This is a genomic window from Streptomyces sp. BK340 (assembly GCF_007827595.1).
In the GTDB taxonomy this organism is placed as follows: domain Bacteria; phylum Actinomycetota; class Actinomycetes; order Streptomycetales; family Streptomycetaceae; genus Streptomyces.
The window spans coordinates 1-228,813 of the sequence record NZ_VISR01000008.1 but is presented as its reverse complement, the minus strand read 5'-3'; the positions used below and the strand labels follow the sequence as shown (position 1 = coordinate 228,813).

Genomic DNA, 228,813 nt, shown 5'->3' with positions numbered 1-228,813 from the left:
GCCGACCTGATCGACTCGATCTACTCGGGCCGCACCCAGCACGTCCAGGCGGGTGCCCTGCTCGACGGCGCGGGCGTCATCACCGGCCGCGAGAGCCCCGAACTCCGGGAGATCTTCGACAACTTCTACGCCTCCAACCTGACCAAGGAACAGGAGATGATCGACTGGGGGCGCAAGCGTTCCGCCGCGACCTACGTCGACCAGCTGAACAAGAACGGCGCCGCGGTCCTGATGGCCAACGCCTGGGGCGACACGATCTTCCCGGCCAACTCGTACGCCGACTTCTACGAGAAGCTGACCGTCCCGAAGCGGCTGGAGATGCGCCCCGGCGACCACGCGACCGCCGAGCTGACCGGCCTGTTCGGGCTGCCCAACGACGTGTGGACGGACACCGGGCGCTGGTTCGACCACTACCTCAAGGGCGCCGACAACGGCATCGACAGCGAGCAGCCCGTCCAGCTCAAGTCCCGTAGCGCGGGGGGGTACGAGGGCTACCCGGACTGGAAGTCGGTCGGCGCGACCCGCACCAAGCTCGCGCTCGCGGGATCCACCACCATCCACGCCAATGTCGACTCGGGCGCGGACGGCGGGATCGTCTTCCTGTCCAGCATCCTGGACCAGGTCGCCCAACTGCCGCCCGTCGCCTCGATCCCGCTGCTGCCGCGCCGCTGGGCGGCCGTGTGGCAGTCGGACCGGTACGGCACGGCCCAGCAGGTGCGGGGCACGGCCACGCTGCACACCACGCTCACCCCGACCAAGGAGAGCGGCACCCTCATCGCCTACCTGTACGACGTGGGGCCGCTCGGCTTCGGCAAGCTGGTCACCAACGCGCCCTACACCTGGCACGGCCGGACGCCCGGCGAGCCGTTCGACGTGAACCTGGACCTGTTCTCCACCGCCTACGACGTACCCGCCGGGCACCGCCTTGCGCTGGTCGTCGACACCGTCGACCCGCTCTACATCGAGCACAACCCGTCCGGCGCGCAGCTGACCTTCTCCTCGCCGTCGGACGACCCGTCATACGTGTCCGTCCCCGTGCGCGAGCAGTGATCATCGGCTGCCGCCGGACGAGCCTGGCCCATGTACCCCGGTGCGGTCCGGCGAGATCACCATCACCACAGGGATGAACGGCTCATCGTAGTCGAGGTCGGTGATCCAGGCGTAGTCGGCGTCAGACCTCGGCGATCTCCCCGTACAGCTGGGACAGTTCGGGGACGCCGGTCGCGGCCCAGGCCCGGCCGGCGTCCACGACCTCGACCTCTCGGCCGGAGGCGAGCCGCAGCACGGGCTCCCCGTCGGATCTGATCTCCCAGCCGGCCCCGGGCACGGTGCGCACGACCACCGTGCCGAGGTACAGCCCCGCGTCGCTGCCCAGCCAGGGCAGCATCTCCGCGTCGTCGCGCCAGCGCGGGACGAGTTGGTCCAGCGCCTCCAGGGAATCCGGCGTGTCGTCGAGGCGGACACCCGCCTCGTCCGCCTGGGAGCGAAGCAGTTCACATTCGGACAGGAGCGCGGCGATCGACTCGGGGTCGGCCGGCAGCGCCGCGCCACCGTTCTTGTGGTGCCTGGGGCCCAGGAACGGAATGTTCATGTGCCCAGCCTGGCATCACACGTCCAGGTCGACCACCACCGGCGCATGATCGGACGCGCCCTTGCCCTTGCGCTCCTCGCGGTCGACGTAGGAGTCCTTGACGGCCTTCGCGAACGGCTCGTTGCCGTACACCAGGTCGATGCGCATGCCGCGGTTCTTGGGGAAGCAGAGCTGGCGGTAGTCCCAGTACGTGTACGGGTGGTCGTACTTCAGGGGGCGTGGGACCACGTCCGTCAGCCCCGTCTCCTGGAGGGAGACCAGGGCGGCGCGCTCGGCGGGGGTCACATGGGTGGAACCCTCGAAGACGGCCACGTCGTAGACGTCGTCGTCGGTGGGCGCCACGTTGTAGTCGCCCATGACCGCGAACGGGCGGCTGCCGGAGGCGTCACCGGCGACGGCGGCCTTCAGGGCCTCGAACCACTGGATCTTGTAGGCGTAGTGCGGGTGGTCCACCTCACGGCCGTTGGGTACGTACACCGACCAGACGCGGACCGGGCCGCAGGTCGCCGAGACGGCGCGCGGTTCGGTCACGCCCTCGTAGCCGGGGTCGCCGGGCAGGCCCTTGACCACGTCCTCCAGGCCGACGCGGGAGAGCACCGCGACGCCGTTCCACCGGCCGGTCGCGTGGACCGCCGCCTCGTAGCCCAGCTCGCGCAGCTGGTCGAACGGGAACTGCTCCTCGGCGATCTTGGCCTCCTGGAGGCAGAGCACGTCGGTGCCGCTGCTCTCCAGCCAGGCGAGCAGCCTCGGGAGGCGGGCCGTGATCGAGTTCACGTTCCAGGTGGCGATGCGCATGTCTCACAACCTACCCGGCGGGTGTGACAGCGCGCCTCAGACGTCCGCCGACGTCCCCGGGGTGAGCCGCTGGTGGTCCGTGCCGCCGAGGGCTCCGATCTGGCGGTCGTAGATCGGACGGGCGAGGTCGGTCAGCAGGGCGTCGTGGATGTCGTAGGCGCGCTGCGGCTTCACCTCGCGGACGTAGTCGATCACCTCGGAGATCTTGTTCCAGGGCGCCTGCACCGGGAGCATCAGCGTCTGAACGGGGTGCTCGGGGACGGTGAGGGCGTCGCCGGGGTGGAAGACCCGGCCACCGTCGATCAGGTAGCCGACGTTGGTGATGCGCGGGATGTCCGGGTGGATCACCGCGTGCAGCTCGCCGTGGACCTGTACGTCGAAGCCCGCGGCCGTGAACGTGTCGCCGTGGCCGACGGTGTACACCCGGCCCGGGAAGGCCGCCGCGATCTGGTCGGCCACGGACTTCAGGGTCCAGATCCCGGCGGCCGGGTTCGCCTCCAGGGCGGCCCGCAGCCGGCCCTCGTCGAAGTGGTCCGGGTGCTCGTGCGTGACCAGGATCGCGTCCGCGCCGGCCGCCGCGTCCTGCTCGCTGAACCCGCCGGGATCGATCACGAGCGTCCGCCCGTCCTTCTCCAGGCGGACACAGGCGTGGGACTTCTTGGTGAGCTTCATGTCTCCCCATCCTGCCGCCTGCGGCGGCCCGGGGCTCACTCGGCGGGCGTGGTCTCCTCGCGGATGACCTGCTGGGCCACCCGGAACGCGCTGTTCGCCGCCGGGACACCGCAGTACACGGCCGTCTGCAGCAGCACTTCCCTGATCTCGTCCGGGGTGAGGCCGTTGCGCAGGGCGGCGCGGGTGTGGAAGGCCAGCTCCTCCAGGTGGCCGCCGGCGACCAGCGCGGTGAGCGTGACACAGCTGCGGGTACGGCGGTCCAGGCCGGGCCGGTCCCAGATCTCGCCCCAGGCGTAGCGGGTGATGAACTCCTGGAAGCCCCCGGAGAACTCGTCGGCCTGGGACAGCGCCCGGTCCACATGCGCGTCGCCGAGCACCTCCCGGCGGACCTTCAGCCCGGCCTCGTACCGGTCGGACAGCCCGAGCGGCTGCGGCGGTGCGACGGCGGGGGCGATCTCGGCGACGGGCACGACCTGCGGCGCCGCCGTCAGCGCCGGGTTGACGGGGACGGCCGGGAGGGCCGTCTGACCGGTGTCGAAGGGCTGCTGCCAGGCAGTGGAGAAATGCCGGACCAGCAGGTCGGTGACGGCACCGGGCTGCTCCACCGGCACCAGGTGGGAGGCGCCGGGCACGACCGCGAGCCGGGCGTCCGGTATCCCCGCGACCAGGGTGCGGGCCTCGGCCGGTCCGGTGACCTGGTCCTCGGAGCCGACCAGCACCAGGGTCGGCGCGCCGATCCGGCCGATCTCGGGCCGGACGTCGAACCCTGCGAGGGCCTCGCAGGCGGCTATGTAGCAGCCCGGGTCGGTGGTGCGCACCATCTGTACGGCCCACTCGGTGATAGCGGGCTGCGCCGCGGCGAACCCGCCGGTGAACCAGCGGTCGGGCGAGGTGCGGGCGATCGGGTCGAGCCCGTTGGTCCGGACGACCACCCCGCGCTGGCGGAACTCGTCGGGGGTGCCGAACCGGGGCGAGGCGGCGACCAGCGCGAGCGAGGCGAGGCGCTCGGGGTGGCGCAGGGCCAGCTCGATGCCGATTGCACCGCCCAGCGCACAGCCCGCGTAGCCGAAGCGCTGCACCCCGAGTGCGTCCAGGGTCACCAGCAGGCGGGCCGCCAGCTCACCGACGGAGCCGGCCGGGTGGGCGGGGGCACCGCCGTGGCCCGGCAGGTCGAACCGGAAGACCCGCCATTGCTTCGTCAGCTCGGGGACCTGGCGGTCCCACATGTGCCATGTGGTACCCAGTGAGGGACCCAAGATCAGGACCGGAGCGTCTTCTGGCCCGTCAAAGCGGTATTGCAGGGTGTTCGGTGGTGTCTCACTCACGCCCCAGACCCTCTCACGTCTCACAACTGCCCCTATGACGGGGGTTGCGACTGCACAGGTCTGACCAGGTGGAAGACCTCCCGGGCCGCGTAGCGCTTGAGGCTGCGGACTATCTCGCGCCGGGTCTTGCCCTCCTTGCTGCGGCGTTCGTAGTAGTCCTGGGTGCGCGGGTCGACGCGCAGGCGGGTCTGCACGATCAGGTGCAGGGCCGCGTTCGCTTGCCGGTCGCCGCCGCGGTTGGGGCGACGGTACTGCCGACTGCCCGAGGAACGCTCGACCGGGCTGACACCGCACAGCGCCGCGAACGACGCCTCACTGCCCAGGCGTTCCGGGTTGTCCCCGATCGTGATCAGCAAAGTGACGGCCGTGTCCGGACCGATGCCCACCACCTCGAGCAGCTGCGGAGCGTGGCGTTCCACCAGTCGGGTCAGTCGGCCTTCCAGATCTTGAATCTCTTCGCTGAGCTGTCCGATGCGCCGGGCCAGGAGAGACAGGGTGACGTGGGTGGCGTGGAGCACCGATCCCTCGCCGGCCTCGTGGTTCAGGCTGTCGTCGACGAGCCCTGCGCAGGCGCGGAAGAGCTCTGCGTTGCCCAGGCGGGCCAGTTCCTCCCTCAGCTGCGGATCGGCACGGATGAGGACGGCCTTGAGCTGGTTGATCGCCTGGGTGCGGGCCTTGACCGCCGAGTCCTTGGCCAGCTTGTACATCCGGGCCATCTCCACTGGCCCGTCGCCTGGCTTGGCCTGGGCGCGCGCCCGCCCGCTCAGCACGGCCCGGGCCGCGTTCTCGGAATCGAGGGGGTCGGACTTGCCGCGCCGGCGGCGGTCGGCCCGGTCGAACCGATTCACATCGAAAACGGCCACGCCCTGGGCCAACAGGTAGCGGGACAGGGCCGCCCCGAAGGAACCGGTCCCTTCCACTCCGGCCCGGCGCACCGTACCCGACGCCCTGGCCCACCCCAGCAGGTCTCGGTATCCAGCCGCACTGGCCGGGAACTCCTCGGTGCCGATCACCTCCCCCACCAGGGAGAGCACAGCGGCCACATGGGCATCCCGGTGCGTGTCCACTCCCAGGACCACCTCCGCCGCCTGCCGAGAACGTCGTCCAGGACGCCGTGGGCAACGTCCTGCAGGCCGGCGACACCGTGGTCGTCGTCAAAGCGCTCAAGGTCAAGGGCAGCCCCTCGGGCATCAAGGCCGGCACCAAGGTACGCAACATCCGACTGGTCGACGGTGGTCAAGAAGGGCTGACCCCGTCCCTGGGAACTCCTCAGCGCGCCCACCGGATGCTGAATTGCAAAATTTCGCAATTGGTTAGATGCTGTATTCGCTGTGTCCGCAGGTAGCGTGGGCACAGCCGTCGCTTGGCCCCGGGTGGGGCGCCGTCGGGGAAGTCGAGGGGTTGTGTCCGTTCCGCTGTACCAGGCGAAGGCCGAGTTCTTCCGGATGCTGGGGCATCCAGTACGGATCCGGGTGCTGGAGCTGCTGCAGGACGGACCGATGCCGGTGCGCAGCCTGCTGGCCGCGATCGAGGTGGAACCCTCCAGCCTGTCGCAGCAGCTGGCGGTGCTGCGCCGCTCAGGCATCGTCACCTCGACGCGGGAGGGCTCGACGGTCGTCTACGAGCTGGCCGGCGGGGACGTCGCCGACCTGATGCAGGCCGCGCGACGGATCCTCACCGAGATGCTGGCCGGGCGGAACGAGCTGCTGGCCGAGCTGCGGGACGGGGAGGTCGCCGCGCGATGACGTCCGCCCTCACTCGGATCCGGGGCCGGATCGCCGCGCTGCTGCCTGGCCGTAGCGATCTGGCTCAGATACGCCGCGACCCGCGCCGGGACCTGCTCGCGGGCCTGACCGTGGCGATCGTCGCGCTGCCGCTCGCGCTCGGGTTCGGCGTCTCTTCCGGGCTCGGCGCCGAGGCGGGACTGGCGACCGCGGTCGTCGCCGGTGCGCTCGCCGCCGTGTTCGGCGGCTCGAATCTGCAGGTGTCCGGGCCGACGGGCGCGATGACCGTGGTGCTGGTGCCGATCGTCACCGCACACGGGCCGACCGGAGTGCTGACCGTTGGGCTGATGGCCGGCGTGATGCTCGTCGCGCTCGCCCTGCTCCGGGCCGGCAAGTACATGCAGTACGTGCCCGCGCCCGTGGTCGAGGGGTTCACCCTCGGCATCGCCTGCGTGATCGGTCTGCAGCAGGTCCCCAGCGCGCTCGGGGTGCCCAAGCCCGAGGGTGACCGCGTCCTCGTGGTGACCTGGCGCGCGCTGGAGGAGTTCGCGAAGGATCCGAACTGGACCGCCGTCGCCTTCGCCCTGGCCGTTGCCGCCGTCATGCTGGCCGGGGCCCGCTGGCGGCCCACGATCCCCTTCTCCATTCTCGCGGTGATCGCGGCTACCGTCGTGGCGCAGGTGGCCGGCCTGGACGCGGCGAAGCCGATCGGTGTCCTGCCGTCCGGCCTGCCCGCGCCGTCCCTCGCCTTCCTGGACGCAGGGGCGCTCGGCTCCCTGCTCGCTCCCGCCGTCGCGGTCGCGGCGCTGGCCGCTCTGGAGTCGCTGCTGTCGGCCTCGGTGGCCGACGGCATGACGGTCGGCCAGAAACATGACCCGGACCGGGAGCTGTTCGGTCAGGGCCTGGCCAACATCGCCGCCCCGCTGTTCGGCGGGGTGCCCGCGACCGGAGCGATCGCCCGCACCGCGGTCAACGTCCGCACCGGCGCCGGGTCCCGGCTAGCCGCCCTCATCCACGCTGCGGTCCTCGCGGTGATCGTCTTCGCGGCCGCGCCGCTCGTCTCCAGGATCCCGCTGGCCGCGCTCGCGGGCGTGCTGCTGGCCACCGCGATCCGCATGGTCGAGGTCGGCTCGCTCAAGGCGATGGCGAAGGCCACCCGCTCCGACGCTCTGATCCTCGTTCTCACCGCTGTCGCGACCCTGGCCCTGGACCTCGTGTACGCAGTGATCATCGGCCTGGTCGTCGCAGGTGCCCTCGCCCTGCGCGCCGTCGCCAAGCAGGCCCGCCTGGACCAGGTTCCCCTCGACCGCGGCGACCACAGCGCCGAGGAACACGCGCTGCTCGCCGAGCACATCGTCGCCTACCGCCTCGACGGACCGCTGTTCTTCGCCGCCGCCCACCGCTTCCTCCTGGAGCTGGCCGAGGTCTCCGACGTCCGCGTCGTCATCCTGCGCATGTCCCGCGTGACCACCATCGACGCCACCGGAGCCCTCGTCCTCAAGGACGCGGTCGACAAACTCAACCGGCGCGGCATCGTCGTCATGACCTCCGGCATACGCCCCGGCCAGCGCCAGGTCCTGGACTCCGTCGGCGCGCTGGACCTGCTGCGCCTGGACGGGCGCGAGTACGCCACCACGCCCGAGGCGATCCAGGGCGCCCGCACCCACCTGAAGCACGCCGGAGTCATGCCGGCCCTCCCCGCCCAGACGTCCCGGTCCACCAGCGAGGAAACAGAGGAAACCGTCGGATGAGCACTCCGCCCGCGTCGCTGCGCATGGTCGAGGTCTCCGGTGCCGAGGCCCTGTGGCTGCTCGAGGGCAGCGCGCTGGGGCGGCTGGTGTACCCACAGCGGGAGGTGACCGTCATCCGGCCCGGCCGGCACACGTGGGAGTACGGCCGCCTGGTGGTACGCACGCCCGCCCCGTCCGCCGCGATCCCCGCCACCGCGACGTACCACGTGGACGAGGTCCGCGCGGCGACCGGCACCGGCTGGAGCGTCACCGTCGCCGGACCGGTCGACGTGATCACCGATCCGAACGAGGCCGCCCACTACCAGCGCACGCTGGCGGGCTGGTCCCACGGCCCGCACGACACCCTGCTGCGCCTGCACCCCAAGACGGTGAGCGGATTCCGCCTCGCCCGTGCGGAGCCGTGATGACCACCCGGCTCGAAGCCCTGCCCCACCGGCATGTTCTGACGCTGCCCGCGATGCCGTCCGCGGTCCGCACCGCCCGTCAGACCGCCGAGCAGGCCCTGACCGAGTGGGGCATCAACCTGCACCATCCCAGCGTCGGCCCGGCCCTGCTCATCCTCAGTGAGCGTGCCGCGCACCGGAAGGCCCCCACTCGAACCGAACCCCGCAGCCGGACTGGACACCCCAGTCACCCATGACCCGCGCCCCTGCGGGTCAGCTTCGGTCACCGTCTGACCCGGACCTGGTCGTCCGGCCGCCGGAGGAGAGCTTCAGCATGCGGGTGTGCCCGCACCGCGGGCACTGGCCGTCCGGGCCGACGGCGGTGGGCCGGCACTTGAGGCGGCACGCGGGGCACTTGAACCAGGCGACGGTCGCGCCACGCAGCGGAATGATTCTCACTCAAGCCTCCCTCACAGGACGTATGGACTTGCTAATCTTAGCAATTGCTGATGTCGTCACCGCTGAATTCGGGCGGTCGGGTTCTCGTACCCGGCTTCGGCGTGGCCGCCCGCCGCAGGCGAGGATGGGTCGCATGTGTTTGACGAGTGGGTGGATGCGATGCACCGAGGACCGGCCGGTACGGCCGTGCTGCGCCGCCGGGAAGGAGGCGGCACGATGACTACCCCGCTGTACCAACTGAAGGCCGAGTTCTTCAAGACGCTCGGCCACCCGGCGCGCATCCGGGTGCTGGAGCTGCTGAGCGAGCGCGAGTACGCGGTGGCGGAGATGCTGCCCGAGGTGGGGATCGAGGCTGCGCATCTGTCGCAGCAGCTCGCGGTGCTGCGCCGGGCGAATCTGGTGGTGACCCGCAAGGAGGGCTCGACCGTGTACTACTCGCTGACCAGCCCGCACATCGCCGAGCTGCTCAGGGTCGCCCGCACCATCCTCTCCGGCGTGCTCGCCGGCCAGGCCGAGCTCCTCGCCGATCTGCAGGCCGCCCAGACGCAGGGGAAGCCGCCGTCGTAGCGACGGCCCTCGATCGGTGGCCGTCTCCCGGGAGTTGACAGCGCTCTGCATCGGGAGGCGGCCGCCTTCATCCCGCGGATCTCGGCCGTCGAGCACTGTCAAGATGACACAAATCTGACAAAGCGTAGGAAAAGCGACGTAACCCTGGCTTCGGGAGAGCCCGTTAGCCACCTGCGGAAGCAAGTCCTCACCAGTAACGGGAGAGGGGCGGTCATGAGTCTGCTGCGCAAGATCCGCGACACCGGGCGGGTGGCCGAGCCCGCCCCGCCCAAACCGGAGGGCGGACAACTGCCGGCCGCCAGGGAGCTCGGCGGCTCGGTGCAGGTGCGGTGCGTGGACGCGGGCTCCTTCGCGACCGGCATTGACGGACAGCCTTGTGGCCCGCTTTACCAGCAGTCCTTCGTCGACCATGGCACGAACGGCCCGAGGAACGCCGAGAGGGCTGGCCCCGCACGGCACGGCGAATGATGCTTCGCTCCGCAGGCGTTCCAGGTTGTCCCCCATCGTGATCGGCAAAGCCACAACCGTGTCCGGACCGACGCCCCACCACGGTGAGCAGCTGCGGTGCATGGCGTACCACGAGCAGGGCCAGGCGGCCCTTCAAGTCGTGGATCTGCTCGTGAGCTGTCCGATTCGCTGAGCTAGCAGACGCAGTGCGATGCGGGTGGCCTGCAGAACTGCGTCCTCACCGCCTCCGCCGTTCTTGCCGTCGTCGGTGAGCCCTGCGCAGACACGCAAGTCTGCGGCTCAGGCCCCGCCACCGGACAGCACCCACCAAGTCTCCCTACACCCGCGGCATCTCGAGCCGAGACCGCGGGCTTTGCTCAGTCCCACCTCCGGAGTAGTTCCGGCGGCGTCTGCCGGAGTCGCCTGAACGAGTTGCACGGCCTGACCCAGGTGGTCGCGGTACTGCCGTTGCAGACGGCCTGGTCGGGGATGACGTCGTACGACATCGGCAAGCCGCGCCCGCGCATGGGCCCCTGCCGCACTTCCTGCATCCCAGCTCGCCTCCCGCGCCCGGACGGCCGCGTGACAGACATGCCGGAGCCGCCTACGCGGCTTCAATGGACTGAGATGGCCACAGGGCGTGATCAGTAGGCGCGCGCGATGGGCTGTTCGGACCAGATGGTCTTGTGGTTCGGGCCGTGGCGGCAGCCCCAGCGCTCGGCGAGTTGGGCAACGAGGAACAGGCCGCGTCCACCCTCGTCGGTGGTGCGAGCGCGGCGCAGACGGGGTTGGGCGGTGTTGGAGTCGGTGACCTCGCAGACCAGAACGTGGTGCCGGATCAGTCGCAGCTCCGTCGGCGGACGACCGTAGCGGATCGCGTTGGTGACCAGTTCACTGACGATGAGCTCGGTGGGGAAGAGGAGGTCGTCCAACCCCCATGCGGTGAGCTGGCGGGTCGCCCATGCCCGGGCGTCCGAGACAGCAGCCGGATCAGCCGATATCCGCCAGTGAGCGGTGTCCTCGGCCGGTACGGCGCGGGTGCGTGCCAGCAGCAGGGTCGCGTCGTCACGCGGTGCTTCGTCCACCAGATTGTCGAGGATGGCCATGCCGGTCTCCTCCAGAGCGCGGTCCGGGCGGCAGGAGGTGGCGAGGGCATCGGTCAGCCGCTGAAGCCCGTCGCACACGTCGTGTGCGGCTTGCTGGACCAGGCCGTCGGTGTAAAGCGCGAGGACGCTGCCCGGCTCGACGTCGATCGTGGTGGTCTCGTACGGCATGCCGCAGACGGCGAGGGGCGGCCCCGGGACTATGTCGACGGCTTCGGCACTCCCGTCGGGCCGCACGAGCACCGGCGGCGGGTGCCCGGCACTGGCCATGGCGCAGCGTCGGGTGACCGGGTCGTAGACCGCGTACAGACAGGTGGCGCCCATGACGTCATGGTCGCCAGGAGGTGCTTCCGCCGCGAGGCGCTGGACCAGGTCAGCGAGACGCGTGAGCAACTCGTCCGGCTCCAGTTCGAGGTCGGCGAGGGTCTGGATGGCAGCGCGCAGACGGCCCATGGTGGCACTGGCGGGTATGCCGCGGCCGATCACGTCTCCGGCGACCAGGGCCAGCCGGAGAGCGGGCAGGGGTATGGCGTCGTACCAGTCGCCACTGGTGCCGCCCCCACGGTCTGTGGGCAGGTAGACGCCGGCGGTCTCGGCTGCCGGAGTGTCGGTCGTGGCCGGGGGGAGGAGTCTTTGCTGCAGGGCCATGGCCGCTCTGTGCTCGCGCGTGTACCGGCGGGCGTTGTCGATGGCGAGTGCTCCCCGTGAGGCGATCTGCCTCATGAGATCCACCTCGTCCGCGGTGAACGGTTCGGAGGGGCCGGTTCGCCAGACCACGATCGCTCCGAGGGGGAGGCCGCGGGCGTGAAGCGGTGCCACCATCACCGCCTGGACGTCGTACGGGAGGAACTGCTCGGCCGAATGTGGGCCGCCGATCAGGGCGATGTAGTCGTCCCGGTCGTAGACGACCGTCTCGCCGTGCTGGAAGCGGCGCAGGAGAGGGTGGTCGGACAGGGATGGGACGAGGTTGCCGCGCTGGATGCCGGGCGGCCAGTCCGCGGTGGCCGGCGCCAGAGCAGCGTTGCGCAGATGCGGATCTCCGCCACCCATCCGCTCTGCGGGTTCGCCACCCTCGAAGACGGCGTCCGCAAGGTCGACTGCTGCGAGATCACCGAAGGGGGGTACAAGGGCGTCCGCGAGATCCTGGGCGGTCCGCACGGCGTCCAGGGAGCCCCCCACCCGCTCGGCGACCGCGTGGGCAAGATCCAGCTGTCGACGGGCACGCAGTTGGTCGGTGTCGTCTATGTACAGGGCTGCGACTCCTGCAGGGCGTCCTCGCGCGTCCTCCAGTCGGAAGGCGGACAGCGACAGCGCGTGTCGCCGCGCCAGATGGTGTCGCCAGCTCACTCGCTGGTTCCTGTGGATCACCGGGACGCCCGTCTCGAGCACCTGCCGCAGCACCACTTCGATGGTCTCAGCGTCCTCGGCGCACAGCACGTCGCTCAGTCGGGCGCCGGGCTGTATGGGACGGCCGTCGGGAGTGTCCGGCATGGCGTTCGTCTGCACGGTGGTGAGATCCGTGTCGTGCAGGGCGATCGTGATCCGGTTCTGTGCGGACAGTGCGCGCAGGAGGGCTGCGCCGTGCCGGTGGTCGGCGACGTGAGGAGTGGGGGCCGCGAGCACGAGGAAGTCCGCCGAGCCGCTCACCCGTGTGGTCCGGTATGTGACGTCGATCGTGTTGCCGCACTGGTGACGCAGTCGTACCCGGCCGGTCGCCGGCACGTGTGCGGCCCTGTGCGTGTCGTGCGGGAGGTCGGCCACTAGCTCCTGCACGGGGCGGCCGTGGACCTCCTCGGCGCAGAACCCGGTCAGGTCCTGTGCTGTGCCGGTCCACCCCACCACCGTGCCCCGATCGTCGAGCACTGCCGCGGCCAGACCGTCGAAGGCGGGCGGTTGGCCGCCGGGGCCGGCGCCGAAGACGCTCGTCGCACCCTGAAAGGCGCCTGCCGGGTCGGCGTTTTCAACATCCGATGGGTCCATGTCTCTGGCTTTCATTACGAGGTTCCGCGGCTACGGGAGATGGGGATCCTGTGGCGGCTGTCGGCGCTCAGCGGGCGTCTGTTGGGGATGGCAGGTCCTGTTCGGCCCAGACGACCTTGCCGTCTGTTACCGAGCGGGAACCGCACCTGCGCGACAGCCGACCGACCAGGTGAAGGCCGCGGCCGTGCTCGTCGAGATTGCCGGGATGGCGGGAGCGTGGCCGACCGGTGTTGGTGTCGGAGACTTCGCAGGTAAGCACCCGGTGCTGGATGAGCCGTAGGCGGATCGGGCCGTCGCCGTGGCGGATCGCATTGGTGACCAGTTCACTGACGAGCGACTCCACGGCCGTCACCAGTGGCTCCAGGCCCCATTCACGGAGTTGACGGGCGGCCAGGCGCCGGGCCGTCGGGACGGTGACGAGTTCGTTCGGCAGATCCCAGGACGCGACCTGGGCAGGCGGCAGGGCGCGCGTCCGCGCAAGGAGCAGGGTGACGTCGTCGGCCGGTGCCTGCGCCGACAAGGTCTCCATCGCCCGCGAGCACAGGTCCTCCAGGTCGGCGCCGGGCTGTGCCAGGGCGGCGCCCAGACGACGCATGCCGACGTCGATGTCCTCGCCGCGGGACTCCACCAGGCCGTCGGAGTAGAGGGCGAGCACGCTTCCTTCGGGCAGTTCCAGTTCCACGGACTCGAAAGGCACCAGGCCGAGACCGAGGCCCAGCGGGGCTCCGGCCGGCAGGTCGGGGACGGTGACTCCGCCCGGCGCGTCGACGACCAGGGGCGGCGGATGCCCGGCCCGTGCCAGCGTGCACCGCCGGGTGACCGGGTCGTAGACGGCGTACAGGCAGGTGGCACCGACAACCGCGGGAAGCCGGTCGGTGTCGTCAGTGTCCTCGTCGTTCAGTCGCCGGACCGTGTCGTCGAGGTGCGCCAGCAGTTCGTCCGGGGGCAGGTCGAGGTCCGCGAGCGTGCGCACGGCGGTGCGCAACCTGCCCATGGTCGCCGCGGCGTTGATGCCGTGTCCCACCACATCGCCGACGACCAGGGCCACCCGTGCGCCGGACAGCTCGACCACATCGAACCAGTCGCCCCCCACACCGTGGTCCATGTCGGCGGGCACATAGCGCGAGGCGACCTCGAGGGCAGCACCGCCCTGCACCCGGTGAGGGAGCAGGTCGCGTTGCAGCGTGAGAGCGGCGGTGCGCTCGCGCGCGTACTGGAGCGCGTTGTCCAAACAGAGCGCGGCCCGGGTGACCAGCTCCTCGGCGAGGAGCAGGTCGTCCTCCTGGAACGGCGTCTGTTCCGTGGAACGGCCGAACAGCGCCAGTCCCAGCACGCAGCGCCGGGCACGGATGGGTACGACCATCAAGGAGTGGACGCCGCTGCCGCGTACCTTCTGCGCACGCGTCGGATCGTGGTCGACCCAGGGGCCGGCATGAGTGTCCAGCACCGGTTCCAGGTGAGATCTGCCCGTGCGCAGGACGGCGGCGAACGACGAGGTCGGGGGGACGTGGATCACCTCTTCACGCACCGCTGGCATCTCCAGGACACCCTGGTCGACGGAGGCCACCCCGGCACGGCGCAACACTGGGCGGCGTCCGCTCGTCGTGCCGATCCGTGCGGCGGGCTCGAGTCCGAACGGAACCGACTCCACCAGGTCGACGACGGCGTGGTCGGCCAGCAGGGGCACGGTGAGCTCGGCCAGTTCCTGGGAGGTCTGCATCACGTCGAGGGTGCTGCCGATGTGCGTGCTGGCCTCGCTGAGGATGGCGAGGCGCTCGCGCGCCCGCTTGTTTCCGGTGACGTCCACGGTCATGGAGCACACGCCCAACGGGGTGCCGTCCGCGCCCTGGAGGCAGAAGAAGGAGGCGGAGAACGCGTGCTCGCGGGGCCGGTCCGCAGGCGGCCACGCACGGTACTCGTGCACCGTCGTCGTGCCGCTCTGCAGCACCTGTCGCATCACGACCTTGAGTGCTTCGGCCTCGACGGCGGGCAGTGAGTCTTTCAGATCGCGCCCGAAGCGTCGGTGACGAGGCACGCCGTCGTGCCGCTCCATGGCGTCGTTCACCCAGACACAGCGCAGCTGCGCGTCATAGACGACGATGCCGATCGGGGCTCGGGCAAGGAGCGACTCCCGCACCGGTCCCCCGGTCGCCCCCGAGGACAGGGAACCTATGTCCGTCACGGACACCAGCCACCGGGTGTCGTCGCCCTGTCCCCGTAGCAGCGAGACCCGCAGCGTCATCCTGAGCGTGTGGCCGTCGCGGTGGCGTATCGCGACGGTGCCGGACCAGCCGCCCCGCGCACGGCACCGCTCGGAGAACGCCGAAGCCCTCGGTGCGTCCTCGGGAGGCGGCAGCACGTGTGCGGCGGACCGGCCCACCACCTCCCCGGCCGCATAACCGACGAGCTGCTGAGCGGCGTGCGTCCACCCCACGACGATGCCCTCGGCATCGATCATCGCAATCGCGGCGTCGGGCACCTCAGGAAGGCTCACCGGCTCGGCGAGGAGGGTGTGGTCAGTGTTGGTCATGCGCGGTCCATCCCATCGGTGCGGAATTAGGAGCGTCGGCCTGTGGCCCGCCGACCCTGTGTGCAGCGGTGTGAACAGCGATGTCCCGGTGAGCGGCACACGGTGCGGTATGGGGTCATATCAGAGCAATTCCCCCATTACTGACGAAATCATCAGACGTAATGGCTTGGGCGTCAAGACCCTCATAGGTGATCGAAAAGTCAGATGCCGGGGCTCCAGGTCACGGCTTTACAGGTGAACGGACGGGTAGCGGGTTCCGCGGAGCACGCGCGGCAGGTGGGATCGGCTCCCCGAGGCTCAGACCACCCACCGAATGGCGGCCCACCCCGGCGATCACTCGGCAGACCGGGCGCCGGGGCGATGCCGGGGAACCCATACCCGTGGTGCCCGAGGGCTGATGCGGCACCGCACGGGAGTAGGCAGTCTGACGGCTTCGCCGTCCAGCCCGGCGGGGAGGGCCGGGGCGGCGGCGGTCAACGGTCACCTTCGCCACCTCGACATTTCCGTACGACGTATGGTAATAATGAAAGCGCGCTTCCATACGACGTATGGAACTGTTCGCTCGGACCACACCGGGCGTCATACATCGCCTGGCAGAACCGCCGTTGGCGGAGATCACCCCCCCTCGGGAAGGAAAGATCATGAACAAGCTCGCGAAGCGCATCGCCCTCACTGTCTCCTCCGTCGCGGTCGCCGGTGCCGCCGTTCTCGGTGCCGGTGGCACCGCTTCGGCCGCACCCCTTGCGTCCGCGCACGCCCAGCACCCGACCGACGGGGCCGTGGCCGCTGATTACAGCTGGGACCACGGTGTCGGCTACCTGCTCGAGCGGGGCTACTCCTGCGACGAGGCCCACGGCTGGCACCAGGACCGCCACGGCAGCGATTCGACCAGGCACGACTGCGGCGGGCTCTACTACCGCGATGGTCACTTCTACCGCTGGGAGGGCGAGGGACACGGCTGGACGTCCGACAGGTCCTACCGCCACGACGGGAACCGCTGCGAGCGCGACGGCGGAGGCAGGCATCACCATGACCTGAGCCGCGACGACCGGTGAGACGGGCATCGGCCATGTGCGCAAGCAGTTCCCCTCGGCCCCGTCCCTGCCGGCGGCGGGGATCCCGCTGGCGGTCGGGGGCCGCGTCCCCGACCGCCGGCCGAGTGAGTGCAGCGCCACTCCTCATGCGGTGCGCCGGTGCCGTCCGGCGCCCGCGCCCTGCTGCACCGCCTCCGCCCGCGCTGCCTCTTCGCCACAGGCCGGTGTGAGAGACCGCCGAGCCATACCCGGGAGCGGAAGCCGATGAAGAAGTCCTTGAAGGTCGTAGAACGGCAGGTGGCCGTGCAGCTGGTCGTCTCGCACGTCTACTCGTTGCCCCTCTGCGTACGTCTGCGCTACGAGCCCGCTGATCCCTATGTCGTCCGTGCCGCCTTCTTCGTCGACTGCGACGAGCCGGTCGAATGGGTCCTGGGGCGGGATCTTCTGGCTGACGGTCTGGAGGGTTCCGCAGGCCACGCGGACGTCCGGATCTGGTCGGCCGCAGGGCGGGGTGACGAGTCGATCTACATCGTCCTCGGTTCTTCCGCAGGCACCGCCTTGCTCGAGGTCCCCGTGCAGGACATCTCGTCCTTCCTTCAGGACACCCAGGCTCTGGTGCCACGTGGGACCGAGTCCGGACTCATCGACTGGGATGCCGAACTGGCACACCTCCTCCCCCAAGGCTGACCGCCGACCATCCATGCTCAGAAGTAAAGGAACCAGTGTCATGTCCCAGTACCAGCTTCGCGTCTACACCCTGCGCAGCTCCGACGCGCTCACCGCCTACGAGAAGATCTGGGCCCAGCACATTCCTGGTATGGCCAAGCACCGGATCACCACCCACGGCGTCTGGACGGTGCCCGCGGCGCCCGGAAGTGACGCTCCCCGGCTGTACGCCCTCGTCTCCTACAAGGACGCCGACGACGTGCGGGAGCGGCTGGAGGCATACCTGTCGAGTCCTGAATTCCGCGCGGACATGGAGGGCTTCGACATCAACCAGATCGTCGGCCTCGACGAGACCCTGCTGACGCCCACCGTGGACTCTCCCTTGCGCTGACGATCGTCCAGGGGCGGGTGGCGCGGCCAGAAGGGCCGGTATCCGGCGGCCCTGCGATGGTGGTTCCGGTGTCGTCGACGGCGACCCACCAGTTCTCCGTGTAGCCCCTTTGAATCCGACGACAGCCCTTCCGATGGCCCTCCCCGGATGACTCGAAGCACCAGGAGTAAGACCCAATGAAGTCATTGAGAACTGTGATCCAGGGGCTACCTGTGAAGCTTGTCGGCGTGCATGCGACGACCTTGCCCATGATCATGAATCTGCGGTACGAGCCAAGTGATCCCTACGTGGTCCATGCCGCATTCACCACCGATGTCGACAGCGACGAGCCGGTGGAATGGATCATTGGGCGCGATTTGCTGATCGACGGCCTGGAGGGCCCCGCCGGCGAGGGAGACGTTCGCATATGGCCCGCCGGCGAGGAGGGCTGCCGCGACTTGTACATCCTTCTCAACCCGCCGTCCGGTACGGCCCTGCTCAAGGCCCCAGCGCCGGAATTCAAGGCGTTCCTGCAGGAAACGGAGGCAGTCGTGCCCCGGGGGGCCGAGCTCGGCCACAGCGACTTCGACCGCTTGCTGGCGCACTTCCTCGCCGAAGGGTGAGTCCTTCAGTTGAGACTTGGACGCCGACCCCGTCCGCGTGTCCGGGCCCGGTCGAACGTCGCTCAACAGCTAAGCAGCTGGGGCCTGGAGGAGGTCGAGTTCGCCACCGAGTTCAGCGTGAGCGAACTGGTCACCAACGCCATCCGCTACGGTCGTCCTCCCATACGGCTGCGCCTGATCCATGACCGTGCTCTCGTGTGCGAGGTCTCCGACACGAGTAGCGCCACCCCTCACCTGCGCCGGGCCCGCACCTACGACGAGGGGGGACGGGGTCTGCTCCTGGTCGCTCAGTTCGCCGAGCACTGGAGAACGCGGCACGCCCGACACGGCAAGACGGCCTGGGCCGAGCTGAGCGAGAAGGAGTCCGCTGCATTCCCGGCATGGGATTCCCTCTAGGCGCAACGACGGACGGACCTCTGCGGTAAGCGGATGCGCCAACCACGAGCTCGGGGGCTCAGTAGGAACGACGTTCGATGCACTGCTCGAACCAGATCGTCTTGCGGCTCCGGCTGTGGCGGCAGCCCCAGCGAGCCGTGAGGCTGGGCGCTGGAGTCGGGGACCTCGCAGACCAGAACGCTGTGGCGGATCAGCCGCAGCTCCGCCCGCTGACGGCAGAGCCGCACCAGCAACCCGGACAGCGGTGCTGCAGTGACGACCGCGGTCGTCAGACCCACTTGCTCACGACCGTTCCTTCAGGTCGGGCGGTCACCGTGCGTCGGTGTCGAACAAGCTGCGGGCATTGCGGGTGGTGAGGTCCCGCCAGGTGAGGGTGGCGGACGGCTGCACCGCGGAGTCGATAGAGGTGACCTGAGAGAGCACCGCGTCAATGGGCGTCCACCAGTAGTCGCTGCCATAGAGGAGACGCTCGGTGCCGAAGGCCGCGTCGAAGGCCGGGACCTGGCGCGGGAATGGCGTGCCGGCCATGTCGTACCGGAGTCGGCCGAGAAGCGCTCGAAGAACAGCGGCCCGGCGGTGGCCATGGCGAATGTCTCGGGGGTGACGTCGGGCCGGAGCTGGCCGCGCTCGACGGCTGCGGTAACCGCGGGACGCAGGGCGTCGGCGATCTGGTTCAGCAGTGACTCCCGGAGGCGGCGCATACCTTCGTCGTGCCGTGAGCCCCCGAGGGCCGCGGCAAGGACGGCCCCCCGCTTGCTCGTCGTCCCAACGCTCGGCGAGCACGTTCAGACGGTAAATGAGCTCCGCTCGCGGATCGTTGCCCGAAGAGGCCCGAAGCTCCTCGGGTACCGGAGGGAGAGGGGGCATGCCGGCCTCCAGCGCGGCCGGGCGGAGGTCGAGAAGGATCGGCCAGTGCCGGTAGACGGTTGCCCTGCCGACGCCAGCACGAGTCGCAACCGTTTGATGTGTCACGGCCTCCAGCCCACCTTCCGTGAGCAACGCGGTGGCCTGTGTCGCAGCCTGATATCGCCCGACTGCGGGCGCGCCTCAGCCGCCAGTGCCTGGGGCGCAGCGTCTCAGGCTGACTGGCTCAATGGCCGGCGTGCCGGCCGTCACGACCGGCGGTGAGGCGGCTTTCCAGGCCCGTGATCAGCGTGTCCATCGCGAGGTGGAGCATGTGGTCCTGGTCAGGGCCTTCGGGGGCCGCACCCGTAGAGCCAGGGTGTGCGTCCGTGGCCCCGTCTTCGTCGGCTTCAGGGCCGTGGGGCTTGAGGGTCGACCACTGGTGGAGTGCGCCGTTGAGTTCTGCGGTGAGGACACCGATGACGACGGCGGCCATGAGGGCGGCGATCTTCGAGACCTCTGACTGCGGTACCCCGGCAGCGGCCACGATGGCGGTGAGAGCGGTCCAGAACGGGTCGTCGGGCTGGATGAAGTCCGGCTGGTGGCTGAAGGAGTACGCCAGCAGCTTGGGGTGACGGTGCGCCAGGGCCCGGAAGTCCATGGCGAGCAGCCGGATCCGCTCCTGCCAGGGAGCGTCCTCCAGCGTCACGGTGCGGAACTGCGCTCCGACCATTCTCGTCACGCCGCGCAGCACCGCTTCCTTGTTCGGCACGTGGTGGTACAGCGACATCGGATTCGCGTCGAGCGCGGTGGCGAGTTTGCGCATGGTGAGCGCCTCGACACCGTCCTCGCCGATCAGCCGCAGGGCGGCGGCGTAGATCCCGGCCTCGGTCAGAGGCACGTCTCTCTTCCTCGTCCCCCGCGGGGGACGTCTCACCTTCTTTTCCATACCCCGTACGGTATCAGTTCCGTACGGAGTATGGAAATGAGCTTCACCACAGCCCCACCTGGGCTCCCGGGGTTGCACTCCACTTTCCGTACCGCGTATGGTTTCAATTCCATACGACGTATGCTTCCGTACGGCGCCACGGCATCGACCTACGCAGCGCGCCCTTGCCCATCCCCCTCCACCCCCTCCGCGCAGAGGAGCAAGACATGACCACGCATTCCGCGAACGACCTTCGCCCCATCCGGTCCCCGCGCGGGATCCCCCTGCTCGGCAACACGCCGCAGATCCCCGGCACCAACCCGGTCGAGTACTTCGCCGAGCTGTCCAAGCAGTTCCCCGAGGGCCTCTACGGCTTGGACATCGCCGGTGTCGAGCAGATCTTCGTCTACGACCCGGACCTGGTGGCCGAGGTCTCCGACGAGACGCGGTTCTTCAAGCAGATCGAGAAGACGCCGCTGCAGCATGTCCGGGACTTCGCGGGGGCGGGCCTGTTCACGGCCCACCAGCACGAGGAGGAATGGGGCATGGCGCACCGGATCCTCCTGCCTGCGTTCAGCCAGCGGGCCATGAAGGCGTACTTCGGGCAGATGCTGGAGATCGCCCAGAACCTGGCGGGCAAGTGGGAGCGCAAGGAGGGGCAGTCGGTCAACATCACCGACGACTACACCCGGCTGACGCTGGACACGATCGCCCTGTCGGGGTTCGGCTACCGGTTCGACTCCTTCGAGAAGGAGGAGCTGCACCCCTTCCTCAACGCGCTGCTGGGCGCGCTGGTGGAGTCGCTGCGGCGCTCGCAGGAGCTGCCGATGATGACCAAGCTCCGCAAGGCCGATGCCAAGAAGTACGGCGAGAACGTCCAGCTGATGCAGGAGCTCGTCGAGAACGTGATCAAGGAGCGCCGCGAGGGGAAGGGCGGCGGTGAGGAGGACCTGCTGGGCCTGATGCTGGAGGCCACCGACCCGGAGACCGGCAAGCGGCTGTACGACGACAACGTCCGCGACCAGGTGCTGACGTTCCTGATCGCCGGCCACGAGACCACCAGCGGCCTGCTGTCCTTCGCCACGTACTCGCTGATGCGCAACCCGCACGTGCTGGCCCAGGCGTACGCCGAGGTGGACCGGCTGATGCCAGGTGACACGGTCCCGGACTACGACACGATCATGCAGCTGGACGTCATCCCGCGGATCCTGGACGAGACCCTGCGCCTGTGGGCTCCCATCCCGTCGTTCGGCAAGACGGCGCGGGAGGACACCGTCATCGGCGGCCACTACGAGCTGAAGAAGGGTGCGAAGGTCCTCATCCTGGAAGGCCCGCTGCACACACACCCCAAGGCGTGGGAGCGGCCGGACGAGTTCGACATCGACCGCTGGCTGCCGGAGAACCGCGTCCAGCACCACCCGCACGCCTACAAGCCGTTCGGCAACGGCATACGTGCCTGCATCGGCCGCCAGTTCGCACTCACCGAAGCCCGCCTGGCCCTCGCGCTGGTGCTGCAGAAGTTCAAGTTCTCCGACACCAGTGACTACAAGATGGACCCCCGGGAGGCGCTGACGCGCAAGCCCGGCAACTTCGAGCTGATCGTCCGCCGTCGTCAGGAGCACGAGCGGACCGTCTTCGGCGCCGCGGACGTGCAGACCGGCGACACGCAGGCGCAGGCAGCGGTCAGCGGTGTCGGTGTGAACCTGACCGTCGCCTACGGCTCCAGCCTGGGTTCGTGCGAGGACCTGGCGCGCACCATCGCCGACCGCGGCGAGCGCTCCGGCTTCGGCACCACACTGATGAGCCTGGACGAGCTCGGCGACAATCTGCCCACCGAGGGCCTGCTCGTGGTCGTGGCCGCCAGTTACAACGGCAAGGCTCCCGACAACGCCCAGCGCTTCGACGACCTGCTCGCCGCCGGGCTGCCCGAGGGCTCGCTGGCGAACGTGCGGTTCGCGCTGCTGGGTGCCGGCAACACCCAGTGGGTGGCCACCTACCAGGCATTCCCCAAGCGGATCGAGGAGGGCCTGCTGGCCGCCGACGCCACCCCGGTCATCGAGCGCGGCATCGCGGACGCCGCCGGTGACTTCGACGGCATGGCCACGCGGTGGATGAACACCCTGTGGGCCACTCTGGCCGAGGAGTACGCCGCCGACACCTCCCAGGCGAGCGGCCCCCGCTACCAGGTCCAGCTGCTCACCGAGTCCGACGTGCGCCCCGCCATCGTCTCCGAGCAGGCGTACCCGCTCACCGTGGTGACCAACGACGAACTCGTGGCCGACGCGACCGGCCTGTGGGACTTCAGCATCGAGCCGCCGCGCCCGTCCGCGAAGTCCATCACCTTCGAGCTGCCCGAGGGCGTCAGCTACGACACCGGCAACCACCTGGCCGTCTTCGCCAAGAACGAACTCGCCCTGGTGGAGCGCGCACTGAGGCGGCTCGGCGTCGACTACGACCAGGTGCTCCGGCTCGACCAGCCGGCCGGTGGCCGCACCCACCTGCCGGTCGGCACCCCGGTCACCGCCGGCATCCTGCTCACCGAGTTCCTGGAGCTGCAGGACGTGGCCACCCGGTCCCAGATCCAGACGCTCGCCGAGTACACCGAGTGCCCGTGGACCCGGCCGCAGCTCCAGGCGTACACCGCCGACACCCAGGAGGCCGAGGAGCGCTACCAGAAGGAGATCCTCGGCAAGCGCATCTCCGTCCTGGGCCTGCTGGAGCGCTTCCCGGCCGTCGAGCTGCCGCTGGCGGTCTTCCTGGAGATGACGGGCCCCATCCGTCCCCGCTTCTACTCCATCTCCTCCGCCCCGTCCGCCAACCCGCGCCACGTGCGCCTGACCGTCGGCCTGCTGGAAGGCCCGGCCCTGTCCGGCGACGGCCAGTACCGCGGCACCTGCTCCGCCTACATCGCCGGCCTCGAACCCGGAGACGTCGTCTACGGCTACGTCCGCGTGCCCTCCCCGACGTTCGCCCCGCCCGCCGACCCCGCCACCCCGCTGATCCTCATCGGCCCCGGCACCGGCATCGCGCCGCTGCGCGGCTTCCTGGAGGAGCGGGCGACACAGCACGCCAACGGCACCCAGGTGGGCGTGTCGCAGGTGTTCGTCGGCTGCCGCCACCCGGAGCACGACTACTTCTACCGCCAGGAGATGCAGGACTGGGAGCAGGCCGGCATCGCCCAGGTGCACACCGCCTACTCGGCGGTGACCGGCCACCCGGCCCGGTTCGTGCAGAACGCCATCGCCCATGCCGCCGACACGGTGTGGCAGGCCATCGCGGACGGCGCGTACGTCTACGTCTGCGGTGACGGCCGCCGCATGGCCCCCGCCGTCCGCGAGGCACTGGCCGCCATCCACCGCCAGCGGACCGGTTGCAACGACGAAGCCGCCCAGCAGTGGCTCGCCCAGCTCGAAGCGGACGAGCGCTACCAGCAGGACGTCTTCGCCTGACCGTCGCACGCCGCAAGGCGTTCTGCCCCCGACGCCGGGAGGCGTGCGGCCCCGTCCTGCCACTCCGCACGCCTCCCGGCCACCACAAGCCATCCAGACATCACACGGCACCCGTGTCCCGAACCGCGGGCGGTGCCACTCACAGAAAGCAGATCCATGGACACCATGCTCGCCGGACGCTTCCACCTGGACAGCAAGAAGTTCGCCGTGGAAGAGGTCCCGATCCCCGTGCCGGGCCCGGGCGAGGTCCTCATCGAGGTCAAGGCCGCCGGCGTCTGCCTCTCCGACGTCCACCTGATCGACGGCTCCCTCGTCCCGCTGTTCGCCACCTCCGACACGGTCACCGTCGGCCACGAGGTCTCCGGTGTCATCCACACGCTCGGCCCCGACCTCAAGCGCGGCCTGACCCCCGGCACCCGCGTCACCCTGGAGGCCGGCAAGACCTGCGGCCGGTGCGCCGGCTGCGTGCGCCACCGCCCCTGCACCCAGATGCTCACCGCCGGCATCGACTACGACGGCGGCTGGGCCGAGTACGTGATCGCCCGCGAGGACACCCTCATCCCCATCCCCGACAGCCTCCCCTTCGACCAGGCCGCGATCATCCCTGACGCGGTCTCCACCCCCTACGCCGCCGTCGTCGCCACCGCGGGCGTCCGTGCCGCCCAGTCCGTCGGCGTCTGGGGAGTCGGCGGAGTCGGCGCGCACAACGTACGCCTCGCCCGCCTGGTCGGCGCCGCCCCGATCATCGCCGTCGACCCGCTGCCCAGCGCCCGCGAGCGCGCCCTGGCCTTCGGCGCGGACTTCGCGCTCGACCCGGCAGCCCCCGACTTCGCCGACCAGGTCCGCGCGGCCACCGGCGGACGCGGCCTCGACTTCGCCTTCGACTGCGCCGGCGTACCCGCCGTCCGCGACCAGGCCGCCTCCGTACTCGGCCTGGGCGGCTCCCTCATCCTGGTCGGCATCACACCCCGGCCACTGACCATCACCGAGGGCCTGACCTTCAACTACCTGCAGAAGCAGGTGCGCGGCCACTACGGCGGCTTCCCCGAGTCCGTCTCCGAGCTGGTACAGCTGACCGCGGCCGGCCGCCTTGACCTGGCCCCCTCCATCACCGACCACATCCCGCTCGTCGAGGCCGCCGACGCCGTCCACCGACTGGAGAACAAGATCGGCGACCCGATCCGCCTCATCCTCGTCCCCTGACGCCCGTCAGCAGGACGACAAGCCACCCTGGGCAGGGGTGAGTGGGCGCCGGTGTGTGAGGGTGCACCGGCGCCCACGGCTTTCCCGCAGCCAGAACCCGTGGAGATGGAGCCATGGCACACGACCGACGCCCGGCGCCGCACTCCGCAGCGCAGCGACGCTCGCTCGAACCGCCGACGCATCCTCGCCGCTGCTCGGCAGAAACTGCGGGACGACCCCGACGCAAGTCTCGACAGCATCACCCTGGCGGCCGGCGTCGCACGACGCACCTTCTACGGTCACTTCTCCAACCGTCAAGCGCTGATCGCCGAGTTGACGCAGGAAGCAGCTCGGGCACTGCGACAGGCGTTCGCTGCGACCCGTGTCCCAGATGCCGACCCGCTGGAGACGATGACGCGGATGGCCCTTGCGGCATGGGCGGTGGGCGACCAGTACCGCATGCTCACCTCCCTGGGGCGACACCATCTGGGAGAGGAGACGATCCGCGCCACTCTGGCACCCGCTCGCGAAGAGGCCGTGGCGGCCATACGACGTGGCCAGGACGAAGGCGTGTTCGCGCACCACGTCCCCGCGCCCATCCTCGCTCAGGCGCTGGAAGCCCTGATGCTGGCCCTCGCCGAGGAGAACACCACCTCCGCCTGGGCGGACCCTGCGGGTGAGGAAGCGGCGACCGCGTGCCTCGTCGCCGCCGGAGTAGCACCACACATCGCATCGCGCCGGGTTCGAGCCGTGTTGCGCGAGTAAGGGCGACTCCCGGAACGCCGCCTGGCCACCGGGGCCACCCCCCTCGGGCAGGCGTGGAGCCGGTGACTCCAAGGGTCCACTCTCCTGCCCCGGACTCATACGCTGCGGCCAGTTCACCATCCACCTGCGCGGTCAGCCGGCCCGGAGGGGACGGTTCTTGGCACAGGCCAATGGTCCTCAAGCGTTACGCCTCGGTGACCCGACGCCGCCCTCGGCGTCCCCATTCCCCCTCCTGGCTTGGGACCTGCCCGGTTTCGGTTCGCCGCGGCCCGAGGGCTTCACCTGCACGAAGGAGGAATACGTCTCCTGGCTCATCGAGCGGTTGGAAGGAATCGGTGAGCCAGTCGACCTGGTCGGCCATGACTGGGGCTGCCTCCTCACCGCACGCGTGGCTTCCGTACGGCCGGACCTGATCCGCACGTGGGCCGGCAGCAACGGTCCTGTCAGCGCCGAGTACGACTGGCATCCGCTGGCCAAGCTGTGGCAGGACCACGTCGCGGGCGACCGCTGGGCCAAGGAGTACGACGCCGCCGCGTTCGCCAAGGACCTGACCGACAATCTCCAGATCCCGGCTGAGCTGGCCGAACAGACAGCCGGCCGCGTGGACGAGACCATGCGCGACAGCATTCTCAAGCTATACCGTTCCGCCTTGACGGTCGGTGCGGAGTGGGAACCGGATCTGGCGAACCTGGCCGGACCGTCCCTGGTGTTCTGGGGGGCGCTCGACCCAGTCTGCCCCATCGAGTTCGGCGAGAAGATGGCCGCTTCCGTTCGCGCCACCCGTTTCCTGAGGCTCGACAGCAGCCACTGAACGCCGATCCAGAAACCGGCCGAGGTCGCCGCGGCCCTCGAGGAGCAGTGGACCAGCTCACGGGGGTGACTGGCGCGCCCCGACAAGCACGCCCGTGGGCTGTGCCTCTGGCGGCCTGGCGCCAGTGCCGCCAGAAGCACACGGGAGGGCCACCGCACCGCCGTGCATACCGCCGAGCGAGGCGGGCGCTCCGACTGAGAGGTCGATGATCATGGCGACCGCCGCGGGCCCTTGGCCGATCTCGCAACGGATCCGACTGGCGACAGCAGCGTGGATCCGGGCGGGTGCCACCGGAGGTGATCCGGTCCGCAGGCAGGGGCCGCCGCCCCGTGCAACCGGTGTCCACCGCATCGTGTCTCGCTGTGGCCCGGCTTGCAGGGCGACGGTGCCGTCGTACGAGGCCCACCGCGCCTTGGCCGGCGGCGCAGACTCCCACCGGCTCCTCAGTCGAGGCCCGGCAGCGGGCGCCGGGTGACCTCACGGGCGTCCTCCGAGGAGAGGCCCAGCATGCGCAGGACCATCGCGGCGAGGTCGGAGGCGGCCTCGCCGCCGTCGAGGTCGGGGCGGGCCAGCCTCAGCGCCACCAGGGACAGCAGGGTCCCGCCGAGAGCGGACAGGGCCGTGGTCGGATCGGTGCCGGTGAAGCGTCCCGAGGCGATGCCGCGTTCCAGGTCACGAAGCGCTCGTGGCGACAGGCCGCGATCGGAGTGGATGTGGGCCAGGCCGCGGTCGCGCAGGATCCGCATGAGTTCGGGGTGCGAGTCCGCCATCCGTGCGGTGAGGCGGAAACCCGCAGCGACGAGCTCGGCGGGGTCGTCGATGCCTTCCACATGCTCGTCGATGACCTGACCGAACTCCTCCAGGGCGTCCGTCACGGCGGCGTCGAACAGTGCCGTCTTGGAGTCGAAGTGGTTGTAGAAGGAGCCGAAACCGACGTCCGCGCGCTCGGCGATGGCCTGGATGCTGGCGCTGGTGTCCCCGGTCTCCGCGAGGATCTGCCGCGCCGCACGGATGAGTGCCTGACGGGTCTCGGCGCGGCGCCGTTCGAAGCGGTTGCGGGGCGGGGCTGACGTCGGCATACGACGAGTGTAACAACCATGCCGACGACACCCCCATGACTGATGATTACCTCAATTCTTTGGGCCTGCTCTATTGACGATGGGCTACGGCAAAGTTGATGATTTCCTCATTACGGCAGTGTTGCTTGGAGGGCACCATGTCCCACACCCCCGTTAACAGGGCCGATCTGCAGACGCCCCACCAAGATCTCCACAGCGAGCTGGGCGCCCTACGCGGTGAACACCCCGGACGAGCGAGAAACCCCGTCATCAAGGTGGCCGACCTGGCCTGGCTGGAGTTCGAGAAGCCGGACCTGGACCGGGCCGAGGTGTTCGCCCGCGACTTCGGGTTCGCCATCGCCGCCCGCACCGAGCGGGAACTGTGGCTGCGCGGCACCTTCGCGGGCTCCCCGTGCATGGTCATCCGCCGTGGGCAGGCGTCCCGCTTCGTCGGGCCGGCGTTCCGCGCGGCGGAGCGCGCCGATCTCGACCGGCTGGCCGCAGCCACCGGCAATACCGTCCGGGACATCGACGTACCCGGCGGCGGACAGTCGGTCACCCTGCTCGATCCCTCCGGCTTCCCGGTCCGGGTCGTGCACTGCGCCGAGCAGTTGCCCGCGCTGCCCGAGCAGCAGCCGCTGATCCTCAACACCGGTACCGGGCACCGCCGTACGAACGCCACCCAGCGGCCGCCCCGCGAGCCGTCGCGTATACAGCGCCTCGGGCACGTGGTGCTGGAGACACGGGTGTTCGCCCGGACCCTGGACTGGTATCTGGACACCCTCGGGATGATCGTGTCCGACTTCCTGTTCCTGGACGGCCAGCGCGGGCGCGGGCCGACGATGGCGTTCATCCGCTGCGACCAGGGCAGCCTGCCCGTGGACCACCACACGCTGGCCCTGCACCTGGGGCCCGGTACCGGCTACGTCCACTCGGCCTACCAGGTCACCGATCTCGACTCGATCGCCGCCGGCGGGGAGTACCTGGCCGAACGCGGCTACAAGCGCAGCTGGGGCATCGGCCGGCATATCCAGGGCAGCCAGCTGTTCGACTACTGGCGCGACCCCGACCGCTTCATGCTGGAGCACTTCGCCGACGGCGACCTGTTCTCCTGCGACCTCGAACCCGGATGGGCACCGATGTCGGCGAGCGGCCTGGCCCAGTGGGGCCCGCCCGTCACCCGCGACTTCCTGGGCGCCAGCCCCTCCCCCGCCAAGCTCCGCGAGGTCATGACGGCCCTGCGCGACGACAACGAACTCGACCCCGCACGCCTGCTGGGCCTGATGAAAGCGATGAGCTCATGAGCACCAACGTTCTGCGCACCCCCGACGGCTGGTGGGCCGTCCGGGCCGAGCGCGCCGTCCGCATCGAGACCAAGGCCGTCACCACCGCCGAGCTGATCGCCGACCGGGCCGCGGTCAGCGAAGCCGCCGCCTCCGACGACAGCGGCACACCCGTCGCCGACCTGGTAGCGCTGCCCCCGGTCACCACCCCCTGCCGCGTGGTCGCCCAGATGGTCAACTACCGCAGCCACGCCAAGGATTCCGGCTTCACCGGCGACATCCCGCCCACCTTCTTCCGCAAGGCGTCCGGCTCGCTCAGCGGGCCCCACGACACGATCGTCCGCCCCGCGCACGTGAAGTTCCTCGACTACGAGGTGGAACTCGGACTTGTCATGGGCGCCCCCCTGCCCGTGGGCACCGTCGTCGAGGAGGGCGAGCTGCCGCACTACATCGCCGGGCTCGTTCTTACCAATGACGTCAGCGCCCGCGACGTCCAGCTGACCAAGACCCAGTTCTACGAGAGCAAGTCCTACCCGACCTTCACACCTACGGGGCCGTACCTGGCCCTGCTGGAGCCCGATGACTTCGCCCATCTGCTGAACCTGCGGCTGCGGCTGAACGTCAACGGCGTGCCGCGTCAGGACCGCACGCTGGCCGACATGATCGTACGGCCCGCCCAGGCGCTCACCCTGCTCGCCCGTTTCCAGACCCTCGACCCAGGCGATCTGCTCCTGACCGGCACTCCCGGCGGCACCGCCCTGAAGGCCCCGCCCAAGCCGGTCGAGAAGATCGCCGCGCTGCTGCCGCCCGCGCTGAAGTGGAAGGCGTTCTTCAACGGCCAGGCCAAGAACCCCCTGTACCTGCGCGAGGGTGACCTCGTCACCGCCACGATCGCCACCCCGGACGGGCGGATCGACCTGGGCGAGCAGCGGACCGCCGTGGCGGACGCGAGGTGAGCGCCGAGGCCCGGAGACCGGTGGTGATCATCGGTGGGGGACCCGTCGGGGTCGCGGCTGCGCTCCTGCTCGCCCGGCACGGAGTGCCCAGCTTGATCCTCGAACGCCACCGGGACATCTACCCCCTGCCGCGTGCTGTCGTCGTGGACGACGAGGTCCGCAGGATCCTGCAGAGCGTCGGCGTCCACGAGGAGTTCGCCGCCATCGCCCGGCCGGCGCCCGGGCTGCGGTTGTTGGATGCCCGGCGCCGCGTGATCAGCGAGTTCTCGCGGTCCCTGCACGGACTCCACGGATTCCCGCAGCTGAGCATGTTCAACCAGCCCGAACTGGAAGCCCTGCTGCGTGACGCCTTGGCGCGCCGCCCGGAGTGCGAGCTGTGGAGCGGGGTGGAGGTCGTGTCCGTCACCGAGTCCGACACGCAGAACACCGACGCACCCGACGATCCGACGGGTCCGGTCCGGGTCACCTTCCGGCGCGGCGGCAGTGACGAGGAGGAGCACCTGTGGGCCGATGCCGTCCTCGGCTGCGACGGTGCGGGCAGCCTCACCCGTGACGCCATCGGCACCGACTGGGAGGACCTGCACTTCCAGGAGAGCTGGCGGGTCATCGACGTGCGCACCAGCCGCCCGGTGCGGACCTGGGAAGGCGCCGAGCAGATCTGCTGCCCCACCCGGCCGGCCACCTTCATGCGCATCAGCGAGGACCGCTACCGCTGGGAGTTCCGGCTGGCCGACGACCAGAACCTGGACGGCCCGGACGGATGGGAGCGCCTGCGCGAGCTGGTCGCCCCCTGGGTGGACCTGCCGGCCTCGCAGAGCGACGACTTCGAGGTGGTACGGCAGGCGCAGTACACCTTCCAGGCCCGTCTCGCCGACCGGTGGCGCAGGGGGCGTGTCTTCCTGCTGGGCGACGCCGCCCACCTGACCCCGCCCTTCGTCGGACAGGGTCTGTGCACGGGCTTGCGCGACGCCAACAACCTCACCTGGAAACTCGCCCGCGTCCTCCGACAGGGCGCACCCGAGGAACTGCTGGACACCTACGAACGCGAGCGCAAGCCGCACGCCCGCCATGTGATCCGCGTGGCGGTCGCCGTCGGCTGGGCCATGACCGGCGGACAGGACCGCGGTGCGGCGTTCCGCCGGGCCGTCGTGGGCACGGTCTGTCGCATCCCCGGCGTGACCTCGGCGGTGAGCCGTGACCTCAGCCCCGCCCTGGCCGCCGGCCCGCTGGTACGGCGCCGCCCCAGGCTGGCCGGCCGCGTACTGGCCGGCACCTTCTGCCCGCAGCCCTGGGCACGGCACGACGGCAGGCGAGTGCGCCTCGATGACGTCCTCGGGGACTCCTTCGCCGTCCTGACCGCCGTGCCACCCACGGCGCAGATGACGGCAGTGACCACGGCACTGGGCGCCCCGACCATCCACGTCGACGACCTGGACGACGAGGGAACCCTGGCCTCCTGGCTGGCACGCGGCCGGGCGGACGCCGTCCTGCTGCGCCCCGACCGCGTCGTGATGGACACCGTCCCGGCCGGCGCCGGCGACTTCACCGACGCCGCCGCCTGGGCTCCCCTGCTCCACACGGCCCGCCGCCCCGCCGAAGCCCGGCCCGCACCCTGACGAGGAACACCACACCATGACCACCCCGCACTCCACGCCCTATCCGGAGCCCTTCCTGCCGCCCGACCCCCAAGCGGCCGCCGGCAGCCGCATCGCGGACTTTGCCCGCTGGGCCGCCCGGCACCAGGGCGCCGAAGGTATCCAGGAGCCCACCGACTACCAGGCACTACACCGCTGGTCCGTCACCGACCTGGAAGGTTTCTGGGCCGCGGTGTGGGAGTACTTCGGCATCGACGCGACGACTCCGTACGAGCGGGTGCTGGCCGAGGAGACCATGCCCGGCGCCCGCTGGTTCCCCGGCGCCACCCTCAACTACGCCCACCATGCGCTGCGCAACCTGCAGCCGGACGCTCCCGCGATCACTGCCCTGGACGAGACCGGAGCCGGCTATGAGATCACGGGCCGGGAGCTGCGCGCCCGGGTCGCCTCCGTCGCTGCCAGCCTGCGCGATCTGGGAGTCGGACAGGGCGACCGGGTGGTGGGCTACCTGCCCAACACCCCGCACGCCGTCATCGCCTTCCTCGCCGCCGCCAGCCTGGGCGCGGTGTGGTCGGTGTGCGGCCAGGACTATGCACCGAAGGCCGCCGCCGACCGCTTCGCCCAGCTCGAACCCACGGTGCTCATCACCGCGGACGGCTATCTCTTCAACGGCACCCGTCACGACCGCCGCGCCGCCTCCCTCGACCTAGCCGGCGCCCTGCCCACGCTCAAGGCCACGGTCCTCGTGGATCACCTGGGCCTTGCGTGGCCCGCGACCCGGGCTGCGAGGCTGACGGTTCCCTGGGAGGACGCGGCCGGCCGCACCGAGTACCTCACCATCACTTCGGTGCCGTTCGACCACCCGCTGTGGATCGTCTTCTCCTCCGGCACCACCGGCCTGCCCAAGGGCATCGTCCACGGGCACGGCGGCGTCCTGCTGGAGCACCTCAAGACCCTCGGCCTGCACTGCGACCTGGGCGTCGGAGACCGCTTGCTGTGGTACACCACCACCCACTGGATGATGTGGAACCTGGTCGTCTCCACCCTGCTGACCGGTGCCACCACCTGTACCTACGACGGCAGCCCCGCGCCGGTGGCGCGCCCCGACGTCCTGTGGGAGCTGGCAGCCCGCCACAAGATCACAGTCTTCGGCACCAGCCCCCAGTACCTGCTGGCCATGGCCAAGCTCGGCGTCGAACCCTCCGTGCACGACCTGTCGGCGATCCGCGTCGTCGGCTGCACCGGCTCCGCCCTGCCCGCCTCCGCCTACCCCTGGGTCCGCGACCACGTCGGCGCAGGCGTCCAGTTGGCCTCCACCAGCGGCGGCACGGACGTCGTCTCCGGCTTCGCCGGCAGCGCCCCCACCACCCCGGTGTGGGCGGGTGAACTGTCGGCTCCCAACCTCGGCGTGGCGCTCGCGGCGTACGACGGCGCGGGACGGCCGGTCGTCGACCAGGTCGGCGAACTGGTCGTCACCCGCCCCATGCCGTCCATGCCGCTGTACTTCTGGAACGATCCCGACGGCAGCCGCTACCGCGACGCCTACTTCAGCGCCTACCCGGGCGTATGGCGGCACGGCGACTGGATCACTCTCACCTCCTATGGCTCGGTGATCGTGCACGGACGCTCCGACGCCACCCTCAACCGCAACGGCGTACGGCTGGGCAGCGCCGACATCCACGACATCGTCGAACGCCTCCCCGAGATCACCGAGGCCCTCGTCATCGGTGCAGAGGAACCCGACGGCGGCTACTGGATGCCACTCTTCGTGGTCCTCGCCGACGGGGTCGGCCTGGACGGCTCCCTGCGCGACCGGATCCGTGACGCGATCCGCACCGGCGCCTCACCCCGCCACGTCCCCGACGAGATCCTCGCCGTGCCGGCCATCCCGCACACGAAGACCGGCAAGAAGCTCGAGGTTCCGGTCAAGCGCCTGCTCCAGGGTGCACCCGCCGAGCAGGTCCTCAACCCCTCCTCGGTCGACAACCCCGACCTGATCGCCCACTTCGCCGGCCTGGGGGCCGAACGCCGCCAGGCCCGTCGTCCGCACACCCCCGAGGGCGTCTCGTGATCCTCTCCGCCTCGCTGACCTGTCTCATCGCGTTGATCTTCGCCCTGCTGGGCGCGGCCAAGATCCTGGCCCTGGGTCCGATGCCCGAGCTGGCCGCCCACGCCGGCTTCACCCCAGCGGCCTACCGGCTGATCGGTGCGCTGGAGCTGGCGGGCGCCATCGGCGTGGCGACCGGCCCGGTCCTGCCGCTGCTCGGAGAGCTGGCCGGCCTCGGCCTCCTTCTGCTCCTCGCCGGTGCCGTGACCACGCACGTACGCAAAGGAGACGGGTCCCCGAAACTCGTCCCCGCCGTGGCGTGCTCGGCACTGGTCGCCTGGTACCTCGTACTCCTTGCCGGTGGCGGCTCGTGACGTTGGATGGCCGTAGCAGCCACCCGTGACAGGCATGAGCGTCGTGCTAGCCGTCTGCTGCCCGCAGGCGGCACAGAACCCTGGCCCTGTTAGCGAGCCCACGCCGGCGCTGGCACACTGAATCTGTGGTTCCGCTGATGACCGCGACCGATCAGGCCGCGTCCTCATCACTCACAGGCGCCGGCGTGGTGTCGGTCTGCGCGTTGCTCTTCACCGTGGCGTCGTTCTGGTGGCTCAACGCCAGGCAAGGGCGGCTGAAGACCTGGGAGCCTCACGCCTTCGCAGCGATCATTCACTCGTCCACGGCCCGCCTGCGGCTCCCGCTCGTCCTTCACAACACCGGCCCAAAGCCGATCGTCGTGCAGGACCTCATCCTGACCTTCCCCGACGAGCCCGCTTCTCACCTGCCGCTGCTGTGGGTGTCCTCACCGTCCCGCCTCCAGCCGGGGCCGGACGAGGACGCGAAACTGCCGGCCGGCTTCGTAGTGCCCGGAAGAGAAGCGCAACAACTCTTCATCGAGTTCGAGGCACCCTTCTCCGGGTTCATGCCGGAAGCCCGTGACTACAAGGTCCAGCTGCAAGCAAGAGTCGGCCACCGCAGGGGGTGGCGCCGCCTGCTGACGTTCACCCTGCGGGCCGCCAACATCATCGATCCGGATCGCTACACCGTCTACAACAACGCACCGGTCGAGCTGACGAAGGAAGATAAGAGAAGAGCGGATGCCGCACTCCTTGAGTTGTTGCAAGAGCAAGGGGACGACTCCGCGCCGGGCGGCAGGAGACCTCGGCGTTCTTCCCATGACGACGGCGACGCCGACACGAGCCGCTGACGCAGCGCCTGCCGGCCGAGCACCGCTCCTGCTGCGATCAGGAGATCACGGTTCCTGCGGTCACGCCGACAGGTCGGCCCGCGGGAGGAGCGCCCGGAACAACGCCCGACGGCCCTGCGACAGCTGGGACGGTTGGCGCAGCGGATTCAATGCCTCCGCTCAGTTCGGCGACAGCGTCCCTGCTTTGGGTGCTGCAGAGCATTCGCCGGCCACTGCTGGGAAGTGGCGAGTCCTGCATCCGGGAGCCGATGGATGCGCGGACCAGGTGGCACGGGTGAGAAGGGTCGCGGCGGTCAGCCCGGTGGGCCCGGCACCGATCACCACGACGGGCACGTGCCCGGGGGCGGTGGCGGTCACTTGCTCAGGGCTCTCATCAGGCCCAGCAGGCGGACGCGGTCGATTTCGTTGTCCTCGCGCAGCGCGGAGATCGCCTGCAGGAGCGCTCCCGGAGAAGGAGTGGTGCCGAGGAAGTCGCGGGTGGCGGGCGGGCCCCACTGGGCCAGGCCGGAGGCGGACATGGCGGCCCAGCCGGGTTCCAGCGTGTGGTCGAAGACGTCACCGTCGGCGAAGTGCTCCATCATGAAGCGGTCGGGGTCACGCCAGTAGTCGAAGATCTGGCTGCCCTGGATGTGCCGGCCGATGCCCCAGGAGTGGCGGTATCCGCGCTCGCGCAGGTACTCGTCGCCGGCGGCCAGCACGTCGAGGTCGGCGACCTGATAGGCGGAGTGGACATAGCCCGTGTCGGGGCCCAGGTGCATGGCCAGGGTGTGGTGGTCGGCGGGCTCGCTGCCGCGGTCGCAGCGGATGAAGGCCATGGTGGGGCCGCGGTCGCGCTGCCCGTCCAGGTAGAGGAAGTCGCTGACGATCAGGCCCAGGTGCTGCAGGTACCAGTCCAGAGCGCGCCGGAAGACCCGGGTGGAGAGCACGACGTGGCCCAGACGCTGCACCTGGGAGGGTGTGCGGGGCGGGCGCTGGGTGGTGTTGATGCGGCCGGCCGCGGTGGTGGTGCCCGTGTTGAGGACCAGCGGCTGCCGCAGCGGCTGTGCGGGCTGCTCGGTGACGCCGGGGACGACGCGGACCGGGCTGCCAGAGGGATCGAGCAGGTCCACCGCGCTGCCACCGCCGTGCTCGGTGAGGGGGCGGACCTTGTGGCCGGTGGCGCTCGCCAGCCGGTCGAGGTCGGCGGCGTCGGCGGCCTGGAAGGCGGGGCCGATGAACCGAGAGGAGGGGCCGCGGCGGATCACCGGGCAGTGGGTGCCGCCCATGGCGCCGCGCAGATAGAGGGCGTCGTCGGTGCGGGCGGCGGTGGTCAGGCCGAAGTCGTGGGCGAAGGTCTCGGCGCGGTCCAGGTCGGGCTTGGTGAACTCGAGCCAGGCCAGGTCGACCACCTTGATGACGGGCTGGGCCGCGGTGCTCCCCGCGCAGGGCGCCCTGTTCGCTGTGTAGGCCCTGGTGGGCGTCGGCCGTGGGGGCGGGTGTGGGTGTCGGGTCGTTCATGGCGGGTCCCTTCGGGCGGCTCTCCCGCGACGGCGGTGTGCGGCACTGTCGCGGGATACGAGTAAGGGGTGGAAGGGGGCGGGGTGTGGCCCCGCCGACCGTGTCAGCGGTCGGCGGAGCGGGTGGCACCAGCGGTGGCGGATCCCCTACCGGGCCAGCAGGGTGTCCAGCGCGGTGGTCAGGTCGGCGACCGCGTCGGTGGCCGCGCCGTGGGTGCGCCAGCCGATGAAGCGATCCGGGCGCACCAGGACGGCGCCTTGCGGGGTGTGCCCGCGTGCGGCGGTCCAGGTGGAGCGCAGGTCGCGGTAGTCGCCGTCGAGGTGGCCGACACGGATGGCGTCGAGCGGCAGCCCGCTGGTGGCGGCGATCTTCTCGGCGGCTTCGCACCAGGCCTGGCCGTCCTCCCCGGCGATCAGCAGGAAGCGGCCGGGGCGGACCAGGCGGGCCAGGGCCACGCGATGGCCGTAGGGGTCCTCAAGCCAGGCGTGGGGCAGCGGGTGTCCGGGGCGGGCGGCGGGCTTGTAGATGCGGACGGGGTCGGGGTTCTCGGGTGCGGGAGTGCCGTCGGGGACGACGGCGGCGGAGTCGTAGGTGTAGCCGAATTCGACGCCCAGTTCGTTGAACTCCATGGACTGGGCGGCCACGCTGGCCAGGAAGGTGCGGCGGAAGCCGGTGTCGGCGGGGTCCTCGCTCCACAGGCGGCGCGCCTGACGCCAGTTCTCCTCCGTGTCGGCCTGTGGCCCGCCGCCGAAGAGGGCGTTGATGGCTATGTGGTTCATGGCGTTTTCCAGCGAGCGCTGAACGTTGGTGGCGTCCGACGGGCGCCGCTCGGGCTCGTAGGTATCCAACAGGGCGTCGCCGGCATGGCCGTTCAGGACGGCGGCGATCTTCCAGGTGAGGTTCTGGACGTCGTGCATGGCGGAGGTCAGGCCGAGGCCGCCGGTGGGCGGATGGCGGTGGGCGGCATCGCCGGCGATCAGGATGCGGCCGGCGCGGTAGCGGTCGGCGACCACGCCCTCCAGGGACCAGCGGGAGATCATGTGGACCGCCACCTGGTCCTCGGTCAGCCCCAGCGCCGTGCGCATGTCGGACAGTACGGACTCGTCGTCGAGCGCGCGGCCGTCCTCGGACCCGTAGTTGATGTGGAAGACCCACTCCTCGGACTCCGGGCCCCAGTGGTCGGGGCCCATGGGCACGAGCACGCCCGGGATGCCGAGGTCGGGCAGCCACAGCCAGCGGATCAGCACGTCAGGGTCGGTCGCCACCTGGGACAGGTCGGCGGAGATGTGGAAGGAGACCACGCGGGCGAGGTCGCGCACGCCCTCCTGGACGATGCCCACGGCGGGGCCGACCGTGCGGCCGCCGTCGCAGCCCAGCAGGTAACGGGCCCGCACCCGGTAGGTCTCGCCGGTGCCGCGGTCGGTGACGGTGGCGGTGACGCCCTCGTCGTCCTGGGCGAGTCCGGTCAGCTCGTGGTGGAAGCGGACCCGGCCGGGCGCAAGTTCCTCGGCACGGGCGCGCAGGACCGGTTCCAGTCGGATCTGGGGCAGGTTGGCCTGCCGCTCGGGGCTGGCCGCGAGCCACTCGGGTGAGTTGCCGCCGGCTCCCCAGGCCTCCATCTTGGCGACGCGGCGGCCGTAGTCCTCGCCCTCGCCGACCAGTCCGACGTACCAGGCGGTGTGGGACATCCGCTCGGCCGGGGTGGAGGCGGCGTAGATGGTGTCGGCCACGCCGGCGTCGCGCATGATCTCCATCGCGCGCTGGTTCAGGACGTGGGCCTTGGGCAGGACGGAGGTGCTGGGCCAGGCGGTGACCAGCAGGGACTCGATGCCCATGCGGCTGAGCAGCATGGAGGCGGTGAGCCCCGCACCGCCTCCGCCGACGATGAGGACGGGGACGTCGATGTCATTCATGGGTACTCCATGGGGTGTCACGGCTCGGGGCCATGGGGTGGGGACGGCTCAGGAGCGGCGGGGGAAGAGCGCCAAGGGCGTTTCCCCGGTCGATTGATCGAGACGGGGTGTCCGCGGATTGAGCGGGCGGCGGCGCACGGATACGAGAGGCTGGTCGTTCCGAGAGGCACCCGCTCGCTGCGGGCGGGCCTCGGCAGCCCGGACGGCACGGAAGGGACGCCGGAAACAGTGGTGTCGATTCAGAGGCCGCACCCGGCCTCGGCGGCCAAGGCGGTGAGATGCGGTGGGTGCCGTCCGAGCCGTGCGAAAGGCGGCCTGCGGAGGCGGGCTGGGTATGAACGCTGTGCTAGGCCAGCCACCGCGTGGAGGCGCAGGGCGGCAGATGCTGGCGGACGTCGATGCGGCTCATCGTGATGCTCCTCGGAGCCCAGGCGGCGGTGATGCTAGCCGCCGACCAGCGCGACGAGATGGGCTCCGGCCAAGGCACCCGCGATGACGGCCGGCAGGCAGCGGGCCGCCGGATCGCCGCTGCGCAGGTGGACGACGACGGCGCCGGCCATGAGCAGGATCAGGCCGATGGATGCGGCGGCGCCGAGCGCGCTGATCCGCAGGCCGAGCAGCAGACCGGCCGCTGCCGCCACCTCCAGAGCACCCAGCAGGCGGTAGTGGGTGGCGGTCATGCCGACGTGGGCCGCGGCCTGGCGCATAGCGGGTACTGCCGCGAGCTTGGCCGACCCGAGCAGGAGGAAGATCCCGGCGAGGAGGACGGCGAGGACGATGGCGGTGGTGCTCATGGGGTTTCTCTCTCAAGTGGCTTGCTGGGGGCGTACTGCCAGTGCAGGACGTACCGGTCGAGGGCTGCGGTGACCCTGCGTCGTACCGCCTCGTCGGCAGGGGCGGGCACCGTGACGCGGACACCGCCGTCGTGCGGGCGGCACAGGATGCGTTCCGGGTCGCAGTCCGCGCCCTGGGCGGCCAGTTCGGCGTGGACCGCGCGGCGGGTGGCGTCCAGGCGAAGGCCGAGCTTGTAGGGCTTGCCGACGGCGGTCAGCGGGATGGCGTCGATCACGCGCACCTCGCGCGGGGCGGCGGCGCGCTCGGGGACCCGTTCGGTGACCCAGGTGAGCAGTTCGGCGGGATCGGTCTGGGCGCCGGGGGCGAAGGTGACGTAGGCGACGGGCACCTCGCCGGCGTGCGGGTCGGGGCGGCCCACCGCCGCGGCGGCGGTGACCTGGGGGTGGGTGAGGAGGGCGTCCTCGATCGCGGCGGGATCGATGTTGTGACCGCCGCGGATGATCAGGTCCTTGGCTCGGCCGGCGAGATGGATGAAGCCGTCGGCGTCGATACGGGCCAGGTCGCCCGTGTCCAGCCAGCCGTCGCGGATCTTCCCGGCGCTCTCCAGGCGAGGCTCCTGGGCGGTGTGCTCAGCTACGTACCCGGCGAAGACGACCGGGCCGCTGACGGCGAGCACCCCGGTGGCGCCCGGCGGCAGGTCGTGCCACTCACCGGTGTCCGGGTCGATCCGCACCGTCTTGACCTGCTGGTAGGGCAGGCGCCGCCCGGCACTACCGGGGCGAGTGTGGCCGGGCAGGCCGAGGGCGGAGGCGCAGGTCGCCTCGGTCAGCCCGTAGCCCTCGCACAGGGGGATCCCGGTGTGCTTCTCGAAGGACTCCCGTACGGCGGGCGGCAGCGGGGAGGCGCCGACGGCGGCGAACCGCATGCTGGAGATGTCCGCGTCGACGGGGACATGGGCGAGGACGGAGTACAGGGTGGGCACCGCCGACATGGCGGCGATGCGGTAGTGCTCCACCAGCTTCCAGAACACCGGATACAGCTCGGGATCGCGGTAGCCCAGCGGCCCGGCCCACACCACTCCCCGGCCGCGCAGCAGCGGGCCGAGCAGGGTGACGATCAGGGCGTTGACGTGGAACAACGGCAGTGCCGCGAACATCACCGAGTCCTCGTCGAGAGGAATGCTCGCGGCCACCATCCAGGCGTCGACGACCTCGTTGGCGTGCGTATGGGCGGCAAGCTTGGGGATGCCGGTGGTGCCGCCGGTGTGGAAGTAGGCGGCCAGGTCGTCGGCGGCCGGGGCTTCGACGTCCACCAGCCGGTCGGCGGGATGGGACGCGGCAAGCTCCGTGAGGTAGCCAACGCGTACGCCCTCGATGGGGTCCAGAGCGGGGGCGGGGCCGTCGGCCAGGTTGGGGGTCAGTGCCAGCAGAGCGTCCAGCCGCAAGGCCGCGGCGACCTGCCGGGCTGTGGCCCACACCTGTGCGTCCAACTGCGGACCGGCGGCGATGAGCACCCGCGCGCCGCTGCGCCGCAGCAACTGCTCGACGTGCTCGGATGCCAGGCCCGGGTTGACCGGGGCGGCGATGCCCGCTGCCTGCGCGGCCAGCAGGGCGCCGGGCAGCTCCGCGGTGTTCGGCGCGAGCAGGCCCACGGCGGCCCGGCGGGTGACGCCTAGAGAGCCCAGCAGATTGGCAGTGCGATGCACCTGGTCACGCAGGTGCGCGAAGGTGACTGTGGCGGGGCGCTGGAAGCGCGCGGCGTCGGGCAGCACCGTCAGGGCCGGCCGGTCGGGCCACAGGCGGGCGGCGCGCAGCAGGGTGTCGTAGGTGGTGGCGGGCAGGCCGCACTCGTGCAGCGGTACGGCCTCGATCGCGGACAGGTCCGCGCGGCTGTCGGGGGCGGGCCACAGCAGGTCGGGGGGTGTGCGTGTCACCGGTGCGCCTTTGCAGGGTGAGGGATGGGTTCAGGTGGCCGGCCCGGTACGGGGATGCCGGGCCGGCCGGTCCCGGGCGGGGTTCCCGGGAGCCGTCAGCGGGCCCGCACCACCGTGCGCTGCTCGCCGAGATCGAGGACGCCGTCGTCGGTCGCGATGCGGGCCGTGACGACGTCGCCGTCCTTGAGGTAGCGAGGGTTTGCCTGCTGGCGGGCGAAGAACGTCTGCCAGCGCTTGTGCGGAGGCAGGAGGGCGGCAAGCGTGGCCACGACCCTGCCCGGGGACTTGAGCGCGGTGCCGCCAGGGGTTCCGGTGAGCAGGACGTCACCGGGCTGCAGGTGCTGGAAGCGGGCGAGCAGACTGAGGGCGCGGGCGGGCCGGACGATCATCTCCGTGGTGGTGCGGTCCTGCCGGGTGGCCCCGTTGACCTTCAGCGTGAGCCGCAGGTCCGGCAGGCGGGCCAGGTCGTCGGCGTCGACCAGGAGCAGCCGGGGGCCCAGCGGCGTGAAGGTCGGGTACGACTTGGCCTCGTAGAACTGGGTCTTGGGCAGTTGCAGATCGCGGGCGCTGACGTCGTCGGCGACGACGAGCGCGGCGACGAACGCCGGCAGGGTGGAGTCGGTGACCTCGGTACCGACCGGCAGATCGGCACCCATCACCAACCCGAGCTCCACCTCGTAGTCCAGGAAACGCACGTGCTGTGGACGTTCAATGTCCTGGTAGGGCCCGCTGACGGACCCGGACGCCTTGCGGAAGAACGCTGGCGGAACGGTGTCCGGGTCGAATCCGGAGTCCACCGCGTGGGAACGGTAGTTGACCATCTGCGCTACCACCCGGCAGGGCGTGGTGACAGGCGACAGCAGCTCGGCCTCTCCAACCGAAACCCCGGCGTCGGGGTCACCCGTGGCGCGGGCAGCCGCCTGCTGCACGGCGGAACGGTCGGCGAGCAGGCCGGCGGTGGTGTCCGCGCCGGTGTCGACGCGGTGCAGCCGTCCTGTGCCGCTCTCCACCCACCAGCCGTCTGTGGTGCGGACGACCTGGATACTCATCGGCTCTCCTGAGTCCTGGACAGGCACCGACCGGAACGCTCCCGCGAGCAGCTCCAGTCAGCAGTGATGAGAGAATCAGTCCAGATGACGACTCCGTCAACAGCAGTCAGTCGTGACGAAATAATCAAAGCTGATGCACTGAGCATGGTGGAGAGATGAGTATCGATCGACAGGGCAGGGCCAACACACCCAGCCACACGCCCAACCGCGTGGACCGACGCAAGGCGCGCACCCGTGCCGCGCTGATCGCCGCCGCGCAGCGGTTCCTCGCCGATCAGGGGCGGACCGACGTGAGCATCCAGGAGATCACCGAGGCGGCGGATGTCGGCTTCGGCTCCTTCTACAACCACTTCACCAGCAAGGACGAGCTGTTCGACGCGGCTGTCGCCCGCACCCTGGAGGAACACGGAGCACTCCTGGAATCCGTCGTGGGAGACCTGAAGGACCCCGCGGAGATCTTCGCCGCCAGCGTCCGCCTGACCGGCCGGCTGCAGCGCACCCACACACAGATGGCCAGGATCCTCGTCCGTACGGGCATGTCCTATCTGACCTCCGACAGCGGATTGGCTCCGCAGGCGATGCGGGATCTGCGGGCCGCCGCCGACACCGGACGGCTGGACATCGACGACCCGCGCACTTCTGTGGCCATGGTCGGCGGCGCCCTGCTCGGAGTGCTCCACCTACTGGAGACCCGCCCGGACCTCGATGCCGCGCATGTTTCCGACCAGCTGGCCTTCCGCCTGCTGCGCATGTTCGGCATGACGCGCGCCGAAGCACAGGAGATCGCCACTCGGCCCCTGCCGTCGCTGCCCCGGACCTGACAATGGTGAGCAAGATCGGCGACGCATGAGACACGTCGCCCATGTCCGCGAATGTGACGCTCAGGGGGCGCGAACGCGACCCACGTCGAGGTGGTCGGAAAGATCATCTACCTTCGACAGAACTACCACTTCGGGCCCGAGAAGATCGCCATGTACCTCAAGCGGTACCACGACGTCACCATCAGCAAGTCGGGCGTCTGGCGCATCCTCAACCGTCTCGACATGGGCCGCCTGCCGGCCTCCCAGCGTTACAAGCGCCACGACCGCAGATGGAAGCGGTATCGAGGCGAGCGGCTCGATGAACTTCACGTCGATCTGCACCCGTTGGCCCGACAACGGCGCTGAGTTCCAGTCCGCCTTCCACTGGCACGTGCCCGACAAGGGCATCGCCCACACCTACATCAAGCCCCGCACACCGCGACTGAACGGCAAGGTCGAACGCTCCCACCGAATGGATGCCGAGGAGTAGTTCTACCGGCTCCTCGATGGTGTCGTCATCGACGATGCCGAGGTCTTCAACGACAAGCTGCGCGAGTGGGAGGACTACTACAACTACCATCGCCCCCACGGCGGCCTCGGCGGCCAGACACCCTACGAACGCCTCAAGCAGAAGACCACGACTCAGACGTAATCGATCTTTGTCAGTGGCACAGCACCGCCGGCCGCCCGCCCCTGCCCAAGAGGCAGGCACACAGTGCATGAGGTCAGAACCATCGTGGCCGGGGCGGTCGGCTCCGCGACCCTAGCCAGCCGCTTTGGCGCGAGCCTCGAAGATCATGGCCCCAACGTCATGCTTTACCGGGCAGGTCCACAGACTGCCCGACGCGCCGGAAGCTTACGGGGCCATGATCACTCGCGCCAAAGCAGCTCCCGGCCAAAGTCGCTACGTCGACCGCTCGGCACCGTGCACCACGAGGGGCGGCGGGTCAGTCGTCACCCCAGCGAGGGAGACTCGTCCTGATCAAGCCCGGCCGACATCCACAATGCTTGTGACCTGCCGCACATGACCTTGCATGCCCATATATGTCCGTTTTAATTGATGGAACCATCAGAACCGAGGATATGATCCTAGAGGGAGCAGCACATGGCATTCACGTTCCGCGACCCTGCGTGTACGGCTCCAGGTTGCGTGCAGGAGCCACACCTGATGCATCACCGAGCGGGGTCGTCACTCGTTCTCTCGCGCACCTTGCCGCAACCACGATCCGTGCTGACAGTCGCCTCGCTGTTCATTCTGGCGATCACGCTCATCGATCTTCAGGTGCCTGGCGCAGTTCATCTCGGCGACTTGCTGATCATGGTGCCTGTACTCACTTCCTGGTACGCGAGCTCCCGGGTGACCTCACTTGTCGCCATCATGGCCGTGTCGGCTTTGATGGCCATCTTCCTGGTCCGCCAATCGGTGAACCCGCCACAGGCGGCTGCCCTCATGGCGACCTCGGTGGCCGTCGTGATCGCCCGGTACCTGACGGAACACGGACAGCGAAAGCTGGTCCAGCTGCGCGCAGTCGCCGAGGCCGCGCAACGCGCCATACTGCCTCCCCTCCCCCACCGACTCGGCCCCCTTCGCCTGGCCTCGACGTACCTGGCGGCAGAGGATGAAGCACGCATCGGCGGAGATCTCTACGCCGCCGTGCGCACGCCCACGGGGACACGGTTGATCATCGGCGACGTTCGAGGCAAGGGCCTGGCGGCGGTCGGCATCGCTGCCCACACCATCAGCACGTTCCGCGACGCCGCCCGCCGGCTGACCACGCTGCCGGAACTCGCCGCCTACCTGGATTCAAGTGTCCGCAGCAACGCATCCGAAGCAGTGAGCCCCGAACAGACCGAAGAGGCGTTCGTCACCGCCACTCTCCTCGAAATCCCCGACGCCGAGCCCCTCGTGCGGAGCGTCACCTGCGGACACCCCCCACCGCTACTCCTACGAGCGCACGACGTCGTGACCCTGGAAGCCGGCCAACCCGCGCCCCCGCTGGGACTGGGCGCATTGGTGCAAACCACCTATCACCTCGACACCTTCGCCCTACGCGCCGAAGACACCCTCCTCCTCTACACCGACGGTGCCATCGAAGCCCGCAATACCGAGGGCGAGTTCTACCCGCTCGCCAAACGACTCACCCACCAGAACCACCGCCATCCCACAGCACTCCTCAACCACCTCCGCGGCGACCTTCTCAACCACGTCAGCGGCCGACTCGACGACGACGCCGCCTTGATCTCAATCAAACGTCAACCCGCTGACGGCATAGCGCCATCGGCTGACCAATCGACCTGTGATGAGCGCGGCGTCTCGATGTCCTTCGATATGCGGTCACGCAGCACTTCTGGCCTAGGGGAACGACCCAGTGCAGTACAGCAGTGAAGTACAGCAACCACCACGACCGCCACCGACCGCCAACGGTCCTTGACGACCAGTTGACCAGCCCACCTGACCTCAATGACCACCCTGCCCATAGTTCGCATCGAGGGCACTCGCGGCACCCCCGCTCGGGCCGTCTCTGGGCCGTGCGGGGGTGTTCAACGACGACCAACGCTGACAACCGCCGACAGCTAAGTCGCAGGTCGCAGCGTTGCTCGTTTGCATGGCCGCAGGTCAGAGCCCCGGCGCTCTCGCCGGCACGGCTGGCCGACGATCCGGGCGCGCTCGGTAACGCTATGACCGCTGTTGGGGATGGAGCGAGGTTGCGGGCGGCAGAGTCTGCTCGGCCCAGACGCTCTTGCCGTCGAGGGAGTAACGGACGCCCCAGTTCTGCGCGAGTTGGGCGATGATGAACAGGCCGCGCCCGCCTTCGTCGATGGTTTTCGCGTGGCGCAGCCGTGGCGCGAGGGCATTGCTGTCGTGGACTTCGCAGGTGAGCGTGCGGTCCTTGATGAGCCGCAACTGCACAGGCGGTGTGCCGTAGCGGATGGCGTTGGTGACCAGTTCGCTGACGATCGTTTCGGTGGTGTAGGCGGTTTCCTCGTCCACTCCCCAATGGGTGAGTTGGTGTTGGGCGTGGGTGCGCGCCGTGGCGACGGCTTTGGGGTGGGGATCGAGGTGCCATGCGGCGACCTGGTCCGCGGGGAGTGTGTGGGTGCGGGCGAGCAGGAGGATGACGTCGCCGTGGTCGGTGTCGTTCCGTAGCCGGTAGAGCACGTCGTCGCACAGATCCTGCAGTGGCCGGTCAGTGTGGGCCAGCACTCGTTGGAGGATCTCCGGGGACTGGGAGGTGTGCAGGAGGGACGGCGTGTAGAAGGCGAGGACGCTGCCGTCGGGGAGAGGGATCGTGGTGGCAGCGAAGGGAGGTCCTTCGGTCCTGCCCAGGGGAGGTCCGCTCGGTAGGTGAGGGATCTGGGTGCTCCCATCGGGATGGGCGATGACGGGTGGGGGGTGGCCGGCCAGGGCGATGGTGCAGGTCCCAGCGAGCGGGTCGTAGACCGCGTACGCGCAGCTTCCCGTGAGCGGCATGGGGTCGCCGGGCGGCAGAGCGGCGCGTTCCTGGGCCAGGCTGATGGCGGTGTCGTTGAGGCGGGCGAGGAGCTCGTCGGGCTCCAGGTCGAGCGCGGCCAGGGAGTGCGCGGCGGTCCCTATCTGTCCCATGGTGGTGGCCGCATGGATGCCTCGGCCGGCTACTTCGCCGACCACCAGTGCGGTGCGGGCGCCGGACAGGGCGAATGTGTCGAACCCGCAGCCTCCGCCGGTTTCAGAGGGCACCAGTATGTGCGCGGTTTCAACGGTCGTCTGCGTCGCAACCTCGGGAAGCAGCAGATGGCGCTGGATCGTCAGGGCGATGGTGTGTTCGCGGGTATAACGGCGGGCGTTGTCGATGCACAGCGCGGCGTGAGCGGCCACTGCGTCGGCGAGGATGACATCGCCCTGGTCGAAGACGTCGCCCTGGTCGGTGCGGTAGAGGCTCATCAGCCCCAGCACCTTTCCCCGCAGGGTCAGGGGAGTGGTAACAAGACTCTGGGCGCCTGAGGCGCGAATCGCCTCGGCGCGCTGCGGGACGGCCGCCAGCCAAGGCGTTTCCGGACCCAGGGCGACGAGGCGCGGCTTGAGGTCGGCCAGTGTCTGGGCGTAGGGCGTCGGGAACGGCAGAGCACGCACGTCACCCACCGGATGTGCCTGGACCTGGTCCTCGCCGCCACTGCAGGCGAAGGCCGCACGGCGCAGCGGCACCTCCCGTCCGAGAGGACTCGGCGGAGGTTCCTCGCCACGCACCACTGCCTCCACCACTTCCACCACGGCGAGGTCGGCGAGGTCCGGCACCACCGCTTGCACCAATTCCTCGCAGGTGGCCACAACGTCGAGGGTCTGTCCCACGCGATCGCGCACCGAGCCGAGAAGGTGCAGACGGGCGCGTACCTTTTCGCATTCGGTGACACCAAGTATCTCCGTCAGCACTCCCAGGATCCTGCCCTGCGCGTCCTCAAGACGAAATGCCGAGACGGAGAACCGGTACTCCGGCCCCGGCGCGCCCTTCGGACGGACCCCCAATCGTCGCCCCCGAGCGGGCGCGCCGCTCTCCAGCACGCCGTGCAGCGTCGCCTCGACCTCACCGGGCGCGGAAAGGTCACATACGTCGGTCAAGTGCCGGCCTATGATCTCTTCAGGGGTGCCCGATTTCAGGACCGGCGTGTTGACGTTGATCCATAGGATCCGCAGTTCCGTGTCCAGGAGCATCAGGCCGGCCGGGGATTGGTGGAACAGGGCTTCCAGTACTGCCGCAACCTCGACGGGCGAAATGGCTTCGTTGTGCGCCACGGCAACCCACCTCCACTATCCAGACTGCGCCTGGCTCCTGCGCGCCGCTCCCGCGCATCGCGCGACACCTGACGACGTCGTCATTCACGCCGATGCCCCGGCCGTCCCCGTCGGGCTGGACGGCGAAGCCGTCACCCTGCGCACTCCCGTGCGGTGCCGGATCAGTCCCCGGACGCCTCGGGTATGGGTTCCCCGCCATCGGCCGGGCGCCGCGCGCACTGGATGGCGACCGCCGGGCTGGGCCGTCATCCAGCGGGCCGCCTCACTCGTCGGGCGGTCTCATGGCCGCCGCGCCGACTGACCGGAGCACGCCGCACGGTGGGCGGCAGGTCCCCTAGACAGGGCCCGATTGGCCCATGGAGGCGTGAGCGGCAAAGGGTGGAAGGTGGGAGTGTGAGGCCACTGCCAGATGATCCGCGCACGGGCCCGTCCTCCCGTCCGCTCAGCACTGCCGGACGTTCGTCCGGCTCTGCGCCCACGCGTTCCCCCGTGTGGGAGGGCAGCGGCCCGGGCGGTGGTCGCTGATGGTGACCACTGTCGGGGCGAGGCCGGTGGCCGGGGGGCGGGTCGTCTCGGCGGCCGCCCTGCCCACCGCGCAGCTGCTCCGTGATCTCCAGGTGCCGGAAGGCGGCCTGTCGTCGGAGGAGGCGGCAAGACGGCTGAAGCGCTGGGGACCGAACGCCGTCCACTCCCACCGGGCCCGGGCGTGGCTGGTGCTGTGGCACCAGCTGCGGTCCCCGCTGCTCGGCCTGCTGCTGGCCGCGGCCGTGGTGTCGTACTTCGTCGGGGAGCGCAGCGACGCGGTGATCATCGGGGTGATCGTGGCGCTCTCCGTCGGTCTGGGTTTCGTCAACGAGTTCCGGGCGGAGAAGTCCGCCCAGTCGCTGCACGCGAAGATCAGGCACCGGGCAGTCGTACTGCGCGACGGGCGACCACAGGAGGTGGAGGTCACCGCCCTGGTGCCGGGTGATGTGGTCGAGTTGCGGCTCGGCGACATCGTGCCCGCAGATCTGCGGTTGGTTGCGACCGCGGGGCTGGAGTGCAGCGAGTCGGTGCTGACCGGTGAGTCACTGCCGGTCGCGAAGGACACCGCTGCCGTGCCGGCGGGCACGCCACTGGCGGATCTGACCGGCTGCGCCCTGATGGGCACCGTGGTGCACTGTGGAAGCGGCCGCGGTGTCGTGGTTGCCACCGGCGCCGAGGCCGAGTTCGGGAAGATCGCCGCCGGTCTGAGCGGACACCAGCTGGAGACCGAGTTCCAGGTGGGGCTGCGCCGCTTCTCCATGCTCCTGGTCTACGTCGCCGGGGCGCTGACCACGTCGATCTTCATCATCAACGTCGCGCTGCACAAGCCGCTGATCGACGCCCTGCTGTTCTCCCTGGCCATCGCGGTCGGCATCACCCCGCAGCTGCTGCCCGCCGTGGTCTCCACCAGCCTGGCCGCGGGCTCCCGGCGCATGAGCCGACGCAAGGTGCTGGTCAAGCGGCTGGTGTGTATCGAGGACCTCGGCGACGTCGATGTGCTGTTCACCGACAAGACCGGAACCCTCACCCAGGGACGCATCGACTTCATGCGGGCCGTACCCGTCGCCGGTACGTCCGCGGAAGAAGTGCTGCGCCTCGGCCTGTTGTGCACCGAGACGGACGTGGACGACCGGGGCCGGCCCGTGGGGGGAAACCCGCTCGACGACGCTCTGTGGGACTCCCCGGCCGCTGTCGCCCAGCGCGCGTCGCTGAGCGGCTGGACGCGGACCGGCGTCCTGCCCTTCGACCATGAGCGGCGGATGGTATCCGTCACCGTCACCGATCGCACCGGTGACGCCGTGCAGATCACCAAAGGCGCTCCGGAGGCGGTACTGGAACGCTGCGTACAGGTGCCTAAGCCCACCCGTCACGCCCTGGAAGCCGAGTTCGCCGCCGGGAACCGCGTCGTCGCGGTGGCGAGCCGTCCCGCCGAGGCCGGTACCGCACCGACTGCTGCCGATGAGCACAACCTGCGCCTGGCTGGACTGCTGGTCTTCCTCGATCCGCCCAAACCCGACGCGGCCGAGGCACTGAAGCGGCTGAACGCGCTCGGCATCACGGTGAAGATCGTCACCGGGGACAACCCCGCAGTCGCCGCCAAGGTCTGCCACGACCTGGGTTTGACCGACGCCGCCGTGCTGACCGGGACCGACCTGGACGCCATGGACGACGAGCGGCTCACCGCCGCCATCGGCCGCACGACCGTCTTCGCCCGGGTCAGCCCCGAGCACAAAGCCCGCATCGTGCGGATCCAGCGAAAGACCGGCGGCGACGTCGCCTTCCTCGGCGACGGCGTGAACGACGCCCTCGCGCTGCACGCCGCCGACGTGGGCATCTCGGTGGACTCGGCCGCCGACGTGGCCAAGGACGCGGCCGACGTGATCCTGCTGGAGAAGGACCTCGGAGTCCTGGCCGACGGAGTCGCCGAGGGACGGCGCATCTTCGCCAACACCATCAAGTACGTCCTGATGGGCACCTCGAGCAACTTCGGCAACATGTTCAGCGCGGCCGGAGCCTCACTCTTCCTGCCCTTCCTGCCGATGCTGCCCTCTCAGATCCTGCTCAACAACCTGCTGTACGACACCAGCCAGCTCGCCATCCCCACCGACGAGGTCGACGAGGAGCAGGTGCGGCGGCCCGCGCACTGGGACATCGCCTTCATCCGGCGCTTCATGATCTGCTTCGGACCGATCAGCTCCATGTTCGACTTCGTCACCTTCGCCGTGATGCTGGGCGTCTTCCACGCCGACGCCGCCCAGTTCCACACCGGCTGGTTCGTGGAGTCCCTCGCCACACAAACACTGGTCATCTTCGCCATCCGCACCCGTCGCGTCCCCTTCTGGCACAGCCGCCCGAGCCTGCCCCTCACACTCACGGCGCTGGGTGTCGTCGCCCTCGGTGCCGCCCTGCCGGCCACCCCACTGGCCCGTGTCCTCGGCTTCCAACTGCTCCCGGCCGGCTTCTTCGCCGCCGTGGCCGCCATGGTTGTCGTCTACCTGCTCCTCGTCGAGTTCGCCAAGCGGATCTTCTACCGGACCGCGCGTGCACCGGCGCGTCCGCAACCGGCCCCCGGTCACCGGCACCTACGCCGCCGCGCAGCACGGTTCAGCACCATCACCCGACTGCCGCACCCGCAAGCCCCCGCCGCCAACCAGTGAACGGTCCACACCCGACGGGCATCACCGCGTCACTGCACTCGCCGGCTTCTCGAACGCCGGTCGAGCCTCTACGGCCGACGCACTCGACGGCGGGCCGACGTCAAGGGCGTCCTGCCCCCGCAGCAGCGAGACCCGCAGCGTCATGCGTCCACCCCACGACGATGCCCTCGGCATCGATCATCGCTATCGCGGCGTCGGGCACCTCGGGGAGGCTCACCGGCTCGGTGAGGAGGGTGTGGTCAGTGTTGGTCATTCGCAGTCCATCCCATCGGTGCGGAAGTAGGAGCATCGGCCTGTGGTCCGGCGACCCTGTGTACAGCGGCGGTGGTGAACGGCGATGTCCCGGTGAGCGGAATGGCTTGGACGTCAAGCCCCTCATAGGTGATCGAAAAATCGGATGCTGGGGCTCGTCACGGCTTTACGGGTGAACGGACGGGTAGCGGGTTCCGCGGGGCAAGCACGGCGGATGGGAGCGGCTCCCCACGGTTCAGACCACCCGCCGGATGGCGGCCCACCCCGGCGGTCGCCCGGCAGACTGGGCGCCGGGGCGATACCGGGGAACCCATACCCGCAGTGCCCGAGGGCTGATGCGGCACCGCACGGGAGTCGGCAGGCTGACGGCTTCGCCGTCCAGCCCGGCGGGGAGGACCGGGGCGTCGGCGTACACGACGACGTCGTCGGGCGTGGCGAGACGGGTGAGGCCGTGCGGTTGCCCGCTGCGCAGCCTCGCGGCCGTCTCGGCGGGCGTCTCTGCCCTGGCGGTCAGTACTCCCAGCAGGCCGGAGTCCAGGTGCGCACGCCTGCCGAGCCCGGTCGGGTCATCCACTTGGTAAGGGTTGTTGCTCACCAGCACGGCATCCGGCCCGTCCACGGTGAGCGGCCCGGCGCGCACCACCAGATCCGGGCCTTCGTGGCGGGCCAGGAATTCCGGAAGGACGCGCACGGCCGTGCCGAGCTTGTCGTCCCGATAGGCCGGGTCCTGCACCAGGGCGGCATAAGCACCGAACGAGACGTTGTTGACGAACACCCGCTCGCCTGCGTACCCCAGATCCACGCCCAGCTCGACGCCGTCCGTGAGAGCCTCCAGCGCGGCCGCAGGATCCTCACGGTCCAGGCCGAGATCCATGGCGAAGTGGTTGCGGGTACCCGCCGGAATGACCACGAAGGGCAGGCCGCTCTCCGCGGCCACCTCGGCGACAAGCGCCTGTGTACCGTCTCCGCCGGCCACGCCCAGCAGATCCGCACCGTCGTCCACCGCGCGTCGGGCGACCGTCGCCAGGTCCTGGGGCAGGGAATGATCGATCAGGAATACCCGGGCTCCGAGCGTGCGGGCGCGTTCCGCGATCCGGAACCGGCTCGCCTTCCCTCCCCCCGAACGCGGATTCACGATCAGACAGGGCCGCCGCGCGCCTGTCGTCGGCCGCGGCGCGTTCTCGCTCACGGCGCGTACCCGAAAGCCGCACGCATCAGCCGGGCGCACCTCACCGGCGGCAACAGGACTGCCGCGATCACGCCCGCAGCTGACGGCTCCGTCCCCCACCGGGCCGACGGTCCGGCGATTGCACCTGCGGCCACCGCCACGATGACACTTCCTTCGACAGTTGCGGCCTACGGCATCAGCTTGCGGCTCGACCTGGGGATCCGCACCTGGGATACGGCGGTGCCCCGAACGCCTTCACCACCCCCGAGCCGACGCCGTCTCCCCAACCTGCGTGCCCGGGGTCGGACTGGCGCACCAACAGCATCTCCGTTACCCGTGGTGCGCTTTTCATCCACGGCGTACGGACGAGAGTCCGGCCGGGGCCTTCTCCAGCGCCAGCCGAACGAGGCGGGAACGCCCAGGACGTGACGGACGCGGCAGCCTCGGGGGGCGATCCGTTGCGGACGGCCGAAGCATCCATTGGTTGTCTCTGGCTCCGTCCCTGGTGGCCGGTGGCGACTCACCGCAGCCCGTGTTGGAAGGGGTCAAGTACGACAGTGCCGGGAACTATCGCCCACCGGGCGAAAGGTCTCCTCGTTTTCCCGTGACCGGGGCTGGGCACCCGATGCCCATGGCGACGCGTCCGGTTCCGGTGCGAACCATCCTCGCCACCATCGGCCTGGTGCTCGCCACCTACGTCGTACTCGAGCTGGTGGTCCAGGCTCGCCGGGTCCTGATCTGGGCGGTCATCGCGTTGTTCCTGGCCGTCTCACTTCATCCGGCGGTCGAAGCCCTGCAGCGACGGGTGCCGCGGTGCCGACGGTCGGTGGCCGCCTTGCTGGTCTTCCTGGCCGCGGCCGCGGCCGTCGGCGCGGTGGTCGCCCTGTTCGTCATCCCCCTGGCCCAGGAGGGAAGCCGGTTCGCCGGTCGCCTACCCGCGATGATCAGGGACGCCCAGGCCGGCCGCGGGCCGGTCGGCAACCTGCTGGAACGGACGCACGCTCTGCAGTATGTCCAGCACCATCAGGCGCAGATCCACGCGTTCGCCACCGGACTGAGCACGCCCGTCGCGAAGTTCCTCCGCGGTGCAGCGAGCACCGCGGCGGGAGCTCTCACGATCTTCGTGCTGGCCTATCTGATGGTGCTGGAGGGCCCCAAGGCCATAGACCGGTCCCTGGCCCTCGTGGACGAGGCGCCCGCCGTCCGCATACGCCGCGTCGGAGCCGCGTGCGCCCGTACCGTCAACGGCTATCTGACCGGGAACTTGCTGATCAGCGTCATCTGCGGGCTTCTGACCTACATCGTGCTGCTGGTTTCCGGAGTGCCGTTCGCCGGCCTGCTGGCCCTCTTCGTCGCCGTGACCGACCTCATTCCCCTGGTGGGAGCCACCATAGGAGCTGTCGTCGCCTCCGCAGTGGCGTTCGTCCACTCCCTGCCGGCCGGCATCGGGGCCATCATCTTCTTCATCGTCTATCAGCAGGCCGAAAACCATCTCCTGCAACCGGTCATCCTGTCTCGGACGGTGAAACTCAACCCCCTCACCGTGCTGCTGGCCACCCTGATCGCCGCCGAAGTCGCCGGGATCCTCGGTGCCCTGCTGGCGATTCCCGTCACCGGCATCATCCAGGTCGTCCTCGGTGACATCTGGGCTCACCGCGGCGGTCGGCCACTGGGCCTGCCGACACGGGCAGACAACGGCCCCGAGAAGGCCGACCGGTCCGACGCCCCCGGATGACGGCCCCGTGGAATCCGGCCGCCACAAGCGCAGCGAGGAGTTCGCCCGGCTCGACCGCTGCGCCTTTCCTCGTCAGGCGAAAGATCGTTGACAGGCCGGTCGGTGTTGCAGGGCACAGCTTGAACGGACGGACCTGGCAGACAGCGAGGACCCGGGGTGAGAGCGGGTTGTTGATCGCCCTCACCCGGTCAGTGTTCGAGCGGGACCTGGACGTCGGACTGACCGAATACCTCGGCTGCCGCCTGCCGCCCTGATGAATGAGCCGATGTCCGAGATCGCCCGCCCAGTTGAGCGCGCCGCACGACGCCGGCGTCGCCACATCACAGCCGCGCCGAGATGAGCGTGAAAGACCGCTCGCCGGCCGACGGCCCGCGGAGGTGGTGTGATGTCGCCGCTCGCCGGCGTCCGGTCGATCCGGCTTCGCCGGTCAGTGCTGGGGGTGCGGACGTGCGTGGAACAGGGGGCGCCGCTGAGGGGCCGTTCCGGCAGCCAGACGGCCGATCTCGACGCGTGTCCTGATGGCACGGACCACTTCGGTCAGGCCCAGAACTATGGCCATGACGCCCACTACCAGCGTGAGTGTCGCGATGGAGGCGAACGGCATGACGATCATCACGATGCCGGCCATGGTGCCGATGATGCCGAAGGCCACGTGCCAGCCGCGCGCCGGCATGGTCTGATCGGAGGCCGCCGCGACCGTCTCCAAGGTGCCCCGAAGCAGCCAGCTGAAGCCGATCCACAGGGCGAGCAGGAAGACCGACTCGAGGGGGCCCCGGAAGCAGATCAGTCCCAACAGGACGGAGGCCGCGCCGGTGATGAAGTGCAGTACGCGAAGATGCCGGGGGACGTGGGTGCCGAAGGCGGCGGCGAGTTGGAAGGCACCGGTGGCCAGCAGGTAGACGCCGAAGAGCACGCCGACGACGCGGAGCGTCTCGCCCGGCCAGACCAGGGCGATGACGCCCAGGGCGATGGTGGCGAGGCCCATGGTGAGCAGGATCTGCCAGCCCATGTTCGCCAGAACGGTGATGCCTTCGACCGCAGGATCTTCTTGTGGTTCGGTGCCACGTGGCGGAACGGAACCGGGGGAATCGGAAGGAGATGTCATGGCACCTACCTCCTTCTGTGAGCACCGTGGTCACGTCACTACATCTCCATCGTCACCCGATCAGCCTCATGTCGCTCGGCGGAAAGGGCAGGGGACCGTGTGGCGCATGAGGTGTTCCGGGCAAACTCCTCCGTCCTGCGGGAGCCGGGGTGCGTATCCGCCGGACCGTCCGATGCCGACGGCCAGGCGCAGTCGCGGTGTCCCGTTCGGGTGAACGACGGCATTCACGCGTGGGGAGTGATGACGGCACGTCCTTGGATCCTGCCGTCGTGCAGGAGCTGGTAAGCCTCGTTCGCGCGTTGCAGGGGGAAGTGCTCGACCAGCACCTTGATCTTTTCCTGCTGGGCGAGCGTGATCACATCCATCAGTTCGGTGAGGGAGCCCCAGTAGGGCGAGGCGACCGAGCACTCGTGCGGCGGGCTGGAGAAGTCGACGGGCAGGGCTCCGCCGCCGAGTCCGACAATGGTCAGGTGCCCGAGCACCCTGGCCACCCGGGCAGCCATCCGCAGGGTCGCGTCCACGCCCACCATGTCCAGCACGAGCTGAGCGCCCTGCTGCGCCGTCATGTCCCTGATGCGCGCGATCGCCTCGTCGCCCGAGAGCAGAGCCTCCTCGGCACCCAAGCGCTGGGCGGTCTCCAGCTTGCCGGCGTCGGTGTCCACGGCGACGACGGTGGTCGCCGCGCTGAGCGCGCGCAGGATCTGAATGGTCATCTGGCCCAGACCGCCGGCCCCGATCACGACCGCGGTCGAGCCCGGTCCCAGCAGGTGCAGCGACCGCTTCACAGCGTGATAGCCGGTCAGTCCGGCGTCGCTGAGCGGGGCGGCCTGGCGGGGATCGAGGGTGCCGAGCGGAATCAGGTAGCGCGCCGCCGGGACCAGCAGGTACTCGGCCATGCCGCCGTCGTGTCCACCGCGCAGGCCCGGTCCCTCACCCGCGCGCTTCTGGCAGTAGTTCTCCTGACCTTGACGGCAGCATGGGCAGATGCCACAACCCCAGGAGCCGTAGACGATCACAGGGTCCCCGGGCTGGAACCCGGTGACGCCCGGTCCCAGCCGCTCCACCCATCCCGCGTTCTCATGGCCGAGCGTGAAGGGCGGATTCGTGAAGCCGGGTAGCGGTGCAGGCGCCTGCATGATGTGCAGATCGGAGTGACAGGCACCGGCACCTGCGACCTTCACCAGGACCTGGCCCGCGCCGGGCTCGGGCACCGGCACCTCGCGCAGCTCGGGCGGCTGCCGCCAACCGACGAGTTGAAAAGCCCGCATAGCGATCCCTCACGCACACCGGGTCAGTCCCGGATGCCGTCGATGTCGACCAGGACGTGACGCGGGCCGCGGAATATCTGGTTGTGCCGGTACGGCGGCGGGTCCTCGAGGAGCCGGGGATTCCGCACCCGGCGGACGAACTCGCCGACCGCAATCTGGACCTCGAGTCGCGCGAGCGGGGCGCCGAAGCAGAAGTGGATGCCCTGGCTGAATCCGAGGTGCTGGTTGTCGCGGCGTTCGAGGTCGAGTTCGTCGGGGTCGGTGAACCGTTCCGGGTCGCGGTTGGCCGAGCCGTACGCCAGGAAGATCGGCGCCCCCTTCGGGATGGTGGTGCCGGCGATGTCGATGTCCTCCACGGCGGAGCGGGTGTGCCAGAACTGCACGGACGACTCGAAGCGCAGCAGTTCCTCCACCGCGGGCACGATCAGCTCCGGACGGCGGCGCAGTTCCTCCAGCGCGTCGGGGTGGCGCAGCAGGGTGAGCACGCTGTGGGCGATGAGGTTGACCGTGGTTTCGTGTCCCGCGAAGATCAGGAGCAGGGCGTTGCTGGCGAGCACACCCTTGGACATCTGTCCCTCCGGGCCGTCCTCGTTCACCATGGCCGAAAGCATGCCCGGGCCGGGCCTTCGGGCATACGCGTCGAGCAGCTCGGCTGCGAACTGCCCGAACTCCTGCACGGCTTGGCGCCCCCCTGCCAGCCGGCTCTGCATCTCTTCGGAGGCGGCCTCGGGGCCGAAGTCCAAGGCGTCCAGAGCCGTTTCGATCCACTGGTGGAAGCGTGACTCGTCCTCCAGCGGCACGCCCAGCACCTTGCAGATCACCGTCACCGGCAGGGGGTAGGCGAAGTCGTCGACGGCATCGATCCTGCTCTTGCCCTCCATGTCGTCCAGGAGCCCGGCCACGATGCGATGGATCTCGGGCTCCAGGTCGGAGATCAGGTGAGGGGAATGGGGAGGGCCGACGAATTGCGGCGTCAGCGTCCGGCGGTCCCTATCGTGCTCGGGTGGATCCTGGGTGATGATGTTCGGCTCCAATGAGATGACCGCCTCCGTGATCGGCTCGGCCTCCTCCTCCGCCGCTCCCTCGGCCGGGGCTGCGGCCGGGACGGGGCACTTGCGGGGATCCGAGCTGACCCGGGGGTCGTGGAGCAGCGTGACGATCTCCCGGTAGGTGCTGACGACAAAGGTCCCGTCCGGCTGCCGCGCCACGGGTGTCTTGCGCAGTTCCTCGTAGAACGGGTACGGATTGGCGCGGTTGGCGTAGCGAAGCGCCTGCTGCCAGGGGGTTTCCTCGACCACGAGGCTCCCCTCCTTCTTCCTGTCGATGCTGTCCGCCTACAGGTCGGCCCGGCGAGCGCGTCAGTGACGGCGGGGCCTGAACTCGGCCGTCCGCTCGCTCGGGGCATGTCCGGTCAGAACGACGTCCGGGGCCGCGGTCGGGACCCTCGGGTCGGGGAACTCGGCCGGCACCGGCTTCATGTCGGGCGGCTGGTCCCAGCCCGGCGGCGGAGGCGGGAACGGACCTGATTGCTCGATCAGCTTCCCGTAGTACTCGAGCCACTTGCCGTGATCGAAGGTGACGGCCGCGACGATGCGGCCCCGGTGGCCGTAGGCGGCGGCGAAACGGCGCTCCTCGACGGACCCCTGGGTGAAGACGATCTCGTCGCCGAAAGGCGGTACCCCGACAGACTTGATGTTCACGCCGAACTGGCCGGACCAGAAGCCGGGCAGCAGCAGATGCGGACGATAGTGGGGCTCCAGGTTCACCATGTTGTGCGCCGCTACCTCGGCGCCGAAAACAGCGTTGTCCCAGTGTTCCATCGCCAGGAACTGGTACTCGTACAGCACGTGTGGCGCACGCGCCACGTCACCTGCCACGTAGATGCTGTCGGTGACCACACCGTTGATGTCGAAGGCGCGGCCACCGGCATCGCAGCCGACACCCCAGAAGCCGGCCGCCAGCCCGGAGCCCTCCAGCCATTCCACGTTCCGGATCGACCCCAGCGAGGCCACCACCACATCGGCGTCGACAGTGGCTCCGTCGGACAGGTGCGCCCGCCGCACATGCCCTTCGGAGTCGCCCTCCAGCGACGACACGCCCAGCCCGCAGCGCAGGTCAACGCCATGATCACGCTGCATCTGCGCGGAGATCTCCCCGATCACCCCGCCCAGCGCGCCGACCAGCGGCGCCGAACCCCGCTCGGCGACGGTCACCGGGATGCCGAGCTCCCGGCAGACGGAGGCCACTTCCGAGCCGATGAACCCGGCGCCGATGACCAGGACCCGCGACGGCGGCTCGGCCAGCTCCTTCTGCAGCTGCGCGGCATCATCACGCGAGCGAATCGTGTGCACCCCGTGCAGGGCTGCCTCGGCCGGGTTCGGCCACTGTCGCGCGCGGGTGCCCGTGGCGATCAGCAACCGGTCGTACGGAACCTGCTCCCCGTCGGCCAGCTGCACCAGCTTGGTCACGCGGTCCAGCCCGACGGCGGCCACCCCGAGCCGCCATTCCGCGTCCACTTCTCGCATGCGGGGCAGTTTGGTGTGGTCGGCCGGCACCCAGCCCTTGAGTACCTGTTTGGACAGCGGCGGACGGTCGTAGGGCTCGTACGGCTCGTCCCCGATGATGGTCAGGGAACCGGTGAAGCCTTCCTCGCGCAGCGTCTCCGCGGCCCGCAGCCCGGCCAGAGAAGCGCCCACGATGACGATCCTGCCGCTGGCCCGGAACTCCCGCACCAGCTCTCCGACCGTTGCCCGCAGAGTCATGGCGTCTCGCCCCGCTTCGCGCCGTCCAAGCGGTCGATCACGATCGCCTGCACCGGGCACGCCGCAGCCGCTCGCTCGACCTGCAGGCGCCGCTCGTCGTCGGGGTTCGGCTCATAGGTGAGCGCCTCCTGGCCGTTCAACCTGAAGACCTCGTGCGCCAGATACACGCACTGCGCGTATCCCTGGCACCGATTCAGGTCCACGACGATCCGCATGGGCAGACTCCTTCCGCTCTGCCTCCGCCCCACGGCGGCCATCGACCCGGTCATGCAGCCTCGGTCATGAAGCCATCGGCCGATTTCTGAAGTCCCGTCAAGGCGCCGGGGCTGGATGCCCCACCCGCCGCCCCGGCCAGGCCACCGAATGAGCAGGTTCGGTCCTGTTCGCTGCGCCGCTTCCTTCACGGTGACGCTTGTCGGCTGTGAGCGTGGGCGTGACCAGGAGGGGGCGCTGCATCGACGGTGTCGGCATCAGGGGTGCCCCGGTCATCACGCCCTAAAAAAATACTCGTCCCGCCTTCCGGCGATCGCAAACCCGCCACTGCGGCGAACTGGATGCATCCGTGACTTCGAGCCCTCACTGCCCGGGCTGAGGCGATCTCCGGGCCGGTGAAGCCACCGATCACCAGGTCCCGCTCCGGCCGCCGTCCCGCTGTCCGGCCAACCCGACCGCGTCCTGGCGCGTGCGCCGGCTGGCCACACACTGCCGCGGCCGAGGCGAGGAAGGCCGGCGTGCCGGGGGCCGGCGACGGGCAGCTCGTCCTGAAGAACGACATCATTCGGCCGCTCGGGGTTGTCCCCCATGGTGATCAGCAGGGTGACGAAGAGCGCGGCAGCCCCATGAGCGTCCCGGTGCGTGTCCACTCCAAGGACCACCTCCCCCGTCGGCCGACGTCGGCGGGTACACGGGGCGAGGGACGTACCGGTCACGCTCGTCCACCTTCCGGCCCGACGGCTCATCACGTGGTTGGCACCGGCCCGCTCGGGCGGTCAGAACAGTGACGGCACATGGTCGGCACGCCCCTGTCGAGACAGACCCCTCGGCATCAGCAACGCACCATCCCCGGCCAGCGGTCGACGAGCGACAGTCCGTCGTCGGCGGCGGGTCGTATCGAGCGCTCAGATCCCGCAGGCAATGGATCACCCTGTCCCGTTCTCCGGGTACCGTCAGGGTATGAGTCATCCGCATCCCGAGCTGAAAGCCGCCCCGCCCCTTCCCGAAGGAGGGCTGCGGGTCATCGCCCTGGGCGGCCTGGGTGAGATCGGCCGCAACATGACCGTCTTCGAGCACGCGGGCAAGCTGCTGATCGTCGACTGCGGCGTGTTGTTCCCCGAGGAGACCCAGCCCGGCGTGGACGTGATCCTGCCGGACTTCACCTCGATCCGGGACCGGCTGGACGACATCGTGGCCGTGGTCCTCACTCACGGCCACGAGGACCACATCGGCGGCGTGCCGTACCTGCTGCGGGAGCGGTCCGACATTCCCGTCGTCGGCTCCAAGCTGACGCTGGCGTTCCTGGAGGCCAAGCTCAAGGAACACGGCATCCGGCCGCGCACGGTGCGGGTGCGGGAGGGCGACCGGCGTGGCTTCGGGCCCTTCGACTGCGAGTTCGTGGCGGTCAACCACTCCATCCCCGACAGCCTCGCGGTCGCGATCCGCACCCGGGCCGGGATGGTGCTGCACACCGGCGACTTCAAGATGGACCAGTTCCCTCTCGACGATCGCATCACCGATCTGCGCGCCTTCGCCCGCCTCGGCGAGGAGGGCGTGGACCTGTTCCTCACCGACTCCACCAACGCCGAGGTACCCGGCTTCACCACCTCCGAGCGTGAGCTGAACCCGGCGATCGAGCAGGTGATGCGCACCGCGCCGCGCCGGGTCATCGTCTCCAGCTTCGCCAGCCACGTGCACCGCATCCAGCAGGTCCTGGACGCCGCCCACCAGCACGGCCGCAAGGTCGCCTTCGTCGGCCGGTCGATGGTCCGCAACATGGGCATCGCCCGTGACCTGGGCTATCTGAAGGTCCCCTCCGGTCTGGTCGTGAGCACGAAGGAGCTGGAGAAGCTCCCGGACCACAAGATCACTCTGGTGTGCACCGGCTCCCAGGGCGAACCGATGGCCGCGCTGTCGCGGATGGCCAACCGCGACCACATGATCCGCATCGGCAAGGACGACACCGTCCTGCTCGCCAGCTCCCTCATCCCCGGCAACGAGAACGCCATCTACCGGGTGATCAACGGACTCACCCGGTGGGGCGCCCACGTGGTCCACAAGGGCAACGCCAAGGTGCACGTCTCCGGGCACGCCAGCGCCGGCGAACTCGTCTACTGCTACAACATCGTCAAACCCCGCAACGTCATGCCCGTGCACGGCGAATGGCGCCACCTGCGGGCCAACGCCGACCTCGCCATCCGTACCGGTGTCGACCCCGAACGGGTCGTCATCGCCGAGGACGGCGTAGTCGTCGACCTGGTCGACGGGCGCGCATCCATCACCGGCAAGGTCCCCGCCGGCAACGTCTACGTGGACGGCATGGAAGTCGGCGGCGCCACCGAGGCGTCCCTCAAGGACCGCCTCACCCTCGCATCCGAAGGCGTGCTCACGGTGGTGGCGATCGTCGACGCGGACACCGGCGCCCTCGCCGAGGCCCCCGACTTCCTGGCCCGCGGCTTCGTCCACGACGACACCACCTTCGAGCCGGTCATCCCTGTCATCGAGAAGACGCTGGCCACCGCGGCCGAGGAAGGCGTCGGGGACGCGCGCCAACTCGAACAACTCCTCGCCCGCGCCGTGGCGAACTGGGCGTTCCGCACCTACCGCCGCAAGCCCCTCATCATCCCCGTCATCATCGACGCCTGAGCCACAGCCCGGCAGCAATGTCCCGTTCCGGCCGCGGCGCCGCCGGCATCGAGGTCGGGCACGGGGTCGGCAGCCACCCCAGCAGACCGGGGTGGCAACGCACTTCACATGAGGAGCCATCGCACACACGTCGCCGGAGGCGAAACGCATGAGTGAGTGAGCGGGGCCCGCCACGTTGTCGTGGTCGACAAGCACGGTGGCTGAGGCGGCGTACGGCGTCGGTGCAGCCCAGTGCGTTGACGCCTATTGCGACCGCGGTTCCCTGTTCGCCGAGAGCCAGGTCCTGACCGGCACACACGCAGTGAAGGCCCGGTGGATACCGGGCCTTCACATTTGAGTAGCGGGGACAGGATTTGAACCTGCGACCTCTGGGTTATGAGCCCAGCGAGCTACCGAGCTGCTCCACCCCGCGTCGGTACGGTGAACTGTACGGCACCGATCGGAATCGGCCCAATCGACTTTCGCCTGCGCTCGAAGCGGGCCCGATTGCTCATGATCGACCGACGTGGCCACTACGCGGGCGGTGACGCGTTTGCCGACCGGCTCGCGCCGGGCTTCCCCCGTCTCACCCAGTACATCAATCGCGCCCGCTCGCGGTTTTCTCTTCCGTCAGGATCTGGTTGACGCGTTGAGCCAGCCTGGGCTGTGGACCGGCGGTGGGATGCCCGGCCGCCTCGTCCGCCGGCGGGACATCGGTTGCCTCGGGTTCAGGTGTTCTGATCAGGCTGATCTCGTGGCCTGACGCTAGCCGCCTTCGGCGCGCAGTTGCTCGTTGATGCGCTGGGCCTCTGCGAGCTGGTCTTCGAGGATGACGATGCGGCAGGCGGCTTCTATGGCGGTGCCCTGGTCGACGAGTTCGCGGGCGCGGGCGGCGATGCGCAGCTGGTAACGGGAGTAGCGGCGATGTCCGCCCTCGGAGCGCAGCGGGGCGATCAGGCGGTGTTCGCCGAGGGCTCGGAGGAAGGCGGGTGTGGTGCCGAGCATCTCGGCGGCCCGGCCCATGGTGTAGGCGGGGTAGTCGTCATCGTCGAGAGGGGCGACGGGACGGGAACCGGCAGGCGGCATAGACCTCTTCTTTCGGGGACGCGTCGGGGGGCCCGGGTGCCAGTACCGGCACCCGGGCCCCGAGCTTTCAACACCATCTACCGGCGCACTGCGCCGGCCTTCTTGTTCCGCAGGGACCGCCTGGGAGGGCGGGGCTGCGGGGATCGTGAATGCGTGACCGGGGACCACCTTCCAATCCGGGGCCTTGCGGTACCCGGGCGGACTGCTTCCTCGCCCGGGCGATCCTGATGGCGTTCTGCTCCTTACCTCTCGATTGCGCGGATACCACAAATGCTGCTCACAGCCCCGCTGGGGCCGTGTCCTTCTGGTCTACCTGCACAGCAGTTCATGTCTGCTGTGCCCACTTCGACTTCTGGGTACGTAGTAACGCTAACCATGCGACGCCGGAATGTCTACTCCCACCATGACAGTTTTTCTCTGCGGAGTACACGCGAGCTTCTATCGCAGGCACTTCAGGGAGCGGGCCACTCGAATGGCGGTCCCCTTCTTGGGGCACAGCAGTCCTCGGTGAGACCGGCCCAGTGCTCGGATCGTGGGCTGACCCAGCCCGGTCGGCGCCTCGACGACGTCACCGCCTGTCGCCCGGCCGTTCCGGACACCTCGCAAGCGCTGACCTCAGGGCCGTGGCGCCTGATGCGGCTGATGCCCGCCACGGCTGTGGCGGGCATCAGCGGAGCACGGACAGCCGGCTGTCAGCCGGTAGTGATCAGGCCCTCGCGCAGGCGGGCGAGGCAGCGGGACAGGAGTCGGGAGACGTGCATCTGGGAGACGCCGAGGCGTTCGCCGATCTGGGCCTGGGTGAGCTCTTCCACGAAGCGCATGTGGATGATCTGCCGGTCCCGCTCATCCAGGTCGGCGATCAGCGGGGCCAGGGAGTGGAAGTCCTCCACCAACTCCAGGTCGGTGTCTTCGACGCCGATGAAGTCCTGGAGGACGCTCTCGCCGTCCTCGCTGCTGCCGATGGCAGCGTCCAGGGAGGAGGAGTTGTAGCCGTTCGCGGCCAGACGGGCCTCCATCACCTCGTCCTCGGGCAGGCTCATCAGCTCCGACAGTTCCTTGACCGTCGGCGTGCGGCCCAACCGGCTTCGCAGTTCCTCGGTGGCCCTGGCGAGCTGGACGCGGGCCTCCTGCAGCCGCCGGGGAACGTGCACGGCCCAGGTGGTGTCGCGGAAGAACCGCTTGATCTCCCCGACGACGTAGGGGATCGCGAAGGAGGTGAACTCCACCTCGCGGGACAGCTCGAACCGGTCGATCGCCTTGATCAGGCCGATCATCCCGACCTGGACGATGTCCTCCATCTCCTCCGGCCCGCGGCTGCGGAAGCGGCCGGCCGCGTAGCGGACCAAGGACATGTTCATCTCGATCAACGTGTTGCGCGCGTAGCTGTACTCGGGCGTGCCCTCCTCCAGCGCTGCCAGCTGTTCGAAGAACAACCGGGAGAGTTCGCGGGCATCCTTGGGCGCCACCCGGGAGGGGTCGGCGACTTCGGGCAGCTCGGTGGTCTGCGTGTCCAGCGTGCTCATGAGCGCCATGTAGGTCCCCTCCCGATGCGAGCTCGTTCCACGGCCTGCCATGAAGCGGCCGATGACGCTCCGCTTACCCCCTCACCTTCCATCCATGCCTGCCGCTACACGATCAGGGGCAGGCGTGAGCTGGGACGCCTCCCCTCCGAGAAGCCACAGACCCGACCGACCGGAGTGTCCGGCCGGCGTTCCGGAGTCGGCCCGTCCTGCCCTCGCGCCGCGGAGGTCATGCCGGTGGCCGGGGCGCGGTACGGGTTGTCTCGCTCGGCTCTACGCGGCCCTACGGCGTGCTCGACGCCGTCCTCGCCGGAGGGCGTGATGGGCTCGACCCCCGGATCGGGGGGCGAACCGATGAACCACTTCACCGTGACGACACAGCAGCACCCCGACCGCACCATGATCACCGTGAGGGGAGAGACAGACCTTCAGACCAACCAACTCCGTGACGCCCTGACAGCCTGACCCGCGCGGACAACGGGACCGCCACACCGGCCACCATGCACAGTGCCTTTCGTAGCCGCGGCGACGAAAGGCACCATAAGGGCCGTTGGTCCCAACCCCACCCCAGCGAGCCGCCGGCACGTCACCCCCTGCACCACTCGACCTGGACACAGCCAGTTCGGGCGAGCCCCGCCGGTACCCGCCACATCGCTGATGCGGCGACTCGGCGCCGCCACTACGGATCGCCTGCGCGGGTGGTCTCCGACCGACTGCGCACAACAGTGCGAATGATGCAAGGAGACGCCGTCCGTGAGAACGGCGTGCTCGGCCGACATCGTCCGTGTCACGGTGGGGTTCATGGGCATCCTGAGGACAGACTGCGCCCGCTTCGCGAGGAGCGGCGCCGGTCACGCCGGCTGCAGCCCGGTCAGTTGCCCGGATGGGAGGCTGCCCAGCCGTGTTCGAGCAGCGCGAAGGCCTCGTCGGCGGCTCGGCGTGGTTCGGCGTGCCGCTGGATGAGGCTGCGGGCCTCAAGGGCGAAACGAGCCAGGGCGGCGCAGCTGACGTCGTCCTCGGGCGCACCCACCGCCTCGGCGACGGCCCTGGCCAGGGCCGCTTCGTGGCGCGTCCACATGCGGTGGGCGTAGTCGCTCAGCGCAGGAGTTTCCTGTACCAGGCGCGTGAAGTCGGCAAACCGCGGGTCGGTGGCGTGGACGGCGAGTTGGGTCTGTTTCAGCAGGAGGTGCTCGCGCAGCGCCTGGGGGATCGACTGGCCCGGGGTGCGTTCGCGCACGGCGGCGACGAGTTCTGCTTCCAGTTCGTCGTCCTGATCGAAGACCAGGGCTTCCTTGCCGGAGAAGTGTTTGAACAGGGTGGTCACCGAGACGTCGGCGCGGTCGGCGACGTCCTTGACGCCGACCTGGTCGTAGCCGCGCTCGAGGAAGAGCTCAAGCGCGGCGTCGGCCAGGGACTGGCGGGTCTGGGCCTTCTTGCGCTCGCGGCGCCCGGTCGGTTCGGTCACCCGCCCACCGTACCTCGAAGTGCATCCACTGTGAAAGTGTAGTCATTGCTCTTTTTGAGCGAGTGTGGTTTCTTGGCGGTGCCGGGTCTCCCGGCGGCTGACCCACTTTCCGAGGGACATTTCCATGAACTCTGCTCGTGATCCCCGCATCGCAATTGCCGGCGCCGGCCTCGGCGGCCTCACCTGCGCCCGAGTCCTCCAGCAACACGGCCGCTCCGTCACCGTCTTCGAACGCGAGGCATCCGCCGAATCCCGCCCGCAGGGCGGCTCCCTCGACATGCATCCCGACACCGGCCAGGCCGCGCTCGGTGCGGCGGGGCTCCTCGACCGATTCCACGCCCTCGCCCGCCCCGAAGGAGACGAGTGGCGCGTGCTCGACTTCGCCACCGCCGCCCTCCTGGCGCGGCAGGGGCCGTCCGCCGACGGTGGCCGGCCGGAGATCGACCGAGGCCAGCTGCGAGGTCTGCTCCTGGACTCGCTCACCGAGGGCACGGTGCGGTGGGATCGCACCGTCACCGGCGTCACCCCGCGGGCGGACGGCACCTGCCGGCTGCTCTTCGGTGACGGCACCGCCGAGGACTTCGACCTGGTGGTCGGTGCCGACGGCGCCTGGTCACGCGTGCGCCCGGCTCTGTCGCCCGCCGTACCCGGCTACACCGGTGTCACCTTCGTCGAGACCGGGTTCGACGACTGCGACACCCGACATCCCGACCTCGCCCGGCTGGTCGGCAACGGATCGATGCTGGCGAAGGGCGCCGGCAGGACCTTGGTCGCCCAGCGCAACAGCAACGGCCACATCCGCGCCTACATCGCGCTCCGCGCGCCCAAGGACTGGCATGAGGCCGCCGGTGTCGACCTCGGCGACCAGCGGGCCGTGCGGACATATCTGTTGAGGTTGTTCGACGACTGGGACGAGAACCTGCGCTACATCCTGCGCAACAGCGACCACGGGTTCATCCACCGGTCCCTGTTCGTCCTGCCCGCCCCGCACACCTGGGACCACGTTCCCGGCGTCACACTGCTCGGCGACGCCGCGCACCTGATGCCACCCGTCGGGCTGGGCGCCAACCTCGCCATGCTCGACGCCGCCGACCTCGCCCACGCACTGGTCACCGAGTCCGGCGTCGACGACGCCGTCCGCGCCTACGAGAGCATCATGCTGCCGCGCTCGATCGAGGCCGCGACGGGGAGTGCCAAGGGACTCGACAACCTCGTTCCCGCGACGGCCCCCTGAAGCGACTTGTATCCGACCGACTGACTGAGCAGGGCAAACAGGTCCGCGATCGTGAGCCGCAGGCGTCGCCCCGGCCGCCCCACGGCCGGCGCAGCATGGGGGTAGGCGGCCAGGAGTCTGTCGAGTCGTTCGTGTCCTGCCTTCTCGGCAAGCTCGGGCTTCGCGGCCCCGTTCAGCTCGGTCGTGTACGCCTACCGGCGGGGGTTGGTGCTCTGATGCCGGTGCGGACAGCGGCCGGCCGTGCGGCATCGAGGTGGTCGCCTGGACGTATGGGTGAAGCAGTCGGACGGCGCCGGCTACGACGACGCTCCGCCCATGGTCAACGCGGTTCGCGCCAGCCCGCGCAGCCAGGCGTGGGCGTGGTCGGTGTCGTAGCGCTGATGCCATGACAGGTATATCGGTGCCGACGGCAGTTCGAGTGGGAGGGGGAGCACGACCAGGCCGAGGTCGGCGACCGCTGACCGCGTGGTGGCTTCGGGGACGCTGACCAGGAGATCGGAACCGCGCGCGAACTCCAGTGCGGCCGCTTCCGTGGGCGCGGTCGCCACCACGCGGCGGGTGAGGCCGAGGCGCGCGAGGGCGTCGTCGAGGACATTGCTGAGGTTTCCCCGTCGCGAGACGGTGACGTGCTCAGCGGCGGCGTACCGCTTCGCGGTGACGGTCCTGACCCGGGTGAGCGGGTGCCCCTGCCTCACGACGATGACGAGGCGGGTCTCGCCCACCTTCTCGGCGCGGATGTCCGGTGCGCTCGGGCGGGTGGCGTTCGCCTCCAGGTCGACCTCGCCGCGCCGCAACTCCGGGGTGTCGACGCTCGATTCCGCGACGAAGCGCAATCGCACGCCCGGCGCCTCTTCACGCACGGCCGAGAGCAGTGAGGGGCCGCTCAGGGCGACCAGGGAATCATGCCAGCGGAGTGCGAAAGTGCGCTCCAACGTTGCCAGATCGAGTTCACGGCTCGGTGCCAGCACCCCCTGGACCTGGTGCAGCAGCTCGTGCACCTGTTCCCGGACGGCGATCGCATACGGGGTCGGGGTCATCCTGCGGCCGGTGCGCACCAGGATCTGGTCCCCGGTCGTGCGCCGGATGCGGCCCAGACTCCGGCTCATCGCGGGGGCGGTGACATGGAGGCGTGCGGCCGCCCCGGCCACACTTCCCTCCTCCAGCAGCGCGTCGAGCGCGGCCAGCAGGTTCAGATCCAATTGCATGCGAGTAATCCTAGCCGTGCTTTACATGCATTTGAAGTTAATCAGGGGCCTGTATACCTTCGGGACCAGAGCGCTGAAGGAGCGCACAGTTCGACTCGAACGGCCTCATCACCTTCTACTCACAAGGGAGTTCACCATGTCCGAAACGCTTCAGACCACTGACGCCGCCGCCTCCGACGCCGACCTGCTCGCCCAGACCGCGATCGCCGTGCGCGCGGCCGGTTCGGCGCTGCGCGAGCGCTTCGGCGAGGTGGTCCGCTACCAGACCCGCGAAGAGCTGATGCGCGCCCTCGCCGTCAACGACGACAGGGCCCTCGACATCCTGCGCCCCCGTCTCACGGGCCTGCGCCCGGACGCCGGCTGGGTGGAGGACGAGCTGGACGGCGGGGCGCTGCCGCCCGGCGAATGGTGGGTCGTGGATCCGGCCGAAGGCAACGTCAACCACCTGCACGCCCTGCCGGAGTGGGCGGTGACCGCCACCCTCGTGCGCGACAACCAGCCCGTGCTCACCGCGGTCCACCTGCCGTTGACCGGCGAGACCTACACCGCGCTCACCGGAGCGGGCGCCCACCTCGACGGCCGGCCGCTGCACGTCTCCCAGAGCACGGACCTCGGCCTGAGCATCGTGGCCACCAGCCAGGCCCGGCCGGACGAGGACGAGAAGGTCGTGCGGCGCGTCGGCTCCTCGATCACCGCGATGCTCTTCGACGCGCTCGTCGTGCGCACCGCCGTGCCCGCGACCCTGCACCTGACCAATGTGGCCGCCGGCCGCATCGACGCCTTCTGGCAGTTCGCCGGCGCCCGCGCGGACCTGCTCCCCGGCGCGCTGCTCGTCACCGAGGCCGGCGGACAGATCTCCGACGCCCAGGGCCGCCCCTGGACCCCACAGAGCGAAAGCCTCCTGGCCGCTGCCCCCGGCATCCACGCCCAGGCCGTCGCCACGCTCTCACGCTGACCGCGCACCACAACCCGCACCCACGAAAAGGACCACATCACCATGACCACGATCGCAGTACTCGGAAACGGCCGCGTCGGCGGCAACCTGGCCACAGCCCTCACCCGGGCAGGGCATGAGGTGACCGTCGCGGACCGCACGCCGGGCGCCGCCGCCGACGCTGCCCGGACAGCCCGGATCGTCATCAACGCCACCCCGGGAGCCGGCTCGCTGGACCGGCTCGCCGCCCTACGGGAGGAACTACGCGGCAAGATCCTCGTCGACGTCTCCAACGCCACCGTCGACGGACCGGACGGACTGCCCGTCGACCTGATCTACCCCGGCTCAAGCCTTGCCGAGCAACTCCAGGACGCCCTCCCCGAAACCCGCATCGTCAAGACTCTCAACACCATGCTCTTCCCGGTGATGACCGCGCCGGCCACGCTCACCCAGACACCGACCGCGTTCCTCTCCGGTGACGACCCGCAGGCCAAGCAGACCGTCCGTGAACTGCTCACCGACCTCGGCTGGCACAACAAGTGGGTCATCGACCTCGGCGGAATCCAGACCGCCCGCGCCACCGAGGCCGCGATACTTTTCGTCCCGCACGTGATTCGGTCCAGCGGATTCGTGCCTTTCGCGATCTCAATCGCCCGCTGATCCACACACAGTGCACCGCTCCCCGCGGGCCCACATCCGGAACGGATACGACAGCGCAGCCAGGGCCGGCGATTCAGCGCCGGACGGCATCACGCTGCCGCTGCTCCACTCCTGCGACCTGTGGAGATTGGAACAGTCATTCCAATCCGTGTCGTTTCGCCAGCTCCAGGAAGGTCCTCATCATGTCCCTCGACCCCCAACTCGATGCCCTGCTCGAGAAGTTGGCCGACGGAGGCGAACCGGCACCGGAGAGTCGAACGGTCGCGGAGAACCGCGACCTCGTGAGCAGCTTCTCCGCCCTCGCGGGCGACGTCGAGCCCGTCGGCAGCGTGCACGATGCAGTGGCCACCGCCGAAGGACTCCAGGTCCCCATCCGCATCTACGCCCCCGCCACCTTCCCGCGCTCCGGGCCGCGGCCCGTGACGGTCTTCCTCCACGGCGGCGGATGGGTGCTCGGAGACCTGGACAGCCAGGACCACATCGCCCGCATCATGGCCAACCGCTCCGGCACGATCGTGGTCTCCGTCGACTACCGGCTCGCGCCCGAACACCGCTTCCCGGCAGGGATCGAAGACGCCTACGCCGCCCTGACATGGGTCGCGGCCAACGCCGGAAGTTTCGGCGGCGACGGGCGAAGCATCGCGGTGTTCGGCGAGAGCGCCGGCGGCAACCTCGCCGCAGCCCTCGTGCAGGAAGCGCAGCGGCGCGGAGGACCTCACATCGCACTGCAGGTACTGGCGTACCCAGCGGTCGACCGGTTCGACGACAGCCCCTCCATGTATCAGAACATGGCCGGACCGGTGCTGAGCCGCAGCTGGCTCGAATGGTTCTGGGGCCTCTACCTCAACACGCCCGACGAAGGCGCCGACCCGCGCGTCTCGCCGGCGCGCTCCGACGAGCTGGCCGGGCTTCCTCCCGCCGTCGTCGTCACCGCCGAACACGATCCGTTGCGGGACCAGGGCGACCGGTACGCGCAGAAGCTCGCCGACGCCGGCGTGGCGGTCACGCACCTCCCGGTCAAGGGTGCCACCCACGCCTTCTTCTCGTTCACCGGGTCGGTGCAGCTTTCACGGGACGTCTTGAATCAGCTCGGAGATGCCGTGGCCACGGCGTTCAACGACTGACCCGCCCACCGTTGTGACGATCATCATCGCCCGGGCGACGCGTATTCTGACCGCGCCGTGGGGGATGGCCGGCGAGCCGGGGCAACCTGCGAATCCGACGCAGAAGTTGCAGGGCGCCATGATGAGCCGGCTGATGGCCGCCGCGGCTACCGACGGTACGGTCGCGGCCCAGCTCATCCGGGTCTTGGCCCTACTTGATCCGCCGTCGAAGCTGATGCGGCCGGCTGTGCTCGGGCGAGCGTTGTTCCGGCGGCATGAGCCCGGGGAAGGGCGACGGGCAGCACTCGATGCAGGCCCAGGCTTCGGGCCCCAGCTGATCTGAGGGCTTGGGCAGGGCCTCGCTCGTACCGAAGCAGTCACGAAAGACCTGTCGAGACCATCGGCGCGCGAGCGAGACGATTCCGGCGGAGACCTGCAAGCCACCTTCTCGGGCCAGCCGCAGACAGCCGGAGCAGGGAATCGACGGTGCCGGATCAACGCGCGGCCCCGCCGAACCGGAAAGAGGCCCCTCACAAGGGGCCTCTTTCCGGTTCGCGGAGGTCAGTGCTTGAAGGCGTCCTTGGCCTTTTCCTTGGCTTCGCGGGCGTCCCCGGTGCTCTTCTCTGCCTGACCTTCGGCGGCCATACGGTCGTTGCCGATGGCGCTTCCCAGAGCCTCCTTGGCCTTGCCCTTGGCCTGCTCGGTCTTCGCCTTCGCCTTCTCGTGGGCAGTCATAGGAACAACGCCTCCTCGTAGCTTCGGGACCGCAGTCGCGGTAGCCCGCTTGTGCCCCTGCCTCCCCTTGATAAACAAGGTGCCGATCTCGAATATTGAAGAAAAGGCAGGGAAGACGGGCGGGCAGGAGGTCGATAACTATGGTTCCCCTGCTTCTGGTCCTGCTTCTCGCGGTCATCCTTTTCGGTGCCGGTTTCGCTGTGAAGATCCTTTGGTGGGTGGCCCTCGCCGTCCTGGTCGTGTGGCTGCTCGGTTTCGTCATGCGATCCACCAGTGCCGGTGGTGGTCGCGGCCGCTGGTATCGATGGTGACCTGATCACCAATCACGCCCGCAGGGCCCGTACCGGGACGGTACGGGCCCTGCGCCTCCGGGCCAGTGCGGCGACACGCTCCGGCGCACCGAGCGGGTCGTCGGCGCTGGCGGCCACGACGCTGGGGAAGGGCAGCGGTGCCCGGGGCACGGGGGTCCAGCCGTGGTCCGCGAGTTCGGCAGGGGTGGGGTATCCGTCCGGCAGCGGTGCCTCGAAGTCCGGTGGCGTGGCGAGCAGCGCGCCGCACACGTCGGCGCGGTGGCGCCGGGCCCAGTGGACGGTGGTGATGACTCCGGCGCTGTGGGCGACCAGCAGAACCGGACCGGCCAGGGGTGCCAGCGTCGCACCCAGGTTGCCGACCTGGGCGTCCAGGCGGAGTCGGTTCCCCTCCACCGGGGGAACGGTACGGACGGTGCGGCCGGCCTCGGCGAGCCGTTCGGCCAGGAGTGTCTGCCAGTGGTCCGCGACGTGGTCGCGCAGACCGGGGACGATGACCACGGTGGGTTCCGCGGTGGGTCTCATGAGGCGATCTCCGACGGGTGCTTGGGCTCCGCCTTCGTGGCGGGGGCGTCGAGGCGGAGGAGGTCGCGTTCGTACCAGTGCCTGCCGACCAGGAAGGCCACCGTGGCGGCGACCGCGACGAGGGGCACGACGCGCAGGGCGCCCAGCAGGCCGAGGCGGTCCGCGAGCGCGCCCGTGACCGCCGGCCCCGGGGCCAGCCCGAGCAGGCTGTTGGCCAGGGTGAGGGTGGCGAAGGCGGTCGCGGCGACAGCGGCCGGGGTCAGGTTCGCGACCATGGCGGCCGCTGGTCCGGCGGAGCCGGCCGCCAGCAGGGAGCCGACGACCAGAGCCAGCAACTGGACCGTTCCGGTGGGCAGTTGGAAGGCCAGGGTGAGCAGGAGGAGCGAGCCGAGGCTGCAGCCGACGGCGACGGCCCACTTGCGGATCGGGGCGGTGGAGCTGATGCGGTCGGAGACGACGCCCCCGAGGACCATCCCGATGCCGATGACCATCGCGAAGCCGCCGGCGACCCCGCCGGCCCTGGCCGGTGTCATGTGGTAGTAGCGGTTGAAGAAGCTGGGCAGCCAGGCCAGGAGCGCACCCGCGATGAACAGTTGCAGTCCGCTGCCGACGTAGGCGCTGATGACGGAGACGGAGGAGAACAGGCGGGGCAGGTGGGTACGCAGTCGTCCGCGTGCCGGTGCGCCGTCCGCGTCGCCGGCGGGCCGTCCGCGCGGTGCCAGCCGGCTCTCCTTGACCACGGTGCCGAACACCGCGGCGAGCACCAGGCCGAAGACCCCCATCGCGGCGAACGCCCAGCGCCAGCCGGCCGCCTGGGCCACGGCGCCGCCGACGGCGACGCCGAGCACCGAGCCGAAGGCGCCGCCCGCGATGAAGGCACCGGAGAGGGTGGCCCGCAGGGCGGCCGGGAAGATGCTGAGGACCACGGCGATCCCCACGCTGCCGTACGCCGCCTCGCCGATGCCGACGAAGAGCCGGCCGACGAACATCTCGCCGTAGTTCGCCGACACGGCGCACCCGAGAGTGGCCAGGCTCCACATCGTGGCGGCGAGCAGCAGGCTGCGCACCCTCCCCCAGCGGTCGGCCAGGAGGGACATCGGGAAGGTGAGCACGCCGACCGCCAGGGCCACGATGCCGCTCAGCGAGCCGAGGGCGCCGTCGGACAGCAGCCACTCGGCCTTCAGCATCGGGAAGACGGCGTTGAGGACCTGGCGGGACATGTAGTCGGACAGCAGCAGGCCGAAACCGAGCGCGAAGACCGTCCAGGCATAGCCTCTGGACACGGGCCATTCCGACGCGGACGCGGTCGGGGCCGTGGACGGCGCAGTGGTGTGAAACTCCATTGTCATCACCTCGACTGCTTGGGAAATGGCAGGTCAGAACGGTCTGTCGCCGACGATCCCGGCGCGCTCCATCTTGCGGACGGCGGGCCAGTAGTCCTGGACGGCGTAGTGCTGGGTGGAGCGGTTGTCCCAGATGGCCACGCTGCCCGGGCTCCAGCGCCAGCGCACCTGGTACTCGGGGATGGCGGCCTGGCTGATCAGATAGCTGAGGAGCTGGCTCGCGCCCGGCGCGTAGTCCTGGCCGAAACGCACGTTCTCGGGCGTGTGGTAGTTGACGAAGTGCGTCGCGAACGCGTTGACGAAGAGGATCTTCTCGCCCGTCTCGGGATGAGTGCGCACGACCGGGTGCTCGGCGTCCGGGAACCGCTCCTTCAGGGCGTGGCGCCGGTCCTCGGGCAGGACCGCGCCGAAGGTGGCCTCGATGCTGTGCCGGGCGCGCAGCCCCTCGATCCGGCTCTTGACGTGCTCGGGGAGCCGTCGGTGGGCCTCGGCCATGTCGACCCAGATCGTGTCGCCGCCGACCGGGGGCGATTCGACGCAGCGCAGTACCGCGCCCATCGACGGGTTCGTCCGCCAGGTGCCGTCCGTGTGCAGGGCGTTCTCGTAGTGCTCCGGGGGGCTGTCCAGGTCCTTGTAGATCCGGACCAGTCCGGGGTGGTCGGGATCGCTGCCGGCGACGGGGTGGTCCTCCAGCGGGCCGAAGCGCGAGGCGAACGCGACGTGGTCGGCACGCGAGATGTCCTGGTCCCGCAGGAAGAGGACCTTGTACCGCAGCAGCAGGTTCTTGACCTGGGCGAAGAGGTCGTCGTCACGGGCCGCGTCGGCGAGGTTCACACCAGTGAGTTCTGCGCCGATGGTGCAGGTCAGCGGTTCGGCCTGGATCGAGGCGCGGCGCGCGCCTGAGTTCACCGCGGACGGCAGGGTGTCGGGCATGGGTGCTCACTCCATGAGAGGTGGGTCGAGGGTGGCGGGCTCACAGGACGAAGACGGAGGACCCGGTGGTCCGCCCGGCTTCCAGGCCGCGATGGGCCTGGACGGCGTCCTCCAGCCGGTAGCGCTGGTTGATCTCGACGGCGATGCGTCCCGAGGAGACGTGGTCGAACAGTTCGCCGGCCAGGGCACCGCGTTCGGCGGGGTCGGCGATGTAGTCGGCGAGGGCGGGACGGGTGACGAACAGCGAGCCCCGGACGGCCAGTTGCACGACGTCGATCGGTGGCACGGGTCCGGAGGCGGTGCCGAAGCAGACGAGCAGTCCACGGCGTGCCAGCGAGGCCAGCGAGCCCGCGAAGGTGTCCTTGCCGACACTGTCGAGCACCAGCGGTACACCGGCGCCGTCGGTCAGTTCCCGCACCCGCTCGGCCACGTCCTCGTGCCGGTAGCGGATGACGTGCTCGCATCCGTGTGCGCGGGCGATCTCCGCCTTCTCCTCGCTGGAGACCGTTCCGATCACACGGATGCCGAGCAGTGCGGCCCACTGGGAGACGATCAGACCGACGCCGCCCGCCGCGGCGTGCAGCAGCACCGCGTCCCCCTCCCGCAGCGGGTGGATCCTGCGCAGCAGGTAGGCCGCCGTCAGGCCGCGCATGGTCATCGCGGCCGCCGTCTCGCAGCTGATCCCCTGGGGCAACGGGATCAGGTGCGAGGCGTCCATGACCCGTTCGGTGCTGTAGGCACCGAGCGGGCTTCCGGTGTACGTCACCCGGTCCCCCGCGGTGACGTGGGTGACGCCCGCACCGACCGCCTCGACGACGCCGGCGGCCTCGACACCGATGCCGTCGGGCAGCCGTACCGGGTAGAGACCGGTGCGGAAATACGTGTCGGCGAAGTTCAGTCCGACGGCTTCATGCCGGATGCGCACCTGGCCCGGCCCGGGGTCGCCGACGGACACCTCCTCCCAGGTGAGGACGTCAGGACCACCGGTTTCGTAGAAGCGGACGGCGTGTGGCACGGAGAGCTCCCGGAGCGTTCGTGAGGGTGGGGACGGGACCGGGTGTCAGGCCTGGACGTCGCGCAGCATGAAGCCGCGCTGTCCCGGGCGGCGGTTGGGCACCATGCCGAGCCGGGCGAGGGTCTCGTCGGCGTCCGCGTAGTACTCGCCCAGCTTGTAGATCCGCCTGGCGTCCGCTCCGGTGGCGATCTCGCGGCCGAGTGCCTCGGAGATCCGCACCATCTGCTCGACCTGGGCAACGGAGGACATCCGCTCGCCCTTTGCGCGCCAGAGGTTGTCCTCGTTGCCGACGCGCACGTGCTGGCCGAGGGCGATGGCGACGGCGTTCATCGGGGCCACGGCGCGCATGGAGCTCTCGATGGTGAGAACGGCGCCGTCCGGGACACGGCGGATGAACTCGACCAGGTCGGCAGGGTGCCGGCCGGCGAAACCGCCGCCGATGGCCACGTAGTTGAGGATCAGCGGCCCGGTGTAGGCGCCGGAGCGGATCAGCCGCTCCACGGTCTCCAGCTGGGCCAGGTGGGCGAGTTGGAAGTGGGGCTGGATGCCGTTCGCGTGCAGGCGCTCGAGATGCTCCAGGTAGAACTCCGGACCGGCCTCGACCACCATGTCGCGGTAGGCCCGGTAGTAGTCCGGCTTCGCGATCGACGTGCCCTGCAGGTCGTCGTCGTTCATGATCTCGACGATGTTCATCTGGCTGGTGTTGACGGCGATCGTCACCTGGTCCGGCGCCGGGGTGAGTTCGGCCAGCAGGTGGCGGGTGTCGTAGGCGAGCCACTTGGCGTCGCCGCCCTCGCCCTCGGGGGCGAAGGAGATGGAGCCACCGATCTGGAGCACCATGTCGGGCACGGCCTCGCGCAGCCGCCCGAGCAGTTCGTTGAACATGGACATCCGCTTGGAGCCCTTGCCGTCGAGCTCGCGCACATGGATGTGGAGCACCGTCGCACCGGCGTTGTGGCAGTCGACAGCCGCCTGCACGTGCTCGTCCATGGTCAACGGCAGGTCGTCCGCGTCCCCGGGAAGCCATTCGGGGCCGTACGGCGCGGCCTGGATCACCAGCCTTTCCTGGTTCTCGGGGAAGAGGGAGTCGTCGTGGAAGTGCACGGGGCTTCTCCTTGTCGAAAGGGTGATCGCGTCACGGAGCAGCGACGGACGCGACGACAGGGCCTGCGCCGGCGGACGTCCGGGCCGGTGAGCGGCAGATGGCCCGGGTGTGTGCGGACGGGTCCGGAGGGAGTGCCCTCAGGGGAGTGGCAGTGCGCTCCCTCCGGAGGCCGACCGCCTGCGCGGTGCTGCCACGGTAGGGCGGACGGCACCCGCCCGCTTTGCTTGAGGTGACAGGTGATTTGCCAATCGGGGACACACCTGCGGGTGCGGCGGCCCCGCCGCCCGCATGGGTCCCGCGGCCTCAGCTGCTGCCGTGCGTCGCCGAGCCGCCCCGGCTCGTGCGCCACTCCCGGGGACTGGTGCCGAACTGCTCGTGGAACCAGCGGGAGAACGCGCTCAGCGACGAAAATCCCAGCAGCGTGGAGACCTCGGTCAGGGAACGGCTGGGATTGGCGACGAACCGCTCCGCGAGCGCGGTACGGGTCGAATGGAGCAGGGAGGAGAACGTCTCCCCGCAACGGGCCAGATGACGGTGGACCGTGCGTCGGTCGACGCCGAGGCTGCGTGCGACCTGCTCGATGGAACAGCGCCCGGTCGGCAGCAGCGCCTCGATGAGGTCGCGCACCCGGTCGGCCTCGGATGCCTGCCTGGGGGCCGCGACGGGCTCGAAGTACCGCCGGGTGTAACTGCGCAGCTGGGCGTCGGCCATGGCGTTGGGGGCGTCCAGGTCCTCGGCGTAGAAGACGATGCCGTTGAAGTCGCGGTCGAACTCCACCATGGGCCCGAACAGGCGACGGTGGCCCGCGGTGTCCCGCGGCGCCCGGTGGGCGAAGCAGACCGACGACGGGCGCCAGTGCGGGCCGAGGAAGCCGCACAGCACGCGGTGGAACGCACCCACCGCGAGCTCCGTGCCCTGCCGGGCCGGCTGCGGCTCCCCGAGCCGGAGGTCCACCTTGAGCGTGGCGACCCCGTTGCCTTCCGAGAGCCGGGCGTGCAGGACCTCGTTGTACGAGTGTTGATGGCGGATCAGCAGGGCCAGCGCGCTGCGCACGTCGGGCTCTTCACGGACGAGCAGGCTGATGGGGCCGAGGTTGGAGAAGCGTCGCAGGTCCGCCAGGAGCAGGCCGAAGTCCTCCCGTCCGGAGGCGGCGGCCGACAGCTCCAGCAGTCCGACCACCGCCGTGCCCGAGATCCACCGGTCCTGCACCGCCAGGTCCGCGGTGTCCAGACCGACGCTCTTCATCAGCGCACGGGGGTCGAGGCCGAGGGAACGGCTCAGCTCGACGTAACCGTTCAGCGCGGCGGTGCGGGCAAGGGGCCTCATGGGCACGCTCCAGGGGCGGAAGGTCCCCAGAAGTTAAGTTTCCCGTCCCTGTACGTCAAGCATCGGGGACGAGTGAGGGATGGCGTCTGCGGCAACGCCGCTCGTGCGGCGTCCCGCGGCCGTGCCGACCGGGCCCTTCACGGGCCCGTCCCCGTGGCACGCGCCGGGGTCACTCCGCACGTCGTCGTCCGCCCCGGAAGCTCCTTCCGGTCGTGTTCTCAGAAGTCGTCCGGCGTGCCCAGGCCGGTGAGGGCGCCGACCGGGTCCAGGTCGGGTGTGCCGCGGGGCCACCAGTCGTCCTGGTCCGGCTCCGACTCGTAGGCGTACCAGAGGCCGTCGCGGCCCAGGCGGAGCTGGACATGGCCGCGGGGGTGGGTGAGGCGGTTGCGCCAGGGACGGAACGCCGGGAGGTCGGCGGCGAGCAGCAGCGGGCGGGCCCGGTCGAAGCGGCCGGCCGGCGGATCCCACGGCTCCTCCAGGACGGCCAGCCCCTCCGGTCCGCCCTGCCGCCAGGCGGCGACCGCGCGGGCCAGATCGGCCGTGCCGCGGTCGGTGGCCGCGGCGAGCGTGGCGTAGAGGGTGCGGGTGGTGGCGGTCAGGCCGGAGCCCGGGCGGGCGGCGGCGAGGCGTACGGCGTCCTGCCAGAGGGTCAGTTCGCCGACCGGGTCGCGGCCGGTGGCGAGCAGCGCGTGCGCACGGGCTGCGGCGTCGGTCGCCAGCTGGTCCAGCGCGAAGGGGTCGGGTCCGCCGGGCGCCGCCGGGTAGACCGGGGGCTGCTCGGGGTGTGGCGGCACGGGCAACGGCATGGGCAGCGGTGGGAGTCGACGCGGGGCGAGGGCCTCGGCCGCACGCACACCGGGCAAGGACCTCGGTGATCCCTCCTGCGCGGCGCGGGCCGCACGGGCGGCGCTGCGGCGGGACAGCGCGTCGAGGAGGCCCTTCTCCCCCCGGCCGCGCACCAGGAGCAGCACGAAGGGGTCGGCGTCGAGCAGGCGTGCCGTCTGGTAGCAGAGGGCGGCCGCGTGCTTGCAGGGGTGGCCGGAGTCGGGGCAGCTGCACTGCGGGGCGAGGTCGCGGGGGCCGGGCAGCAGGGGCACGCCGCAGTCGGCGAGGGACTGGGGCAGCTCCTTGTCCAGCAGGGCCGCGATGTGCCCGGGGCGGTCGGCGGCCGCGTCCAGGAACCGCTCCCACTCCGCGTCCTCCAGCGTGCGCAGCCGCACCTGCACCCGGTACGGACGCGGACGGCTCCCGCGCACGTACGCAAGCACCAGGCCCGGCGTCACGGTGATGGCGTCCACGTGGCCCTGGTCCGCGTAACCCCGGCCGCGGCCCAGCCGCTTCACGTCCAGCGCACCCTGTTCGAGCGCGTCGACCCAGGCGTTCCCCCACCAGGTCTCGGCGAACGCGGAGTCCGCGGCGGAACCCTCCCGGGGCGGGAACGCGGGGAAGGTGCGGCGGAGTTCGGTGTCGCGGTGCGGGGTGGCCATGGTGGCGGGGATCTGTGGGGACGCGGGGGCCGGGGGGCGGGGTTCGGCGCGGTCGGCTCCGCGGGCGGTGGTGTGCGTACCGGTGTCGTCGTCCGCCGCCTCGGACGCGTCGACCGTGTCCGCCACGGCCGCTGCGTCCCCGGCGTCCGCTGCGTCCGCTGCGTCCGCTGCGTCCGCCGAGTCGGCAACGGACGGCATGCGGAAGGCGTTCGCCAGGAACTGGCGCATGTCGTGGGCGGCTTGGACGCGGGCAGGGGTCCGGGATTCGCCGGCCGGGCGAGCGGACACGGGTGAGGAGCCGACGGGCCGCGCCGACGCACGCCTCCCCCGCCGGGCCCCTGCCGCCTCCGCCTCCGCCTCCGCGCGCAGCGCCTCCCGACGAGCGGCCCGAAGCGCTTCCCTGGCGGCGTCGGCGGGGCGCCCCGCAGGGCGTGGGGTGGATGAGGAGGCGGCGGCCTGCGGCGCGTTCATGTCGCCCGCGTGACCGTACGGCACCGTGCCATCGGACTCTCCCCGGTCACCGGACTCCACGGCGGCACCGGACTCGTCCCGGTCACGGGACTCCGCCTGGGCAGGGTGGTCCGGCCGCTTCGTCTCCGCGGTGTCGCCCCGCTCGGCCTCCGCCCGCTCCCGTGCAGCCCGGAGGGCCCGGCGGGCCGCGTCGCCGGGACGGGGCACGCCGCCGGGGCGGGACGCGTCACCGGGGCGGGACGCGTCACCGGGGTGCTGTTCCCCGGTCGTCATGAGGACCTCCGCAGGGAGACCAGGTCGGACAGCTCGCGGTCCGTCAGTTCGGTCAGGGCCGACTCGCCGGAGCCGAGGATCGCGTCGGCCAGGGCACGCTTGGACTCCAGCATCTCGGCGATGCGGTCCTCGACCGTGCCCTCGGTGACCAGGCGGTGGACCTGGACGGGCTGGGTCTGGCCGATGCGGTAGGCGCGGTCGGTGGCCTGTTCCTCGACGGCCGGGTTCCACCAGCGGTCGAAGTGGACGACGTGACCGGCGCGGGTGAGGTTCAGGCCCGTGCCGGCGGCCTTGAGGGAGAGGACGAGGACGGGGGTCTCGCCGTCCTGGAAGCGGTCGACCATGCGCTCGCGTTCGGGCACCGGGGTGCCGCCGTGCAGAAGGTCCACGGGGACCGCGCGGGCGGACAGGTGGGCGGCGATGAGGCGGGCCATGCCGACGTACTGCGTGAAGATCAGTACGGAGCCGTCCTCGGCGAGCACGGTGTCCAACAGCTCGTCCAGAAGGGCGAGTTTGCCGGAGCGCAGCCGGGCGTGGGGCAGGCCGGCGTGTGCGTCCTCCTTCAGGTACAGCGCCGGGTGGTCGCAGATCTGTTTCAGGGCGCCGAGCAGCTTCAGGACCAGGCCCCGGCGGGCGATTCCCTCCGCGGTCTCGATGGCCAGCATCGACTCACGCACCACCGCCTCGTACAGCGAGGCCTGTTCCCGGGTGAGCGGCACCGGGTGGTCCGTCTCGGTCTTGGGCGGCAGCTCGGGGACGATGCCGGGGTCCGACTTCTTGCGGCGCAGGAGGAAGGGACGCACCAGGCGGGCCAGCCGGTCCACCGCCGCCCCGTTCTCGTCGGCCCCGGCGTTCTCCACCGCGCGCGCGTGCCGTGCGCGGAAGGACTTCAGGGGGCCGAGGAGGCCGGGGGTCGTCCAGTCGAGCAGGGCCCACAGTTCGGAGAGGTTGTTCTCCACGGGGGTGCCGGTGAGGGCCACGCGCGCGGGGGCCGGGATCGTGCGCAGCGCCTTGGCGGTCGCGGAGTACGGGTTCTTCACGTGCTGGGCCTCGTCGGCGACGACCATGCCCCAGGGCTGCCCGGCGAGTTGGGCCGCCGTGGAGCGCATCGTGCCGTAGGTGGTGAGGACGAAGCCGCCGCCGAGGCCCTCCAGGGTGCGGTCGGGGCCGTGGAAGCGGCGGACGGGGACGCCGGGCGCGAACCGGGTGATCTCCCGCTGCCAGTTGCCCAGCAGGGAGGCGGGACAGACCACGAGGGTCGGCTCGGTGCGGGCCCGCTTCAGGTGCAGGGCGATGAGCGTGACGGTCTTGCCGAGGCCCATGTCGTCGGCGAGGCAGCCGCCGAGCCCCAGGGCGGTCATGAGGTCGAGCCAGGCCAGGCCGCGGAGCTGGTAGTCGCGGAGGGTGGCGGCGAGCCCGGCGGGCGGCTCGGCCGGTCCGAGGCCCGCGGTGAGGCGGTCGCGCAGGGTGGCCAGTGCGCCGACGGGGACCGCCTCGACGGTCTCGCCGTCGACGTCGGCGGTACCGGTGAGCGCGACGGACAGGGCGTCCACCGGGTCGAGCAGGCCCAGTTCGCGTTTGCGGGCCTTGCGGACCAGGGCCGGGTCGACCAGCACCCACTGGTCCCGGAGCCGTACGACCGGCCGGTGGGCCTCGGCGAGCGCGTCCATCTCGGACTCGCTGAGCGGATCCCCGCCGAGCGCCAGCTGCCAGCGGAACTGGAGCAGGTCCTCGCTCTCGAAGAATCCGGTGCCGTCGGTCGCCGAGCCGGGCGCGGGCCGGACCACGGCGGCGGCGGTGAGGTCGCGGGCGAAATCCCGGGGCCAGTGCACGGCGACCCCGGCGGCGGCGAGCCGGGAGGCCGCCACGCCCAGCAGCTCGCCCAGCTCCTCCTCGGACAGCGCGAGGACGTCGGGGGTCTCCTGCTCGGCGAGCCGGTCCAGGGGCGGCCACACGCGGGCGGCGCGCCGCACGGCGAGGGCGGCGTCCACGCGCGCGCGTGGCCCGAAGGCCGCGTCGGCCTCCCCCGCCCACAGGGCCGCAGCGTCGGCCACCAGGGTCGGGTCGGCGAGGCTGTGCACCTGGACGATCGCCGCGCCGGCCGCGCGGGTGCCCTCGACTGCACCGGCGTCGAAGACGTCGTACGCGGACATGTCCAGGCGCAGCGAGATCCTTACGCCCGCGTCCATTCCGGCGGCGACCTCCGCGGCCCAGTCGTGGGCGGCGGGCAGTGCCTGCGGCTCGCGGGCGGCGAAGGGGCGGCCGGCGGTGTGGGGGGCGGCCGGGGTGCGGGGCAGGGTGTCGGCGACCGCGTCCAGGAAGGAGCGGATCAGGGCCTCGGGCTCGGGCAGCCGGAGCGGTCCGGGGTCCGGCAGCGGCACGGCGTGGCCCTCCGGAGGCAGGGCCGCGGCGACTGCGCGCAGGTGGGCGATGTCGTCGGGCTCCAGCGGGCCGGCCCGCCAGGCGTCGTGGCCGCTCGGGGTCAGGCCGGGCAGCAGGCGGCCACGGGCGACCAGCCGCAGCGCGTGCAGGGCGGCCGCTCCCCAGCAGGCCGTGGCGGGGTGGGCGGCCGGGTCGCGGCGGGCTCGGACCAGCAGCGGCAGGGCCTCGGCGAGCGGCAGGGTCAGCGCGGGCACCTGCCTGCGGCGCACGCTCGCCCCATGGCGTCGTACGACGGTCAGCTCGTCGGTGTCGCGGTCGCCGGGCAGCGGGCCGCCGGCGGGGTCCCAGAAGGCGACGCGGCCCTCGCGCGGGAGCGGCGCGGGCAGGTAGACGGACGCGAGGCGCACCGGAACGGGGTCCCCGGTCTCCCGGGCACCTCCCGTGCGCTCGGCCACCGCAGCCGTGCCTCGGCCCATACGTCCTGCCACCTCCCGTCCGCGTCCCGGATCAGACGTCCTCGACTCTACGGGCGGGGTCTGACAACCGGCTCCGGCGGCCTGCCCAGGCCCCGGTTTACGGGACCGTGCGGGAGACGACGTACACCATCGGATAGTTCGGGTCGGACATGTTGACGACCACGTCCTGGGTGGGTGCAGGGTTCTTCTGTTTGCGGGTCAGCCCCGACCAGGGGCCGGGGCCGGTGAAGTTCCAGCCGGAGATCTTCTGGTCGCGGGAGCCGATGGTGATGTGGTCCTTCTCCAGCTGGTCCCGGCGTACGCCCATGGTCCCCAGGAAGCTGTCCAGGCCGGCGCTGTTGGTGCGGAACTGCACGTACAGGCGGCTGGTCTTCCAGTTGTTGGTCTCGTAGTAGGCGATGTAGTCGGCGGGGTGCGGGACGGCCACCTGGTAGAGGCGGCGCTGCACCTTCGAGGGCCAGCCCGGGGTGAGGCCGGTCGCCGAGTACTTCGCCTCCTTGTCCTTGCCGCTGTTGCGGCTCTGGTTGGCGGAGATCACCAGGTAGCCCGCCGGGACACCGATGAGCAGCCCGATGATCAGCAGGGTCAGCGCCCTGCGCTTGGCCTTGTGCCGCGGGTTCTCTGCGGGCCTGCGCGGTTCGTCCGGGGGCGCGGACTGATGGGGCAGCGAGGCGATCATGCGGTGTCCCGGTCGCGGCGGGCCTGGGTGTACCGCTCGTAGCGCTCGTACCGCTCCACCCGGCGCCGCTTGGCCCGCCGGAACCGCCGGGCGACCAGCCGGGCCAGGTCGGCGGCGCCGACCATGCCGGCCTCGGGGCCGAGCTGGGCGCGGGTGATCCGGGCCTCCGGGCGGTAGCCGCGGCCGGTGAGGTGGCGCTTGAAGGCGTCCCGGGCCGGGCCGATGAGCAGGTCGTCGGCGGCGCTGACGCCTCCGCCGATCACGAAGCAGGACGGGTCGAGGGCGGCGGCGAGGTTGGCGATGCCGACGCCGAGCCACTGGCCGATGTCCTGGAGCAGCTCGACGCACATGGCGTCGCCCTCGCGGGCCAGCTCGGTGATCATCGGGCCGGTGATGTCGGCGATGTTGCCCTTGACGTGCTCGATGATCCCGTAGGCCACCGGGGAGTCCGCCGCGGCCAGCTCCTTGGCCTCGCGGACGAGCGCGTTGCCGGAGCTGTACTGCTCCCAGCAGCCGCGGTTGCCGCACGGGCAGCGGTGGCCGCCGGGGACGACCTGCATATGGCCGAACTCACCCGCGACGCCGTACTTGCCGCGCTTGACCTGGCCGTCCTCCAGGATGGCGCCGCCGATGCCGGTGCCGAGCGTGATCATCACGAGGTGGTCCTCGCCACGGCCGGCGCCGAAGCGCCACTCCGCCCAGGCGGCGGTGTTGGCGTCGTTGTCCACGAGGACCGGGACGGAGAGGCGGCCGGCGAGGCGGTCCCGCAGCGGCTCGTTGCGCCAGGACAGGTGGGGCGCGAACAGGACGCGGTTGCGGTCGGCGTCGACCCAGCCGGCGGCGCCGATGCCGACCGCGTGCACGTCGTGGCGGTCGGACAGGTCCAGGACCAGTTCGACGATGGTGTCCTCGACGACCTTGGGGCTCTTGGACTTGTCCGGGGTCTCCGCGCGGAGTTTCTCCAGGATGTTGCCGTCCGCGTCCACCACACCGGCCATGACCTTGGTGCCGCCGATGTCGATGCCGACGGTGGGGACACGGGGGGCGGTCAGGTGTGACCGGCGTTCCCTGGTGCCGACCGTTCGGAGCACGGGGGCCCGGCGGGAGCCGATGGGGGCGGTGAGGTCGCGGTAGGTGCTCATCGGGCTCGATTCTGCCGCACGCTCACGCTGAGTGCTGCGCGGGGCGGGTGAGGGGGGTGCGCGTCCGGTGCCGGCTGCGGGTGCGTCGCGGCTGGTCACGCCCCGCGGCGGAGCCGCATATCGGCACGGCCCCGCGCCCCCTAACCTCGCTGCAGTTCGTGGCGTAGAGCGTCGAGGTCGGATCCGCCTGCCATCTGCTGGGTCAGCTCGTCCAGCGTGATGTCGTCGCGTGTGTGGTTGCCCACCATCGTGCCGCGCCGGAGCAGTACGAAGCGGTCTCCGACGAGGTACGCGTGATGCGGGTTGTGGGTGATCAGGACGACACCCAGGCCCTCGTCGCGCGCTGCCGCCACGTACTTCAGGACCACGCCGGACTGCTTGACGCCCAGGGCCGCCGTCGGCTCGTCCAGGACCAGGACCTTCGCGCCGAAGTGGACGGCCCTGGCGATCGCCACGCACTGGCGTTCGCCGCCGGAGAGCGTGCCGATGGGCTGGTCGACGTCGCGGAGGTCGATGCCCATGCGAAGGAGTTCGGCCCGGGTCGTCTCGCGCATGAGGTCGATGTCCAGGCGCTTGAAGGGGCCCTTGCCCTTGCGGGGCTCGGAGCCGAGGAAGAAGTTGCGCCACACCGGCATGAGGGGGACGACCGCCAGGTCCTGGTAGACCGTGGCGATGCCGCGGTCGAGGGCCTCGCGCGGGGAGGAGAGGGTCGTCTCCTCGCCCTCGATGGTCAGCGTGCCGCCGTCGTGCCGGTGCAGGCCCGAGATGATCTTGATCAGGGTGGACTTGCCGGCCCCGTTGTCGCCGAGGACGCAGGTGATCTCGCCGGGATTGACCTCCAGCGAGACGCCTTCGAGGGCACGGACGGTGCCGTAGTGCTTGCTGACGTCGGCCAGCTGGACGAGGGTCACTTGTCGGCCTCCGCGCGCTTGCGGACCCAGGCGTTGAGCAGGGTCGCGAGGAGCAGCATCGCTCCCAGGAAGAACTTGAACCAGTCGGGGTTCCACTCGGCGAAGACGATGCCCTTGCTCGTCATGCCGAAGAGGAGGGCGCCCACGGCGGAGCCGATCGCGCTGCCGTAGCCGCCGGTGATCAGGCAGCCGCCGATGACGGCCGCGATGATGTAGATCAGCTCGTTGCCGACGCCCTCGCCCGACTGGACGGCGTCGAAGGAGAAGAGCAGGTGCTGGCCGGAGATCCAGGCGCCGAACGCGACGCCCATGTAGAGGCCGATCTTGGTCCTGGCGACCGGGACACCGACCGCGCGGGCCGCGTCCTGGTTGCCGCCGGCCGCGAAGATCCAGTTGCCGGCGCGGGTGCGCAGCAGGATCCAGGAGGCGAGGGCGACCAGGCCGAGCCACCACAGGATGGTGACCTTGAAGTCGACGCCGCCGAGCGTGAGGGTCGAGGCGAAGACGGCGCGGGCGCTCGGGAAGCCCTCCATGTCGGCGACGGTCTTGGTGGAGACCGTGCCGTCGATCAGCTTCGTGAAGCCGAGGTTCATGCCGGTCAGCATCAGGAAGGTGCCCAGCGTGACGATGAAGCTGGGCAGCTTGGTGCGGGTGAGCACGAAGCCGTTGAAGGCACCGACGGCGAGCGTGACCAGGAGCGAGACACCTACGCCGACCCAGGTGTTCGCCGTCATCTGGTAGCTGAACATCGAGGAGATCAGCGCGGAGGACGTCACCAGGACGCCCGCCGACAGGTCGAACTCGCCGCCGATCATCAGCAGGGCCACCGGTACGGCCATGATGCCGATGGTCGAGGAGGCGTACAGGACCGTGCTGAGGCTGGCGGCGCGCAGGAAGCCGTCGGCCGAGAAGGCGAAGACGGCGAAGACGGCGAGCGCGCCGACGACCGAGCCCAGTTCGGGGCGGGAGAGCAGCTTCCGCAGCGGCGAGGTCTGCAGAATCCTTTCGTCGGTCGTGCGTTCCACGGTGGCGGTCATCGGGTGCCCCGCTCGGTGTACTCCGCGAGGGCGGCCGCCTGGTCCTTGGTGATGATCTGCGGACCGGTGAGGACCGGCTGGCCGCCGCCGAGGACGTCGCCGTTGTACTTGTACAGCCACAGCAGGTCGACGGCCTGGTAGCCCTGCAGGTACGGCTGCTGGTCCACGGCGAAGCCGAGGGTGCCGTCCTTCAGTTCGGCGGCGACCTTCGCGTTGAGGTCGAAGGTGTCGATCTCGGCCTTGCTGCCCGCGTCGGCCTTCGCCTTCACCGCGGTGTCGGCGTAGGGGGCGCCGAGGGTGACGACGGCGTCGACGGACTTGTCCGCCTGGAGCTTGGCCCCGATCGCGGACTGCACGTCGGGCATGTTGGTGCCGTTGACGTAGAGCTTCTCGACCTTGCCGTGGAAGGTCTTCGCGACACCGTCGCAGCGCTGCTCGTGACCGACGTTGCCCTGCTCGTGCAGGATGCACAGGGCCTTCTTGCGGCCGCGCTTGTTCAGCTCCTCGCCGACGGACTGGCCGGCGATGTACTCGTCCTGGCCGATGTGGGTGAGGGCACCGAAGGCCTTGGACTCCTCGGAGCCGGAGTTCACCGTGATCACCGGGATGCCGGCCTTCTCGGCGCGGGCCACGGCGGCCTTGAGGGCGTCGGGCTTGGCGAGGGTGACGATGATGCCGTCGACCTTCTTGTCGACCGCCGCGTCCACCAGCTGGGCCTGCTGCTGTGCCTCGTCGTCGTGCGAGTACAGGAAGTTGATGTTGTCCTTGACCGCGGCCTGCTTGGCACCGCTCTGCACGATGTCCCAGAAGGTGTCGCCGTCCCCGGAGTGGGTGATCATCGCGAAGGTCCAGCGGGGGGTGTTCACCGCTGCCCTCCCCTGGGCGGCGGCGGCCTTGCGGGCGTCCTCGGCCCGCTTGCCGCCGGTGCTGCTGCACCCCGACAGGGACACGGAGAGTGCCCCTGCCAGCGCTATGCCCACCAAGGTCCTAAACCGTGCCACGAGGCCGTGCCCTTCTTGCCGTGTCCGTACGTGTGCAAGGGGCCGGTGATCCCTCAGCGGCCCCAAACACTCCAGTATCGGACACGGGGAACACTGCTCATGCGACCGGGGAGCGCCGCCCCTTCGCATTGTCCGGACATCGGGACGAACGGCCGTCCGGCTTTCAGGGGCGCACGAGCAGCTGGAACTCGAAGGAGTACCGGGTGGGGCGGTAGGTGTGGTCGCCGAACTCGACCGCCCGGCCGGTGTCGTCGAACGTGGTGCGCTGCATGGTGAGCAGCGGGGCACCCTCCGCCTCGACGAGCCGCTCGGCCTCGGCGGCCGTGGCGCCGCGGGCGCCGATGGACTGGCGGGCGCTGTGCAGGGTGATCCCGGCGGAGCGCATCAGCCGGTACAGGCCGGTGGCCTCCAGCTGGCCGGTGTCCAGGTCGAGCAGGCCGGGCGGCAGGAAGTTGATCAGGTAGGCCATCGGTTCGCCGTGGGCGAGGCGCAGGCGTTCGATGCGATGGACGTCACTTCCCTCGGCGACGGCGAGCGCGGCCGCGACCTCGGCGGAGGCGGGGACGACGGCGTTGACCAGAACCTTGGTCGCGGGCCGCTGGCCGGCCGCCTCCAGATCGTCGTAGAGGCTGCTCAGTTCCAGGGGGCGCTTGACCTGGCTGTGCACGACCTGAGTGCCCACACCCCGGCGGCGGACCAGCAGGCCCTTGTCCACGAGGGACTGGATGGCCTGGCGGACGGTGGGCCGGGACAGGCCGAGCCGGGCGGCCAGCTCGATCTCGTTGCCCAGGAGACTGCCGGGCGTGAGGTCGCCCTGCTCGATGGCGGCCTCCAGCTGCTGGGAGAGCTGGAAGTACAACGGCACCGGCGAACTACGGTCCACGCGGAGGTCGAGTGACACGGTGGGGTCAACATCTGGTTTCGGCACGGGCCCGAGCGTAGTCCCGTGCCCGGTTGACGGGAAGTTGTGTAGACAGATTGTCCAGTTGTTCGGACATTAGCATTGACAGCGTACGGGGTCCGCCCTCACTTTGTTTCCATGCGCATCGGGGTCATCGGTACGGGCCGCATCGGCACCATTCATGCGAACACGCTGAGCCGCCACCGTGAGGTCGGATCGCTGATCCTGACGGACGCGGACCCGGCGCGGGCACAGGGGCTGGCGCAGCGCCTGGGCGAGACGGCGGCGCCGGGGGTGGACGAGATCTTCAGGTGGGGCGTGGACGCGGTGGTGATCACCACAGCCACGGCCGCGCACGCCGAACTGATCGGTCGGGCAGCCCGCTCGGGCCTGCCGGTCTTCTGCGAGAAACCGATCGCCCTGGACCTGCCGGGCACGCTGGCCGCGCTCGCCGAGGTCGAGACGGCCGGCACGGTGCTGCAGATGGGCTTCCAGCGACGCTTCGACGCGGGGTACGCGGGCGCCCGGGAGGCGGTGCGCTCGGGACGGCTCGGACGGCTGCACACCGTACGGGCGATGACCTCCGACCAGTCCCCTCCCCCGCCGGAGTGGCTGCCGCTGTCGGGCGGGCTGTTCCGGGACACGCTGATCCACGACTTCGACGTACTGCGCTGGGTGACGGGCCGTGAGGTCGTGGACGTGTACGCGACGGGGTCGGACTCGGGCCCCGCGATGTTCCGCGAGGCCGGTGACGTCGACACCGGGGCGGCCCTGCTCACGCTGGACGACGGCACACTGGCGACGGCGACGGCGACCCGGCTCAACGGCGCCGGCTACGACGTCCGCATGGAGCTGGCCGGGGAACGGGACACGGTCGTGGTGGGCCTGGACGACCGCACGCCGGTCGCGTCCACCGAGCCGACCGGGCCGCCGCCCGCGGACAAGCCGTGGGCCGGCTTCCTGGAGCGGTTCGGTCCCGCCTACGAGGCCGAGCTGTGCGCCTTCGTCGATCTGCTGCACGGTCAGCGGCCCAACCCGTGCGACGGCCGCGAGGCCCTGCAGGCACTGCGGATCGCCGAGGCCTGCGAGGTGTCCCGGCGGGAGCGCCGCCCGGTGCGCCTGACGGAGATCCAGGACCGGGCGCAGCCGTCGTACGGCTGAAGCCGCTGCGCTCACCAGCGCACCGGCAGCGTGCGCATCCCTCTCATCAGCAGGCCCGGCAGCCACTCTCCGGGAGAGCCGTCGAGCACGAGTCCGGGGGCGCGCTCCAGGAGGGTTCCGACGGCGGTGCGGCCCTCCAGACGGGCCAGAGGCGCGCCCAGGCAGTAGTGGATGCCGTGGCCGAAGGCGAGGTGACCGCGGGTGTCGCGGCGGATGTCGAAGCGCTGCGGGTCGCTGTAGCGGTCGCCGTCACGCTGGGCGGCGGTGAGCCCGACTATCACGTGATCGCCCTGCTCGATCGTCGTGCCGGCGATCTCCAGGCGCTCGGCGGCGTACCGGAACGTGGCGCTCTGCACCGGGCCCTCGTAGCGCAGCATCTCCTCGACGGCGCCGTCCAGGAGGCTCATGTCGGCGCGCAGGGCGGCGAGTTGGTCGGGGTGGGTGAGAAGGGCGAGGACGCCGTTGCCGATCAGGTTGACGGTGGTCTCGTGGCCTGCGATGAGCAGCAGGAAGGCCATGCCGCGCAGTTCCCGCGGGGAGAGCCGGTCGCCGTCCTCGGCGGTGGTGCGGATCAGGTCGCTGAGCAGGTCGTCGGTGGGTCCGGCGGACCGCTTGTCCTCGATCAGCTCGGTCAGGTACTCGCCGAGACGGATCATCGCCTCGTACTCCGTGTCCCCGTTGGTCGGCGCGACCACCTCGGTGGACATCTTCCGGAACTGCGCGCGGTCCATGTCCGGGACGCCGAGGAGTTCGCAGATGACGGTGATGGGCAGCGGGAAGGCGAGCGCGTCGATGAGGTCGGCGTGGCCGCGCGGAATCATCTCGTCCAGCAGGTCGTCGGTGATCTGCTGGATCCGCGGGCGCAGCCGCTCCACCCGGCGCATCGTGAACGCGCGGGTGACCAGGCCGCGCAGGCGGGTGTGCTGAGGCGGGTCGGTGGCCAGCAGGTGCTTGCCGACCATGTCCTCGTCCAGGAAGGTCGTGCCGATCTTGGAGCCGTCCTTGGCCAGCCGGGAGTCGGCGAGCGCCGCCCGCGCCTCTTCGTACCCCACCACCAGCCAGGCCTCGTACCCCTCGTCCGCGCCCGGCAGCCGGACGCGGTGCACGGGGCCCTGCTCACGCAGGCGCGCGTACACCGGGTGCGGATCCTGGCGGAAGGCGTCCCCGAACTCCCCCAGATCGACCACGTGTTGCCTGTCCATCGCTCCCCTTCCGGACTCCCCCGAGGCCTCCCGGGCACCTCCCGGTGCACGGACAACGCGCGGGGTGCCTGCTTAGTGCCCGTCCTCGTCGAGAAGTCCCGCGTCGTAGGCCAGCAGGGCGATCTGGACCCGGTTGTTGAGGCCGAGCTTGGCCAGGATGCGCGAGACGTGGGTCTTCACGGTGGCCACGCTCATGAACAGTGCGGCGGCGATCTGGGCGTTGGCCAGGCCCCGGCCGACGGCGACGGCGACCTCCCGCTCGCGGTCGCCCAGCGCGGCGAGCCGCTCCCGCGCGCGCTCCTGCCGGGAGTCCGCTGCGGTGCCGGCCGCGTGCCGCATCAACTGGCGGGTGACGGCGGGCGACAGCACCGGCTCCCCGGCCGCGACCCGGCGCACCGCGTCGACGATCTCGGCGGGCGGGGTGTCCTTGAGCACGAACCCGGCGGCGCCCGCGCGCAGGGCGTGCAGCACCTGCTCGTCGGCGTGGAAGGTGGTGAGCACCACGACCTCGGGTGCGTCCGCCCGCTCCCGCAGACTCCGGGTGGCCGTGAGCCCGTCCACCGACGGCATCCGGATGTCCATGAGCACGACGTCCGGCCGGGTCCGCCGGACCGCGTCCTCGACCTGGTCGCCGTCGGCGGCCTCCCCGACGATCTCGATGTCCCCGGACCCGCCCATCATCAGCGCGAGTCCGGCGCGCACCAAGGGGTCGTCGTCGACGAGGAGGAGTCTGATCGGAGTCGCACTCATGGGGGTCACGTAATCACGGGAACGCGCGGTGATGGGCAGGTCCCGGCCAACGGCGGCCGCCCGCCGCGGCTCAGTCCCCGCCGCACGGCAGCCACCCGCGCACCTCGAAGCCCCCGTCCGCCGTCGCCCCGTGCTCCAGGCTGCCGCCGGTCAGCGTGGCGCGTTCGGTCAGGCCGATGAGGCCCTGTCCGGAGCCGGGGACCGGCGGGACGTCGGATGCGGGGGCGGGGTTGCGCACCGTGACCGTCAGGCCGGCCCCGGGGCCGCCGGTGACCTGGACGGTGACGTCGGTGCCGGGGGCGTGCTTGCGGGCGTTGGTGAGGGCCTCCTGGGCGATGCGGTAGGCGGTGCGGCCGACCGAGGCGGGGACGGCGGCCGGATCGGTGACGCAACTCTCCAGGGTGACCTTCATGCCCGCCTCACGACACTCGGCGACCAGGGCGTCCAGCGCGGCCAGCGTCGGCTGCGGGCGGCTCCCGGCCGCGTCGTCGGACTCCCCCGCCCGTAGCACGCCGATGATCTCCCGGAGGTCCTGCAACGCCTCGTGGGCGCTCTCCCGGATGACCCCGGCCGCCCGCGCTATCTCGTCCCGGGGCGCGTCCGGCCGGAACTCCAGGGCTCCGGCATGCACGCTGAGCAGGGTGAGCCGGTGCGCCAGCACGTCGTGCATCTCGCGCGCGATGGCCTCGCGGGCCAGCCGCTGCGCCTGCTCGGCGCGCAGCCGCGCCTCGGTCTCCGCGCGCCGGGCCCGGTCGCGCAGGCTCAGCATGAGCTGCCGCTTGGAGCGGACGAACTTGCCCCAGCCGATGAGGGAGACGGTGAGCAGCACGGTGAACGCGACGACGGCGGCGTAGGGCAGTTCGGGGTCGGGGCGCAGCCAGTAGAAGAGCGGGAGCAGGGCGAGTTCGATACCGCCGATCCAGGCGACATGGCGGAAGGGCCGGTGCACCGCGAGGGTGAAGATGACGACCATCCCGGCGCCGCCCGCGGTGTTGGACAGGAATCCGACCGGGATCATCGCGGCCGCGAGCCCGACCGGCCACCGGCGGCGCAGCCAGAGCGCCCCGCAGGCGAGAGCGCCCAGCACCTGGTCGAGCACGGCGAGGGAGTGCGGCAGCCCGGATTCCTGGGGCAGGGACTGCGCGGTCGCCAGGCCGAGGACGACGGCCAGCAGGAAACACGAGAAGTCGACGACCCAGTCGCGCGCGGTGCGCCGCGGCCGTCGGCCCGGGGCCCCGGCGTCCGGGTCCAGTTCGTGCATCAGGGCGGACGGGAACAGCCACCGGCGGCCCGCGAACTCCTGGGGCGCGCGCGCCGGTTCGTCTTCGCTCACGGTCGGCAAATCTACGCAGGATCGGCTCGGCCGACTGCCCCGTGCCGCGGATCGCCGACCAAAGTCGCACCGGCGTGGACTTTGGGTGGTGCCGCCCGGGCAGGACGTCGTTCCTCCGGCACACATGCCTCGCCCCGCGGCCGATGCGTGGGGGGAAACCGCGGGGCGAGAGTCATGCCATGAGACAGGTGCTGGAATTTCTCGGATTCATCGCCCTGGCACAGGGCGTCATGGGCCTGGTGCACGAGTTCACCGACTGGCACGTGGGTCTCGTGCAGCGGATCGGCTTCCTCGACGGCTACGGGGTCTACGCGAGCGTGGCGCTCCTGCTGCTCGCGTTCGCGCTGTTCGCCGTCGCGGACGGCCGGAGGTCCGGCTGAGCACGGACCGGACCGCCGGCCGGGCGCACCGTTCCCCGGGATCGGACGGTTCGGCTCAGCAGCCGAAGTCGATCAGGTCGAACGTGGCGTAGTGGTCCGAGGTGTAGTAGTCCTCCTGGTCCGCCTTGCCGGTCACGATGCGCCGGGCACCGCGGGTGGAGGAGCCGGGGGTCTTCACCGTGTACTCGTGGTAGTAGCCGGACGAGTGCTTGGGCAGGACGCCTTCACGGTTCGAGAAGACGACGCCGTCCTGCGAGTACGGGAAGGGACCGCCCTGGTCGATGAGGTCCAGGGTGTCGTACGCCTGCGACGGCAGGTCGCTGTAGCAGATGCTGCCGACGGAGGCAGCGGCGTCCGCCGTGGTGGCGGAGACGGTGCCGCCCACGAGAAGGGCGGACAGGAGGGCGGCTGCAGCGCCGATGCGTGTTGCGCGTGGGGGGAATCTCATGGCTCCATGATGACGCGCGTAGACGTTGGCATGTCAACGACAAAGTTGAAGATTTTCCCGTCAAGTCCGATGAGTTTTCGGGAAGTTAACCTGCCGACCGCCACCCCCACTCGGTCCCCACAGGGGCCGGCGCCGGGCGGCGGTGACGGTCCTCGAGCGGGCCCTGGCCTCAGGCCCGGGTGTCTTCGGGGAGGGCGTAGGAGCCGTACTCCGGGGCGCCCAGCAGGTCGTACGACTGGATGGACACGCCCTTGCCGGTGACGCGGCCGCCGGTGTGCCGGAAGCGGGTGGGGACCGCGCCCTCCGTGAACAGGCGGCGGCCGGCGCCGAGGACGACCGGGAAGGTCAGCACGTGCAGGGTGTCGACGAGCCGCAGGTCCAGCAGGGAGCGGACCAGGGCGCTGCTGCCGTGGATCTGCAGTTCGCCGTCCGTGCGCTCCTTGAGGGCCGCGACCTCCTTGGCGAGGTCGCCGCCGACCACGGTGGTGCCGGACCAATCCGGCGCCGTCAGCGTGGACGAGACGACGTACTTCGGCAGGGCGTTCAGCTTCGTGGCGATCGGGTCGGCCGGGTCGGTCGTCTTCGGCCAGTAGGAGGCGAAGATGTCGTACGTACGGCGGCCGAGCAGGAAGCCGCCCACGCGGTCGAAGACCTCGGTGACGAACCCGCCGAAGTCGTCGTCGCCGTACGGAAAGCTCCAGCCGCCCTGGTCGAAGCCGCCGCTGGGGTCCTCCTGGGGGCCGCCGGGCGCCTGGTGGACACCGTCGAGCGTGACGAAGACGGTGGAGACGAGCTTGCCCATGGCGGGTGCCTTCTTCCGGGTGCGGGATCTGCTGTCCTCACTTCAGACCCCGCACACACCCGCAACTCATCGGCTCAGCCCGCGTTCGTCGAGAACAGTCCGCCGGTCGGGCCCTGCTTGTCGCCGCCCTGGGCCTTCTTCAGGGCGTTGGCGAGGCTCTCGATGGTGAGGGACTGCAGGATCACCCTGCCGTTGCCCTCCAGCGTGGCCAGGGACAGGCCCTCGCCGCCGAAGACGGCGTTCATGATGCCCTGGCGGTTGAGGCCGCCGACGCGCTGGACGCCGTACTGGATGCCCTCCTCGAAGGCGACCACACAGCCGGTGTCCACCTCGATCCGGCCGCCGAAGTCCGCCGGGTTCAGGTCGATGAAGTTGCCCGCGCCCGCGATGATCACCGTGCCGTGCCCGGTGAACTTCTCCAGGACGAAGCCCTCGCCGCCGCTCATGCCCGTACGGCCGCCCTGGAAGGCGATGCCGAACTGGACGGTGGACTCGGCGGCCACGAAGGCGTCCTTCTCGGCGAACCACGCGCGCGCGCCGTCCAGCTCCAGGGCGCGCATCTCGCCGGGCAGCACGCCCGCGAAGCCGACCGTGCCCTCGCCGCCCTGGGCGGTGAAGTACTGGAACGCCAGCGACTCCCCGGCCAGCATGCGCTGGCCGACCTGCATGGCGGTGCCCATGGCCTGGCGCAGCATGCCGCCCATGCCGCCCGAGCCGCTCTGCTGACCGCCGTTGCCGTTGCCGTTGCCGCCCGCCGACGGGCTGGACAGGCGGGTCTCCATGGTCACGTTCGTCGTCTTGAACAGGAACTTCCCCGCCTCGCAGTACACGGTCTGGCCGGGGTGCAGGTTGACGACCGCCATCTGCATGGCGTTGCCGACGATCTCTTGCTGAAGGGTCACGGGGGGACAACGCGGGACATGGAGCGAAGAGTTCCGGCGGTGGCCGGATTCGCTGTCCGTTCGCCGCCAGCGGACGGCCCTGGCGGCCGCTGGGATGGAGGCATGACAGCTCACGGAACTCTGAACGGCAAGGTGGCTCTGGTGACCGGCGGCAGCCGGGGCATCGGGGCGGCGGTCGCGCTGCGGCTCGCGCGCGCGGGTGCGGACGTGGCGGTGACCTATGTGAACGGCAAGGAGGCGGCCGAGGACGTCGTACGGGCCGTGGAGGCGCTGGGGCGCCGGGCGGTGGCCCTGCGCGCCGACTCGGCGGACGCCGACGAGGCGGCGGGCGCGGTGGAGCGCACGGCGGAGGTGTACGGCGGGCTCGACGTGCTCGTGAACAACGTGGGCGTGGGGGTGCTGGGCCCGCTGCACACGCTCACGCTGGAGGAGGTCGACCTGGTGCTCGCGGTGAACGTGCGCGGAGTGTTCCTGGCCTCCCAGGCGGCGGCCGCGCGGATGCCGGTCGGCGGCCGGATCGTCACGGTCGGTACATGCATGACGCAGCGGGTGCCGGGACCGGGCGGGACGCTGTACGCGACGAGCAAGGCGGCGCTGGTGGGCCTGACGAAGGCGCTCGCGCGGGAGCTGGGGGAACGCGGCATCACCGCGAACATCGTCCACCCCGGGCCGACGGACACGGACATGAACCCGGCGTCCGGGCCGTACGCGTCCGCGCAGGCGGCGCTGACGGCGCTCGGGCGGTTCGGGACGGCGGAGGAAGTGGCGTCCATGGTGGCGTTCTTGGCGGGACCGGAAGCGGCGTACGTCACCGGGGCCGAGTTCGCGGTGGACGGAGGGCACGCGGCGTGAGCCTTAGCGGACCACGCCCGTCCTGAGAGGAGACGTGGGGCGCACCGGTGCTGTCCCGGCCGGTGCGCCCCACGCGCGCGCGGGCGCCGATCAGCCGCCCAGCTCCTGGTGGCGTGTCGACAGGGCTGTCGTGCCCTGCTCCGTCAGGGTGCCGTACAGCCGCAGGCGGGAGATACCGCCGTCGGGGAAGATGTCCACGCGCGCGTGCGTGCCGACGGCCGGCTGCGGGAGGACGAAGCGGTGGTCGGTGTCGGGCTGGAGGCGGGTGCGCGGGAGGATCTCGGTCCAGTCGCCGTCCTCGCCGTCCTTGACGGAGACCGACGCCCAGCCGGCGCTGTTGCCCTTCAGGTAGGCCGTGTCGATCTCGATCGCGCGGATCTGGGACTGGGCGGCCAGCCGGTAGCGGATCCAGTCGTTGCCCTGGTCGCGGCGGCGGCGCGTCTCCCAGCCGTCGTCCATCTTGCGCGAACGGCCCGGCTGGATGGTGTTGGTGGCCGGGGAGTAGAAGAGGTTCGAGGCGTCCTCGACCTGGCCGCCGTTCTCCAGCGCGACCACGTCGAAGGTGCCCAGGACCGACAGCCACTCGGGGTCGGGCACGACCTCGCCGTACACGCGCAGGCGCGCGATGCCGCCGTCGGGGTGCTGGTTGACGCGCAGGTGGGTGAAGCGCTGTTCGACCGAGACGGCGAAGCCGTTCGCCGCGTGGCCGCCCACCGCCGTGCGCGGCACCAGCGTCGTCCACTTCACGTCGTCGGACAGCAGCTCCTCGGGCGACGGGGAACCGGGGACCGAGGCACCCTCGACCGACACCGCCTGCGGGTAGTTGCCGCGGAAGTGGGCCGTGTCGACGACGATGCCGCGCACGACACCCGGCGCGCCGAGGCGGACCAGCGCCCAGTCGTGGTCCTCGGCCGTGGGCCAGGGGTGCTCGGCGGAGACGCCGCGCCGGCGCCGGGTCTCCCAGCCGTCCATGATCTTGCCCTTGTGGCCGAAGTGCTCGGGGTCGAACTCGGCCGCCCCGGGCAGCAGGAGGTTCTCCCGCTGGGCGAAGAACTCGTCGTTGGCGGCGATGACTCCGGCGCCGAGCTGCCGGTCGGCGAGGTTGGCGTACTGGGTGAAGGGGAAGTCGGCGGTGCGGTAGTCCGCGTACGGGTCGCCTCCTCCGTAGGGGTTCGCGTCGCCGGTGAAGCTGAGTATCGCCGTCACGGTGATCAGGGGTTCCTTTCGGGAGTCGGCGGGATGCGGGTGCGGAGGGTGGCTTACTGGGGGCGGGAGAGGAGTCGGCCCTTCGGCTCGGTGAACTCGCCTTCCGCGACGATGCGCTCGCCGCGCAGCCAGGTGGACTTCACGACGCCGTACAGGGTCTTGCCTGCGTACGCGGTGACCCGGTTGCGGTGCTGGAGGCCGGCCGGGTCGACGGTGAAGGTCTCGTCGGGGGCGAGGACGGCGAAGTCGGCGTCGCGTCCGGCCTCGATGGCGCCCTTGTCGCGCAGGCCGACCAGGGCTGCCGTGCGCGTGGACATCCAGCGGACCACGTCCTCCAGGCCGTGGCCGCGCCTGCGGGCCTCGGTCCACACGGCCGACAGGCTCAGCTGGAGCCCGGAGATGCCGCCCCAGGCGGTGGCGAAGTCGTCGGTCTTCAGGTCGGCCGTCGAGGGCGAGTGGTCGGTGACGACGCAGTCGATGGTGCCGTCGGCCAGCGCCTGCCAGAGCAGGTCCTGGTTGGCGGACTCACGGATGGGCGGGCAGCACTTGAACTCACTGGCGCCGTCGGGGACTTCCTCGGCGGTGAGCGTCAGGTAGTGCGGGCAGGTCTCGACCGTGACCCGGATGCCCTCGGCCCGGGCGGCGGCGATCAGCGGCAGGGCGTCGCTGGAGGACAGGTGCAGGATGTGCACGCGTGCGTTCAGCCGCTTGGCCTGCGCGACGAGGTTCGCGATGGCCGTGTCCTCGGCGTCGCGCGGCCGGGAGGCGAGGAAGTCGGCGTACTTGGGGCCGCCGTGCTGCGGGGCGGCGGCGAGGTGGTGCGGGTCCTCCGCGTGGACGATCAGGAGGCCGTCGAAACCGGCGATCTCCGCCAGGGACCGGGCGAGCTGTTCCTGGTCGAGGTGCGGGAACTCGTCCACACCCGACGGCGACAGGAACGCCTTGAAGCCGAAGACCCCCGCGTCGTGCAGCGGGCGAAGGTCCTTGACGTTGCCGGGCAGGGCGCCGCCCCAGAAACCGACGTCGATGTGCGCCTTGTCGACGGCCACCTTCTGCTTGACCCGCAGGTTCTCGACCGTGGTGGTCGGCGGGAGGGAATTGAGGGGCATGTCGACGAGGGTGGTGATGCCGCCGGCCGCCGCCGCGCGCGTGGCGGTCCAGAAGCCCTCCCACTCGGTGCGGCCCGGGTCGTTGACGTGTACGTGGGTGTCCACCAGGCCGGGCAGCAGGACGTGGTCGCCGAAGTCCTCCAGGCGTGCGGTGGCCGGGACCTCGGCGTCGTACGGCAGTACGGCCGTGATCCTGCCTGCGGACACGGTGACCGTGGCGGCCCGTGCCCCTTCCGGAGTGATGACACGCGTCGAGCGCAGCACCAGTTCAGCGTCGGACACCCGAACCCCTCTCTCTGCCGCCGTTTTACTTCCAGGAAACGGGATTTACACCCACGTAACGGAATTCAACGTTCTGTTGAAGGAGTCTTCACTCCCGCCACCCCGCCGTCAAGAGGCACACTCCTGGGCAGCACCGCACGAGTGCCCACTCTGGACATTTCCACAAAGCGGAATTAGAATTCCAGCAAGCAGAACGTAGCTACGTACGAGCAGGGAGTCAACCGACTGCCGGGTAGGCTTCTGCCCTTCCTGCCAGTCCCGAAAGGAACGCGCCGTGCCGACGTCCAGCGCCAGCACCAACGACTCCGCCAAGTCCTCCGCCAGCGGCGGGGTCCAGTCACTGGAGCGTGCCTTCGATCTGCTCGAGCGGATGGCGGACGCCGGCGGCGAGGTCGGCCTCAGCGAGCTGTCCGCCACCAGCGGGCTGCCCCTGCCCACCATCCACCGCCTGATGCGCACCCTGGTGGCCTGCGGCTACGTACGCCAGCAGCCGAACCGGCGGTACGCGCTCGGCCCGCGGCTGATCCGGCTCGGCGAGTCCGCGTCCCGACTGCTCGGCACCTGGGCGCGGCCGTACCTCGCCCGGCTGGTCGAGGAGACCGGCGAGACGGCGAACATGGCGCTGCTGGACGGCGACGAGATCGTGTACGTGGCGCAGGTGCCGTCCAAGCACTCGATGCGGATGTTCACCGAGGTGGGGCGGCGGGTCCTGCCGCACTCGACGGGCGTGGGCAAGGCGCTGCTGGCCGGCGTGCCGGACGACGAGGTGCGCGCGCTTCTCGCCCGCACGGGTATGCCGGCCGCGACGGAGAAGACCATCACCACGCCGGACGGTTTCCTGGCCGCGCTGGAGGACGTGCGGCGGCTGGGGTACGCCGTGGACGACAACGAGCAGGAGATCGGCGTCCGCTGCCTCGCGGTGCCCGTGCCGGACTCCCCCACCGCGGCCGCGATCTCCATCTCCGGGCCTGCGGGGCGGGTCACGGAGGCGGCGACGGACAGGATCGTGCCTGTGCTGCAGGGCATCGCCGTGGAGCTTTCCGAGGCGCTGGCCAGCTCGGGCGCCTGAGAGAGGCTGCGATCCGGCCAGGGTCCGGCCCCCGGCCGTGCCGGTCCGCGTGCCCACGGCCGCGACGGTACCGGTGCCCGCGCCGTGGCGGGCCGGAGGAGGCTGCGGCCGTCTTTCGTGGCAGTTGTCGACGAGGCTCGGCCGAGGGCCGGTTCAGTCTCCCTGCCGGTCGCGCGGCGGCTCCCCGAACAGGTCCACCGCGTACCGCACTCCCGACAGTCCGCGCGCCAGGGCGCTGACCGAGCCGATCGCACCGGCGATCAGTAACAGGGATCTGCGCAGGCGCGGTATCTCCGGCATGCCGCCGCCGGCCATCGCGGCCAGGGTGGCCAGCTCGTCCTCGGCTATGCCCCGGTCGGGGAACTCGGACGGGAGCGCGGCGAGTTCGCGGCGCAGCCGGGACACCGCGGTCCGCAGTTCCGCCACCCTCGGATCCTCGTCGCTGCCGGTCACTGACCTCTGCCCCAAGCTCTGCAACACAGCCCTCCCCCCTGGCACGCCGTCGTGCGCGGGTCAGTAAACGCCACGCCGTCCCGCGGCGCCACAGCGCGGACCGAAATTCAGCCCAAGGGAACCGGCTGCCGCGGTCCGCGTCAGGTATGCAGGACGCATGACGGACAAGCGGGACCATCGTGAGGAGATCGCCGGACTGCTGCTCGCGGCGGGTGGCGGCAGACGGCTCGGCGGGCGGCCCAAGGCGCTGCTGGAGCACCGGGGGCGCCCCCTGGTCGAACACGCGGCCGGGGTGCTGCGTGCGGCCGGATGCGACCGGATCCACGTCGTCCTCGGTGCGCGGGCGGACGACGTCCGGGAGCGGGCCGAGCTGAGCGGCTGCGTGCTGGTCGACAACCCCGACTGGGCCGAGGGCATGGGCTCCTCCCTGCGCGCCGGACTCGGCTCGCTCGCCGGTACGGGCGTGCGCGCGGCCCTGGTGAGCCTGGTCGACCAGCCGGGGATCGGGCCGGACGCGGTGGCCCGGGTACTCGGCGCGTACGAGGGCGACACCTCGCTGGTCTCGGCCGCCTACGACGGCGTACGCGGGCATCCGGTGCTCTTCGGCGCGGCCCACTGGACGGGCATCTCGGCGGCCGCCACCGGCGACCGCGGCGCGCGCGCCTACCTGAAGGAACACGCTTCGGCGGTCCGCCTCGTGGAGTGCGCGGACGTGGCCGAGCCGTACGACATCGACACGGAGGCCGACCTGAGCCACCTTGAGTGAACGGGGTGGCACCGAGCGCCACCTTGCCTCGACTCAGAGAATCTCGATATCAACAAACCATTGAAGTTCCACGATGAGGAAACTACTATCCACTGCTCAGAAGCGTCCGACCGCACAGTGGGCGCTCACTGTCCTATTCGTGCCACTAGGCACCCGGTGCCACCGCTGAAGGAAGTGACAGCTCATGTCCGCACCAGCGCCGTCCCCGCTGGCCATCGTCGACGCCGAGCCCCTGCCCCGGCAGGAGGAGGTCCTCACCGACGCGGCGCTCGCCTTCGTGGCGGAGCTGCACCAGCGGTTCACCCCGCGCCGTGACGAACTCCTCGCCCGCCGTGCGGAGCGCCGCGCCGAGATCGCCCGCACCTCCACGCTCGACTTCCTCCCGGAGACGGCCGCCGTCCGCGCGGACGACTCCTGGCGGGTCGCCCCGGCCCCGGCCGCACTGAACGACCGGCGCGTCGAGATCACCGGCCCCACCGACCGCAAGATGACCATCAACGCGCTCAACTCCGGCGCGCGGATCTGGCTCGCCGACTTCGAGGACGCCTCCGCGCCCACCTGGGAGAACGTGATCCTCGGCCAGGTCAACCTGAGCGACGCCTACACCCGCCACATCGACTTCACGGACGAGCGCACCGGCAAGTCGTACGCCCTGCGCCCGAACGAGGAGCTGGCGACCGTCGTCATGCGCCCGCGCGGCTGGCACCTGAACGAGCGCCACCTCGTCGACGCCGACGGCAAGCCGGTCCCCGGCGCCTTCGTCGACTTCGGCCTGTACTTCTTCCACAACGCCCGGCGTCTGCTGGACCTCGGCAAGGGCCCGTACTTCTACCTGCCCAAGACCGAGTCGCACCTCGAGGCCCGCCTGTGGAACGAGGTGTTCGTCTTCGCGCAGGACTACCTCGGCATCCCGCAGGGCACCGTCCGCGCCACCGTCCTGATCGAGACGATCACGGCGGCGTACGAGATGGAGGAGATCCTCTACGAACTGCGCGACCACGCCTCCGGGCTGAACGCCGGCCGCTGGGACTACCTGTTCTCCATCGTGAAGAACTTCCGCGACGGCGGGCCGAAGTTCGTCCTGCCGGACCGCAACGCCGTGACGATGACCGCCCCGTTCATGCGGGCGTACACCGAACTCCTCGTCCGCACCTGCCACAAGCGCGGTGCGCACGCCATCGGCGGCATGGCGGCCTTCATCCCCTCCCGCAAGGACGCCGAGGTCAACAAGGTGGCCTTCGAGAAGGTCCGCGCCGACAAGGACCGCGAGGCGAACGACGGCTTCGACGGCTCCTGGGTCGCCCACCCGGACCTCGTCCCGATCGCCATGGAGTCCTTCGACCGGGTCCTCGGCGACCGGCCGAACCAGAAGGACCGCCTGCGCGAGGACGTCCACGTCGAGGCGGCCGACCTCATCGCGATCGACTCGCTGGCCGCGAAGCCGACCTACCACGGGCTCGTCAACGCCGTCCAGGTCGGCATCCGGTACATCGAGGCCTGGCTGCGCGGGCTCGGCGCGGTCGCCATCTTCAACCTGATGGAGGACGCGGCCACCGCGGAGATCTCCCGCTCCCAGATCTGGCAGTGGATCAACGCGGGCGTCGAGTTCGAGAACGGCGACAGGGCCACCCCGGAGCTGGCCCGCAAGGTCGCCGGCGAGGAACTGGACTCCATCCGCAAGGAGATCGGCGAGGAGGCCTTCGCGGCCGGACACTGGCAGCAGGCCCACGACCTGCTGCTCCAGGTGTCCCTCGACGACGACTACGCCGACTTCCTCACCCTGCCGGCGTACGAGCAGCTGCGCGGCTGACCCCGCCCACGCCCCCGGCGCCACCCGGTGCCGGGGGCGTTCACGTGGACAGCCCGTACCGTCGGCGCTCCTCGGCGGTCAGCGCGCGCAGCTCGTCCGCCGACCGCTCCAGGAGCGCTTCGCACCGCCGGGCGTCCGTGCCGTCGGGCAGCGACCAGGTGTAGCGGCGGTGGTTCTCGCCGATGACGGCGAACGAGCGGCCGTCGCCGGACCAGCGCGCGTCCAGCGGCACCCGGCACTCCAGCCGGGACACCGCCTGGCACTCCCCCGTCTCCGCCCGCCAGAAGGCGACCCACCCGTCCCCCGCGGTCGCGAGCAGGCGTCCGTCGGGGGACCACAGCAGTACGGCGGCCTTCCCGTAGGTGGCGGCGGAGCGCACCAGGGGTGCGCCGTCGTCGGCTCCGCAGATCCGTACGGCCGACTCCCCGTCGAGGAAGGCGAGCCGACGCCCGTCGGGCGACCAGCAGGCCGCGCCGGCGGTGCCCCCCTCGCCCACGGGGATGCCGAGCAGCCGACGGCCGGTCGAGGCGTCCCGGACCACCAGGGGGCCCTCCTTCTCGGCGGTGACCAGATGCCGGCCGTCGGCGCTCCAGGCCAGCACGCCGGTCCCGCGCTCGATCTCCTCGGTCACCGCGACGCGGCTCCCGGTCGCGGGATCCCAGACCTCGACGCGGTAGGTGACCGTGACGAAGTCATGGCTGACCGTGGCGAGGAGCGAACCGTCCGGGGACCACAGGACCCGGTCCACCATGCCGTACGCCGTGGACATCACGGCGGTACCGCGGCCCGAGGCGGGGTCCACGATCTCCACGCGGCCGCCGGGGAAGGACACGGCCAGCCGCCCCCCGCCGGGCTGCCAGGCGACCGACACGGGCTTCGGGTCCCGGGCCGCCACGGCCCTTCTCGATGCGGCGCCGGGCTCCGTGAGGTACACGGCGTCGCCTCCCTCCACGACGGCCGCCACGCGCCCGCCGTCCGAGGAGGCGCTGCGCAGGATGCCGTTCGGCAGTGGCCGGGGGCGCCATGAGCCGGGATCACCGATCCACACGCCGCTGAATGGCGACCGCCAGGCGAAGCAGGTGCTGTCGGCGCGCCAGGCGATCTCCTCGGCACCCCAGGGGACGCGCAGGCGGCGCAGCAGCGTGTGGCCGTCGACCCGCCACACCGTGATCGCCGCGCTCGCCCCCCGGCCGGCGTCGGGCACCGCCACGGCCACCATCTCTCCGTCCGGAGACCAGAAGACACCGCCGGCTTCCACGCCTGCGTCCCACTCGTCCAGGACGGTGCCGTCCCGGGCGGCCCTGATCCGTACGGTACGGCCGGACACCTCCGCGGCTCTGCCGCCGTCCGGGGCCCAGGCGAACCACGAGGTGGTGCCTGGGAGTTCGCCGTCCCCCCTGGCGATCCGCCAGGTCGTCTGCCCGTCCGGCAGCCTCACGACGTGCAGCTCGTTCCAGGAGAACAGCGCGAGGAGGGAGCCGTCGGGCGACCAGGCCAGCGCCATGACCGGCGGCGCCTCGCAGGAGTGACGCACCTGCGCGAGCCGTCCCTGCGGCACGGGCGTGAAGTCGATGATGTCGACGCCTGTGCCGGTCAGCTGGGCGGCGGCGCGCCAGCCGTCCGGTGACAGCCCGAACACCCGGTCTCCGAAGGGACCGGCCGCGCCCGTGGCGGACCAGAACCCGGGAGCGTCGAAGCGTCTTACGGCGAGCGTCTCAGGGGTGTCCACCCAGTAGGCGTCCCCGCCGATGCCGGCTCCTCGCAACTCCCCCGATCCCAAGGACTCCTGACCGACCAGGTCACCGCGAGCCGTCCAGGTGCACAGGTCGCCCTCCGCCCCTATCGTCCGCAGTCGGCCGCTCGCCGGATCCCAGCCGAGCGCGAGCACCTTGCCCGCATGCCCGAGTCCGAGGTTGTCGACCACCGGCCCCCGCCCGATCCCCCACAGGGTCAGCACGGCCTTCTCCGTCGCAGCGAACTCCCGTACGGCGGCAGCCGTGAGCGCCAGCGCCAACTGCCGTTCCCCACGGAGCGCGTAGGACTGCTGCGCTCGCTCGGCGAGATCGTCGGCGCGCTCCTCGGTCGTCGCCTCCTGCCTCGCCCGGGAGGCGGCCACCAGCTCGGCGAGCGCCGCGGAGACGCCGTGCGACCCGGCCAGTTCCCGTGCCTGGGCGAGCCGCTGCCCGTGCAGCAGGTCGTCCGCCGACCGGTCGTTCGCCAGCCAGGCCGCGGCCCGGCGCTCGAGCTCCGTGCTGCGGCGCAGTACGTCCCGGTGACGCTCCGTCAGTTCGCGCAGCCGGGGCCAGTGCCGCAGCAGCGCCTCGTGGACGAGGTCGTAGGCCTCGCCCTCGTCGACGTCCGTCACCAGTCGGGCCTGGCGCAGGTCCTCGACGACCGCCAGCCCGGCCGCGTCCAGGAACGGCCGGCGCACGGACTGCCGGGAGAAGCCCCGCTCGTCCCAGGCGACGAACCTCAGGAGCACCGACTCCACCTGCTCCTCGGGGTGTTCGGCGACGAGCCGTGCGTAGGCGCCTTCCGCGTACCGGGCGATGGCCTGGGACAGCGGGCCGGTCCGCGTCAGCAGCTCCCGCCCGATGACATGGTCCGGGCCCGCCGCCTCGTACAGGTCGCGCAGCAACTGGCCGAGCAGGGGCAGGGCGTCGCCCTCGGTGGCCTCGACCACCAGGTCGTCCACCACGTCCTCGGCGATGTCCGCGCCCGCGGCCCGCGCGGGTCCCGCGATGACGGCCCGGGTCTGCCGCGAGGTGAGCGTACCGAGCGGGAACCGGGTGCGCAGCAGGTCGCCGTACCGCTCCAGCGCGGGGTCGCGCAGGAAGCCGGACGGCAGGGTGAGGACGAGGTGCAGCTGCGGGTGTGCGTGCACCAGCGTCCGTAACGCCCCCAGGAACAGCTCGCGTTCGGTGGGCGAGGTCATGCGGACGACGTCCTCGAACTGGTCGATCGCGAGAACGATCCGCGTCCGGTGCCCCTGCGCCGCTCGCAGCGCGGCCGGACATGCCGTCAGACCGGCTCCGTCCGCGGCCTCCTGACGCATCTCGCCCGCGAGGCGTACGACCGTGTCGTCCTGTCGTTCCGCCGCGCGCGGTGTCAGGACCTGCGCCAGCGCGAGGAAGGGGCTGGAGCCGAGTCGGAGCGGGCCGAGGACCGCCCAGCGGCGGCGCCGCATTTCCGGCAGGAGGCCCGCCGCGACGAAGGAGGACTTTCCGCAGCCGGACGGGCCGACCACGGTGAGCACGCGCTGCGCGGGCGAGCGGCCGGCGGTCAGCGCGCGCACCGCGTCCCGGGTCTCGTCCTCACGCCCGAAGAAGACGTCCGTACGGTCCTCGGCGAAGGCCTCCAGGCCGGGGTAAGGGCTCTCGTCCCGCGTCCAGGGCACCCGGCGCCGCTCCCGCCACCGCAGCCCGACCTCCCAGGCGATCACCGCCGCCACGCCGACCGGAAGCCATACGACGGCGTAGCGGTTCACCGCGCGCAACGGTCCCCACCAGCCGTCCGGGTCCGCCGTGAGGAGGTTGGTGCCGACACCGAAGACCAGTCCGAGCAGCAGCGACGTGAGATCGAGGCTCGTCCTCCGGGTGCCCTTCACCGGACGCCGGACGCCGGAAGGGCCGATAAGCCGGTCACCGGCCGAGCCGATGCACCGCTCCCCGGACAGTCCGATTCACGGCTCCCCGGACGGACCGATACGCCGGTCACCGGCCCGGCCGCCGTCACTCGGCGGCCCTGTCCGAGTGGCCCAGCGGCTTCCCCGGGGCCACGAGGTCGCGGACGAGGCGCTTGACCGCTGTGGGCTCCGGGAAGCCCTGTTCGCGCCGGTCCCAGACGACCTCGTCGTCCACCCGGACGACGAAGACGCCCCCGGTGCCGGGCTTGAGCGACAGCTCGGTCAGCTCGGTCTCGAAGGTGGTGAGCAGCTCCTGTGCCAGCCAGGCGGCACGCGGCAGCCAGCGGCACTGGGTGCAGTACTCGATCTGGACGCGGTGGGTCATCCGAGGTGCACCGACCAATCCTGTTCCGCCGCCGGCTTGCCGTGCAGGTCGGGGACCCGCTTGAGCCAGTCCGGGCGGCCCTGCTGGGACTTCGCCGCGCGGGCGGCCTCCTCGGCCGCGAGTTCAGCACGGCTCGGGAAGTCGGTGGGCAGCCACTCCTGGGACAGCCGTACGCGCGCGAGGAGGTAGTCGACGTAGGCGGCGCGGACGTCGTCGGGCGTGGCGAATCCGGCGTCCTCGGCCAGCCAGGGGTCCGGCACCTCGGCGACGACGGCCCGCAGCAGCTCCTCGGTCACGCGAGGGGCCAGTTCGGCGTCGGCGGCCCGGACGTCGGGGCCGTAGTGCCCGAGGGCGTGGTGACGGAAGTCGTACTTCTTGCCCGGGGTCGTGGTGTCCCAGCGGTGATGGAAGACGAGGGCGGCACCGTGGTCGATGAGCCACAGGCGGGCGGGCGCGGTGCCGAACGTCGGCCAGACCATCAGGTTGGAGCTGTGCACCGTACGGTCCACGTTGGCGGTCAGGGCGTCGAGCCAGACGATCCGGCCGGCCTCAAGGGCGTCCACGGGGAAGCTCTTCGCGATCTCCGGGGTGAAGTCCTTCGCCCCCGGCAGGTAGTCCATCCCCAGATTCACGCCCGCGCTGGCCCCGTGCAGATCGCGCACCTCCTGGTGCGGCTCGTCGGCGGCGATGCCCGGGTCGAAGTGCACGAGGACCAGTTCGGGGAAGCGCAGGCCGAGCGCCCGGGCGAGCTCACCGACGATCACCTCGGCGACCAGCGCCTTGTGGCCCTGTGCAGAGCCGGTGAACTTCACGACGTACGTGCCGAGGTCGTCGGCCTCGAAGACTCCGGGCACGGAGCCGCCGGACCTCAGGGGGGTCACATAGCGAACGGCAGTCACATCGCGCAGCACACCGGCCAGGGTAAGGCAGGGCGGGATCCAGCCGTCGGCGTGGATTCCCGGCCCGCGTGATGGCCGGGCTGGCAGCATGGTCAGGCGCGGCGCACCGGACCGGCGCCACGGACGACGAAGGGGACGCCGAATGCGTGGTGGCAGGGTCGCGGTCGTGGGCGGGAGCATCGCGGGCTGCGCGGCGGCACTCGCGCTGGCGCGGGGCGGGACCGAGACGATCACGGTGTACGAGCGCGCGTCGGGTCGCCTGGCCGACCGCGGGGTCGGACTCGCCGTACACAACGCCCGCTACGCGGAGCTGGAGGCCGCCGGCCATCTCGACGCATCGATGCCGTGGGTGCGGATGGTCCGCCGCCGCTGGTACGTCCGCGACGACGTGGCGGCGAACGGCCCGCTGGGCCGCGTGATCGCCACGATGCCCTTCCCGTTCCGCACCTACACCTGGGGCCCGCTCTGGCACGAGCTGCGCCGCCGGGTGCCCGGGTCGGCGGACTTCCGGCCCGGCTCGGCCGTCGAAGCGGTCGAGGTGACACCGGACGGCGCCGAGGTGCACGCGAACGGGCGCACCGAGCGATACGACGTGGTGATCGGCGCGGACGGCTACCGCTCCACGGTGCGTGCGGCCGTGTACGCCGACGTCCGCCCCGGGTACGCCGGATACCTCGCCTGGCGCGGCGCCTACCCGTCGGCCCGGCTGCGCGACCCGCAGCTGTGGGCCGAGGACGAGTGCGCGTACGTCGTCTTCGAGGGCGGCCATCTCATCGTGTACCGGATCCCGGACGGGGCGGACGGCGGCCACCGGGTCAACTGGGTCCTGTACACGGCCCCGCCGCCGGGCCTGGACCAGGGCCTGGAGACCCCCACGAGCCTGCCTCCGGGCACTGCGGGCGACGGACTGCGCGCCCATCTGGCCTACGTCGCCGCCGATTTGCTGCCTCCCTACTGGGGCGACCTGGTACGGGGGACGACCCACGACGAGCTGTTCCTGCAGCCCATGTACGACTTCACGGCGCCCCGCTACGCCGTGGGCCGTGCGCTGCTCATGGGCGACGCGGCCGCGGTGGCACGACCGCACACCGGCGCGGGTGCCGTCAAGGCGCTGCAGGACGCCACGATCCTCCAGTCGGCCCTGACGTCGACGACCACCTGGTCCGAGGCCCTGGCCGCGTACGACGCCGATCGCGCGCCCGCCGGCCGGGTCATGGTCGACCTGGGGCGACGGCTCGGCCGGGCCCTGGTCCAGGAGACCCCGAGCTGGCGGACGCTGGACCAGACCGGCCTGGAGACGTGGTGGAAGCAGGCGGACGGGACGGGGGCGTTCGGGGGGCGGGAGCTGAAGGGCTAGGTCCTGTCGTCAAATTCCCGTCGTCGCCCGAAGGGCGGCCTCGCGGCGTCTGGTGCGTGCTCTCGGCCTGCCGGGCGGAAGTCCTCGTACTGGACGTACTTGGGCTTTCGCCCGGTGCGGCGAGAGTGCGTGCCAGGCGTCGTGGGGCAGACGGGAATTTGACGACAGGGCCTAGGAGTGTCCCGCGTCTCCGGCAGGACCCGCGGGACGGTCCTGGCTAGCCCCTGTCGCCCAACGGGTTCGGCAGCGGCAGGTAGCGGGCGTCCGCGCCGTCCGCTCCCGTCCAGCGCAGCAGCAGGTTGGTCTTGCCCGGCAGGGTCGGCGAGGCGAGCAAGGCCGGGATCTCGGGAAGGTCGTGCCGGGCGAGTTCGCGGCGGGCGGTGGGCCAGGGGTCGAAGCCGGGGTGGTGTTCGGCGAGGGCGGCGGCGATCTCGCTGAGGTGGTTGACGACCAGGCAGTAGACGAGCCGCTCCCAGCCCGCGGCCCGGGGCACGTCCGGCAGGACCTTGGCACCCTCGGCGTCCCGGAACAGCGCCTGCACGGGCGTGCCGGCCGCGTCCACGGCGACCAGCGTGTTCTGCAGGTGCGCCTCGATCACGACCCCGTGGGCGTCGAACGCCGTGAGGGCGGGCGGGACCACCTGCCGCAGGTACGCCTCCCACCAGGCGTCCGGACCGGCCGTGGTGGCCAGGGGGCTGCCCTCGAAACCCTCCGCGAGCCCGGCCGCGAGCAGCGGGGTCGCACTTGGCAGCAGGTGGCCGCGCAGCCCGTCCCGCACGAGCACGGCCAGCTCCTCGAAGGCGAAGTCGGCGGTGCGGTAGCCGCGGTCGCTCAGCCAGGCCGCGGGCGGGCCCATGGCGGCGAAGGCGGCGGTGGCGGCCGAATCGGTGCGGCGCAGTTTCAGCAGGTCATGTCGCCACAGCCGACGGATGTCGTTGGTGATCCGCACATCCAGGCTGAACTTCAGGAACAGATCGCGCCGGGGCTCGTACACCGTACGGATCGCCGCCGTGGGCCAGACGTCGAAGGCGGTCGTGCCGAGCCGGACCAGGCGGCCGTCGGCGAAGGCCGGGGCGAGGTCGCGGGCGACGAGGTCGAGCTGCCAGGGGTGGGCGGGCAGCAGCCGGTACCCGGGCGGGGCCGTGCCGAGGGCGTCCAGGGCGCGCGTGTCGCCCTCCTCGACCATCTGGTCCTCACGGACGCCGAGCAGCACCAGCGGGAAGTGCGCATGGGCCTCGGGTGCGTACGGCAGCCAGGCCGCGACCGGGCCGCCGCCGCGCGCCTTGGGAGCCGGGTGGTAGGGGTGACCGGTGATCAGGGACTGCTCGGAGCGCAGGTACGGGTCCTCGGGAGCCGTCGCCCCGGCGCGGGCGGTGAGCAGGGCGGCGACCGCGTCCCGGCTGTCGATCATCTCGGTGGGCAGGTCGCCGTTGGACAGCCCGGTGTGCCGGCGCAGCTCCTCGGCGACGAGTTTGACCAGTTCGGAGTGGCCGAGCCGGTGCCAGTCCCCCGCGGCCTGCACCTCGGGGTCGGCGGGCCGCCGCCCGGGCCGCACCCGCAGCAGCCGGCCGGTCCCGGGCAGCCGGAAGACCGGCCGTGGCCCGGCGGCCGGATACGGCTCGGCGACCTCTCGCAGCAGGCAGTTGAGGAGGGGGGCGGCCGCGTAGGCGTCGGCGCGGTGTCCGACGGTGTCGGCGGGGGGGTTGAGGTCCACGCGATCCATTCGTTCTTCGTCCTGGGCCCGAGCGATCAGTATGAATGGCTTCCCCGACCATCGTGCCCTGAGCTGTCCGTACCCGAGGAGCCTCCAGCCGGCCGATACCGGGGCGGGCTATCCGCGCTCGGTGGTTTCCTCCAGCTGGATCCACTGAACGTTCATGTCTCTGCCGGCGAGTTCGGCTCGCAGATTTGTCTCGGAGTCCGTCGTGCCGGTGGCCAGGAGGGTGTAGCGCTTGGTCCCGGCGCCGCGCGCGAGGAAGGCGGTGGCGTCGGGAATTCGCCCCTGTGCGGGTGGGGGCGGGAGGAAGGCGGGGTGCAGGAGGTGAAGGGCGTCCATGTTCACCGCAGGGCTGTGGCGAAGGATCGGTAGTTCGTTCTCGTCGGCCCCGTACATCCGGATCACCGCCCGTGCGGCCTCGTGGGCGGGGCCCACGGGGATGCCTGCGCCCACGCAGCGGTAGAACTGGGTGGCGAAGGTGATGGCCATGCGGTCGCTCACCTTCGCGGGGTAGCCGATCGCGCAGCCGGTGACCTCGGCCAGGTCCTGGGCGATGAGATCGGTGCCGCAGGCGTTGAGCACGACGAGCCGCACCTTCTTGCCTGCAGCGGCCAGGAGGTCGCCCAGTCCTTGGGTGACCAGGGGTGCGTCGCCGCCGTCCGAGGTCAGGACGCGCAGGCCGGTGTCACTCGCGTGCCCGGAGAAGTGCAGCACCGTCGGCTCGTGGTCCAGCAAGTGGCCGAGGATGTCCTCGCCCTGTACAGCCTGGGCGGTGCGCAGGGTCAGCCCGTCGCGGTAGCGGGCCTCACGGATGACGCGGTCGACCTGCCGCTGCTCCTCGCCGGTGTCCGGGCCGCCGAGCCGGGCGGCGACCGCGGACAGCATCAGGACGCCCGTCGGCTGTGGTCCGGTCACTCCTCGGGCGCCCGAAGCGGTGGGGCGACCACCGCCTGGAGGATTTCGCCGAGCGGGGCGGCCCGGGTGGGGCGCGCGGCCATCAGGGCTGCGAGTTCGGCCACTGCTCGGTTGCGTTCGTCCGCGTCGGGGGTCTTTACGTGTGCCGCGGCGCTCAGGACGTGCGCGGGTGCGGAATCGGTGACCTGCACCGCCGCTCGGACGGCTGCGATAGGGGCACCCGACCTGCCGTCGGCGTCGGGGCTGTCGTCGAGGGCCTGGGCTGCCAGCCAGTGCACCGCGGCTGCCCATGGATCGTCGTACACACCGTCCTCGATGAGCGCGAGCCAGCCGAGCGCCGGTCCGTCTGCGGCTGCCAAGGCCTTCTGGACACGGGTGTGCAGGGCTTGTCGGTCTTCCAGGAGCCGGTAGGCGTCGTCGATGCCGTCGACTGCGGCCATCGCAGCGATGGCCCGATGGACGGCGACCACTTGGTCCGCGCCCTCAAGGTTCTCGCCCATGACGGCCAGCGCCGCATCCGCGTCGGGGGCGAGCAGGTCGGCTGCGTGGTCGGCCAGGTACGCCGCTGAGGCCGACCAGCCCTCGTCGTCGGTGGTCGTCCGAATCCAGGCGGTCAGGATCTCTGGCAGCACGAGTGGCCGGTACACCGTGTCCACCGGAACGCCGGACAGCAGCTGCTCCAGCATTTCGATGTGGAAGTCAGCGGGTCCGCCCAACAGCGACCACTCCCGCATGGCGGCACGGGAGTCGGCGTCGAGCAGGGCAGGGTGCGTGGTGACGAAGTCCCGTGACTCGGCCCATGTCCTCGTGTTGAGCCAGTCTGCGGTCAACCGGAGGGCTTGTTCCGTGAGTTCCAGCCAGGACGGCGACTCGAAGACGACACTCCGGTCCGCGTACAGCCGTGCGACGCTTTCACGCACTTCAGGATCGGATGCGGCGGCGTCCCGCAGACTCTGGTGGATTCGGAAGACCATTTCGTCGTTGGTGACGATGTCCGGGGCGAGTAGGCCGCACAGCGCCTCGGTGCCGTCGCCCGTCTCGCCGTTCCTCAGAAGGAACAGGGCCCGATGGTAGGCGAGTTCTGTTGCAGCCTGCGGCGGACCGGACCACTCGGCGATGATCTCCTCGTAACGCTGAAGGGCATCCTGGAGCCGTCCCGTCTCCGACAGCCGGTTGGCGAGGTTGTTCAGTGCGATGACCAGGTCAGGGAGATGAGGATCGGGATTGGCCTCAGCGAGCACGCGACTGATACCAGCAGCTTCCTCGGCCAGGGCCAGAGCCTCCTGACGCCTCCCCACCTCCCACGACCCGACGGCAAGGTTGTTCAACACGTTGGCCAGGTACGGGAGATAAGCATCGGAATTGGCCTCAGCAAGCACACGATAGATGCCGACCGCCTCCTCCACCGGGGCCAGGACCTCCTGACGCCTCCCCACCTCCGACAACCGGATGGCCAGGTTGTTCAACGCACCGGCCAAGTCAGGTAGATAAGCATCGGAATTGGCCTCAGCAAGCACACGATAGATGCCGACCGCCTCCTCCACCGGGGCCAGGACCTCCTGACGCCTCCCCACCTCCGACAACCGGATGGCCAGGTTGTTCAACGCACCGGCCAAGTCAGGTAGATAAGCATCGGAATTGGCCTCAGCAAGCACACGATAGATGCCGACCGCCTCCTCCACCGGGGCCAGAGCCTCCTGACGCCACCCCACCTCCGACAGCCGGTTGGCGAGGGTGTTCAACACGTTGGCCAGGTACGGGAGATAAGCCTCGGAATTGGACTCAGCAAGCACGCGACAGATCCCAGCAGCTTCCTCGGCCAGGACCAGAGCCTCCTGACGCCGCCCCACCTCCGACAACCCGACGGCAAGGGTGTTCAACGCACTGGTCAGATCGGGGAGATAAGCATCGGGAATGGCCTCAGCAAGCACACGATAGATGCCGACCGCCTCTTCCGCCGGAGCCAGAGCCTCCTGACGCCTCCCCACCTCCGACAACCGGATGGCCAGGTTGTTCAACGCACCGGCCAAGTCAGGGAGATAGGCATCGGGAATGGTCTCGGCAAGCACACGACGCAGCCTGACAGCTTCTTCCGCCAGGGCCAGAGCCTCCTGACGCCGCCCCACCTCCGACAACCGGTTGGCGAGGTTGTTCACCGCCATCGCCAGGTCGGGGAGGTTGGCTTCTTGGTTGATCTCGGCGAGCACGCGACGCAGCCTGACGGATTCCTCAGCTGGAGCCAGAGCCTCCTGACGCCGCCCCACCTCCGACAACCGGATGGCGAGAGTGCTCAACGCGCCGGCAAGGTCGGGGAGATAGACATCGGGAACGGCCTCGGCAAGCACGCGGTAGATCCCAGCAGACTCCTCGGCCGGAGCCAGAGCCTCCTGACGCCTCCCCACCTCCGACAACCCGATGGCAAGATTGTTCAACGCACCGGCCAAGTCAGCGAGATAAGCATCGGGATTGGCCTCGGCAAGCACACGACGCAGCCTGACAGCTTCTTCCGCCAGGGCCAGAGCCTCCTGACGCCGCCCCACCTGCGACAACCCGATGGCAAGGTTGTTCAATACGCCGGCCAGGTCAGGGAGATAAGCATCGGGATTGGCCTCAGCAAGCACACGATTGATGCCGGCAGCTTCTTCTGCCAGGGCCAGAGCCTCCTGACGCCGCCCCACCTCCGACATCCGATTGGCGAGGGTGTTCAACGCGCCGGCCAGGTCAGGCCGGTAGGCAGCGGGTTCGGCCTCAGCAAGCACGCGATAGGTGCCGGCAGCTTCTTCGGCCGGGGCCAGAGCCTCCTGACGCCGCCCCACCTCCGACAATCGGTTGGCGAGGGTGTTCAACGCGCTGGCCAGGTACGGGAGATAAGTCTCGGAATTGGACTCAGCAAGCGCGCGATAGATACCGACCGCCTCTTCCGCCGGGGCCAGAGCCTCCTGACGCCTCCCCACCTCCGACAACCGGATGGCCAGGTTGTTCAACGCACCGGCCAGGCCGGGGAGATAGGCATCCCGGTTGGCCTCGACAAGCGGCCGCAAGGCGGTGACGCCGGGTCCGCCCGCGGCAAGGGCATGATCGGGCAGATGCCGTCGCAGATAGAGGTTGGCCAGTTCCGGGCTGGCACCGTTCGCAGTCTGACCAAGGCTGAGACCGACAAGGGCGCGCACGATCGCGAGAGCAACCGCATCAGCGTGCCCAACACCTGCCGCGCCACGCAGGTAGCTGATGAGCTCACGGTGGTAGAGCCGATAAACGGCCTGATGCCCGTCACTGTCCTCGACGATGTAGCGCCCGTAGTGCTGGAGAAGCCAGTCGATGTCCTCCGGCCCATACGCCGTGTCGCGGTTACCGACAGCCTGCGCTGCCGTCTGCCAGACGCCATGCGCGGGCATGCCATTGCCGGCGGCCCAGGCAAGGGCCGTGAGCAGGTCCGTGGCGGCGTCGGGAAGCTCATGGCCGTCGCGGACCCTGGTGTGGGCGGTGGCGAGGTCGCGGGCGAGTGCGTCGGTGATACCGGCGGGGACCAAGTCTCGCCAGGGCCGGTCGGGATCGTCGGCGAGGGTGCGGGCGAGGTGGGAGGCGACGATACGGGCGAAGAGGAACCCGCCGCCGGCGGTGCCGGCCCGTTCGGCCAGGACGGGCGCGATGTCGTCGGCGGTCTGCTCCGCGATGCCGTCGGCCCGGAGGCGGTGCCGCACGTAGTCGGTGATGTCAACGGTGGTGTCGTGATCCTGGTCCAGGTCGAGGATGCGGACAGTACGTGTGAGGGCGGCCTCCAGCGGATCGCCCGGTTCCTGGTGTGGTTGAAAGGGACGGTCGCGGGAGGCGAGAAGTACGGTGCACAGGCGGCTGAGGGGGACGAGGAGTTGCTCGGCGATGGAAGCGGCCTGGCCCGGGGATGCCTCGTCGAGGCCGTCGAGGACCAGAACGTGGCACCGCCCGGGAGGGGTCTTCGAGCGTTCGACGTGGGCGATCAGGTCAGCGGGGGTCTTCGGCTCGGGCAGGCCCAGTCGGTAGGCCAGGGCGTGGGCGAGATCCTGTACGCCCATGCCACGCAGGTGAACGGCCGCGTCCACGCTGCGCTCGCCGGGATCCGGGTCATCCTCCGTGAGAGGGGCATGCGCCATCAGAGCGGCGCGCTCACTCGGGTCCGAGAGAGCCGCGATGCGGCCCGCGACAGCGGACTTCCCGACCCCGGCGCTCCCGGTCAGCAGGAACATCCCCGCCGCCCCGGTGGCGAGCCAGTCGGTGATCTCCCGCAGCGCGCGTCGGCGGCCGGTGAAGAACCAGCCCTCCTCGGTCGGGTCGATGCCCCTGGCGGCGAGCACCAGGTGTTCGACGAGAGCTTCGCGTTCGACGGACTCGGGGAGCCAGAGCGGGTTGCGGAAGATCGGAGCAGGACGGCCGGCGGAGGCCCGCACGGGGAGCTGGCCGCTGTCGGGCCAGTCCTCCAGCACGGCGAGCGCGAGCGTCTCCCCGGTGATGCCTTCGTTGCGCACGCTCCACTCATGGCGGTAGCGGCCGCCCCGCCGCTCCTGGCCATGGGTGCCGGTGGAACGGTACGGACCGTCCTTCAGCAGCCTTAGCACCATTTCCAGGAGCAGCCCCCGAGCCCCGGCGGCCTTCTCGTGGGCCTGACAGGCTGCGAGCACGCCGATCCAAGCGGTGCGGGGTTCGGGCAGGCTGCGGTCCTCCCAGGCGCTGAGCGCATGGTCGAGGGCGGGGAGGGCGCCGGCGCCGGAGTGGCAGGTGTCGAGGAGGATCAGGACCTGGTCGGCGCGGCTCGTCAGGGCCTGGCTCGCGAGGTTCTCCGGGGAGTAGAACCTGTCCCGGTTGCCGAGGCCCCTGCGGGTGGCATGGGTGACGAGCTGAAGGTCCCGTACGTTGTCGATCTCGGCGTGCCCGGACCAGGCGACGACGGCCGGGCCGTTGCCGCCGCGTTCCGACCAGGTGTCGGACCACTGGTTGAGCGCGTCGACCAGGCTGCCCTGTCCGGGGTTCTTCAGGATGGTCCCGCGGTAGCCGAACCGGGCCATGGCGGCGGCCAGCTCGTCGACCTGTTCGACCGCGCCGGGGAGCGGTCGGAAGGCCGGGTCCTGGTAGGAGTCGAAGACGACCGCCAGGAACGTGCCCTCGGCGTCCGCACCGTGGTGGGCGGGGTCCTGCGTATCGGTACCGGCCAGGTCTTCCGGGGCCGCGGTCTGGTCGCTCATACGTCGCCTTCGAGGATCAGGGTCAGCGCGGTCACCGCCGTGCCCGCGTCGTCGAGTGAAGCGTGCAGGGAGACCGTGTAGGCGCCCGGGCCGAGGCCGCCGAAGGCACCCTCGTACCGGCCGCCGCCGAGGTTGCGCAGGGTGCGGGTCGCGACAACCGTGCCGTCCTCGGCGGTGGCGGTGGCCCGGACGGCGAGCGCGTCCGCTCCCTCCCGGGTGGTGGCGGCCTCGGCCTCCACGCGCAGGGGCTCGCCCGAGGCCAGGTATTCGGGGACACGGACGCTGAGCGGATAGGCGGGCAGCGATCCCCGGTACACGGCCGGGGCGGGGGCGAGCCAGTCGTACAGGTCATCGCGGACTCTGGCGTGGCCTTTGATCGCGCCGTGGTTGGCGAAGGAGGAGCGGACGGTCGCGTTGTCGTCGAGGGTGAGTTCGGCGGGGTAGGCGGCGAATCGCGGCACCCTTCCGTCGCCGCCCTCGTCCTTGCCCTTGATCGTCTCGATGAGCCGCAACCGGCCGTCCTGCACGGCGGCCGTGGTGGGTGTGGGCTGGCGGACACCGACGACCGGGAGGCAGAGCCGGTCCGAGCCGCCCCGTCGTACGCGCTCGAGGGCGGCGGTCCGGATCTCCTCGTGGAAGCAGCAGGCGTCCGTGAGCAGATTCCGGTCGACTCCTTCGAGTGCGGTGGTCAGCTCCCTGGGATAGCGGAGGCCCTCGGGACTCTCGATGCAGGCGTAGGCCGGTGTGAGCTGATGGACGGAGGGCAGGCTGCGGCTGAAGGCGGTCAGGTCCGCGGCCAGCGGGCCCAGGCCGATGCGGTGCCCGTTGACCAGGGACTCCAGTGCGCCGATCGAACCGCGGTGCGGGGTGCCCAGGGTGATGAGCTGTCGGGTGACCTCCGCGCCGCCCAGGCACTCCACCCAGTAGCGGCCCACCAGTCCGCCCATGGAGTGGCAGATGAGACGCACCTTCGCCTCCGCCCGGTGCGGGGCGGTGGCCCGCCAGCGCCCGAGCGCCTCGTCGACCCGGGCGGCCAGCAGGCGCGCGTTGTAGCGGCAGGACAGGCGCCAGTCGTAGGCGAACTCGACCAGGTTCACGGGTGCGTCCGGCCGGTCGCCGGGCAGCGCGCGGCGCAGTGTGAAGGTGCGTTCCAGCCAGCCGAGCAGGTCGCCGTAGCCGTCGACGAGCGGGCGTACGCCGGGAATCGCGTGCAGGGAAGGGGCGAGCCCGGTGGGGGCGACCCCGTCGCCGGGGTGTCCGTCGCCGATGTCCGTCGGGAGCCGAAGGTCCTTGACGGAGCCGAGGAACGTGGTGATTCCCCGCCGGAGCGCTCCCGGAGAGGGGCCCCACACCTCCTTGCCGTCCACCGCCAGACGGCTGCCCGTGATCCCCGGGACAACGACTGCTAAGTCCTCGACCGGCTCACGCCGCACTGCTCCCCCTGAAAGGTCCCGCCGCTCGTCGCAGGGTCCGCCCGGCCTGCGGCCTGTGCCCGGGGCAATGGCCACGCCCCCGGCCTCCCTGAGTATCAGACCGGCGAGCCCGACGTCCGGCCAATCGCACAAATCGCCCCCGGACGCAGGCGTTCGCAGATCGCTCGTGCCGGCGCACCGCCGTCGGCGCCGGACACCGGGCGGCTGGTGTCCGTGCGGCTGTTCCTTCGTCCGGGGCCCGAGCGACCAGTATGAATGCCGTCCCTGACAATCGTGCCCTGAGCTGCCCGTACCCGAGGAGCCCCCGTGTACCACTCCCCCACCGCCGAGGCCGACGTCGCCGAGGAGCTGGGCGTCGTCCGGCCCGGCCTGCTGCCTCGGTACCGGGCCGAGCTGCCGGGTGCCCGCGCGGCGGTGCTGACGCGGCTGTGGCGGGGGCTCGCCCATGAGCCGCTGCCGTGGGTCACCGGGCGGATCCGGGGGGTGCACAGCCTTGCTCTGCGGCTGGCCGACGGGCGGACCCTGCACGGCCCGCACGCGGACCCGTACGCGACCGGCGGGTACGTCACCGCTGTCCGGCTGGACCGGGAGCGGTACGACGATCCGGCGCGCCTGATGAGCGACCTCGCGGTGCCGCACGCGGCGGGCTTCGCGGTGGAGCTCGGGCACAGTGTGGCCTCGCTCGCGCTCTCCCGGGCAGGGGCCGATCGCTCGAAGGAGTGGCCCGAGCGGGACTGGGAGTGGGAGCAGCGGGTGGTGGACGGGCATCCGTTCCATCCCAACTGCCGTTCCCGGCCGGGTTTCTCGGTGGCCGACCAGCTGGCGTACGGTCCGGAGCACCGGCCGGTGGTCGGCCTCGGCACGGTCGCCGTACCGGCCGCCGAGTGCCTGGTGTCCGGGGACTGGCCGGAGGAACTGCGGGACCCGGAGCGCGTGTTGCTGCCGGTGCACCCCTGGCAGGCGGCCCATGTGCTGAAGCGGTCGTACGACCCGTGGCGTCCCGCGCATCCGCTGATGTCCCTGCGCACGCTCGCGCTGCCCGGCGGTCCGCATGTGAAGACCGCGCTGAGCGCCCGGCTGACCTCCTCGGTGCGGGACATCTCCACGTACTCCGTCGGGGCGTCCGCGGCCCTGTCGGCCTTCGCGACGGATCTGGCCGCGCGCACGGACGGGCTGCTGCACGTGACGCGCACCCTCGGCGCGGCGACGGCCCACTCGCCCGATCTGGCCGCGCTGCTGCGGGAGTCGCCGGAGGTGTACGCGGGTCCGGGCGAGCGGGTGCTGCCGGTGGCGGCGCTGCCCACCACCGGCCTTCCGGACTCCCCGGCCTGGCTGGCCGGGTTCGCCCGCCTGGCCCTCACGGTCGGCCTGCGGCTGCTGGACCTGGGGGTGGCGCTGGAGGCCCACGGGCAGAATCTGCTCGTGGTGCTCGCAGCGGACAACTCGCCGCTCCGTCTCGTCTACCGCGACCTCGCCGACATCCGTATCAGCCCGGCCCGGCTGGCCGGTCACGGTATCGCCGCGCCGCCACTGACGGGCCGGCTGATCACGGACGATGTGACGACCCTGCGCCGCAAGCTGTTCGGCTCGCTGGTGGCGGGCGCGCTGGCCGGCACGGCCGGCTCGGGGCGCGCCCTGGCCACGGCCCTGGCGGCCGCCCTGCCGGACCTGCCCCGCACCCCCGACCTGGCGGCCCTGCGCGAAGGCCCGTTGCCCACGAAGGCGTTGACACTGATGCGGCTGTCCCCTGACACCCCGGGCGACCAGTGGACCTCGCTGCCGAACCCGCTCGTTTTGGAGCCCGGCGCCTCTGATCAATAAGATCCGCCGATGATCAGAAGACAACGGCTGGCGGCGGGCGTCTGCGCTCTGCTCGCCGCCCTGACGGCCGGGCTCGCGGTCCCGTCCACGGCTGTGGCCGACGAGACGGAACAAGCCGCTCCGAAGGTCGAACTCGTACTGGACGTCAGCGGTTCCATGCGGACGCGGGACATCGACGGCGGCTCCCGGATGGCCGCCGCGAAGCAGGCGTTCAACGAGGTGCTCGACGCGACGCCCGAGGAGGTCCAGCTCGGCATCCGCACGCTGGGCGCCAACTACCGCGGCAACGACCGCATAACGGGCTGCAAGGACACCGAGCAGCTCTACCCGGTCGGCCCGCTGAACCGGACCGAGGCGAAGACCGCGGTGGCCACGCTGGCGCCGACCGGGTGGACACCGATCGGCCCGGCGCTGCAGAAGGCGGCCGCCGACCTCGACGGCGGTGACGGCACCCGCCGTATCGTCCTGATCAGCGACGGCGAGGACACCTGCCAGCCGCTCGACCCGTGCGAGGTGGCCCGCGAGATCGCCGCCAAGGGCATCGGGCTGACCATCGACACCCTCGGCCTGGTGCCGGACGCCAAGACCCGCGAACAGCTCAGCTGCATCGCGGACGCGACGGGCGGCACGTACACCGACGTGCGGCACAAGGAAGAACTCAGCGACCGTGTCGGGCAGTTGGTCGACCGTGCCGCCGATCCGGTGGTGACGCCGGTGGCGACCGAGGGTGCGAACGAGTGCGCGAAGGCGCCGTCGCTCAAGTCCGGGCTGTACACGGACCGTGCGGAGTTCGGCCAGCAGCGCTGGTACAAGGTGGACGTCAACCCCGGCCAGGAGCTGCGCGCCTCGGTGAGCGTGGCGGACGACCGGGCCGTCGACCCGAACTACGGGGTGCTGCTGCGGGCGGTGACCGTGCACGACCGGGAGATCGTACGCGGTGAGGCCGCGGGCACCGGCCGTACGGACGTGATCTCGACCGGTCTGCGCTATCCGAGGCCGGAGAGCGACGACGATGACACCGCCACCGCCGAGACCGTGTGCCTCCAGGTCACCAACTCCTTCTCGGCCGCCGCGGGCGTCAAGACCTCCCCGGGTCTGCCGCTGGAGCTGACCGTCGACGTCGTGGACGGTCCGAGCAAGGCGAGCGACGTGGCCTCCTTCGGCCTCGGGCGCGGCTGGTGGCTGCTCGGCGCGCTGGTACTGGCCGGCTTCCTGGCCGGTCTGCTGTGGGGCTGGCTGTCGCGCTGGCGGGTCGCGGTCTGGAGGACGAACTGATGCGTATCACGCGAGTACTGGGCGCCGCGCTGCTGGCGCTCGGGCTGGCCGCCGGGCCTGCGGCCGCCGACTCCTCCCCGTCGCCGAGCGCCACGGACGACGGCAAGGCACCCACCCAGGCGGGCACGTCGTTCCGTACGGCGACCGAGATCGAGCAGGGGCAGCAGGCCACCGCGTCCGCTTCCACCGGCGACTACCTGTACTGGTCGTTCCCCGCGGACGCCGGGCAGCGCCCGACCGTCAGGGCGACCGTGAAGCTGCCCCGGACGCACGGGGCGCAGAGCTGGCAGATCGACGTGTACGACGGTCTGCGGCGGCGCCAGTCCTGCCAGTACGGTGCGGCGACCCGTACCGCCGAGCAGGGCGCGTCCTCGGTCCAGCTGGCCTGCGTGCTGCGCACGGTGCGTGCCTGGTCCGAGCCGTGGGCCAACGACCCGCTGCCGGGCACGTACTACGTCCGGCTCACCGTGGTGAACCTCGCGGCCTCCGACCTGGGTCAGCCGGTGAGCGCCGAGGTGCGCGTCGACTCCAAGGACATCGGCGGCGCGGCGGCCGTGGACGGTTCACTGGCCGAGCCGCTCGTGCCGGGCGTGGCCGTCAAGTCCCGGGCGGAGAAGGACGACTCGAAGGCAGCGGTGCTGTCGAGCCTCGAACCCGACGACGGCTGGTCCTCCGGCTGGTGGTCCGACCGCTGGGTGTGGACCGCGGTGGGCGGGCTGCTCGCCGCGCTCGCGGGCATCGGGGGATACACGCTCACGCGCGGCTCGGGCCGACCGTCCCGGGTGCCGCCGAGTGCCTGAGGTGACATAGGCGCAACGGCTGAAGGCCCGCCGGTCGGCGGGCCTTCAGCTTCTCCCGACCGCCCACCCGACTCGCTCGACCGAAGAGCCGCCCGAAGAGCCGTGCTCCGGGGCGGCGGCACGATCCACGCCTTCCGCCGCCCGGCCCGCCACCGCCCGGCCGAAGCACCGCGGACCGCCTGAGCGCCGCAGGCGACCGGCTCCGGCCCAGGCCGACCAGTACCCCGGCCCGGACAGCCTCCCGCGACCCCGGCTCCCCACCGGCAGCCGCACAGGTCTCACGTCCAGCCCGAAGCCGCACGTCTTCCACCCGCCCCTCCGCCGCCCGGCGCGCAGCCGGAGAGTGCAGCGGACTGCCGGCTCCGCGGACCACTGCGCACGCCCCGAGCTGGCCTCCCCGCCTCACGCCTCCCGCAGCGCCTTCGCGAGCGTGCCCTCTCCGGTCACCGTGACCCGCCCGGCCCGGACGGCGTCCAGCAGCGCCAACTCCCCGCCGGCCACGGCCGTGCAGGTCTCGGTGTCCAGCCGGAGCCGCGCGTCCGCCTCGCGGGGCGCGGGACCGTCGCCGTACACCGGCCCCTCCTCGGCGCCGACGCGCAGATGAAAGTCCCCCTCGTCCAGCCGGACTTCCACGAGCCCCTCCCCTTCGAGGGCCCGCAGCAGGGGCAGCGCGAACCAGTGGGCGCGCACCGCGTCCGTCGGCCGGCGCTCGCCCAGTTCGGCCTGCCCCCACTCCCCGAGCGCCTGCAGCACCGGCAGCAACTGCTCTCCACGGGAGGTGAGTTCGTACACGTAGGCCGCTCCCGGCGGCGGCAGTCGCCGTCGGGTGGTGAGCCCGTCGCGTTCCATGTCCTTCAGCCGTGAGGCGAGTACGTCCGTGCTCACGCCGGGCAGGTCCGCGTGCAGGTCCGTGTAGCGGCGGGGGCCGGCGAGCAGTTCCCGGACGATCAGCAGGGTCCAGCGGTCGCCGACGAGGTCGAGTGCGCGGGCTGCGGAGCAGTACTGGTCGTAGCTTCGGCGAGGAGACATGCGGCGAGTCTAGACGGGTTGTTGGACTTTCCAAGCTCCTACTTGGTAAAACCAAGCAACACGAGTTTCCGGAGGGGCGCATGGAGTTCCGGCAGTCGAACAAGCTCAGCGAGGTCTGTTACGAGATCCGCGGCCCGGTGATAGAGCACGCCAACGCGCTGGAGGAGGCGGGCCACAGCGTGCTGCGCCTGAACACCGGCAACCCCGCGGCGTTCGGCTTCGAGGCGCCGGAGGAGATCCTCCAGGACATGATCCGCATGCTGCCCCAGGCGCACGGCTACACCGACTCGCGCGGCATCCTCTCGGCCCGCCGGGCGGTCGCCCAGCGCTACCAGACCCTGGGCCTGGAGGTCGGCGTCGACGACGTGTTCCTCGGCAACGGCGTCTCGGAACTGGTGTCCATGGCCGTACAGGCGCTGGTCGAGGACGGCGACGAGATCCTCATCCCGGCACCGGACTTCCCGCTCTGGACGGCGGTGACGACCCTGGCGGGCGGCAAGGCGGTCCACTACCTGTGCGACGAGCAGGCCGACTGGAACCCGGACCTGGCCGACATGGCGTCGAAGATCACCGACCGCACCAAGGCCGTGGTCATCATCAACCCGAACAACCCGACGGGCGCGGTGTACCCCAAGGAGGTCGTGGAAGGCATCCTCGACCTGGCCCGCCGGCACGGCCTGATGGTCTTCGCCGACGAGATCTACGACCAGATCCTCTACGACGACGCCGTCCACCACTCGGCCGCGGCCCTCGCCCCCGACCTGGTCGTCCTGACCTTCTGCGGCCTGTCGAAGACGTACCGGGTGGCGGGCTTCCGCTCCGGCTGGCTGGTGGTGACGGGCCCCAGGCAGCACGCGAAGGACTATCTGGAGGGCCTGACCATGCTGGCCTCCATGCGTCTGTGCGCCAACGCCCCCGCCCAGTACGCCATCCAGGCCGCACTCGGCGGCCGCCAGTCCATCCGCGAACTCGCCGCCCCGGGCGGGAGGTTGTACGAGCAGCGGAACGTGGCCTGGGAGAGGCTCAACGAGATCCCGGGCGTCTCCTGCGTGAAGCCGAAGGGCGCGCTGTACGCCTTCCCGCGCCTGGACCCGAAGGTCCACAAGATCCACGACGACGAGAGGTTCGTCCTGGACCTGCTGCTGCGGGAGAAGATCCAGGTGGTCCAGGGCACCGGCTTCAACTGGCCGAGCCCCGATCACTTCCGCATCCTGACCCTCCCCCACGCGGAGGACCTGGAGGCGGCGATCGGGCGGATCGGAAGGTTCCTGAGCGGCTACCGACAGTGACGGCTTGCGCTTCCGTGCCGGGCGCACACTGGAAGCAGAAGGTACGGGCCATGATCCGACCCTGGAGGTGAGCCATGAGCACCCTGGAAGAACACGTCGATGTCGGGGTGACGATCGACAGGGCCTGGGACAGCCTCCACCGGGTGGAGGACTACTCGCGCTTCGTGGCCGGCGTGCGCGACGCCCATACGGAGGGAGGAGGCCGTACGCACCTGAACGTCGAGGCGGGCGGCGGAACCCGGGAGGTCGACGCCGAGCTCTCCGACCGTACGGGGGAACGCGTGCTGGAGTGGCGCACCACCGGCTCCCCGCAGCTGAGAGGTTCCTTCTCCCTGCAGCCGATCGACCGGGGCCACACCCGGGTCCAGGCCAGGGTGGAGTACGACCCCGACACCGTCCGGGCCACGTTCGGCGGGCCGAAGGGCTTCGCCCAGGCGACCGCGATCGAACGGCTCGTCCGCAGCGACCTGGAGCAGTTCAAGGAGTACGCGGAACGGAGACGGTGAGCAAAGACAGTCCCAGGCCACTGCCCCCTGTCGGTGAACACCGTAGGTGATCACCGACAGGGGGCTTCGTACTGACGTATGCGAAGATCACGTGGTTCCCGTCGCCGTCCGGCGGCGGCACGACCGGGGGGATCCACGGGAGTTCGCGGCGAAGCCGTCCGAGTGCGTGCGCCTGACCAGCGCCGCAGCGGCGACCACTCGTCCCCCTGGTCCGGCTTTCGTGAACCAGGGGGAAGTACTTGTTGTCATACCGAAGAGGCAGGGCGGTCGTCGGCGTCCTGTCCGCGGCGATACTCGCGCTCGCGGCTCCGGCCGCCGCGAAGGCCGCATCGCCTTCACCGTCTCCGGCCTCACCTGCCTCACTGCCTCCCGCCTCGCCCCTGAAGGCGGACACAGGAGCGGACACAGGAAAGGAAGCCCAGGAAGCCGCCCGGTTCTGGACCGCGCGGCGCATGGCGGGCGCCCGGCCGCTGGACGAGATCCGGTCGGCGCCGTCCACGTCCGGCAGGCCCGGTGCGGCGGCCGCGGCCCGGCCCACGGGCACCCCGTTCGGCGGGACCCGGCTCGTGGGAACGTTCTTCGGCTCCGACGGGCCGAGCGGCACCGCCTGGCACTGCACCGGCAGTGTGATCGCCACCGCGTCCAAGAACATCGTGCTCACCGCCGCGCACTGCGGGTTGAGCATGAAGAGCGACTACATCTTCGTCCCGAAGTTCGTCAAGGGAGCGAGCCCCGACCGGCAGCCCTACGGCATCTTCCACATCCAGCACATCTTCATCGACCCGCGCTACGTCCCCGACCACGGCTCCACGACCACCAAGAAGCCCTGGTCGGACCTGGACACCGCGTTCGCCCGCGTCTCGGCGAACCAGCAGGGCAAGCAGCTCCAGGACGCCGTGGGCGGCGGGCTGACCTTCACCCGGCCGACCGGCTACACGCAGCGGGGCGTCACGGTGGTCGGGTACCCGTCGCACGCGCACAACGGCGCCGGACGCGCCCTCAAGTGCACCGTGCCGACGAAGCAACTCCCCGGGTACCGCCAGATGTCCATGACCTGCGGCGGCTACTACGGCGGTGTCTCCGGCAGCCCCTGGATCACCGACTACAAGGACGGCGCCACCAGCGGTCACGTCATCGGCAACCTCGGTGGCTACAACGGCGGCGGCAACGACGCGAACGTCGACTACATCAGCTACGCACCGGCGTTCGGCGCCGACGCAGCCAACCTCCTCGCCTACGCCGTCGCGGGGCAGGACCCGCCCTCCGACCTGCCCCCGTACAAGGGGATCGAGGCCAAGCTCCCCGGCGGAGCGCGCCAGTGGCAGCACGCGAGGCTGACGGCCTCCGGTGACTACACGGGCGATCGGCACAGTGACCTGGTCGTGGTCTGGTCGGACGGGGAGACCACGCTGTATCCCGGGGACGGCAAGGGCGGGTTCCGGCCCGAGAAGCGGCTGCGGCCGGCCAACTCCACCTGGACGCACGCCCGGACGATCACCGGCGGGGACTTCGCCGGCAGCGACCTGTCCGACCTGCTGGTGCGCTGGTCCGACGGGGAGGTCACCCTCTACCCGGACGTCAGCGCCTCGGGGCTGGGCCGGGAGGTCCGGATGGCCAAGTCCGGCTCGGTGTGGAAGAACGCCGCCCAGATCTCGGCCGGGCGGTTCCACCGCGGCACGCGCGTCAATGATCTGCTGGTCCGCTGGAGCGACGGCGAACTGACCCTCTACACCTCCGTCGGCGCCGGCGGTTTCGGCACCGAGAAGCGCCTGCTGGCACCGAACGGCACCTGGAAGAACGCCACTCTGCTCACCAGCGGGAACTTCAGCGGCAAGGCCACCTGGGACGTCCTCGTCCGCTGGGTGGACGGCGAACTCGACACCTATGCGGGAACCTCGGCCGCGGGACTGGGCACCGAGTCGCGCCTGCGCGGCCCGAACGCCCTCTGGAAGCACGACCTGGTCATGACGGCGGGCGACTACACCGCCAACCACACCAGTGACGACGTGATCGTCCGCTGGTCCGACGGCGAGACGACCCTGTACGCCGACACCGGCGCAAAAACGATCGGCGCGGAGAACACGCTGGTCTACCCCGGCACTTGACCACTCACCCACCCGAAGGTTCAGGGGGAACCATGCGAACCACGACTCGTCTGACCGGCGGCCTGGCCGTCCTCATGGCCGGACTGGCCCTGACGGCCTGCGGCACGTCCACCACCGAAGCGCAGGACGACACGAAGCTGAGCAACTGCCGGACCGCTTCCCTGAAGTGGACGCTGGTCCTGCTCGGCAAGGAGAAGGGCGGCAGCCGGGGCGACGCGCGGCTGACCGCCGTCAACAAGGGCTTGGACGCCTGTGTGTTCAACGGCTACCCGGGCATCGAGATCCACTACGGGAAGGCGGAGAGCATCGACGGCGCCGGGCACGGGCACGCCGCCTCCTTCCCGCTGGCCCCGAAGGCGGCGGCCACGGTCGACGTGCACTACACGCCCCGCGGCACGAAGGGAGCCGGCGACTGGTGCGTGCGGCAGGGCGAGGCGGTGGTCTGGGCCCCGCGCGACTCCGACCGCACCGTCGTCCCGGTCCTGGACCGGCACCGGAAGGCCACCGTCATCGACGCCTGCGGCGAGACCCTGTCCATGGCGCCACCGCGCCACGCACCGGCGGGGAACTGAGCGCGGCGGCCCGTCTGGCCCAGTCCGTCCTGCGGACCGCCAGCCGCGTGTGACACGGTGCTGGGAAGCGAGCGGGAAGGGCTGACGTGGGTGACCTCCTTCTCGTCCGGCACGGTGAGACCGAGTGGTCGCGGTCCGGACGGCACACCGGCTGGACCGACCTGCCCCTCACCGAGCACGGGCGGGAGGAGGCGCGCCGGCTGGTGCCGCTGATCCGCGCTCAGCGCATCGGCGCCGCCTTCGTCAGCCCCCTGCAGCGAGCCAGGGAGACCGCCGAACTGATCGGCGTCCACGACGTCCAGGTCGACGCCGACCTGCGCGAATGGGACTACGGCGGGTACGAGGGCATCACCACCGCGGAGATCCGGCGCACCCGGCCCGACTGGTTCCTGTTCACGGACGGCGTCGCGCCGGGGCCGCCCGAGCACCCCGGGGAGACTCCGGAACAGGTCGGGGAGCGCGCCGACCGGGTGCTGGGCAAGGTGGACGCCGCGCTCGCCGACACCGACGGGGCCGTCATCCTGGTCGCCCACGGCCACTTCCTGCGCGTCCTCACCGCCCGCCGCCTCGGCCTGCGCCCCCAGCACGGGGCCCTCTTCCAACTGGCGACGGGCACACTGTGCCGCCTCGGCACGGAGCACGAGCGGCCCGTGGTGGCGGGCTGGAACATGCGACCGCACGACTGATCCACCCGACGGGCGCCAGAGCCCCGTCACCGTCGTCACCGTCACCCACGGTCGTACACGCCGGCCCAGCCCGCGGATCACGACGGCCCCTGCCCGTTGTCAGACCCCGGTCGTACGCTTCGAACGAGCCGCTCACCTGGCGGTTCCGGGACGCCGACGAGGGAGGACGCGGTGAGCCGACCGCCGACCGCTGCGCAGCGGCGGGTGATCGAGGGTGCCGACGCGGTCACTGGGCGGCTGCGCGGGACGGAGGCACAGCTGGCCGCGCTGGTGAAGCGGGGGCTCGCCTTCCGGCACCCGCGGCCGCCGCACGATCACTTCCTCACCCCCGCGGGCCACCGCATACGCGAGACGGTGCCGGCGGCCGCCCCGGAGGAGCCGGCACCGTCCGCGGGTGTCTTCGCGGCGCGGGTCGGCGGTGAGGAGGAGGCGCCCGCGTCCGGCGCGGCCCGGCTGCGGGAGGTGCGCAGCGCCTGGCAGGGGCTGCTGGAGCTGCGCCGGATGACCAACCCGGGCGGTGCGACGGACCGCCCCTGCGGCTGGGAGCGGACGCATCTGGTGCGGGCCGCCGCGCTCGCCCTGGAGGCGGCCGGGCACCGGCCGGCGGGGCCGGACGGCGAGGGCTACCGGGTGCGCGCGACCCCGCAGCCGGAGGCGGTCGCCGTGTACGCACCGGACGAGGAGCTGCTGCGGGCGTGTGCGGCCACGCTGGAGCGGGCGGGCTGGCAGGCCGGCGAGTACACCGAGCCACGTACGCGGGTGCGCTATCTGCTGGCCTCCCCGCGCCGGGTGTGAGCGGCGTGCCAAGATCGGTCGACCGGATATTCGAACACGAGAAGGGCAAGGCAGTGGCCGAACCGTATTCCGTCCGTGTGACCGTCCGCGGCTACGAGACCGATGTACAGGGACACCTCAACCAGGCGGTGTACATCAACTACGCGGAGCACGCCCGCTGGTCGCTGCTCCAGGCCGCGGGGATCACCCAGGCGGGGCTCGTCGGCCGCGGCGTCGGCCCGGTGGCCCTGGAGACGACGATCCGCTACAAACGCGAGCTGCTCGCGGGTGACGAGGTCGATGTGACCTGCGAGTTCGAGTGGGGCGGCGGCAAGACGTTCCGGATCCGGCAGGAGATCCGCAAGGCCGACGGCACGGTGGCGGCCGAGATCACCGCGGTGGGCGGCCTGCTGAACCTCAGGGAGCGCAAGCTGATCGCCGAACCCGACACGGTGTTCAAGGAGCTGGCGGCGGATCCGAGCCCGTTCGGTCTCTAGCCGTCCTGCGCCTACGCGTCGAGCAACTCAGGCTGGTGCTCGGCGTCGTAGGCGGCCCGAGCCTCGGCGATGTACACGCGGTTGTGCTCGGCCCAGTCGGTCAGCCGCTGCAGCGTCTCGTGCAACTCGAGGGCGACCGGCGTGAGTTCGTACTCCACCTTCGGCGGCACCGTCGGATGCACCGTACGGGTGACCAGGCCGTCGCGCTCCAGGTTGCGCAGGGTCAGGGTGAGCATGCGGCGGCTGATGCCCTCGATACCGCGCTCCAACTCCGTGAACCGGATGGGCCCCTGGGCGGCGGCGACCAGGATCTGCACGCTCCACTTGCCGGCCACCCTGTCAAGAACTTCGCGTACGGGGCACGCCTGCGCGTTCACTGCCTGGACGGTAACAGCGGTGTTCCTCTGGGACATCGGACTGCCTCCTTACGCCGGCCTCCATGGTCACCCACGATGTACCCCGTCACAAGTCGTGCACCAAGGCGCGTACCAGGAACGGGGAGCCATGTCAGCCGCGATCGAGAACAGCCCGTCACCGGCAACGGTGGCACCTTCACGAACCTACTCCCGCTGGACGTCCCTCGCAGTTCTGTGCGCGGGCACGCTGATGACGGTCCTGGACGGCAACATCGTCACGGTGGCGATGCCCGCCATCCAGAGCGACCTCGGTTTCAGCGGTCCGGGCCTCGCCTGGGTCGTCAACGCGTACCTGATCGCCTTCGGCGGGCTGCTTCTGCTGGTGGGCCGATTGGGTGACCTGGTGGGCCGCAAGCGGATGTTCACCTCGGGGCTCGCCGTGTTCACCGCGGCCTCGGTGCTGTGCGGGACGGCGACCGGGCAGGGCGTGCTGATCGCGGCCCGGGCGCTGCAGGGCGTCGGCGGGGCGATGGCCTCGGCCGTGGTCCTCGGCATGCTGGTCAACCTCTTCTCCGAGCCGCGGGAACAGGCCCGTGCCATCGCCGTGTTCAGCGCGGTCGGCGCGGCGGGCGGGGCGCTCGGCACCTTCCTCGGCGGCGCCCTGACCCAGGCCCTGAACTGGCACTGGATCTTCCTGATCAACCTGCCGATCGGCGCGGCCGCCTGGCTGGCGGCGGTGCGCGTCCTCACCCCCGAGCGCGGCGCCGGACTCGGCAGGGGTGCCGACTATCCGGGGGCCGGGCTGGTCACGGGTGCGCTGATGCTGACGGTGTACGTCATCGTCGGTGCCGGGACGCGCTCCCTGACCGGCACCCTGGTCCTGGCGGCCCTGGCGCTCGCCCTGTTCACGGCGTTCACCGTGCGCCAGGCCCGGGCGGCCCGCCCCCTCCTGCGCCTGCGCCTGTTCCGCTCCCGTCTGCTGACCGGCGCGAACGCGGTCCAGGTGCTGATGATCGGCACGATGTACGGTTTCCAGTTCATCGGCGCGCTGTATCTGCAACGCGTCCTCGGATACCACGAGTTGGCGACCGGGACCGCCTTCCTCCCGGCCCCGGTCGCCATCGGTCTGCTGATGCTGGGTCTGTCGGCTCGGACCGTGGCCCGTTTCGGCGGCTACCGGGTACTGCTGGCCGGGCTGGTGCTGATCACCGCCGGGACGGCCCTGCTGGGCCGCGCCCCGGCCGACGGCTCGTACCCCACCGACGTACTGCCGCCGCTGCTGTTGCTGTCCGCCGGGTTCGCGGCGGCGATGCCCGCGCTGACCGGTCTGGCGATGTCCGGGGCGCGGGACGAGGACGCGGGACTGGCGTCCGGGCTGTTCAACACCACACAGGTGGTGGGCGGTTCGCTGGGCCTGGCGGCCCTGACCACACTGGCCGCGAGCCGCACCGACACCCTGCTCGGCCAGGGTGCGGAGCTGATCCCGGCCACGGCGGAGGGATACCGGCTGGCGTTCCGCGTCGCGACGGGCTTCGCGCTGGCGGCGCTGGCACTGGCGGCAGCGGTGCTGCGCCCGGGCACCGAATCCCCTGTCACTCCCCGCTGAACGCCTCCTTGTGGTCCTGCGCCCACTCCCGGTACGTCCTGGCCGGCCTGCCCAGCATCTGCGGCAGGTCCTCGGTGACGATCGCGTTGCCCCCGCCGCGGACGAAGGCGGTGCCGGTCAGGACCCCCTCCGCCTGCGCCTCGTCGAAACCCCAGGCGGTGAGCAGATGTTCGCGTGTCTCCTCCGGCGAGAGGTCCCGGGTGGCGACCGGGCGGCCGAGGACGGAGGCGAGAACGGAGGCCTGGCCGGGGACGCCGATCGCCTCGGGCCCGGTCAGCGTGTAGGTCCGCCCCGCATGCCCGTCCTCGAGCAGCGCCCGCACCGCGGCCTCGGCCACGTCCCGCGGGTCGATCACACCCGACTCCCCGTCGCCGGTCATGTTCGGTACCGGTTCGCCCCGCCCGAGCGCCTCCACCCAGCTGAGCGTGTTGGAGGCGAACGACGAGGGCCGCAGGACGGTCCACTCGGTCCCGCTGTCCCGCACGGCCCGCTCTCCCGCCACGTGCCACCGGCCGGCCGGCCCGACCTCGGGGTCGCCGGTCCCGATGGCGGAGAGCTTCACCAGCCTGCGTACCCCCGCCGCCCGCGCCGCCTCCACCAGCGCCGGGTCCTGCCCCTCCTCCGGACCCGGAGGACGGAGGAGGAACACGGCCGTCACCCCCGCCATCGCACCGGCCAGGGAGCCGGGGTCGAGGTAGTCCCCGCGCACCACCTCGACCCCGGCGGGCACCCGGGCCTTCGCCGGGTCGCGGGTCACGGCACGCACCTTCTCGCCGCGCGCCGCGAGCTGTCGTACCACGTCACTTCCGATGGTGCCCGTGGCACCCGTCACCAGAATCATGAGGTCCACGATGGGCCGAACGGGGTGCCCGTCTCTTGGAAATTCCGGCACGGCCGGCCCGCCCGCGAGGCGGTGCGCCGCACGTACGGTGGAGGGGTGCCGAACGCAACCGCCGAGCAGGCCCTGACCACGCCCGAGGCCCTGCGCCCCTGGATCACGGGGGTGCGGACCGTGTCCGTCACCGACCCGCCCGTCGAGGCCTTCGTCCACCTTCCCGACGCGGTCACCAAGGTGGTGCTCCGCGTGGGGCCGGACGGACACCGCGACGTCCTGGCCGTGGGACCGCGAGTGCGCGCCGGGTACTACGAGGGCAAGGCCCATGTCTCCTGTGTGGAGCTGCGCCTCGGGCCCGGCACGGCCCGTCCCCTGCTGGGTGTCCCGGCGGCCGAGCTGGCCGGCCGGGTCGTACCGCTGGACCGGCTGCCGGGCCGGGCGGCACGCCGGCTCGCGGACGAGGTGCGGTGGCTGGATCCGCGGGAGGCGGTGCCGCACCTCGCCCAGGTGCTGCCCGAGCTGCTGTCCGCCGGAACGGACCCCGCCCGGACGGCCCTCCTGCGGGCCGGGGTCGACGCGCTGTCGGTCCGGACGGACCGGACCCCCGCGCAGGTCCGTGACGTCGCCCGCGAACTGGCCGTCAGCGAACGCCAGTTGCGCAACCTGTTCACCGAAGGGGTCGGTGTCTCCCCCAAGCACTACGCCCGCATCAACCGCGTCCGCACGGTCATCGACCGCGCCACGACCGCCCCCTGGTCCGAAGTCGCCGCCGCCACCGGCTACTACGACCAGTCCCACATGACATCCGACTTCCGTGCACTGATGGGCGTCCCGCCCCGCTCGTACTTCACCGGCCGCCTGCCCGCGACCTCGCCGTGCCAGGCGGTGCCCGGCCGCTGAATCCGGATGCGCGGAGCGGCCCCCGGCTGCCATGCTCCGGTCCCATGCCCGCACGACGCGTCAAACCCAGCCGCTACATCTCCGTCGACATCGAGGCCGACGGCCCTGTCCCGGGTCCCTACTCCATGCTGAGCCTCGGCGCGGCCGTAGCCGGCACCCAGGACGCCGACGGCTTCTGCCCGGCCGATCCCGAGCAGCAGACCTTCTACCGGGAACTCCGCCCCATCTCCGACGAGTTCGTCCCCGAAGCACTGGCGGTCAGCGGCCTTGACCGGGCGCGGCTGCGGACCGAGGGCGCGGAACCGGGCGCGGCCCTCGCCGAGTTCAGCGCCTGGGTCCGCGAGGTGAGTGCGGGCGCGCAGCCGGTGATGTGCGGCTACCCGGCGTCGTACGACTGGACGTTCCTGTACTGGTACCTGATCCGCTTCACCGGTGAGAGCCCCTTCGGTCACTCGGGCTGCCTGGACATGAAGACGCTGTACGCGACCAAGGCGGGGCTGCCGTTGCGGGCGGTGGCCAAGGGGACGATGCCGAGGCATCTGCTGTCCCGCCGCCGTCACACGCACCACGCCCTCGACGACGCCGTGGAGCAGGCCGAACTGCTGGCCAACCTCATGGCGTGGCCGGGTCCGGCGCAGGCACCGGGTCCTGCCGGGTGGGCACCGGGACCTGGTTGAAGCCGTAGTAGAGGGCTATCAGGCCGTGGGCGGCGAGGGTGAGGGGGGCCGAGACGAAGGACAGGCCCACTGCCAGCGGGTAGGCCAGGGAGCCCAGGGCGAAGCGGGCGCGGGTGGCTCTGGCCGCGGGGACGTCCACGCGGGAGTCGAAGAGGTGGCCGGTGCGGGTGAGGTGCCACCACAGGGCCTGGAAGGTGAGGGCCATCGCCACCATCACCAGGCTGTAGACGGCGGCGGCCGCATGCGAGGCCTTGTCCTCGCGCAGGTACTCCGCGAGCATCGCCGTCGGCCACGGCACCGCGGAGACCACCATCAGCACCAGCAGGTTGAGGAACATCAGCGTGCGGTCGACACGGGCGACGTAGCTGAACACCTGGTGGTGGTTGATCCACATGATGCCGATGACCAGGAAGCTGACCACGTAGGCGGCGTAGGAGGGCCACTGGGTGCCCAGCGCGTGCCACAGGCCGCCGTGTTCGCCGGCCTCGGGGACCTTGATTTCCAGGATGAGCAGGGTGATGGCGATGGCGAACACGCCGTCGCTGAAGGCCTCGACACGGCCGGACTCGTTCATGCGCCCAAGCCTGCCTCACAACGACGGGCACGGGGTACGGCAGCAGCCGTACCCCGTGCCGGATCGGTGGGCCCGGTCAGTGCGCCGGGGCGAGTTCCTCCCCGGATTCCATCGGGTGGGTCACGTCCTGCGCCTCACTGCCCCTGCCCAGGTGGTTGAAGACCAGGTTGAGCAGGACCGCCGCCACGCAGCCCGTCGAGATGCCCGAGTCGAGGACGATCCTCGCCGTCTCCGGGAAGGCGTGGTAGAAGCCCGGTGCGGTGATGGGGATCAGGCCCACCGCCAGGGACACCGCGACGATCAGGACGTTGTTGTCCTTCTCCAGGCCGGCCCGGACCAGGGTCTGGATGCCGCTGGCCGCCACCGAGCCGAAGAGGACGACGCCGGCTCCGCCGAGGACGGGACGCGGGACGACCGCGATCAGGGAGGCGGCCATCGGGCACAGGCCCATCAGGACCAGGAAGCCGCCGCCGACGGCGACGACGAAGCGGCTGCGGATGCGGGTCATGGCGACCAGCCCGATGTTCTGCGCGAAGGCGCTGCACATGAAGCCGTTGAAGAGGGGGCTGAGGGCCGAGCCGAGGGTGTCGGCGCGCAGGCCCGCCGCGATGGTCCTCTCGTCCGCCGGGCGTTCGACGATCTCACCGAGCGCCAGCATGTCGGCCGTGGACTCGGTCATCGAGACCACCATCACCACGCACATCGACAGGATCGCGGCGAGGTGGAACTGCGGTGCGCCGAAGTGGAACGGGGCCGGGAAGCCGATCACGTCGGCGTCCGCCACCGGGCCGAAGTCGGTGACCCCGAAGGGTATCGCCACCAGGGTGCCCACGATCAGGCCCAGCAGGACCGCGATCTGCTTCACGAAGCCCCGGGTGAAGCGGCGCAGGGCCAGGACGATCAGCAGGGTGATGCCGGCCAGGCCGAGGTTGGTGGCCGAACCGTAGTCGTGTGCGGCGGGGTTGGGGCCCTGGGCCCAGTTGAAGGCGACCGGCAGGAGGGAGACGCCGATCAGGGTGATGACCGTGCCGGTGACGACCGGCGGGAAGAAGCGGACCGCCTTGCTGAAGAAGGGGGCCGCGAGGAAGCCGAGGAGGCCTGCGACGATCACGGCGCCGAAGATGACCGGCAGCGCGTCCGACTTGTCGTGCGCGGAGGCGACGATCGCCGTCATGGGGGCCACCCCGGCGAAGGTGACGCCGTTGACGAAGGGCAGCCGGGCGCCGATCTTCCAGATGCCGAGCGTCTGCAGGAAGGTGGCGAGGCCCGCGGTGAACAGGCAGGCGCCGGTGAGGAAGGTGAGTTCGGTGCCGGTCAGGCCTACGGCCGCGCCGACGATCAGGGGTGGGGCGACGACTCCGGCGTACATGGCGGCCACGTGCTGCAGGCCACTCGTCGCCATCTTGAGTGCGGGGAGTTTCTCGTCGACTGGGTGGGTCTCGTCGACGGGGTCAACGATCTGAGCGGACACGGCGGCTCCTCCGGTCGCGGTTAGACACGTCGGCTCTGACGTGGGTTTCAAGGAGGTGGTGCGCGACGGTCGTGCGGGACCGGAGGCCCTTCGTGGGGCCTGCGGACGGTGACCGTTCCGGGGCGCGCGCGTGAACGCGCGCCCCGGAGACGGCCGCCATGGACCCCGCTCGGGTCCACGGCTGCCGACCGGGAGCCGTCCCTCCCGGCCGGTGTCCTGTAGTGGCTCAGCCCTGGGCGGCGATGCGCGCCAGGCGCTGGGCCTCGTCCCGCGTGGAGCGGGCGATGGCGTCCTCGTCGACGGTCAGCAGGCGGCCGTCCTCGACGATCTGGCGTCCGTTCACGAAGGAGGCGGTGACCGGGGCCGCCGCTCCGAAGACCAGCGCGGTCACCGGGTCGGCGATGGAGGAGTGGGCGAGGGTGTCCAGCTTCCACAGCACCAGGTCGGCCAGCTTGCCGGCCTCCAGCGAGCCGGTCTCGGCCGCGCGGCCGAGCACCTGGGCGCCGCCGTGGGTGCCGAGGCGCAGCGCCTGGCGGGCGTTGAGCGCGGCCTCGCGGTGGCTGCCGAGGCGGTTGATCAGCAGGGCGTTGCGCAGTTCGGTGTGGAGTTCACCGGACTCGTTGGAGGCGGTGCCGTCGACGCCGAGGCCGACCGGGACGCCCGCCCTCAGCATGTCGGGGACCCGGGCGATGCCGGCCGCGAGGCGGGCGTTGGAGGAGGGGCAGTGCGCGACACCCGTCCTGGTGCGGGCGAAGGCGGTGATGTCGGAGTCGTTCATGTGGACGCAGTGCGCCATCCACACGTCCTCGCCGAGCCAGCCGGTGGACTCGAAGTAGTCGGTCGGGCCCATGCCGAACAGCTCGTGGCAGAACTTCTCCTCCTCGACCGTCTCCGAGCCGTGGGTGTGCAGGCGCACGCCGAGGCGGCGGGCCAGTTCGGCGCCCTGACGCAGGAGTTCGGTGGAGACGGAGAACGGCGAGCAGGGGGCCACGGCCACCTGGGTCATCGCGTCGAAGGAGGCGTCGTGGTGCTCCTTGACGGTCGCCTCGGTCGCGGTGAGGGCGCCTTCGAGGGTCTCGACGGCGAAGTCCGGGGGCAGGCCGCCGTCCTTCTCGCTGCGGTCCATGGAGCCGCGGGCCAGGGTGAAGCGGACACCCATTTCGCGGGCGGCGCGGATGATCGCGCCGGACAGGTCGCCGGAGCCCTGCGGGTAGACGTAGTGGTGGTCCATGGCGGTGGTGACGCCGCCGCGGGCCATCATCGCGAGCGAGCCCTGGGCCGCCGCGTACGCCATCGGCTCGTCGATGCGCGCCCAGGTGGGGTAGAGCGCAACCAGCCAGTTGAAGAGGTTGTGGTCGGTGGCCAGACCCCGGGTGATCCACTGGTAGAAGTGGTGGTGGGTGTTGATCAGGCCGGGGGTCACGAGATGCCCGGTGGCGTCGATACGGCGTACGACGTTCTCCAGGCCCTCGGGGGCCTTGCCCGCGCCGACCGCCTCGATGCGGTTGCCGGCGATGACCACGTACCCGGAGGCGTACTCGGTGTCGTCGGCGTCGACGGTCGCGATCGAACAGTTCTCGATGACGATGCGCTGGGCTGCTGCCATGATTCGTCCTTTTCGCTCAGCGGACTGAAGAGGGAGGGCACGGCAGGACCCTAGGAGTTTTGAGTGCCGTGACCGGGGAGGCGCCCCCCGGTCACGGGTGCCGAAAAAGGTGGGGGGTCAGAGGTTGGTGAGGTCCACCGGGATCTTCGGCTCGCAGCCGTCCCGGAGGATGGTCGCCTCGATCAGACCGTAGGGCCGGTCGGCGGCGTAGTAGACCTCGTTGTCGTTCTTGAGGCCGAAGGGCTCGAGGTCCACCAGGAAGTGGTGCTTGTTCGGCAGGGAGAAGCGGACCTCGTCGATCTCGCTGCGGTTGTTGATGATGCGCGAGCCCATCTGGTACAGCGTCTGCTGCAGGGAGAGGGAGTACGTCTCGGCGAAGGCCTGGAGCATGTGCTTCTTGACCTGCTCGTAGGACTTCTCCCAGTTGGGCATCTTCTGCTCGTCGTCGGTCCAGTTGAACCGCCAGCGGCCGGAGACCTGGGTGGCCAGGATGCGGTCGTACGCCTCCTGCAGGGTCGTGTACTTGTCCTTGACGTAACCCCAGAACTCGGAGTTGGTCGAGTTCATCACGACCAGGTCCTTCAGGCCGGAGATGACCTCCCACTTCTCACCGTCGTAGGTGATCTGGGTGACGCGGGTCTCCTGGCCCTTGCGTACGAACGAGTGCTTGACCTCGTCCGCGCCGATGAACTTGGAGTTTGCGTCGGAGGTCTCGATCCGCTCCCAGGCGTACTCCTCGATGCGGATCCGGGCGATCTGGATCGGCTCCTGCGAGGTGACGAAGTGCCGGGCGAGGTGGATGCCGAACTGCTCGGCGGACTCGATGCCGTGTTCCTTGGCGAACGCGTACACCGTGTTCTTGGTGGTGTCGGTCGGCAGGACGTTGGCGTTGGAGCCGGAGTAGTGGACCTCGTCCATGTCTCCGCTCAGCGCCACGGAGACGTTGAGGTCCTTGATGTGGTGGGTGGCGCCGTCCCGCGTGATCTTTACGACTCGGTTCTCGGCCTTGCCGTACTGGTTCTGTCCCAGGATCGTGGGCATGTGTCTGCTAGCTCCCTCGGTAAACGGAGTAGCCGAACGGGTTGAGCAGCAGCGGTACGTGGTAGTGCTCCCCGGGGTTCACGGCGAAAGTGATCGCCACCTCGGGGAAGAACACGGCACCGCTGTCCCGATTCGCGGGGGCGTCCTGCTGCGCATCGGCTTGCTTCTTCTCGAAATACACCTCGACCGCGAAGTCGAGCCGTACGTGTGTCGTGCCTTCCGGCAGGTCCGGAAGGTCCTTGCACCGGCCGTCGGCGTCGGTCGCGGAGCCACCGAGCGCCCGCCAGTCCGCACCGCGCCCCGCGCGGGCGGAGAGCTGGACGGCGACGCCCTCGGCGGGGCGGCCGACGGAGGTGTCCAGGATGTGCGTGGACACGGAGGCGGTGGTGCTGGTGCTCATGGTCTCAGGCGTCCTCTTCGACGAGTCGGGCCAGTCGGATGCGGTTGATCTTGCCCAGCTCGGTGCGGACGATCTCCCGCTCCTGCTCCGGCGAGTTGCCGATCCGCTCCTTGACCGCGTCGCGCATCTGCTCGCCGGTGCGGCCGGTTGCGCAGATCAGGAAGACGTGGCCGAACTTCTCCTGGTAGGCCAGGTTCAGTTCGAGCATCTCCGCCTTGAGCGCCTCGGTCGCGCCGGCCATGCCGCGCTGCTCGCGCGCGGAGGTCGGGTCACCGGGCTTGGGGCGGCCGATCGGCGGGTGACCGGCCATCGCCTCTTGCAGGTCCGCGGTGCTCAGCTCGGCCATGGCGGCGTCGCTGGCGGCGTAGAGGGCGTCGGCGGCGGCGTACGGCCGGGCGGCGAGCAGCCGCCGGCCCCACTCGGTGGAGGCGCACGCCTCATGGAGGGCGGCGAGGGCCGCGTGCTCCTCCAGGACGTTGAACCGGGCCAGGCCCGGGGGCGTGGAAGTCGTAGTCACGGGAGCCTCCGTGGCCGGAAACGGCCTTCGTGCTGATCGGGCTGCGAACAGCTAACGCCCTCCGAAACACGACGTCAACACTTTGTTGAAAATTCCGCGTAACAAGCCGGGAGGCACCCGGGGGCCGTCAGGCGCCCTTCTCCCGGTTGAGGTAGTTGTAGACCGTGAAGCGGCTGACGCCCAGCGCGCTGGCCACGGTCTCCACGCCGTGCCGCACGGCGAAGGCGCCGCGCGCCTCCAGTATGCGCACGACCTCCTGCTTGGACTTGCGGTCCAGGTCGGCCAGGGGCCTGCCCTGCTTGCGCTCCATGGCGGCGAGGATGTGGTCGAGGGAGTCGGCCAGCTGGGGCAGGCGTACGGCGACGACGTCGACGCCCTGCCAGGCGAGGACGACGTCCTCGGGGCCGGCCTCGTCGGGCGGGAGGATCTCCCCGCCCATGGCATCGACCAGCGGCTTCACGGCCGTGATGAAGGACTCGTCCCCGTTGCCGGTCATTCGCCCGCTCCGATCACGTTGACCTGCAGCGAGATCCGGGTGGCACCGGCTTCCAGGGTCTTGCGCAGCAGCGCGTCCACGGCGGTCAGCACCGCGTCCGCGCCGCCTTCCGCCGTGTTGCCGAACGGGCCGACGTCCACCGCGTCCAGCTCCGCCGCCTCGATCACCTCGCGGGCCGCCATCGCGTGCGCGGGCGCCTCGTCCAGGTCGAAGGGCTCGGTCGTGAACTCCACTCTCAGTCGCACTGTGCCCCCATGGCATCTGCTCCGACCCGCGCGTGCCGCCAGGTCCGCGGCGACGGGGGTCTCGGACCGCCCCGGCCGCTTGGGGAGACCTTAACGGACGTGCGTGCCGACCCGGCCTCCCGAGAAGATCCGGCTTTCCCGCGACCTTCTGCGTCCTTCTGCGACTTTCTGCGGCCTTCCGCGACGGACGGACCACCCGCCCGCGTAGAGCAGAGGACGGAATCCGTACAGGGAGGGACCACGAGGTGCGCACATTCGGGACAGGCGTGTTCAGAGGCGTCAGGGGTACGGCGATCGCGGCGGCGGCCATGGCCGCGCTGACCGCGTCCCAGGCGCCGGGGGCGGTGCCGGCGCGGGCCTCGGAACCCGCTCGGAAGCCGGCACCCGCGGAACACTCGCCGAGCGTGTCCGGCGACACCCCGTACCGCACCGATCTCCCGCCGCTCCGGACCGGTACACCGAAGCCCCGCTCGACATCTGGGGTGCCGGGCGGGGCCCTGCCCGCGACCGTGTTCGCCGCGTACCGGCGCGCCGAGTCGGAGCTGGCTCGCACCGCGCCCGGCTGCCGGCTGCGCTGGCAGCTGCTGGCCGCGATCGGCCAGGTGGAGTCCGGGCAGGCGCGAGGCGGCCGGGTGACCCCGGACGGTACGACGGTGACGCCGATTCTCGGGCCCCGCCTGACCGGCGGCGACTTCGCCGTCGTCCGGGACACCGACGGCGGCGCCTACGACGGGGACGCGGTGTACGACCGCGCGGTCGGCCCGATGCAGTTCATCCCGTCGACCTGGGTCCACTGGGGCGCGGACGGCAACGGCGACGGGCGCACGGACCCGGACAACGTCTACGACGCGGCGCTCGCCGCCGGGCGCTATCTGTGCGCCGGCGGCCGGGACCTGTCGGATCCCGCCGAGCTGGACCGGGCGATCCTCGGCTACAACCGCTCGGAGGCCTATCTGCGCACGGTCAGGGCCTGGTACGCGTACTACCTGACCGGACACCGGGTGGTGCCGGACGCGTCCGGCACGCCTCGGGACCGGCCGGAGCCGTCCCGCCCGAAGACCCCGAAGCCCTCGCCGAAGCCGTCGGACGACCGGAAGCAGGGCCCGGGCCCCTCACGCACCCCGTCGACACCGCCCGCCGCGCCCTCCCCCTCCCCGTCCCGTACGCCCGACGTCCCGAAGGCGTCGGAGACACCACTCGTCCCTCTCCCCGAACCGACCCTCACGCTGCCCGGCGGCGGCGTACTGCCCGACCCCGGCCCACTGACCAGCAACGGCTGGAACACGATGCGCCCCCTCCCCTCCACAACCGCGGATACTCGGCGGTAATGTCGCCACCCGCCGGAAGCACCGACCGGTGGGTGAGCGCAAAGGGGCCCTCATGGCGACAAACACGCCTGCGGACGCACAGGCCGCCGACGAGCGTTGGCAGCGCATGTGGAGCCACCGCGAGCAGTTGCTCAAGGTGGCCCGGCGCCGGTCGATGAGCCTGGAGGACGCCGAGGACGCCGTCCACGAGGCGATGCTGCGCGCCGCGGAGCGCCCCGAACTCGACGACGAGCGCCTCGGCGCCTGGCTGACCACCGTGACGATGCGGCTGTGCGTCGACCGGCACCGGCAGGTCCACCGGGAATCCGAGGTCAGTGGCAGCCCCACGCTCCACGCGCCGGGCCCCGTGCCGGTCGACGAGGCGGTGTGCGACCGGGCCGAGGCGAAGTGGGTGGCCGTCCGCAGCGGGGAGCTGCCCGGCCGGCAGGCGGAGGCCCTGCGGCTGAAGTCCGAGGATCTGGACGTGAGCCAGGTCGCCGTACAAATGGGGCTCAGCTACCGGACGGTCGAGTCGCTGCTGGCCCGGGCCCGGCGGACGCTGCGCGCCTCGCTGGCCGGGACGCTCGGGGTGGTGCTGTTCCTGCTCCGACGCGGGCGGCCGCGCGGGGCGGGGAAGGCCCAGGCCGCGGCGGTCACCTCGACCGCGGCGACTCTCGCGGTGGCGGGGTTCGTGCTGCCGTACGCGCTCGGCGGGGGCGGCGGCACGGGTGCTCCGGCTCCGCGGCCGGCGGTCTCCAGCGGGGCACAGGTGCTCCGGACGGACAGCACCCGGCAGGTGCGCGCTCCGCAGACGCCCAGCCCCCCGGCGACGGCGGCCCCGCGTCGGGCGGCGACTCGGTCACGCACTGACCGGTCTGTCGTGCCTCTCTCCGTGCCGCCTCTGCCGGGGGTCTCGTCGCCCCCGCTTCCGGAGCTGCCGGTGAAGTCGGCGGTGCCGTCGGTGACGCTCCCGTCGGTCGCGGGCGTTCCCGCCGTACCGTCCGTTCCCGTCGCCGTACCCACGCCTTCCCTGAAGCTGCCGAAGCTGCCGTAGCCAAGCTGCCGTAACCCCCCGTCAACGCGTCCGAAAAAAATCTTGCCTTCGCCGCGACGGACGCCCCGCCCCTCCCCGTAGAGCAGATGTCGGAGCTGTCCACGGGCGAAGGGTGGGACCGGATGGGTGTCGAGATCTGTGTGGAAGGGCTGACCAAGTCCTTCGGCCACCAGGTCATCTGGCAGGACGTGTCGCTGACGCTGCCCGCCGGCGAGGTGTCGGTGATGCTCGGCCCCTCGGGGACGGGCAAGTCGGTGTTCCTCAAGACGCTCGTCGGGCTCCTCAAGCCGGAGCGCGGGTCGGTCAAGGTCGCGGGCCGGGACATCACCCGGCTGCGCGAGCACGACCTCTACGAGGTGCGGAAGCTGTTCGGCGTGCTGTTCCAGGACGGCGCGCTGTTCGGCTCGATGAACCTGTACGACAACATCGCCTTCCCGCTGCGCGAGCACACCCGCAAGTCCGAGAGCGAGATCCGGCGGATCGTGCTGGAGAAGATGGACATGGTCGGGCTGATCGGTGCCGAGGGGAAGCTGCCCGGCGAGATCTCCGGCGGCATGCGCAAGCGGGCCGGTCTGGCCCGCGCCCTGGTGCTCGACCCGGAGATCATCCTCTTCGACGAGCCGGACTCGGGTCTCGACCCGGTGCGCGTGGCCTACCTCAACCAGCTCATCGTCGACCTCAACGCACAGATCGACGCGACCTTCCTGATCGTCACGCACGACATCGCCTCGGCCCGCCAGGTCCCGGACAACATCGGCCTGCTGTTCCGCCGTGAGCTGGTGATGTTCGGGCCCCGCGAGGAGCTGCTGACCAGCGACGAGCCCGTCGTACGGCAGTTCCTGAACGGTCGGATGCAGGGGCCGATCGGCATGGCGGAGGAGAAGGACGCGGCACAGGTCGAGCAGGAACTGGCGCAGATCGACGAGCGCGGCGCCGTCGAGGGCCTTCCCCCTCGCCTGCTGCCGAGCCCCGGCATCACCCGCCCGCCCCGCTGGGAGGCGATCGCGAGACGGGAGGCCGAGCTGCGCTGGGAGGAGGTGAGCGGCGCATGAGTCTCTCCCCGACGGGTGCGCTGCGGCACTCGGGCAACCTGTTCGCGATGGCGCTGGACGTCGTCCGGACCCTGCCCCGACGGCCCTTCCAGGCAAGGGAGTTCATCCAACAGGCGTGGTTCGTCGCCAGCGTGACGATCCTGCCGACGGCTCTGGTCTCGATCCCCTTCGGGGCCGTCATCGCACTCCAGATCGGCAGCCTGACGAGGCAGTTGGGCGCGCAGTCCTTCTCCGGTGCGGCATCCGTTCTCGCCGTCCTGCGCGAGGCCTCGCCGATCGTCACCGCGCTGCTCATCGCGGGCGCGGGCGGCACCGCGATCTGCGCGGACCTGGGGGCCCGGAAGATCCGGGACGAGATCGACGCGATGCAGGTGCTGGGCATCGACCCGATCCACCGGCTCGTCGTCCCGCGCGTGCTGGCGTCCATGGTGGTTGCCGTGCTGCTCAACGGCCTGGTGTCCGTGGTCGGAGTGGCCGGCGGCTATTTCTTCAACGTCGTTCTCCAGAACGGCACCCCCGGCGCGTACCTGGCCTCCTTCACCACCCTCGCCCAGCTGTCCGACCTGTGGGCTGCCGAGATCAAGGCGCTGGTGTTCGGAGCCATCGCGGCGATCGTCGCCTCGTACAAGGGGCTGACCGCGAAGGGCGGCCCGAAGGGCGTGGGCGACGCGGTCAACCAGTCCGTGGTGATCACCTTCATGTTGCTGTTCGTGACGAACTTCGTGATGACCGCGGTGTACTTCCAGGTCGTCCCGCAGAGGGGTTAGCCGATGCGACCACAGAGACTCCTCGAACGCCCGCTGCGCTCCCTCGAAGAGCTGGGCACCCAACTCTCCTTCTACGGACGCTCGTTGGCATGGACGGGCCGCACCCTGCGTCGCTACAAGAAGGAGATCCTGCGGCTGCTGGCCGAGGTCAGCTTCGGACGCGGTGCGCTGGCCGTCGTGGGCGGCACGGTCGGCGTCATCGCCTTCCTGTCCTTCTTCACCGGCACCGAGGTCGGCCTCCAGGGTTACGCGGCCCTCAACCAGCTCGGCACCTCCAACTTCGTCGCGTTCCTGTCGGCGTACTTCAACACCCGGGAGATCGCCCCGCTGGTGGCCGGGCTCGCCCTGTCCGCGACGGTCGGCGCCGGGTTCACCGCCCAGCTCGGCGCGATGCGGATCAGCGAGGAGACCGACGCGCTGGAGGTGATGGGCGTCCCCTCGCTGCCGTTCCTGGTGACGACGCGGATGATCGCCGGCTTCGTCGCGGTGATCCCGCTGTACGTGGTCGGGCTGCTGTCCTCGTACCTGGCCGCCCGCACCATCACCACCCGCTACTACGGGCAGTCGACCGGCACCTACGACCACTACTTCCACCAGTACCTGCCGCCCGTCGACGTGCTCTGGTCCTTCGGCAAGGTGATCGTCTTCGCCGTCCTGATCATCCTGGTGCACTGCTACTACGGCTACTACGCGAGCGGCGGTCCGGCGGGGGTCGGCGTCGCGGTGGGGCGTGCGGTGCGGACGTCGATCGTCGCCATCAACGTCCTGGACTTCTTCCTGAGCCTCGCGATCTGGGGCGCCAACACGACGGTACGGATAGCGGGGTGAGGCCGATGAGAGTGCTGAGACTCAGGTTGTACGGCATCGCGTTCATCGTCGTACTCGCGCTGTTGCTGTCGCTCGCGGTGGCCGTCTACCAGCAGGCGTTCTCCTCCGTCGTGCCCATCACCCTGGAGGCCGGCACCCTCGGCAACCAGCTCGACCCGCGCGCCGACGTCAAACTGCGCGGACTGCTGGTCGGCGAGGTGCGCGAGGTGCACGCGGACGGCACGAAGGCCACGCTCGACATCGCGCTCAAGCCCCAGTACGTCGCGTACATCCCCTCGGACGTGCACGCGCGGCTGCTGCCCAAGACGCTGTTCGGCGAGAAGTACGTGGACCTGGTGGCGCCTGCCCGCTCTGCGCGGTCGTCGGTTCGGCCGATCCGCGCCGGGGACGTCATCACCCAGGACCGTACGAAGGTCGGCATCGAGGTGCAGCAGCTGATGAACGACCTGCTGCCGCTGCTGCGGACCGTCCGGCCGGGCGAACTCAACGCCACGCTCTCGGCGTTCGCCACCGCGCTGGAGGGCCGCGGCGACCGGATCGGCGACAACCTGACCCGCGTCGAGGGCTATCTCCGCCGCCTCAACCCGCACCTGCCGTCCCTGCAGGAGGACATCGCGCGCTTCGCGGACGTCGCCGAGGTGTACGGCGACGCCGCGCCCGACCTGATGCGGATCCTGCACAACACGGTCACCACCAGCCGCACGATCGTCGAGCAGAAGGACCAGCTGGCCTCCGCGCTCCGCACGACCGCCACGGTCGCGGGCACCGCGGACGACTTCCTCGCCGAGAACGGCGACCGGCTGATCGCCCTCGGCCGGGTCTCCCGCCCCACCCTGGAGCTGTTCGCCCGCTACTCCCCCGAGTACCCGTGTCTGTTCCAGGGCCTGGTCCGGCAGGAGAAGGCGTCGGAGGACGCGTTCCGGGGCGGCGAGATGCGGATCACCCTGGAGGTCGTACAGCCGCAAGCCGCGTACCGGCCCGGTGAGGAGCCGCGCTACGGCGAGCGGTCCGGGCCGAACTGCCGGGGCCTGCCCCATCCGCAGGTGCCCGGCCCGAAACCCCGTCTCAACGACGGCACGTCGGCCGGGAGTCCCGGCGGCGCGCTCCCCGGAGGTGTCACCGTGTCCGCCACCGAGGCCGAGCAGCGGGCCGTCGGCTCGCTCGTGGCCCCCGTCATGGGCGTCCCCGCGGATGAGGTGCCGCCCGTCACGACCCTGCTGTTCGGACCGCTGGCCCGCGGGACGGCGGTGAGCGTCGCATGAGGACCACAGGAGCCCGGCAGACCGCCGCCCCGGTCATCAAGTTCAGCCTCTTCGCGCTGGTCACGATCGCGGCGACGGCCCTGCTGGCCGCGACCATCGTCAACGTCTCCTTCACTCCGAAGGACACGTATCACGCGGTCTTCAGCGACGTCACAGGGCTGGAGACCGGCGACGACATCCGGGTGGCCGGGGTGCGGGTCGGGGAGGTCGAGGGCATCCGGATCAAGGACCGGACGCTGGCCGAGGTCACCTTCACCGTCGCCGCGGACCGCCCGCTGCCGGCCGGAACCCGTGCCGTCGTCCGCTACCGGAACCTGGTCGGGCAGCGGTACATCGCGCTGACCGAGGGCGTGGGCGACGCCACCCTCCGGCTGCGGCCGGGCGGCACCATCCCGCTGTCCCGGACCCAGCCCGCGCTCGACCTCAACGCGCTGCTGAACGGCTTCAAGCCGCTGTTCGCAGCGCTCAGCCCGAACGACGTCAACCAGCTGGCCACCGAGATCATCCAGACCCTGCAGGGCGAGGGCGGCACGGTCAACAGCCTGCTCGCGCACACGGCCTCGCTCACCACGACCCTCGCCGACCGCGACCAGCTGATCGGCTCGGTGATCGACAACCTCAACACCGTGCTGGGGACGCTCGACAAGCGGGGCGCCCGCTTCTCCGGGCTGCTCAAGCAGTTGCGGCGGGTCATCTCCGGGCTGTCCGCCGACCGCAAGCCCATCGGGGACTCCCTGGTGAACATCGGCGCCCTCGCCGACGCCACCTCCGGGCTGCTGAAGGACACACGCCCGCCGCTGAAGGACGACATCGCCGGGCTGACCGACCTGACCGGAACACTGAACGACAACGAGAAGACCGTGGAGGGCGTGCTGAAGCGGCTGCCGAACAAGCTCGACGAGCTGACCGGGACAGCGTCCTACGGCTCGTGGTTCAACTTCTACCTCTGCGACTTCGACGGCCGGATCGTGCTGCCGAAGACGAAGCAGGTGCTCACTCCGGAGCTGCACGTGGCACGGGCGAGGTGCGGAGGATGAGCCTGCGCATCGCGCGGCGCCGTCGCCGCCGACCCGAGCCCCTGGTGAAGGTCCGCGTCCTGCCGCCGAAACTCCCGAAGCTGCCGAAGCTGCCCAAGCGCAGGCTCCGCCGACCCGAACCCCTCGTGAAGGTCCGCGTCCTGCCGCCGAAACTCCCGAAGCTGCCGAAGCTGCCCAAGCGCAGGCCCCGCCGACCCGAACCCCTCGTAAAGGTCCGCGTCCTGCCGCCGAAGCTGCCGCGGATCCGGCTGAAGCGGCCGCGTGTGAAGCCGTTCCGTGAGCGAAACCCCGTCGTCGTGGGCGCCGTCGGCCTCACCGTCCTCGCGCTGCTGACCGTCGCCGCGTTCAACGCCGACAGCCTGCCGCTGATCGGCGGCGGCGACACGTACAGCGCGGACTTCTCGGAGGCGGGCGGGCTCAAGCCGGGCGACGAGGTGCGGATCGCCGGGGTCAAGGTCGGCAAGGTCGAGGACGTCGACCTGGCCGGCGACCACGTCGAGGTGACCTTCAAGGTCAAGGGCGACCCGGCGTTCGGCACCGACACCGGCGCGTCGATCCGGGTCAGGACCATCCTCGGCGCGAAGTACCTGGCCCTGTATCCGAAGGGGCCCGGCCGGTTGAAGCCCGGTAGTGAGATTCCGCTCCGGCGGACCGTGTCGGCGTACGACGTCGTCCAGGCCTTCAGCGATCTCACGACCACCACCGAGGAGGTCGACACAGCCCGCCTCGCCAAGGCGCTGGACACGATCTCCGTCACCTTCCAGGACTCGCCCGAGGAGGTGCGTGCGTCGATCAAGGGACTGTCGAGGATCTCCAGGACCGTCGCATCCCGTGACAAGGCGCTGCGCGAGCTCCTCGACCACGCGAACGGAGTCACCAAGGTGCTCGCCGGCCGTACGAAGGACTTCTCCGCGCTGGTGACGGACGGGAACGCGCTGTTCAAGGAGATCAGCAAGCGGCGCACGGCGATCCACAACCTCCTCAAGAGCAGCGCCCTGCTCGGCATCGAACTCTCCGGCCTGGTCGAGGACAACCGGAAGGAGATCGGTCCGGCCCTCAAGAACCTCAACACCTTCGTGAAGATGCTCGAACGCAACCAGGCGAGCCTCGACCGGAGCGTCCGGCTGCTCGCGCCCTACGTGCGGCTCTTCACCAACACCCTGGGCAACGGCCGCTGGTTCGACTCGTACGTCCAGAACCTGGTCGTCGCCCCGGTCACGCCACGGACGGGAGGCACCCGATGACCCGCAGACTCCTGGCGCTGTTCACCGCGCTCGCGGTCCTCGTGACACTCGCCGTCCTCCTTTGGCCACACCCCGATCCCGTCCGCGTCACGGCGTACTTCCCGCGCACCGTCGGTATCTACCCCGGTTCCGACGTCCGCGTGCTCGGCGTCCGCATCGGCGAGGTCAAGCGGATCACGCCGGAGGGCGGCCGGGTGCGGGTGGAGCTGGAGTACGACCAGGGGCGCAGGGTCCCGGCGGACGCGCAGGCCGCCATCGTCAACTCCTCGGTGGTCAGCGACCGTTATGTACAGCTGCTGCCGGTGTACCGGAAGGGCCCGGTACTGCGGGACGGCGACGTCATCCCCGAGTCCCGTACGGCCGTCCCCGTCGAGCTGGACCGGATCTTCGACAGCCTCCACACCACCGCAGAGGCGCTCGGCCCGAACGGCGCCAACAAGAAGGGGTCGCTGTCGCGGCTGCTCGGGGTGAGCGCGGACAACCTCCAGGGCCAGGGCGAGAACCTCAACCAGACGGTCGAGGACCTCTCGCGGGCGGTCACCACGCTGTCCGACGGCCGCGGTGACCTGTTCGGCACCGTGCGCAACCTCCAGGTGTTCACGGCCGCGCTGGCGGCGGACGACAAGAGTGTGCGGTCGTTCAACACCAGTCTGGCCGAGGTGGCCGCGCAGCTGGCCGGGGAGCGGGGGGACCTCGCGGCGGCACTGCAGAACCTCGGCGCGGCCCTCGGTGACGTGTCCGACTTCGTGAAGCACAACAAGAAGGCACTGACCTCGGACGTGCGGGGGCTCAGCAAGGTCACCAAGGTCCTCGTCACCCAACGGGCCGCACTGGAGGAGCTGTTGGACGTCGCCCCCACGGGCCTGTCGAACCTGCAGAACGCCTACAACCCGGCCGCCGGCACCCTCGACACCCGCAACAACGCGCAGACACCGCAGGACCCGGCGTCCCTGCTCTGTTCGCTCCTGAGGACGACCGGGGACGAGGGTGGCAAGAGCCCCGACTGCGCGGAGCTGAAGAAGCTCTTCGACTCGCTGCCCAAGGTGCCGACGGCCCCGGCGGCCACGGGCACGGTCGACAAGACCCTCGGCGGAATCCTGGGGGCCCGGGCATGAGTGCGCTGCGCAAGGGCCGGATGGCCGCCTGGACGGCGGTCGGTTCGCTGCTGCTGACCGGCTGCGAGTTCAACGGCTGGTACGACGTCCCGCTCCCCGGAGGCGCCGCCGCGGACGGCCACGCATACCACGTCACCGTCGACTTCAGGGACGTCATGGATCTGGTGCCGCAGTCTGCGGTCAAGGTCGACAACGTCACCGTGGGCGGGGTCGAGAAGGTGGAACTGGACGGCTGGCACGCGCGCGTGCGGCTGCGGATCGCCGACTCGGTGAAGCTTCCCGGCAACGCGGTCGCCGAGCTGCGGCAGACCAGCATGCTCGGCGAGAAGTACGTGGCGCTGTCCGCCCCGGCCGGCACCACGCCGGTCGGCCGGCTCCGCGACGGCGACCGCATCCCGCTGTCCCGCAGCGGCCGCAACCCGGACGTCGAGGAGGTGCTGTCCGCCCTGTCCGCGCTGCTGAACGGCGGCGGGGTGGCCGAGCTCAAGACGATCACCGTCGAGCTGAACAAGGCCCTGAACGGTCGCGAGGACCGGGTCAGGTCCCTGCTCAAGGAGCTCGACACGTTCCTCGGCGGCCTCGACGACCAGCGGGCCGACATCGTCCGCGCGCTCAAGGGCGTCGACCGGCTGGCCGAGCGGCTGAAGAGGGAGAAGAAGACGATCGCCGAGGCCGTCGACACCATGCCGCCCGCCCTGAAGGTCCTCGCCGACCAGCGCCGGGACCTGACGAAGATGCTCACCGGCCTGTCCAGGCTCGGAAAGACCGGCACCAGGGTCGTCAACGCCTCGCGGGACGACACCGTCGCCAACCTCAGGAAGCTGCGGCCCATCCTGCAGCAGCTGAACAAGGCGGGCGACGACCTGCCCAACTCCCTTGAGCTGCTCACCACTTATCCGTTCCCGCGCAACGTGGTGGACGCAGTCAAGGGCGACTACGTCAACCTGAAGATCACCGCCGACCTGGACCTGGCGGGCATGTACGGCAACGTCACCGACAAACCGGGCAAGGGCAGGAGCACCCCGGCGCCCGGGATCCCGGACCTTCCGAGCGTCCCCACTCCCACGCCCCTCCCGTCCACCCCGTCCCTGCCGGCCACCCCGTCGGTGCCCGCCGTCCCCTCGACGCCCTCCGACGGCAGCACCTTGCTGTGCCCGCCGGTGTGCACCGCGGCCTACGGCACCGAGGACGGCTCGCACCGCCTCCCGCAGGGGATCGACCTCGGCCTCGCCGAGCTCATGTTGAAGGGGATACTGCCGTGATCACACGTACGGTCAGGGCCCAGCTGCTCGCCTTCGCGACCGTCACCGCCGTCGGGGTGTCGTACGTCGGCGCCGAGTACACGGGCCTGGTGGACGACGTCCTGGACCGCGGCTACACCGTGCACGCCGACTTCGCCGAGTCCGGGGGCGTCTTCCCCGGCTCCGAGGTCACCTACCGGGGGGTGCCGGTGGGCCGGGTGGGAGAACTGAAGCTGACCGGTTCCGGGGTCTCGGTGGCCCTGAAGATCGAGGACGGCGCGCCGCGGATCCCGGCCGACACGCTGGCGGTGGCCGCCAACCGCTCGGCGGTGGGTGAGCAGTACGTCGATCTCCAGCCGCGCCGCTCGGGCGGCCCGTACCTGATGGACGGCAGCCCGATCCCGCGCAGCCGCACCCGGACCCCGCTGCCGGTCACCGACCTCGTCCTCAGCCTCGACCGGCTGGTCAACTCCGTCGGCAAGGGCGATCTGCGCACCACCGTCGACGAGCTGGGGAAGGCCTTCGCCGGCACCGGACCGAACCTGAGCCGCCTGGTGGACTCCGGCAACGATCTGGTCGAGTCGGCGTCCGAGTCGCTCCCGGAGACGGTCTCGCTGATCGAGGACTCACGGAAGGTGCTCAAGACGCAGGCCGACCAGGGCTCGGCGATCAAGTCGTTCTCCCGCGATCTGGCCACGTTGACCGCGCAGCTGAAGTCGAGCGACGGGGACCTGCGCAGGCTGATCGGCAACACGGCGCCCGCCGCACAGGAGGTCAACTCGCTGCTGAGGTCCACGGGGCCCGACCTGTCGGTCCTGCTGGCCAACCTCATCAGCGGCGGCCAGGTCACCGTGGCGCGGCTGCCCGGCGTGGAGCAGGCCCTGGTCACCCTCCCGCTCACCGTCGCGGGCAGCTACACCGTCGTCCCCGGCGACGGCACCACCCACTTCGGGCTGGTCCTCAATGCCGACGACCCGCCGCCGTGCACCCAGGGCTACGGCACGCGGCGACGCGACCCCGCCGACACCGGCACGCGCCCGGCGAACACCGGCGCGCACTGCACGGCACCGCGCGGCGGCAAGACCTCGGTGCGCGGCGCGCAGAACGCCCCCGGCGCTTCGGCCGATACGTACGGCGCCGACCGGACCGCGTACGTCACCCCGTACGACCCGGAGACCGGCACCGCCGCCGGCCCGGACGGAACGCCCGTCGACATCGGCTCGACGGGCGGCGAACAGACCGTGTTCGGAAAGGAGTCGTGGCAATGGCTGCTCGTTGGACCGATGGCATCAGGCGCATGAGGGCGCTGGGGGTGGGTCTCGTCGCCGCGACCGTCCTGGCGACCGCACTGTCCGTCTGGCTGGGGCTGCGGCTGGCCGACCAGCGCGCGGCGGACCAACGCCGCCAGGACGTGCTGGCGGCGGCCCGCCAGTCGGCGCTGAACTTCACCTCGCTGGACTACCGGCACTACGGCCGGGACAGCGGCAACGTGCTCAAGGGCGCCACCGGCGACTTCAAGAAGCAGTTCACCGCACAGACCGCCCAGTTGACGAAGCTCGTCGCCCAGAACAAGTCGGTGTCCGAGGGGCAGGTCCTGGAAGCGGGCGTCGTGCGGTCCGACGAGCGCTCGGCCCGGGTCCTGGTGGTGGCCGACAGCAAGGTGACCAACACCGCCGCGCCCGAGGGACAGGCGCGCACCTACCGGCTCCAGCTCGACCTGGTGCGCGTGGCCGGCCGCTGGCTGACCTCCGACGTCGAGTTCGTGGGCTGAGCCGATGAGGCCTGCAGTGAGGAGAGACAGCGTGGCGAACCCGACCACCCGAACCCGCGGCACCGGTTCCCCGGCCCGGCGCACCCTGACCGCGGCCGCCCGCGCGGCGGCCAAGCGCGCCAGGCGGCCGGAGCAGGACGAGACCACCCAGCGGGTCGAGGACCGGCTCACGGGACGCACCGTGCTCATCGAGCCCCCGTGCGGCTGGGACGACCCGCCGGAGCCGCAGCCGACGCCGGAGACCGACGAGCAGGAGACCGACGAGCAGGAGAGCGCGCCCGCGCCCCCGCCCCGCCTCCCGAGGGTGCTCACCGCGGCACTCTGCCTCGCGCTCGTGGCGGCCCTGGCCGCGGCCGCCGTCCTCGGGTGGCAGTACCGGCAGGGACAGCAGACGGCAAAGGCCCGCACCGAGGCCCTCGCCGCCGCCCGGAAGGCCGCCCCGGTCGTGCTGTCGTACGACTACCGCCACCTGGACCGCGACTTCGCCCGCGCACGTGCCCTGCTGACCGGCGCGTTCCGCGACCAGTACGGCAGGACCACGAAGACGGTGGTCGGGCCGACCGCGAAGAAGTACCACGGCGTGGTGAAGGCGACGGTGGCGGCGCCCACGGACGGCGGCGCCCCGGCGGTCTCCGTCGTGTCCGCCGCACCGGACAGGGCGGTCGTGCTGCTCTTCGTCAACCAGATCACGCAGAGCACCCAGGTGTCGGGCGCCCGCCTGGACCTCAACCGCGTACGGATGACGCTCGCCCGCACCGCCGACGGCTGGAAGGTGAGTGCCGTCGACGCCCTCTGACCAGGCACAGCAAGTGCCCCCGCGCAGCCCGCGCGGGGGCACTTTTTCGTGCCCGCTCTTGACAGTTACCCCCCGCCACAGGCAATCTTCCATTAAGCAGAAACGAACTTCCGCAATACGGAATTCCTAACGGAAGGGAGCGCGGCCCGAATGCCGGTTTTTGGATCGAACACAGCCGCAGACCAGCGCTTCAACGTCAACCTGTCGATCCTCTTCACGGAACTCCCGCTCCTGGAGCGCCCCGCGGCCGCCGCCGCGGCGGGCTTCACGGCGGTCGAGCTGTGGTGGCCCTGGGTCGACTCCCCCACCCCCGAGCAGTCCGAGCTCGACGCCCTGAAGAAGGCGATCGAGGACGCGGGCGTCCAGCTCACGGGGCTGAACTTCTACGCCGGACAGCTGCCGGGCCCGGACCGCGGCGCCCTGTCGATCCCGGGCGAGGAGTCGGAGAAGTTCCGCGCCAACATCGACGTGGCGGCGGACTTCGCGGCCTCCCTCGGCTGCGGGGCGCTCAACGCGCTGTACGGCAACCGGGTCGAGGGCGTGGATCCGGCCGAGCAGGACGCGCTCGCCCTGGAGAACCTCGCCCTCGCGGCCCGGGCCGCCGACCGGATCGGCGCGATCCTGCTGGTCGAGGCGCTGAACCAGCCCGAGTCGCCGCTGTACCCGCTGGTGTCGGCGCCGGCCGCGATCGAGGTCGTGGACAAGGTCAACGCGGCGACGGGCCTCGGGAACGCGAAGTTCCTGATGGACCTCTACCACCTGTCCATGAACGGCGAGGACCTGCCCTCGGTCATCGAGCGGTACACGGCGAAGACCGGCCACGTCCAGATCGCCGACAACCCGGGCCGCGGCGCCCCCGGGACGGGTTCACTCCCGCTGGAGGAGCTGCTCGGCCGGCTGAGGAAGGCCGGTTACGGCGGCTGGGTCGGCCTGGAGTACAAGGCCGGCGACCGCCCGAGCGCCAAGGCCTTCGAGTGGCTCCCGCGCGCAGCGCGCTGAACCCCCCTGACTTTGCAAGGCAGTTGAGAGAGGCACCCCCAATCATGAGCAACCTTCCCAAGATCGCCTGGATCGGCCTCGGCATCATGGGCTCGCCCATGTCCGAGAACCTGATCAAGGCGGGTTACGACGTCACCGGCTTCACCCTGGAGCAGGACAAGCTGGACCGCCTGGCCGCCGCCGGCGGTACCGTGGCCGGCTCGATCGCCGAGGCCGTGCGCGACGCCGACGTGGTGATCACGATGGTGCCCGCCTCTCCGCACGTCGAGGCCATCTCCTACGGCCCCGACGGCATCCTGGAGAACGCCAAGCAGGGCGCCCTGCTGATCGACATGTCCTCGATCACCCCGCAGACCTCGGTGGACCTCGCGAAGAACGCCAAGGACAAGGGCATCCGGGTCCTCGACGCCCCCGTCTCCGGCGGTGAGGCCGGTGCCGTGGAGGCCGTACTGTCGATCATGGTCGGCGGCGAGCAGGCCGACTTCGACCAGGCCAAGCCGATCTTCGACGCGCTGGGCAGGACCATCGTGCTGTGCGGCCCGCACGGCTCCGGCCAGACCGTGAAGGCCGCCAACCAGCTGATCGTGGCCGTGAACATCCAGGCCTGCGCCGAGGCCGTGGTCTTCCTGGAGAAGTCCGGCGTGGACCTGCAGGCCGCGCTGGACGTCCTCAACGGCGGCCTCGCGGGCTCGACCGTGCTGACGCGCAAGAAGGACAACTTCCTGAGCCGCGACTTCAAGCCGGGCTTCCGCATCGACCTGCACCACAAGGACATGGGCATCGTCACCGACGCCGCCCGCAACGTCGGCGCCGCCCTTCCGGTCGGTGCCGTGGTCGCCCAGCTGGTCGCCTCGCTGCGCGCCCAGGGCGACGGCGGCCTGGACCACTCGGCCCTGCTGCGGGCCGTGGAGCGCCTGTCCGGCGCCCAGGTCTGACGACCCCCCTGAGACTTCCGGGCCGCGGCGCCGCTGACACCTGTCCTGTCGCGCCCAGGCGGCGCCGCGGCCCGGAATCTACTTCAACAAACTGTTGACGTCTCGTCCACCCAAATCTAGGCTCACGCCAGCGGAAGCTCCACAAAGCGGAAGTCTCTTTCCGAAGGTTCCGAAGATTCCCGCTGCCCTCTCGCACGGAAGGTCCACGATGTCGAAGCGCGTGCTCACGACAGAGTCCGGCGCCCCGGTCGCCGACAACCAGAACTCAGCCTCGGCGGGCGTCGGCGGCCCGCTGCTGCTCCAGGACCAGCACCTCCTGGAGAAGCTGGCGCGCTTCAACCGCGAGCGCATCCCGGAGCGTGTGGTGCACGCCCGTGGCTCCGGCGCGTACGGCCACTTCGAGGTGACGGACGACGTCACCGGCTTCACCCACGCCGACTTCCTGAGCGCGATCGGCAAGCGCACCGAGGTGTTCCTGCGCTTCTCGACGGTCGCCGACTCCCTCGGCGGCGCGGACGCGGTCCGTGACCCGCGCGGTTTCGCGGTGAAGTTCTACACCGAGGAGGGCAACTACGACCTCGTCGGGAACAACACCCCGGTGTTCTTCATCAAGGACCCGATCAAGTTCCCCGACTTCATCCACTCGCAGAAGCGGGACCCGTTCACCGGCCGGCAGGAGCCGGACAACGTCTGGGACTTCTGGGCACACGCCCCCGAGGCCACGCACCAGGTGACCTGGCTGATGGGCGACCGCGGCATCCCGGCGTCGTACCGCCACATGAACGGCTACGGCTCGCACACCTACCAGTGGACGAACGCCGAGGGCGAGGCCTTCTTCGTCAAGTACCACTTCAAGACGAACCAGGGCATCCGCTGCCTCTCCGCCGAGCAGGGCGCCGAGCAGGCCGGCAAGGACCCCAACTCGCACCAGACGGACCTGCTCCAGGCCATCGAGCGCGGGGTGCACCCGTCCTGGACCCTGTACGTCCAGATCATGCCGGCGGCCGAGGCTGCCGAGTACCGCTTCAACCCGTTCGACCTGACCAAGGTGTGGCCGCACCGGGACTACCCGCTGCAGCGGGTCGGCCGGCTGGTGCTGGACCGCAACCCGGACAACGTGTTCGCCGAGGTCGAGCAGGCCGCCTTCTCCCCGAACAACTTCGTTCCGGGCATCGGACCCTCGCCCGACAAGATGCTCCAGGGCCGGCTGTTCGCCTACGCGGACGCCCACCGCTACCGCCTGGGCGTCAACCACACCCAGCTCGCCGTCAACGCCCCGAAGGCGACGACCGCGCAGAACTACGGCCGCGACGGCTTCATGGCGTCCAACGCCCAGGGCCGCCACGCCAGGAACTACGAGCCGAACTCGTACGACGGCCCGGTGGAGACCGGCCGCCCGCTGTCGGCCCCGCTGGCGGTCTCCGGCCACACCGGCACCCACGAGGCCCCGCTGCACACCAAGGACGACGACTTCTACCAGGCCGGCGAGCTTTACCGCCTGATGTCCGCGGAGGAGAAGCAGCGTCTGGTCGCGAACATCGCCGGCGGCCTCTCGCAGGTCTCCCGCGACGACGTGATCGAGAAGAACCTGGCCCACTTCCACGCCGCCGACCCGGAGTACGGCAAGCGCGTCGAGGAGGCGGTCCGCGCCCTGCGCGAGGACTGAGGCCACTGACAGCGTCCGGGTTCCGACGGGGAGGTCGGGCCCGGACGCGGACGACCCGCAACCGAGCGGTCCGGATGAGGGGTGACCACTCGGTACGGCGGGCAGGGCGAGGACCGCGGCGGTGTGCGAGCCAGTGCGGTGGTGAAGGATCCGAGCACCCTTCTCGACCAGAGGGAAGGGGCCCCGGCTCCGTCGCATCCGCCGCGGTCCCCAGCCACGACCTCGGTGCGAGGTCCCCGTCCCCGTCCGGCGGCGCGAATGTCCTGTCGCGCCCAGCCTCGCGCCGTCGGACGGCCATCACACGGCATCGGAAGCGCCCCCTGGTCACAGGGGGCGCTTCCGTGCTGTCCGGGGCTCCGGGGGTGCGCTCCTGCCGCTTCCGCAGGACGCTGATCCCATGGGCAATCCGACGCAGTACCCGCACATCGTGGTCCACGCTCCGGCCCTCGACGGCTCCCGACGGGTCACCGAGGGGGAGGTGACCCTGGGGCTCGCCTCCCACCTGGACGACGTCGTCGAGATCCTGCGGCTGGCCGACCTGGACCGCATCGAGGTCGAGGAGAGCGACCTCATCGAGTGGCAGGGCGGCGGGCCCGACGACTGGCCGGGCCTGTCCGAGCACGAGGTCTAGGAAAGACGAGTACACCAGCGGCCGTAGCCGGCCTGCGCAACCCTCAAATCAACCTCTGAACACCGCGAGAGAGGCTTCGGCACCCGGGACCGGCGGGCACAACACCGGCAGACGGGGCCCGCCGGCACGGGGGCGGCGGGTCCCGGACGGGGGTGCGTGATGGCTGGTACGACGAGGATCCCGACGGAACCGCAGGAGCTCGCCCTGCTGCGGGGAGGCGCCCGGGCCGCCGTGACGGTGGCGGTGCTGGACCTGCATCTGCGGGGTGCGGTGAAGGCCGGGCGGGCCGGCACGATGCGGGCCTCGGGTCCGGTGCCCGCAGCGGCCCTGACGGCGCTCGCGAAGGCGGTGCACGCCGGTCTCTACCGCCCCGCCGGCATGCGGCAGTTGCTGGACCGGCGGCCGGTGCGGGCGGCGCTCGGCGAGCTGCGCGCGGAGCTGGTCGCGGCGGGTCTGCTGCGGGCCGTCCTCCCGGGCCGTACCCGCGCCGGCCGCAGGGTCCTGAGGAACCTGCGCGCCCGGAACCCGCTGCCCCTCCACGGCCCGGCTCCGTCCCCCGAGGACAAGCTGCTCCTGGTGGCCCTGCACGGCGACGCGGCGCTGACCGCGCTGGCCCCGCGCTTCACCCGGGACGCGGGCCTGACGGGCCGCGGCGGCACCACGGAACGCGAGCTGCCCCGGTCCTGGGGGAGCTCGGGCGGTGGGGGCTTCAGCTGCGGGGCGGTGTGATCGCGGATTCGTCCACCCGGCGGCCGCAGATCCGTGCACCCGCACATGCCTCAGGGGCGGCCCGTCCCCCTCGGACGGACCGCCCCCGGCGTGTTCTCGCGCGCGTGCGCCGGATCAGACCTTCAGCGGTTTGATCGACGTCGGCGCGTGGCCGGGCTCGGTGGCCAGGTCCTCGAACTCGGAGATGTCGCTGATGTCCATCGTCCGGCTCATCGAGATGTTGGTGATGCGCTCCAGGATCGCCTCGACGACGACCGGCACCCGGTACTCGGCGGCCAGCTTCTTCGCCTGCTCGAAGGCGGCGCCCAGCTGGTCCGGCTCGGTGACCCGGATCGCCTTGCAGCCCAGTCCCTCGGCGACCTTGACGTGGTCGACGCCGTAGACGCCGATCTCCGGAGTGTTGATGTTCTCGAACTCCAGGTTGACCTGGAAGTTGATGTCCAGGCCGATCTGCGCCTGCCGGATCAGGCCCAGGTACGCGTTGTTCACGAGAACGTGGACGTAGGGGATCCTGTGCTGGGCGGCGACCGCCAGCTCCTCGATCAGGAACTGGAAGTCGTAGTCGCCGGAGAGGGCGACGACCGGGGACTCCGGGTCGGCCTTGGCGACGCCGATCGCGGCCGGGATGGTCCAGCCGAGCGGGCCGGCCTGGCCGCAGTTGATCCAGTGGCGCGGCTTGTAGACGTGCAGCATCTGGGCGCCGGCGATCTGGGAGAGGCCGATCGTGGTGACGTACCGGGTCTGAGGCCCGAAGGCCTTGTTCATCTCCTCGTACACGCGCTGCGGCTTCATCGGCACGTTGTCGAAGTGGGTGCGGCGCAGCAGGGTGGCCTTGCGCTCCTGGGTGGAGGCGACCCACTCCGCGCGGTCGGGCAGCCTGCCCTCGGCCTTCAGCTCCTTGGCGACCTCGACGAACAGCTGCAGCGCGGCCTTGGCGTCGGAGACGACACCGTAGTCCGGCGGGAAGATCTTGCCGATCTGGGTGGGCTCGATGTCGACGTGGACGAACTTGCGGCCCTGGCGGTAGACGTCGAGCTTGTAGCCGGTGTGGCGGTTGGCCCAGCGGTTGCCGATGCCGAGGACGAAGTCGGACTCCAGGAAGTTCGCGTTGCCGTAGCGGTGCGAGGTCTGGACGCCGACCATGCCTGCGTTCAGCTCGTGGTCGTCGGGCAGGGTGCCCCAGCCCATCAGGGTCGGGATGACCGGGGTCTGGGTCAGCTCGGCGAACTCGACCAGCAGGTCGACGGCGTCGGCGCCGATGACGCCGCCGCCGGCGACGAGGACCGGGCGCTCGGACGCCAGGAGGAAGGAGAGGGCCTTCTCGATCTGGGCGCGGGTCGCGGCCGGCTTGTAGACCGGGAGCGGCTCGTACGTCTCCGGGTCGAACTCGATCTCGGTGAGCTGGACGTCGATCGGCAGGTCGATCAGGACCGGGCCCGGACGGCCGGAGCGCATCAGGTGGAAGGCCTGCTGGAAGACACCGGGGACCTGCGCGGCCTCCAGGACGGTGACCGCCATTTTGGTGACCGGCTTGGCGATCGAGGCGATGTCGACGGCCTGGAAGTCCTCCTTGTGGATCACGCTCGTGGGCGCCTGGCCCGTGATGCACAGGATCGGGATGGAGTCGCCGATGGCCGAGTACAGGCCGGTGATCATGTCGGTGCCGGCGGGGCCCGAGGTTCCGATGCAGACGCCGATGTTGCCCGGCACGGTGCGGGTGTACCCCTCGGCCATGTGCGAGGCGCCCTCGACGTGGCGGGCGAGCGTGTGGTTGATCCCGCCGCCCTCCTTCAGCGCCTTGTAGAAGGGGTTGATCGCCGCGCCCGGCACACCGAAGGCGTCCGTGACGCCCTCGCGCTTGAGGATCTCAACTGCCGCGCGGGCAGCGGTCATACGAGCCATCGAGTACTCCTGCTTCGGCTGTCGGATGCGTACTCCCGTCGCGCCCCGCGGCGAGTACTTCCGTATTGCGGAAAGTAATTTCTACTATCTGAAATCAATGTAGGGGGGTCACCGAAGGGCGTCAAGAGAGGGACAAGGAGGGTCGGGCAGGAGCACGATGGGGGGTGCAGTCCCGATGCGACGCCTGGAGTGGCCATGCCCGAGAGCGTGCCGGTGCGCTGTCCGGCCTGTCGGCGCGAGCACGTCTACACCGCGCCGCCCTATCCCTGCGCCTGCGGCAGGCCGTGCGCCCCGCGGCTGGACCCGGCGGGCGCGCCGGCCGTACTCGCGCACCGCACCTGGGACGAGGACTGGGTCACCGTGCGCTGCACCGCCTGCGGGCGCGCCAATCAGCTGCCGCACCCGGAGCTGGGCTGCCCGTGCGGCACGGTCCTGCGCATTCCGGTGAGCGACGCCCCGGCACCGGGGGCGCGTCCCGGGGCGGCCGTGCCGGGTGACACCCCGGCGCCGGCCGCACGGCCGGGAGCGGCCGCCCCGCGCTGCGGCGGACGGATCCCGTTCCAGCCCGTCACCATCCGCACCGCACGGGACGCCGTCACCGCCACCGCGCTGTACTTACGCTGGCTCGGCTACCGGGACATCCGCCGCGCCGACCAGCGGCCCCCGTCCGGCATAGGCCTGGCCGCGCCCGGCCTGGTCGCCCAGGTGGACCCCGCCGTGCGCCCGGCCTCGCTGCGGGACGTGGAGTGCCTGTGGCTGACGGCCATGACGGAGTCGGCCGGCTGTGTCTACTTCTCCCTGGCCGGATACGCCGAGGACGCCCGCGCTCGCGCCGACACGCTGGGCGTCCCCCTGTTCGTCCTCGACCTCACGGGCACCCCGACCCCGGTGAACGGCCCGGGCCGGAAACTCGCCAGGTCGGGCGTGGTCTGACCTAGACCCCGTACTTCTCCCGCAGCTCCACCTTGCGCACCTTCCCGGACACCGTCATCGGGAAGGAGCCGAGGATCTGCAGCCGGCTCGGGATCTTGTAGTGGGCGAGCCGGCCCCGGCAGAAGGCGCGCAGGTCCTCCAGGGTGACCGGGTCGGCCGCATCGTGCGGGATCACGCAGGCGAGGACCTCCTCGCCGTACTTCTCGTGCGGCACCCCGACGATCTGCACGTCCCGGATCTTCGGGTGGGCGTAGAGGAACTCCTCGATCTCACGCGGGTAGATGTTCTCGCCGCCCCGGATGATCATGTCCTTGATCCGGCCGACGATCTCCACGTACCCGTCCTCGCGCATCACCGCGAGGTCCCCGGTGTGCATCCAGCGGCCCGCGTCGACGGCCTCGGCGGTCTTCTCGGGCTCGTTCCAGTAGCCGAGCATCACGCTGTAGCCACGGGTGCACAGCTCACCCGCCGTGCCGCGCGGCAGGGTGACCCCGGTGGCCGGGTCGACGACCTTGACCTCCAGGTGCGGCAGGACCCGGCCGACGGTGCCGGTGCGGTGCTCCAGGTCGTCCTCGATGCGGGTCTGCAGGGAGACCGGGGAGGTCTCGGTCATCCCGTAGCAGATGGACACCTCCGCCATGTGCATCTCGGCGACCACCCGCTTCATCACCTCGACCGGGCAGGGCGAGCCCGCCATGATGCCGGTGCGCAGGGACGAGAGGTCGTACGACGCGAAGTCGGGCAGGTTCAGCTCCGCGATGAACATGGTCGGGACGCCGTACAGGGACGTGCAGCGCTCCTGCTGGACCGCGTCCAGCGTGGCCTTCGGGTCGAAGGACGGCGCCGGGATGACCATGCAGGCGCCGTGCGAGGTGGCGGCGAGGTTGCCCATCACCATGCCGAAGCAGTGGTAGAAGGGCACCGGGATGCAGATCCGGTCCTGCTCGGTGTAGGCGACCGACTCCCCCACGAAGTAGCCGTTGTTGAGGATGTTGTGGTGGGAGAGGGTGGCCCCCTTGGGGAAGCCCGTCGTGCCCGAGGTGTACTGGATGTTGATGGGGTCGTCGCAGGACAGGGCCTCGAACCGGACGTCCGGGGTGGCCCGGCCGAGCAGCGCCTCCCAGGTCGGGTCGCCGAAGTAGACGGTCTCCCGCAGCTGCGGGCACCCGCCCCGCACCTCCTCGACCATCGCGCGGTAGTCGCTGCTCTTGTGGCTGAGGGAGGCGAAGAGCAGCGAGATGCCGGCCTGGTTGAGGACGTACTCGACCTCGTGGGTGCGGTAGGCCGGGTTGATGTTCACCATGATCGCGCCGATGCGGGCGGTGGCGTACTGGACCAGCACCCACTCGGGGCAGTTGACGGCCCAGATGCCCACCCGGTCGCCCTTGGCGACCCCGCTCGCGAGCAGCGCGCGGGCCAGCGCGTCGACGTCCGCGCCGAACCGGGCGTACGTCCAGCGCCGCCCCGACGGCACGTCGACGAGTGCCTCGCGGTCCGGCCAGGCGGCGACGGCCCGGTCCAGGTTGGCGCCGATCGTGTCGCCGAGCAGGGCCGTCCCGCTCGTGCCGTGCGTGTACGACGATTCCGAGGTCACCGGAAGTCCTCCTCGCGGTACTCGTCCTGCGAGCCCGCGGCCGTGGCCTCGCGCAGCTCGATCCGGCGGATCTTGCCGGAGACGGTCTTGGGCAGGGCGCCGAACTCCAGGCGGCGGATGCGCTTGTAGGGGGCGAGGACCTCACGGGAGTGCTCGAACAGCACCTTCGCGGTGTCGGGTCCGGGCTGCCAGCCCTCGGTGAGGACGACGTACGCCTTGGGCACGGCCAGGCGCAGCTCGTCCGGTGCGGGCACGACCGCGGCCTCGGCGACCGCCTCGTGCTCCAGCAGTGCGCTCTCCAGCTCGAACGGGCTGATCTTGTAGTCCGAGGCCTTGAAGACGTCGTCCGCGCGGCCGATGTACGTCAGGTAGCCGTCCTCGTCCCGGGAGGCGATGTCGCCGGTGCGGTAGTAGCCGCCGGCCATGGCCTCGGCGGTGCGGTCGGGGTCGCCGTGGTAGCCGGTCATCAGGCCCACCGGGCGCTCGGACAGGTCGAGGGCGATCTCGCCCTCGGTGGCGCCGGGCGCGCCGGAGACCGGGTCGAGGAGTTCGACGCGGTAGCCGGGGCTGGGCCGGCCCATGGAGCCGGTCTTCAGGAGCTGGCCGGGGCTGTTGGAGACCTGGACGGCGGTCTCGGTCTGCCCGAAGCCGTCCCTGATGGTGACGTCCCAGGCCCGGCGGACCTGCTCGATCACCTCGGGGTTGAGCGGTTCGCCCGCCGCGACGACCTCGCGCGGCGGAGTGGCGAGCTGGCTCAGGTCGGCCTGGATGAGCATGCGCCACACGGTCGGCGGGGCGCAGAAGGTGGTCACCCCGGCCCGGTCCATCTCGGCCATCAGCCGGCCCGCGTCGAAGCGCGCGTAGTTGTGGATGAAGACGGTCGCCTCGGCGTTCCAGGGGGCGAACAGGTTGGACCAGGCGTGCTTGGCCCAGCCGGGCGAGGAGATGTTCAGGTGCACGTCACCGGGCCTGAGGCCGATCCAGTACATGGTGGCCAGGTGCCCGATGGGGTACGAGGTGTGGGTGTGCTCGACCAGCTTGGGGCGGGCGGTCGTACCGGAGGTGAAGTACAGCATCAGCGGGTCGTCGGCCAGCGTGGGCCCGTCCGGGGTGAACTCGGCGGGGGCGGTGTACGCGTCCTCGTACGCCTCCCAGCCCTGCGGCACCCCGCCGACCGCGATCCGGGTGTAGGCGCCGGGCACGTCCGCGAACTTGGCGGCGTCCTCGGCCCGTACCAGCACGTGCTTCACCCGGCCGCGCTCGACCCGGTCGCGCAGGTCCGCGGGGCCGAGCAGCGGGGTGGCCGGGATGACGACGGCGCGCAGCTTCATCGCGGCCAGCGCGGTCTCCCACAGCTCGGCCTGGTTTCCGAGCATGACCAGGATGCGGTCCTCGGCGGCGACGCCCCGCGCGCGCAGGTGGTTCGCGACCCGGTTCGAGCGCCCGGCCATCTCGGCGAAGGAGCGGCGGATCTCGGTGCCGTCCTCCTCGACGATGTGCAGGGCGGTCCGGTCGTTGCCGTCGGCGATCACGTCGAACCAGTCCAGTGCCCAGTTGAAGTGCTCGGGCCTTGGCCAGGCGAAGCCCTCGTGGGCGGCTGCGTAGTCCTCGCGGTGCTCCAGCAGGAAGTCCCGGGCACTCCTGAAGACCTCGGTCGCCGTCGTCATCGGTTCCTCCTAGCTCTCCGGGCGCGGCCGGGCGGCTCACTCCCGTGTTCCGGACCATTGCCGGGCGGCTCTCTGGCATCGTCTAATCCGTGATGCAGGTCTCACTACCCCCGAACGGGGGTGTGGTCCCCCCACGTGACCGCTCCGAAGGAGTGAAGAAGAGGTGTCAGCACAGGCCGTGGCGGCGGTGGAGATACGCGGTGCGCTGGTCCGGCTGCGGCGCACCACCGGGCTTCCGGTCGCCTTCGGCGGCCTGGTCGAGTACGGGCGGCCGCAGATCCGCATCAGCGAGCTGAGCGGCACGGCCACCGCCGCCCTCAGCTCGCTCGCGGTGACGTCCGGCAACGGGCTGGGCGGCAAGGCGGTCGCGCTGGCCCGGCCGTGCGCCGTCACGGACTACTCCAGCTCCCGGCAGATCAGCCACGAGTACGACGTCCCGGTGGCCGCCGAGGGCATCCGCTCGGTGCTCGCGGTGCCGGTCGTGGTACGGCGGCGGGTGCGCGGGGTGCTGTACGGCGCGCTGCGGTCGGCCCAGCCGCTGGGCGACCGCACGCTGGGCGAGGCGGTGGCCGTGGCACGGGACGTGGAACAGGCGCTGGTGGTCCGGGACGAGGCGCGGGTACTGCTGGCGGCCGCCCTGCCGGAGCCCGCCGACGGGCCCGACGGGCAGGGTGCCGCCTGGGAGCAGGTGCGCGAGGCCCATGCGGCGCTGCGCGCGCTGGCGCCCCGGATCGCCGACCCGGGTCTGCGCGCCGAACTGCTCGCCGCCTGCGGGCTGCTGGCCGTACCTCGCCCCGCCGGGGGCGCGAGCCTGGCGCCACGCGAGCTGGACGTGCTGTCCTGGGTGGCGGCGGGCGCGACGAACGCGGCCGTGGCCGAACGGCTGGGCCTGCGCCCGGAGACGGTGAAAGGGTATCTGCGCTCGGCGATGCGGAAGCTGGGCGCGCACACACGAGGGGAGGCGGTGACCGCGGCGAGGCGGGCCGGACTGCTGCCGTAGGCGGACCCGTGGGGTTCTCGGCGGCAGCCGTGAGGAACCTTGCCCATTCAAGCGACGTCGCATTGAATTTACCTATGCGTGACCGTTTGTTATTTCCCTCACCACGGCTTCCGTCCGAATTTAAAGGATCGTTGCTTAGAATTTGGCCCGGACACGACACAGGAGGGGAGCGGTGACCGTGCGACGGGACTTCCAGGAGCCTGCCCGATGCCGCCCCGACCTGCTCATCGGCCGCGAGGAGCTGTTCGCCGCGGCCCGTGACCAACTCGGCTCGGGCGGCAGTGTGCTCCTGCACGGCCCCGCCGGAATAGGGAAATCCACTGTCCTGCGGGCATTGGCCGAGGAATACGGCGCCAGCGCGCGCACCGTCTTGCGCTGCTCCGCCACGGAGTCCGAATCCCACCTCCCCTTCCTGGCCCTCGCCGACCTCCTCGGTCTGGTCCTCGACGACGTCTCCCCGCGGCTGCCCGCAGCCCAGCGCACCGCCCTGGAGTCGGCGCTCACCGGACGCGGCGAGTCCAGCCTCCAGCGCGACGGCCTCGCCCTGCGCCTCGCGGTGCTCTCCGCGCTGCGCGCGCTCGCCGCCCAGGGACCGGTCCTGATCGTGGCCGACGACCTGCAGTGGCTGGATCCGGCCAGCGCCGAACTGCTCGGCTTCGCCGCCCGCCGTCTCGAGGGCACCCCGGTGCAGCTGCTGTGCGCGGTGCGCACGGAGGGCCAGGACAGCCAGGAGTACGACCGCCATCTGCGCGCCTGCCCGCCGGACACGCTCGCCGTCCGGCTCGGCCCGCTCACCCGCGCCCAGGTGGCACAGCTGATCGACCACCGCGGTCACGGCAGCCTGTCCCGCTCCACGGTGCGCGAGATCCACCGGACCAGCGGCGGCAACCCGCTGTTCGCCCTGGAGCTGGGCCGCGCCCTCGCCGAGAGCCCCACCCCGCCCCGGCCCGGCGAGCCGCTGCCGGTGCCGACCTCGCTGCGCGCCCTGGTGCTCAGCCGCCTGGACATGCTCTCGGTCGAGGCCCGCCGCACCCTGCTGGTGGCCAGCGCCGGCGCCCGCCCCACCCCGGCACTGCTGCACGCGGCCGGCCGGGAGAACGCCGAGGCCGAGTGCGCCCAGGCCGCCGAACTCGGCCTGCTCGCCACCGAGCCGGACGCGCCGGCCGTGCGGTTCGCGCACCCGCTCATCTCCGCCGCGCTGTACGCGGAGGCACCCGCCCAGGAGCGGCGGGCCGCTCACGCGGCCCTGTCCACCGCCGCCTCCGACCCGATCGAGCGGGCCCGGCACCTCGCCCTCGCCACCACCGGCACCGACCCGGAGGTCGCCGCCCGGCTCGCCGAGGCCGCGGCCCTCGCCCGGGACCGGGGCGCCCCGTCGGTCGCCGCCCAGCTGGGGCTGCTCGCCGCCCGGCACACCCCCGCCGACGGCGCGCCCGGCCCCGACGAGAGACGCCTGCAGGCCGCCGAGGACGCGATCACCGCCGGCGAGGTCGACCTGGCCCGGGACATCGCCCGCGAGGTGCTCACCCGGGCGACCGTGCCCGCCGAACGGGTGCGGGCCTGGATCTACGTCATCGACACCGCCGGCCACACCATGGCGGATGTCGACGCCGTCTTCCCGCAGGCGCTCGCCGACGCCGGCGACGACCCGCGGCTGCTGGCCCAGGTCCACTACCAGCTGGCCTGGCGGGCGCTGCTCGTGGAGGGCGACTTCACCGAGGCCCGGGAGGCGGCCGCGCACGCCGCCGAGCTGGCCGAGCGCGGCGGCGACCGGCGCACCGAGCTGCTCGCCCTCGCCTTCCAGGCGCAGACCGAGACCCTGATGGGCCATCCGGAGGCCCCCCGGACCATCAAGCGCGCCCTGAAGGAGCCCCAGGACCCGAGGGTGGCCTGTCATCACAACGGCGCGGGCAGTGCCCGGTTCCGCTGGCTGGTCATGGGCGACCAGCTGGCCGAGGCCCGGGCGACGGTCACCGCGCTGCTGCGTGAGGTGCGCCGGCGCGGCTCGGTGGAGAGCGAGGTGCACTTCCTGCGCGGCCTCGCGGAGACGGAACTGCGCGCCGGGCACTGCGGCCGCGCCCTGGAGCTGGCCCGCGACAGTCTGCGGCTCGCCCGGGACTCCGGTATCGGCGAGACCGCCTCGGCGATGCTCACCTCACTCGCGGAGGCCTCCGGCGGGGACGTGGACCGCGCGCTGGCCCTGGCCCGGGAGGCGGTGGGGCACGCCGAGGAGGACGGCGACCAGATGTACCTGTCCCGGGCGCTGGGCGCGCTCGGATACGCCCAGTTGGTGGCCGGCGACCCGGCCGGCACGGTGCGCTCGCTGCGCCGGGTGCGCCGCCTGGAACTGGGCCTCGGCATCACCGACCCGGCGCGCGGCCGCTGGCACGGGGACCTCGCCGAGGCGCTGGTCCGCATCGGCGAGCCGGCCGAGGCGCAGGACGTCATCGACGCCAGCCGCGAACACGCCCTCCGGCTCGGCCGGGAGAGCGTCATCGCCGTGCTCGACCGTGCGGAGGCGCTGGTGCGGGCCGCGCACGGGGACCACGAGGCGGCCGTCGCCCAGCTGACGTCCGCTCAGGACCGGCTCGCGAAGCTCGGTTACGGTCTGGAGGAGGCCCGGGCCGCGTTCGCGCTGGCCCAGCTGCGCGCCCGGCGCCCGGAGGGCGGCCCGCGCAGGCCGACGGTGTACGACGAGGCCACCCGGCTCTTCCGCCGCTGCCTCGCGCTACCGTGGCTGCGCCAGGTGGACGAGGCCCTCACCGCCCCGGAGCCCGAGCCGGCCCTCACCGTGCCGGACACGACGGACGGGCTCGACGCACTGGCAGGTCTGGCCGCGATGGAGCGTCAGGTCGCGGCGCTCGTCATGGAGGGCGCCACGAACAGGGAGATCGCGTCCCGGCTGTTCGTCAGTGTGAAGACGGTCGAGGCGACGCTGACCCGGGTCTACCGCAAGCTGGGGATCCGCTCTCGGGTGGACATCGTCCGTTTGGCGGCGGCGCGGCGCGCGAAGTGACGGCTCGCCAGGTTAACTGATCCGGACCGAGGGTTTTCCCTCACCCAACCCCCTAGGGGGTTCCCTCATTGGGAGCCGAGGGCTCCGGGTCCTAGCGTAAAGGGCGTGCCGCTCGCCCGGGCACACGGGGGTCGGTCCCGCGACCCCCGTGCATAACCCCCACCCGCGCGACCCCCCACCGGCAACCCCCACTGAGGAGACTCATGTTCGGGTCAAGACGTGCCAGACAGACCGCCGCGAGCCTGGTGGCCACCGCCGCCGCCGCGGTGACCGCGCTGATCGCCTCCCCCACGGCGAGCGCCGCACCCCAGCCCATCGTGGGCGGTACGACCACCACCACCACGGCGTACCCCTTCACGATGCAGATCACGGACGCGTCCGGCAACCAGTTCTGCGGCGGCACCCTGGTGGCCGCCAAGAAGGTCGTGACGGCCGCGCACTGCATGGTCGGCGAGTCGACCAGCAGTGTCCGTGTGGTCGGCGGCCGGACCTACCTGAACGGCACCAACGGCACGGTCAGCCGGGTGAGCAAGATCTGGATCAACCCGGACTACAGCGACGCCACCAACGGCGACGACGTGGCCGTCCTGACCCTCTCGACGTCGATGCCGTACACCGCGGCGAAGTACGTCTCCTCGTCCCAGACGAGCGTGTACGCGGCCGGCACCACGGCCCGCATCCTCGGCTGGGGCACCACCTCGGAGAACGGCAGCTCCTCCAACCAGCTGCGGACCGCGACCGTCCCGATCGTGTCCGACTCCAGCTGCAAGAGCTCCTACGGTTCGGACTTCGTCCAGTCCGACATGGTTTGCGCCGGATACACGTCCGGTGGCGTAGACACCTGCCAGGGCGACAGCGGCGGTCCCCTGCTCATCGGGGGCGTCCTGGCAGGGATCACTTCCTGGGGCGAGGGGTGCGCGGAGGCGGGTTACCCGGGTGTGTACACCCGGCTGACCACCTTCTCGAACCTCGTGACCACGCAGGTCAACTCGTGACCCGGAAGCAGCACACCTGAGCATCCCTCAGGTAGATACCAGGGGGCGTTGCGGGCCACCACGAGCGGCCCGCAACGCCCCCTCTCCACGCGCGTACGGCGCTGAGACGTCCGGGGGGCGATTCAGCGTCGTACGACGGTGCCGAACCGGATGTCGTACGACGTCCCGGGGTGCATCGTCGCCAGCATCCGGGCACCCTCCGCGGTCACGTCCTCCCGCTGGGCCTTCGTCAGCTCACCGAAGGGCTCGATGACCAGGGCGTCGCCGTCCGTCTTCCACAGGCCGGCCAGGAAGCCGTCGACGAGGAGGGTGCGGCAGGCCCGGTTGCCCTGCCAGCTGCGGCCCCAGTACTCGGGGGGTATGACACGGGTGCGGTCCGCGTGGGAGAGGAGCAGGTTGTCGAACTCGGGCAGGAAGCGGGGCGGGGCCGGGGTGTCGGGGTCGGGGCGGGGCGCGTCGGGCAGGTCGAACAGTTCGACTCCGTTGGGGTCCCGGAAGGTGAGGAGCCTCGGGCGCAGGCGTGCGAAGACGTCCTTGAGCCGGGTGAGTCCGGCCCAGGTCTGCATGTCCTTGACGGAGGCGGGGCCGAACGCGGCGAGGTAGCGCAGGACCACGGTGTCGGCGGCGGGGGCCGGCTCGGCCGGGCGGCCCAGCCAGTGCTCGGCCGTCGTCAGCGCCACCTGTCCGCTGCGGCCCCACAGACCGCGCGGGGTCACCTGGACCAGGGGCAGCCGGCAGCGGGCGGCGACACCGAGGGACTGCGGGTCGGCCTCCGGCCACTCGGCGCCGAGCGCCTCGCGCAGCTGGGCCATGGTCCGCGGCTCGGTCTCGACCAGCTCCCGGGCGAGGGCGGCCAGCCGGTCGAGGTCGACTCCGGCGAGGCCCTTGCGGAAGTTCGTCAGCTCCCGGTCCCGGGCGGGCTGGACGAGCGGGCGGAGGGTCAGGCAGTCCTCGGCGGTGTGGGTGTGGATGGTGGACCGCAGGGTGACGATCCGGACGGCCTCGCGGTCGGCGAGGAGCGCGGACAGCTGCTCGGGGGCGAATCCTTCGAGGCGGGCGGCGAGGGCGTAGTACGGGGGCCCGACGTTCTGCGCCTGCAGGCCGACGAGGTGCCGTACGGCGTCCGCGGCGGACAGCGGGGAGCGGCGCAGCAGGAGCTGCCGGCCGAGGGTGGCACGGTTCAGGGCCCGGGCGTCCAGGAGGGGAGCCGGCGCCGCGCTGCTCTTCGTCATGCCCGCACGCTAGCGCCGGTTGCGGACACCTTCTGTCCGCGACTCTCACCGAACCCTGGACCGGATCCGGGCACCCGGACCCGGAGACCGCGGCTATCCTGCCCGTATTCCACTTCGTGATCACGCCGTACGCAGGCTCGACGGAGAGGCCGGCCGATGTCCGAGCGCCCAGGCGGCAAGAACGGCGGCCGCAGGTCCGTCTGGCGCCGTGCCGTCACCGCGGCCCCCTCCGCCGAGACCACGACGGCCGCCCCGGAGCCCTCGGAGCCGGCCGAGCCGGTCAGTGTCGTCCAGGCGGCGCTGTACCGGGACGGCGTACGGGTCTCCTCCCCCGCCACGCTCGCCGAGACCTTCCGCGAGCTGCGCGAACAGCCCGCGGGCATGGCCTGGATCGGACTCGCCCGGCCCACGGCGAAAGAACTCCTCTCCCTGGCCGCCGAGTTCGATCTGCACCCGCTCGCCGTCGAGGACGCGATGGAGGCCCACCAGCGCCCGAAGCTGGAGCGCTACGGCGACACACTCTTCGTCGTCCTGCGTGCCGCCCGCTACCTGGACGCGCCGGAGGAGGTCGACTTCGGCGAGCTGCACGTGTTCGTCGGCCCCGACTTCGTCATCACCGTCCGGCACGGCGCGGCCCCCGACCTGTCCGCGGTCCGCCGCCGCATGGAGGACTCCCCCGAGCTGCTGAAGCTGGGCCCCGAGGCGGTCCTGTACGCGATCCTCGACGCGGTGGTCGACGGCTACGCGCCGGTCGTCTCCGGCGTCCAGAACGACATCGACGAGATCGAGACGGAGGTGTTCCGCGGCGACCCCGAGGTCTCCCGCCGCATCTACGAACTCTCCCGCGAGATGGTCGAGTTCCAGCGCGCCACCCGCCCGCTGGTCGGCATGCTGCACGGTCTGATGGCGGGTTTCGCCAAGTACGAGACGGACGAGGAACTCCAGCGCTACCTCCGTGACGTCGCCGACCACGTCACCCACACCAGCGAACGCGTCGACGGCTTCCGCCAGGCCCTCACCGAGATCCTGACCGTCAACGCGACCCTGGTGACCCAGCAGCAGAACGCGGAGATGCGAGCGCTGGCGGAGGCGGGGTTCGAGCAGAACGAAGAGGTCAAGAAGATCTCGTCGTGGGCGGCCATTCTGTTCGCTCCGACGCTGGTCGGGACGATCTACGGGATGAACTTCTCCCGCATGCCGGAGCTGCACTGGGCGTTCGGATACCCCTTCGCGATCGGGTTGATGGGGGTCGTCTGCGTCAGCCTGTACGTCATCTTCAAGCGGCGGGACTGGCTCTAGAGCCCCCGGTCCTCGCTCGGCGCCGTCCGCCATGTCACAGACGGACCGGCTGTCTCGTCACGGGTAGCGGACACAGTCTCACCCGGACAGGAGCTGGATCGTGAACGAGTCCACCACTCACCAGAAGGTCGGCTACGGCCTTTACGGCGCGGTCATGGCGGTGCAGAAGCTGCGCGCGCAGGCGGGGGCGCTGCGGATGGCGGACATCGGGCCGCAGGTGGCGCTGTCGCTGCGCGAGGACTTCGTGAACTTCACCGAGTTCGGGCCGCGGGAGCTGCGGACGGCGGAACTGCACGGCCTGGTCGACGAGTTGCCGGCCTGGGCGGGAGCGCTCGGCCCGCTGCGCGCAGCCGCCTCCGGGGCCTCTGCCTGAAGCCCGGCGGGCGGCTGCGGTCAGCGGTTCTCGAGGGGCATCAGCTCGGTGGTGAACGCCTCGACGAAGGCGCGGCGCGAGGCCACCGGGCCCGCGGGGCGCACCACGAACTTCGACAGGCCGGCGTCGGTGAGCCGGCGCAGGTGCTCGCGGGCGTCGGCCCAGCCCCAGCACAGCAGGGTGCGCGGGTCGGCGACGTCGGGGCGGTCCTGGCGCAGCCGGGCCAGCAGTGCGTCCACGTCGTGCTCGTCGGCGTCGTCCTGAACGATCGTCAGGTAGGTGCCGTAGTGGTCCTCCTCGATCGTGCGGTCCGCGCGGCCGGCGGCGCGCACGATCCGGGCCCGGCAGCCTTCGGCCTCGGCCGGGGTGATGTTGCTGCCGAGCCAGCCGTCACCGAGCCGGCCGACCCGGTCCAGGGCGGCCGGGACCCGGCCGCTGAGCCACAGGTCCAGCGGGCGTACGGGCAGCGGGGCGACCGAGGCCCCGTCCAGGTGGAAGTACCGGCCGTGGTGGGTGACGACCGGCTCGGTCAGCAGGGCTCGCACCACGCCCAGTGCCTCCTCGAACACCTCGGCGCGCCGCCCGTCCGGCACGGGGAACACCGTCCGGTCGGCACGCCGGGCGGGGCGGACGCCGAAGACGGGCAGGACGCGGCGCGGGGCGAGCGCGGCCAGGCTCGCCAGCTGCGCCGCGAGCACCGCCGGGTTGCGGCCGGGCAGGACGACCACGCTCATGCCCAGCTTCAGCCGCTCGGTGAGACCCGCGGCGTAGCCGACGCCGACCAGCGGATCGACCACGCCCGGCGCGGAGACCAGGTCGGACAGCCACACCGAGTCGACCCCGTGCGACTCCAGCTCGGTCACCAGACGGGCCAGGTCGGGATCGCCGGGCGGCGTACCGCGCTCGGGGACGTTCCCCACGCCGATGCGCACCTTCATACCGGTATCAGATCGCCTTTCCCGCCGGCCGTCACTTCCCTGCCTCGGTGCCGGCGCGCCGGAGCAGCCTGCCGAGCGTGGTGGCCGTGGACAGGACGGCCCCCTCCGCGGTCCGGTTGGTGCCCTCGGCCAGCGCGATGCCGTCGGTGATGGTCGCCTCCGTGGTGAGGCGGCGCCACGCCTGGATGGGGACGTGCCGGGTCCAGCGGACGCCCAGGTCCAGGGTGATCGGCTGGACGGTGCCGACTCCCTCGCTGCGGAACACGCACTCCAGCAGGAAGCTGTCGAAGAGCAGCAGGTCGACGGCCGCCCCGTGGGTCGCCTCGCCGATCAGGTCCGGGCGGCCCCTGACCCAGACCTCGCACCGGGGGACGCCGTCGCCGAGCCCGGCCGGGGTGAGCGGGTAGTCGATCGCCCGGACCTCGAGGTTCTTGAAGAAGGTGACCTCGTCCTCCAGCCACGTCACCGGGGCGGCCGATTCCGGGGGTTCGACGTCGGTGGCCGACCGGTCGGCCGGCACCAGGGCGCCATCGAGCAGCCAGGCCTGGGCGGTGAAGACGAGTTCGTCGCCCTGGGTCAGGTCGACGCGGACCAACTCCGTGCTCCGGCCCTTCCGGATGGTCTCGACGCGGCCTTCGATGGGGCCGGGCGAGGCCGCCCGCGGATAGGAGCCCTGGATTCCGCCGAGGACGAGATGCGGTGCGGCGGCCCGGGCGACCTCGCTGGCGAACGCCGCCACACAGCCGCCGAAGACACGGCCCGCGAACATCCATTCCTCGCCGACCGTGCCCCGGAAGCCCGAGCTCGACGGGGTGACGGCGAAGGCGGTCTCAAACGACAACGGTTTCTCCCTTGAATCGGAGGACGGCGGCGGCCACGATGCCCTGGGGTTCGGCCGAGGTCAGCAGTGCGAACCGGTCGGCCGGCGCCGAGGCGGCGGCGTGGCTCAGAACGGCCGCCAGCTGGAAGGGACCTGAGGCGGCATGGACCTGGCCGAGGGTTTCCGTCAGCGGCGGCAGGACCGTCGCCTCGGGGCACACCGTGGCCAGGGCCTTGGCCTCCGCGTCGTCCGTCGTTCCCGAACCGACGACGGCCCACACCCGGTCGGGCGAGGTACGGGTCAGTACCCGGTTCGCGGCCTTGACCACGGCCGAGCCGATGTCGCCGTCCATGGCCACCACCGAGGCGACGGCGAGCACCTCTGCCAGGCCGTCGGGGGCGCTGCGCTCCAGACGGACCATGGCGCAGCCCTCCGCCAGCGGGGCGGTGCCGTCACCGACCCACGTGCGCGCTTCGGTGAGTTCCTCGGCGGCGCCCGCGAGGAGGGTGTCGGCACGGCCCGTCAGCAGCAGCCGCCGGCAGTAGCCGAGGGCCGACAACCCGGTGGACCGGCCCCCGGCGAGCGTGGCGTTGGGTCCTCTGAGCCCGTGCCAGATCGCGGTCTGGCTCGCGACGCTGTTCATGGCAGCGTTCTGGATGACCGACGGCTGGATGTGGTACGGCTTGCCGCGCAGCAGCGAGGCGCGGTTGACGTCCAGGATGTTCTGCGCGCTGCCGTTCGTCGTGCCCAGCACCAGCCCGGTGCGCTCACGGTCGTCGTCCTCGGTGAGCAGCCGGGCGGAGGTCGCGACGGACAGGGCCGTGGCGCGGCTCATGGCACGGGTGCCCTGCTGCCCGAGGAACTCGCGCGGTTCGAAGTCCGGCACCGGCCGGGTGCCGTCGGGAAGCGGCCGGCCCGTCACGGTGCCCTGCGCGAAGTCCTGGTCGTCGGTGCCGTACGGGGACAGGGCCGACCAAGCGGTGATGATCATCGGGATTCCTCGTAACGGCCCAGCAGGACGATGGCGTTGTTGCCGCCGAAGGCGAAGCCGTTGTTCTGCACGATCCGCACGTCGGCGGCGACCGACCGGTTGGGGACGCAGTCGATGCCGAGTTCCGGGTCCGGCGTCCGGTGGTTGACCGTCGGCGGTACGAAGCCCTCGTTGATCGCGATCGACGAGGCGATCGCGCCGAGCGCGGCGGAGGCGCCCATCGTGTGGCCGAGCATCGACTTCAGCGAGATGACGGGGGGCGTCCGGTCGCCGTAGACGGACTTGATCGCACGGATCTCCGTCACGTCGTTGGACTTGGTGCCGGTTCCGTGTGCCGAGATCAGGTCCACGTCGTCGGGCCGCACCCCGGCGTCGCGCAGTGCCGCCTCCATGCACCGCTGGATGCTCTTCTCCTCGGGTGCGAAGGCGTGGTGGGCGTCGCAGTTGAGCCCGTAGCCGAGCACCTCCGCGTGGATGGCCGCTCCCCGCGCCCGCGCCGAGGTCAGGCTCTCCAGGAGCAGGATCCCCGCTCCTTCGCCGCTGAGGATGCCCTGGCGGTCGGCGTCGAACGGGCGGCACCGGTCGGGGGACATGATGCCCAGCCGGTAGAACGAGGCGAACGACCGCCGGCAGGTGGCGTCGACGCCACCGACCAGGGCGTAGTCGGCGTCTTTGACGCGGATGGCGTCCAGCCCGTCCCCGATCGCGTAGTTGCCCGCGGAGCAGGCGGTCGGGAAGGTCATCGGCGTCACGTCCTCCAGCCCGAACTCCCAGGCGATGGAGGCGGACAGCCGATGGGTCGCGGCGCGTTCGACGAGCGCCGGGTCGACCGTTTCGGCTCCGCGCGCGACCGTGTCGGCGGCCAGCGCGTCGAGGTCCCGCGCCTCGCCGTCGGCGGTGCCGACCGAGATGTGCCCCGGCCGGTCCCGCAGCTCCGCGGCGTCAAGTCCCGCCTCGGCCAGAGCCATTCGGGCGGCGGCGACGGCGAAGGCGCTCGCCCGGCCGAGCTGGTCCACCGGGGTCCGGGTGAGCCAGTCGGCCGGCTCGAACCCCGTGACCTCGGATCCGTTGGCGTAGGCGAATCCCGTCGTGTCGAACGCGGTGAGGGGCGCGACCTCGTTGCGGCCGGCCCGCAGCCCCTCGGCGAACTCCGCCACGCCGAAGCCGATGCTCGACACCACGCCGCGGCCCGTGACGACGACCCGCTCCGGCGTACCGGTCATGCCTCGGCCAGGACGTCGTAGATGCCGGCCAGGCTCACCATGCGCGGGGCCTCGGCCTGGTCGATGCTGACGTCGAGGGTGTCCTCGAGGGCCGTCAGGATCTCGATGACCGCCAGCGAGTCGGCGCCGAACTCCTCGGTGTACACCGTCGTTTCGGTCAGTTCGGCGGGCTCGACCTCGAGGATGTCGCAGACGATCTTCTTCACGCGTTCCCGGATGTCGTCGGTGATCTCTGCCATGTCGGTCTCCTTGTCCGTAGAGCGTTGTCGGTGGTACGCAGTGCGTGGGGCGTGCCGGCCGGTCAGACGCCGATGATGTTGACGCCGCCGTCGACGTGCACGATCTCCCCGGTGGTCGAGGGGAACCAGTCCGACAGCAGCGCCACGCAGGCCTTGGCCGCCGGGACGGGGTCGGCGGTGTTCCAGCCCAGCGGGGCACGCTCGCCCCAGACGCCGGCCACCTCCTGGAATCCGGGGATGCCCTTGGCGGCCGGGGTGTCCAGCGGCCCGGCCGCGACCAGGTTGACGCGTACGCCCTGCGGTCCGACGTACCTCGCGAGGTAGCGGGAGCACGCCTCGAGTCCCGCCTTGGCGACGCCCATCCAGTCGTAGAGCGGCCAGGCCTGGGAGGCGTCGAAGTCCAGGCCCACGACCGAGCCGCCGTTCTTCATCAGCGGGAGGCAGGCCACGGTCAGGGACTTCAGGGAGTAGGTGGAGGCGTGCATCGCCGCTCCCACGTCGTCCCAGGAGGTGTTGAGGAAGTTGCCGCCGAGTGCCGTCTGCGGAGCGGCTCCGATCGCGTGCACGACACCGTCGAGCGTGGGCACGTGTTCGAGTACGCGGTCCGGCAGTTCCGTCATCTGCGTCGCGTTCGTGACGTCGAGTTCGATGACGGGAGGCGTGGCGTCCGGCCCGGAGGGCAGACGCCTGGCGATGCGTTCGGTCAGCCCGCGGCGGGGATAGGCGGTGAGGAGGACCTGCGCCCCTTGTTCCTGCGCGATCTTCGCTACGTGGAATGCTATGGAGTCCTGGGTGAGCACCCCGGTGACCAGGATGCTCTTGCCCTCTAGGATTCCCATGAACGGCTTCCCCTCTCAGAGTCCCATGGCCAGGCCGCCGTCGACCGGCAGGACGGCTCCGGTGACGTAGCCGGCGTCCGCACTGGCCAGGAAGCGCACGACCTTGGCGACCTCCTCGGGCGAGGCGGTGCGGCCGAGCGGGATGCGCTCCTTCGCGGCCGACTTGATCTGCTCGCTGAGTCCCGCGGTCATGTCGGTGTCGACGAACCCGGGCGCGACCACGTTCACGGTGATGTTCCGCCGGCCGAGTTCCCGGGCGAGCGAGCGGGCGAATCCGACCAGTCCCGCCTTCGAGGCGGCGTAGTTGGACTGGCCGCTCTGGCCGTTGAACGCGACCACCGAGGAGACGAAGACGAGCCTGCCGGAGCGTGCCCGGATCATGTTCTTCACCGCGCGCTTCGCGACCCGGTACGCGCCCCTCAGGTTGGCGTCGAGCACCGCGTCGAAGTCCTCTTCGCGCATCACCGCGAGGATCTTGTCCCGGGTGATCCCGGCGTTGGACACCAGTACCTCGACGGGGCCGTGTTCCGCCTCGACCTTGGCGAAGGCGCTGTCCACGTCCTCGGCGTTCGTCACGTCGCACTTCACGCCGAACAGTCCGTCCGGCGCCTCGCCCGACCGACAGGTCACGGCCACGGCGTCGCCGGCGGCGGCCATCTCCCGGGCGATGGCCAGGCCGATCCCCCGGTTTCCGCCGGTCACCAATACCGATCTCGTCATCATTGCCCCCGAATCAGGATGGTTGTCATGCGGTCCGCAGCGGTGCGGCCTCGCCCAGCGCCTCGACCAGCCGAGGGGGCAGCAGCGTGCTGCCCGATCCGTCGGTGGCCACCGCGACATAGACGATGCAGCCGGTGGCGGTGATCTCGTCGTCGCGGGTGAAGGCGAAGTCCAGGGTGAAGCTCTTCTTGCCGATCCGTGCGGTGCTCATCAGCACCTTGGGCCGGTCGGTGAGGGTGATGGCCGCCTTCCAGTCGATCTCGACGTGGGCGACGTGCACGTCGACGCCCAGCTCGGACCAGGAGGAGTACGGCAGGTCACGCGCGAGGAAGAAGCCGTCCACCGCCTCGTCGACGTGGGCCAGGTACCACATGTTGAACATGACGCCCTGGCGGTCGATCTCGAAGAAGCGGGGCAGGACGGGATGCTCGAACACCGGGCCGTCCTCGGTCATGGGGTCTCTCCAATCGTTCGGTTCACCAGGAGAACGAGTTCTCGTCGCGGAGGTCGACGCCCAGCGCGCCCTTGCCGAGGTATTCCAGACACTCCTCCGGCTTGGCGGGCATCACCGCCCCGTACTGGAGCTCGCGCAGCAGCCGCTCGATCGGCTTGGCGCGGCTCACGGCGGCCGAGCCGCACAGCGAGACGGCGGTGCGGGCCAGCTCCGGGCCGAGGTCGGCCACGGCGTACTTGGCGGCGTGGACCAGGGTGTTGGCCGTGGCGCCGCCGCGGCCGAGGTCGACGGCCTCACCGGCGCGTTCGACCAGTGTGCGGGCCGCGAGCAGGCGGGCGGCGTTCAGCCCGATGCTGCGCTGGACGACGGCGGACTGCGCCTTCTTGGGCGAGGCGGCCACGTGGTCGACGACGGCCTGCTGCACGGCCTCGGCGATGCCCAGGTACGCACCGGTGTAGCCGGCCACCATCCAGTGCGGTTCGCGGATCACCTTGGGCAGCGACAGGCCCTCGATGCCGAGGAACAGCCGGAACCGGGGCACGGTGACGGAGTCCAGGGTCATGTTGGCGGTGCTGGTCCCGTACATCGCCGTCAGGTTGTGGATCTCGCCGAACCTGACCCCGGGATCGTCCTTGCTCACCAGGAAGTGCGAGATCCGTCCCGGGTCGTCGGAGTCCTCGGGCCGGGCGGGGACCGCGTAGTAGTCGGCGATGCCGGCCAGCGACACGAACGACTTCTCGCCCGTGATCACGAACCCCTCGCCGTCGTCGGTCCGCCGGTAACGGGTCTGCAGTCCGCGCAGCTTCGCTCCGCCGGCGGGCTCGGACGCGGCGGACGCGAAGATCTTGCGGCCGCCCACCACCTCGTCGAAGAGCCAGGTGCGGAACTCCTCGGCCATCGGCGGAAGAGGGGTGTCCGCCGACTCGCACAGCGGGCCGATGACCGCGTTGTGCATGTTCAGCCCGAGTGCGGCCGCGCCGTTGTGGAAGCCGACGGCGGACAGCACCCGCCAGTAGTCGGCGAACCCGAGCCCGGCACCGCCCGCCCGGCGCGGCACCAGCAGGGTCAGGAACCCGGCCTCGGCGAGGAGGCGGTAGGGCTCCTGGAGGTCGCCGGTCCGGGCGTCCACGCCGGCAGCCAGCGGCTCCAGCTTCCGCCCGACCTGGTGGGCGGCCTCGAGGATCTTGTCGAAGTCGTCGGGGAGCGTCATCGTGTCTCCTTCTGCGGCGAGGGGTGCGGCAGCGCCTCGGCCGCGAGCGTCAGACGGTCGGTCTTCCCGCGGGCGTTGAGCGGGAGCGTGTCGACCACGACGGCCCGGTCGGGGACCATGTACAGCGGGAGTTGGGTGCGCAGCAGCCCGAGGACGTCCCGTTCGGACACCGTGCCCTGCGCGTACGCCCAGACCTCGCCCTCGTTCTCGCCCGTCTTGGCGACGACGGCGGCGGCCCGGATTCCGGGAGAGTCGAGCAGCACGCTCTCGATCTCGCCGATGTCGATGCGGTAGCCGTGCCGTTTGATCTGGGAGTCCTTCCGGCCGCACAGCACGAGTCCGCCGCCGTTCGTGCGTCTGCCGAGGTCTCCGGTCGCATAGGCGCGGCGGACGGCCCCGTCGGCGAAGCGGACCTGCCGGGTCGGATCGTTCAGTGCGCCGTCCACCAGGTAGCCCAGGAAGACCGTCGCGCCGGCGACGTGGATCTCGCCCCGGTCGGCCGTGGGCTCCCCGGTCTCGTCGAAGACGTCCACGACGTCGCCGGGAACGGCCGAACCTATGGTGGCCTCCTGCTCCGCCGTCCATGTCGCCGGGACCCGGAGGAAGGTGCAGACGTTGGTCTCCGTCGGCCCGTAGAAGTTGTAGACGGGCCGGTCGGCGGCGAGGCGCAGACACGCCTCCAGCGAGCGTGGCGGGAAGGGCTCGCCCGCGTAGAGCAGGGTCCGCAGGCCGGCCGGGAAGGCGTCGCCGAGGCCGCCCCGTTCGAGCATGTTGACGTACAGGGACGGCACCGCGTAGAGCACGCTGATCCGGTGCTCGGTGAGCCAGTTGACGACATCGGCGGGGAACGCCTTCAGCCGTTCCGGCATCAGTACGGTGCACGCGCCGACCGCGGCGGCGGAGAACAGGTCGAACGTGCTCAGGTCGAAGGTCAGGGCGGCCTGTGACCCGATGCGGTCGGTGGGGCGCAGCCCCGTCTCCGCGGCGGCCCAGACGGCGAAGTGCGCGACGTTGGCGTGCGACAGCAGCACGCCCTTCGGGACCCCGGTGCTGCCCGAGGTGAAGAGCACGTATCCGCCGTCACGCGCGGGCTCGGGAAGCGGCTCCGCCGGCGTCCGCTCCCGTGTGCGCAGCAGTCCGATGCCGTCCCCGAGGTCGTCGGTCCCGGGAATCTCGTCGCCGGCCACCGCCTTGCGGGCGATGTTCTCGGACGCGCCGACGGTGAGCAGCCGGGTCAGGGCGCCCTGACGCAGCATGCGGCCGGTGCGGACGACGGGGTTGCGGACGTCCAGTGGTGCCACGACCGCCTTGGCGCGCAGCCCCGCATGGATGGCGATGACGGCCTCGGCCGACTTGGCGATGAAGACGCCGATCCTCTCGCCGGGCTTCACTCCCTCGTCGGCGAGCCGTCCGGCGACGCGGGCCACGGCGTCGTCGAGTTCCGCGTACGTCCAGGCGCGGTCGCCGTCCACGAGGGCGGGCCGGTCCGGGTACGTCCGGGCGGCGCGGGCGAGCAGCCCGTCCAGCCGTTCTTCCGCGTGTGTCGTCGTGGACTCGGCTGTTGCGGTCATCAGGGCTCCCTCAACAGCAGGCGCAGCTCGCGCTCGCCCAGTGCGGAACCGACGTTCACGGCGACCGCCCCCGCGGCGGCCGCCGCACGCTCCGCGCGCACGGTGAAGTAGAGCTGTACGAGACCGGCGAGGCTCCCGAAGTCCGCCAGGTGCTGATCGGCGACGGGGGCGACGGCGGCCGGTTCCGTCCCGGGCGAGGAGTCGGCCCGGCGTATCAGGAACGCGACGGCGGTGTCGACCCGTACCACGTCGGTGTGCGGCCCGGCGTCCGTCAGCTGTGCGTGGGCGCTGAGCGGCCGGGACTCGGTCGCCAGGTCGATGCCGATGAGGAGCACCTGGTCCATGCCGTCGTCGAGGATCATGTCGACGAGGTCGAGGGCCTCGCCGCGCAGGTCACCGCGGAGGGCGACGCAGGTCGTCGGTCCTGTGATCGCGTAGTCGCGGGCGACCACGCCGAGGATCGTCGTCGGTACCGATTGGTAGAACAGCAGCGGGTTGGCCACCCGCCCGGACGTCAGCAGCTTGCTCCCGAGATCGGCGGTGACCGTGTCGCCGAAGAGGGTCGCCAGCACCAGGCCGGTGCGCGCGCCCTCCTCGCCGAAGGTCTCGCCGCCCGTGACATCGGCCAGGCAGCGGTCGACGACGGCCTTGATCAGCGGGCTGAAGGCCGACTCCACGAAGCCGGGCACACGGCCCGGTTCGGCGGGCTCGACCGTGGTGGCGCCGGCCGTGAAGCCGGACGGCACGACGAGCGCCTCGGAGACCAGCAGTCGTTCGGTAAGCGTGTCGATCATGCTCGCTCCAGGAGCAGCGCCGTGTTGGCCCCGCCGAAGGCGGAGTTGGTCGAGATCGCGCGTCGCAGACTCCGGCGGCGGGGACCGTCGGTGACGTAGTCCAGGTCGAGCGCGGGATCGGGCGTGGTGAAGTTGGCCGTGGGCGGGACGAGTCCGTGGTTGAGGGCCAGCAGCGTGATCACGGCCTCCACGGCCCCGGCGCCCTCGAGGGTGTGTCCCGTCGTGCTCTTGGTCGAGCTGGCGGGCAGGTGCGCGGCCCGCTCCCCGAACACCCGGCGCAGCGCGGCGGTTTCGGAGGTGTCGTTGGAGGCGGTGCCCGTGCCGTGCACATTGACGTAGTCCACGGCGTCGGGGCCGAGGCCCGCGACGCGGAGCGCGGACTCCATCGCGGTCGCGGTGCCGCGGCCTTCGGGGTGCGGCCGGCTGGCGTGGTAGGCGTCGGAGGAGATACCCCAGCCGGCCACCCGGGCGAGCACGTTGGCGCCCCGCGCCCGCGCGCCGGCCTCGGACTCCAGCATCAGGCACGCCGCTCCGTCGCCGAGCAGCAGCCCGGTCCGGTCCTTGGAGAACGGCCGGACGTGGCCGTCCTTGGCGAACGCGCGCGCCGAGTCGAACTTGGCGAACAGCTCTCGCTCGACCAGGTAGGACCCGCCGCACAGCATCGCGTCGGCCCGCCCCCGGCTGATGAGGCGGCTGGCGTGGATGATGCTGTCGGCGGAGGCCACACAGGCGTTGATGAAGGTCATGCGCAGCGGCCCCACGCCGAGGGCCTCGCCCAGGCCGTGGGAGAGCTGGCCGGGCACGCTGTCCTTCAGGAACGCCGTGTCGGCGGTGTCCGCTCCCGCGGCCACCGAGCCCCAGTACCGGGTGATCGGGCGGTAGTCGCCCTGGCTGCCGACGAGCACGCCGGAGATCTTCGACGGGTCGATGCCGGCCATGTCGATCGCGGCGCGTGAGCAGGCGGCCAGGACGTCGTGCTGACGCGGCGGCGGGTCGCCCGCGAAGCTCACCTCGGGGATTTCCGGTCCGCTGCCGTCGTACACGGCAGCGGACCTGCAGCGGAACGGCGAAATGTCGAACCGTTCCACTTCGCGGAATGCGGGACGGCCCGAGAACACCCCGTCGAGCAGTGCCTTCTCCCCGAAACCGAATGCGGTGAAGACGCCGAAACCCGTGACGACGACGCGCTGGGATTCCGTCATCGGCCGTCTCCTGACGTCGCGACGGCCCCTTCGGTCAACGCGTTGACATAGTCGGCGATGCGGTTGATGCTGGAGAAATCCTCGGCCCGGACTTCCCGCAGGTCGAGTTCGACGCCGAAGTCGGTGCGCAGACTGTGGTCGAGCCAGGCGAGTGAGAAGGAGTCGACCAGGATCTCCGAGTCGTCCTCGACGTCCTCCACGCCGGCCAGCGTCTTGCCGTCGACGAGGATCCTCCTGATGTCGGTCGATGTGATCACCGGGAACCACTGTTCTCCGTGTTCGCGCCGGCGGCCACGGCCGAACGCTGCCTGACGACCTCGTCGATGAACTCCCCGAGCGTTCCGCTCAGCAGCAGCTCCAGCGCCTCGTCGGAGAACTCGATGTTGTACTCCCGTTCGAGGTGAACCGTCACCTCGAGAATGCCGATCGACTCGAGTCCGAGACCCTCCGGGCCGATCGACGTGTTCAGGTCGACGTCGTCGTCCAGTTCGAGGCCGACGGTGTCCTCCATGATGTGGGTGACGAGTGCGAGAATTTCTTGCCTCTCTGCTTCCTGGCTTTCTACGGGCATTTCTGCCCCTCCTTCGACTCGATGAGACGGATGTGAGAACCGCTTGGTCAGCGCAGGACGTCGCGCAGCGCGTCGGCGAACGTCTCCACGTCGGCCGTGGAGTTGTAGTAATGCGGGGAAACACGCACGGCGAAATCGACCTCCGCGGTGCGCATGTACAGGGGTGTGTGACTGCCCTGCGCGATCCACACGTTGACACCGCGTGCTCGCAGCTCGGCCCGGATCCGCTCGGGCGGAACCCGGTCGTGGGTGAACGTGACGATGGCGGCGTGCCGGGAGCCGGGGTCGACCAGCCGTGTCCCCGGCAGCTCCTCGATCACCGCGCGCACGGCGTCGCGCAGCGGGCCGGAGCCGCTGTCGGTGCGGGCGAGGTGGTGGCGGACCGCGGCGTCGAGGCCCATGACGCCGGCGCTGCCGCGCTCGGCGTACTCGAACCGGCGGGCGCCGGTGGTGCGCACCTCGTAGTCGTCGTCCGCGACCATGTCGGCGATGTGCAGGTCGTGGAAGGGCAGGGAGACCTGGTCCCGCAGCCGGGACCCGATCGCGGCGAATCCGGTGCCGCGCGGCCCGCGCAGGAACTTGCGGCCCGCGCCGGTGAGCAGGTCGCAGCCGATGGACGCTACGGAGACCGGCAGCTGCCCCACGGACTGGCAGGCGTCGATGCCGTAGATGCACCGCCAGGGCGCGAGGATCTTCCCGATCTCCTCGACCGGTGTGACGATCCCGCATCCGGACGGCACATGGGGTACGGCGACGAAGGCGACGTCGTCACCGATGTGGGCGCTCATCCACTCCAGGTCCAGGTCGCCGTCGGCCAGCAGCGGTACGACCTCGATGCGCAGGCCGAAGCGCCGGCGCAGCTCGGTCCACAGGATGAGGTTGCCCGCGTACTCGTACGGCGTCACCCAGACCCGGTCGCCGGAGGTGAACGGGAGGTGGGACACCACGGACGACCAGGCGCGGGTGGCGCTGTCGAACAGGGCGATGTCGTCCGCGGGCGCGTCCAGTGCGCGCGCGAGCGTCTCGTACACCCCGTGTTCGAGGGTGTCCGCGTGCCGCTGCTCGGCCTCGTAGGCGCCACCCTGTGCCTCTTCGGCCAGGTAGCCGGTCATGGCCTGCGTCACGGTCTCGGGCATGAGGCCCGCGCCCGCGTTGTTGAAGTGGATGGGCATGCGCCAACTCCGTTGGGTCAGGAGACAGGAGCGGGTTCCGGCTCGGGCTCGGTCAGCCAGAGGTAGGAACTGCGCCGGACGGTGACGATCAGGACGAGCGCGACGCCGACGGCGGCTCCGACCACGTACCACGGGCTCGCCGGGTGGCCGCCCGACGTGAGCGTCAGACTCAGCTGGGGCACGGCGATCAGGCCCACGTTGACGCCCGCCGAGTAGAGCCCCATGTTGCGGCCGGTGACGGACGGGTCGGAGACCTCGCTGACGTAGTGGAGCAGCGCCGGGAAGACGATCATCTCGGCCGCGGTCCACAGCAGCGTCGCGCCCACCAGCGCGGGCCCCGAACCGGACAGGCCCATCAGCGCGAAGCCCGCACCGGCCAGCAGATAACCGACCAGGAGCGAGGCGTAGTGGCTCACGTTCCGCATCGCCGTGTTCAGCGGCACCTCGAAGAGCACGATGGCACCGGCGTTGACGAAGAAGATGATGCCGGCCCAGAAGCTGTCGAGGCCGCGCTCGTGGATCACGTAGGCGCTGAGGAACGTCGGCGGCAGCGCGTACGCGAGATGGATCGGGAGAGCCAGCAGGAAGATCGTCCAGAACCGGGTCTCGCCCTTGAGGGTCGGCGCCACCATGCGGCCCCGGACCGTCTTCTCCCCCGCCGCCACGGTCCCGTTGGAGGTCCGCAGGGTGAGGAACACGGCGGTCGCCAGGACGACGCAGGCGTTGATGAGGAACAGGCCGGCCGGCCGCCAGGCGAACACGAGTCCGCCCAGCGCCGGTCCGATGCCCATGCCTACGTTGATGGCGAGCCGGTTGCAGGAGAAGGCGACCTTGCGGTCGCTCTCCCGCGAGTACCGCACAGTCTCCGCGTACGCGGCCGGCGTGAACGCCTCGTAGAAGAAGCCCCAGACGAGGGTCCCCACCGTGAGCAGCGCGGCGCTTTCCGCGAGCGGAAGGACCAGCACCAGCGCCGCGTTGCCCACCAGCCCGCTGATCATCACGGTCCGCGCGGACACGAAGCGCAGGACCGGCCCGGCCGCGAGGTCGGCGGCCAGCGCGCCGAGCCCGTAGGCGCCGACGATCGAGCCCACCTGCCCCGCGGAGTAGTCGTTCTGCGCCACCAGGTAGGCGGACAGGAACGGGAACGCCATGGTTCCGGAGCGGAAGAGCAGGGTGGTGATGAACAGGGTACGCAGTTCGGGCGCGAGCCCGCGGACCGCGTGCAGAGTACTGCGCAGCATCAGACGAGATACACCTTGTCCTTCAGTTCCTGCAGACGCTTGTAGTCGTCGAGGACGGCTTCCTGGGTGACCCCGGTCATGAAGATCCGCAGGGGGCTGGTGAGGAGGTCGACGGTGCGGCGGACCCGGCCGCCCACCGGCACCTTCACGCTCGGCAGGAACACGGTGGGCAGGGCGGCGATCTCCCGGACGACGGCCTCGTCGATCGCCTTCACCTCGCCCTCCTGGCTGCTGGGCGCGTTGTAGACCACGGCCGGCTGGCGGCGGGTGTAGACGCGGTCGCCGTAGCGGTCGAGGAACTCCTGGGGCCGCATGTAGGACAGGGCGATCAGGTCTGCCTGGTTGTGGCCCAGGCAGACCTGGTGGAAGTCCGGGTTCATGTCGCCGTTGAGGCGCGCGCCGATCTCCACCAGCGCCGGGCCGTTCGAGGTCATCTTGACCTCGGTGTGGGTGGGCCCGAAGCGGATGTTCATCGCCTCGAGGACCTGGTCCACGTACGCGATCAGCTCGGGCACCGGGAACTCGTCGGCCGGCAGCAGCACATCCTTGTCGTAGATGTTCTTGCCGTTGACCAGGGTCTTCTCGTACTTCCAGACACCGCAGACGAAGCGGTGGCCGTCGTGGCTGACGGTGTCGACGATGTACTCCTCGCCGTCCAGGTAGGACTGGATGAGCACCTCGCGGTTGGGCAGGTCGAAGATGTCCCGGGCGGCGAGCACCTGCTGGGCGGCCGCGCGCACCTCGTCCGCGTCGTTGCAGATGAACACGCCGTCGGTGGAGGCGGAGCTGAGCGGCTTGATCACCACGGGGTAGGTGCCGTGCGCCTCGGCCCAGTCGACCAGGGCCTGCGGGTCGTCGCTCTTGAACTGGTCGGCGCAGTGCAGGCCGGCGGCCCGCAGGACCTCGATCATCTCGTACTTGTCGCGGCGGGCGGTCGACAGGCGCGAGCCGTTGCTGGCCGTGCCCATCAGCTCGCTGAGCCGGTCGGAGAGCGGCACTCCGGGTTCCTGCCCGGCGAGCACGGCGCTGACGCCGAGCGAGCGCAGCTCCTTGACGATCTGCTCCTCGTCCTGGAAGACGAGGTCGGCGATGTAGTCGTCGGTGTTGGGCAGCAGCATCGAAGTCATCCACTCCGGGGTGCTGCGGACATGGACGACTTGGGCACCCAGACGGGTGAAGGCCGCAGGAAGGAAGTTCCCTGTGGAGTAACCGTCGACAATGGCGGCAACAGGCGGAGTGGATGACAACGGACTACCTTCTTTCGGGTTGGAGCAGGTCGTGCTCGCGGGTGGGGACCTCGCGGGTCAGTACGCGCTGATCAGCGCACGGGGATCAGTACTCGGAGCCGAAGCGGACCCGCTCCGGTTCGTACAGGTCGGCCAGGGCGGTCAGGGCGACCGGCGGGTACTCGGCGAGGCGGTGCAGGAAGTGCAGCCACCAGTTCTGCCCGTACACCGTGGCCACGCGGCACGGGATGCCGCGGTCCTTGTGTGCCTTGAGCAGGGGCGGGCGGCAGCCGTGCAGCATCTCCAGCTCCTCGATCCGCTCCAACAGCCCGCGGCTGTCGAGAAGTTCGAGGAGCGTGGCGTCATGGGTGGCCACGGCCACGGGGTTGCCGTGGTCGAGGATGCGCTCCAGGAGCCGGGCGTAGCGGTCGTTCAGCTCGGGGCCGCGCGGGAGGGCGACCTCCGGGGCCTCGTTGTACACGCCCTTCACCAGCCGGATCTTGCGGCCGAGCGGCAGGACGGTGGCGAGGTCGTCCTCGGTGCGGTGCAGATGGGCCTGGAGGGTCAGGGCGACGTTCTCGTGCCCCTCGGCGAGGCCCTTGAAGACCGTGAGGATGTCGTCGACGAAGGACGAGCGCTCCATGCTGATGAGGATGCCGATGCCCTGCGGGGCGGCGGCCTTGAGCAGGGCGGCCGTGTTGTCCGCGCCGGTCTGGGGCGAGATGAGGGAGCCGACGTTCGACAGGTCGAAACCGAGCTGGGTCGGTGTGACGAGGCCGGCGTTCTCGTGACGCTCGATCAGCTTGAGGTACTCGTCGACGACGTCGCGCACCTCGTCGGCGCTGCGGGCCTCCTCGCCGACGAACTCGACGCCGGTCCGGTACCCCTTGGCCTCGAGGACCGGCAGCCGCTCGAAGAGACCGTCCTGGTCGGCGGCGACTATGTAGCGGCCCGCGGCCGGCGCGAGCAGGGCGGCCATCAGCGGGTTGTCCACGAAGGCGTTCCGGCAACGGGTGTCCGCGGCCAGCTTCTTGAGGCCGTTGGTGGCCAGGCGCAGCAGTTCGGGGTCCAGCGCGGCGGCCGCCTGGGCGTCCACGACGTGGCTCATGTGGGGGTTTCCTCTCGACAGAAGCTACGGGGCGGGCCGGGTCAGGCGGCGGTGACGACCCGGGCGAGGGCTGCGGCCTCGGCGAAGGTGCCGCCGTCGACCTGGGTCGGGTCGCCTCCGTTGCGACGCCAGGCGCGGTACTTCGAGGCGTAGCTGATGAGCGTCTCCTGGTTCTCCCGGCCCCGGGAGCGGGTCAGGACTCCGGCCCACAGCCCGTCCCAGCGGGCGTAGGCGGTGTCCTCCAGGAGGACCTGATGGGCCCGCTTCATGTTCCAGAACGGCACGCCGGTGTTGAGGTGGTGCACCAGGTGGTAGTTGTCGTGGTGGCGGCCCAGCAGGAAACGCTCGATGGCCCAGCCGTGGCGGTTGCGGGTCATGAGGATCTGCTTGTTCTCGCTCTCCGGCAGCGGGTAGTGCTCCGCCAGTTCGGAGAGCCAGCCGACGGCGATGGCCGTGGTGAAGAGCGGCACGAACCAGAACAGCGCCAGCTCGATCAGCCAGCCCTGCCAGGCGCACAGTCCGATGATGCCGGCCCACTGCACCAGCAGGAGGACGCGCTCCGTGGTGAGCCGGATGGGCATGGAGACCGCGACGTCCTTCGGGCTGAAGAAAATGCGGTCCCGAATGACATAACCCGCGTACTCGAGAGTCCTCATGCCGAACACCGCGAGCGCGATGTTCTTGAGGAAGAACTTCTTGTCGGAGATCCGGTGGTCGTAGATTCCGACTCCCACGTGGAAGTTGTAGTCGGGATCCTTCTCCGGGTCACCCAGATAACGGTGGTGGAAACCTATGTGGGAATTCCGGTACGGGTTGTACAGATGCAGTACCAGGTATCCCGAGAAGACGGTTCCCAGTGTTACGTTGAGGCGCTGGTTCTTGGTGAGAACTTTGTGTGAGGATTCATGCAGGAGATTGACGAACGCCCGCTGGGTCGACCCGATGAGGATGGCGGCGATCGGGTAGAACCAGTACGACACTCCGACACACAGGTAGACCGAGGCGGCGACCAGCAGGTAGTCGCACAGGAGAGCCAGTGGCGCATGGTGGTTGTCCAGCTCGCACAGCTGCTTGAGGCGCTTGCGAACCCCTCGGTCGAGCCTGCTGAAGTCTAAGCTCAGCTCTTCTGCACTTTCCAGTTCTTCATCGCTCGCGTTTGCCGCACTTCGAGCAGGCAAGGTCACGTCCCCCAGACAAGGAAATGGACATGCCGCAGCGCAGGTCTATGCGCTGGAACATGAAAGGGAAGCCCGTTCAGGCCTGACAGGCAAAACCACCGGACAACATCCGGGATGCGTCAGACAGGGGCGGTCTGCAAGGGGACCACAGGTGAACCCTGGGAAAAGAAAACCTTGACACTCACTACCCCCGTTGGTGGCGCCTTCGCTTGAGTCAAACACGCTCGGCGGCCCGGTTACAAGGGCGAAAATTCGAGCGCCGGCAGGCTGGGGCCGAATACTGACTCAAACCCATTCCAAGTCAGCGGAATATATGCACTTTAAATGACACAAAACAATCCTCACGGGCACACGACGATGGCTCGATCCTTCCTCCGGGGGGCGGGTGCGGCGACATCTCGGCGTCACATGCCCCCGATCATCGGCCCACTCGCGCCCCGTGCCCCCATAAGCAGAGTCGATGGCCATAAGCGATGGTTGGGTGCGTGCCGGTTATGCTCCGGAGGTGCCCACGACGCTTGCCATGTTGCGTGCCTTCGCCGCTGTCGCTCGCACGGGTTCGTTCCAGCGGGCGGCGGACGCCCTCCGGGTACGGCAGCCGGCGGTGAGCGACGCGATCCGCCGGCTGGAGTCCGAGGCGGGCCGGCCGCTCCTGAGCCGCACCCGCGACGGCGTCCATCTCACCGACTTCGGGCGGCAGTTGCTCGGCGACGCGCTCGCGGCCGTGGACGCTGCCGACCAGGTCGACGCGCTGCTCGCGGACCGCGGACCGCGTCTCACGATCGGCTTCATGGGGGAGGCGGCCGGCCGCCGCACCTCGTGGCTCATGAAGCTCGTCCGGGACGAGACGAACGCCGACATCACCCTGCGCCGGTACGACTACGCCGACCCGAGCTGCGGTCTGACGTCCGGTCAGTCCGACCTCGCCATCGTGTGGCCGCCGCTGGACGACCCCACGATCCGCAGCCTGACCGTGGCCAGTGACCGGCGGGCGGTCGCCCTCCCGCTGGACGATCCGCTGGCCGGCCGTGAGCGTGTCGAGCCGTCCGAACTCGCCGGGCGCACCTGGGTCGTTCCCCTCTCCGAGGACCGCGCCTGGGCCGAGTTCCGCACCCCGCAGGCCGTGGGCATCACCGACCTGCGGGACATGGTGATGTCGCGGTCCATCGAGGAGACCCTCGAACTCGTCTCCGTGGGCCGCGGCGTCGCACTGGTCTCGGAGAGCACCGACGAGCACTACGCCCGGGCCAACGTCGTCATCGTGCCCCTGTCCGGGAACGTTCACTGCTCGACCGCGCTCGCCTGGCGCAGCGCCGACCGAAGGACCGTGGTACGACGGGTGGCCCAGGCGGCGCTCGACGCCACCGAGCCCTGAGGGTGGTGCAGCAAGCCCTGGGAGTCGTTCAAGGTCCCCTCCTGCGGGTGCGGTCGCACACGGATGTCAGCCAGCTCAGGTTCTCCGCGCTGCCGAGGCTGTCCAGGTTCTTCAGCAGGTCGTCCAGCCGTCGCGGATCGGCGAGGAAGTCGATGGTCGCCTGGGCGAAGGCGTCGCGCACCGGCGGCGGCATGGCGTCGGAGGCGTCGAAGCAGTGGACCGCGTCGGGGTCGAGGAGGGTCCGGGCCAGCGAGCGGCGCCAGGAGGGGGTGGAGTCACCGGCCGTGGGCTGTGCGTGGGCGTTGACGGAGAGGCCGGCCTCCTTGGCGCTCCACGCCCGCTGGGTTTTGGCAGCGGCGAGGTGCCGGATCAGCTCCTGCGCCTGCGGGGTGGCGTGCAGCAGGGCGACCAGGTCGCCGGAGACCTCCCACGCATTGTCCGCGGTGGCGCCGGGGACGAGGCGGTCCGAGTGCTCGTAGCGGCCGTGTGCCTCCTTCCACGGCTGCAGGTTGCGGATGAAGGAGGCCTGATGCTCCAGGGTGCACTGGGGCGGGTCCATGGTAACCAGCTCGGACGCCGCCTGGTACTCGGTCCGCAGCGCGCGCAGGACCAGATCCCGGGGGCCACCGGCGCCCACCATTTTCCCCCAGGTGACCCAGGCCCCCTCCACCTGCTTGGACTGCCAGGGCAGCAGACCGCGCGCCCACCGCTCGTACACCGCCGGGCCGTACCGCTGCAGCAGGATGTCCTCGATCCAGTCGGTGCCCGGCCAGCCGCTGGTGGCGCCCGATCCCATGCCGATGCACCACTGGTCCGGCCGCTTCGCCGCGTTCCGGCGCTGCTGCGCACCGACCTCGGGCCGGTACCAGACCATGCTCTTGAGGTCGGCCTTGAGCGGGAACCAGTACACGTGCCCGTTCCTGGGAGTTACCCAGGACTTGCTGAAGTCGCCCTGCGGGACGAGCTTCTCGATCGGCTGCAGCTGCTTCTGGTCCGCGTAGGCGGCGAGTTCGCCCGGTCCGGTGAGCACCACCACGTCGGGCGGGGTGCCGGCCTCGACGTCGGCGCTGAGCACCTGACTCTCCGCGGAACTTCCCTGGTAGTCGACGTGGACGTGGTACCTGCGCTCGAAGGGGTCGATGACCGCCTGCCGGAAGTACTGCTCGTCCTTGCCCGTCCAGTTGGCCAGCAGGGTGACGGTCGGTTCCTTTCCGAGGGCCCGTACGCCCAGCCCGACGGCCGCCGCCAGCACGGCCAGGCAGATCCCCAGCACGGTGACCGTACGCACCGGGCGGCGCCGGGTCGCGGCCGCGGGGCCGCTGCCGGGGGCGCTCACCGGGGCCTGAACCGGTAGTCGTTGATGTGCTGTCGCAGACCCGTCTCGGTCAGCGCCATGAGCGCGATGCCTCCCAGTACGATCCACGCCGAGGCCGCCGCCCGGAAACCGGTGTGCGCCAGGTACCCGGCGGTTTGCTGCCCGGCGTCCGTGACGGCCTGCCCGGACACCAGCCGGTCGAGCAGGCCGCGGGTGTCCGTCATGCCCTGGCGCGTCCACACCGTGAACAGCAGGAGAGTCGTGAACCCCCCGGCCAGCAGGGCGCATGCGGCGATGAGCTGACGGTTGAACCTGCGCCGGAAGCGGTGGCACAGGAAGAGCTGTGTCTCCACCAGGGCCGCGCCCAGCGCGAGGACGAGCAGCGCGGTCGCGCTCCAGCCGAGCCACAGCGCCCACCCGAAGGAGGTCTGCCGCCCGACCACGGCCCGCTGTTCGTCCTGCAGCCGTCTGAGCCGGTCCTCGATGCCGGTCTTCTCGGTCTTCAGCATGCTGGTCGCGTAGCTCAGATAGGCGTCCCGCGACACGCTTCCCTGGGACTGGAGCTGGGCCTTCTCGACCATGCCGGTGTATCCGGTGATCAGTCCGGCGACCGTCTGCAGCGCCTGCCGGCCGCCCGGGCCGCCCACGTCGTCGGCGGCGGCCAGGGCGAGGCTCTGCGCGGCCACCGAGATCTGTTTCTGGAACTCGCTGGTCGAGGGGGTGCCCCCGGTCGCGTCCGCCTGTGCCTCGCCGAGCGCGTACAGCGCGGTGTCGATGGCGACGACGGCGGGGGCGCTGGAGGTGCGCAGCGGGTTGGCGTCCGCGTGCACACCCTCGTAGGACAGGAACAGGGACAGGGTCAGCAGGGCCGTCAGGGCCAGCAGCAGGCGGCGGCGCACGGCGAGTTCGTAGGCGGTCGTGCTGCCCGGGTCCGGCGGTCGCGGCCCGGCGCCGAGGAGGCTGCCGAGGTGCCGGGGCAGCGGGGCCCGGTCGCGGGGGCTCGCTGTGGCGTGCGCCCGTCGGCCCGGTCCGGTGCGGGCGTCGACGCTCACCATGCTCCCCCCAGCAGACGCCCGCACCTGCCGCAGTACACCGAGTCCGCCGGGCCGAGCCAGCTGCAGCCCGGGCACTCGATCAGTTCGTCGGCACCGGGCGGGTTCTCCGGACCGACGGCCGCCGGTCCCGCCGCGGGCGGACCCTCGGCGGGCTGTTCCGGCGGGGTGGTCATGGCGCTGGAGAGGATCAGGTGCTGCCAGTCGACGTCCTTGAGGCCGTCGCGGACCCGGCCCGTGCCCGGCTCGGCCTCGATCCGCCGCAGGGCGCCCAGCAGTTGGGCGTCGCCCAGTTCCCCGGCCAGCGCCAGTGCCCGGGCGAGTTCCCGGTCCGCCTCCGCCCTGCCCTCGGCGCGGCGCAGCCAGGCCCGGTAGGCCCGGGCCACGGCGGCGCTCGCCTGCTGGTACAGCTCGTGGCGGCGGACCCCGGGGTGCTGCCGGGACGCGTCGAGCGGGTTGTCGGTCCAGCGCACCAGGACGGGCTGCGGCGCGGGCAGCCGTACGGCGGGTCCGAAGTCGGGTACGACCACGTCCACGGCGGCGAGCTGGAGGTCCTCGTCGGTCTCGCGGCCGGTCGGGTCGGCGGTCAGCACGACCTGGAAGTGCCGGGTCTCCTCGCCCCAGGCCCGGGTGACGTACTCTGCGCCGCGCGAGCCCAACTCGGCTCCGGTGGCGAGGAGTTCCTGTTCTTTCGGCACGACCTGCTTGACCTGGCGGATCACGGTGCCGGGCGTCGGGGTGATCTTGATGCGCAGCTCGGGGACCGCCGTGCCGAGCAGGCCGTTCACCAACTCCTCGTACGCGGCGGGCAGTTCCGACTCACGGCGGACCGCTCCGGCCCGGCCGTGCAGCCGCCGGGTGATGCCCAGCAGGAGGTCGGCGTCCCAGTCGTCGCCGATGCCCCACGCATCGCAGACGAACCGGCCGTCGCAGGCCTCCAGGGCGGTGTCCAGACGCATGCCGGCGCGGTGGTCGTGCTCGTTGTGTCCGTCGGTGAGCAGCAGGACGTGTTTGACGGGCGCGGACTGTTTGCTCAGCAGCCGCCTGGCCAGGTCGAGCCAGTGGCCGATGGCGGTGCCGCCGTTCGCGTCCAGGATCCGTACGGCGCGTTCGGCGGCCTCCCGCTCGGCGGTCCCGGCGACGGCCATGCCCTCACGGTCCGGGCCGGGGTGCACGACGGTGGCGTCGAACCGGCCGGAGAGCACGGCGAACGCGGTGCCCTCGGGCAGCAGTCGCAGGGCGGCGACCGTGGCGTCCTTGGCGGCACGCAGTTTGGCGTCCGGGTGGAGCATGGAGCGGGAGGTGTCCACGATCAGCACCTCGGCAAGGGCGGGCCCGGCCCCGCGGACACCCCCGGTGACGACGCCCGGGGCGCCGTTGTTGCTGACCCCGATCTCCAGGATGGCGTGCATCTCACGGTCGCGGGACCGCCCGGCCGCGGTCGGCACGACGGGCAGTTCCTTCTCCTGGCCGACCGCGAGGGTCACCGTGATGTCCTCGGTGCGCTCGCTTCTCCCGGCCACGCTCATGGCCTCGTCCCCCTCGTTTCCCCCGATGTCGTCCACGTCCTCAGAATCTGCTCATCGGCCGTACGGCATGGGCCAGGTCGAGCAGCCGGCCGTGCTCGCCCGCGGTGCGCGCCTGTGCGGCCAGTTGCCGGAAGGACTGCTCCAGCAGCGTGCGCAGGGCGTCCTCGGCACCGGCTCCGAGCAGGTCACCGGTTGGGAACTCCGGTCCCCAGCCGGACTTCGGGCGGCAGTGCAGGACGTTCTCCCGGACCTCGGCGACCAGCCGGGCCCGCGACTCCCCGTCGGCGGCGCCGCCGTCCAGGTGCAGCTCGGGCAGCCGGTGGTCCGCGTCCCGCAGGTCGGCCACGGACGGGGCGCGGCCGTGCAGCACACCGGCGCGGACACGGACGGCCGCGATGCGGGCGGCGTCGTAGTGGCGGGAGGTGGCGGGCACGTCGTCGAGGACGCGTACGGCGGCGTCCCGGTCTCCCGTGGCCAGGTGGCCGCGGGCCAGGCCGAACGCGGCGGCGGTGTGGGCGAAGTCCCGGGCCCACACGGCCTCGTAGAACCGCATGGCCCGGCCCGTACGCTGCTCACCGGCGTGTTCGGCGCAGTACCCGAGGGCCAGTTTGGGCACGTACTCGCCGGGCAGCGCCCGGTAGACGGCCTCGAAGCAGCTGCCGGCCCGCCGTACCTCGGCCTTGCTCAGGTGGAGCACGCCGCGGTGCCAGGCGATGCGCCAGTCGTAGGCGGCGGCGCGCTCGCCGAGCAGGGTCTCGGCCTCGGCCAGCCAGCTCTGGGCCTCGCCCTGTGCGCCCTTTCTCAGGTAGGCGCGGCACAGCCACAGCGCGGTCTCGGGGGTGCCGAGGCGGGATTCGCGGGGCCACTGCCGGGCGACCCGGTCGGGGGCGTCGGGCGGGAAGGTGTCGAGCAGCAGGGCGGCCCCGTCGTCGGGGTCGGGGACCGGTTCCGGCAGGGCACCGGCGACCTCGGCGGCCGCGGGCGGGGAGACGTCGAGACCGGCGGGGTGTTCGCCGGGCCGACCGGTCCAGTGGCCGAGGGAGGGGATCGCGCCGAGTCCGGCGTCGAGGCTGGCTTCGGTGGCGCGGAACCGGGTGCTGCTCTCCGGCAGTTGCTCGCCGAACTGCAGCGAACGGAACTCGCGCAGGACCTCCCAGAGCTGGCGGGACATCTCGGCGGCCGAGCGGAACCGGGCGCGGGGTTCGGCGTGGGTGGCGCGGTCGATGAGGAGACGGAAGGAGTCGGGAGCGAGGCCACGGGCCGCTTCGGTGCCCCGGGCCAGGGCCTGCAGGGTCATGCCGACGGTGTAGAGGTCGCTGTCGACGTGCCAGCCGCGGCTGTCGACCTCCTCCTTGGGCGGGGCGAAGCTCGCCGTGTAGACGTAGGCGGAGCCGCGGTCGCCGGTCGCGCGGACGGCGCCGAGGTCGATGACCTTGATCGCCCGCCCGAAGTGGATGACGTTGGCCGGCTTCATGTCGCAGTAGAGCAGGCCGCGTTCGTGCATGTACTGCAGGGCGCCGAGGATCTTGCAGCCGTAGGTGAGCACGTGGTCGAGGCGGGGGCGGCCCTGGAAGACGCGCTCGGCGTCGTCGGCGTCGAAGAGCTGCTGCAGGGAGCGGCCGCCGATGTAGTCCATGACCAGGTAGCCGGTGGGCGGGCCGGCGGGTGCCTGGTGCTCGACGTAGGTGATGATGCGGACGATGTCGGGGTGGTGCAGACCGGTGAGCGAGCGGCGCTCCTCGACGGCGTTGCGGCGGGCCAGCGCGTCATGGACGTCGATCAGCCCTTTGAGGACGACGCGGTGGCCGTCCGCGCTGGTGTCCTCGGCGAGGTGGATCCAGCCGAGGCCACCGCGGGCCAGGCAGCCGAGGATGCGGTAGTGGCCGGCGACCAGGTCGCCCTTGTCCAGCAGGGGCAGGAAGGAGTAGGGGGTGCCGCAGCGGGGACATCGGCCCTTCGCCGGGGCGGGCTGGCCGCCGTAGCCGATGCCGACGATCATCGTGCAGCCGTTCGCGCCGCAGCGGCGGCCGCCGGTGGGCGGCCGGGGGTCCTCGACGAGCCCGCCCTCGGGGGCGGGGACGTCGGGCAGCAGGACCAGTCCGTGCTGGTCGAGTTCGCCGACTCCGGCGACGGCGTGGGTGGGCTGCGGGCCGGGCGGTTCCCCTGGCCCGGGCGGCGGGGGCGGTGACTCGGACCGCGACTCGGTACGTGACTCGGCCCGTGGCTCCAGGTGCCGGTGTCCACAGGTGTCGCAGTAACCGGTGCCCATGATGTGGCCCGCGCAGCCGGGCCGGATGCACGAGGTCATGGGGTGCCCTCCCTTCCGGGTGCCGTACCGGAGCAGAAGCCGACGAAGTGCCGGACGGCGGTCTCCGCCTCGTCCACGTCGCAGGGGCTCTGCCGCAGCAGCGACAGTGCGAGTTCGTAGAGCCGGTAGGCCTCCATGACCCGGTCGCCGCCCCGGGCCGCGGCCCGTTCCCGGCACAGCGGCCACTCGGCGGTGACCCGGCCGAGGAGTTCCTCGCGGCGGCGCAACCGTTCGTCGAGGAGCGAGATCGCCTCCTCCAGGCGCCGGCGGCGGCGCTCGGCCGCGTCCTCGAAGGTGAACAGCACGTCGGCGCGGCGGGGTTCCCGCTCCCGCTCCGGGGAGTGGGCGACCCAGGCGAGCAGCATCCGGGTGCGCCGTACACCGGCCTCGGCGCGGTCCAGCAGCTGCAGGGTGCCGGGGTCCGCTGCCACCCGGCCCCGGCGTTCGTCGAGCGCGGGCCCCAACTCGTCCACGATGTGGTCGAGTTCGCGGTGCAGCCGGGTCCAGCGGGCATGCAGCGGTAGCCGGACGAAGGATTCGGCAGCCTGGGCCGCACGGCCGCCCCGGCGGCGGAAGACCAGGAGCAGGCGGGCACCCTGCTGGGCGAGCCGCTCCAGCAGGCCGAGCAGGGCATCGGGTTCGGCGGCCTGGTCGACACCGACCAGGACGGCGGCGAGCGGCACGCGCAGGGCGCCGAGCCGTTCGGGCCTCGGGTCGCCGCGGATGCCCAGCCGCTCGGCGATCCTGTCCATGACCTGACTCTCCGTCATCCCCTTGACGTCCAGGGCGAGATCGTGGCCGCCGGCCGGTGGCACGGTCTCGGGCGGGTCGTGACTGAAGGCGCTGGTGTTCTGCTGGGTGCGCAGCTCCCGGTCGGCCAGGGTGACGGCGCGGGTGAGGGTCCAGGCGCGGCCGCTGCGGGCGGGGACGACGGTGACGAGCACCGGCCAGCCCTCGCCCCGGAACCAGGAGGCGAGTTCGGTGGCGAAGGGCAGGTCGAGCCGGCCGGCGGTACCCGTCGCGCCGGGGCGCAGTGTCGGGTCGACGGCTTCGGCACCCTCGCTCCAGGCGGCGGCCTGCGGCAGATGGCTCAGGATGGTCTCGGTGGGGCTCATGTAGCTGAAGACGGAGTTCGGACCGTCGTCGACGCTGAGGACGATCCCGATGACCTCGTCGGTCTCGTGGTCGACCACTCCCCCGCCGCTGAAGCCGGGGGCGGCCAGCTCGCCCTGGGTCTGCGGGCGCAGCTGCACCTGGTGGTCCCGGCCGCGGGCGGCGACCAGGGTGGCGCCGTGCCAGCGGCCGCCGTCGTCGCCGGCCGGGAAGCCGTACATGCTCACCGGCCCGTGCGGCGAGGCCAGCCGGTAGAGCCGGGTGGTGTGTTCGGCAGGCTGCGGCTGAGCCAGCCGCAGCAGGGCCAGGTCGCCGATGCGGTCGCCGAAGGCGTCCTCCCGCTGCGGCACATGCTCGTCCGCCCGGACCGTGGCGGCCACGCCCGGCACGCCGGGCACGCCGACGAAGTGGACGACGTAGGGCAGGCCGGGCCGGACGACATGGGCCGCGGTGAGCACCCGGTCAGGGGCGAGGAGCACCCCCGCGCCGAGCACCTGTCCGTCCTGCTCTTCTATGCGAGCCACCCAAGGTGGCGTCCTTAACCGCGACTTGACGGCTCGCTCCCCCGTGCGCGTCATGTCACGAGAGGTTACTCCGCGTGCCCCTCCGGTACCACTGGTGTGCACGGGGTTGTCGCGGACGGGCGGGATGCGGGCGTCCGCGCCGGATGCCGAGCCTGGTCCGGGGTCACCGTGCACGGGCCTCCCACCCGGTCCAGCTCCGCACGCCGACGGCGATCACCGGCCCGTCCGGCGGACGGTCCCGGTACTGCGGATACTTCTCGCACAGCAGCCGTACGGCGGCCTCGTGGGCTTCGCGGACGGCCGGGTCGGCCGCGCCGGGCGGCAGGACGCGGGCCTCGCCGTCGGCGCGGACCCACCACAGGTGGTCCCAGTTCTCGTCGTAGGCGTCCGCGAGCAGGCACACCGCCGGGTGTGCGGCGATGTTGCGCAGCCGCTTGAGGCGGGCGGTGGTCTTGGGTTTGTGGTCGACGGCGGTCACGAGCCGGTCGGTGCCTTCGAGGGTGTGCCGGGCGAAGACCACCGGCACCTGGTGCGGCCGGCCCGCCGCGTCGACCGTGGCCAGCCGGGCGACCCGGGCGGCGGTGAACCGGCGCCGCGCCTCGGCCGCGTCCAGTGCGGGCATCCTCGCTCCCAGGCGTTCAGCGCGCGTGCAATGCGTCGAGCACGTCCGCGTCGGTCAGCTGCCCGAAGTCGGCGTACCACTGACCGACGGCGCTGAACCCGGCCGGCCGGTGCGGGCACACGATCATGTCGGCCTCGTCCTCGAGCAGGGTGAGGGAGTCCGGGGCGCCGACCGGGACGGCCAGCACGACCCGGGCGGGGCCCCGGCGCCATACGTGGCGCAGGGCGGCGCGGGCGGTGGCGCCGGTGGCCAGGCCGTCGTCGACGACGATCACGGTACGGCCCTTGAGTTCCGGGGGTGGGCGGTCGCCGCGGTAGCGGTGCTCCCGGCGGACCAGCTCGGCCCGTTCCCGCTCGACGGCCGGGGCGAGGCGCTGCTCGGTCAGGCCCAGGCGGTCGAGGGTGTCCGAGTCGAAGAGAGGCGGATCGTCGGCGGCGAGGGCGCCGACGGCGAACTCCGCGTGGTGCGGGGCGCCGATCTTGCGTACGACGAGCACGTCGAGCGGGGCGCCGAGGGCGCGGGCCACGGGCGCGGCGACCGCGATCCCGCCGCGGGGCAGGGCCAGGACGACGGGGTCGGGAAGACGCCCGCTGTCGCGCAGGTCTCTCAGCAGGCCGGCGAGTTCGCGTCCGGCCTCGGCGCGGTCCCGGTAGTACATGGGCCGTCCTCTCGCCGGGGTCCTCTTCTCCCCCGTACCTCCATGGTGCTACGGGCGCCGGACGTGCCGTCGAATACAACTGCATAATTCGAACGTGTGAACTATACACAGAGCGTATAATCCTGGCATGCCTTCTTCGACTTCGACCGAGACGAACCCGGCCCGGCAGCACGCGCCCAACAAGATGCGCGCGGGGGGCCGGAGGTTGCGCCTGTCCGCGCTCACGTCGGCAGCCGCCTGCCTGGCGCTGACCCTGTCCGGCTGCGCCGAGGTCGACACGACCGCGCCGAGCACGGCGCGGGCCGAGGCGGCGCACGGGGCGCCGGCCCACTTCGGGTCCGTCGACTGCCGCGAGGCCAAGTGCATCGCGCTCACCTTCGACGCCGGGCCCAGCGAGAACTCGGCGCGGCTGCTGGACATCCTCAAGGAGAAGAAGGTCCCGGCGACGTTCTTCCTGCTCGGCAAGCGGCACATCGAGAAGTACCCGGAGCTGGTCGAGCGGATGGCCGCCGAGGGCCACGAGGTGGCGAGCCACACCTGGGACCACAAGATCCTCACCCGGATCTCCGACGCGCAGATACGTGCGGAGCTGAAGCGGCCCGACGACGCGATAGAGCGGCTCACCGGGCACAAGCCCACGCTGATGCGCCCGCCGCAGGGCCGTACGGACGCGAACGTGCACAAGATCGCCAAACAGCTGGGCCTCGCCGAGGTGCTGTGGAGCGTCACCGCGAAGGACTACACGACCAACGACTCCGCGCTGATCACCAAGCGGGTCCTCGATCAGGCGTCGCGGGACGGGATCATCCTGCTGCACGACATCTACCAGGGCACCGTGCCCGCCGTGCCCGGCATCATCGACGCCCTGAAGCAGCGCGGCTACGTCTTCGTGACGGTCCCCCAGCTCCTCGCCCCCGGCAAGGCCGAACCGGGGAAGGTGTACCGGCCCTGAGGCCGGGGTGGTTCAGCCGGGGCGGTTCAGCCGACGCGGGCAGCCGCGAGGCTCTCGCCCGCCGCGTCCGCACGGCACTCGCCGGCCGCCGCGTCGACGAACTCCCGCAGGTCCGCGGTGAGCTGCTGCGCGTGGGTGGCGAACAGGCCGTGACCGCCGTTCTCGTACACCTTCAGCGTGGCGTGCGGCAGCAGCCGCGCGGCGCGTTCCCCGGTGAGTGCGAGGGGTGCCGAGGTGTCGTGGGTACCGTGCACGACGAGCACGGGAACCCGCACGCCGGGCAGCTCGCAGGTGAGGTCGAGCGCGGCCACCACGGCCCGCACTCCGTTCGCGGCACGGGGCGTGGCGGCCAGGCAGCGGTCGACGAGGTGGCGGACATACGCGGCGGACAGCTCGTTGCCGGGCCGGCTCGCCGCGAAGAAGTCGTCCGCCGAGGCGGTGAAGTACCCCGCGCGGTCGCGCCGGAAGATCTCGTCGTCGGCGCGCACGACCGTCGGGTCCACGCCCTGGGGGAGCCCTGGCGAACGGACGAATCCCGGTGTGACGCCGGCGACGAGCACGGCCCGTGCCACCCGGTCGGTGCCGTGCCGGGTCAGGCAGCGCACCACCTCGGCGGTGCCGACGGAGTGCCCGACCAGCGTCACCTCCCGCAGGTCGAGGTGGTCGAGCAGTCCGCGCACGTCGTCGGCGAGGGTGTCGAGGTCGTAGCCGAGCCAGGCGTCGTCGGAGCGTCCGTGGCCGCGCCGGTCGAGACCGACGCACCGGTAGCCGGCCTCGGCGAGCGGCAGCATCTGGTACTCCCACAGCTCGTAACCCAGGTACGCGCTGCTGACGAACACGACGACGGGTCCGCGGGCGGGGCCGTGGTCGACGTAGTGCAGCCGGGTGCCGTCGACGGGGCTCGCGTAGTACGGCATGGGGCCTCCTTGGGATGGTCCGGACGGGATCGGACGGGACGGGGCGTCCCGTCGTGCTGTCGGTCCCGATCCTTCCCGGAGCCGGTCACCGGGTCGATTACCCGCCACGTCAAGCGCTCGGAGCCGCACCGGTTCCGGGTCGGCGCAGCGCCTTGGTGAGCAGCGTGCCGGCCACGACGAGGGCGGCGCCCAGCCACCACATGTTGTCGAAGACCAGGACGGCGATCCCGATCGGGACCAGCAGGCCGGCCAGGGGCAGCAGCAGGTCGGACACCGGGGGCGGGTCGGGGCCGGGGCGGCCGGTGTCACGCCGGGTGCGGGCTCGGACCACCTCGGGGTACCACTCGGTGAAACGGAGAGCCGCGACGATGGCCAGGATCTGGATGATCCAGCCGGTCCAGAGGTTGTCCGGGTTGTGCAGGACGAGGTCGCCGTAGCCGCCCGCGAGCGCCGCCACCAGGAAGGCGAGCCCCCACACCCCGGTGATGACGTAGTTGGTGCGCAGGAACGCGGGCGTGTCCCAGAGGGCCGGGTCTACCTGTTCGCGGGCGTACTGCAGGGTGAACGGCGTCCGGAACGCCATCGAGCCGAAAGCGATCAGCGTCAGCGCGATGTTGGACACCTCCCCGGCGTACGTCTCCAGCCAGTGCAGCGTGCCCTCGCTCGCCAGGGCGCCGACGACGGCCAGGCCGGCGAAGAATCCCACGTCGCAGAGTTCGAGAAGCTTCCAGGAACTGCCCCGGTTGGCCAGCCTGCCGAGGAGGACCAGGGCGACCGAGCAGGCCAGCGCCAGCGCGACCGAGATCTCGAACCGGCCGGGTCCGACCAGCAGGGAGAAGATGATCCACGGAGCCATGCCGACGACAGGGCTCTCCAGGAACCCTCTCCAGCCGGAGGCCGCCGCGGTGCCGCCCGCGGTGCTCACTCCTCCAGGGTGGACACCTCACGCCCCATCGGCCACTCGTGGGCCCACCCGTTCGCCGGCGGCCGCACCGCCGCTGGGCCAGGGAGGTGACCCGGGGCCGAACGCGCAGGTGGCGGGCGGCGATTCCCTACGATCGTGCCGTGCCCTTCTTCTCTTTCGAACGCACGGTGCCGCTCCCCCTCGACGAGGCGTGGCGCCGGCTCACGGAGTGGCCCCGCCACGGCGAGGTGGCCCCGCTGACCCGGGTCACCGTGGTCACGCCCGCACCGACCCGGGAGGGCACACGCTTCGTGGCCCGTTCGGGCCTCGGCCCGCTCTCCTTCGACGACCCCATGGAGGTGACGCTCTGGCATCCACCGGTGGACGACGAGCCCGGGCTGTGCCGGCTGGAGAAGCGCGGCCGGGTCGTCCTGGGCTGGGCGGAGATCGAGGTCCGGCCAGGGCCCGGGGGCCGCGCCCGGGTGGTGTGGCGGGAGGAACTGCGGGTCCGGTTCCTCCCCCGCGTCTTCGACGGCTTGCTGGAGCGGACGTCACGTGCGGTGTTCGGACGGGCGGTGAACCGGCTGCTCCGCACCGGCGGTTGAACGGCGGCTGACGCTGACTCGGCACCGCCCGGTCAAGGGGCGGCCCCGTCGGACCCTGCCAACTTGTCCCGGCGGTCCCCGTCGCCGTCGCCCCTGGTGCTGAGGATCGTGTCACAGACTTCGCGGAGCTTGTCCGTGGCTTGCTTGGAGAACAGCCCGCACAGGCCCGCGATGCCGGAGAAGCCATATGGATTGGTGGCCCCGGTCCCAGAGCCTCCGGCGAACAGACCGCCCCGCAACAGAAAGTACACCAGCAGCGCCAGCGCAACCCCGATGCCTGCCCGCAGCAGATACCACCAGAGCCAGCTGGCGTACAGCCGACGGTTGCCGACGTAGGTGGCGAACGAGGTGGCCGCATGCACGAAGCTGCCGAGTGCGCTGCAGCAGATCACCGCGAGAAGCATCGCCGTGTCGGCGGTGAGCGACCACATTCCAAGGCCGAACGGCGACCACCGCGAGGCCGCGGCCGGCACCGCACCACCGGCCTGGACGACGTGGAGCAGCACCGGCCACAGGCTCAGCAGCGCCCCACACAGTGCGATGACATCAGCCAGAAGGAAGACGCCCAGTGCCGTGGTCGCCCAGGGGGACAGACACCGCGTCGCGGGGGCAACTCCACTGCCTCCCCCACCCTCGGTCGGTGCAGTGCCGGCACCGGCGGCCCTGGCGCCGACAGCCGCCGACGCGCCCGGCTCATCGGCTGCGCGCGGCTCGATCACGGGGTGTCCCCCGATCACCTCGCCCACCTGTCTCCCCCTCGCCTTCCCCGACGCGGTGCGCAGTCCCGACGGCACCGCGACCAGCTGCCCACCTTGTAGCGCAAGAGCTGTGCAGCGCAAGTTCGTTCACGCCGAAACGAGAGTCCCGGAAACCGCTAGAATCCGACAGCCCTTTCAGAACTGCCTGTGGGAGTCGTCTCGGTGGACAGCAGCGGGGTGAAGAACATCGACGAGGACCTGCTGGTTTCTCGACTGACGAGTCATCTGACGGAGGGAACCCGCAAGGTCTCCTTCGTCACCGGATCGGGTATCAGTTTCGGAGCGATCCCCAATGTGGACGGGATCGTGGAGAAGATGCTCGCCGTGCTGCGCCGACCGGAGGATCAACTCCTCCTCAAGCAGGCGATCAGACGGCAGGCCGGCGGCGAGAAGTACCAGAGCGCTGCCGCTGCGCTCCTGAAGATCCGCGGCCAGGACGCACTCAACAAGGCCATCCAGCTCGCGGTCCTGGAGGCATGCACGGGACTCGGCAACCAGCAGCGTGCAACGCTGGCAGAGCGGGGAGACTCGAAGGCCCTCAAGAAGGTCGAGTACGACACCGGCCTGTGGAAGCTCACCTCGGCGGTGGAGCACCTGGGGCTGCTTCTGCGTGCGGTGCCCGCCGAGCGACGCGGTCCGGTGATCACCACCAACTTCGATCCGCTGCTGGAGATCGCCGTGCGCAAGGCCGGCGCAGTGGCGAACATGCAGTACCTGGACTTCGACGGCAGAATCAGACACGGCGAGGACGAGAACGCCGTCAACATCGTGCACGTCCACGGCTACTGGCGCGAGGGGGACACTCTCAACACGGTCGGCCAGTTGACCACGGACCGGCCTGAGCTGTCCGACAGTCTGCGCAGCGCGCTGCGCGACCATGTCGTCGTGGTCGTCGGTTACAGCGGTTGGAACGACGCCTTCTCGCGTTCTCTGCTGGAACGGGTCCGAGCGAAGGACCACAACGGTATCGACCTGATCTGGTGCTCCTTCACGGACCTCGCCGCTGCCATCAGAGACGCACCGTTGCTGAGTGAACTGCAGAAGACACCCCGGTGGACCTTCTTCGAGGAAATCGACGCCAACCGGCTGTTTCCGCGAATCCATGCGAATTACACCAAGGCCGTCGAATGCCCGCCAGGTTGGACTCGCGTCGACCAAGCCATGCTCGATGACACGGCGGCCAAGGAACACTCCACCGCAGACGTCGAGTTGTTCTTCGACGGGCGAGAACCCGGCTGGCAGGAAGCGCTCGACCCGCGGGTACCGCGCCTGTCCGTGGTCACGAAGCTCACGGGCGAACTGCACCGTTGCCTGAACGGCGACGTACGCAAGCGCATCGTGGCGGCGGTGGGCCCCATGGGCGAGGGGAAATCGATCGCGCTGCTGCAGACAGCCGTCGACCTGGTACGCGGACGCGAGGACGTCACGGTCTTCTGGCGAGAGCGCAGGAGCCCCATCGACGTCGAGGCCGTCCTGTCCGTCCCTGAGCGGCCGGGACACCGAATCGTCCTCGTCACCGACCAGGGCGCACGGTTCATCGAAGAGCTGCGGCAGTTGATGCTGGCCTGCGAGAGCAGGGGCCGCGACGACATCCTCGTCCTGCTTGCGGGTCAGGAGCGTGACTGGCGGTCGCGCCGCGGATACCAGCGGCTCGCGGACCATGTGCGCGTCGTGGGCAACTTCGGCCTCCAGGACGCGGATGGTGAATTGCTGGTCGCGGCTTGGGAACAGCTGGGTGTCCTCGGCGAGTTGGCAGGAACTCCCCGAGACAAGCGTGCGAGCAAGCTGGTCTCCCTGTCCCGGGCCCTCTACGGACGGCAGGACAGCTCGCTGGTGGGCACCATGCTCCAGTTGCGCTACGGCCCGTTGCTTCGGGACCACGTCTGCAAGCTGCTGGACCGGATGGAGGAGCATCCGGCGGTGGAGGGCACCTCGCTGGCACAGTGCTTCCTGATGATCGCCTTGCTGCACGTCGCCTACGACCGGAAGAGGGAGAACTCGTACCCTCTGACGTTGCGAGTCCTCGGACGGGTGGTCGGCCTGGACGAGGACTACTTGGTGCAGGATGCGGTCACCGACCCACTGGGCATCGAGGCCGCGGTGACTCAGCCGGATTACGGCCTTTGGATCCGTCACCAGACCATCGCCGAAGCCGCCCTCTCCATCAGCCGCGAGCGGGACCCGGACGAGCTGGTCGGCCTCTCACGCCGGCTTGTGACGGCGGCGATCGACTTGTCCCGGGAGTCCGACGCATTCGCCGACGACCTACACGCCGCGGCCTATCTGGCCCGTGGCTTGTTCCGCCGGGACAACAAGCACCTCGGGCTGGGGACCGAGGCGGTGGCCGCTGCCCGTACCGCGGTCGAGGCCGCTCCGCGTCGGCTCAGTTTCCGTACGGCGCTGATGTCGACCCTGCGTGTGACCGGGAACCGCGACGAGGCGTTGTCGGTTGCCGAAGGGACGTGCGGCGAGCTGGAGTCGATGAGTGACCCGGACTCGGTCATCACGTTCGTCCAGGAATGGGGCACATCGGCCGGTCAGACCGGGAAATACGGCATGAACGTCCTGCTCGACGGCGTCGCGCTGCACATTTCCCGAAGCATGCGCGCTGTCGTCAGCGGACTGCTCAACATGGGAGTGGCTCTCACGGAACTGCATCGCGGTTCACACGAGCCCGTCTTCCTCGATGCGCTCTGCGGAGTGGTGGGGCTGGTGGCCGACAAGGCCACACCGAACATTTTCTCGAACCAATACGACGCCAATACGTTCCTGGAGAACCACAGGGACTACATCGCCGGGGAGGGCCGCCAGGCCCTCACAGGCAGCGCGGCCTGGGAGGCGGTGCAGGCTTCAGTCAACCGACTGCTGCCCGAGGCACCCGGTTGCCTCGCGCCTCTGCTGACCAAGGGCAGCCTGTCGGTGCTTCCCCCGTCGGAGTTCCGCTGACACAGCCCGCTCGAGGTTCCCTCACGAAGGCGGAGGCTGCTCAGGCCACCGACCCGATCCGCCCCGCCGGCAGTGACGCCAGGTCGTGGTGGATCGGGGTGTGCGCTCCGGTCAGCGAGATCCCGCTGCCTCCGCGCCGGTTGGCGACGATCTCCGCGGCGATGGAGATTGCCGTCTCCTCGGGTGTGCGGGCGCCGAGGTCGAGGCCGATCGGGGAGCGCAGGCGGGCCAGTTCGAGTTCGGTGACGCCGACCGCGCGCAGGCGCTCGTTGCGGTCGAGGTGGGTGCGGCGGGAACCCATCGCGCCGACGTAGGCGACCGGCAGGCGCAGGGCCAGTTCGAGCAGCGGTACGTCGAACTTGGCGTCGTGGGTGAGGACGCACAGGACGGTGCGGCCGTCGACCTCGGTGCGCTCCAGGTACTTGTGGGGCCACTCGACGACGATCTCGTCCGCCTCCGGGAAACGGGTGCGGGTGGCGAAGACCGGGCGGGCGTCGCACACCGTGACGCGGTAGTTCAGGAACTTGCCGACGCGCACCAGGGCGGAGGCGAAGTCGATGGCGCCGAAGACGATCATGCGGGGGGCGGGGACCGACGACTCCACCAGGAGCGTGAGCGGGGCGCCGCAGCGGGAGCCCTGTTCGCCGATCTCCAGGGTGCCGGTGCGGCCCGCGTCCAGGAAGGCGCCGGCCTCGGCGGCGACCGTGCGGTCCAGTTCGGGGTGGGCGCCGAAGCCGCCGTCGCAGGAGCCGTCGGGGCGGACGAGAAGGGCCCGGCCCAGCAGTCCGGCCGGTCCCCGGACGACACGTGCCACCGCCGCCGCCTCGCCTTGGGCGGCGGCGGCCAGCGCGGCCGCGAGCACCGGCCGGGCGGGACCGTCCGCCCGGACCGGTGTGACGAGGATGTCGATGATGCCGCCACAGGTCAGGCCGACGGCGAAGGCGTCCTCGTCGCTGTACCCGAAGCGCTCCAGCACGGTCTCCCCGTCCTCGAGCGCCTGTCGGCACAGGTCGTACACGGCGCCCTCCACGCACCCGCCGGAGACCGAGCCGATCGCCGTGCCGTCGGCGTCCACCGCGAGGGCGGCGCCGGGCTGGCGCGGGGCGCTGCCGCCGACGGCCACCACGGTGGCGACGGCGAAGTCACGGCCCTGCTCGACCCACCGGTTCAGCTCCTCGGCGATGTCCAGCATCTCTCGGTCTCCTTAACGGGGTTGCGCGGGAAGGGCGTTGACGGGCCGGCTAGTGCACGCCGAGCCAGCCCTCGATCGGATGCAGTGCGAAGTAGATCAGGAAGACGACCGTCAGACCCCACATGAAGGCGCCGATCTCGCGGGCCTTGCCCTGGGCGGTCTTGATGCCCACGTAGGAGATGACGCCCGCGGCGACACCGGTGGTGATGGTGTACGTGAACGGCATCAGGACGACGGTCAGGAAGACCGGGATCGCGGTGGCGCGGTCGGCCCAGTCCACGTGCCGGGCGTTCATCAGCATCATGGCGCCGATGACGACCAGGGCGGCGGAGGCGACCTCCTGCGGGACGATCGCGGTGACCGGGGTGAAGAAGAGACAGGCCGCGAAGAACAGGCCCGTGACCACGGAGGCCAGACCCGTGCGGGCTCCCTCGCCGACGCCGGTCGCCGACTCGATGAAGACCGTCTGGCCGGAGCCGCCCGCCACACCGCCGATCGCACCGCCGGCGCCGTCGATGAACAGCGCCTTGGACAGGCCCGGCATGCGGCCCTTGTCGTCGGCCAGCTTGGCCTCGGTGCCGACGCCGATGATGGTGGCCATCGCGTCGAAGAACCCGGCGAGCACGAGCGTGAAGACGATCATGCCGACGGTCATCGCGCCGACCTTGCCCCAGCCGCCGAACTCGACGTGCCCGAAGAGCGAGAAGTCGGGCATCGAGACCGCGCTGCCGTGCAGTTCGGGGGCGCCGTTCGCCCACTGCTTGGGAGCGATGACGCCGGCGGCGTTGAGGACCGCGGCGACGATCGTGCCGGAGACGATGCCGATGAGGATGGCGCCGGGGATGTTCCGGGCCTGCAGCATGAAGATCAGCAGCAGGGTGCCGGCGAAGAGCAGCACGGGCCAGCCGGCGAGTTCGCCCGCGGGGCCGAGGGTGACGGGGGTGTGCGCGCCCTGGTGCACGAAGCCGGCCTTGTAGAAGCCGATGAGGGCGATGAAGAGGCCGATGCCCATCGTGATGCCGTGCTTGAGCGCGAGCGGAATCGCGTTCATGATCATCTCACGCAGGCCGGTGACGACCAGCAGCATGATGACGACGCCGTACATCACGCACATGCCCATGGCCTGCGGCCAGGTCATGTTGGGGGCGACCTGCGAGGACAGGACGCCGGAGACGGAGAGGCCGGCGGCGAGGGCGAGCGGCACCTTGCCGACGAATCCCATCAGCAGCGTGGTGAAGGCCGCCGCGAACGCGGTCGCGGTGATCAGCGCCTTCTGGCCGAGTGTGTCCCCCGCCGCGTCCTTGCCGGACAGGATGAGGGGGTTGAGCAGGAGGATGTAGGCCATCGCCATGAAGGTGGTGATGCCGCCGCGGACCTCTGTCGAGACCGTGGACCCTCTCTTCGATATGTGGAAGTACCGGTCGAGCCAGGACCGACCTGCCGCGATGCGCGTGCCTTCGCCCGCGTCGTCGGCTGCGGTCCTGGGCTCCACTGACTGCTGGGTCATGGTGCCATCTCCCAAGGTTCACAGGGGCACCCGTGCAACCGCCCTGACGGTCACGGGATTTGGGAATGGACGACCCGGGGGACGGCCCGAGACGAACGAGTTTCCTGGTGCTTCAAGGACCGCGAGCGGTGCGGAACTCAAAGGGGTTCCTCCGGGCGGCGCGGCGGAGTGTGTGACGTTCCCTCACGCCGCCCGGAGAGCTGGGGTGTTACGCGGTTCCCGTCAGGTGCTCGGGCCGTACCGGAGTGCGGTTGAGCTCCAGCCCGGTCGCGTTCCGGATCGCCGCGAGGACGGCCGGGGTGGACGACAGGGTCGGGGCCTCACCGATGCCACGGAGCCCGTACGGGGCGTGGTCGTCGGCGAGTTCGAGCACGTCGACCGGGATGGTCGGCGTGTCGAGAATCGTGGGGATCAGGTAGTCCGTGAAGGAGGGGTTCCTGACCTTCGCCGTCTTCGGGTCGACGATGATCTCCTCCATCACCGCCACGCCCAGGCCCTGGGTGGTGCCGCCCTGGATCTGGCCGACCACGGAGAGCGGGTTGAGGGCCTTGCCGACGTCCTGGGCGCAGGCCAGTTCGATGACCTTGACCAGGCCGAGTTCGGTGTCGACCTCGACGACCGCGCGGTGGGCGGCGAAGGAGTACTGGACGTGTCCGTTGCCCTGGCCGGTGCGCAGGTCGAAGGCCTCGGTCGGCCGGTGCCGCCACTCCGCCTCGATCTCGACGCTCTCGCCCTCCAGGACGTCGGCCAGGTCGCCGAGGACCTCGCCGCCGTCGGTGACGACCTTGCCGCCCTCCAGCAGGAGTTCGGCGGTGGCCCAGGCGGGGTGGTAGGTGCCGAACTTGCGGCGGCCGATCTCCAGGACCTTCTCGCGGACGAGTTCGCAGGTGTGCTTGACCGCGCCGCCGGTGACGTACGTCTGCCGGGAGGCCGAGGTCGAGCCGGCGCTGCCCACCTGGGTGTCGGCCGGGTGGATGGTCACCTGGGCGACGCCCAGCTCGGTGCGGGCGATCTGCGCGTGGACGGTGACACCGCCCTGGCCGACCTCCGCCATCGCGGTGTGCACGGTCGCGACCGGCTCGCCGCCGATGACCTCCATGCGCACCTTGGCGGTGGAGTAGTCGTCGAAGCCCTCGGAGAAGCCGACGTTCTTGATGCCGACCGCGTAGCCGACCCCGCGTACGACGCCTTCGCCGTGCGTGGTGTTGGACAGACCGCCGGGCAGCTGCCGTACGTCGGCGCCCTCGCTGGACTCCCACTGGCGCTCGGGCGGCATCGGCATCGCCTTGACGCGGCGCAGCAGTTCGGCGACCGGGGCCGGGGAGTCGACCGGCTGCCCGGTCGGCATGATGGTCCCCTGCTCCATGGCGTTCAGCTGCCGGAACTCCACCGGGTCCATGCCGAGCTTCTTCGCCAGCTTGTCCATCTGCGCCTCGTAGGCGAAGCACGCCTGGACCGCGCCGAAGCCGCGCATGGCGCCGCAGGGCGGGTTGTTGGTGTAGAGGGCGATGGCCTCGATGTCGACGTCCTCGACGACGTACGGGCCGACCGCCAGCGAGGACGCGTTGCCGACGACCGCCGGGGAGGCGGACGCGTAGGCGCCGCCGTCCAGGACGATCCGGCACTTCAGGTGCGTGAGCTTGCCGTCCTTGGTGGCGCCGTGCTCGTAGTGGAGCTTCGCCGGATGCCGGTGGACGTGCCCGAAGAAGGACTCGAACCGGTTGTAGACGATCTTGACGGGCTTGCCGGTGCGCAGCGCCAGCAGGCAGGCGTGGATCTGCATCGACAGGTCCTCGCGGCCGCCGAAGGCGCCGCCGACGCCGGCCAGCGTCATGCGCACCTTGTCCTCGGGCAGGCCGAGGACGGGCGCGATCTGGCGCAGGTCGGAGTGGAGCCACTGGGTGGCGATGTAGAGGTGGACGCCGCCGTCCTCCTCGGGCACGGCGAGGCCGGACTCGGGGCCGAGGAAGGCCTGGTCCTGCATGCCGAAGGTGTACTCGCCCTTGACGATCACGTCCGCCCGCTTCGCGGCCTCGTCCGCGTCGCCGCGGACGATCGGCTGACGGTGCACGATGTTCGGGTGCGGGACGTGGCCGATGTGGTGGTCGTCGCGGTTGTCGTGGACGAGGATCGCGTCCGGGGCGGTCGCGGAGGCCTCGTCGGTGACGACCGGGAGTTCCCGGTACTCGACCTTGATCTTGGCGGCGGCGCGGCGGGCCGTCTCCGGGTGGTCGGCGGCGACGATCGCGACCGGCTCGCCGTGGTGGCGCACCTTGCCGTGGGCGAGGACCGGGGTGTCCTGGATCTCCAGGCCGTAGTTCTTCACCTCGGTGGGCAGGTCGTCGTAGGTCATGACCGCGTACACACCGGGCGTGGCGAGGGCCTCACCGGTGTCGATCGACACGATCTCGGCGTGGGCGACGGTGGAGCGCAGGATCTGGCCCCACAGCATGTCCTCGTGCCACATGTCGGACGAGTACGCGAACTCGCCGGTGACCTTGAGGGTGCCGTCCGGGCGGAGCGTGGACTCGCCGATGCCGCCCTTGGTCTGGGAGCCCTGCGTGATCTTCGTAGGAGCGCCGTTGGTCGGCATGTCAGACCCCCTCGGACTGGCGGGCAGCCGCCAGACGGACCGCGTCCATGATCTTCTCGTAGCCCGTGCAGCGGCACAGGTTGCCCGACAGCGCCTCGCGGATGTCCGCGTCGGACGGGTTCGGGTTGTTCTCCAGCATCTCGTCGGCGGCGACCAGCAGACCCGGGGTGCAGAAGCCGCACTGGACGGCGCCGGCGTCGATGAACGCCTGCTGGATCGGGGACAGTTCGGCGCCCTCGCCGGTCTGCGAGTCGGTGCCCCTGGCCTGCCAGCCCTTCGCCGCGTCGAGCGAGGTGCCGCAGGCGCCGGTCGCGCAGCCGCCCTCGGCACGCTGCTTGGCGTAGTCCGCGAGGCCCTCGACGGTCACGACCTCGCGGCCCTCGGCCTGGCCGGCCGCGACCAGGCAGGAACAGACCGGGACGCCGTCCAGGCGGACGGTGCAGGATCCGCACTCGCCCTGCTCGCAGGCGTTCTTGGAGCCGGGCAGGCCGAGGCGCTCGCGCAGGACGTAGAGCAGGCTCTCGCCCTCCCAGACGTCGTCGGCTTCCTGGGGGCGTCCGTTGACGGTGAAGTTGACGCGCATTACGCAGCTCCCTCGGTGGTGCGGCGGGCGCCGCGGTACGACTCCCAGGTCCAGGTGAGCGTCCGGCGGGCCATGACGCCGACCGCGTGGCGGCGGTAGCTCGCGGTGCCCCGGACGTCGTCGATCGGGTTGCAGGCGGCCGAGCACAGGTCCGCGAACTGCTTGGCGACCGACGGGGTGATGATCTTTCCGTTGTCCCAGAAGCCGCCCTCCTCGAGAGCCGCGTTCAGGAAGTCCTCGGCGGCCTTGGCCCGCACGGGGGTCGGGGCGGCGGAGCCGATGCCGGTCCGGACCGTGCGGGTCTCGGGGTGCAGGGCGAGACCGAAGGCGCACACCGCGATGACCATGGCGTTGCGGGTGCCGACCTTGGAGTACTGCTGCGGGCCGTCCGCCTTCTTGATGTGGACGGCGCGGATCAGCTCGTCGGGCTGGAGCGCGTTGCGCTTGACGCCGGTGTAGAACTCGTCGATCGGGATGAGGCGGGTGCCGCGGGCCGCCGATTCGACCTCGACGTCGGCGCCGGCCGCGAGGAGGGCCGGGTGCGCGTCACCGGCGGGCGAGGCCGTGCCGAGGTTGCCGCCGACGCCGCCGCGGTTGCGGATCTGCGGGGAGGCGACCGTGTGCGAGGCGAGCGCGAGGCCCGGCAGCTCGGCACGGAGGTTCTCCATGATCCTGGTGTACGGGACGGAGGCACCCAGCCGTACGGTGCCCTCGCCCGCCTCCCACTCGGTGAGGTCGCCGATGCGGTTCAGGTCGAGCAGGTACTCGGGCCGGCGGTGGTCGAAGTTGATCTCGACCATCACATCGGTGCCACCCGCAATCGGCACAGCGGTGGGGTGCTCGGCCTTCGCGGCGAGCGCCTCCTCCCAGCTGGCGGGGCGAAGGAAGTCCATGACCGGCTCTCTTCTTCGTCTCGTGGGTCGTACGTATTGAGCCAATCCGTGTGCGGCGGGCCCGGCTCGTTCATGTCCTGTTAACGCGGAGTGGACTCAGTACACCGCTCCGTACTCCGACCCGGTCAGTCACCGAAAACATGAAGGAGTTGGCTGGCCACGGCGGGCATCTTGTAGATTCGTATGAACGGAGGTCATCGGCAACCTCTCCGTTTTCCTCGGGAAACGCAGGACACGGCCCGACGACCCCGGAGAACGGCCTGCGCGCCCCGCGTCGGGTCCCCTCCCCGTCACCCATCCAAGATTCATCGTAGGTTTCGAGACAAAGAACGGCGGCGACGAGATGCGGCTGCGCGCACTTCTGGACACCGATGCGCTGGGCCTGCGGCTGCTCGGCGGCGAGGACGAGCTGGACCGCTCGGTACGCGGAGTCATGACCACCGACCTGCGCGACCCGAGCCGCTACCTCTCCGGCGGCGAGCTGGTGCTGACGGGCCTGGCCTGGCGTCGGGACGCCGACGACTCCGAACCCTTCGTGCGCATCCTGGTGCAGGCCGGGGTGGCGGCCCTCGCGGCCGGCGAGGCGGAGCTCGGCGATGTGCCGGAGGACCTGGTGCTGGCCTGCGTCCGGCACCGGCTGCCGCTGTTCGCGGTGCACGAGTCGGTGGCGTTCGCGACGATCACCGAGCACGTCGTGCGGCAGGTCTCCGGCGAGCGGGCCGGGGACCTGGCGGCCGTGGTCGACCGGCACCGCCGGATGATGACCTCCGGCCCGGCCGGCGGCGGCCCGGACGTGGTCCTCGATCTGCTCGGCTCCGACCTGGACCTGCGCGCGTGGGTGCTCTCCCCCACCGGCCGGCTGATCGCGGGCTCGAAGGTCTCGGGCTCGGAGCTGCCGCCGGAGACCTGCGCCAAGCTGGCCGCCGAGCACCTGGCCGCCGCCCGCACCGGCCGCCGCGGACCGCACCGGCTGGTGCTGGGCGGGACCCGCTACTCCCTGTTCCCGATCCGCTCCTCCGGGCGTTCCCCGCAGGCGGCCCGCGACGTGCGCGAGACGGTCCTGTCCGACTGGCTGCTGGCCGTCGAGGCGGACGCCGGGGACTGGCCGGAAGAGCGCCTCGACCTGCTCCAGGGCGTCACCCAGCTGATCGCCGTCGAACGGGACCGCCGGGACGCGGCGCGCACGGTCCGGCGCCGGCTCGCCCAGGAGGTGCTGGAGCTGGTGCAGACGGGCGCCGCGCCCGCCGAGATCGCCGCGCGCCTGCGGGTGGCGGCACCCGTGCTGCTGCCCGGACTCGGGGCGGCCCCGCACTGGCAGGTCGTGGTGGCCCGTGTGGAGTGGGCGGACGACGCGGTCGAGGGCGGCCCGGTGGCCCAGTCGCTGCTGGAGGAGGTCCTGGTGGACCCCACGGCCACGGGCCCGGAGCCGCTGGACCGCATCGCCGTCGCGCACACCGGCGACGAGGCGATCGCGCTGGTCCCCCTCCCCGCGGTCTCCGTCGAGCACGACGGCTCGGAGACCGGTCTGCTCGCCGACGCGCTGCTGCAGTCGGTGCGGGAGCCGCTGTCGGCGGGTCTGAACGACGACGGGCGGCTCACGCTCGGCGTCAGCGCCGCCGTGCACTCGGCCGAGGGGCTGCGCGGCGCCCTGGAGGAGGCCCGGCACGCCCGCCGGGTGGCCGCGGCCCGCCCCGGCCGGGTCTGTGCCGCCGGCCACCAGGAGCTGGCCTCCCACGTGCTCCTCCTCCCGTTCGTCCCGGACGACGTCCGCCGCGCCTTCACGGCACGTCTGCTGGACCCCCTGAAGGACTACGACCGCCGCCACCGCGCCGAGCTGATCCCGACCCTGGAGGCGTTCCTGGAGTGCGACGGCTCCTGGACCCGTTGCGCCACCCGCCTCCACCTGCACGTCAACACGCTGCGCTACCGGGTGGGCCGCATCGAGCAGTTGACGGGACGGGACCTGTCGCGCCTCGAGGACAAGCTGGACTTCTTCCTGGCGCTGCGCATGAGCTGAGGTCGGGCGGGCGCGGCGCGGTCAAACCAACTCACGCCAATGCCCCGCCACTTTGTGAAATCTTTCACCCATCCTCTTGGCCCGGCCCCGTCATTGGTGCTGGAATGCCGCCACCACTCAACAGCTCGATGGCGTGCTCGGGGAGGGCAACGTGGCGCATTCCGCCATGTCTGGTAACGGAACGACCGCCGGTGACGATCCTCTCCAGACCGCGGTATGGCGGTTGCGCTCGCGGGCCTGCTGGGCCGATGCGGCGGCACTGCTCCCGGCGGACACACCGGCCGCGACCCTCCAGCGGGCCGCGCTGCTGGTCGAACGGTGCCTGTACACCGAGCGGGGCTGGGAGGAGGCGGAGGACGCCCTCCGTACGGCCGAGGCGCAGGCGCACACCGACGAGGAGCGGGGGGCGGCCGCGTGCGAACGCGGCCAGCTCGCCTACGCGGCCACGCTGCACGGGGTACGGGACCGGGCGGACGAGGCCCGGGCCGCGCTGGGCCGGGCGGCCGCGCTGATCCCTCCGGGGGCCGTGGGCCGGGCCCTGCTGGACTTCCGCCGGGGCCTGCTGGCCGAGAACCTCGCCCGCTCCCCGCAGGCCGCCCGCGCCGCGTACCGCCGGGCCCACGCGGGCGCGACGGCGCATGCCGACCCGCTGCTCCTGTCCTTCACCTGGCGCCACCTGGCCGGACTCGCGCTGCGGGACGGCGAGTTGGCGGAGGCTCGGCACGGCTTCGCCGAATCGCTGCGCATCCGCGAGGAGTTGGGCTATCTGGTGGGTACGGCCCCTGCGCTGGCGTCGTTGGCTGACGCGGAGTCCGAGCCGGAGGCCTCACGGCTGCGGGAGGAGGCCGGGCGACTGTTCCGGCTGCTCGGGGGTGTACCCACGTGGCTGGCGCGCCAGCTGACGCCGCCGGCTCCGGGGGCCGCGACGGCCTAGCGGCGGGCTCGTGCGGGTCGTCTGCCGGGTGCGGGTCCGTTGTGGCTTGCCGCGCGGTTCCCCGCGCCCCTTCAGGCAGGTCGGTGCAAGGTGCTCAAGGGGCGCGGGGAACTGCGCGAACAGCCCCCACCGGGCCGCACCCGGCAGACGACCCGTACCGACGGCGGATCCCCGCTCAGCTCGCGCCGGCGAAGTGCTCCCCCACCAGCACGCGCACGACATCGAGATCCCGAGCGATCAACGCGTCGAGCAGCGCAGCGTGCTGCGCCGCGTCCGCCACCAGGTCCGCCCTGCCGTTCCGTACCTGCGACCGCCGGTGCAGGTCCTCCGCGATCTGGACCAGCTGCTCGTTGCCCGCCAGGGACAGGACGGCCCGGTGAAAGGCCCGGTCGGACTCCGCGTACGTCGCCACGCAGCCGGAGGACGCCGCGCGTACCGTCTCCTCCGCGAGGGGGCGCAGGTCGGCCCACCGCTCGGCCGGGACGGCGCGGGCCAGTCGCAGCATCACCGGCACCTCGATCAGCGCCCGCACCTCGGCCAGCTCGGCCAGCTCGCGCGCACCCCGCTCGACGACCCGGAAGCCACGGTTGGGCACGACCTCGACGGCGCCCTCCAGCGCGAGCTGCTGCATGGCCTCCCGTACGGGCGTCGCCGACACCCCGAAGCGTTCGCCGAGGACCGGTGCGGAGTAGACCTCGCCGGGCTTCAGCTCGCCCGCGACCAGCGCCGTACGCAGCGCGTCCAGGATCTGCCCGCGCACCGAGGAGCGCTGCACGACGGCCCGCGGCTGCGGGACCGGCCGCTCGCAGTGCGTGTGCTCGCCCCGCGCGCCCGGCAGGGTGGCACCCCGTTCCCGGGTCACGTCCACGTCCGCGTCCACCGCGCGCTGCTGCGCAGGCACCCGGGGGGAGCCCTGCACACCCTGCTTCACGGGGTCCTCCTCCGGCTGTCGGCACTCGGGTCATTAACGGCGGGTTGTTACTTGTCCGTCAAGCACCATAGGCGCACAAGGCGACAGTTCAAACTCCCCCAGGGCAGATAAGGTTAGCCTTGCCTATTCGGCCTGGCCCCCGCCGAAGGAGGTCCGGAGCAGCTTCCAAGGTCCACTAGGATCGTCGCACTCCGGCCGTCCGCCTCCGGACAGGTAATTCACAACTTCCTCACCCGCCTCGGGAACTTTCCGGGGAACCATCCGTACGGGTAGTCTTATTCGAACTCAACTCCCGCCCCTCAAGCGGCAGTTCGAGCAGAACGCCGCCCTTGGCATCCCCTTGCACTTCCTTGGCGGCCTCTTGCCCCGAAACCCCCTGAGGGCCGTCGGGAGTGGGCCACTATGGCGGGCGTTACGCCCTATCCCAATGCAAGGGACCCCTGATGAGATTGACCGACATATCGCTGAACTGGCTGCTTCCGGGCGCCGTACTGCTCCTGGGCATGCTGGCGGCTGTGGCGGTGCTCGCGCGCGGCAAGCGCTCCTCCGGGGAGAACGCGAGCGCGGACGACTCGTGGGAGCGCAGCGAGGAGCGCCGCAGGCGCAAGGAGGCCATCTACGGCACGGCCTCCTACGTGCTTCTTTTCTGCTGTGCGGCGGTCGCGGCCGCGCTTTCCTTCCACGGCCTGGTCGGCTTCGGCGAGCAGAACCTGGGCCTGACCGGCGGCTGGCAGTACCTGGTGCCGTTCGGCCTGGACGGTGCGGCGATGTTCTGCTCCGTCCTCGCGGTGCGCGAGGCCAGCCACGGTGACGCGGCGCTCGGCTCCCGGATACTCGTATGGATGTTCGCAGCGGCCGCCGCGTGGTTCAACTGGGTGCACGCGCCCCGGGGTGTGGGGCACGACGGCGCGCCGCAGTTCTTCTCCGGCATGTCGCTGTCCGCGGCCGTCCTGTTCGACCGCGCGCTGAAGCAGACCCGCCGGGCCGCGCTGCGCGAGCAGGGCCTGGTGCCGCGTCCGCTGCCGCAGATCCGCATCGTGCGCTGGCTGCGGGCCCCCCGCGAGACCTACAAGGCCTGGTCGCTCATGCTGCTCGAAGGCGTGCGCAGTCTTGACGAGGCCGTCGAGGAGGTCCGCGAGGACACCCGGCAGAAGGAGCAGGCGCGGCAGCGCCGACGCGACCAGCAGCGGGTGGAGCGCGCCCAGCTCAAGGCGATCAGCCGGGGGCACCGCGGCTTCGTCGGCCGCACCGCCGGCCGGCAGGTGGAGATCCAGGCGCTGGAGCGCGAGCCCGCGTCGGCGACCGCGGAGCCTGCCATATCGACCCCGGAGCAGCTGCCCGTACGCTCTCGGCCGTCCCTTCAGCCGGTTCGCAAGGCCACTGAGCCGCTCACGGTGGACCTCACGGCGGAGGACGACACCATGGCCCTGCCGCGCCTGGACTCGCTCGAACGCAAGCTGAAGGACCTCGAGCAGCAGTTCGGCTAGGACTCCAGGGCTTCGGCTCATCACGGGACGGGGGGCGTGACCGCGCGGGTCACGCCCCCCGTCCCGTTCCCGTCTCCGGTCCCTCTCAGGCGGCCTCGGCGCCGAGTTCGAACCACACCGACTTGCCCACCGCGTGCGGCCGTACGCCCCAGGCGTCCGCGAGGGACTGCACCAGGACCAGGCCCCGGCCGTGGGTGTCGTCGCCGGTGTCCGGCGCGCGCAGGTGCGGCCTGCGGGCCACGAAGTCCCTTACCTCGACGCGCAGTCCGCGCGGTGAGACGACGGCGGTCAGCACGGCGTCGTCGTCGGTGTGCACGAGCGCGTTGGTGACGAGTTCACTGGTCAGCAGTTCCGCCACCTCCGTGCGGCCGGGCCTGCCCCAGTGCCGCAGCAGCTCGCGCAGCTCCCGTCGGGCCTCGGCCACCGCCCTGAGGTCCGCCCGCACCAGCCTGCGCCTGAGCTGGGGCCGGTGCGCCCGTTCCGTGATGGTGTCGGTCTCGGTCTCTTCCCCCGCCTTCGCCGAGGAGGCCCCGATGGCCACGGGACCGCCTCCTCGTGCCTGCCTCTTCATGACCCCCGCCTGCACGTTGCCGGACCTGCCCCTCCTGATCGAACACGTACACGGCAATCCATGCCCAACGCTCCTGTGGGCACGCATGGCGGTCCGCCGACGGCCGTCTGTTCGGCCACCCCCGTACGGCAGCCCGGCCGGCCCTGCGGCACCCCCGCACCCGCGCCGGACCCGCCAAGCCCGCCGTACGGCGTCACGCGCGCCCCATCGCGGCAGGGCCCGGCCGTCCGGCAGCGGAGGCCGGCGGGCCGTCACCCGGCACGAAACTGGCCGGAAACCATCGCTCCGGTCGGCCCGCACGGGCGCTCAGGGCCTGGGGACGTTCCGCAGATTGGAGCGGGCCATCTGGAGCATGCGGCCGACCCCGCCGTCGAGCACGATCTTCGATGCGGAGAGCGCGAACCCGGTGACCATCTCGGCGCTGATCTTCGGCGGGATCGACAGGGCGTTGGGATCGGTGACGATGTCCACCAGGGCCGGGCCCTTGTGGCGGAAAGCGTCCTTCAGCGCGCCGGCGAGCTGTTTGGGCTTCTCCACCCGCACCCCGTGGGCACCGCAGGCGCGGGCCACCGCGGCGAAGTCGGGGTTGGTGTTGCCGGTGCCGTACGAGGGCAGGCCCGCGACCAGCATCTCCAACTCGACCATGGAGAGCGAGGAGTTGTTGAACAGCACGACCTTGACCGGCAGGTCGTGCTGCACGAGCGTGAGGAAGTCACCCATCAGCATGGCGAATCCGCCGTCCCCGGACATGGAGACGACCTGCCGGCGCCGGTCGGTGAACTGGGCGCCGATCGCCATGGGCAGCGCGTTCGCCATCGAGCCGTGCGAGAAGGAGCCGATGATCCGACGGCGGCCGTTGGGCGAGATGTAGCGGGCGGCCCACACGTTGCACATGCCCGTGTCGACGGTGAACACGGCGTCGTCGTCGGCGACTTCGTCCAGCACGGCGGCCACGTACTCGGGGTGGATCGGGACGTGCTTCTCGACCTTCCGCGTGTACGCCTTGACCACGCCCTCCAGCGCGTCGGCGTGCTTCTTCAGCATCTTGTCGAGGAAGCGCCGGTCGGTCTTCTCCCGCACCCGTGGGAGAAGACAGCGCAGGGTCTCGCGGACATCGCCCCACACGGCGAGGTCGAGCCGGGAGCGGCGGCCGAGCACCTCGGGGCGCACGTCGATCTGCGCGATCCGCACGTCGTCCGGCAGGAAGGCGTTGTACGGGAAGTCGGTGCCGAGCAGGATCAGCAGGTCGCACTCGTGGGTGGCCTCGTAGGCGGCGCCGTAGCCGAGCAGACCGCTCATGCCGACGTCGTACGGGTTGTCGTACTGGATCCACTCCTTGCCTCGCAGGGCGTGCCCCACGGGCGACTTGACGCGCTCCGCGAACCGCATGACCTCGGTGTGCGCGCCGGCCGTGCCGCTGCCGCAGAAGAGGGTGACCTTGCCGGCCGCGTCGATCATCTCCACGAGCTTGTCGATCTCGGTGTCGCTGGGCCGGACCGTGGGCCGGGAGGTGACGAGGGCGCTCTGCAGGGCCTTGTCCGGGGCGGGTTCGGCGGCGATGTCGCCGGGCAGGGACAGCACGCTCACCCCGCTCCGGCCGATCGCGTGCTGGATGGCTGTCTGCAGCAGCCGGGGCATCTGCCGGGGGTTGGAGATCAGTTCGCTGTAGTGGCTGCACTCCTGGAAGAGCCGGTCCGGGTGGGTCTCCTGGAAGTAGCCGAGGCCGATCTCGCTGGAGGGGATGTGCGAGGCGAGGGCGAGCACCGGGGCCATGGAGCGGTGGGCGTCGTACAGGCCGTTGATGAGGTGCAGGTTGCCCGGGCCGCAGGAGCCTGCGCAGGCGGCCAGGCTGCCGGTGATCTGGGCCTCGGCGCCCGCCGCGAAGGCGGCGGTCTCCTCGTGGCGTACGTGGATCCAGTCGATGGCGGAGTTGCGGCGGACGGCGTCGACGACCGGGTTGAGGCTGTCGCCGACGACGCCGTAGAGGCGGCGTACGCCGGCGCGGACCAGGATGTCGACGAACTGCTCGGCGACGTTCTGCTTGGCCATGGCTCTCGTCAGCCCCTTCGATGTCCCGGGATCCGCCCCTCCCGTTCCATCAATCCACAGGGGCCGCGGTTACGCCTCCCAAACGGCCGCCGCCGTGCGGTCGTCGGAGTAGCCCTTCACCCGCACCTGGGTGTCCGCGAGGAACGCGGCGAGGCCGGGCGGGGTGCGGCCGGACCAGCGGCGGGCCAGGTAGGCGCAGAAGGCGGGCTCGCCGCGCAGCGGGTCGGCGAGCCCGCCGGTACCCATCACCAGCACGTCACCCGGCCGGGCTACCGAGGCCCGGAACCGGAAGGGTTCGCGCGGCGGCTCGGGCGCCGGCTCGTACGGGCTCGGCGGGGTCGGGATGCCGAGGTCCATGGTGAGACGGTCGCCCTCGGGGGTCTCGGCCGGCGGGGAGCCGAAGCCGAGGACGGGTTCGCCGGTGGTGTCGGCGGGTGACACCCGCGGCTCGATGTCCTGCCACTCGCCGTCCCGCAGCCGGAACAGGCCCCCTTCTCCGGCACCGAAGAACACCCGGGTACGGCAGTCGGGGTCGGCGGGCAGCAGCAGACAGCGCATGCTCGCCGCGTACTCCCCGGGGTCCAGATCCTGCTCGACGGCGCTGGCGCGCAGCTTGCCCAGACTGCGGTCGGTCAGCCGGTGCAGCCCCGACTTCAGATCGCCGCGGCGGGCGGCCCGGATGTCGTCGACCAGCCGCTGATGGCTGCGGCCCACGGCCCGCCCGATCAGCCAGCACGCCTCGGCCGCGGCCAGGTGCGCACCCGGCGTGGCCCGCGCGCCGGTCGCCATCGCGACCAGCACCAGTGCCTGCTCCCCCGCCCCGAACCGCGCGGTGAGCATCGCGTCCCGCCGTGGCTCCCCCCGGTACCGCGCCGAGTCCCCGCGCAACGACACGGCCCGCAACGTCCAGGCCCCGTACCGGGCACCGTCCAGCACGGTGTCGGCGACCAGGTCACCGAGTTCGTCCGGTTCGGCGGCGGGGAGCGCGGTGGGCTCCGGGTCGTAGGTGGGGGGCCCGGATCCGACGTAGTCGAGGGCGGAGGGCGGTGGTGGTGGAGCGGAGGTGGCGGCGAGGTCGAGCTGGGTGGCCACCGGGGGCGGACTCGCGAAGGCACCACCGGGGGCCCGGGCCCCCTCGGATCGCTCGGACGCCTCGGGGGCGGGGGGCCGCTCGGGCGGAACGGTGGACCGGCCGCCAAGGGCCGATCGGGGTTCGGGAACGGATGCGGGCGCCTGCTCCGCCCGCCGGCCCGGGCGCCCCGCCCCGGGCGGCGTGGCTCCGGGCACGTCGGATCCGGCGCTCCGGCCCGACGCGCGCGCCGCATTCCCTCGATCCCCCGTACCACCCGCCGAGGACGACCAGGCCTCCGACGCCTCACGCCCGGTCGCGTCGGCCGGTGCGGACGCCGCCTCGCCCCGACCCCCCGTACCACCCGCCGAGGACGACCAGGCCTCCGACGCCTCACGCCCGGTCGCGTCGGCCGGTGCGGGCGCCGCCTCCGTCTTTCCGTCCGCGCGGCCCGACACGGGCGGCCAGGTCCCGGGCGCCTCGGGTTCGGTCTTCCGGGCCCGCCTGCTCCCCGTCTCCGCCGGGCTCCCGGTGCCACCCGTCAGCGACGGGAAGGTCTCCGGTGGCGCGGGATCGGCGGGCGGGGGCTCCCAGGAGGCGCGTTGTCCGGGTGGTGCGCCGGTCGGGACGGTGTCCGGGGGTGCCGCGGTCGTCGGGGGCGACGCGGCTCGCTGCAGTGGCACCGCGGGCTCGCGCGGCGGCTCCTGCCCCGGTGTCCGAGGTGTCGTCCCACCGGTGTGCCCCGTCGTCCCGGCCGGCCGCCCCGCCACCGTGTCCTTCGCCGAGGCGAAGCGGTCGTCCAGGGAGTCGGGTGCGGCCGTGGGGCCCGTGTCCTCCGTGGAGTCGTCGTACAGCTGCCCCCACCAGTCGTCCTCGTGACGGGTGGGCCTACCCCCCTGCTGGCTCATGCCCCTGATTGTCCACCGCACGGGCCGGATGAAAACGGGGCATCAGGAAAATCCGTCGCACCTGGCCGTCTCGAACGGCATGTCGAGGGACAGGGCGAACAGCCGTGCGAGGAACGGAGGTTGATGGCCGCCGGGCGACCCCACCCCCCACGGGAGGGCCGCCCGGCGACATCGGAAGTGACCCGGCCCCGCATCCCCTCGTGCGCCGGCGCACGCGCGGGCCCGGATCACCGTCCTGGACGACCGGGCCGCCGAGGGCGCGCCGGCCGAATGGCCTGATTGTGGCTTGGTTTCCTGGGACGCAGCCGTGAACTGCGCACGGGTCCGCGTCCCTCGGTGCCCCCACCTTGGCAGAGTCACCTGAGGTACGGCGATGATGGGCGGCGGCGGGTTTGCGCCGTGGCCGTTTTCCGCCAGGCCGTACGGCGCGGACGGCTGGTTCTCAGGGGAGGGACGTGGGCCGATGCTGGCAGCGATAGGCCTGGACGAGACGCACGAGTCGGCGTACCGGGCACTGGTGTCCGCGGGCGCCGCCGAGGTGGCCGATCTGGCCCGGCGCCTGTCGCTGGCCGAGCCGGACACCGAGCGCGCGCTGCGCCGGCTGGAGCGGCACGGCCTCGCGGCCCAGTCCCCCGCGCGGCCGGGCCGCTGGGTGGCGGCCCCGCCCGGGGTGGCGCTGGGGGCCCTGCTCACCCAGCAGCGGCACGAGCTGGAGAAGGCGGAGCTGACGGCGGCGCTGCTGGCCGAGGAGTACCGGGCGGCGGCGGCCGAGCCGGAGGTGCACGACCTGGTGGAGGTGGTGACCGGCGCCTCGGCGGTCGCCCAGCGCTTCCTGCAGCTCCAGCTGGGCGCCGCCGAGGAGGTGTGCGCGCTGGTGACCGGCAATCCGGTGGTGGTCTCCGGTACGGAGAACGACGCGGAGGAGCAGGCGGCCGGGCGCGGGGTCCGCTACCGGGTGGTGGTGGAGCGTGCGGTGCTGGACCTGCCGCACGGGCTCACCGAGCTGACTGCCGCGCTCGGCCGGGACGAGCAGGTCCGGGTGGTGGACCGGGTGCCGACCAAGCTGGTGATCGCGGACCGCGCGCTCGCCATGGTGCCGCTGACCTCGCGGACGGCCGGACCGGCCGCGCTGGTGGTGCACGCGAGCGGTCTGCTGGAGCTGCTGGCCGGGCTGTTCGAGTCGGTGTGGCGCGAGGCGCTGCCGCTCAGGCTGGGCGCTTCCGGGGTGACCGAGCAGCAGCCGGACGGCCCGGACGCCACCGACCTGGAGGTGCTGTCGCTGCTGCTCGCCGGGCTGACCGACGCGAGCGTGGCCAAACAGCTCGGCCTGGGTCTGAGGACCGTACAGCGCCGGGTGAAGCGGCTGATGGAGCTGACCGGTGTGACGACCCGGCTGCAGCTGGGCTGGCAGGTCTACGAGCGCGGCTGGGTGTCCCGCGAAGGCTCCCGGTGACCTGCGGGTTCTGCCGTCCTCCGGCACTCTGGGCAGATGGGAGCGTGGGAACTCCTGCTGGTCGGCGTGGTGCTGGTGGTCGGCCTGTGCGGAGTGCTGGTGCCCGGGGTGCCGGGGTCGTGGCTGGTGTGGGCCGCCGTCCTGTGGTGGGCGCTGCAGGACCCGCAGCCGGTGGCCTGGGGCGTTCTGGTGGGGGCCACCGGAGTGCTGTTGCTGTCGCTGGTGGTGCGCTGGGCGCTGCCGCCGCGCCGACTGCGCGCGAGCGGCGCCACCCCCCGCATGGCGGTGTACGCCGGTGCCGGCGCGCTCCTGGGCTTCTTCCTGATCCCGGTGGTGGGCGCGGTGCCGGGCTTCATGGCCGGGATCTACCTGCACGAGCGGCTGCGGCTCGGGCGGCACGGCGAGGCGATGGCCGCGCTGCGCACGACGATGCGCTCGGGCGGCTCCAGCGTGCTCGCCGAACTGTTCGCGTGTCTGCTGATCGCGGGGGCATGGCTGGGCGCGGTGCTGTGGGGCTGACCGGTCAGCCGGCGGCGGCCTTTGCGCTGACGGCCAGGGCGCCGCTCACGGTGTCGGCGACCGCGCTCATGCCCGCGTCGTTGAAGTGCAGGTGGTCGCCGGGGTCGTAGCCGGGCAGGATGCGCTCGGGGGCGGCCGGGTCGCGTACGGCGGCGTCGGCGTCGGCGACCGCGTCGAAGGCGCCGCCGGTGCGGATGAACGCGTTGACCTGCTGCCGTACGGCCTCGCGGGCCGGCGTGTACGCGGAGTAGCCCCCGAAGGGGGTGAGGGTGACGCCGACGGTCCGGACGCCGCGGGCGTGGGCGCGGGCGACGAGGGTGCGGTACGCGGCGGCGAAGGCGGCGGGGTCGTTCGCCTCGGGGGTGCCCTTGATGTCGTTGATGCCCTCGAACACGATCAGGGCCCGTACCCCGGCCCGGTCCAGGGCGTCGGCGTCCAGGCGGGCCAGGGCGCTCGGTCCGACGCCGTCGAGCAGCAGGCGGTTGCCGGCGAGGCCGGCGTTGAGGACGCCGAGCCGGTCGCCGCGCAGGTGCCGGGCGAGCCCGTCGGGCCAGCGCCGGTTGGTGTCGGTGGTGGAGCCGGTGCCGTCGGTCAGGGAGTCACCGAAGGCGACGACGCTGCCGGCGCCGGTGCCGAGGACGTCGACGCCGGTGACGTAGTACCAGTAGGCGATGGGCGTGGTGTACGCGGACCCGTTCTCGTCGGCCGCGTGGCCTGCGCCGGTGGGGGCGAGGTAGCTGGTCTGCAGGGCGGTGCGGTGGTAGGTGGCCGGACCGGAGTCGACCGGGGTGAGCACGGTGACCAGCAGGTCGGCGGCATCCGGTACGGGCAGCCGGACCGGGTCGGTGACCAGGTCCTGTCCCGCCGGGACGACGGCCGTCGGGGCGCCGCCGAAGGTGGCGGTGCGCAGGCTGCCCGGAACGGCGTCGGGGCCGGCGCCCCGGCGCAGCGCGACCGTGACCGCGCCGAGTTGCAGGGGCTCGGTGCCGAGCCGGTTGCTGAGGCGGATCCGCAGGGCCGTGCCGCCGACGCTGAGGTGGACGACGTTGCGGACGGCGGCCCCGGGCAGCGCCGATGTGGTTCCGGAGGGGGCCGTCTCCCAACTGCCGGTCCACACCGGTGTCGTGGGCCGGGCGGCGGCCGTCGCCGTCGTGCCCGGCAGCACGGCGAGCAGAAGCACCGTGAGGACCCGTCCGAACCTGCCCATGCCTGCGCCCCCTCTTCCCGTGCCCGTCGAGGGCGACCGTCCCACACGCCCGCCCCGGGGCGCCGGAACATCCGCGCCGGTCCACCCGCTCGGCGTACGGCGTCAGGCACGGCGGACGCTCAGGGCCGCGGGCGCGGCGCCTGGTCGTCCGGCGTGCCGGGGCTCGCGGAGTGGAAGGGGACGGAGAGGTGCGCGGCGAGGGCCGTGCCCGCCCTGGTGGCCGCCGCAGCCGAGGGGTGCACGGGCCCTGGTCCTCGCGCTCTGCGGGGCCTAGGTGTATTGATCACGAGCGTTGTTGACACTGGGTCTTGATCATGGCGAAGACCTCCGGTGTGGTGGAGCTGTCTAGGAACGCACCACACGGAGGTCTT

General features: G+C 71.1%; 200 protein-coding genes, 1 tRNA gene and 4 pseudogenes (1 of these 205 only partly in view). 89 read left to right on the top strand and 116 right to left on the bottom strand.

Translation table 11 applies throughout. The annotated features are described in order from the left end of the window. Positions 1-1,050, top strand: partial view of an alpha/beta fold hydrolase gene (locus FB157_RS17770; RefSeq protein ID WP_145880808.1) — the 3' portion only. It extends 516 nt beyond the left edge of the window; the window shows 1,050 of its 1,566 coding nt (coding positions 517-1,566); its start codon lies beyond the left edge, outside the window; it ends in the stop codon at positions 1,048-1,050. 121 nt (positions 1,051-1,171) lie between these two features. On the opposite strand, the gene FB157_RS17765 is transcribed toward FB157_RS17770, so the two are convergent. The 5 genes from FB157_RS17765 to FB157_RS17745 are packed head-to-tail and all read right to left on the bottom strand — an operon-like array spanning position 1,172 to position 5,450. Continuing rightward, positions 1,172-1,591, bottom strand: coding sequence for a DUF6278 family protein (locus FB157_RS17765; protein ID WP_145880806.1), 420 nt, complete (start codon positions 1,589-1,591; stop codon positions 1,172-1,174). Between the two features lie 15 nt (positions 1,592-1,606). Further along, positions 1,607-2,386, bottom strand: coding sequence for an exodeoxyribonuclease III (locus FB157_RS17760; protein ID WP_145880804.1), 780 nt, complete (start codon positions 2,384-2,386; stop codon positions 1,607-1,609). Between the two features lie 36 nt (positions 2,387-2,422). Next, entirely contained in the window at positions 2,423-3,058 is a 636-nt protein-coding gene (locus FB157_RS17755; RefSeq protein ID WP_145880803.1) for an MBL fold metallo-hydrolase, read from the bottom strand. 35 nt (positions 3,059-3,093) lie between these two features. Further along, entirely contained in the window at positions 3,094-4,383 is a 1,290-nt protein-coding gene (pcaC, locus tag FB157_RS17750) for a 4-carboxymuconolactone decarboxylase (protein WP_145880801.1), read from the bottom strand. Positions 4,384-4,415: 32 nt separating this feature from the next. Next, positions 4,416-5,450 carry an IS110 family transposase gene (locus FB157_RS17745; protein ID WP_261386359.1) on the bottom strand — a complete coding sequence of 345 codons (1,035 nt, stop codon included), beginning with the start codon at positions 5,448-5,450 and terminating at the stop codon, positions 4,416-4,418. Between FB157_RS17745 and FB157_RS49645 the strand changes: the two are divergent. The 7 genes and pseudogenes from FB157_RS49645 to FB157_RS48475 all read left to right on the top strand — a co-directional run. After that, positions 5,357-5,617: pseudogene (locus tag FB157_RS49645) on the top strand (PhnA domain-containing protein); the annotation flags it as partial. The gene FB157_RS17745 and the pseudogene FB157_RS49645 sit on opposite strands and share 94 nt — an antisense overlap. A 169-nt stretch (positions 5,618-5,786) precedes the next feature. Beyond that, positions 5,787-6,128: a helix-turn-helix transcriptional regulator gene (locus tag FB157_RS17735; RefSeq protein ID WP_145880797.1), complete on the top strand. Its 342-nt coding sequence runs from the start codon at positions 5,787-5,789 to the stop codon at positions 6,126-6,128. Then, a complete protein-coding gene (locus FB157_RS17730; RefSeq protein ID WP_145880795.1) occupies positions 6,125-7,858 on the top strand; it encodes a SulP family inorganic anion transporter in 1,734 nt (577 codons plus the stop codon). The genes FB157_RS17735 and FB157_RS17730 overlap by 4 nt, the downstream gene beginning before the upstream one ends. Beyond that, positions 7,855-8,262, top strand: coding sequence for a pyridoxamine 5'-phosphate oxidase family protein (locus FB157_RS17725; protein ID WP_145880793.1), 408 nt, complete (start codon positions 7,855-7,857; stop codon positions 8,260-8,262). The genes FB157_RS17730 and FB157_RS17725 overlap by 4 nt, the downstream gene beginning before the upstream one ends. Further along, positions 8,262-8,426, top strand: a pseudogene (locus FB157_RS17720) (ATP-binding protein); the annotation flags it as partial. The gene FB157_RS17725 and the pseudogene FB157_RS17720, both read left to right, overlap by 1 nt. 490 nt (positions 8,427-8,916) lie before the next feature. Further along, positions 8,917-9,267, top strand: a complete 351-nt coding sequence (locus tag FB157_RS17710; RefSeq protein WP_145880790.1) for a helix-turn-helix transcriptional regulator — start codon at positions 8,917-8,919, stop codon at positions 9,265-9,267. Between the two features lie 213 nt (positions 9,268-9,480). Beyond that, the gene (locus tag FB157_RS48475; RefSeq protein WP_261386358.1) at positions 9,481-9,735 is read left to right on the top strand and encodes a hypothetical protein; all 255 of its coding nucleotides are present in this window, start codon (positions 9,481-9,483) and stop codon (positions 9,733-9,735) included. A gap of 623 nt (positions 9,736-10,358) precedes the next feature. Here the strand turns inward: FB157_RS48475 and FB157_RS17700 are convergent. Together FB157_RS17700 and FB157_RS17695 are read right to left on the bottom strand one after the other, a co-directional pair. Continuing rightward, complete coding sequence (locus tag FB157_RS17700) at positions 10,359-12,797, bottom strand: SpoIIE family protein phosphatase (RefSeq protein ID WP_145880788.1); 2,439 nt, start codon at positions 12,795-12,797, stop codon at positions 10,359-10,361. Positions 12,798-12,864: 67 nt separating this feature from the next. Then, positions 12,865-15,327, bottom strand: coding sequence for a SpoIIE family protein phosphatase (locus FB157_RS17695; protein ID WP_145880787.1), 2,463 nt, complete (start codon positions 15,325-15,327; stop codon positions 12,865-12,867). Between the two features lie 641 nt (positions 15,328-15,968). On the opposite strand from FB157_RS17695, the gene FB157_RS17685 reads away from it, so the two are divergent. The 5 genes from FB157_RS17685 to FB157_RS17665 all read left to right on the top strand — a co-directional run bounded on the left by FB157_RS17685 (position 15,969) and on the right by FB157_RS17665 (position 18,416). Next, complete coding sequence (locus FB157_RS17685) at positions 15,969-16,382, top strand: hypothetical protein (RefSeq protein WP_145880785.1); 414 nt, start codon at positions 15,969-15,971, stop codon at positions 16,380-16,382. 243 nt (positions 16,383-16,625) lie between these two features. Next, positions 16,626-17,048: an SsgA family sporulation/cell division regulator gene (locus FB157_RS17680; protein ID WP_145880783.1), complete on the top strand. Its 423-nt coding sequence runs from the start codon at positions 16,626-16,628 to the stop codon at positions 17,046-17,048. A gap of 40 nt (positions 17,049-17,088) precedes the next feature. Beyond that, on the top strand, positions 17,089-17,418 hold the full coding sequence (locus FB157_RS17675) for an NIPSNAP family protein (RefSeq protein ID WP_186581554.1): 330 nt from the start codon (positions 17,089-17,091) through the stop codon (positions 17,416-17,418). Between the two features lie 176 nt (positions 17,419-17,594). Then, positions 17,595-18,020 (top strand): SsgA family sporulation/cell division regulator, encoded by a 426-nt coding sequence (locus FB157_RS17670; protein WP_261386357.1) that lies wholly within the window; start codon positions 17,595-17,597, stop codon positions 18,018-18,020. Positions 18,021-18,029: 9 nt separating this feature from the next. Beyond that, entirely contained in the window at positions 18,030-18,416 is a 387-nt protein-coding gene (locus FB157_RS17665; RefSeq protein ID WP_145880779.1) for an ATP-binding protein, read from the top strand. A gap of 309 nt (positions 18,417-18,725) precedes the next feature. On the opposite strand, the gene FB157_RS48470 is transcribed toward FB157_RS17665, so the two are convergent. The 3 genes and pseudogenes from FB157_RS48470 to FB157_RS17650 all read right to left on the bottom strand — a co-directional run bounded on the left by FB157_RS48470 (position 18,726) and on the right by FB157_RS17650 (position 20,160). Further along, complete coding sequence (locus FB157_RS48470; RefSeq protein ID WP_315903821.1) at positions 18,726-18,944, bottom strand: hypothetical protein; 219 nt, start codon at positions 18,942-18,944, stop codon at positions 18,726-18,728. An 83-nt stretch (positions 18,945-19,027) separates the two neighbouring features. Next, positions 19,028-19,117: pseudogene (locus FB157_RS48465) on the bottom strand (TetR family transcriptional regulator); the annotation flags it as partial. A 389-nt stretch (positions 19,118-19,506) separates the two neighbouring features. Continuing rightward, a complete protein-coding gene (locus FB157_RS17650) occupies positions 19,507-20,160 on the bottom strand; it encodes a TetR/AcrR family transcriptional regulator (protein ID WP_261386356.1) in 654 nt (217 codons plus the stop codon). Between the two features lie 254 nt (positions 20,161-20,414). Here FB157_RS17650 and FB157_RS17645 point away from each other — a divergent pair, with 254 nt between their 5' ends. From FB157_RS17645 to FB157_RS17630, 4 genes are all read left to right on the top strand, one after another. Beyond that, positions 20,415-23,636 carry a bifunctional cytochrome P450/NADPH--P450 reductase gene (locus FB157_RS17645; RefSeq protein WP_145880775.1) on the top strand — a complete coding sequence of 1,074 codons (3,222 nt, stop codon included), beginning with the start codon at positions 20,415-20,417 and terminating at the stop codon, positions 23,634-23,636. 156 nt (positions 23,637-23,792) lie between these two features. Then, positions 23,793-24,839: a zinc-binding dehydrogenase gene (locus FB157_RS17640; RefSeq protein WP_145880774.1), complete on the top strand. Its 1,047-nt coding sequence runs from the start codon at positions 23,793-23,795 to the stop codon at positions 24,837-24,839. A gap of 105 nt (positions 24,840-24,944) precedes the next feature. Then, positions 24,945-25,583, top strand: a complete 639-nt coding sequence (locus FB157_RS17635) for a TetR/AcrR family transcriptional regulator (protein WP_145880912.1) — start codon at positions 24,945-24,947, stop codon at positions 25,581-25,583. Between the two features lie 157 nt (positions 25,584-25,740). Beyond that, positions 25,741-26,394, top strand: a complete 654-nt coding sequence (locus FB157_RS17630) for an alpha/beta fold hydrolase (RefSeq protein WP_261386355.1) — start codon at positions 25,741-25,743, stop codon at positions 26,392-26,394. A gap of 443 nt (positions 26,395-26,837) precedes the next feature. Here the strand turns inward: FB157_RS17630 and FB157_RS17625 are convergent, their stop codons facing one another. After that, complete coding sequence (locus tag FB157_RS17625; RefSeq protein WP_145880770.1) at positions 26,838-27,473, bottom strand: TetR/AcrR family transcriptional regulator; 636 nt, start codon at positions 27,471-27,473, stop codon at positions 26,838-26,840. Positions 27,474-27,610: 137 nt separating this feature from the next. On the opposite strand from FB157_RS17625, the gene FB157_RS17620 reads away from it, so the two are divergent. The 6 genes from FB157_RS17620 to FB157_RS17595 all read left to right on the top strand — a co-directional run bounded on the left by FB157_RS17620 (position 27,611) and on the right by FB157_RS17595 (position 34,537). Further along, complete coding sequence (locus FB157_RS17620; RefSeq protein WP_145880768.1) at positions 27,611-28,756, top strand: VOC family protein; 1,146 nt, start codon at positions 27,611-27,613, stop codon at positions 28,754-28,756. Further along, on the top strand, positions 28,753-29,691 hold the full coding sequence (locus FB157_RS17615) for a fumarylacetoacetate hydrolase family protein (RefSeq protein WP_145880766.1): 939 nt from the start codon (positions 28,753-28,755) through the stop codon (positions 29,689-29,691). The genes FB157_RS17620 and FB157_RS17615 overlap by 4 nt, the downstream gene beginning before the upstream one ends. Further along, positions 29,688-31,307, top strand: a complete 1,620-nt coding sequence (locus FB157_RS17610) for a bifunctional 3-(3-hydroxy-phenyl)propionate/3-hydroxycinnamic acid hydroxylase (RefSeq protein ID WP_145880764.1) — start codon at positions 29,688-29,690, stop codon at positions 31,305-31,307. The genes FB157_RS17615 and FB157_RS17610 overlap by 4 nt, the downstream gene beginning before the upstream one ends. A gap of 16 nt (positions 31,308-31,323) precedes the next feature. Continuing rightward, positions 31,324-33,357 (top strand): acetoacetate--CoA ligase, encoded by a 2,034-nt coding sequence (locus FB157_RS17605; RefSeq protein WP_145880761.1) that lies wholly within the window; start codon positions 31,324-31,326, stop codon positions 33,355-33,357. Continuing rightward, entirely contained in the window at positions 33,354-33,707 is a 354-nt protein-coding gene (locus FB157_RS17600) for a DoxX family protein (RefSeq protein WP_145880759.1), read from the top strand. Before FB157_RS17605 ends, FB157_RS17600 begins: the two co-directional genes overlap by 4 nt. 137 nt (positions 33,708-33,844) lie before the next feature. Further along, positions 33,845-34,537: a hypothetical protein gene (locus FB157_RS17595; protein WP_145880756.1), complete on the top strand. Its 693-nt coding sequence runs from the start codon at positions 33,845-33,847 to the stop codon at positions 34,535-34,537. 353 nt (positions 34,538-34,890) lie between these two features. Here the strand turns inward: FB157_RS17595 and FB157_RS17585 are convergent. From FB157_RS17585 to FB157_RS17565, 5 genes and pseudogenes are all read right to left on the bottom strand, one after another. Next, a pseudogene (locus tag FB157_RS17585) lies at positions 34,891-36,034 on the bottom strand (VOC family protein). Between the two features lie 146 nt (positions 36,035-36,180). After that, complete coding sequence (locus FB157_RS17580; RefSeq protein WP_145880753.1) at positions 36,181-37,947, bottom strand: FAD-dependent monooxygenase; 1,767 nt, start codon at positions 37,945-37,947, stop codon at positions 36,181-36,183. Positions 37,948-38,390: 443 nt separating this feature from the next. Beyond that, a complete protein-coding gene (locus tag FB157_RS17575) occupies positions 38,391-38,741 on the bottom strand; it encodes a DoxX family protein (RefSeq protein ID WP_145880751.1) in 351 nt (116 codons plus the stop codon). Next, a complete protein-coding gene (locus tag FB157_RS17570; RefSeq protein WP_145880749.1) occupies positions 38,738-40,675 on the bottom strand; it encodes an acyl-CoA synthetase in 1,938 nt (645 codons plus the stop codon). The genes FB157_RS17575 and FB157_RS17570 overlap by 4 nt, the downstream gene beginning before the upstream one ends. A 95-nt stretch (positions 40,676-40,770) precedes the next feature. Further along, positions 40,771-41,724, bottom strand: coding sequence for a fumarylacetoacetate hydrolase family protein (locus FB157_RS17565; protein WP_145880747.1), 954 nt, complete (start codon positions 41,722-41,724; stop codon positions 40,771-40,773). Between the two features lie 155 nt (positions 41,725-41,879). On the opposite strand from FB157_RS17565, the gene FB157_RS17560 reads away from it, so the two are divergent. After that, positions 41,880-42,545 carry a TetR/AcrR family transcriptional regulator gene (locus tag FB157_RS17560; RefSeq protein ID WP_145880745.1) on the top strand — a complete coding sequence of 222 codons (666 nt, stop codon included), beginning with the start codon at positions 41,880-41,882 and terminating at the stop codon, positions 42,543-42,545. 60 nt (positions 42,546-42,605) lie between these two features. On the opposite strand, the gene FB157_RS48460 is transcribed toward FB157_RS17560, so the two are convergent. After that, the gene (locus tag FB157_RS48460) at positions 42,606-42,854 is read right to left on the bottom strand and encodes a hypothetical protein (RefSeq protein WP_186581553.1); all 249 of its coding nucleotides are present in this window, start codon (positions 42,852-42,854) and stop codon (positions 42,606-42,608) included. Here FB157_RS48460 and FB157_RS48455 point away from each other — a divergent pair. The 3 genes from FB157_RS48455 (at position 42,844) to FB157_RS17540 (ending at position 44,910) form a co-directional block, all read left to right on the top strand. Further along, positions 42,844-43,014 carry a DDE-type integrase/transposase/recombinase gene (locus FB157_RS48455; RefSeq protein WP_145880741.1) on the top strand — a complete coding sequence of 57 codons (171 nt, stop codon included), beginning with the start codon at positions 42,844-42,846 and terminating at the stop codon, positions 43,012-43,014. The two genes, FB157_RS48460 and FB157_RS48455, sit on opposite strands and share 11 nt — an antisense overlap. 27 nt (positions 43,015-43,041) lie before the next feature. Beyond that, entirely contained in the window at positions 43,042-43,176 is a 135-nt protein-coding gene (locus tag FB157_RS49420; protein ID WP_145880910.1) for an integrase core domain-containing protein, read from the top strand. Positions 43,177-43,752: 576 nt separating this feature from the next. Continuing rightward, positions 43,753-44,910 carry a PP2C family protein-serine/threonine phosphatase gene (locus FB157_RS17540; RefSeq protein WP_261386354.1) on the top strand — a complete coding sequence of 386 codons (1,158 nt, stop codon included), beginning with the start codon at positions 43,753-43,755 and terminating at the stop codon, positions 44,908-44,910. 291 nt (positions 44,911-45,201) lie between these two features. On the opposite strand, the gene FB157_RS17535 is transcribed toward FB157_RS17540, so the two are convergent. Beyond that, the gene (locus FB157_RS17535; RefSeq protein ID WP_145880739.1) at positions 45,202-47,292 is read right to left on the bottom strand and encodes a SpoIIE family protein phosphatase; all 2,091 of its coding nucleotides are present in this window, start codon (positions 47,290-47,292) and stop codon (positions 45,202-45,204) included. Between the two features lie 524 nt (positions 47,293-47,816). Between FB157_RS17535 and mgtA the strand changes: the two genes are divergently transcribed. Then, positions 47,817-50,474, top strand: coding sequence for a magnesium-translocating P-type ATPase (mgtA, locus tag FB157_RS17530; RefSeq protein ID WP_145880737.1), 2,658 nt, complete (start codon positions 47,817-47,819; stop codon positions 50,472-50,474). Positions 50,475-50,574: 100 nt separating this feature from the next. On the opposite strand, the gene FB157_RS47310 is transcribed toward mgtA, so the two are convergent. Next, positions 50,575-50,727, bottom strand: coding sequence for a hypothetical protein (locus FB157_RS47310; RefSeq protein ID WP_186581552.1), 153 nt, complete (start codon positions 50,725-50,727; stop codon positions 50,575-50,577). A 234-nt stretch (positions 50,728-50,961) separates the two neighbouring features. Further along, positions 50,962-51,915, bottom strand: a complete 954-nt coding sequence (locus tag FB157_RS17525; protein ID WP_315903820.1) for a diacylglycerol kinase family protein — start codon at positions 51,913-51,915, stop codon at positions 50,962-50,964. A gap of 610 nt (positions 51,916-52,525) precedes the next feature. Between FB157_RS17525 and FB157_RS17520 the strand changes: the two genes are divergently transcribed. Then, positions 52,526-53,629 carry an AI-2E family transporter gene (locus tag FB157_RS17520; RefSeq protein WP_145880735.1) on the top strand — a complete coding sequence of 368 codons (1,104 nt, stop codon included), beginning with the start codon at positions 52,526-52,528 and terminating at the stop codon, positions 53,627-53,629. A 427-nt stretch (positions 53,630-54,056) separates the two neighbouring features. On the opposite strand, the gene FB157_RS17515 is transcribed toward FB157_RS17520, so the two are convergent. The 5 genes from FB157_RS17515 to FB157_RS17495 form a co-directional block, all read right to left on the bottom strand. Beyond that, entirely contained in the window at positions 54,057-54,734 is a 678-nt protein-coding gene (locus FB157_RS17515; protein ID WP_145880733.1) for an HdeD family acid-resistance protein, read from the bottom strand. 224 nt (positions 54,735-54,958) lie between these two features. Further along, positions 54,959-56,002, bottom strand: a complete 1,044-nt coding sequence (locus FB157_RS17510; protein WP_145880731.1) for an NAD(P)-dependent alcohol dehydrogenase — start codon at positions 56,000-56,002, stop codon at positions 54,959-54,961. A 23-nt stretch (positions 56,003-56,025) separates the two neighbouring features. Further along, positions 56,026-57,300 carry a cytochrome P450 gene (locus FB157_RS17505; RefSeq protein ID WP_145880729.1) on the bottom strand — a complete coding sequence of 425 codons (1,275 nt, stop codon included), beginning with the start codon at positions 57,298-57,300 and terminating at the stop codon, positions 56,026-56,028. 60 nt (positions 57,301-57,360) lie between these two features. After that, positions 57,361-58,764 carry an NAD(P)/FAD-dependent oxidoreductase gene (locus tag FB157_RS17500; RefSeq protein WP_145880726.1) on the bottom strand — a complete coding sequence of 468 codons (1,404 nt, stop codon included), beginning with the start codon at positions 58,762-58,764 and terminating at the stop codon, positions 57,361-57,363. Then, positions 58,761-58,979: a ferredoxin gene (locus FB157_RS17495; protein ID WP_145880723.1), complete on the bottom strand. Its 219-nt coding sequence runs from the start codon at positions 58,977-58,979 to the stop codon at positions 58,761-58,763. Before FB157_RS17495 ends, FB157_RS17500 begins: the two co-directional genes overlap by 4 nt. A 958-nt stretch (positions 58,980-59,937) precedes the next feature. On the opposite strand from FB157_RS17495, the gene FB157_RS17485 reads away from it, so the two are divergent. Further along, a complete protein-coding gene (locus tag FB157_RS17485) occupies positions 59,938-61,623 on the top strand; it encodes a ribonuclease J (RefSeq protein ID WP_145880719.1) in 1,686 nt (561 codons plus the stop codon). Positions 61,624-61,961: 338 nt separating this feature from the next. Here the strand turns inward: FB157_RS17485 and FB157_RS17480 are convergent. The 4 genes from FB157_RS17480 to FB157_RS17465 all read right to left on the bottom strand — a co-directional run bounded on the left by FB157_RS17480 (position 61,962) and on the right by FB157_RS17465 (position 65,673). Further along, positions 61,962-62,035: transfer RNA gene (locus tag FB157_RS17480), tRNA-Met, on the bottom strand. Positions 62,036-62,367: 332 nt separating this feature from the next. Further along, complete coding sequence (locus FB157_RS17475) at positions 62,368-62,688, bottom strand: MerR family transcriptional regulator (RefSeq protein ID WP_145880717.1); 321 nt, start codon at positions 62,686-62,688, stop codon at positions 62,368-62,370. Between the two features lie 692 nt (positions 62,689-63,380). Next, complete coding sequence (locus tag FB157_RS17470) at positions 63,381-64,220, bottom strand: RNA polymerase sigma factor SigF (RefSeq protein WP_145880716.1); 840 nt, start codon at positions 64,218-64,220, stop codon at positions 63,381-63,383. Positions 64,221-65,079: 859 nt separating this feature from the next. Further along, entirely contained in the window at positions 65,080-65,673 is a 594-nt protein-coding gene (locus tag FB157_RS17465) for a TetR/AcrR family transcriptional regulator (protein ID WP_145880714.1), read from the bottom strand. 124 nt (positions 65,674-65,797) lie between these two features. Between FB157_RS17465 and FB157_RS17460 the strand changes: the two genes are divergently transcribed. Next, on the top strand, positions 65,798-66,907 hold the full coding sequence (locus tag FB157_RS17460; RefSeq protein ID WP_145880712.1) for an NAD(P)/FAD-dependent oxidoreductase: 1,110 nt from the start codon (positions 65,798-65,800) through the stop codon (positions 66,905-66,907). 296 nt (positions 66,908-67,203) lie between these two features. On the opposite strand, the gene FB157_RS17455 is transcribed toward FB157_RS17460, so the two are convergent. Then, the gene (locus FB157_RS17455; protein WP_145880710.1) at positions 67,204-68,112 is read right to left on the bottom strand and encodes a LysR family transcriptional regulator; all 909 of its coding nucleotides are present in this window, start codon (positions 68,110-68,112) and stop codon (positions 67,204-67,206) included. A 136-nt stretch (positions 68,113-68,248) separates the two neighbouring features. Here FB157_RS17455 and FB157_RS17450 point away from each other — a divergent pair, with 136 nt between their 5' ends. From FB157_RS17450 to FB157_RS17435, 4 genes are all read left to right on the top strand, one after another. Further along, positions 68,249-69,067: a 3'(2'),5'-bisphosphate nucleotidase CysQ gene (locus tag FB157_RS17450; protein WP_145880708.1), complete on the top strand. Its 819-nt coding sequence runs from the start codon at positions 68,249-68,251 to the stop codon at positions 69,065-69,067. Between the two features lie 42 nt (positions 69,068-69,109). Then, positions 69,110-69,706, top strand: coding sequence for an NADPH-dependent F420 reductase (locus FB157_RS17445; protein ID WP_145880706.1), 597 nt, complete (start codon positions 69,110-69,112; stop codon positions 69,704-69,706). 182 nt (positions 69,707-69,888) lie between these two features. After that, entirely contained in the window at positions 69,889-70,830 is a 942-nt protein-coding gene (locus FB157_RS17440; protein WP_145880703.1) for an alpha/beta hydrolase, read from the top strand. 13 nt (positions 70,831-70,843) lie between these two features. After that, positions 70,844-71,152, top strand: coding sequence for a hypothetical protein (locus FB157_RS17435; protein WP_145880701.1), 309 nt, complete (start codon positions 70,844-70,846; stop codon positions 71,150-71,152). A 218-nt stretch (positions 71,153-71,370) separates the two neighbouring features. Here FB157_RS17435 and FB157_RS17430 read toward each other — a convergent pair whose 3' ends face one another. After that, the gene (locus FB157_RS17430; protein ID WP_145880699.1) at positions 71,371-71,544 is read right to left on the bottom strand and encodes a CsbD family protein; all 174 of its coding nucleotides are present in this window, start codon (positions 71,542-71,544) and stop codon (positions 71,371-71,373) included. Between the two features lie 140 nt (positions 71,545-71,684). Between FB157_RS17430 and FB157_RS17425 the strand changes: the two genes are divergently transcribed. After that, on the top strand, positions 71,685-71,855 hold the full coding sequence (locus FB157_RS17425) for a hypothetical protein (protein ID WP_055495969.1): 171 nt from the start codon (positions 71,685-71,687) through the stop codon (positions 71,853-71,855). Positions 71,856-71,867: 12 nt separating this feature from the next. Here the strand turns inward: FB157_RS17425 and FB157_RS17420 are convergent, their stop codons facing one another. The 14 genes from FB157_RS17420 to FB157_RS17355 form a co-directional block, all read right to left on the bottom strand. Then, the gene (locus tag FB157_RS17420; RefSeq protein ID WP_145880697.1) at positions 71,868-72,377 is read right to left on the bottom strand and encodes an alpha/beta hydrolase; all 510 of its coding nucleotides are present in this window, start codon (positions 72,375-72,377) and stop codon (positions 71,868-71,870) included. Next, positions 72,374-73,660 (bottom strand): MFS transporter, encoded by a 1,287-nt coding sequence (locus tag FB157_RS17415; protein WP_261386353.1) that lies wholly within the window; start codon positions 73,658-73,660, stop codon positions 72,374-72,376. Before FB157_RS17415 ends, FB157_RS17420 begins: the two co-directional genes overlap by 4 nt. A 93-nt stretch (positions 73,661-73,753) precedes the next feature. Beyond that, on the bottom strand, positions 73,754-74,653 hold the full coding sequence (locus FB157_RS17410) for a TauD/TfdA family dioxygenase (RefSeq protein ID WP_145880693.1): 900 nt from the start codon (positions 74,651-74,653) through the stop codon (positions 73,754-73,756). 40 nt (positions 74,654-74,693) lie between these two features. Beyond that, positions 74,694-75,668, bottom strand: a complete 975-nt coding sequence (locus FB157_RS17405) for a quinone oxidoreductase (protein ID WP_145880691.1) — start codon at positions 75,666-75,668, stop codon at positions 74,694-74,696. A 45-nt stretch (positions 75,669-75,713) separates the two neighbouring features. Continuing rightward, positions 75,714-76,772, bottom strand: coding sequence for a 3-keto-5-aminohexanoate cleavage protein (locus FB157_RS17400; protein ID WP_145880689.1), 1,059 nt, complete (start codon positions 76,770-76,772; stop codon positions 75,714-75,716). Positions 76,773-77,076: 304 nt separating this feature from the next. Next, complete coding sequence (locus tag FB157_RS17395; RefSeq protein ID WP_145880687.1) at positions 77,077-78,099, bottom strand: AraC family transcriptional regulator; 1,023 nt, start codon at positions 78,097-78,099, stop codon at positions 77,077-77,079. 218 nt (positions 78,100-78,317) lie between these two features. Beyond that, positions 78,318-80,330, bottom strand: a complete 2,013-nt coding sequence (locus FB157_RS48450; protein ID WP_261386352.1) for an SWIM zinc finger family protein — start codon at positions 80,328-80,330, stop codon at positions 78,318-78,320. Further along, complete coding sequence (locus FB157_RS17385) at positions 80,327-83,188, bottom strand: DEAD/DEAH box helicase (protein ID WP_145880685.1); 2,862 nt, start codon at positions 83,186-83,188, stop codon at positions 80,327-80,329. The genes FB157_RS48450 and FB157_RS17385 overlap by 4 nt, the downstream gene beginning before the upstream one ends. Positions 83,189-83,285: 97 nt before the next feature. After that, positions 83,286-83,867, bottom strand: coding sequence for a sugar kinase (locus FB157_RS17380; RefSeq protein ID WP_145880683.1), 582 nt, complete (start codon positions 83,865-83,867; stop codon positions 83,286-83,288). After that, on the bottom strand, positions 83,864-85,009 hold the full coding sequence (locus FB157_RS17375) for an ROK family glucokinase (protein WP_145880681.1): 1,146 nt from the start codon (positions 85,007-85,009) through the stop codon (positions 83,864-83,866). The genes FB157_RS17380 and FB157_RS17375 overlap by 4 nt, the downstream gene beginning before the upstream one ends. A 140-nt stretch (positions 85,010-85,149) precedes the next feature. Then, a complete protein-coding gene (locus FB157_RS17370; protein ID WP_145880679.1) occupies positions 85,150-85,920 on the bottom strand; it encodes an ATP-binding cassette domain-containing protein in 771 nt (256 codons plus the stop codon). Further along, complete coding sequence (locus FB157_RS17365; protein ID WP_145880677.1) at positions 85,917-86,957, bottom strand: ABC transporter permease; 1,041 nt, start codon at positions 86,955-86,957, stop codon at positions 85,917-85,919. The genes FB157_RS17370 and FB157_RS17365 overlap by 4 nt, the downstream gene beginning before the upstream one ends. After that, entirely contained in the window at positions 86,954-87,958 is a 1,005-nt protein-coding gene (locus tag FB157_RS17360; protein WP_145880676.1) for a sugar ABC transporter substrate-binding protein, read from the bottom strand. The genes FB157_RS17365 and FB157_RS17360 overlap by 4 nt, the downstream gene beginning before the upstream one ends. Before the next feature lie 163 nt (positions 87,959-88,121). Further along, complete coding sequence (locus tag FB157_RS17355; RefSeq protein ID WP_145880674.1) at positions 88,122-88,859, bottom strand: GntR family transcriptional regulator; 738 nt, start codon at positions 88,857-88,859, stop codon at positions 88,122-88,124. A 138-nt stretch (positions 88,860-88,997) separates the two neighbouring features. Here FB157_RS17355 and FB157_RS17350 point away from each other — a divergent pair, with 138 nt between their 5' ends. Beyond that, positions 88,998-90,020, top strand: coding sequence for a Gfo/Idh/MocA family oxidoreductase (locus FB157_RS17350; protein WP_145880672.1), 1,023 nt, complete (start codon positions 88,998-89,000; stop codon positions 90,018-90,020). Positions 90,021-90,031: 11 nt separating this feature from the next. Here FB157_RS17350 and FB157_RS17345 read toward each other — a convergent pair whose 3' ends face one another. The 3 genes from FB157_RS17345 to FB157_RS17335 form a co-directional block, all read right to left on the bottom strand. Further along, positions 90,032-91,222: a cytochrome P450 gene (locus tag FB157_RS17345; RefSeq protein WP_186581551.1), complete on the bottom strand. Its 1,191-nt coding sequence runs from the start codon at positions 91,220-91,222 to the stop codon at positions 90,032-90,034. Positions 91,223-91,294: 72 nt separating this feature from the next. Next, a complete protein-coding gene (locus FB157_RS17340; protein WP_145880670.1) occupies positions 91,295-91,972 on the bottom strand; it encodes a response regulator transcription factor in 678 nt (225 codons plus the stop codon). A gap of 70 nt (positions 91,973-92,042) precedes the next feature. Further along, positions 92,043-93,305: a sensor histidine kinase gene (locus FB157_RS17335; protein WP_385166769.1), complete on the bottom strand. Its 1,263-nt coding sequence runs from the start codon at positions 93,303-93,305 to the stop codon at positions 92,043-92,045. A 179-nt stretch (positions 93,306-93,484) separates the two neighbouring features. Between FB157_RS17335 and FB157_RS17330 the strand changes: the two genes are divergently transcribed. Continuing rightward, the gene (locus FB157_RS17330; RefSeq protein WP_145880666.1) at positions 93,485-93,685 is read left to right on the top strand and encodes a hypothetical protein; all 201 of its coding nucleotides are present in this window, start codon (positions 93,485-93,487) and stop codon (positions 93,683-93,685) included. A gap of 55 nt (positions 93,686-93,740) precedes the next feature. Here FB157_RS17330 and FB157_RS17325 read toward each other — a convergent pair whose 3' ends face one another. The 3 genes from FB157_RS17325 to FB157_RS17315 form a co-directional block, all read right to left on the bottom strand. After that, a complete protein-coding gene (locus FB157_RS17325; RefSeq protein WP_145880664.1) occupies positions 93,741-94,133 on the bottom strand; it encodes a ribonuclease domain-containing protein in 393 nt (130 codons plus the stop codon). Positions 94,134-94,302: 169 nt separating this feature from the next. Then, on the bottom strand, positions 94,303-94,935 hold the full coding sequence (locus tag FB157_RS17320) for a dihydrofolate reductase family protein (protein WP_145880662.1): 633 nt from the start codon (positions 94,933-94,935) through the stop codon (positions 94,303-94,305). Between the two features lie 74 nt (positions 94,936-95,009). After that, complete coding sequence (locus FB157_RS17315) at positions 95,010-95,837, bottom strand: AIM24 family protein (protein ID WP_145880660.1); 828 nt, start codon at positions 95,835-95,837, stop codon at positions 95,010-95,012. A 102-nt stretch (positions 95,838-95,939) separates the two neighbouring features. Between FB157_RS17315 and FB157_RS17310 the strand changes: the two genes are divergently transcribed. Continuing rightward, complete coding sequence (locus FB157_RS17310; protein ID WP_145880659.1) at positions 95,940-96,689, top strand: SDR family oxidoreductase; 750 nt, start codon at positions 95,940-95,942, stop codon at positions 96,687-96,689. A gap of 90 nt (positions 96,690-96,779) precedes the next feature. On the opposite strand, the gene alc is transcribed toward FB157_RS17310, so the two are convergent. Together alc and allB are read right to left on the bottom strand one after the other, a co-directional pair. Next, positions 96,780-97,895, bottom strand: coding sequence for an allantoicase (gene alc / locus FB157_RS17305; RefSeq protein ID WP_145880657.1), 1,116 nt, complete (start codon positions 97,893-97,895; stop codon positions 96,780-96,782). 53 nt (positions 97,896-97,948) lie between these two features. Next, positions 97,949-99,286: an allantoinase AllB gene (gene allB / locus FB157_RS17300; RefSeq protein WP_145880656.1), complete on the bottom strand. Its 1,338-nt coding sequence runs from the start codon at positions 99,284-99,286 to the stop codon at positions 97,949-97,951. A gap of 274 nt (positions 99,287-99,560) precedes the next feature. Between allB and FB157_RS17295 the strand changes: the two genes are divergently transcribed. Further along, positions 99,561-100,355, top strand: coding sequence for an IclR family transcriptional regulator (locus FB157_RS17295; protein ID WP_145880654.1), 795 nt, complete (start codon positions 99,561-99,563; stop codon positions 100,353-100,355). A gap of 153 nt (positions 100,356-100,508) precedes the next feature. Here FB157_RS17295 and FB157_RS17290 read toward each other — a convergent pair whose 3' ends face one another. Next, positions 100,509-100,835, bottom strand: a complete 327-nt coding sequence (locus FB157_RS17290; protein ID WP_186581550.1) for a DUF5955 family protein — start codon at positions 100,833-100,835, stop codon at positions 100,509-100,511. A 130-nt stretch (positions 100,836-100,965) separates the two neighbouring features. On the opposite strand from FB157_RS17290, the gene FB157_RS17285 reads away from it, so the two are divergent. Together FB157_RS17285 and aceB are read left to right on the top strand one after the other, a co-directional pair. Then, positions 100,966-101,574, top strand: coding sequence for an NTP transferase domain-containing protein (locus FB157_RS17285; protein ID WP_145880650.1), 609 nt, complete (start codon positions 100,966-100,968; stop codon positions 101,572-101,574). Between the two features lie 184 nt (positions 101,575-101,758). Beyond that, on the top strand, positions 101,759-103,384 hold the full coding sequence (aceB, locus tag FB157_RS17280; protein WP_145880649.1) for a malate synthase A: 1,626 nt from the start codon (positions 101,759-101,761) through the stop codon (positions 103,382-103,384). Between the two features lie 40 nt (positions 103,385-103,424). Here aceB and FB157_RS17275 read toward each other — a convergent pair whose 3' ends face one another. The 3 genes from FB157_RS17275 to FB157_RS17265 form a co-directional block, all read right to left on the bottom strand. Then, positions 103,425-106,991 carry an NACHT and WD repeat domain-containing protein gene (locus FB157_RS17275; protein WP_145880647.1) on the bottom strand — a complete coding sequence of 1,189 codons (3,567 nt, stop codon included), beginning with the start codon at positions 106,989-106,991 and terminating at the stop codon, positions 103,425-103,427. 124 nt (positions 106,992-107,115) lie between these two features. Next, on the bottom strand, positions 107,116-107,394 hold the full coding sequence (locus FB157_RS17270; RefSeq protein WP_145880645.1) for a SelT/SelW/SelH family protein: 279 nt from the start codon (positions 107,392-107,394) through the stop codon (positions 107,116-107,118). Then, positions 107,391-108,305 (bottom strand): HipA family kinase, encoded by a 915-nt coding sequence (locus tag FB157_RS17265; protein ID WP_145880643.1) that lies wholly within the window; start codon positions 108,303-108,305, stop codon positions 107,391-107,393. The genes FB157_RS17270 and FB157_RS17265 overlap by 4 nt, the downstream gene beginning before the upstream one ends. Before the next feature lie 130 nt (positions 108,306-108,435). Here FB157_RS17265 and FB157_RS17260 point away from each other — a divergent pair, with 130 nt between their 5' ends. Beyond that, entirely contained in the window at positions 108,436-109,650 is a 1,215-nt protein-coding gene (locus FB157_RS17260) for an FAD-dependent monooxygenase (protein ID WP_145880642.1), read from the top strand. 217 nt (positions 109,651-109,867) lie between these two features. Here the strand turns inward: FB157_RS17260 and FB157_RS17250 are convergent, their stop codons facing one another. The 4 genes from FB157_RS17250 to FB157_RS17235 all read right to left on the bottom strand — a co-directional run bounded on the left by FB157_RS17250 (position 109,868) and on the right by FB157_RS17235 (position 118,931). After that, a complete protein-coding gene (locus FB157_RS17250) occupies positions 109,868-111,373 on the bottom strand; it encodes an IucA/IucC family siderophore biosynthesis protein (protein ID WP_145880640.1) in 1,506 nt (501 codons plus the stop codon). A gap of 108 nt (positions 111,374-111,481) precedes the next feature. After that, complete coding sequence (locus tag FB157_RS17245) at positions 111,482-112,282, bottom strand: hypothetical protein (RefSeq protein WP_145880638.1); 801 nt, start codon at positions 112,280-112,282, stop codon at positions 111,482-111,484. Continuing rightward, a complete protein-coding gene (locus tag FB157_RS17240; RefSeq protein WP_145880636.1) occupies positions 112,279-117,498 on the bottom strand; it encodes a tetratricopeptide repeat protein in 5,220 nt (1,739 codons plus the stop codon). The genes FB157_RS17245 and FB157_RS17240 overlap by 4 nt, the downstream gene beginning before the upstream one ends. Continuing rightward, complete coding sequence (locus FB157_RS17235; RefSeq protein WP_145880635.1) at positions 117,495-118,931, bottom strand: lipase/acyltransferase domain-containing protein; 1,437 nt, start codon at positions 118,929-118,931, stop codon at positions 117,495-117,497. Before FB157_RS17235 ends, FB157_RS17240 begins: the two co-directional genes overlap by 4 nt. 306 nt (positions 118,932-119,237) lie before the next feature. Here FB157_RS17235 and FB157_RS17230 point away from each other — a divergent pair, with 306 nt between their 5' ends. The 3 genes from FB157_RS17230 to FB157_RS17220 are packed head-to-tail and all read left to right on the top strand — an operon-like array spanning position 119,238 to position 122,827. Then, the gene (locus tag FB157_RS17230) at positions 119,238-120,752 is read left to right on the top strand and encodes an IucA/IucC family protein (RefSeq protein WP_145880633.1); all 1,515 of its coding nucleotides are present in this window, start codon (positions 119,238-119,240) and stop codon (positions 120,750-120,752) included. A 9-nt stretch (positions 120,753-120,761) separates the two neighbouring features. Then, positions 120,762-122,027: a VWA domain-containing protein gene (locus FB157_RS17225; RefSeq protein ID WP_145880631.1), complete on the top strand. Its 1,266-nt coding sequence runs from the start codon at positions 120,762-120,764 to the stop codon at positions 122,025-122,027. Then, positions 122,027-122,827: a hypothetical protein gene (locus tag FB157_RS17220; RefSeq protein WP_145880628.1), complete on the top strand. Its 801-nt coding sequence runs from the start codon at positions 122,027-122,029 to the stop codon at positions 122,825-122,827. Before FB157_RS17225 ends, FB157_RS17220 begins: the two co-directional genes overlap by 1 nt. A gap of 402 nt (positions 122,828-123,229) precedes the next feature. Here the strand turns inward: FB157_RS17220 and FB157_RS17215 are convergent, their stop codons facing one another. Beyond that, the gene (locus FB157_RS17215) at positions 123,230-123,856 is read right to left on the bottom strand and encodes a helix-turn-helix domain-containing protein (protein WP_145880626.1); all 627 of its coding nucleotides are present in this window, start codon (positions 123,854-123,856) and stop codon (positions 123,230-123,232) included. 80 nt (positions 123,857-123,936) lie between these two features. Between FB157_RS17215 and FB157_RS17210 the strand changes: the two genes are divergently transcribed. The 7 genes from FB157_RS17210 to FB157_RS17180 all read left to right on the top strand — a co-directional run bounded on the left by FB157_RS17210 (position 123,937) and on the right by FB157_RS17180 (position 130,285). Further along, positions 123,937-125,145 (top strand): pyridoxal phosphate-dependent aminotransferase, encoded by a 1,209-nt coding sequence (locus FB157_RS17210; RefSeq protein WP_145880625.1) that lies wholly within the window; start codon positions 123,937-123,939, stop codon positions 125,143-125,145. Positions 125,146-125,219: 74 nt separating this feature from the next. Beyond that, positions 125,220-125,651, top strand: a complete 432-nt coding sequence (locus FB157_RS17205) for an SRPBCC family protein (RefSeq protein WP_145880623.1) — start codon at positions 125,220-125,222, stop codon at positions 125,649-125,651. 242 nt (positions 125,652-125,893) lie between these two features. After that, complete coding sequence (locus FB157_RS17200) at positions 125,894-127,756, top strand: serine protease (protein ID WP_261386351.1); 1,863 nt, start codon at positions 125,894-125,896, stop codon at positions 127,754-127,756. A gap of 32 nt (positions 127,757-127,788) precedes the next feature. Next, a complete protein-coding gene (locus FB157_RS17195; protein ID WP_145880621.1) occupies positions 127,789-128,328 on the top strand; it encodes a DUF4232 domain-containing protein in 540 nt (179 codons plus the stop codon). 86 nt (positions 128,329-128,414) lie between these two features. Continuing rightward, the gene (locus FB157_RS17190; protein ID WP_145880619.1) at positions 128,415-129,014 is read left to right on the top strand and encodes a histidine phosphatase family protein; all 600 of its coding nucleotides are present in this window, start codon (positions 128,415-128,417) and stop codon (positions 129,012-129,014) included. A gap of 171 nt (positions 129,015-129,185) precedes the next feature. Beyond that, positions 129,186-129,809, top strand: coding sequence for a hypothetical protein (locus FB157_RS17185; RefSeq protein WP_145880618.1), 624 nt, complete (start codon positions 129,186-129,188; stop codon positions 129,807-129,809). Positions 129,810-129,862: 53 nt separating this feature from the next. Then, a complete protein-coding gene (locus FB157_RS17180; protein ID WP_145880899.1) occupies positions 129,863-130,285 on the top strand; it encodes a thioesterase family protein in 423 nt (140 codons plus the stop codon). Positions 130,286-130,296: 11 nt separating this feature from the next. On the opposite strand, the gene FB157_RS17175 is transcribed toward FB157_RS17180, so the two are convergent. After that, positions 130,297-130,698 carry a helix-turn-helix domain-containing protein gene (locus FB157_RS17175; RefSeq protein ID WP_186581549.1) on the bottom strand — a complete coding sequence of 134 codons (402 nt, stop codon included), beginning with the start codon at positions 130,696-130,698 and terminating at the stop codon, positions 130,297-130,299. Between the two features lie 91 nt (positions 130,699-130,789). Here FB157_RS17175 and FB157_RS17170 point away from each other — a divergent pair, with 91 nt between their 5' ends. Continuing rightward, positions 130,790-132,247 (top strand): MFS transporter, encoded by a 1,458-nt coding sequence (locus FB157_RS17170; RefSeq protein WP_145880616.1) that lies wholly within the window; start codon positions 130,790-130,792, stop codon positions 132,245-132,247. Here FB157_RS17170 and FB157_RS17165 read toward each other — a convergent pair. Next, positions 132,234-133,088 carry an SDR family oxidoreductase gene (locus tag FB157_RS17165; protein ID WP_398946818.1) on the bottom strand — a complete coding sequence of 285 codons (855 nt, stop codon included), beginning with the start codon at positions 133,086-133,088 and terminating at the stop codon, positions 132,234-132,236. The genes FB157_RS17170 and FB157_RS17165 overlap by 14 nt on opposite strands. Before the next feature lie 96 nt (positions 133,089-133,184). Here FB157_RS17165 and FB157_RS17160 point away from each other — a divergent pair, with 96 nt between their 5' ends. Together FB157_RS17160 and FB157_RS17155 are read left to right on the top strand one after the other, a co-directional pair. Then, positions 133,185-133,982, top strand: coding sequence for an AraC family transcriptional regulator (locus FB157_RS17160; RefSeq protein WP_145880612.1), 798 nt, complete (start codon positions 133,185-133,187; stop codon positions 133,980-133,982). A 44-nt stretch (positions 133,983-134,026) separates the two neighbouring features. After that, positions 134,027-134,659, top strand: coding sequence for a 3'-5' exoribonuclease domain-containing protein (locus FB157_RS17155; protein ID WP_145880610.1), 633 nt, complete (start codon positions 134,027-134,029; stop codon positions 134,657-134,659). Here the strand turns inward: FB157_RS17155 and FB157_RS17150 are convergent. From FB157_RS17150 to FB157_RS17115, 8 genes are all read right to left on the bottom strand, one after another. Further along, a complete protein-coding gene (locus tag FB157_RS17150) occupies positions 134,595-135,233 on the bottom strand; it encodes a TMEM175 family protein (RefSeq protein WP_145880609.1) in 639 nt (212 codons plus the stop codon). The genes FB157_RS17155 and FB157_RS17150 overlap by 65 nt on opposite strands. 76 nt (positions 135,234-135,309) lie before the next feature. Continuing rightward, positions 135,310-136,635, bottom strand: a complete 1,326-nt coding sequence (locus tag FB157_RS17145) for a nucleobase:cation symporter-2 family protein (RefSeq protein WP_145880896.1) — start codon at positions 136,633-136,635, stop codon at positions 135,310-135,312. A gap of 295 nt (positions 136,636-136,930) precedes the next feature. After that, positions 136,931-138,310, bottom strand: coding sequence for an 8-oxoguanine deaminase (locus FB157_RS17140; RefSeq protein ID WP_145880607.1), 1,380 nt, complete (start codon positions 138,308-138,310; stop codon positions 136,931-136,933). Between the two features lie 117 nt (positions 138,311-138,427). After that, entirely contained in the window at positions 138,428-139,351 is a 924-nt protein-coding gene (pucL, locus tag FB157_RS17135; protein WP_145880605.1) for a factor-independent urate hydroxylase, read from the bottom strand. Between the two features lie 7 nt (positions 139,352-139,358). After that, a complete protein-coding gene (gene uraH / locus FB157_RS17130) occupies positions 139,359-139,751 on the bottom strand; it encodes a hydroxyisourate hydrolase (protein WP_145880603.1) in 393 nt (130 codons plus the stop codon). 4 nt (positions 139,752-139,755) lie between these two features. Then, the gene (uraD, locus tag FB157_RS17125; protein WP_145880601.1) at positions 139,756-140,268 is read right to left on the bottom strand and encodes a 2-oxo-4-hydroxy-4-carboxy-5-ureidoimidazoline decarboxylase; all 513 of its coding nucleotides are present in this window, start codon (positions 140,266-140,268) and stop codon (positions 139,756-139,758) included. Positions 140,269-140,395: 127 nt separating this feature from the next. Beyond that, positions 140,396-140,764 carry a helix-turn-helix domain-containing protein gene (locus FB157_RS17120; protein WP_145880600.1) on the bottom strand — a complete coding sequence of 123 codons (369 nt, stop codon included), beginning with the start codon at positions 140,762-140,764 and terminating at the stop codon, positions 140,396-140,398. Further along, positions 140,761-141,009, bottom strand: a complete 249-nt coding sequence (locus tag FB157_RS17115; RefSeq protein WP_145880598.1) for a hypothetical protein — start codon at positions 141,007-141,009, stop codon at positions 140,761-140,763. The genes FB157_RS17120 and FB157_RS17115 overlap by 4 nt, the downstream gene beginning before the upstream one ends. 308 nt (positions 141,010-141,317) lie before the next feature. On the opposite strand from FB157_RS17115, the gene FB157_RS17110 reads away from it, so the two are divergent. The 18 genes from FB157_RS17110 to FB157_RS17025 all read left to right on the top strand — a co-directional run bounded on the left by FB157_RS17110 (position 141,318) and on the right by FB157_RS17025 (position 159,443). Further along, complete coding sequence (locus FB157_RS17110; protein WP_145880894.1) at positions 141,318-142,337, top strand: lytic transglycosylase domain-containing protein; 1,020 nt, start codon at positions 141,318-141,320, stop codon at positions 142,335-142,337. Positions 142,338-142,389: 52 nt separating this feature from the next. Next, on the top strand, positions 142,390-143,370 hold the full coding sequence (locus FB157_RS17105) for an RNA polymerase sigma factor (RefSeq protein ID WP_145880596.1): 981 nt from the start codon (positions 142,390-142,392) through the stop codon (positions 143,368-143,370). 122 nt (positions 143,371-143,492) lie between these two features. Beyond that, positions 143,493-144,422 (top strand): ABC transporter ATP-binding protein, encoded by a 930-nt coding sequence (locus tag FB157_RS17100; RefSeq protein WP_145880892.1) that lies wholly within the window; start codon positions 143,493-143,495, stop codon positions 144,420-144,422. After that, positions 144,419-145,189: an ABC transporter permease gene (locus FB157_RS17095; RefSeq protein WP_145880594.1), complete on the top strand. Its 771-nt coding sequence runs from the start codon at positions 144,419-144,421 to the stop codon at positions 145,187-145,189. Before FB157_RS17100 ends, FB157_RS17095 begins: the two co-directional genes overlap by 4 nt. A 3-nt stretch (positions 145,190-145,192) precedes the next feature. Continuing rightward, the gene (locus FB157_RS17090) at positions 145,193-146,017 is read left to right on the top strand and encodes an ABC transporter permease (protein ID WP_145880593.1); all 825 of its coding nucleotides are present in this window, start codon (positions 145,193-145,195) and stop codon (positions 146,015-146,017) included. A gap of 5 nt (positions 146,018-146,022) precedes the next feature. After that, the gene (locus tag FB157_RS17085; protein ID WP_145880590.1) at positions 146,023-147,279 is read left to right on the top strand and encodes an MCE family protein; all 1,257 of its coding nucleotides are present in this window, start codon (positions 146,023-146,025) and stop codon (positions 147,277-147,279) included. Next, positions 147,276-148,316: an MCE family protein gene (locus FB157_RS17080; protein WP_145880589.1), complete on the top strand. Its 1,041-nt coding sequence runs from the start codon at positions 147,276-147,278 to the stop codon at positions 148,314-148,316. The genes FB157_RS17085 and FB157_RS17080 overlap by 4 nt, the downstream gene beginning before the upstream one ends. 221 nt (positions 148,317-148,537) lie before the next feature. Beyond that, positions 148,538-149,560, top strand: coding sequence for an MCE family protein (locus FB157_RS17075; RefSeq protein WP_398946854.1), 1,023 nt, complete (start codon positions 148,538-148,540; stop codon positions 149,558-149,560). After that, positions 149,557-150,675 (top strand): MCE family protein, encoded by a 1,119-nt coding sequence (locus FB157_RS17070; RefSeq protein WP_186581548.1) that lies wholly within the window; start codon positions 149,557-149,559, stop codon positions 150,673-150,675. Before FB157_RS17075 ends, FB157_RS17070 begins: the two co-directional genes overlap by 4 nt. After that, on the top strand, positions 150,672-151,937 hold the full coding sequence (locus tag FB157_RS17065) for an MCE family protein (RefSeq protein WP_145880587.1): 1,266 nt from the start codon (positions 150,672-150,674) through the stop codon (positions 151,935-151,937). The genes FB157_RS17070 and FB157_RS17065 overlap by 4 nt, the downstream gene beginning before the upstream one ends. Next, positions 151,934-153,217, top strand: coding sequence for an MCE family protein (locus FB157_RS17060; RefSeq protein ID WP_145880585.1), 1,284 nt, complete (start codon positions 151,934-151,936; stop codon positions 153,215-153,217). Before FB157_RS17065 ends, FB157_RS17060 begins: the two co-directional genes overlap by 4 nt. Further along, positions 153,214-153,687 carry a hypothetical protein gene (locus FB157_RS17055; protein ID WP_145880583.1) on the top strand — a complete coding sequence of 158 codons (474 nt, stop codon included), beginning with the start codon at positions 153,214-153,216 and terminating at the stop codon, positions 153,685-153,687. The genes FB157_RS17060 and FB157_RS17055 overlap by 4 nt, the downstream gene beginning before the upstream one ends. 31 nt (positions 153,688-153,718) lie before the next feature. Next, entirely contained in the window at positions 153,719-154,483 is a 765-nt protein-coding gene (locus tag FB157_RS17050; RefSeq protein WP_145880581.1) for a hypothetical protein, read from the top strand. Positions 154,484-154,633: 150 nt separating this feature from the next. Then, positions 154,634-155,482, top strand: coding sequence for a TIM barrel protein (locus FB157_RS17045; protein ID WP_145880579.1), 849 nt, complete (start codon positions 154,634-154,636; stop codon positions 155,480-155,482). A gap of 44 nt (positions 155,483-155,526) precedes the next feature. Then, positions 155,527-156,417, top strand: coding sequence for a 2-hydroxy-3-oxopropionate reductase (locus FB157_RS17040; RefSeq protein WP_145880577.1), 891 nt, complete (start codon positions 155,527-155,529; stop codon positions 156,415-156,417). Between the two features lie 208 nt (positions 156,418-156,625). Continuing rightward, positions 156,626-158,083: a catalase gene (locus FB157_RS17035; protein WP_145880576.1), complete on the top strand. Its 1,458-nt coding sequence runs from the start codon at positions 156,626-156,628 to the stop codon at positions 158,081-158,083. A 397-nt stretch (positions 158,084-158,480) separates the two neighbouring features. Continuing rightward, positions 158,481-158,714 carry a hypothetical protein gene (locus FB157_RS17030; RefSeq protein ID WP_145880574.1) on the top strand — a complete coding sequence of 78 codons (234 nt, stop codon included), beginning with the start codon at positions 158,481-158,483 and terminating at the stop codon, positions 158,712-158,714. A gap of 159 nt (positions 158,715-158,873) precedes the next feature. Continuing rightward, positions 158,874-159,443: a TIGR04222 domain-containing membrane protein gene (locus tag FB157_RS17025; protein WP_145880572.1), complete on the top strand. Its 570-nt coding sequence runs from the start codon at positions 158,874-158,876 to the stop codon at positions 159,441-159,443. Positions 159,444-159,557: 114 nt separating this feature from the next. Here FB157_RS17025 and gcl read toward each other — a convergent pair whose 3' ends face one another. Next, entirely contained in the window at positions 159,558-161,345 is a 1,788-nt protein-coding gene (gene gcl, locus FB157_RS17020) for a glyoxylate carboligase (RefSeq protein ID WP_145880570.1), read from the bottom strand. A gap of 195 nt (positions 161,346-161,540) precedes the next feature. Between gcl and FB157_RS17015 the strand changes: the two genes are divergently transcribed. Next, entirely contained in the window at positions 161,541-162,278 is a 738-nt protein-coding gene (locus FB157_RS17015; RefSeq protein WP_145880568.1) for a hypothetical protein, read from the top strand. Between the two features lies 1 nt (position 162,279). Here the strand turns inward: FB157_RS17015 and FB157_RS17010 are convergent, their stop codons facing one another. Further along, the gene (locus FB157_RS17010; protein WP_145880566.1) at positions 162,280-163,872 is read right to left on the bottom strand and encodes an AMP-binding protein; all 1,593 of its coding nucleotides are present in this window, start codon (positions 163,870-163,872) and stop codon (positions 162,280-162,282) included. After that, the gene (locus FB157_RS17005; RefSeq protein WP_145880564.1) at positions 163,869-165,539 is read right to left on the bottom strand and encodes an AMP-binding protein; all 1,671 of its coding nucleotides are present in this window, start codon (positions 165,537-165,539) and stop codon (positions 163,869-163,871) included. The genes FB157_RS17010 and FB157_RS17005 overlap by 4 nt, the downstream gene beginning before the upstream one ends. Before the next feature lie 163 nt (positions 165,540-165,702). Between FB157_RS17005 and FB157_RS17000 the strand changes: the two genes are divergently transcribed. The 3 genes from FB157_RS17000 (at position 165,703) to FB157_RS16985 (ending at position 170,550) form a co-directional block, all read left to right on the top strand. Continuing rightward, entirely contained in the window at positions 165,703-166,539 is an 837-nt protein-coding gene (locus FB157_RS17000) for a helix-turn-helix transcriptional regulator (protein ID WP_145880562.1), read from the top strand. 172 nt (positions 166,540-166,711) lie between these two features. Continuing rightward, a complete protein-coding gene (locus tag FB157_RS16995) occupies positions 166,712-169,555 on the top strand; it encodes an AAA family ATPase (protein WP_145880560.1) in 2,844 nt (947 codons plus the stop codon). Positions 169,556-169,758: 203 nt separating this feature from the next. Further along, positions 169,759-170,550, top strand: coding sequence for a trypsin-like serine protease (locus tag FB157_RS16985; protein ID WP_145880556.1), 792 nt, complete (start codon positions 169,759-169,761; stop codon positions 170,548-170,550). Between the two features lie 122 nt (positions 170,551-170,672). On the opposite strand, the gene FB157_RS16980 is transcribed toward FB157_RS16985, so the two are convergent. Next, positions 170,673-171,782 (bottom strand): winged helix DNA-binding domain-containing protein, encoded by a 1,110-nt coding sequence (locus FB157_RS16980; protein WP_145880554.1) that lies wholly within the window; start codon positions 171,780-171,782, stop codon positions 170,673-170,675. Between the two features lie 156 nt (positions 171,783-171,938). On the opposite strand from FB157_RS16980, the gene FB157_RS16975 reads away from it, so the two are divergent. Continuing rightward, complete coding sequence (locus tag FB157_RS16975) at positions 171,939-173,081, top strand: magnesium and cobalt transport protein CorA (RefSeq protein ID WP_186581547.1); 1,143 nt, start codon at positions 171,939-171,941, stop codon at positions 173,079-173,081. A 100-nt stretch (positions 173,082-173,181) separates the two neighbouring features. Continuing rightward, positions 173,182-173,454: a hypothetical protein gene (locus FB157_RS16970; protein WP_261386349.1), complete on the top strand. Its 273-nt coding sequence runs from the start codon at positions 173,182-173,184 to the stop codon at positions 173,452-173,454. 20 nt (positions 173,455-173,474) lie between these two features. Here the strand turns inward: FB157_RS16970 and FB157_RS16965 are convergent, their stop codons facing one another. From FB157_RS16965 to FB157_RS16875, 19 genes are all read right to left on the bottom strand, one after another. After that, positions 173,475-174,392, bottom strand: coding sequence for a TIGR03854 family LLM class F420-dependent oxidoreductase (locus FB157_RS16965; protein WP_145880553.1), 918 nt, complete (start codon positions 174,390-174,392; stop codon positions 173,475-173,477). Between the two features lie 31 nt (positions 174,393-174,423). Continuing rightward, the gene (locus tag FB157_RS16960; protein WP_145880551.1) at positions 174,424-175,233 is read right to left on the bottom strand and encodes a thioesterase family protein; all 810 of its coding nucleotides are present in this window, start codon (positions 175,231-175,233) and stop codon (positions 174,424-174,426) included. Next, complete coding sequence (locus FB157_RS16955) at positions 175,223-176,203, bottom strand: beta-ketoacyl synthase N-terminal-like domain-containing protein (RefSeq protein ID WP_145880549.1); 981 nt, start codon at positions 176,201-176,203, stop codon at positions 175,223-175,225. Before FB157_RS16955 ends, FB157_RS16960 begins: the two co-directional genes overlap by 11 nt. After that, positions 176,200-177,426 (bottom strand): beta-ketoacyl synthase, encoded by a 1,227-nt coding sequence (locus tag FB157_RS16950; protein WP_145880548.1) that lies wholly within the window; start codon positions 177,424-177,426, stop codon positions 176,200-176,202. The genes FB157_RS16955 and FB157_RS16950 overlap by 4 nt, the downstream gene beginning before the upstream one ends. Next, complete coding sequence (locus FB157_RS16945; protein WP_094219868.1) at positions 177,423-177,665, bottom strand: acyl carrier protein; 243 nt, start codon at positions 177,663-177,665, stop codon at positions 177,423-177,425. Before FB157_RS16945 ends, FB157_RS16950 begins: the two co-directional genes overlap by 4 nt. A gap of 62 nt (positions 177,666-177,727) precedes the next feature. After that, positions 177,728-178,504, bottom strand: a complete 777-nt coding sequence (gene fabI, locus FB157_RS16940) for an enoyl-ACP reductase FabI (protein ID WP_145880546.1) — start codon at positions 178,502-178,504, stop codon at positions 177,728-177,730. A gap of 15 nt (positions 178,505-178,519) precedes the next feature. Further along, positions 178,520-179,224: a 3-oxoacyl-ACP reductase FabG gene (fabG, locus tag FB157_RS16935; protein WP_145880544.1), complete on the bottom strand. Its 705-nt coding sequence runs from the start codon at positions 179,222-179,224 to the stop codon at positions 178,520-178,522. 25 nt (positions 179,225-179,249) lie between these two features. Beyond that, a complete protein-coding gene (locus FB157_RS16930) occupies positions 179,250-179,678 on the bottom strand; it encodes a thioesterase family protein (RefSeq protein WP_145880542.1) in 429 nt (142 codons plus the stop codon). Between the two features lie 22 nt (positions 179,679-179,700). After that, positions 179,701-180,888, bottom strand: coding sequence for an acyl-CoA dehydrogenase family protein (locus tag FB157_RS16925; protein WP_145880540.1), 1,188 nt, complete (start codon positions 180,886-180,888; stop codon positions 179,701-179,703). Continuing rightward, a complete protein-coding gene (locus FB157_RS16920) occupies positions 180,885-182,459 on the bottom strand; it encodes an AMP-binding protein (protein ID WP_145880538.1) in 1,575 nt (524 codons plus the stop codon). Before FB157_RS16920 ends, FB157_RS16925 begins: the two co-directional genes overlap by 4 nt. Continuing rightward, a complete protein-coding gene (locus tag FB157_RS16915) occupies positions 182,459-183,253 on the bottom strand; it encodes a ketosynthase (protein WP_145880536.1) in 795 nt (264 codons plus the stop codon). Before FB157_RS16915 ends, FB157_RS16920 begins: the two co-directional genes overlap by 1 nt. Further along, entirely contained in the window at positions 183,250-184,455 is a 1,206-nt protein-coding gene (locus FB157_RS16910) for a beta-ketoacyl synthase (RefSeq protein ID WP_145880534.1), read from the bottom strand. The genes FB157_RS16915 and FB157_RS16910 overlap by 4 nt, the downstream gene beginning before the upstream one ends. Then, positions 184,452-184,712, bottom strand: coding sequence for a hypothetical protein (locus FB157_RS16905; RefSeq protein ID WP_145880532.1), 261 nt, complete (start codon positions 184,710-184,712; stop codon positions 184,452-184,454). Before FB157_RS16905 ends, FB157_RS16910 begins: the two co-directional genes overlap by 4 nt. Next, positions 184,709-185,026, bottom strand: coding sequence for an acyl carrier protein (locus tag FB157_RS16900; RefSeq protein ID WP_145880530.1), 318 nt, complete (start codon positions 185,024-185,026; stop codon positions 184,709-184,711). Before FB157_RS16900 ends, FB157_RS16905 begins: the two co-directional genes overlap by 4 nt. 47 nt (positions 185,027-185,073) lie before the next feature. After that, complete coding sequence (locus tag FB157_RS16895) at positions 185,074-186,198, bottom strand: aminotransferase class V-fold PLP-dependent enzyme (RefSeq protein ID WP_145880528.1); 1,125 nt, start codon at positions 186,196-186,198, stop codon at positions 185,074-185,076. A gap of 17 nt (positions 186,199-186,215) precedes the next feature. Then, entirely contained in the window at positions 186,216-187,439 is a 1,224-nt protein-coding gene (locus FB157_RS16890) for an MFS transporter (RefSeq protein WP_145880526.1), read from the bottom strand. Further along, positions 187,439-188,686: an ATP-grasp domain-containing protein gene (locus tag FB157_RS16885; RefSeq protein WP_145880524.1), complete on the bottom strand. Its 1,248-nt coding sequence runs from the start codon at positions 188,684-188,686 to the stop codon at positions 187,439-187,441. Before FB157_RS16885 ends, FB157_RS16890 begins: the two co-directional genes overlap by 1 nt. 85 nt (positions 188,687-188,771) lie before the next feature. Next, entirely contained in the window at positions 188,772-189,773 is a 1,002-nt protein-coding gene (locus tag FB157_RS16880) for a proline dehydrogenase family protein (RefSeq protein WP_145880521.1), read from the bottom strand. Positions 189,774-189,814: 41 nt separating this feature from the next. Continuing rightward, positions 189,815-190,951, bottom strand: coding sequence for a fatty acid desaturase family protein (locus tag FB157_RS16875; protein ID WP_222440942.1), 1,137 nt, complete (start codon positions 190,949-190,951; stop codon positions 189,815-189,817). A 505-nt stretch (positions 190,952-191,456) separates the two neighbouring features. Here FB157_RS16875 and FB157_RS16870 point away from each other — a divergent pair. Next, positions 191,457-192,326: a LysR family transcriptional regulator gene (locus tag FB157_RS16870; protein ID WP_145880519.1), complete on the top strand. Its 870-nt coding sequence runs from the start codon at positions 191,457-191,459 to the stop codon at positions 192,324-192,326. A 28-nt stretch (positions 192,327-192,354) separates the two neighbouring features. Here FB157_RS16870 and FB157_RS16865 read toward each other — a convergent pair whose 3' ends face one another. From FB157_RS16865 to FB157_RS16835, 7 genes are all read right to left on the bottom strand, one after another. Then, a complete protein-coding gene (locus FB157_RS16865; protein ID WP_145880517.1) occupies positions 192,355-193,662 on the bottom strand; it encodes an ABC transporter substrate-binding protein in 1,308 nt (435 codons plus the stop codon). Next, positions 193,659-194,696, bottom strand: a complete 1,038-nt coding sequence (locus FB157_RS16860) for a hypothetical protein (RefSeq protein WP_186581546.1) — start codon at positions 194,694-194,696, stop codon at positions 193,659-193,661. The genes FB157_RS16865 and FB157_RS16860 overlap by 4 nt, the downstream gene beginning before the upstream one ends. Continuing rightward, positions 194,690-196,258 carry a VWA domain-containing protein gene (locus FB157_RS16855; RefSeq protein WP_261386348.1) on the bottom strand — a complete coding sequence of 523 codons (1,569 nt, stop codon included), beginning with the start codon at positions 196,256-196,258 and terminating at the stop codon, positions 194,690-194,692. The genes FB157_RS16860 and FB157_RS16855 overlap by 7 nt, the downstream gene beginning before the upstream one ends. Positions 196,259-196,262: 4 nt before the next feature. Then, the gene (locus FB157_RS16850) at positions 196,263-198,530 is read right to left on the bottom strand and encodes a serine/threonine-protein kinase (protein ID WP_145880515.1); all 2,268 of its coding nucleotides are present in this window, start codon (positions 198,528-198,530) and stop codon (positions 196,263-196,265) included. Further along, on the bottom strand, positions 198,527-200,167 hold the full coding sequence (locus FB157_RS16845; protein ID WP_261386347.1) for a serine protease: 1,641 nt from the start codon (positions 200,165-200,167) through the stop codon (positions 198,527-198,529). Before FB157_RS16845 ends, FB157_RS16850 begins: the two co-directional genes overlap by 4 nt. Before the next feature lie 163 nt (positions 200,168-200,330). Continuing rightward, a complete protein-coding gene (locus FB157_RS16840) occupies positions 200,331-200,789 on the bottom strand; it encodes a TIGR03668 family PPOX class F420-dependent oxidoreductase (RefSeq protein WP_145880510.1) in 459 nt (152 codons plus the stop codon). Between the two features lie 16 nt (positions 200,790-200,805). Then, a complete protein-coding gene (locus FB157_RS16835; RefSeq protein WP_145880508.1) occupies positions 200,806-201,447 on the bottom strand; it encodes a phosphoribosyltransferase in 642 nt (213 codons plus the stop codon). A 184-nt stretch (positions 201,448-201,631) separates the two neighbouring features. On the opposite strand from FB157_RS16835, the gene FB157_RS16830 reads away from it, so the two are divergent. After that, positions 201,632-202,399, top strand: coding sequence for a polysaccharide deacetylase family protein (locus FB157_RS16830; protein ID WP_261386363.1), 768 nt, complete (start codon positions 201,632-201,634; stop codon positions 202,397-202,399). A 26-nt stretch (positions 202,400-202,425) separates the two neighbouring features. Here the strand turns inward: FB157_RS16830 and FB157_RS16825 are convergent, their stop codons facing one another. Continuing rightward, positions 202,426-203,316: an alpha/beta fold hydrolase gene (locus FB157_RS16825; RefSeq protein WP_145880504.1), complete on the bottom strand. Its 891-nt coding sequence runs from the start codon at positions 203,314-203,316 to the stop codon at positions 202,426-202,428. A 109-nt stretch (positions 203,317-203,425) separates the two neighbouring features. After that, on the bottom strand, positions 203,426-204,241 hold the full coding sequence (locus FB157_RS16820) for a hypothetical protein (protein ID WP_145880502.1): 816 nt from the start codon (positions 204,239-204,241) through the stop codon (positions 203,426-203,428). A gap of 140 nt (positions 204,242-204,381) precedes the next feature. Here FB157_RS16820 and FB157_RS16815 point away from each other — a divergent pair, with 140 nt between their 5' ends. Continuing rightward, complete coding sequence (locus FB157_RS16815; protein ID WP_145880500.1) at positions 204,382-204,825, top strand: SRPBCC family protein; 444 nt, start codon at positions 204,382-204,384, stop codon at positions 204,823-204,825. A 32-nt stretch (positions 204,826-204,857) separates the two neighbouring features. On the opposite strand, the gene FB157_RS16810 is transcribed toward FB157_RS16815, so the two are convergent. Then, positions 204,858-205,544: a hypothetical protein gene (locus tag FB157_RS16810; RefSeq protein ID WP_261386346.1), complete on the bottom strand. Its 687-nt coding sequence runs from the start codon at positions 205,542-205,544 to the stop codon at positions 204,858-204,860. Between the two features lie 201 nt (positions 205,545-205,745). Between FB157_RS16810 and FB157_RS16805 the strand changes: the two genes are divergently transcribed. Then, positions 205,746-208,529, top strand: coding sequence for an SIR2 family protein (locus FB157_RS16805; protein ID WP_145880499.1), 2,784 nt, complete (start codon positions 205,746-205,748; stop codon positions 208,527-208,529). Positions 208,530-208,569: 40 nt separating this feature from the next. Here the strand turns inward: FB157_RS16805 and FB157_RS16800 are convergent, their stop codons facing one another. The 5 genes from FB157_RS16800 to FB157_RS16780 form a co-directional block, all read right to left on the bottom strand. Beyond that, entirely contained in the window at positions 208,570-209,721 is a 1,152-nt protein-coding gene (locus FB157_RS16800) for an XdhC/CoxI family protein (RefSeq protein ID WP_145880497.1), read from the bottom strand. A gap of 49 nt (positions 209,722-209,770) precedes the next feature. Then, positions 209,771-211,228 carry an NCS2 family permease gene (locus FB157_RS16795; protein ID WP_145880495.1) on the bottom strand — a complete coding sequence of 486 codons (1,458 nt, stop codon included), beginning with the start codon at positions 211,226-211,228 and terminating at the stop codon, positions 209,771-209,773. 208 nt (positions 211,229-211,436) lie between these two features. Further along, positions 211,437-213,821 carry a xanthine dehydrogenase family protein molybdopterin-binding subunit gene (locus FB157_RS16790; protein WP_145880493.1) on the bottom strand — a complete coding sequence of 795 codons (2,385 nt, stop codon included), beginning with the start codon at positions 213,819-213,821 and terminating at the stop codon, positions 211,437-211,439. Position 213,822: 1 nt separating this feature from the next. Then, positions 213,823-214,404 carry a (2Fe-2S)-binding protein gene (locus tag FB157_RS16785; RefSeq protein ID WP_145880491.1) on the bottom strand — a complete coding sequence of 194 codons (582 nt, stop codon included), beginning with the start codon at positions 214,402-214,404 and terminating at the stop codon, positions 213,823-213,825. Then, complete coding sequence (locus tag FB157_RS16780; RefSeq protein ID WP_145880489.1) at positions 214,404-215,297, bottom strand: xanthine dehydrogenase family protein subunit M; 894 nt, start codon at positions 215,295-215,297, stop codon at positions 214,404-214,406. The genes FB157_RS16785 and FB157_RS16780 overlap by 1 nt, the downstream gene beginning before the upstream one ends. Positions 215,298-215,640: 343 nt before the next feature. Between FB157_RS16780 and FB157_RS16770 the strand changes: the two genes are divergently transcribed. Beyond that, entirely contained in the window at positions 215,641-217,314 is a 1,674-nt protein-coding gene (locus tag FB157_RS16770; protein ID WP_145880486.1) for a PucR family transcriptional regulator ligand-binding domain-containing protein, read from the top strand. Positions 217,315-217,480: 166 nt separating this feature from the next. Beyond that, positions 217,481-218,248, top strand: coding sequence for a hypothetical protein (locus FB157_RS16765; protein ID WP_186581545.1), 768 nt, complete (start codon positions 217,481-217,483; stop codon positions 218,246-218,248). Between the two features lie 175 nt (positions 218,249-218,423). Here FB157_RS16765 and FB157_RS16760 read toward each other — a convergent pair whose 3' ends face one another. Beyond that, on the bottom strand, positions 218,424-219,179 hold the full coding sequence (locus FB157_RS16760) for a GntR family transcriptional regulator (RefSeq protein ID WP_145880483.1): 756 nt from the start codon (positions 219,177-219,179) through the stop codon (positions 218,424-218,426). Between the two features lie 443 nt (positions 219,180-219,622). On the opposite strand from FB157_RS16760, the gene FB157_RS16755 reads away from it, so the two are divergent. Beyond that, the gene (locus FB157_RS16755; RefSeq protein WP_145880481.1) at positions 219,623-220,666 is read left to right on the top strand and encodes a DUF2637 domain-containing protein; all 1,044 of its coding nucleotides are present in this window, start codon (positions 219,623-219,625) and stop codon (positions 220,664-220,666) included. An 85-nt stretch (positions 220,667-220,751) separates the two neighbouring features. On the opposite strand, the gene FB157_RS16750 is transcribed toward FB157_RS16755, so the two are convergent. The 3 genes from FB157_RS16750 to FB157_RS16740 form a co-directional block, all read right to left on the bottom strand. Further along, the gene (locus FB157_RS16750) at positions 220,752-221,207 is read right to left on the bottom strand and encodes an ATP-binding protein (RefSeq protein ID WP_145880480.1); all 456 of its coding nucleotides are present in this window, start codon (positions 221,205-221,207) and stop codon (positions 220,752-220,754) included. A gap of 336 nt (positions 221,208-221,543) precedes the next feature. Then, a complete protein-coding gene (locus FB157_RS16745) occupies positions 221,544-223,286 on the bottom strand; it encodes a pyruvate dehydrogenase (protein WP_145880478.1) in 1,743 nt (580 codons plus the stop codon). 69 nt (positions 223,287-223,355) lie between these two features. Further along, entirely contained in the window at positions 223,356-225,263 is a 1,908-nt protein-coding gene (locus FB157_RS16740) for a protein phosphatase 2C domain-containing protein (protein WP_145880477.1), read from the bottom strand. 463 nt (positions 225,264-225,726) lie between these two features. Between FB157_RS16740 and FB157_RS16735 the strand changes: the two genes are divergently transcribed. Both FB157_RS16735 and FB157_RS16730 read left to right on the top strand, forming a co-directional pair. Continuing rightward, a complete protein-coding gene (locus tag FB157_RS16735; protein WP_145880475.1) occupies positions 225,727-226,716 on the top strand; it encodes a LuxR family transcriptional regulator in 990 nt (329 codons plus the stop codon). Positions 226,717-226,752: 36 nt separating this feature from the next. After that, the gene (locus FB157_RS16730) at positions 226,753-227,235 is read left to right on the top strand and encodes a DUF456 domain-containing protein (RefSeq protein WP_145880473.1); all 483 of its coding nucleotides are present in this window, start codon (positions 226,753-226,755) and stop codon (positions 227,233-227,235) included. 4 nt (positions 227,236-227,239) lie between these two features. Here FB157_RS16730 and FB157_RS16725 read toward each other — a convergent pair whose 3' ends face one another. Then, the gene (locus FB157_RS16725) at positions 227,240-228,442 is read right to left on the bottom strand and encodes a GDSL-type esterase/lipase family protein (protein ID WP_145880471.1); all 1,203 of its coding nucleotides are present in this window, start codon (positions 228,440-228,442) and stop codon (positions 227,240-227,242) included. Between the two features lie 119 nt (positions 228,443-228,561). Continuing rightward, positions 228,562-228,684 carry a hypothetical protein gene (locus FB157_RS48445; protein ID WP_261386345.1) on the bottom strand — a complete coding sequence of 41 codons (123 nt, stop codon included), beginning with the start codon at positions 228,682-228,684 and terminating at the stop codon, positions 228,562-228,564. Positions 228,685-228,813 lie beyond the last annotated feature (129 nt).

Bases quoted from the DNA above. Each gene is read 5' to 3' on its own strand.
- FB157_RS17225 (WP_145880631.1), top strand. From the start codon at position 120,762: ATGATCAGAAGACAACGGCTGGCGGCGGGCGTCTGCGCTCTGCTCGCC.
- FB157_RS17500 (WP_145880726.1), bottom strand. From the start codon at position 58,764: ATGACTCTGCGGGCAACGGTCGGAGAGCTGGTGCGGGAGTTCCGGGCC.
- FB157_RS16765 (WP_186581545.1), top strand. From the start codon at position 217,481: ATGTCTGGTAACGGAACGACCGCCGGTGACGATCCTCTCCAGACCGCG.
- FB157_RS48475 (WP_261386358.1), top strand. From the start codon at position 9,481: ATGAGTCTGCTGCGCAAGATCCGCGACACCGGGCGGGTGGCCGAGCCC.
- FB157_RS17430 (WP_145880699.1), bottom strand. From the start codon at position 71,544: ATGACTGCCCACGAGAAGGCGAAGGCGAAGACCGAGCAGGCCAAGGGC.
- FB157_RS16785 (WP_145880491.1), bottom strand. From the start codon at position 214,404: ATGCGCGTCAACTTCACCGTCAACGGACGCCCCCAGGAAGCCGACGAC.
- FB157_RS17055 (WP_145880583.1), top strand. From the start codon at position 153,214: ATGAGGGCGCTGGGGGTGGGTCTCGTCGCCGCGACCGTCCTGGCGACC.
- FB157_RS17685 (WP_145880785.1), top strand. From the start codon at position 15,969: ATGAACAAGCTCGCGAAGCGCATCGCCCTCACTGTCTCCTCCGTCGCG.
- FB157_RS17165 (WP_398946818.1), bottom strand. From the start codon at position 133,088: ATGATTCTGGTGACGGGTGCCACGGGCACCATCGGAAGTGACGTGGTA.
- FB157_RS16895 (WP_145880528.1), bottom strand. From the start codon at position 186,198: ATGCCCATCCACTTCAACAACGCGGGCGCGGGCCTCATGCCCGAGACC.
- FB157_RS16850 (WP_145880515.1), bottom strand. From the start codon at position 198,530: ATGACCTCGTGCATCCGGCCCGGCTGCGCGGGCCACATCATGGGCACC.
- FB157_RS17285 (WP_145880650.1), top strand. From the start codon at position 100,966: ATGACGGACAAGCGGGACCATCGTGAGGAGATCGCCGGACTGCTGCTC.
- FB157_RS17755 (WP_145880803.1), bottom strand. From the start codon at position 3,058: ATGAAGCTCACCAAGAAGTCCCACGCCTGTGTCCGCCTGGAGAAGGAC.
- FB157_RS17035 (WP_145880576.1), top strand. From the start codon at position 156,626: ATGTCGAAGCGCGTGCTCACGACAGAGTCCGGCGCCCCGGTCGCCGAC.
- FB157_RS17450 (WP_145880708.1), top strand. From the start codon at position 68,249: ATGTCCGAAACGCTTCAGACCACTGACGCCGCCGCCTCCGACGCCGAC.
- FB157_RS17420 (WP_145880697.1), bottom strand. From the start codon at position 72,377: ATGAGACCCACCGCGGAACCCACCGTGGTCATCGTCCCCGGTCTGCGC.
- FB157_RS17340 (WP_145880670.1), bottom strand. From the start codon at position 91,972: ATGAGTGCGACTCCGATCAGACTCCTCCTCGTCGACGACGACCCCTTG.
- FB157_RS17145 (WP_145880896.1), bottom strand. From the start codon at position 136,635: ATGGCGACGAGTGGCCTGCAGCACGTGGCCGCCATGTACGCCGGAGTC.
- FB157_RS17645 (WP_145880775.1), top strand. From the start codon at position 20,415: ATGACCACGCATTCCGCGAACGACCTTCGCCCCATCCGGTCCCCGCGC.
- FB157_RS17175 (WP_186581549.1), bottom strand. From the start codon at position 130,698: ATGTCCCAGAGGAACACCGCTGTTACCGTCCAGGCAGTGAACGCGCAG.
- FB157_RS16745 (WP_145880478.1), bottom strand. From the start codon at position 223,286: ATGGCCAAGCAGAACGTCGCCGAGCAGTTCGTCGACATCCTGGTCCGC.
- FB157_RS17350 (WP_145880672.1), top strand. From the start codon at position 88,998: ATGCGCATCGGGGTCATCGGTACGGGCCGCATCGGCACCATTCATGCG.
- FB157_RS16910 (WP_145880534.1), bottom strand. From the start codon at position 184,455: ATGACGGAATCCCAGCGCGTCGTCGTCACGGGTTTCGGCGTCTTCACC.
- FB157_RS17495 (WP_145880723.1), bottom strand. From the start codon at position 58,979: ATGCGGATCGTCGTGGACCTGAATCGGTGCCAGGGATACGCGCAGTGC.
- FB157_RS17240 (WP_145880636.1), bottom strand. From the start codon at position 117,498: ATGAGCGACCAGACCGCGGCCCCGGAAGACCTGGCCGGTACCGATACG.
- FB157_RS17510 (WP_145880731.1), bottom strand. From the start codon at position 56,002: ATGCGGGCTTTTCAACTCGTCGGTTGGCGGCAGCCGCCCGAGCTGCGC.
- FB157_RS17310 (WP_145880659.1), top strand. From the start codon at position 95,940: ATGACAGCTCACGGAACTCTGAACGGCAAGGTGGCTCTGGTGACCGGC.
- FB157_RS17120 (WP_145880600.1), bottom strand. From the start codon at position 140,764: ATGACCGGCAACGGGGACGAGTCCTTCATCACGGCCGTGAAGCCGCTG.
- FB157_RS17045 (WP_145880579.1), top strand. From the start codon at position 154,634: ATGCCGGTTTTTGGATCGAACACAGCCGCAGACCAGCGCTTCAACGTC.
- FB157_RS17025 (WP_145880572.1), top strand. From the start codon at position 158,874: ATGGCTGGTACGACGAGGATCCCGACGGAACCGCAGGAGCTCGCCCTG.
- FB157_RS16770 (WP_145880486.1), top strand. From the start codon at position 215,641: ATGCGGCTGCGCGCACTTCTGGACACCGATGCGCTGGGCCTGCGGCTG.
- FB157_RS16925 (WP_145880540.1), bottom strand. From the start codon at position 180,888: ATGACGCTCCCCGACGACTTCGACAAGATCCTCGAGGCCGCCCACCAG.
- FB157_RS17485 (WP_145880719.1), top strand. From the start codon at position 59,938: ATGAGTCATCCGCATCCCGAGCTGAAAGCCGCCCCGCCCCTTCCCGAA.
- FB157_RS17635 (WP_145880912.1), top strand. From the start codon at position 24,945: ATGGAGCCATGGCACACGACCGACGCCCGGCGCCGCACTCCGCAGCGC.
- FB157_RS17070 (WP_186581548.1), top strand. From the start codon at position 149,557: ATGACCCGCAGACTCCTGGCGCTGTTCACCGCGCTCGCGGTCCTCGTG.
- FB157_RS16920 (WP_145880538.1), bottom strand. From the start codon at position 182,459: ATGACCGCAACAGCCGAGTCCACGACGACACACGCGGAAGAACGGCTG.
- FB157_RS17215 (WP_145880626.1), bottom strand. From the start codon at position 123,856: ATGTCTCCTCGCCGAAGCTACGACCAGTACTGCTCCGCAGCCCGCGCA.
- FB157_RS16725 (WP_145880471.1), bottom strand. From the start codon at position 228,442: ATGGGCAGGTTCGGACGGGTCCTCACGGTGCTTCTGCTCGCCGTGCTG.
- FB157_RS16825 (WP_145880504.1), bottom strand. From the start codon at position 203,316: ATGCCGTACTACGCGAGCCCCGTCGACGGCACCCGGCTGCACTACGTC.
- aceB (WP_145880649.1), top strand. From the start codon at position 101,759: ATGTCCGCACCAGCGCCGTCCCCGCTGGCCATCGTCGACGCCGAGCCC.
- FB157_RS17140 (WP_145880607.1), bottom strand. From the start codon at position 138,310: ATGGCAGCAGCCCAGCGCATCGTCATCGAGAACTGTTCGATCGCGACC.
- FB157_RS17155 (WP_145880610.1), top strand. From the start codon at position 134,027: ATGCCCGCACGACGCGTCAAACCCAGCCGCTACATCTCCGTCGACATC.
- FB157_RS17105 (WP_145880596.1), top strand. From the start codon at position 142,390: ATGGCGACAAACACGCCTGCGGACGCACAGGCCGCCGACGAGCGTTGG.
- FB157_RS17565 (WP_145880747.1), bottom strand. From the start codon at position 41,724: ATGAGTATCCAGGTCGTCCGCACCACAGACGGCTGGTGGGTGGAGAGC.
- FB157_RS48470 (WP_315903821.1), bottom strand. From the start codon at position 18,944: ATGGCCGGCACGCCATTCCCGCGCCAGGTCCCGGCCTTCGACGCGGCC.
- FB157_RS16790 (WP_145880493.1), bottom strand. From the start codon at position 213,821: ATGCCGACCAACGGCGCTCCTACGAAGATCACGCAGGGCTCCCAGACC.
- fabI (WP_145880546.1), bottom strand. From the start codon at position 178,504: ATGGGAATCCTAGAGGGCAAGAGCATCCTGGTCACCGGGGTGCTCACC.
- FB157_RS17365 (WP_145880677.1), bottom strand. From the start codon at position 86,957: ATGACCGCCACCGTGGAACGCACGACCGACGAAAGGATTCTGCAGACC.
- FB157_RS17030 (WP_145880574.1), top strand. From the start codon at position 158,481: ATGGGCAATCCGACGCAGTACCCGCACATCGTGGTCCACGCTCCGGCC.
- FB157_RS17380 (WP_145880683.1), bottom strand. From the start codon at position 83,867: ATGATCGCCTCGCTGCCCCATCAGTCCGCGCCCCCGGACGAACCGCGC.
- mgtA (WP_145880737.1), top strand. From the start codon at position 47,817: ATGGTGACCACTGTCGGGGCGAGGCCGGTGGCCGGGGGGCGGGTCGTC.
- FB157_RS17440 (WP_145880703.1), top strand. From the start codon at position 69,889: ATGTCCCTCGACCCCCAACTCGATGCCCTGCTCGAGAAGTTGGCCGAC.
- FB157_RS17375 (WP_145880681.1), bottom strand. From the start codon at position 85,009: ATGAGCACCTACCGCGACCTCACCGCCCCCATCGGCTCCCGCCGGGCC.
- FB157_RS17410 (WP_145880693.1), bottom strand. From the start codon at position 74,653: ATGCCCGACACCCTGCCGTCCGCGGTGAACTCAGGCGCGCGCCGCGCC.
- FB157_RS47310 (WP_186581552.1), bottom strand. From the start codon at position 50,727: ATGACCAACACTGACCACACCCTCCTCACCGAGCCGGTGAGCCTCCCC.
- FB157_RS16975 (WP_186581547.1), top strand. From the start codon at position 171,939: ATGTCCGAGCGCCCAGGCGGCAAGAACGGCGGCCGCAGGTCCGTCTGG.
- FB157_RS17195 (WP_145880621.1), top strand. From the start codon at position 127,789: ATGCGAACCACGACTCGTCTGACCGGCGGCCTGGCCGTCCTCATGGCC.
- FB157_RS16795 (WP_145880495.1), bottom strand. From the start codon at position 211,228: ATGACCCAGCAGTCAGTGGAGCCCAGGACCGCAGCCGACGACGCGGGC.
- FB157_RS17345 (WP_186581551.1), bottom strand. From the start codon at position 91,222: ATGGACAGGCAACACGTGGTCGATCTGGGGGAGTTCGGGGACGCCTTC.
- FB157_RS17100 (WP_145880892.1), top strand. From the start codon at position 143,493: ATGGGTGTCGAGATCTGTGTGGAAGGGCTGACCAAGTCCTTCGGCCAC.
- FB157_RS17395 (WP_145880687.1), bottom strand. From the start codon at position 78,099: ATGAGGCCCCTTGCCCGCACCGCCGCGCTGAACGGTTACGTCGAGCTG.
- FB157_RS17700 (WP_145880788.1), bottom strand. From the start codon at position 12,797: ATGGACCCATCGGATGTTGAAAACGCCGACCCGGCAGGCGCCTTTCAG.
- FB157_RS17605 (WP_145880761.1), top strand. From the start codon at position 31,324: ATGACCACCCCGCACTCCACGCCCTATCCGGAGCCCTTCCTGCCGCCC.
- FB157_RS16840 (WP_145880510.1), bottom strand. From the start codon at position 200,789: ATGCCCGCACTGGACGCGGCCGAGGCGCGGCGCCGGTTCACCGCCGCC.
- FB157_RS17005 (WP_145880564.1), bottom strand. From the start codon at position 165,539: ATGACGACGGCGACCGAGGTCTTCAGGAGTGCCCGGGACTTCCTGCTG.
- FB157_RS17080 (WP_145880589.1), top strand. From the start codon at position 147,276: ATGAGGACCACAGGAGCCCGGCAGACCGCCGCCCCGGTCATCAAGTTC.
- FB157_RS16730 (WP_145880473.1), top strand. From the start codon at position 226,753: ATGGGAGCGTGGGAACTCCTGCTGGTCGGCGTGGTGCTGGTGGTCGGC.
- FB157_RS16835 (WP_145880508.1), bottom strand. From the start codon at position 201,447: ATGTACTACCGGGACCGCGCCGAGGCCGGACGCGAACTCGCCGGCCTG.
- FB157_RS17065 (WP_145880587.1), top strand. From the start codon at position 150,672: ATGAGTGCGCTGCGCAAGGGCCGGATGGCCGCCTGGACGGCGGTCGGT.
- FB157_RS17445 (WP_145880706.1), top strand. From the start codon at position 69,110: ATGACCACGATCGCAGTACTCGGAAACGGCCGCGTCGGCGGCAACCTG.
- FB157_RS17270 (WP_145880645.1), bottom strand. From the start codon at position 107,394: ATGACCCACCGCGTCCAGATCGAGTACTGCACCCAGTGCCGCTGGCTG.
- FB157_RS17620 (WP_145880768.1), top strand. From the start codon at position 27,611: ATGTCCCACACCCCCGTTAACAGGGCCGATCTGCAGACGCCCCACCAA.
- FB157_RS17015 (WP_145880568.1), top strand. From the start codon at position 161,541: ATGCCCGAGAGCGTGCCGGTGCGCTGTCCGGCCTGTCGGCGCGAGCAC.
- FB157_RS17090 (WP_145880593.1), top strand. From the start codon at position 145,193: ATGCGACCACAGAGACTCCTCGAACGCCCGCTGCGCTCCCTCGAAGAG.
- FB157_RS16945 (WP_094219868.1), bottom strand. From the start codon at position 177,665: ATGGCAGAGATCACCGACGACATCCGGGAACGCGTGAAGAAGATCGTC.
- FB157_RS16930 (WP_145880542.1), bottom strand. From the start codon at position 179,678: ATGACCGAGGACGGCCCGGTGTTCGAGCATCCCGTCCTGCCCCGCTTC.
- FB157_RS16915 (WP_145880536.1), bottom strand. From the start codon at position 183,253: ATGATCGACACGCTTACCGAACGACTGCTGGTCTCCGAGGCGCTCGTC.
- FB157_RS17725 (WP_145880793.1), top strand. From the start codon at position 7,855: ATGAGCACTCCGCCCGCGTCGCTGCGCATGGTCGAGGTCTCCGGTGCC.
- FB157_RS17110 (WP_145880894.1), top strand. From the start codon at position 141,318: ATGGCCGCGCTGACCGCGTCCCAGGCGCCGGGGGCGGTGCCGGCGCGG.
- gcl (WP_145880570.1), bottom strand. From the start codon at position 161,345: ATGGCTCGTATGACCGCTGCCCGCGCGGCAGTTGAGATCCTCAAGCGC.
- FB157_RS16800 (WP_145880497.1), bottom strand. From the start codon at position 209,721: ATGCTGGACATCGCCGAGGAGCTGAACCGGTGGGTCGAGCAGGGCCGT.
- FB157_RS17640 (WP_145880774.1), top strand. From the start codon at position 23,793: ATGGACACCATGCTCGCCGGACGCTTCCACCTGGACAGCAAGAAGTTC.
- FB157_RS17475 (WP_145880717.1), bottom strand. From the start codon at position 62,688: ATGCCGCCTGCCGGTTCCCGTCCCGTCGCCCCTCTCGACGATGACGAC.
- FB157_RS17385 (WP_145880685.1), bottom strand. From the start codon at position 83,188: ATGGGCCGAGGCACGGCTGCGGTGGCCGAGCGCACGGGAGGTGCCCGG.
- FB157_RS16880 (WP_145880521.1), bottom strand. From the start codon at position 189,773: ATGAGCCACGTCGTGGACGCCCAGGCGGCCGCCGCGCTGGACCCCGAA.
- FB157_RS17425 (WP_055495969.1), top strand. From the start codon at position 71,685: ATGGTTCCCCTGCTTCTGGTCCTGCTTCTCGCGGTCATCCTTTTCGGT.
- FB157_RS17260 (WP_145880642.1), top strand. From the start codon at position 108,436: ATGCGTGGTGGCAGGGTCGCGGTCGTGGGCGGGAGCATCGCGGGCTGC.
- FB157_RS17760 (WP_145880804.1), bottom strand. From the start codon at position 2,386: ATGCGCATCGCCACCTGGAACGTGAACTCGATCACGGCCCGCCTCCCG.
- FB157_RS17730 (WP_145880795.1), top strand. From the start codon at position 6,125: ATGACGTCCGCCCTCACTCGGATCCGGGGCCGGATCGCCGCGCTGCTG.
- FB157_RS16955 (WP_145880549.1), bottom strand. From the start codon at position 176,203: ATGATCATCACCGCTTGGTCGGCCCTGTCCCCGTACGGCACCGACGAC.
- FB157_RS17520 (WP_145880735.1), top strand. From the start codon at position 52,526: ATGGCGACGCGTCCGGTTCCGGTGCGAACCATCCTCGCCACCATCGGC.
- FB157_RS16890 (WP_145880526.1), bottom strand. From the start codon at position 187,439: ATGCTGCGCAGTACTCTGCACGCGGTCCGCGGGCTCGCGCCCGAACTG.
- FB157_RS16860 (WP_186581546.1), bottom strand. From the start codon at position 194,696: ATGGTGAGCGTCGACGCCCGCACCGGACCGGGCCGACGGGCGCACGCC.
- FB157_RS16755 (WP_145880481.1), top strand. From the start codon at position 219,623: ATGAGATTGACCGACATATCGCTGAACTGGCTGCTTCCGGGCGCCGTA.
- FB157_RS17595 (WP_145880756.1), top strand. From the start codon at position 33,845: ATGACCGCGACCGATCAGGCCGCGTCCTCATCACTCACAGGCGCCGGC.
- FB157_RS17615 (WP_145880766.1), top strand. From the start codon at position 28,753: ATGAGCACCAACGTTCTGCGCACCCCCGACGGCTGGTGGGCCGTCCGG.
- FB157_RS17560 (WP_145880745.1), top strand. From the start codon at position 41,880: ATGAGTATCGATCGACAGGGCAGGGCCAACACACCCAGCCACACGCCC.
- FB157_RS17095 (WP_145880594.1), top strand. From the start codon at position 144,419: ATGAGTCTCTCCCCGACGGGTGCGCTGCGGCACTCGGGCAACCTGTTC.
- FB157_RS17695 (WP_145880787.1), bottom strand. From the start codon at position 15,327: ATGACCAACACTGACCACACCCTCCTCGCCGAGCCGGTGAGCCTTCCT.
- FB157_RS16985 (WP_145880556.1), top strand. From the start codon at position 169,759: ATGTTCGGGTCAAGACGTGCCAGACAGACCGCCGCGAGCCTGGTGGCC.
- FB157_RS16735 (WP_145880475.1), top strand. From the start codon at position 225,727: ATGCTGGCAGCGATAGGCCTGGACGAGACGCACGAGTCGGCGTACCGG.
- FB157_RS16950 (WP_145880548.1), bottom strand. From the start codon at position 177,426: ATGACCGGTACGCCGGAGCGGGTCGTCGTCACGGGCCGCGGCGTGGTG.
- FB157_RS17455 (WP_145880710.1), bottom strand. From the start codon at position 68,112: ATGCAATTGGATCTGAACCTGCTGGCCGCGCTCGACGCGCTGCTGGAG.
- FB157_RS17170 (WP_145880616.1), top strand. From the start codon at position 130,790: ATGTCAGCCGCGATCGAGAACAGCCCGTCACCGGCAACGGTGGCACCT.
- FB157_RS17575 (WP_145880751.1), bottom strand. From the start codon at position 38,741: ATGAGCACCACCGCCATCGTCCTCGCCGTCCTCCTCGCCGGGATCTTC.
- FB157_RS17515 (WP_145880733.1), bottom strand. From the start codon at position 54,734: ATGACATCTCCTTCCGATTCCCCCGGTTCCGTTCCGCCACGTGGCACC.
- FB157_RS17325 (WP_145880664.1), bottom strand. From the start codon at position 94,133: ATGAGATTCCCCCCACGCGCAACACGCATCGGCGCTGCAGCCGCCCTC.
- FB157_RS16740 (WP_145880477.1), bottom strand. From the start codon at position 225,263: ATGAGCCAGCAGGGGGGTAGGCCCACCCGTCACGAGGACGACTGGTGG.
- FB157_RS17320 (WP_145880662.1), bottom strand. From the start codon at position 94,935: ATGGGCAAGCTCGTCTCCACCGTCTTCGTCACGCTCGACGGTGTCCAC.
- FB157_RS17625 (WP_145880770.1), bottom strand. From the start codon at position 27,473: ATGCCGACGTCAGCCCCGCCCCGCAACCGCTTCGAACGGCGCCGCGCC.
- FB157_RS48455 (WP_145880741.1), top strand. From the start codon at position 42,844: ATGAACTTCACGTCGATCTGCACCCGTTGGCCCGACAACGGCGCTGAG.
- FB157_RS48450 (WP_261386352.1), bottom strand. From the start codon at position 80,330: ATGACGACCGGGGAACAGCACCCCGGTGACGCGTCCCGCCCCGGTGAC.
- FB157_RS17670 (WP_261386357.1), top strand. From the start codon at position 17,595: ATGAAGTCATTGAGAACTGTGATCCAGGGGCTACCTGTGAAGCTTGTC.
- FB157_RS17470 (WP_145880716.1), bottom strand. From the start codon at position 64,220: ATGGCGCTCATGAGCACGCTGGACACGCAGACCACCGAGCTGCCCGAA.
- uraH (WP_145880603.1), bottom strand. From the start codon at position 139,751: ATGAGCACCAGCACCACCGCCTCCGTGTCCACGCACATCCTGGACACC.
- FB157_RS16780 (WP_145880489.1), bottom strand. From the start codon at position 215,297: ATGGACTTCCTTCGCCCCGCCAGCTGGGAGGAGGCGCTCGCCGCGAAG.
- FB157_RS16965 (WP_145880553.1), bottom strand. From the start codon at position 174,392: ATGAAGGTGCGCATCGGCGTGGGGAACGTCCCCGAGCGCGGTACGCCG.
- FB157_RS17765 (WP_145880806.1), bottom strand. From the start codon at position 1,591: ATGAACATTCCGTTCCTGGGCCCCAGGCACCACAAGAACGGTGGCGCG.
- FB157_RS17150 (WP_145880609.1), bottom strand. From the start codon at position 135,233: ATGAACGAGTCCGGCCGTGTCGAGGCCTTCAGCGACGGCGTGTTCGCC.
- FB157_RS17085 (WP_145880590.1), top strand. From the start codon at position 146,023: ATGAGAGTGCTGAGACTCAGGTTGTACGGCATCGCGTTCATCGTCGTA.
- pucL (WP_145880605.1), bottom strand. From the start codon at position 139,351: ATGCCCACGATCCTGGGACAGAACCAGTACGGCAAGGCCGAGAACCGA.
- FB157_RS17710 (WP_145880790.1), top strand. From the start codon at position 8,917: ATGACTACCCCGCTGTACCAACTGAAGGCCGAGTTCTTCAAGACGCTC.
- FB157_RS16980 (WP_145880554.1), bottom strand. From the start codon at position 171,782: ATGACGAAGAGCAGCGCGGCGCCGGCTCCCCTCCTGGACGCCCGGGCC.
- FB157_RS17220 (WP_145880628.1), top strand. From the start codon at position 122,027: ATGCGTATCACGCGAGTACTGGGCGCCGCGCTGCTGGCGCTCGGGCTG.
- FB157_RS17330 (WP_145880666.1), top strand. From the start codon at position 93,485: ATGAGACAGGTGCTGGAATTTCTCGGATTCATCGCCCTGGCACAGGGC.
- FB157_RS17675 (WP_186581554.1), top strand. From the start codon at position 17,089: ATGTCCCAGTACCAGCTTCGCGTCTACACCCTGCGCAGCTCCGACGCG.
- FB157_RS17040 (WP_145880577.1), top strand. From the start codon at position 155,527: ATGAGCAACCTTCCCAAGATCGCCTGGATCGGCCTCGGCATCATGGGC.
- FB157_RS17250 (WP_145880640.1), bottom strand. From the start codon at position 111,373: ATGGATCGCGTGGACCTCAACCCCCCCGCCGACACCGTCGGACACCGC.
- FB157_RS17680 (WP_145880783.1), top strand. From the start codon at position 16,626: ATGAAGAAGTCCTTGAAGGTCGTAGAACGGCAGGTGGCCGTGCAGCTG.
- fabG (WP_145880544.1), bottom strand. From the start codon at position 179,224: ATGACGAGATCGGTATTGGTGACCGGCGGAAACCGGGGGATCGGCCTG.
- FB157_RS17580 (WP_145880753.1), bottom strand. From the start codon at position 37,947: ATGAATGACATCGACGTCCCCGTCCTCATCGTCGGCGGAGGCGGTGCG.
- FB157_RS17210 (WP_145880625.1), top strand. From the start codon at position 123,937: ATGGAGTTCCGGCAGTCGAACAAGCTCAGCGAGGTCTGTTACGAGATC.
- FB157_RS16900 (WP_145880530.1), bottom strand. From the start codon at position 185,026: ATGCCCGTAGAAAGCCAGGAAGCAGAGAGGCAAGAAATTCTCGCACTC.
- FB157_RS17460 (WP_145880712.1), top strand. From the start codon at position 65,798: ATGAACTCTGCTCGTGATCCCCGCATCGCAATTGCCGGCGCCGGCCTC.
- FB157_RS16830 (WP_261386363.1), top strand. From the start codon at position 201,632: ATGCGCGCGGGGGGCCGGAGGTTGCGCCTGTCCGCGCTCACGTCGGCA.
- FB157_RS17205 (WP_145880623.1), top strand. From the start codon at position 125,220: ATGAGCACCCTGGAAGAACACGTCGATGTCGGGGTGACGATCGACAGG.